The sequence below is a fragment of the Citrifermentans bremense genome, assembly GCF_014218275.1.
GTDB lineage: Bacteria > Desulfobacterota > Desulfuromonadia > Geobacterales > Geobacteraceae > Geomonas > Geomonas pelophila.
In genome coordinates this window covers 4,279,089-4,458,493 of sequence record NZ_AP023213.1, presented here as the reverse complement: position 1 = coordinate 4,458,493, position 179,405 = coordinate 4,279,089, and the positions used below count along the sequence as shown (strand labels likewise).

Genomic DNA, 179,405 nt, shown 5'->3' with positions numbered 1-179,405 from the left:
ATGAAAAGAACCTTCCAACCCAGCAATACCTCCAGGAAAAGAACCCACGGTTTCTTGGTACGCATGGCCACCAAAAACGGCCGTCTCGTTATCAAGAGGAGAAGGGCTAAAGGGCGCAAGCGTCTTTCCGTAAGCATCGCAACCAAGTAGTTTTCCTGTTTGACCAGCTCCAATTTTCCCAAGGCCGAACGCCTCTTGAGGCGTCCCGAGTTCCTGCAGTTCAACGAAGGCGCAACGAAGCTGCACACGCAGCATTTCCTTGTGCTGTTGAAACTGCGCGAAGGGTCGGGCACCAGGGTTGGGTTTACCGTGAGCAAGAAGGTAGGGAACGCCGTAGTCCGAAACAGTATCAAGAGAAGACTGCGGGAGTTTTACAGGCAGAACAAGTCTCTTTTCATCTCGGCCGATATCAACATCGTAGCCAAGAAAGGGGCGGACGTGCTTGACTTTCACCAGATCTCAACAGAGCTCGCAGCCGCCTTCGGGCGGCTGCGAAAAAAGTATGCTTAAGAAGATATTCATAGGCCTTGTAGTCTTCTACCAGAGGTTCATCTCTCCGCTCAAGGCCCCTTCCTGCCGTTTTTACCCTACCTGTTCGCATTACTCCTTACAAGCATTGGAAAAGTACGGTCCCGTCAAGGGGTTGTGGCTGACGGCCGCTCGCATACTGAGGTGCCACCCGTTCCATCCAGGCGGGTACGATCCGGTTAAATAGTCTCTTCAGGAGAATTTCATGGAAAAACGTCTCATCATAGCGGTAGTGCTCTCCATTGGGGTCCTCTACGCTTACTCTTTCATCTTCCCGACGCCCAAGCCCGTACCGGTCCCCGGGGCCAAGCAGGCCGCCATGACTTCCGCCTCGGCGCCTGCGCCCACCGCAGTAGCGGCACCGACCGCAGGCACAGCGCCCGTATCCGTGCCGGCACCCCAGGCAGGTCAGGCCGCAGCCGTTGCCAAGGACGTCACCGTAGATACCGATCTTTACACCGCTGTCTTCTCCACGCAGGGTGGCGGCCTGAAGAAGTTCGTCCTCAAGAAGTACAAGGAGACCGCAGGGCCCCAGGGGAAGGATGTCGTGCTGGTCAACGAGACCGCCCCCAACCGCTATGCTCTTCTCAGCGACTCCAGGGAATTCGGCATCTCCCCCAACGCCCTTTACACTGCAAGCACCGGTGAACTGAAGGTCACCGACGGCGGCAAGGGGACGCTTGAGTTCGCCACCAGCTCGCCCCAGGGGATCACCTTCCGCAAGGTCTACACCTTCTCCGGCGATGCTTACCGCATCGGTCTTACCGAGGAAGTGCACAACGCAGGCAATGTGGCTTTGACCGGAGCGATGCACCTGCTACAGACTTCTCGTGTAGTAGATGCGAAGAAAGAGGGGCGGTACGAAGTTCATGCCCCGTCTACTCTGATCGAAGGGAAGGTCAAAGTAGACAAACTTGACGACGTGCAGAAAAACCCGGTTCAGTACAGCAAGGACGTCGCCTGGTCCGCTTTTGCCGACAAGTACTTCATGGATGGGATCATTGCCGAGAAGGGGAGCATAAGCCAGGTCCGCATCTCTCGCCCGACCAATGACGCCCTTCAGCGCGACGTCGTTTCCCCCACTGTCAGCGTGGCTCCCGGGCAAAGCTCTGCAGTAAACTACGCCATCTACTACGGTCCGAAGGATCTGGACATCCTGAAGGTACAGGGGAACCGTCTCGAAGAGGTCATCGATTACGGCTGGTTCGGACCGATTGCGAAGCCGCTGATTCATTCGTTGAAGTTCCTCTACAAGTACACCGGCAACTACGGTATCGCTATCATCATCATCACCTTCATACTGAAGCTGGTCTTTTTCCCGCTCACCCACAAGAGCTACAAGTCCATGAAGGACATGCAGAAGCTGCAGCCCAAGATGACCGAGCTGAAGGAGAAGTACAAGAACGACCGCGACGCCATGAACCGCGCCGTGATGGAACTGTACAAGACCCACAAGGTCAACCCGCTCGGCGGCTGCCTGCCGATGCTGGTGCAAATTCCGGTTTTCTTCGGGCTCTATCGCGCGCTGATGTATTCCATCGAACTGCGCCACGCTCCGTTCTACCTCTGGATCACGGATCTTTCCGCCAAGGACCCGTACTACGTGACCCCGATCATCATGGGTGCCACCATGTTCATCCAGCAGAAGATGACTCCGACCAACATGGATCCGGTCCAGGCGAAGATGATGCTCATGCTCCCGATCGTCTTCACTTTCATGTTCCTGAACTTCCCGTCCGGCCTCGTTATCTACTGGCTGGTGAACAACGTGCTGACCATCGCGCAGCAGATGTATATCAACAAAGCCGTAGCAGACTAACCGGCAGCAGGTACAGCAAATGTATGTCCGCGACACAATCGCAGCAATCAGCACTCCGGTAGGGGAAGGTGGCATAGGGATCGTCAGGATCAGCGGCCCCGCATCCCTCCAGATCGCTCGAAGCATCTTCAATCCTAAATCGAACGGTGGCCTAAAAAGCCACCGTTTTTCTTATGGCGAAGTGGTGCAGCCAGAAACCGGCGACCTCGTGGACGAGGCCATGGCTGTCTACATGAAGAGCCCGAACTCATACACCCGCGAGGATGTGGTCGAGATACAGTGCCATGGCGGCACCCTGGTGGTCTCCCGTATCCTGTCGCTGGTCATTTCCCAAGGCGCGCGGCCGGCACACCCAGGCGAGTTCACCAAGCGCGCCTTCCTCAACGGGCGTATCGACCTGGTGCAGGCAGAAGCCGTCATGGACGTCATCTCCAGCCGCACCGACGCCTCTTTGGCCCTGGCCCAGCACCAGCGCGAAGGACTCTTGTCACGGCGCATATCGACTGTGAAAGAGGGAATCGTCTATGCTCTGGCTTACGTCGAGGCACTGATTGATTTCCCCGAGGACGACGTGAATGTAGCGGTAGAGACCGACGTTCTGGGTAAAGTGTCTCCCGCGCTTTCCGAACTGGACGCACTGATAGCAGGGTTTGACGAGGGAAGGGTGCTCCGCGACGGGGTATCCGTGGTTATCGCCGGGAAGCCCAACGTCGGAAAGTCGAGTCTGCTCAACACTCTCCTGAAGGAGAAGCGCGCCATAGTCACTTCAGTTCCCGGCACCACCAGGGATCTGATCGAGGAGGTCGTCAACATCAACGGCCTCCCGGTAAAGCTACTGGACACTGCCGGGATCCGCGAGTCGGAAGACCAGGTAGAGCAGGAAGGCGTGCGGCTTTCGCTAGACCGCATTCCCAAAGCCGACCTGGTGCTCTTCGTCATCGATGGATCTTCCTCTTTTGGAGAGGATGACGCCGTCATACTGCAGGCTATCGGATCGAAGAGCTGCATCATGGTGCGCAACAAGTCCGACTTACCGCTGGCTGTGGAACTTCCTGCTGAATGCACCGCTCCTGCGGTTGCTATCTCCACCCTTACCGGGGAGGGCGTTCCTCAACTGCGAGATGCCATCACCAACGCTTTCATGCATGGGCACGCCATAGACGGCCGCGAGTTCGTCGCACTCTCCAAGGCGCGGCATCGCGATGCATTGTTAAAGGCGAGGGAGTCGCTGCAATCTTTCGTAGAGAATTTGGAGGCAGGGGTGAATATGGAGTTGCTCCCTGTGGATCTGCGAGATGCACTGGACGCGGTAGGGGAGGTTACCGGAGAGACCACTGTGGATGACGTGCTGGACCGGATCTTCTCCAGCTTCTGTATAGGCAAGTAGTTTTGTATATTGTATAACATCCCGGTTTGGCTCATGATTCCTCTGTTGTTTCACGTGAAACATGGCTGCAAACGGCTTGTTCTTGTTATAACTTCCGGACGGACCGACAACTTGGGCTACGTAGTCTGAAGATGCGCTGGTTGGTTCTCCAGGTTTGATGTTCCACGTGGAACACTCCGGTTTTAACCCCTCTGTGACCTCAGTGTCCTCTGCGGTAAATAAGTCTCAGGTATCAATGGAGTAAGGTTTGATAGTTTACGATAAGACATATGACGTAATTGTGGTCGGTGCCGGTCATGCCGGGTGTGAGGCTGCTCTCGCCGCCGCCCGCATGGGACGTCCCACCCTTATGCTCACCATCAACCTGGACGCCATCGCGCTCATGTCCTGCAACCCTGCCATCGGCGGTTTGGCGAAGGGACACCTGGTCAAGGAGATTGACGCGCTTGGCGGGGAGATGGGGCGGAACATCGATGCAACAGGAATCCAGTTCCGCGTGCTCAACACCAAAAAGGGCCCGGCGGTGCGCGCCTCCCGCGCGCAGGCAGACAAGCAGTTGTACCGCCTGCGCATGAAGCACGTCATGGAGCAGCAGGATAACCTGGATCTGAAGCAGGTCGAGGTTACCAATCTGTACCTGGAAGAAGGATCCGTTGCAGGGGTGGATACTAAGGGCGGTGTGAGGTTTCTGGGCAAGACTGTCGTCCTCACTACCGGCACTTTCATGCGCGGCCTTATCCATATCGGCCTTGTCAATTACCCCGGCGGCAGGGCAGGGGACCTTCCCTCCATCGGCCTCTCGGACGGACTCAAGGACGTGGGCTTCGAGGTGGGGAGGCTGAAGACCGGCACTCCCGCCCGCTTGGACGGCAGGACCATCGACTTCGACAGACTTGAGGCTCAGCACGGTGACGAGAACCCGATCCCGTTCTCCTTCTCGACAGAACGGATCGAACAGCCGCAGGTTCCCTGCCACGTTGCCTACACCAATCCCAAATCCCACGACATCATCCGCTCTGGGCTGGATCGCTCACCGTTGTACGCCGGTATCATCGAGGGGATAGGCCCGAGGTACTGCCCTTCCATTGAGGACAAGGTGGTCCGCTTCCCGGAGAAGGACCGGCACCAGACCTTCATCGAGCCGGAAGGGCGCGAGACTGTCGAGGTGTACCCCAGCGGCATGTCCACCTCCCTTCCCATCGACATCCAGTGGGCCTTTTACCGCAGCATCGAGGGGCTGGAGCGGGTGGAGATCATGCGCCCGGCCTATGCTATTGAGTACGACTACGTCAACCCGATCCAGCTGCACGCCTCGCTGGAGACGAAGCTGGTCCGCAACCTGTACAATGCCGGGCAGATCAACGGCACCTCTGGGTACGAGGAAGCGGCTGCACAGGGATTGATGGCCGGAATCAACGCGGCGCTCAGGGTGCAGGGGAGGGAACCGTTGGTTCTGGGGAGGAGCGAAGCCTACATAGGCGTCATGATCGACGACCTGGTGACGCTCGGCACAAAGGAGCCGTACCGCATGTTCACTTCCCGCGCCGAATACCGCCTGCTACTGCGCGAGGACAACGCGGACCTCAGGCTGCGGGAGAAGGGGCACGAAATCGGGCTTGTTCCGGAAAGCCTGTACCAATCCTTCCTGGCCAAGAAGGAGTTGATCGACTTCGAACTGGAACGGCTTTCCAGGGAAAGGTTGACCCCGTCGGCGGCAGGCGAGGAGCTTTTGCAGGAATGGGATCTGGTCGGTATCCAGAACGCGATCAGCTACGAGCAGCTGCTGCGTCGCCCTGACTTCACCTGCTGCGACCTTTCCCGGATTTACCCGGAGATCATGGAGCTGCCGGAAACGGTGCGCGAACAGCTGGAGATCCAGATCAAGTACAAGGGATACATCGAGCGTCAGTTGGAGCAGGTCGCGCGCGCTGCAAAACTGGAGAGCACCACGATCCCTCCGGACATGGACTACAGCACCGTTCCCAGCCTCTCCGCCGAGGTGCGCGAGAAGCTGGTCCGCTTCCGGCCGGACACGCTGGGACAGGCATCCCGCATCCCGGGTGTGACGCCGGCCGGTATAACGATCCTCTCCATCGCGCTGAAAGCGAGGTATGGCAGATGATACAGAGTGCGAAAGACCTCCTGAAAAAGGGTGCGGCTGAGCTTGGGGTGAAGCTCGACGCGGCGCAGTTGGAGAGCCTGAACCTCTTCGCCGAGGAGCTGAAAAAGTGGAATCGGAAGATCAACCTGACGGCTATTACAGGGGACGAGGACATCGCGCTCAAGCACCTGGTTGATTCCCTGAGCCTCCTGAAGGCGGTGCGCGGCTCCGGGCGTCTGCTGGACATCGGTTCGGGCGGCGGCTTTCCCTGTATCCCGGTGAAGATCGTGCAGCCGGATCTGGATATGGTTTCTGTGGATGCAGTGGTCAAGAAGATCAGTTTTCAAAAGCAGGCGGTGCGGCTTCTGAACCTCACAGGCTTCAACGCGCTGCATGTACGTGCGGAGACGCTGGCGCAGGAGTATGCCGCCAGCTTCGACTGGGTCGTCTCCAGGGCGTTCTCCGACATTCCTTCCTTCGTCGCCATGGCACTGCTGGTTCTTAAACCGGAGGGACGGATCGTGGCCATGAAGGGTCGCAACGCCACCGAAGAGGTGGAAGCAGCCTCGGCGAAACTCGACGCTCTCGGCGCCCGCGTGCTCGAAGTCATCGATTTTACCCTTCCCGGTACCGGCGACGCCAGATCGCTGGTTGTAATTGGTAAAAAATGAATTAGTATTTGCCAATGTTTTATTTAATGAGCAAAAAAGGGCCGTAAGAGGGCGAAAAGATAAAAGCCAGGGCGACGGTTGCGCTCGTTTGTGTTCGGCGATTTTTGACCCCTTTTTTAAAGCCTAATTTTTGTGCAATTTGCCTCGGTGAGGCGATCGGAAGACTTTCCTGCTCTTTTGACTCGACCTGTCGTCGAGCAAGGTCGGTATCATCTGGCAGGTGAGTCTGAGCGGCAGTGAGTGACGTGTTTGGATCACCTTCGGAGCGAATGGTCCGAGTGAACTGTGGCTTAGTCTGTTTTAATTTTTAACCGGGAGAAGTCGCTCCTGTACGAGTAGTGATTTGTATTAGAGTTATTGCACAAATCACAGATGTTATTTCGGCATAGTAAAAAGGTGTTTCCTTAGTATTCTTATTCCCTCGCCTAACGGAAAGCTCTGCGTGAACCCCGGAATCCTTCAACCCTTCCGGGAGCAATAATTTTGACAACTGCATCTTTTGTATGTTAGAAATAAAAACTTTTTTTGTTTACGCCGTAGATTTTGAAAAGGATCTAAGGGGGACAGAACATGCATCATTTCCAATACAAAGGTGAAGAGCTGTTCGCAGAAGACGTCGCGATAAAGGATATCGTCGCCGCCGTCGGCAGTCCCGTCTATATCTACTCGAAGGCGACGCTGGAAAGACACTACAGGGCCATGGACGATGCCTTCGCCCAGGCCCCGCACACCATCTGCTACTCTGTAAAGGCCAATTCCAACCTCGCGGTGCTGAAGACCTTCATCAAACTTGGTGGCGGGGTCGACATCGTCTCGGGAGGGGAACTGTACCGCGCTCTCGCCGCGGGGGTGGATCCGAAGAAGGTGGTTTACTCGGGCGTCGGCAAAAGAGACGACGAGATCGCCTACGCCCTTGAGAACGGGATCCTGATGTTCAACATCGAGTCCGAGCAGGAACTGGACCGCATCAGCGAAGTCGCGGGACGTATCGGCCGTAAAGCGGGCATCGCCATCCGCGTCAACCCTGACGTCGATCCGCAAACCCATCCCTACATCACCACGGGCCTCAAAAAAGCAAAGTTCGGCATTAACATCGAGCGTGCCCTGGAGCAGTACCAGCGCGCCAAGGGGCTCGCCAACATAGAGATTCTGGGCATCGACTGCCATATCGGCAGCCAGCTCACCAAGGTCTCTCCCTTCGTCGACGCCATCAAGAAGCTGAAGCGGCTCCTGGACGGCGTGAGGGGGATGGGGATCGACATCAAGTATCTCGACCTGGGTGGCGGTCTTGGCATCCAGTATGACGACGAAGCACCACCGCTGCCTGCGGATTACGGCTCATCCATCCAGGAAGAGACCAAGGATCTCGGGCTGCACCTAATTTTCGAGCCAGGGAGGAACCTAGTAGGCAATGCCGGCATTTTGGTCGGCAAATGCCTCTACACTAAAAAAGGCGAGGAAAAAAACTTCGTCATCGTGGATGCAGGGATGAACGACCTGGCCCGTCCGGCTCTCTACGGTTCCTTCCACGGCGTCAGGCCGGTCTTCCGTAACCAGGACGGCATGATCGAAGGCGATATCGTCGGTCCCATCTGCGAATCTGGCGATTTCCTGGTGAAAGAGCGCGAATTCCCGAACTTCCGCCAGGGCGACCTGATTGCGTTCATGTCCGCCGGAGCCTACGGCTTCACCATGAGCAGCAACTACAACAGCCGCCCCCGCGCCGCCGAAGTGATGGTCGACGGGGATAAGTTCGAAGTGGTGCGCGACCGGGAGAAGCTGGAGGACCTGGTCCGGGGCGAGCGTGTACCGTCCTTTCTTTGAGGCTCAGGGCCGCACGGCGCTCCAAGCGGCTGGTGCTGCCGTGGCAAAAGAGCAGTAGCGCCGGGGACTTTTTACAATTTTCGATAACCATTAGCAGTCATACAAGGAGGTAGCACATGTTCCAAGGAAGCATCGTAGCCATCGTCACCCCATTCATAAACGGAGCGGTGGACGAAGAGAAACTGCGCGAGCTTGTGGAATTCCAGATAGAGAACGGTACCGACGCGATCGTTCCCTGCGGCACGACCGGCGAGTCTTCCACCCTGAGCTATGTCGAGCACGACCGCGTCATCCAGGTCGTGGTCGAGCAGGTAAACAAGAGGGTTCCGGTCATCGCCGGCACCGGCTCCAACTCGACCCACGAGGCGATCGAGATCACCCAGCACGCCAAGGAGCTCGGCGCGGACGGCGCGCTCCTGGTGACCCCTTACTACAACAAGCCTTCCCAGGAAGGGCTGTTCCGGCACTACAAGGCGGTTGCCGACGCCGTGGCGCTCCCCCAGATCCTTTACAACGTACCGGGCCGCACCGGTGTGAACCTCTTGCCGGAAACGGTGGCGAGGCTCTCAGTGCACCCGAATATCGTCGCCATCAAGGAGGCAACCGGTTCGCTACAGCAGGCTTCCGAGGTGCTGGCGCTTTGCGGGGACAAGCTGGACGTCCTTTCCGGCGACGACTTCATCACCCTCCCGATCATGGCCGCGGGTGGCAAAGGTGTCATTTCCGTTACCGCCAACATCATGCCGAAGGAAGTCTCCTCCCTGGTCGACGCGTTCAACGCCGGCAACATGGAAGAGGCGCGCAGGCTGCACCTTTACCTGCTGAAGATCTCCAACGCGATGTTCATCGAGAGTAACCCCGTGCCGGTCAAGGCCGCGGTTTCCCTCATGGGCAAATGCAGCTCCGAAGTCCGCCTGCCGCTGGCCCCGCTGATGGAGGCGAACCTGGCCAAGCTGACCGCCATCATGAAGGAATACAAGCTCATCTAGTCATCTTCCCTTTCCCTCACCCCTGCCCCCCTCCCGTTAGGCGAGGGGGGTAGAGCTGGGACATTAATCAGGAATTCTCAAAAACGGAGATGAACCTAATGGTAAAAATAGCTGTTTGCGGGGCTGCCGGACGGATGGGCGGGCGCATCATCGCCGCCATCAAGGAAGCAGAAGGGGTCGAGGTCTGCGGCGCTTTGGAGCGTCCGGGGCACCCGATGGTGGGGCAGGATGCGGGCTACAACGCCGGTCTGGGCGCCATCGGAGTCACCATCAGCGACGACTTGAACGCAGTGGTGCAGGCGTGCGACGTCCTGATCGACTTCACCGCCCCGAAGGTCTCCCTGAAAAACCTCGAAGTCTGCGCGCTCTACGGCAAATCCATCGTCATCGGCTCCACCGGGTTCACCTCCGAGGAGCGGGCCCTGGCAGCGGAACTTGCACGCGATATCCCGGTGATCATCGCGCCCAACATGTCGGTGGGCGTCAACGTCTGCTTCAAGGTGCTGGCCGACGTCGCCAAGATCCTGGGCGAAGACTTCGACGTCGAAATCGTCGAGTCGCACCACCGCCTGAAGAAGGACTCCCCCTCCGGTACCGCGGTGAGGATGGGAGAGGTGGTAGCCAACGCGCTCGGGCGCGACTACAACAAGGTCGCCAACTACCATCGCGAAGGGATCTGCGGCGAGCGCACCCACGACGAGATCGGGATGCAGACCGTGCGCGGCGGCGACATCGTCGGCGAGCACACCGTCTACTTCATCGGCATGGGCGAGCGCATCGAGATCACCCACCGCGCCCACACCCGGGACATGTTCTCCAGGGGTTCGGTGCGCGCCGCCAAATGGGTGGTAACGGCAAAGCCGGGCGTCTACGACATGCAGGACGTGCTGGGACTGAGATAGATAAGAAAACTTTCTGGAGGAAGATGTGGCAAAAATTAACGACAACTACCTGAAACTTAAAGCAGGATACCTTTTCCCCGAGATCGGGCGCCGCGTGCGCGCCTTCGCCGCCGCAAATCCGGAAGCGAAGGTGATCCGCTTGGGGATCGGCGACGTGACCCAGCCGCTTACCCCGACCATCCTCAAAGCGTTCCACGACGCGGTGGACAACCTCGCCAGCGAGAACTCCTTCATGGGTTACGGCCCGGAGCAGGGGTACGACTTCCTGATCGACGCCATCATCGAGAAATCCTACAAGCCTTTGGGCGTAGACCTGAAGACCACCGAGATGTTCATCTCCGACGGCTCCAAGTGCGACTGCGCCAACATCCTCGACATCTTCGCCCTCGACAACACCGTTGCCATCGGCGACCCTGTCTACCCGGTCTATAACGACACCAACGTCATGATCGGCCGCACCGGCGACGCCGACGACAAGGGTTACTACAAGGGGCTGGTCTACATGCCCTGCACCGAGGAAAACGGCTTCTTCCCGGCATATCCGAAGGAGAAGGTGGACATGATCTACCTCTGCTTCCCGAACAATCCGACCGGCGCCGTGGCGACCAAGGAGCAGCTGAAGGGGTGGGTCGATTACGCTCTGGCCAACGACTCCATCATCCTCTTCGACGCGGCCTACGAGGCGTTCATCACCGATCCCTCCATCCCGCACTCCATCTACGAGGTGGAAGGGGCGAAGAGGTGCGCCATCGAGTTCCGTTCCTTCTCCAAGACCGCCGGCTTCACCGGCGTGCGCTGCGGCCTGGTGGTCGTTCCCGAGGAGCTTGAAGGGACGACTTCCACCGGCGAGAAGTACAGCTTCAACAAGCTCTGGCTGCGCCGTCAGACCACCAAGTTCAACGGTGCTTCCTACCCGGTGCAGAAGGCGGCTGCTGCGGTCTACACCGAGCAGGGGTGGAAAGAGACCCAGGCCAACATCGACTACTACATGGAGAACGCGCGCATCATCCGCGAAGGGCTCACCGCGGCAGGCCTCACCGTGTACGGTGGCGTCAACGCCCCTTACATCTGGCTCAAGACCCCGGCCGGGCTCACCTCCTGGGACTTCTTCGACAAGCTTCTGAACGACTGCCATGTCGTCGGCACCCCCGGCAGCGGCTTCGGCCCGAGCGGCGAAGGGTATTTCCGCCTTTCGGCCTTCGGTAACCGCGACAACGTCGTCGAGGCCGTGGAGAGGATCAAGAAGAACTTCAAGAAGTAGAAAGGTAACGAGATAGAAAACCAAAAAGGGCGGCCCCGCAGGATGGGGTCGCCCTTTTTACGTCATAGCATTAAGTCAAAGTCGAAAACACTCACCACAGAGGATCACAGAGGAAAAGCTAAAAACTTTTACAGTTTAAACCTTTTTGATTTTTCCTTGCTTCTGGTTTTCCTCTGTGGACCTCCGTGTCCTCTGTGGTCAGTGCCTTGTTTTGCCTTTATGCAGCCGCCTTGATCATCCGCACCAGCTCCCGACAGAAAGCGGGGAGGTCGTCGGGTTTCCTCGAGGTGACCAGGTTGCCGTCAACTATCACCTCGACATCCTGGTACTGCGCCTGCGCGTCGCGCATCTCCGGGGCCACCGTCTCGTAACAGGTCGCCTTGCGTCCCTTGAGCAGCCCGGCTGAAATAAGGATCTGCGGGCCGTGGCAGATCGCGGCCACCGGTTTCGACGCCGACATGAAAGCGCGGGCGATCTCTTGGACGGCGGGGCTGTTGCGGATCGCTGCAGGCGCCTTGCCGCCAGGCAGGACCAGGACCGCGTAATCGGCTGGCGTCACCTCGCTGAAAAGCTTGTTCACCGGCACTTGGTAGCCGTGCTTGCCGTGTATGGAACCGGCTTTTTCCGATGCCACGTCGACCGTATAGCCGGCCTCGCGCAACCTGTAAAGAGGAACAAGCAGTTCGGTATCTTCGAAGTTGTCGGCGCTTAAGATCAGGGCTTTCATGACTCCTCCTCTACTCCGTGTTAGTTAAGCTACCGCTAGTATCTGCGGTTAGCGATTGAGCGACGGAGATCAAGTTTACCAGCACTTTTATTAAATAAAATAAAGATGGTGAAGTAGAGCGGAGAGTACCCGGTGGGGGAGTGAAATTGTGGCGGTGTTATTTCAGGACGGTGTAACCGTTCTTGGGATCCCAGCGGTACCCCTTGCCGCTCCAGATCGCCTCGATGGTCTTCCAGTCCAGTCCCAGCCCCTTCATCTCATCGCAGATGTAGTAGGCCGGCATGATCTCGTCGTCGTCGATCCGCCCGTCGCCGTTGGCGTCGGCCCAGTGGTAGGGGCCGATGCGGACATCGCTTCCGCCCCCCACCTCCTCGGTACGGTTCGCGTCCTCCCCGTGCAGCACGATCTCTCCCTTTACCTTGACTTCCTTGCCTTGCGCGAAGGGGGCGGGGGTGCGCACCGAGTACGAGATGACCACGGGATTCCCCCCGCTGGGAACGAGCCACTTGAGGCTGGACCGGGCCGGTTCGGCGGCTGAACTTGGGGGAACGGAGCTTACGAGCCGCATCCCGTCGGGGAGCTTCTCCTTGAGGATGAATCCGAAGGGCTTGCTGGGGAGCCGGGTAACCTTGATCTGCACCGGGATGATCTCGCCTGGCGCTGCATAGCGCGGCAGCCAGCGGACGGCAATGGGGGCGGAAGAGGGGGGGCGGCTGAGGATTACCACCGCCAGAAGGAGCAGAAGCGTGAAAAGACCGAAGAGGACAAGGAGCTTCTTTCGGCGCGGGGAAGGCGGAGTCAAATCGGCGTCAGCCTCACCCTCAGGGGCTGGCGGTTCCTGGCGCAGGATATCGTCGAGCGGGACCTCGAGGGCGTCGGCGAGCTTTTGGGCGTTCTCCCGCTTGATCGAGGGATAGCGGTTGTTTTCCCAGCGCGAGATGGTGTCGGTGGTGACTCCGACCACGCTGGCGACGTAGAGCTGGGTCAGCCTTTTCGCCTCGCGGACCGTCCGTATCCGCGTACCGTCTATGGCAACGCTCGCAGCGGACAACTTGTCGGATCTGTCGTTTGCTTCCATCATGCTGCCGGCTCCCTCGGCGTCTTTTCAGCACCGCTTCCACCCCGATGAGGGGTGTCCGGAACCCGACATCGGGTCATATTGCTATAGATGTCGGTACCCGTGGCGCGCGCCCGATGCTATTTTTACCACAGTTCGGCAGCAAATAACTCAAAAAGAAAAGGGGCACCAAAATGAAAAAAACAATCGCCGCAGTAGCTATGGTCATCTTCAGTGCAGGGGCAGTTCTGGCAGCGGACGTGATCACCCTCCCCGCCAAGAACGGGGACATCACCTTCAATCACAAGAAACACCAGGACACCCTTAAAGACTGCAAGGCCTGCCACGAAAAAGGACCGGGCAAGATAGAGGGTTTCGGAAAGGATTTCGCCCACAAGACCTGTAAGGGGTGCCACGCGGACAAGGGTGCAGGCCCGACCAAGTGCGCCGAGTGCCACAAGAAGTAGTGGCGCCTCGCTGAAAGCAGAAAAAATGCCCCTCTCCAACCGGCGAGGGGCATTTTTTTTTGGGGTTTCTATAGGGCCGGCAAAATAGTTGCCATGCCTGTACCTGGGGGGCTCCTTGCACGCGATCAGATCTGCGGCGGCGTGGCGAAGATTTCGTCTATGGCGTCGAAATCGAGCCGTTCCTCGGCCAGGGACCTGATCAAGCGCAGCTTTTCCGTATCCCTTGCAGTGATCTTGGAGACGTCGTCGGTGATGATGCGGTAAAGATCGGCCGTGCTCAGCTTGTCGGTGCGGAAATACGGGATGTTGCTGCGGTCGATGATGCGCTGGGTGATGACGCTGACGTCGGTGAGCCCCGGGATGACCAGGCCCACGATGCGGGAACGGTATTCAGGCATCTGGTAAAGGTTGGCGAGGGTGACCAGGAGCTCGTCGCGGCTGCTGGTGACAAGCAAGAGCGACGAGTCGCGCAGCATCTCGGTGACGCGCTGGGTGGAGGCTGCGCCGATCTGCACGTGGTGGATGATGCGACGCACCTCGCGGCGGTTGCCGTGCAGTGGCAGATCCAGAAGGCGCGCCACCCGGCTCAGCGTCGGGTTGGCGAGCACGGGCTTGTAGTCGAAGCCGCCTAGGACCGAGAAGGGCTTCCCGGCGAAGGCGCGGGAAAGGTAATCCAGCGTCTGCGCCCGCTTTTCGGTAAAGAGCTTGTTCACCAGTACCCCGCGCACCTCGGCTCCCTCCAGCTTGAAGAGAGCTGTGTTCATGGCCAGAGTGTCGATGACGTTGCCGACCCCGCCGCCGCTCACCATCAGGACCGGCGCGTTCAGCATCTTCGCGATGCGGGCGTTGGAGAGGTTCAGCACGGAACCGACCCCAGGGTGGCCGGACCCCTCTATGACGATGAAGTCGCAGTGCTTCTCCAGCTCGGCGTAGCTGGAGAGGATACGGTCGGGGAGCTCGTCCAGGGGGATCTTGCCGTCGATGGCCTGGCGCGAGGTTTCGGGGTGGACCACTACCGGAGACATGTAGCGGAGGTCCTTTTCGAGCCCGAACACCTGTGCGATCAGGGCTGCGTCCTTGTCGACCGACACACCGCGCAAGAGCGCAGGCTTTGGCCCCAAAGGCTTCATGAACCCGACCCTTCCGTACTTCTTCTGGGCCAGGTGCAAAAGCGAGACGCTGATGGTGGTTTTTCCTATGTTCTGCCCCGACGCCGCGATGAAGATCTTCCTGGCCACGATGCCCTCCGCAAAGGCTCATTAACGGCTGAGCCGTATCAATCATCTTACCGATGCGGTCTGCTGTCAAGACGGAAAAACTCATGAAGGAGGCGTGGGAGCAGCGGGGGCTAGGGGGGAGCGGAGTTGGAGGAGCGTAGCAGGTGCCACGGGCACCTGTTCAGCATCTGGGTCAGCGCGTAGAAGTAAACCTCGGCCCGCCCCTTCATGCTCTCGCAGTAATGCGGGTGCGGATGCCGGGGATTTCCCGTCATGTCGTAGTGGGTGGCGTAGCAGCCGCCGGCGCAATCGTAGCGCAGCCAGCAGTAATGGCAGGGGAGTTGGCCGTCGACCTCGAAGCCGGAAAGGGTGTCGTGCAGGGAGAGACCTGCGTCGGCGCCGGCTCTGCCCATGGCGAAGTCTTCGCGGTCCACGAAAGCGATGCAGGGGAAGATCTCCCCGTGGCTGTTGATGGCGAGGGTGTTGGTCCCGGCGCCGCAGGGCTTGGTGAAACGGCTTCCGCGCCTGATTCTGGTGATGTGGTCGAGTATGTTGGAGACGAAGGGTATGTCGCGGGTGTCCTGGTACCGGCTGATGTAATCGATGTAGTAGTCGATAAACTCCCTGAGCTCTAAGAGCTGCCGCTCCACCGGCACGTTAAGCTGCTCGTAGATGGGATTTTGATGGTAGCCGGGCTCGTGGCAATATTCCAGCTGGATCCGGCTCACCCCCAGCGTGGTGAGGGCGAGGAATGTCTCCAGGTAGCTGTCGGAGAAAGCGGTCAGGGTGGCGCGGATGCCCAGAAGCTTCGGGTTGGGGAAGGATTTCATGTTGTTAACGATGAGCTGCCAGGTGCTCTCGCCGTATTTTCCGGGTCTCTGCAGGTCATGGATCCTCTGGCTGCCGTCAAGGCTGACCCCGATCTGGGTGAAGTAGCGGGCAAGAAACTGCGCCACCGGGCCTTCCAGCAAAGTGCCGTTGGTGTCGAGCGTGAGGTAGAAGTTCTTGCCCAGGCGCGCCTCGTGCTGCAGCAGTTCCAGCGTGATCTTGGCCATAATGGGGAAATTGAGCAGCGGTTCGCCGCCATAGAAGTTGATGAAGATCTTGTCGGCGCTGGAGGCCTCCACCAGGTCAAGAATGAGCTTCAGGGCGCGCTGCGCCGACTTCTCCCCCATAAGGTGCCCAGGTTTGCCGAAAGTTCCGCCGCGATTCCAGCAGTAGCAGCAAGCCATGTTGCAGTTTTGGGCCAGGTAGATGGAGAAGGTCTGGAAGCAGTTTTCCCCAGCCCTAGGTTGCCGGTCTCGGGAGACTGGGAGCGGGACCTCTAGTTCCTGGTGCAGCAGGTCGCAAAGCTCGGCGTAAAGCGGCGCTTCCGCTGCGGAAAGGGGGCGCGGGGGGGGACCTGGAGCCGGCCCGGTCCGCCCCACCCCTTGCGGGGCCTGGAGCTCCGAAAACATCCGGGACGCCAGGTCGCTTAGCTGGTAGAGCCTTGCGGAGCGTGAGAAGAAGAGGAAGTTGTCGCCGCCTTGTTCGAAGCTGTGATAATCGCTCATATTGTTTCCGCCCCTGGGCTCATCACAGCGTTTCGCTGTAGAACCGTGTGGCGGCCTGGCGCGTAAAGGACCGATCCACGGCACGCAAGCGAGGTGAGAAGAGTACTCAAGGCTCCGGCTCGCGGTAGACCGCTATCCGCGAGGAGAGCCTTCGTACTGAAAATTTGCGCTCCGCGTCTTGCAGGGACCAAAGCCCTCCGGGTTGTCTGACGCTCACTCTGGCACCGTCCCCGAGGGCGTCGCCAAGCCGCTCCAGACGCTGCCTGAGCACCTCGGGGATCAGCTTTTCGTCAAGCTCTTCGGCGTGTTCCACGCCGATGGAGCAAAGCGATATTTCCAAGGGGGTGGCCGCGTTGCAGGCGGTAGCCGAGCGATAGCCGCTGTGCTGGGATTCGGTGGTGCAGGTCTGGGTGGCGTGGATGGAATCGATGCAGACCAGTTCGGCGCTGCCGGCGTGGGAACTGCCTCCTTCAGATATGAGCCTGATGTGGGAGGTTATGGTTGCTTCCTGGTGATGAAGGTCGTGGAACGGATCCCTCATGATGCCCTCTCCTAACTCCAGATTGATCATTAGAGACAGGTGGTTTCCCGCGGCGCCGCGGCGCCGCACGGCCCATCCTCTGCTTGATCTGCTGCCACGAGCAGGTTCATTATCAACAAAAATTAAAGTATGTCAATGTTAGCGTTCATTTAATTTATAGTTATTAGATTGGTCGGAAGGGGGCTGGAAGGGGTGCGGGAAACGAAAAAGGGCGAAGGCCGCGACAGCCTTCGCCCTTGGAGAAAGGGGAGGGGTTACTTCTTGTGGCACTCTGTGCACTTGGTGGGGCCTTTGCCTTTGTCGGTATGACACCCCTTGCAGGTCTTGTGAGCCCAATCCTTGCCGAGGTCGGCTATCTTACCGCCCTTGTCGGTTTCGTGGCAGTCGGTGCATTTCAGCTCCTTCATGTCCTGGTGCTTCTTGTGGGGGAAGGTGACGTTGCCGTTTTTCGCGGGAAGCACCACGTCGGCGTCGTCGGATGCGGCGGCGAATCCGGCGCAGAAAAGGGAGAGCACGACAGCTGCGAGAATTCTTTTCATTGGTGAGATCTCCTTTGGGCAAGTAATGAGAATGCACAGAGGAGAGGATACCCGGTTCCTCATGGATTGCAATCTCCGGCATTCTTAACTTGACAAGCGCAGGTCATTCATCGGAAAGTGTCGCTACTTCAAAGAAGTAGCCGGTCGGTCCTCCCGATCCTCCCGTCAAGAGTTCTCCCATGAAGCCTGCACCCACTATCATCAACATCCCGGTTGGGGATTTCGCCCTTCCCGTTCCCCGCACAGGGAGCATCGAGGCGCGTTCCGGCCACGACCGCAGCAGCGCGGAGGGGCGCGAGATCCATCTCCGGGTCCAGAAAAAACGGGCGCAGGCGGATCCCAGCTACCAGGCCGAGGTGCCGGTCAGCCGCGTCTTCGAAAGGGGAGGGTTCCAGTTCCAGGTGAACGGCCGTCTGGACGGCATCTTCCGGCGGGACCCCCCATGCATCGAGGAAATCAAGAGCTGCTTCAACCTGTGGGAGCTAAAACGCAGGCTCTCGTCTTCCGGCATGGACGAGCCGTACTCGCTGCAGCTTCTCACCTACGGCTACTTCCACTGGCTGGAGCACGGCGTGGTGCCGGGCCTCTCCTTTCATCTCGTTTCCTCCAGAAACGGCGCCTGTGAGGACCTCCCGGTGCAGCTTGATCTGGAGGCGTACCGGGTTTGGCTGGAGCTGCGCCTGGACCAGCTGGCGCTGGAAGCCGCAGAGGCGGCCAAACGCGCCCACAGGAGGAGGAAGGCGGCCAAAAACTTCCCCTTTCCCTTTGCTGCCCCCCGTCCCGGGCAGCTTGAGCTGATGGGGGAAATAGAGCGCGGCATGGTGGAGGGACGCCCCATGCTGATCCAGGCGCCGACCGGGCTCGGGAAAACCGCGGGGGTGTTGCACCCGGTGCTAAAGCAGGCGCTTGAGCGCGGTCAGACCGTTTGCTACGTGACGCCGAAAAACAGCCAGCACGAGGTGGCGGAGGACGCCATGGAGCGCTTCCGCGACGCGGGGGTGCGGCTGCGTTCGCTCACCGTGACCGCGAAGGGGAGGATCTGTTTCATGAACGAGCCGATCTGCACCCCTGAGTACTGCGAGTACGCGCGCGACTACTACGGGAAGCTGGCACGGCACGGCGTTGTGGAGCTCATGGCCAGGAAAAGGAAGCTGAAGGCGGGGACCTTCCGGGAACTGGGTGAGAAGTACCAGGTTTGCCCCTTCGAGCTGCAGATCGAGGCGGTGCCGATGGCAGATCTGGTGATCTGCGATTACAACTACGTCTTCGCCCCCAGGTCCGCGCTGGGGCGGGCCGCCTCACTTGCCGTGGAGCAGGCCGGGAAGCCGAACCTGGTGATAGACGAGGCCCATAACCTCCCATCGCGCGCCATGGATTACTACTCCCCCAGGCTCTCCAGCCAGCTTCTGGAGGGGATGCGGGGCGAGCTGGCGGAGCTTCCCAAGCCATTCCGGCGCGACGCCCTGGAGCTTTTGGAGCAGTGCCTGGCGGCGGTGGCGGCCTGCTGCGGGGGCGGCAAGGGTGGTCGCCCGGCGCGGATAGAGCCCCCTGTCGCCCCTTTCCTGGAGTTGGACGCTAGGCTGCGGGCGTTATTGTCGCGCTACCTCGAGGCGGAGGTGGAGATCCGGCAAAAGGACCCGGTGTTGAGGCTTTGCCATTACTGGGGGGAGTTTGCCGAGATCCTCGAGTTTGCAGCAGGCTCCAAGCGGCAGGAGTTTTTCACCTCCTGCGAGCCGGGTCCCGGCGGGGGGAGCGTCAAGATCACCTGCTGCGACGCCTCCGCCCTGATTTCGGACCGCTATGCGGAGTACCAGCAGGTGGTCGCTTTCTCGGCGACCCTGAAGCCGTTCGAGTACTACGCGAAGCTTTCCGGGCTCGACCCCGGGGTGGTGCGCTGCGCAGAGTTCCAGAGCCCCTTTCCCAGCTGGCTGCGCAAGCTGATGATCATCCCGCAGGTCTCGACCAGGTACTCGCAGCGCGAGCGCAATTACGACCGGATCGCGGAGGTCCTGGCCCGGGTGGTGGCGCTGAAAAGCGGCAACTACCTCGCCTTTTTCCCGAGCTTCGTCTTCCTGGAGCGGGTGGCGGAGCTCTTCCAGGCGCCGGAAGGGGTCGAGGTGCTGCTCCAGGAGAGGAAGATGAGCAGGGCGAGGGTATCCGAGATCCTGGAGCGGCTGCGCGCCGGGGACGCCCCGACACTGGTCTTCGCGGTCCAGGGGGGCTCTCTTTCCGAGGGGGTGGATTACGCGGGAGAGATGGTGATCGGAGCTTTCGTGGTCGGGCCGCCGCTGCCCAACTTCGACCTGGAGCGGGAGGAGATGAGGGGGTACTACCAGCGCAATTACGGCAACGGCTACCAGTACGCCTACACCATCCCGGCCATGGCCAAGGCGATCCAGGCGGCGGGGCGGGTGATCCGCTCGGAAACGGACCGCGGGCTCATCGTCCTTATGGACGACCGTTTCCTGCAGCAGGAGTACAGCAGCGCCATGCCGAGTGACTGGTTCGAATCGGGGGCCAACGAGCTGGTCTCCGGAGCCATACTGAGCGACATCAGGGAATTTTGGGGACAGTGATGACGAACTCGGCCCCATCGCCGCTGTTCCTGGCGCAGAGCCTGCCGTTCATGCTCTTCTCGATGATGGTCTTGCACATGAAAAGCCCGATGCCGGTCCCCTGGTCGGGCCCCTTGGTGGTGAAGTAGGGCTCGAAGATCTTCTCCTTGATCTCCTCGGGTATGCCGCCGGCGTTGTCGGCGATGCTGACCACCGTTTCCCCCCCCTCCTCGCAGAGCCTGACGGTGATGACAGGCGAAGAGGTGTGGCTGGCGATGAGCGCGTCGCGCGCGTTGATCAGGATGTTGAGCAGTACCTGGACGAACTCCCCTAGGTACCCCTTTATGGCGGGCTCGCCGATTTTTAGAACCTGGACCTCGATGCTGTGCATCCTTAAGCTCCCGTCCAGCAGGGCCAGCGCCTTCTCCAGCGGTTCGCTCACCGTGAAGACCAGCTTTTCCCTGTCCGGGCGGTAAAAATACCGGAAGTCGTCGATGGTCTGGGACATCTGCCGGATGATCTCCATGCTCCTTTTGACGTTCTCCTCTATGAAACGGTCGCTCAATCCCGTCTGCCTGTGTGTCAACTGGACGTCCTGGACCAGCAGGGCCAGCATGTTCAAGGGCTGGCGCCACTGGTGGGCGATGTTGCTCAACATCTCCCCCATCACCGCCTGCCGCCCCTGCATGATCAGCATCTTGTCCTTCTGGCGCAGCTCTCCGACCGCCTGCTTCACGCGCCGCTCGAGCGCCTCGCTCAACTGCCGGTACTTCTGCTCGCTCTCGCGCAGCGCCGCCTCGGCGATCTTGCGCTTGGTGATCTCCTCGGACATCCCCTCGTAGAAGAGCACCTTCCCTTCACTGTCCCGCACCGCACGCAGGCTCAGGGAGACCCAGATCACGCTTCTATCCTTGCGGTAGATCTGCGTCTCGAACCTCTCGGCCCTGCCGTGCGCCGCCAGCACCCTCTGCATCTCGGCGTAGGAAGACGGGTCCACGTAGACCTGGGAGCCGATGTCGGTGACCGAGGCGACCAGCTCCTCAGGCGAGGAGTATCCCATCATGTGAGCCAGGGCGGGGTTCGCGTCGAGGTATCTCCCCTCGGGGGTCCTGCGGAAGATCCCTTCCGCCGCGTTCTCGAAGAGGCTGCGGTACTTCGCCTCGGCGACCCGTTCCTGTTCGCGGGCCTCCATCATCCGTTCGAAGAAGATCTGGGTGTCCAAAAGAGAGGAGACCAGGCCGACCAGGTTCCCCATGCTCAAAAGGGCCGGTTCGCTCTCCTCCACCCGCCGGTGGAAGGTGGCGCTGGCAGCGGTGTTGCCGACCACCAGCAGGGCGTGGGGGACCTCGTCGTGTCCCAGGGGGTATACCAGGAATTCGTCCATCAAGAGGCGCCGCCGGCATCCGTTCCCGGGTTCCTTCCCGGAGGCGGCGCAGGTGACGTGTTCTCTGCCGGCAAGAAGGGGGGAGAGGCAGGGGGCCCCGAACTTCATGGTGATGGCGGCAATCTGCTCTTTTTCCTCTGGATCGTAATAACCGTCCAGAGCAAAGACGCGGTAGGTAAAGGTTTCGGCGCGGCGCAGCAGGATGGCGCGTTCGTACTCGAGCTGCTGGACCACGTACTGCACGGTCTCCCGGAACAGTGCCTCGATGTCGAAGCTCCCGCTGAGCCTCCGGCTCAGGTCGTAGAGCCCCTTGTACTCGTTCAGCTGGGCGTCCAGCACCTGCTGGTACTCGTAGAGCTTCCCCTCCGCCCGGATCAGCCTTTTTACCTGTTGGGCCAGTTCCTCGTTCTCGCGGCGCAGGACAGCCAACTGCTGCTCCAGGCCCTGGTTTTCGATGGGCGTCGCTTTTTCCATAGCAATCCTTGGCAACCTAATAGACGGCCAAAAGCACGGACGTGAAGTTGTGGATGCAGTTGTAGCCTGAGACTGGGCCGATCTCCGCGTAGGAGTAGAATCCGATCCAGGGAAGTCCCGCTCCCAGGTCATCCTGCAGGGACTTGAGCAGCTCGATCTTCTCCTGCTCGCGGTACACCACCCGCCCGCGCCCCATGCATTCGAACTGCATCACCAGCTTGGGGCGGCTCGTCCCCAGCTGCTCCCGGATATGCTCCGATATCGCCTGCAGCCCTTCCCGCATCAGCTCCTTGTCCCGTCTCATGATCCAGAGGGCGCTTCCCTGGGTCACGTCCGACTGGATGCTTACCCACCCCTCTGCGTCGTTTTTGTCCATCATGTAGCGGATGATGTACTCGCCGTACTCCTGCCGCAGGTGTTCAGGTGTCTTGAAACCGAGACAAAGGTTGAGGGTGACCCTGTTCCAGTCGCTGGCGGAGCCGTTCTCGATGTACTCCTTCAACGCCTTCAGGGCCGGGATGCCGTCGATCTCGTAGATGATGTTGCCCTGGCAGCGGGTGATGGTGCGCCGGGTCCCGACCGGGACGCAGCCGTGGTTGACCCCCCAGGCGAGCCGCGCGTTTCCGGACATGACGACGCAGCAGATCCCCTCGGAGATCACCCGGTCGTTGTGGTACTGGTAGGTTTTCCGGGTGGAAAGGTTGTTGGCGGCAAGGCCTCCGAACAGGGGGAGCTTTCTGTCGCGGCCTAGAGTCCTCTCGAAGGCGTCGCGGAAGGGATCGAAATCGAAGAGGAGGCCGTCGGCAAAAAGGAAGCAGGCGACGGTGTCTGCCTCCAGAAGGGGGCGGACCTCTTCGGCCAACTCCTCCCCCGCGCGGGCGTAGCCCGCGTCGAGCCCCTGGACGCAGGCGTTGGCGAAGCGGAGCTCGTCGGAGGCTATCGCCAGCACGCAGACCCCGAAATTGGTCTCGGCGGCGGCTCCCGCCGTGATGATCCCCTCGCCGGAGCAGCCGCTCAAGGGGGCGCCGGCGGAGGCATCCCGGATCGAGCCTATCAGAAGCTTCTGGTCGTAACCCACCGTGGCAAAGACGAAGACGAAATCGGGTTTTGCCATCCCGCCCCGTTCCATGGCCTGGAGAGCAGCTTCCTTACCTGCTTCGGCCGGGTTTTTGTGAAGGCTGAGGCCAACACCTGCAGAAGTTCCCATATCGGCGCCCCTTTCCTGGTATTCCCCGGCTGCCATGGCCGGGCCAGGAAACATTATAGCAATATGGATTCATTTTAATATGGCATGTGCTTTTTATGACCTCCTTCCCGGTGGGGTCGGAGGGGCCGGAGAAGGTGCTGACACTTGATGGCTGGCGGAAATGCTTTGTTGACGCGAAGTTGCCACAGGTGCTATAAGTGGCGCAACTTTCCCCAGACTCCCTTGTGCTGTTTCCCGCTTGGCAATAGATGTTACCTGCTGTGTCTCAGGAGCCGCTTGCCATGTCCATCAAAACACTTTTGCTGCTGGCCGTTCTCGCCCTTATTGTCTCCTCGGCGCACGCCGGGCCGGCGCCCGGCCGCGACCTCAGGGTCATCGTTGTGGGCGGCAACAGCAACTATCCTCCGTACCAGTTTCTGGACAAAACCGGCGAGCCTCGCGGCTTCATCGTGGACCTGACACGGGCCATCGCCAGGGTAATGGGGATGCAGATCGAGATCCGCCTTGACGATTTCGGCAAGATTCTCAAGGAGCTCGACAGCGGTGAGGTTGACATGCTGGAAGGGCTCTCGTATTCCGATGCAAGGGCCCAGGAATACGATTTCTCCACCCCCCATTCCATAATAGTTCAGGCCATCTTTGCCAGAAAAGGGACGCCGGCGGTGAAAAGCCTGGAAGAGCTCAAGGGGAAAAAGGTGCTGGTGCATAGCGGCGGCGGCATGCACAGCTACTTTCAGGATAAGCACCTCGATGCGGACCTGGTGCTGACCGGCAGCCCCCGGGAGACGCTGCAGCAACTGGCCGCTGGGCGCTGCGACTACGCCGTAGTGGCCCTGCTCCCCGCCATGTATATCATCCGCGAAGAGAAGCTTTCTAACCTGGTGCCGGTAGCCACCAACGTGGCGCCGCAGCGGTACTACTGCTACGCGGTGAAAAAGGGTAATGCCGAGCTGGTGGCCCAGATGAACGAAGGGCTCTCTATTCTCAAGAAAACGGGGGAATTCAACGAGATCTACGACAGGTGGATCGGGGTGCTGGAGCCGCAGCGCACCTCCTGGCTCGACGTGGCCAAGTACGCGGCGCTGGTCGTGATTCCCCTTTCCCTGGTCCTGCTGGGTACGGTGCTCTGGTCCTACTCGCTGCGCAGGCAGGTTGCGCAGCGTACCGAGTCGCTTTCCAACGCCCTGGCGGAGCTGCAGAGAAACCAGCAGCAGCTGGTGCAGGCGGACAAGATGGCTGCGCTGGGTATCCTGGTCTCAGGGGTGGCCCACGAAATCAACAACCCCACCGGAATCATCCTGATGAACATGCCTACGCTGAAGAAGATTTTCCGCGACGCGGAGTTGATCCTCGACCGTTACCAGGAGGAAGAGGGAGAGCTGACCCTGGGGGGGATCCGGTATCAGCGGGTGCGGCAGGAAGTGCCGCTGATGCTGGACGAGATGCAGGATGGCGCCGAGCGGATCAAGAAGACCGTCGAGGATCTGAAGAACTTCGCCCGCAAGGATGACGAGGCCCGCAAGGAGCTGCTGGATTTCAACCAGGTGGTGCAGACGGCGGTACGCCTGGTGGACGTCGCGATCCGCAAGTTCACCAACAATTTCAGCGTCGATTATGCCGAAGCTTTGCCTGCCGTGTTCGGAAACGAACAGAGGCTGGAGCAGGTGGTGGTGAACCTGGTCATGAACGCAGGGCAGGCTCTCCCCGACCCCAGCCGCGCCATCGCGCTTCAGACAGGGTACGATGCGGGGAACGGCAGGGTCCTGCTCACGGTCCGTGACCAGGGGAGCGGGATCTCGCCTGAGCACCTGAAGCACCTCACGGACCCTTTCTTCACCACCAAGCGCGAGAGCGGGGGAACCGGGCTGGGGCTCTCCATCTCCGCCAACATAATCAAGGACCACGGCGGCGAAATCGCCTTCGATTCGCGCCTAGGGGAGGGGACCACGGTCACCCTTTCCCTGCCGGGTGCCGTGGCAGGGAGCAACAATGGACAGTGAGCTCTACCCATCCTTCCGCGTGCTGCTGGTGGACGATGAACCGGCCTGGCTCCGCTCGCTCTCCCTGGCGCTGGAGAGCAGCTCCGGAATCACCAACGTGGAGTGCTGCAGCGACAGCCGGAAGGTGCTGGAGATCATCTCGCAGGGGGAGACCGGCCTGGTTCTCCTCGACCTGACCATGCCGTATCTCTCTGGAGAGGAACTGCTGATCCAGATCGCCGAGCGCTTTCCCGCGGTGGCGGTGATTGTGGTCAGCGGCCTGAACCAGGTGGGCAAGGTGGTGAACTGCATGAAGCTGGGCGCCTACGATTACTACGTGAAGACGGACGACGAGGAGCGGATCGTCTGCGGCGTCCAACGCGCTATCAAGCACCTGGAACTGCAGCGCGACAACAAGGAGATGACGCGGCGCTTCGTCTCCTGCGAGCTGCAGCATCCGGAGGCCTTCCGTGCCATCTGCACGGCGGACCGCGCCATGCAGGCCATCTTCGCCTATATCGAGGCTGTGGCCGTAAGTCCGCTCCCGCTCTTGATCACCGGCGAGAGCGGCTGCGGCAAGGAGCTCCTGGCCCAGGCCACCCACCGGTTGAGCGGCTGCCGGGGTGATCTGGTGGCGGTCAACGTGGCGGGCCTGGACGACACCGTTTTCGCGGACACCCTCTTCGGGCACGTCCGCGGCGCCTTCACCGGTGCGGAAGGGGTCCGCCGCGGCATGATAGAGGCGGCCACGAACGGAACCCTGTTCCTCGACGAGATAGGGGATCTGAGCATCGCATCGCAGGTGAAACTCCTGCGGCTGCTCCAGGAGGGGGAGTATTTCCCGCTCGGCAGCGACCAGCCCCGGCGCCTCAAGGCGCGCATCGTGGTGGCGACCCACCAGAACCTTGAGGCCAAGGTCGCGCAAGGGAGCTTCCGGCGCGACCTGTTCTACCGGCTGCGCACCCACCACGTCGAGGTACCGCCGCTGCGCAGCCGCAAAGGGGACATCCCGTACCTGCTCGACCTGTTCCTGGAGCAAGCCGCGAAGATGCTGGAGAAGAAGAAGCCTACGCCGCCTCCTGGGCTGGTGCAGCTCCTTTCCACTTACAGCTTTCCGGGTAACGTAAGGGAATTCAAGGCGATGGTGTTCGACGCGGTCAGCACCCACAAGGAGCGCATGCTCTCCATGGATTCCTTTATAAAGGCGATCGGCGCCGCCGGCGGAGGCGTTGCGGAGCGGGTACCAGACCAGAACCCCTTTGCAGGCTTCGAGCCTCTGCCGACCTTCGCCAACGCCGCCAACTACCTCCTGGAGGAGGCCATGAACCGCTCCGGCGGCAACCAGACGCTGGCCGCACGACTGTTGGGGATCTCCCAACCATCCCTATGGAAACGCCTGAAGCTCGCCCGCGGCTGAACCCCTATTGCCGGAGTCTATAGCTATAGACTCCGGCAATACCCCCCCCCAACTTTCCGGAATCACAGCATTTCGAAGCAGCAGCACCCAACCCCCCATAGCCTGGGTCTATACCCTTTATCCGCAGCCCCTTCCCCCGTTTTGTCCAATTGTCCTGCAATTATAGGTAGTTATTCCTTTCGCTCTCCGTTGGTACCGATCCTGCTCTAATTAAGACCAAAAGCAATCACAGGGCTGCGCCCTGAAATCCGAAGGAGAGGATCATGAGACAGCATACGGCAGTGGCAATGGCAGGTTTTCTGGCGGCGATGGCTGTAGGGCACGATGTCCAGGCGAAGAGCCTTGAGGACATCTTGAAAGAGAAAGGGGTCATTACTGAAGCGGAGTACAAGGAAGCGTCTAAAACTAAGCCTTACGATTACAAGCCGGGGAAAGGTTTGGTTTTCACCTCGCCGGACCAGAAGTTCCAGGTGCAGCTTGGCGGGCAGATTCAGGCGCAATACGAATTCGACAACTACGAAGCCTCCAACAAGCAGGACGTGAGCCAGTTCAACCTGCGGCGCGTCAAGACCCTCCTGAGCGGCTACGCCTTTACCAAGGACCTAACCTACAAGGCGACCTACAACTGGGCCAACGTGGTGAAGGACAATACCAAGGCCATGGAAGAAGTGAACATGAAGTACCGCGTCGCAGACGAACTGCAGATCATGCTGGGGCAGGAGAAGATCCAGTATTCCAGGCAGTGGATCACCTCCAATACGGCCCAGCAGTTCGTCGACGGCTCCTTCGTAAGGAATGCCTTCATGCAGGGGTACGATACCGGCATCAACCTGCACGGCGATCTCTGGAAGGGGGTGGTGAAGTACGATGCGGGCCTGTTCGGAGGCGCCGGCCAGAACACCAAGAACAAGACCAACGACAACGCCTACAACTTCAGGCTTGCCTTCAATCCCTTGGGCGACATGAAGTACGGCGAGGGGGACTTGGAGCACTCCGAGAAACCCCTGGTTTCCCTGGGAAGCAGCTATTACCTGAGCACCTTGAAAAAGACGGTCTCCGGAACCGGAAGCACGGCGACCTCCGCCATCGACAACAACAATTCCAATTTCGTGACCGACAGCAACGGCTGGCTGGGCACGGCGGTGAAAGGGAAATACTTTGGAACTGCGGCTGCCGAGAAGATCTCCGTCGACTCCTGGGAAGCTGACTTCGCCTGCAAGTGGCTTGGCGCCTCCTTGCAGGGTGAGTACTTCTGGGGCAAGGCGCAGGGCGAGGCCTCGGGCAAGGAACTTATCGCGAAAGGAGCGTACGTGCAGGGGGGCTACTTCGTGATACCGAAGCGCCTGGAGCTTGCGGTCCGCTACGCCTGGCTGGATCCCAACCGCGAGCTTGCCAGCGACGAAGTTTCGGAAATCCAGGGAGGGGTCAACTACTTCCTCTACGGCAACAACCTTAAGATCCAGGGCGACGTGGGCAGGCGCCACACCTACAAGACCAAGACCGACGACCTGGTGGCGCGCGCCCAAGTGCAGCTGCTCTTCTAGGGCCTGCCCCGACTGCGGTAAAGCAAAAATTACAGGAGAGAAAAAATGAAACTCAAGAATATGGTAAACGCACTGCTTTTATCGGCAGCCCTGCTGATCGCGGTCCCCACTGCCTGGGGGGGGGAGCCTGCGAAGGGAGCCTTCCTGGCCGGCATGCACAAGAAAAACAAGGTAGCCTGCGCCGACTGCCACGGGAAGTCCCTGACTGTAGACGACAACGAAACGGCTCTGAACAAGAACTGCAAGGGTTGCCATGGCGGCTTCAAGGACCTTGCGGCAAAAACCAAGGGGCACATCAACCCGCACGCCTCGCACCTGGGGGATACCAACTGCACCGCCTGCCACAAGGGGCACGTCGCCTCCAAAGCCTACTGCAACTACTGCCACAGCTTTGCGATGAAGATCCCCGCGATGGGGAGCGAGAAGGAGTCGAGCGACAAGAAGTGGGTGCAGGAAACGGCCCGGGAGAAAAAGGAAGCGAAATCGGCGCGGACCGAATCCGCCGACGTGGTCGTGATCGGCGCGGGCGGCTCGGGGTATGTCGCTTCCATAAGCGCCCATGACGCAGGGGCAAAGGTCATCCTTTTGGAGAAGATGCCGATTACCGGCGGCAACAGCATGCTGGCTGCCGGCGGGATCAACGCGGCCAGGACCCGCTACCAGGAAAGGCTTGGGATGCACGACGACCCGGCCGAGATGGTGAAGGAAACCATGAAGGGGGGGAGGGAGAAAAACGATCCCGAACTGGTTAAGGTTCTCGCCTACAACTCTGCCGACGCGGTCGACTTCCTGGTTTCTTTGGGCGCGGACATGACCGACCTGGTGCGCTCGGGGGGCGTCGCGGTGGATCGAACCCACCGCCCGGTCGGTGGGGCGGCGGTAGGGCCGCACCTGATCAAGGTGTACCGCGACAATGCTGCCAAGAGAAACCTCGATGTCCGGGTCAACTCCGAGGTGGTGCAGATACTCTCCGACGGCCAGGGGCGCGTCACCGGCGTCCAGGTCAGGGGCAAGCACAGCGGGCTCTACACCATCAAGGCCAAGGCGGTGATCGACACGGCAGGAGGCTTTGCCGCGAACAACGAACTGGTCGGCTTCTACAAGCCGCAGTTCAAGGAGACCGCCTCCTCGAACCAGCCGGGTGCTACCGGCGAGGGGGTCGCCCTGGCGGAAAAGATCGGCGCCAAGGTGATCGACATGGAGCAGATCCAGATCCATCCGACCATGGGAGGCGAGACCAAGGTCCTCATCTCCGAGACCGTGCGCGGAAGCGGGGCGATCCTGGTGAATCATGCCGGCAAGCGCTTCGTGAACGAGTTGACCACCCGCGACAAGGCCTCCGCCGCCATCTTGGCGCAGCCTGAGAAATCGGCCTTCCTGGTGCTGGGCGAGGAGATCCGCAAGAGCAACGTTCAGATAGACGGCTACATCGTGCTCGGCCTGGTGCAGGAGGCGGACAGCGTGGCCGCCCTTGCGGCCAAGATGGGGGTCTCCGCCGACGCGCTTGCGGCTACGGTGGACGCCTACAACAAGGCGTTCGCGGCAAAGAAGGACCCCGAGTTCCAGCGCCAGGACCTGCCCAGGGCGATAAACGGACCCAAGTACTACTCCATCTGGGTCAAGCCGGGGCGCCACCACACCATGGGCGGCGTGAAGATCAACACCGAGGCCCAGGTAATAGGCAAGGACGGTAAAGCGATGACCGGCTTCTACGCTGCGGGCGAAGTGACCGGCGGCGTGCATGGCTGGAACCGCCTGGGCGGCAACGCCATCACCGATACCGTGGTGTTTGGCAGGATCGCCGGCAACAACGCGGCACGCTATGTCAAGGAAGCTAAGTAAGGCAGGCCTGTGGAAAGGGCGCCCTGCGCTGCGCGATACGCAGGGCGCCCAACCTGGAGTGCCGGAGCGCTGCCTCCACCTCGGGCGCCCCAGGCGGCCGTCACGAGCCAATGAGGAACCCGGCATGAAGAACGAAAATCTGTTCAAGTCGCTGTTTCTGATAAATTTTGCTACAAGCCTGGGTTTCGGCATAGCGGACGCCTTCTTCTCCACCTACCTATTCAGCCTGGGCGGGCGCGGAATCCTGCTGGGGCTGCCGCTCCTTCTTTTCTCACTCTCCAAGATCTTGTTCAGTCCTTTAATGGGCGCCTGTGTGGACCGCTTCGGCCCGAGGACCGCCGTGACGCTGAGCCTTACCCTCTACCTGCTGGTTTCACTTGGCTACCTTTTCGGTTCGGGCCTGGCGCTCGTCACGCTGCTGCGCCTGGTTCAGGGGGTGGCCTGCGCCATGTTCCGCCCGGTGATGCTCTCCCTGGTCGGGGCCGCGAGCAGTACAAAAGGGGAGGGGCGAGCTGCGGGGACCTTCGACATCTCCTTCTACCTGGCCGTCGGGGTCGGGCCGCTTCTGGGCGGGGTGCTGCACGACCAGTGGGGCTTTTACGGCATCTTCTCCAGCCTGGCGCTGCTGTGCCTGCTGGCGCTTGCGGTTGCGCTGGGGGGTATCCCTTCCCTGCGCGGCACGGCGATCCCCTCCGGGAAACGAACCATCCGCGTGACACTGCCGGCCGCCCTTGAGGCGGCGCGCCACCGTCTCATGAGGGGGCTGTTGGTCTTCATCTTCGGCCGGGGGTGCGGAATCTCGCTTCTGGCGGGGTTCCTTCCCATCCTGCTGAACGCGCGGCTTGGTCTCAACGGCGCCCAGACCGGCATGGTGCTCGCCTCAAGTACCCTGGTGATCACCTCGCTGCTGCGTCCGGTCGGCCGGCTCTCGGACCTTCTTCCCCGCAAATCACTGGTGCTCATTGGTGGTGTCTCTGTGTCGTTGCTCTACTTCCTGATTCCTGTGGCACAGGGTTTCCACCAGGTACTTGTGTTGGGGGGAGGGATAGGGCTATGCAGCGTGCTCTCCCAGCCTGCCAGCACCGCGCTCCTTTTGGAGCAGGGGGAACGTCACGGGACGGGGCTGGCAGTCGGGATCTTCAACACCTCGCTTAACCTCGGGTTCGTGGCTGGACCGCTTTTGGGGGGATGGCTGCAGAACCGTTTCGGGCTCACTGCCGTCTTTTACGCCGCCGGCTGGATTGGCCTGGCGGCAGTTGGACTCTTCGCTGCCAGTACCGTGGCGTGGGAGAAAAAGAGCGCCATCGGGTCGACTTGCTGAAATTCCTGCGGGAGCGGCTTTCCGTGCGACCGCGCAAGTCAGTCGCAGAGCAAGACCGCTCCCGTTTGATCATCCTGGCTATCCCTCACTCCTTGATTTTCTTGTCGATGCCGGCGCGGCCGTCGTCGCATTCGTCCTCGGGCTGGCCGGGGCGGCTGTAGCGGGGGTCGCTGGTGGCGCTTACGCATACCGGCGCTGGCTCCTCGGTGGCCCCGGCCGCGGCGGGAACATGGTCGTGGCTCCGCCCTCCCTCTTTCGGGACGTCGCCTGCGCTCGGCTGCCAGTCGGCCATTTCCCTCAGCACCCGGAAACGCTCCCTCGCCTCCTGCTCCATCTGCTGGCGCAACTCGCGCGCGACCTCTGGGTTTTGCTTCTCGAGGGCCTGGTAGCGCACCTCGCCCGAGAGGAACTCGGCCAGGGAGCCGTCCGGCTCTTTCGATTCCAGTATGAACGGGTTCTTCCCTTCCAGCTTCAGAAGCGGGTTGTAGCGGTACAGCGGCCAGTAGCCGCTCTTCACCGCCAGCTTGCTCTCCTCGATCGATTTCCCCATCCCTTTCCTTAGCCCCTGGTTGATGCAGGTGGAGTAGGCGATGATAAGCGACGGGCCGGGGTAGGCTTCCGCCTCGGCGAGCGCCTTCAGGGTCTGGTTCTTGTCCGCGCCTATGGCGATCGAGGCAACGTAGACGTAGCCGTAGGTCATTGCCATGCGCCCGAGATCCTTCTTGGAGGTCCGCTTTCCGGCCGCGGCGAAGCGCGCTATGGCGCCGAGCTGGGTGGCCTTCGAGCACTGCCCGCCGGTGTTCGAGTAGAGCTCGGTGTCCAGCACCAGGAGGTTCACGTCCTCGCCGGTGGAGATGACGTGGTCCAGGCCGCCGAAGCCGATGTCGTAGGCCCAGCCGTCGCCGCCGTAGATCCAGATCGATTTCTTGGTGAAGAGGTCGGCGGAGGCCAGGATCTGCTGCAAAAGCTCGTTGTTGCCGGCCTGCGGCAGGAGCGCCTTCAGCCGGTCGCCGTGGCGCCGGGAGAGTTCCGGGTCCATCATCCCCTGCAGCCAGCCGGAAAGCTCCTCGCGGAGCTCCCCGTCGGGGAGGCTGTTGACAGCGTGGCGCACCTGGTCGGCCAAAAGCGCGCGCCGCTGGGAGATCGCCATGTGGTAACCGAAGCCGAACTCGGCGGCGTCCTCGAAGAGCGAGTTGTTCCAGGCCGGGCCGTGCCCTTCGGCGTTGGCGCAGTAGGGGGAGACCGGCGCCGAGGCGCCCCAGATGGAGGAGCAGCCGGTGGCGTTGGCTACCATCATCCGCTCGCCGAAGAGCTGGGTGACGATCCGTGCGTAGGGGGTCTCGCCGCAGCCGGAGCAGGCGCCGGAGAACTCCAGAAGCGGCTGCTGGAACTGGCTCCCGATCACGGAGCTGCGCTTCATCAGATGCCCCTTCGGGGAAAGGGTCTCGGCGAACCTGCGGTTTTGCTCCTGTACCTCGGACTGGGTGTCGATCGGCTTCATGACCAGGGCGGGGACCTTGGCCGGGCAGATGTCGGCGCAGTTGCCGCACCCCATGCAGTCGAGTGTGTAAACCTGGATCCGGAAGCCGTGCCCCTTGATCTCCTTGGCGTTCGCGGGGATGGTCTCGAAGCTCCCCGGGGCGCGGGAGAGTTCCTCTTCGGTCGCGAGGAAGGGGCGGATCGTCGCGTGCGGGCAGATGTAGGAGCACTGGTTGCACTGGATGCAGTTCTCCTTGATCCATTCCGGGACGTTGATGGCGACGCCTCGCTTCTCGAAGCGTGCGGTGGAGAAGGGGAAGACACCGTCGGGGGAGAAAGAGGAGACCGGGAGGTCGTCTCCCTTCTGGCGCAGGATGGGGAATACCATCTCGCGCATGTAATCGGGCATCTGCTGCGAGAGGCGGAAGTCCAGCCCGTTTTGGTCGTCGGCGTCGCGCCAGGACTCCGGATAATCGATCTGCACCAGGCTCTGCACCGCGAGGTCGACGGCGCCCAGGTTCATCTCGACCACCTGGTCACCCTTGCGGCCGTACTCCTTGCGGATTGAGTCCTTGAGGAGCTCCACGGCCCGCTCGAAGGGGAGCACCCCAGAGAGCTTGAAGAAGGCGGTCTGCATGATCATGTTGATGCGGCCGCCGAGCCCGGCGGCGGAGGCGATGCGGATGGCGTCCACGTTGTAAAGGCGCACCTTCTTCCTCGCGATGTCTCGCCGCATGCTCGCGGGGAGGTGCCGCTCCATATCCTCCACCGTGTTCCAGGGGGAGTTCAACAGAAAGGTCCCACCCTCCTTGATCCCCTCCAAAAGGTCGTAGATCTGCACGTAGGGCGCTTTCTGGCAGGAGATGAAGTCGGCAGCGTCGACGAGGTAGGTGGACTGGATCGGGCTTTCGCCGAAGCGCAGGTGGGAGACGGTGATCCCGCCCGACTTCTTGGAGTCGTAGGAGAAGTAGGCCTGCACGTAGAGGTCGGTGTTGTCGCCGATGATCTTGATCGCTGCCTTGTTGGCCCCGACGGTGCCGTCCGCACCCATCCCCCAGAAGCGGCACTGGATGGTTCCCTCCGGCGTGGTGGCGAGGGTCCCCTGCGCCGGGAGCGAGCTGTGGCTCACGTCGTCGGTGATCCCCACGGTGAAGTGGCGCTTGCCCGGCGAGCCGTTCATGTTGTCGAAGATGCTCTTCACGTGCACCGGCCGGAACTCCTTGGAGCCCAGCCCGTAGCGCCCGGCGTAGAGTTCGGGAACCGCGCCGCCGCGCTCCATGAAGGCGGTGCAGACGTCCTGGTAGAGCGGCTCGCCCAGAGACCCCGGCTCCTTGGTACGGTCGAGCACCGTGATCTTGCCAGCCGACGCCGGGATCACCGAGAGGAGCGCCCCAGCGTCGAAGGGGCGGTAAAGCCTCACCTTGACGAGCCCCACCTTCTCGCCGGCGCCGTTTAGGTAGCGCACCACCTCCTCGGCGGTCTCGCAGGATGAGCCCATGGTGACGATGACCCGGTCCGCCTCGGCGTGCCCTATGTAGTCGAAGAGACGGTAGTGCCTGCCGGTCAAAAGCCTCACCCTGTCCATGGTCTGGGTCACCACGGCGGAAAGCGCCTGGTACATGGGGTTTGCCCGCTCCCTCCCCTGGAAATAGATGTCGGGGTTCTGGGCCGTGCCGCGCAGCTCCGGGTGTTCCGGGTTCATCGCCTTGGCGCGGAAGGATGCCAGCTTCTCCCGGTTCAAAAGCCTCGCCATCTCCTCGTACTCGATCACCTCGATCTTCTGCACCTCGTGGGAGGTTCGGAAACCGTCGAAGAAATGCAGGAACGGGATGCTCCCCTCCAGGGCCGCCAGGTGCGCCACCAGGGCCAGGTCCATCACCTCCTGCACCGAGGAGGAACAGAGCAGGGCGAAGCCGGTGGGGCGGGCCGCCATCACGTCCTGATGGTCGCCGAAGATGGAGAGCGCGTGGGTGGCGACGGCGCGGGCCGAGACGTGGAACACGCCCGGGAGCTGCTCGCCGGCGATCTTGTACATGTTGGGGAGCATGAGCAAAAGCCCCTGGGAGGCGGTGAAGGTGGTGGTGAGGGCTCCGGCCGCGAGCGACCCGTGCACCGAGCCTGCCGCTCCCGCCTCCGACTGCAGCTCCTTGATGTTCAGCACCTGCCCGAAGACGTTCTTGCGCCCCTGCGCCGCCCATTCGTCGGCTACCTCCCCCATGGTGGAGGAGGGGGTGATCGGGTAGATGGCAGCGGTCTCGCTCAGCGCGTAGGCGACGTGCGCCGCCGCGGTGTTGCCGTCCATGGTTTTCCTGGTTCCGCTCATTGCTCATTCCCCCTTGTCAGAGATGGCCCACCCGCTTTCGCCCCATCATGGGGATGACGGGCACTCGTTAATAATGAAGTTTAATATGCTATCACTAATTTTTTTAAAGTGAAGGGCGCGACAAGGCTTAGGGGTACTGCAAAAGGGGGAATCGGGCGTTTGATTCAGGTGGGGTTCAGACCGTGGTGGAAAACTGGGGCGGGGGCGCCAGGGAGAAATGCCGGAAGATCCCCTCGATGAAATCGAGGAGGGCGGGGTCGAGCGTGCATTCGCGCCTGAGCACCAGTCGCCGGGGGCGGGAGGGGTCGAACCCCTGGACCTGATGCGAGATGAGTTCGCCCCGCTCAAGGGAGGAGGCGACGATGCTGCGGGAGATGAAGGTGATGCCGTCGCCGGCCATGACTGCCCTGATGATGAAGGGGATGTCGTCGAAGAACACCGTGTTGCTGAATTCCGCCGCGTCTCTCCCGAGAGTTTGCATGCTCTTCTCCAGGAAGCGCCGCGCGCAGCAGCCGCTTTTCTTGCAGTAAAGGCGCTGCGAAAGCAGGGCGTCGACCTCCACCAGCGGGGCATCTATGCCGTACCCCGGGGCGCTGACGAAGACCATCTCGTCGTCTGGGAGGGGATAGGAATCGAACTCCTGCAGGTCCAGGTCCTCGCAGTACTCGATGAGCACCAGGTCGAAGATCCGTTCCCTGAGCCCCTTCAGTGCCCCCTCGGGCATATCGAACACGAATTGCAGCTCGGTGTTCTGGGAACTGTCGGCCATGAACCGGGTGAAGATGTCGGGGAGATAGGATATGCCGAAGGGGGGCGTGCAGCAGAAGGAAATCTTTTTCTTCTGTTTCAACGCCTGTATCTGGTGCACGAACTCCTGTTCCAGCTCCAACAGTTGGCGCGCCTTCTCGATAAGGAGTTCCCCGACAGGTGTCGGCTTCAGCACCGGGCCGCTACGGTCAAGAAGCAGGTGGCCGTAACGATCCTCAAGGATCTTTATGCGCCGTGAAACCGCGGACTGGGTCACACACAGGGTCTCGGCGGCTTTTGAAAAGCTGCCGCATTCCACTGACTCGATGAGCGTTTTGAGGTTTACCAGATCCATTCAATGCTTTCCGCTGGAGAGGGTATGCAAGAGTGTCATGATTTTATGAGAATCTTTCGTTTGAGTATATTGCAATTATTCCTATAGCATTGCAACACGAATCGTGCGGGTTTCACGGAGGGAGGGGCGCATTGCTTCAACCTTCAGGTGTACTGGCATAAAATTGCCCACCTATAATTGGTATGCGTTAAACGCATGGCTCTATGCGAAACTTTCGCTTAAGCATTCTGTCATAAACCCGAATCAGAATCCAACGATAACTCAGGAGTTTTTTGAAATGCTGTATGTGCAATTACATCGCAGTTATAGCTACATGCAGTTTCTCTCTCCACTTTGTCCTCGTGACAGTCTATCGCGAAAACAATTTTTAAATTAATACTCAATAATAATGTCTCTCACTGCAAGCTTGACAGCAATTGTATTTATTTTTAACTTGTGGTTCATAATTTGATTGAGCAAATGATTGGAAAGGAGGGCAAGGCTCACAGCTCGGAAAAAACGAAAGTCACCTAATCCAAAGGAGGTTGTATGTCGGAAAAGATGATGAAAAAGAGCAGAGTTTTACTGGCCGCGCTTTTTGGCATGGTTGCCATTGCGGCTCTTAGCATCTGGGGTTGCGGGGGCACCAGTTATGACACACCCGCCGAGAAGACAGTTACCACCAAGACCGCTACCGCGCTGATCACCGCCGCCGACCTGAAGGGGTGGATCGATGCCGGCCTGGTTAACAAGCCGGGCGGTTATGACAGGGTAGTCATCCTCGACGTGTCCAACGACAACGGTGACGGGACCAACAACTACAACTCCGTCGGGCATATTCCCGGGGCACAGCTCATCTCGGCAGGCTCCGCGGCTTTCATGGACAACACCCGGCCCGAGGGGCCTTTTAAGGTCGTGGGCAGCATGGTCTGCACCGGCGCCACTATCGACAGCATCATCCAGAATGCCGGCATCGACGGCAATACCACCATCGTCCTGACCAACAACGCGGCAGGGTTCGTGAACGTCGCCCGTGCCTACACCACCTTCCGTTACTGGGGCTTCCCGAAAGAGCGGCTCAAGGTCCTGCAGGGGGGCAACGCAGCATGGGATGCCGCTTACGACCTCACCAAAGCTGTTCCTACCATCACCAAGTCGACCTTCGGCGTGGCCCAAAACGGCACCACCAGGGTGAACACTGACATCAGGGTTTCGCTTCCCGAGATGATTGCCTACGTAAAAGGGATCGTAGCAGGCAACGCCGGCAAGGTAACCCTGATCGATACGGTGCGCGGCGCGTCCAAAGTCTCGTCTACGACGGACCTGCTTGACGGGACCAAATACACCCCCTTCGACGGCGCCATCAAGGGGTCCTACTCCTACTCCGCGCCTAAAATGACCACCCCCGACGGCAGCCTCACCTTCAAGGATGCCGCCACGATAAAAGCCGACCTTGCCGCGGCGCTCGGCACCGACGGCACCACCGCGATGACGGCGGCAACCCGCGACGCCACGAAGACTTTCGTCATCTTCTGCCGGGCCGGCAACTATGCCTCGGTTGGCTACTTCGCCTTGGACGGCATCGCCTATTACAACGACCCCACTGTGGACGTGAAGTGGTATGACGGCTCTCTTGGCCAGTGGAACCTCCTCGTGGCCAAAGACAGGACCGCGGTCGACACCAACGGCATCCGCGGGGTCGTAGGCGCCACGGTGAACGTACAGGGCAAGCTGGCAATCGGATCGGAATGGGATACCACGGCGCTGATGGATAACCTGATTTTCAACTACATTCGCCCCATCAGCGGCACTGATGCTAACCCGCGACCGGTAATCGACTACTCGTCGCGTCTTTACTCCGCGGAACCGAGCCTCGCTGACGGCAACCAGATCGAGACCGCAGACAAGGCCTATCGCAGCACGGTAAGCCCGGCATCTGCTGGCGGATCCGGCAGCGGCGGTGGCGGCTGCTAGCCGGAAGCACACTTCGCGCCCCTGCGGGGGCTGACCTACAAAGAAAAGGAGTGAATCTATGCTGAATATGCCAAAGATATCGACTGTCGCCGGGGCGACGTTAGGGGTAGCCCTGATGGCGGGGACGGCCTTCGCCGGCCCGAAAATGGTCTTCGGCCCCAACGACGAGGGGGCGCTGCAGCTCGACTACAAGGGCCAGTTCCAGATGACGGTGCGCGACACCGGCTCCGGGGAGAACAACGACGACAGCACCATGAACTTCAACTTCCGCAGAAACCGCCTGGCGCTCATGGGAAAATACGGCGACAACATGTCCCTCTACGTCCAGACCGAGTACATCAGCGACGCCAACGTCACCCCGCTGGCCGTGGCGGACACGAACCAGGGTTCCGAGTTCCAACTCCTCGACGCGGTGATGCGCTTCAAGATCAACGACGCCTTCCGCATCAACGTCGGGAAGTTCAAGTACAACCTCTCCCGTGAAAACCTGGAAGCCTGCGAGATGCCGCTCACCCTGGACCGCTCGCTCTTCATACGCGCCCCCTACACCACCACCCGCGACACCGGGGTGGCTGTCTGGGGCAACCTCTTCGACGACATGTTCCAGTACCGCGTCGATGCTATGGAAGGGCGCAAGGCCGTCTCCGGCGTGACCGCGCCTGCCTCCAACTTCCGCTACTCGGCGCGCGCCCACGTGACGCTTCTGGACCCGGAGAACGACTACGGCTACAAGGGGACCTACCTGGGCAAGAAGAAGGTAGCCACCATCGGCGCCGCCTACCAGTTCGAGCCTGAGGTCGCCTACGGCAACACGCTGGCGAGAAGCGACAAGAAAGACTACAAGGCCTGGACCGTGGACGGCTTTGTCGAGTACCCGCTTGAAGGCGTTGGTACCGTCACCGCATCGGCAGCCTACGAGAAGATCGACCTGGACGACGCTTACTTGAGTAGCACCGCGGTCGACCCGATGGCGACCGGCATCAACGGCGAGAAGAACGGCTACTACGTGAAAGCGGGCTACATGCTCCCCACCATGCCGCTGCAGTTCTTCGTCAGGTACGAGAAATGGCGCTTTGCCGAGCTGAACGGCGTGATCGACCAGAAGATCGACTGGTACGGCGGCGGGTTCAACTACTACCTGCGCGGCCAGAACCTGAAGCTCACCTTCGAGGCGAACTCCACCGGCTTCAACAAGGGTGGCGGTACTGGGAATACCGAAGACTTCATGACCTACATCACCCAGCTGCAGCTCATCTTCTAAAAGGGACACCGGCGGTGCCAGCCCCCTCTCGCTGTAGCAGGCGAGGGGGGGCTGGCACGACCTAAAAAGGAGGAAAACCATGAAGAAACTCACCTCGCTGCTTGCGGCGGCGATCATGACGGCAACGCTCACGGTTTCAGCATTCGCGGCAGGTCCGGTATCCGGCAAGGTTACCAAGGTGGACGGCGACAAGGTCACCGTAACCGTCGAGGGGGCGGTTCCCGCGTGGGCCAAGAAAGGCGCAAACGTAACCGCTGCCGGCGGCTCTCCCAAGGTGGTCGCGGTCGAGGGGAACGAGGTTACCCTGAAGTTCAGCAAGGCCAAGGCGGCAAAGATCGCCGTCGACTCCAAGATGACCCTGACCGAGTGCGAGGGCGACGAACTGCAGGGGTGCTAGGACAGGGCCGGCAGTCGTACGTTTCATCAAAGAACGAACGAGGTAAGAGATGATAAAAGCAACAGTAAGGGGCGCCCTGGCGGCAACGCTGGTCCTGGGCGCTTTGGCCGGCTCCGCATACGCGGAGAAGGCGGGGGTCGGCTGGAAGGAGGGGATTGCCGCCAAGTCGGGCAAGGCCAAGACCCTCGCCGAGCTCGCCAAGATGTACGATTCGAGCTCCTGCGTCGAGTGCCACGAGGAGCAGCACAAGCAGTCCCAGGATTCCATCCATTCCCGGTCCGTCTTCGGCACCGGCCGCACCGCCATGACCATCATGACGACCATCGAGAACGGCCTCATGGAAGAGCCGTACTCGGGGGTGAAAAGCCGCAAGGACGTCAAGGTGGAGCACCTGATGGGGTGTGCCAAGTGCCACCTGCCGCAGCTGGCCGACGCCGAGGATTCGGTCGCCCAGGAACTGGTGAACACCCTCTACGCCTGGAGCGACGCCCGCAAGAAAAAGGACAAGGAAGCGGCGAAGAAGTTCGAGGAGAAACTCAAAAGCGTCAGCATCAACTGCCTGATCTGCCACAACCGTAACGCCATCACCCACAAGTGGCAGGACGGCTACCCCAAAGCCGGGGTCGTCTACGGCACGAAGGCTGGGGATCACCCCTCCGACAAGTTCCCGAAGATGGCCCAGAGCCCGATCATGGACCAGGCCATCCAGTGCGGGCAGTGCCACGGGCTGGGACCCAACCTCGAGCTTGACGAGCCGACCCAGTGCTGCACCTCCTACGGGAGCTACCTCTGGGCCTACAAGGCGGAGGTGGGGCAGGAAAACTGCCAGGACTGCCACATGAAGAACAGCAAGCTCGGGCACAACATCCAGGGGTACCGGGATGCGGCGATGACCGACAAGGCTGTGGAGTTCCACGCAGAGGCTTTCGGCTACTACTGGCGCGACGGAGCCCAGGTGAAGCCCAAGGCCGTGGTCAAGGTAGAGATGGTGAACAAGGCAGGCCACTCCATACCGGATGGCTGACCGACCCCCAACCGACTGGTTCTGTCGGTAATAGCAAAGACGAAAGACGGCAAGGAAGTGTTCAACCAGGAGAAGATCTACATGCCGGTGCCGCAGCAGCTTGCACGCGGCGACCGGATGGGGCGCGGCCCCTACGAGAAGAGCGGCCTGATCGAGGATACCGGGCTTCCCCCCGGAAAGCTCGTCAAGGAGCGCTTCGACATCATGTTCCCCCTGACGGAGGTCGAGGAAAACGGCAAGACCTTGGAGAAGCCGTCGGCCTTCGACCTGGACGTGGAGGTGAAGCTCACCTACCTCCCGTTCGGGAGTCCCAACAGCGACCCGTTCGTCTGGAAGGAGTTCACCAAGACTGTCAGCATCAGCAAAAGCGGCAAATAGCTTCAGCGTACCACCGGGCGTAAAAACTTGATGCAATGGGCCGGCGTCCCCGCGACGCCGGCTATTTTTTTGCCTATTCATGAAACACTTTGGATAATGCCGTTAATTTTACTATAATGCGCGCGGTGCTTACCGGCGCAAGCTACTGCCGTGCGGCACATTCGCTACCGAATTGCAAAACCTAATTGGCGACGATCCTCCGTAAGTTCCCTCCCCCTCTGGGAGAGGGTGCCCTAAGGGCGGGCCTTGGCGCCGTAGTGCTTCGGTCCGCGAAGGCGGTTGGAGGAAGGTTTGAGGGGAAGGGGATCACGTACGGCCGTGGCGGAAGATCATGTCTAGTCAGATTCCGGAAAAAACGCCCATCGGCGGGATGACTCCAGCAGCTACCCACAAGTCAGCGTCGTTGTTCCTCTTGCTGCTCGCTGTCCTCGCCCTGGCGGGATGCAGCCGCGCCGGCAAGGCTAGCCAGTGCGTTTCCTGCCATCCCAGGATCGAGCAGGCGTCGAAGAGCCACCCAGACTGCGTCTCCTGCCACGGCGGGGACCCTAAAATCGAGAACAAGCACGCCTCCCACCTCGCCATGCACGGCCCCAGGAACCCGGCGGCGCCGGAGCACTGGGAAAACACCTGCGGTTCCTGCCACCTTTACCAGCTGGACCGGGTGCGCTCAAACCTCATGTACACGACCACGGGGATGATCAAGAACATCCAGCTCACCTGGGAGGGACCGGGGGGGCTCTACAGCAGCAAGGGGGGGGACGAATACGACCCGCAAGGGAAAGCGCGGCGGCTGAAACCGGTGGCGGAGCTCGACCATGTGTCGGGGGAGCTGTACCGGAAGTTCTGCTCGCAGTGCCACGTGGCGACCGAGAGCGGGGAGGTCTACGGCGCGAGCCACGCCTCCGGCTGCGCCGCCTGCCACTTCCCGTACAACGACCGCGCCACCTATGAGGGAAAGGACGCTGCGGTGAAGGGGAAGGGGCCGTACGCGGCAAGCCACGCCATGGAGAAGCTCCCCGGGACCGAGGTCTGCACGCGCTGCCACAACCGAAGCGGGCGCATCGCTTTGAGCTACCAGGGGCTCTACGACGGCAACAACTCGATGGTGCCGACCAGAAACGGCCAGCCGGGGCCGGTCATGACCTCGGGGGGGCGCAACCTGACCCATATCGCCTCCGACGTCCACTTCGCCGCCGGGATGGAGTGCATCGACTGCCACACCTCCAGGGACACCATGGGGGACGGCTACGGCTACGAGAACATGTACCTGCAGACCGAGGTCTCCTGCGAGGACTGCCACGGCGGGGCGCGACCCCCACGCTACCTGCAGATAGCGGGCGAGGGGGACGAGGCGATCCGCGAGTCGCGCGGCTACGCCATGCAGATGCGTCCGGGGATGAAGATGATCCTCACCGCCAAGGGGCGGAAATACTCGAACGTCTTCTACCGCGACGGCGCCGTCTGGGTGCTGGGAAAAAGAAGCGGCAAGCTCTTCAAAAGCCGCGTCATCACCGGGACCCCCGAGCACAGCGTGGTCGGCCACGGCAGGATGGAATGCTACTCCTGCCACTCCCGCACCGTGGTCCAGTGCTACGGCTGCCACACGACTTACGACAGGAGCAAACCCGGGATGGATTACATCGCCAAGCTGGCGACACCGGGGCGCTTCAGCGAGAAGGAAGACTACCGGATGCTCTACCCCTTCCCGCTGGCCCTGAACCAGCGCGGCAAGATCTCGACGGTCACCCCCGGGTGCCAGACCTTCGTCACCGTGATCGAGCCCGACCTTTCCGTCTCCAAAGACGAGTACGTCGCCAGGTTCAAGGGGAAGCAGCAGCTCCGGTTCGCCCCCTTCTACTCGCACAACACCGGGAAGAAGGCGATCGGCTGCGGCGAATGCCACGGCAATCCCGCTTTCCTGGGTTTCGGGCAGCACGTGGTCGCGGGGGGGGAGATTGAGGGGACCCTTATCTGCGAGCAGTCCGCCGACAAGCCTTTGGACGGCTTCCTCACCCTGAGGGAGGGGAAGGTCCGCGCCTTTTCCGCCATCACCAGGGAAAACTCGCGGCCGCTAAACGGCGCGGAGGTGCGGCGGGCGCTGTCGGTGAACCTCTGCCTGGTCTGCCACGACAAGGCGAAAGACCCTATCTACCGAAAGGAGCTGGATTATCGTGCGCTCAATGATGCTCTGCATCGTCGCCTGCTTTCTGCTCCTTAGCGCGGCAGCAGCCCTGGGTAGGGAGAATTGCACCGACTGCCATAAGATCGCGCTTTCCGGCGTCCACGCAGGCGTCCCTTGCCTCTCCTGCCACCTCTCCGAGAGCGACACGCTGAAGGACCCGGCCGCGGCCTCCGCGCGCGCCGCTGGGTGCGTCGGCTGCCACAAGGGGTACCAGGCCCTCTTCGGCCGCGCCATGGGGACCCGCGAGCGGGAAACCGCCTTCGTGGCGAGGGGCTTCGGCAAAGGGGACCCGGAGTTCTTCGGTAAGAACTGCAGCTCCTGCCACCTTAAGGGGTGCATCGACTGTCACGGCGGCAAGGGGCACGAGATCGCGAAGCCCAGGGACCGGGACTGCTTCGCCTGCCACAAGGGGTACTTCGTCGGGACCGACTACTACGGGATGGCGCCGCGCGAGGACAGCATGCGCTACCAGCGCGGCGACACGGCCTACGGCGAATCTTTCCTGAAGATGACCCCGGATCTGCACGCCGAAGCCGGGCTTTCCTGCGCCGACTGCCACTCCATGGCGAGCCTCGCCACGGGGCGGCCTTCCTCCAAGGGGTGCCTTGACTGCCACGAGCCCAAAAGGAGCGTCCCGGAGCACCGGATCGCGGCGCACCTGGAGAAGATGGAATGCTGGGCCTGCCATTCCGCCTGGGCCGCGCAGGAGTACGGCACCTTTTACCTTCGTTTCAGCGACAGCCCGTCGCAGGAGTTGTACCGGGTGCGGCGCGATCAGGCCTCCGAGGAGTACGTGAAGAGCGCCTACCTGAGAAAGCAGGACGCTCCCCCTTTAGGGTTGAACGGCCGAGGCAAGGTGAGCCCCATCAGGCCGCAGTTCATCGGGTACTTCACCGACATCAGGCAAGACCGGGCCATCTGGGAGGAGAACAGGCTCATGACGGCCGAGTGGAAGGCGTTCTTTCCCCACACCGTGCGCCGCGGCAGCGTGATGTGCGAGGGGTGCCATGACAACCCGCGCCGCTTCCTCTTCGAGCCTGCGGCGGACAGGATCTACCAGCTCCAGGCCGACGGCATGACGCTCCCCTCGTTCTGGGACCAAAGCGGGCAGAAGGTGGTAAACGGATCGTTCCTGCCGGCGGCCCGCTACCGGGAGCTGAACCGAAAGACACCCGCATATCGGAGGGCTTACCTCGAAAGATGGCGCAAACTGATCGATCACGTAGAAGCTTCCTCGCCGCGCTGATCTCCCTTTTGGCGGGGGGATGGCTCGTCGGGAGGTTCCTCACCCCGAAGCTGCGGCCCAAAAATACCCTCCTCACCGTGGCGAAGGCGGAGCTCCCGCCGGACGGTGCGCTGGTGTACCGGGAGGCGCGGGTGGCGCTGATGCGCCGCGGGGATAGCGTCTATGCGCTCGACCTCGTCTGCACCCACCTTGGCTGCACGGTGAACGTCACCCCGACCGGGCTCGTCTGTCCCTGCCACGGCTCCAGGTTCGACCGCGAGGGGAAGGTGCTGGAAGGGCCGGCGGACCGACCGCTCAAGCGTTACGCGGTGGAGGCTGACGGGGATCGGTACAGGGTGCTCGTGTAGGGAGGCGGCGGCAACGTTGCGCAGGGAGCTTCCCGGCAAGGGGGCTCACAGGATAGGAGAGGCCGAGGATTGATCAAGGATTTCGCCAGACATCTTTTTCCCAGGGCGGTGCTGCAGAGGGATCTCACTTTTACCTACACCTTCTGCCTGGGGGGACTCGCCTTCACCTCGTTTCTGGTGCTGGCAGCGACCGGCGCGCTGCTCCTTTTCTACTACCAGCCGACTCCGGCTGCCGCTTACCCCTCCATCCTGCTGCTCGAATCCTCCGTCTACGGCGGGAAGTACCTCCGCAGCCTGCACCGGCTCGCGAGCCACTTCTTCCTTGTCCTCATCGTGCTGCACACGCTCCGGGTCATCCTGACCGGCGCCTGCGCAAAGCCGAGAGAATTGAACTGGCTCACCGGCTGTGCGCTATTGATGCTTGCCGTCTTCGAGGGGTACACCGGCTACCTGCTCCCGATGGACCAGCTGGCGCTTTGGGCCACCCAGACGGGGATGGAGCTGGTCAACACCCTTCCTTTCGGGGCGGCGCTGCGCACGGTCCTGGTGCCGGACGGGGTGGGGGAGCCGATGTCGCTGCTGCGCTTTTACGTGCTGCACATACTGGTAGTTCCCGGGGCGGTTCTGCTCTTGAGTTCCCTGCATTTCTACCGGGTCAGGAAAAACAAGGGGGTGCTCCCTTACCTATGAAACGAGGCTACGTAAAGAGTTCCCCGCACTTCTTCCGGCCGGTCAAGGTCTCCATGCTCCTGCTCGTCGCGGCGTTGATCGGGCTCGCCTGGCTTATTCCCGCCCCCCTGCAGGAGCAGGCGGACATCGCCCGCGTCCCCAATCCGGTGAAAAGCGCCTGGTTCCTGCTCTGGATCCAGGAACTGGTCAGCTATTCCAAATACCTGATCTACCTGGTGCTGGCGCTCACTCCCCTGTTTCTTTTTCTTCCCTGGCTCCCCATCGGCACTCCCGCCGCCAAGGCAACCTGGTTTCCCAAGGAGCAACGGCTGGTGACGGTCACCGCGCTGGCACTGGCCGCGGCCGTCCTGGCGCTCACCCTGGTCGCACTCTTCTTTCGAGGTCCCAATTGGCAACTGGTCGCGCCTTTCTGACATCGCTGGCGGTGTTATTGCTCCTTTGCTGCGGGAGCGCGCACGCGGCCGACTCCTGCCTTGGCTGTCACCGGCCGCACTACCGCTCGCACTACCGCGAGCTGGGGAGCTGTGCCGGCTGCCACCGGGGAGATCCCCGGTCCGACCGCATGAGCGTCGCGCATCACGGGCTGGTGGCGGCGCGTTTCTCCTGGTCGGGGGTGCCTGGCTCGGCGCCGGTTGCGCGCGGCAACGCGCTTCTGGACACCTTTGCCTGCCGCCGCTGCCACAATACCGCCGGCAGGGGGAACCGCCTGGCGAGCAACCTGGACCAGCTCCCGGCCGGGACCACGCCGGAAAACCTCTTCGCCTCGATCGAGGCGCCCGCACAGCAGATGCCCGATTTCAAGCTGGAGCAGGGGGCGAAAACGGACCTGGTGAACGCCTTATTGGCCGGCGCCAGGGGCGCCACTGTAAGGGGGAAGGAGAGGCCCCTGGTGGTGCATTTCGAGACGGAGGGAAAAGGTGAGAACGTCTTCGAGAAGAAGTGCGGGCCCTGCCATAAGATGCTGACCGCGGCTCTGGGCGGGGTAGGGCGGGGTACCGTCGGGCCCAACCTCTCCGGGCTTTTTTCCGAGTTCTACCCCCTGACGGCGGCGGGGCTGAAGCGCTGGGATACCCCGGCGCTGGAGAAATGGCTCAGGAATCCCCGGGAGTTCCGCCCTGCGACCCAGATGCGCCCGGTCCTGTTGAAAAAGGCGGAGTACGATCTCTTGCTGCAGATAATGGATCCGACTTCCCGCCCGGTCGCCGCCAAAGCCGCACGTTAAAAGCCCCGCCGGATCCGGCGGGGCTTTTTTATTGATGCTGCGCCTGCCTTGAACGCCAGGCGTTATCTGACGATCTCCTCCAGGTTGCCGGCGATGGTGGTCGACGTCGCCGCCTGCTCTTCCGAAGCGGTGGCGATCTGGGAGATGACCTGCTCGATCTCCTCGATCGACTGCACGATGTTGGAAAGGGATTGGTCCACCTGGTGCGAAAGCGACTCGCTCACTTCCGCCTCCGTCTTCCCCCTCTCGATCGACTCTACTGCCTGCATGGTCTCCTTCTGGATCTCGTCCACCATGAGGCGTATCTCCTTGGTCGATCCGACGGTACGGTCGGCTAGCCGGCGCACCTCGTCGGCTACGACGGCGAACCCCCTTCCCTGCTCCCCCGCACGGGCCGCTTCGATCGCGGCGTTCAGAGCCAGAAGGTTCGTCTGGTCGGCGATGTCGTTGATCACCGAGACGAACTCGCCGATCTTCTCCGATTTGTGGCCCAGGTTGCCGACGAGGAGGGCCGAGTCGCGCACTATCTCGGCAACCTTGCGCATTTCGCTCACCGCCTGGTTTACCACCTGCTGCCCTTCGCGGGCGTTGCCGGCGACCTTGGAGGCGGAGTCGGCGGCGTTGACCGTGTTGCGCGCCACCTCGTTCACCGTCATGCTCATCTCTTCCATGGCGGTCGCGATCTGGGTAACCCGGCACTCGAGGAAGTCCTTGCGCTCCAGCGCTTCCCTTTGGTGCTGCGCCACGGCCTTCTCCGCGGAGATGTCGCTCCAGCAGGCCATGTAGCAGAGGACCTTGTTGGGATCGGCGCTGTCCCAGATCGGATAGGCGGTGGTGCGCAGGGTGACGGTGCCGATCGGGATCTCGGCGGAATGGGGGAGGTTTGCCCTGGGATTGCCGAAGATGCTGCGGATGCGCGCCGGATCCTTGTGGAACTGGTGGATGCTGTTGCCGTCGGCGTTGCCGACGTCGGCCCCCCTGAGTCCCGCGTTCAGCTCGCCTCTGTGCTGTTGCATCATCTCCCTGGCGCGGCGGTTCATGTAGAAGATCCTGTTGTCGTTGCTGACATCGCAGAGCATGACGATGTTGTCCACGTTGTCCAGCATCTGGGTGAGTTTGCTGATTTCAGCACTTTGCTCGTCGCCGACGGCCTTGTTTGCCGAGCCGAACCATTTCATGAGATCTCCGGTTTGTCCTTATGGAAATAGGCGGTTGATCAGGCCCGGGAATCCGGGCTGTTAGCCTGTTTACCTTATTCGGACGATGCGGCCGATACTTGAGCCAACTTGCGCCCCCGGCAGACTTCTTTTTAACCCCCGCTTGTTGCGTTTCTTCCCTTTCAAGACCGGTCTGTTAGAATCCTTTACTGTTGCTTCCGCTGGAAAGCCTGCTCCGTGTATCGACATGCGACTTAACCCCCAGACAAACATCCGCCGGCAGGAGACTCGGTCAATGCCCAGAGCGATCATCGTATTTTCGCACCTGCGCTGGAGCTTCGTCTACCAGCGCCCACAGCACTTGTTGACCCGAATGGCGGGCAGTCGCCGGGTGATCTTCTTCGAGGAACCGGTCTGCGACCCGGAGCGCGAGTCGTTTCTGGAGTGCAGCACGCACGATGTCGAATTTGCTCATTTAGCTGACTCCGCTGCCGCCGGTCCCGTCCCGGCCGCCTGGGGTGGGATGAAAACATTGGCAGATAACAATTTATTGGCCTGCGGAGTCAACAGGCGCCGCCAAGGCCGCCGTCGGGGTGAGCGTCCCCGCGGCAGCGATTCCCTCTACCGCTAACCCGCCCCCCTTTTCCTGGCTAAGAGTGCCAGGAGCGCCGCCACCGCCAGCGTAACGGCTAGAAGCGCCGCCGACCCGAGCGGGTTGTTCAGTAGCGACGGGTCGATGAGCAGCACGAGCCCCAGCCCCAGCATCATCAATCCCGATACCAGCTTCAGCACCCGCCCCTGCCACTGCGTCAGCTTCCTCTCGCCGAGTTTCACGGTGAAGATACCGACGATGACGGCAAGCGGCAGCACGTAGATTACGCAATAGAAGGCGAGGTAGGCGTAGTAGCCGTAGGCCGGGAGCTCCCTCAGGGTGAGCATGCGGGTGAAGACCATGGGAAAGCCGGCGGTGCAGAGGAGTTCGTAGCTGTTGGCGGCGAGAGCCAGCACGGTGGTCCCGGCCAAAAGGGAGGGGAGCGCTTCCGCCCTGAGGAGCTTCCTCATGCGGGCGAAGAGCTTCGGTTTCTGCTGTTCGGGGATGCTGAGCGAGACCCCCTGCCCGAAATAGAAGAAGTCCTTGACGTTCACCGCGCCGACGAAGAGCGCCACGATCCCTGCGGCAAAGGTGATGGCGGGAAGCCCGCCGGTGATGAGGAAGAGGTTGAGCCAGGCCGCCATGAAGACGAAGTAGACGAGCCCGGAGAAAAAGACGAAGAGTCCGCCGATGAGCAGCATGCGGCGCCGCGAATGAGCGTGGATCAACAGGCTCAACAGGAAGAAGAGCACGAAGAAGGCACAGGGGTTGAAGCTGTCGAGAAGGGCGACCACGACGGTGAAGACTGGAAGCGACAAGCTTTGCGCGTCGACAGGGCCCAGGAGCGGGAGCCTGAGCGCAGGGGAGGGGGCGGATTTGGGGGCGGCAGGTTCGCGCGGCGCGACCGGCTGCACGGCTAAGGCCACTGCCTGTTCCACCTCCTTCGCGGTTTCAGGGGAGAAGCCGCTGAACATCTCGGGGCCGATGATGAAGACCGGCACCCCGGTCGCCTCCTTGTGGCGGGCTCGGGCCATCGCCATCAGCCGGGGGATGTTCTCGCGCTTTTCCAGAACCTCCCACGATTCGACGCGCAGGGTTGGGTACTTCTTTTTGAGATCCTCGATGAAGGGCTTCGCCTGGGCACAGTGGGGGCAGCCTACGCCCCAGAAAAAGTGGAGGGTGGCGGCGGGTGCGGTATCGGCGGCGTGGAGCGCAGTGGGAACGAGCAGGAGCAGTGCCAGGCAGCCGGCAAGCCAGAAGCGGGCAAGGCGCCTTATGCGGTGGGCGAGGGGGGATGAAGGCGTGGCCGCGCCGCGGGAATCCCCGCAGCGCCTGCCGGGGGTAGTGGGGGATGTGAAGATGGTAGCGCGCATCCGTTAATGATACTAAAAATGCAGCGGATGCCTACCTGCCGTCGCTTATACCAGCCGTTTCGCCTTGAGTTCTGTCTTGAGCCACGCGTACACCACCGGCGCCGCGACGAGGCCAGCCATGCCGAAAATCGCTTCCATGAAGAGCATGGCGCAGAGAAGCTCCCAGACGCTTGCCTTCACCTCCCCCCCAACGATGCGCGCATTGGTGAAGTACTCGAGCTTGTGAATGACGACAAGGAATCCCAGCGAGGCGACACCGACCATGGGGGAGACGCCGAGGCTGATGAGCACGATGGTGAAGTTGGAGATCAGGTTACCCACCACCGGCAAGAGGCCTGCCACGAAGGTGAGCAGCACGAGGAGGGTGACCATGGGGAGGTAGATCCCGAAGATGGGGAGCACCACGGCCAGGTAGATCGCGGTGAGGATGGTGTTGAGCGCGGAGATCTTCACCTGGGCGAAGACCACCTTGTCGAAGGAGTCGGCCAGGTTGATCAGCCTCGCGTGCAGGTCGGACGCCAGTGGGGGGAAGCCGTTTTCCTTGTTGAAGCGGTGCAGCACCGCCAGGCTCCCGACAACCATGCCGAGCACCAGGTGCGCGAAGGTCTTGACCCCGGAGATGCCGACCGAGGAGATGTTCTTGCCATGCTCCCGCAGCATGCTTGTGATCTGTTCGCGCAGTTCCTCGACCGTGTCCGGGAGCGCCGCAGTGAGATCCTCCGGGAGGGTCCGCTTCAGGTTCTCCAGGGTCTCCGCCGACATGTTGAGCAGGTTGGCCATGCCGTGGTGGCCGCGCAGAAAGGACCAGAGTCCGAGGCAGATGCTCGAGACCAGGGCGATGACGAAAAGGATGATTCCCGCCAGGGCGACCTTCTGCGTCAGGCTCCCCCAGCGCAGCGGAAGCATGGGGGCAAGCTTCGCGGTCAGGACGTACACCGCAAGCCCCGCGAAAGCGGCGGGAAGGAGGTGAAAATGCAGTACCACGGGGACGGACAGCGCGGCCAGCAGGTAACTGATCTGCAGGGTGTTCATCGTTCCACTCTCCAGGAGCAAGGTTGCACCAGCATCATTTCTACTATCACACAGGCATTTCGGTCCAGAGAAATCTTCATAGTTGCATATCGATAGGACATTTTCCGGTGCTTCAGGCGACTGCGCGGTCATCGCCACGGGTGACCCTGCAAGGTCCACGAGAAACAAAAACTGCCGGAGTGCCGGATACGGCTCCGATACAGTGTAAGGCGTTCCGACGGCATGTCAGGATTGACTACACACGCTCTTTTGCAAGTCCCCGTAATCACGCATCTTCGCAATGGATTAAATATTGCAAATCGGATAACCATAACCAAAAGGAGGTACCAAAATGAAAAATCTGGTCAGGTCCTTGTTCCTTCTTTCGCTAATGGCTTTTTCATATCCTGCACAGGCCACCATGATCAACGTTCTGCAAGCAGGTGGAACAGTCGATTGGCCGAAAGCTACAGCGGGAGATCCGGTATCTTGTGAAATCTTCGCGGGGCAGTACAACCCTGTGAGTCTGATCTCGCCAATGGGTGCGGCTCAGTTCAACATGCTTGTGCCGGCAGCCGGGGGCCTTGCTGCCGAGGACTGGATTGCAATGATGCAGAGATCCTTCACCCCGCACAGATACGGTTCGGAAATAGATTACTATAACGAATTCAACGCCATGTATTTCCAGAATGCCTTATGGGGCCAGATCATGTGGTTCGGAGAGGAGTACGGGTTGGGTGTCGGCTTTCAGGCACCGATCCCGGATTTTTCCGGCTACGATGTCCACGGTCTCTATATCTACAACGGCGTCGATGTCGGTTTTGACACGATGACCTATGATTTCCATATCTTTGCCGATGTTACGCCAGTGCCGGAGCCGTCCACCCTGTTTTTATTGGCAGCGGGTTTAACCGGCATGTTCGGGTTGAGGATGATGAGGAAAAGAACCTGCTGAACTAACTGCAGCAGCAAAAAAAAGGCACCTGCGAATTCTGCAGGTGCCTTTTTTTTGAACTATTTGGGGCGCTAGAGGAGTTCGCGCGCAGCCCTGATCGCCGCCTCGTAATCGGGCTCCTGCGTCACCTCAGGTACATGCTGGATATAGCGGATGACGTTTTGTTTGTCGATGACGAAGATGGAGCGGGAAAGGAGCTTCAACTCGTCGATAAGGACGCCGTAGGAAAGGGCAAAGGAGCGATCGCGGTAGTCGGAAAGGGTCACCACCTTGTCGATGCCGGCCGCACCGCACCATCTCTTTTGCGCAAACGGCAGGTCCGCGCTTATGGTCAGCACCACTACGTCCCCCGGCAGCTTGGCTGCCTCCTGGTTGAAGCGGCGCGTCTCGGTGTCGCAGACCGGCGTGTCGAGCGACGGGACCGCACTGACGATCTTGACCATCCCCTGGTAGTTTTTGAGCGAAACCGCAGCCATGGAGTTGTCCACCACCGAAAAGTCGGGGGCTGCGTCCCCCACCTTGAGTTCGGGTCCAACCAGCGTCACCGGGTTTCCTTTAAATGTCACCTTAGGCATCTCTTCCTCCTGCATCAAAGATAAATTCCGGGAAAGCTTAAGCGATTTCCGCAGGATTGCAAGGAGCGCAGCTGTGCCGCCGGTTCAGTGGCGCGTGCTGGCGTAGGCGCCGAGCTTGGTGTCGACCTTCGAGATGTGGTTCACCAGCCAGTTTCTCATAAAGGAAAGTAGTTCCAGGGAGAAGGGGACGTCGCCGGTGACGAAGTCTTTCTGCATCTCGGTCACCCGCTTGACGAAGCGCTCGTGCTCCTGGAGGTGCTGCGCCGCTTCAGGGTAAGAAGTCGCTTTCATCAGCTTCTCTTCGTGGGCGAAGTGGTAGGTGGCATAGTCGATCAGCTCCTCCAGCAGAGGTCCCATGGCGACCGTGGAGTTTTTGTCACAGAACTCGTCGTAGGCCTTGTTCAGCAAGGCGATCAGGTGGCGGTGATGTTCATCGATGACGTTGTTTCCGACTGACAAGCTCACATCCCAAGCAACAATAGGCATAGCTGATTCCTCCGCGTGTAATATATCCTCACATCTTATCGGGAAATCAGTGGAAAGCTTGAATGATAGAGTCTGGAAGCAAAAAAAGCCGCGCCCATTCGGACGCGGCTTTTTGAGGTGCTCTTTGAAAGCGAGAGATTGTTACTTCGCGCCTTCTGCCGGAGCCGGAGCTGCGGGAGCTTTTTCTTCTTTCTTCACGGCAGCTTTCTTGGCGTGCTTCTTCGCATGCTTCTTCTTGGCGGCTTTCTTGACCGGAGCTTTCTCTTCTTTCTTCACTTCTGCAGCCGGAGCGGCAGCCGGGGCAGCGTCAGCAGCGTAGACAACGCCAGCGAAAGCAACAGCAACAAGAGCAGCGACTACGGAGGACAATACTTTTTTCATTTTGAATTCTCCTTTGGGAGTGGGTTGAATTATGACCTCTCTTCAGCATATGACGTGCCAACCGCTGAGAAATGGCGTAACCGGTTGGAATCAGGCATTTAAAAAAAAGAGGCCACAGACCGCCCCCCACTGCATCGCCGCAAATCATCTCTTTTGCTGCCTCATTTGAGGTGAATATCCTTGCTCCGTCGCCCCGTCGCTCGATGAGGTCGCAGCTCCTAAGGGGAAAACGGCTGTGACGGTGGAACCCTGCTAAAGGAAAAGGGCCTTGGAAACCCCAAAGCCCTTTTCGACGGTGCAACGACTACAAACTGAAAAACTAGCGGCGTCCATACCCGCGGTCGTCGTATCCTCGGTCGTGCCATCTGCCGTGGTCGTGGTGGTAACCAGGCCCGTCATCGTAATACCACGGCGAGATGATGCAACCCGAGAGCAGCAGCGGCAACATGGCGATAATTATCAGCGCTTTCACTCGTTTTCTCATGACCGTTCTCCTTTGGCCTAACAATTTCCCGGTACTACCTCAAGTATCAGGATATAGGAAAAATGAGGAGGAAATGAGGAGAAAAAGTGAAAGCTTTTCATCGAGGGTCAGGCGGCATCCGGAAATCTCGCCCTGGCACGGGTCGAAAAGACCACGGGTCCTAGGACAAGCGGCAGGGGCTGCTGGATATGCGGCGTGGAGAAAGGTGCTTCACCAGTGTTTGGGCAGCACGACCCTGAATTCGACGCCGAGGCCGGGGAGGTTGGTGACCTGGATCTTGCCGCCGTGGTTGGTGATGATGCGGTTGGCGATGGGGAGACCCAGGCCCGTGCCGCTTCCTTTGGTGGTGAAGAAGGGTGTGAAGATGCTGTTCAGCGTCTCCAGCGGTATGCCGCCGCCGGTGTCGGAAATCTTAACCTGGACCGCGTCCTTGCCGTCCAACTCGGCCGGGGAGACCTGGATGTTCAGCGAGCCGCCTGTCCCCATGGCATCGAGGGCGTTCAGGATGATGTTGATGAATACCTGCTTCAACTGCTGCCCGTCCCCCAAAAGCACCAGCTTTTGCCGCGGGAACTTGGCGTTCACGGTGATCTGCTTCTCCTCCAGGGGAGGGGTGACCACGGCGAGCGACTCCCTGACGATGTCGCAGAGGTTGCACCGGGTGTAACAGATGGTGGTCTTCTTGGAAAAGAGCAGGATCTCGGAGAGGATCCCCTCCAGCCTGAGCACCTCGCGCACGATCAGGTCGGCGTGGGCCCACTCGCTGCTCTCCTGGGGGAGCTTCCTGGCGAGCCTGCCGGCAAACCCGCCGATCGAGACCAGCGGACCCTTCAGCTCGTGGGCGATGCCGGCGGCCATCTCGCCGATGGCGGCCAGACGCTCCTTCTGGAGCAGATGCTCCTGCGCCTCGCTCAGCTGCCGGTTCGCGTCCTCGATCTTGTTGTAGAGCATCGAGTTTTCTATGGCCATCCCGGCCTGGTTGGTGAAAAGCTGCAGGAAGCGCAGGTGTTCCTGGTTGATCGGTTTGCGGGTCAAGGCGTTGTCGACCAGTACCGCGCCCACTGCCTGCCCGTGAGCGATCAGCGGGGAGGCAGCCAGGGCGCCGCGGCCGGAATGGAGGGCGGCACCGTCGATCCCACCCTCGTCCGGGATGTAGATCAGCCTCTTCTCCAGGACGGCCTGGGAAGCGATGTTGAGCGTGCCGTCCAGTTCCAGCCGCCTCCCCTGCACCTGCCGGGAGAACTCCGAATTCCGCTGCTCAGCCATATCGTGGTCGGAGATGTCCCACCGGCTGGAGAGGATGTCGTCGCCTCCCCCACTGGGGGTGGAGAGGGGATGGGAGGTTTCGCTGGTGACCCCCAGCATGCCGAGAAGCACCCCCGAGCGCTCGTTGGTGAGAAAGAGCGAGGCGCGGTCGAAGAAGGGGGTGGGACCGGAGGTGAGCGCGGTCAGGGTGAGGTGGATCAGCTTGTTCAGCTGGATGGTGGAGAGCATGGTGTTGCTCATCCGGTAAAGAAGGGAGAGCTCCTTCAGCTTCTTCTCGTTCACGCTGTCGTAGGTCTTGATCTGCTCCTTGCAGATCGCCTCGGCCATGGCGCCGGAGAGAAGGCGCGCCACCGTTTCGGCAAGCTCGACCTGCTTGGGGGAGGCGAGTTCCGGCCCCCCGAAAAGGGTCATGGTGCCAAGCTGGGCGCCATTGCTGCCAAGAGGAGTGCAAAGGGCATAGCGGTAACTGGAGTCGGCCCCGAGTTCCTCGGCGCAGGTGACGCCGGTGGCGCAGGCCCGGTCGGCTATGGTGCGCTCCTGCTCCAGCAGGTAGGGAAGCTTCGGCCCCATACCCCTGCGGCTGCTCCGGATCACCCGCTCCCTGCTGGAACCCCTTTGCTTCAGCCGGACGATGGCGCAACTTGAGAGGCCGGAACTTGTGCAAAGCTGCATCAGCTGGTTCAGCAAGACGCCGCGCGGCTGCGGCGAGCTCAAGAGCTTGGCGAGCGCGGAAAGCAGCGACAGGTTGCGCTGCGCCTCCTCTGATTCTTCGGCCGCAGCAAGGCTCGCTAGCGCCAGCGAGAACACCGGGGTCAGGACGCGGGCCCTTTCGGCGGCTTCCTTGACCGGTTCCCCGGTGGCGCTTTCCAGCGCGAGCACGGCGAAAAGCCGGTCGCCGTCGACAAGGGGGAGCGCTGACGTGGAGCCGTTGCCGGAGCGCGGCTCGTCGCCGTGCAGCTGGTCGGCGGTTAAGTTTTGGGGGGCAAGGGTGGCGGCTGCGCGCCCGGCGCCACCGGCGCCGTAAGGGATGTGACAGCTATGACCGCAGGGAAGGGGGAGCGTGCTGAAGCGGCGCTGCAAAACGCGCCCCTTCACGTCGGGAACATAGATGGTGGCCGAGGCGATTCCGTGTCCACGGGCCGCCAGGCGGAGCAGGGAGTTGAGCCGGACCTGAGGGGAGCGACCGGAGGACTGGGCAATAGTTAACGCTTGCTCCAGGAGGTTTTGTCCCTTCCGGGCAGCCATGGGAACTCCGAAGGAAACGACAGCTCTAGGGGGTTTTATTGGTTACCGAAAGCGTTCTTTCTTTTCTTGTTCCATCTTGCAGTCGATGCAGAGCGTGGTTACCGGGCGGGCTTTGAGGCGCGCCTCGCTGATGTCCTCTTCGCAGACCTCGCAGATGCCGAAGGTTCCGGCCTCTATCCGGGCCAGCGCCTCCTGGATCTTCACGATAAGCTTCCGCTCCCGGTCACGGATCCTCAATTCGAAGGTGCGGTCCGATTCCTGGGTGGCCCTGTCGGTGGGGTCGGGGAAGTTGGTCGTGTCGGAGGTCATCTCGGAGACGGTGCGGCCTGCCTCTTCGAGGAGCGATCTCTTCTCTTCCTGCAGGATACCTCTGAAGTACTCGAGCTTTTCCGTATTCATGACACCTGTCCTTTTCTAATCAATTCGACATTAAAGAGGATTTTTCCCCATTAGTAAAGCGAAATTTGCCTGGAGATGAACAAAAATCACGGGTAAAAGCGCAGGGATCGCTGCGCAGGCATCCTTTTGTCGCTCATTAGATCGGGTTCATATCGCTTCCAGCGCCTCGGGGAGCGAACTCACCGCCACCACCTCGAGCCCGGGGATCCCCTTTCTCGGGGCGTTCCCCTTGGGTACGATGGCGCGGGTGAAGCCGTGCTTCACCCCTTCCTTGAGCCGCATCTCCCCGTTGGAGACCGGGCGGATCTCGCCGGAGAGCCCCACCTCCCCGAAGACCAGCAGGTCCTGGGGGAGCACAGTGTTCCGGAAGCTGGAAACTATGGCGAGTGCCACCGCCAGGTCGGCGCTGGTCTCCAAGACCCTGATCCCCCCCACGACATTCACGAAGACGTCCTGGTCCGAGAGCACGAGGCCGCCGTGCTTGGTGATGACGGCGAGGATCATGGCGATGCGGTTTTGGTCCAGCCCGATGCCGAGCCTGCGCGGCGAGCCGTACTGCGCCCCCACCACCAGGGACTGGATCTCGACCAGAAGCGGCCTGGTCCCTTCCCAAAGAACGCTGATCAGGCTTCCGGGCGCGGCGCTCTCGCTGCGGGAGAGGAAGATGGCCGAGGGGTTTTTCACCTCGCGCAGCCCCCCCTCGGTCATGGCGAAGACCCCCAGTTCGTTCACGGGACCGAAGCGGTTCTTCGTGGTGCGCATCAGCCGGTACCGTGAGTCCTCGGTGGAGGAGAGCATCACCTGGGTGTCGACCATGTGGGAGAGGGTCATGGGGCCGGCCAGAGACTGGTCCTTCGTTACGTGCCCGACCATGATCAGCACCACCCCGGAGGTCTTGGCGTAGCAGGTGAGCGCGGCTGCGCACTCGCGCACCTGGGACACCCCTCCGGGCGCCGCCTCCAGCGCTGCGGACTGCATCACCTGGATCGAATCGATCACCACCACCTCGGGGCGCTCGGACTTCGCGGCCTCCAGGACCGCTTCCACCGAGCTTTCGGCCAGCATCTTCACCCGGTCCAGGGGAAGCTGAAGCCTCCTTGCGCGCCCGGCGATCTGCTGCAGCGACTCTTCGCCCGAGACGTAGAGCACCTCCTTGGAGGCGGCGGCAAAGCACATGGTCTGCAAAAGGATGGTGCTCTTCCCGGCGCCGGGGTCCCCCCCGATCAGGATCACCGAGCCGGGGACGAAGCCACCGCCCAGGACCCGGTCGAACTCCTCGCTGCCGCTGGAAAAGCGGGCCTTTTCGCTGCACTCGACCTGGGAAAGAAGGGTCACCGAAGAGGTGGCACCCGCGAAACCTTCGCGCCGCGCCGAGCGCTCGGATCCGAGCCGGACCTCCTTGATGGTGCTCCAGGCGTCGCAGGCGGTGCAGTGTCCCTGCCACTTCGGGTAATCCGCGCCGCACTCGGAACAGACGAACCCTGTCTTTACTTTTACCTTGGCCATATCCCCCGTCCCCGCACCCCGAACGGGGCAAAAACTACGCAATACTAAGCTTTTTGCCCACAGGTGTCAACTGCGGCGCACTTCTGCGGCCGCGCCCCCTATTAGTTTGACAAGCTTTCGCTCGGTGAGATAAAATCGCGCACGGCTCTAATGTGTAAGGGTTGGGTCAGGGGAGGCATCTTTGCCAGTCGTAAACAAGAAACTGCTCAAGCTCGTCCCGCCGGCGGAGAACCCGGGGTTCCTGGTCCAGGCGCTGGTCGAGTTGCACAAGGCGGTGAAGGGGGCGGGTTTCTACCCCAAGGGGCACCCGTACCGCACCGAGACCCTGCAGCGCGCCTACGACGGCCTGAGAAGGCTCGTAGCGGACCGCGAGCTGGTGCTCGGCGTGAACCGGCAGGGCTTTATCTTGACGGGAGAGCCTGTGCAGGGGAACAGCATGGTGCAGCAGCTGGCGCATGAGTGCTTCATCCGCAGGATCGCCAACATAAGCTTCATGCAGGACCTCATCCCCGGAGACCTGGGGGTCTTCGTGCATCTGCTCAACTGTGACCCGCAGAAGGGGGCCGCCGCCGGCGGCCTTGCCAAAGAGCTGGAAGACAAAGGGGTGCGGACCATCTGGGTCAACGAAAAGGACTTGGCCTCCATCTGGGCCAAGCGCCCCGCATACCAGGAAGGGGAGCAGGAGGGCTGGGATAGCATCCCCTCTCTAGGGGCTCCCCCGTCACCCGCGAACCAGCAGCGCGGCATCGGCGAACTGCTGCTGCTGATGGCGGGGGAACAAAGCGACATGCGCTACCAGGATCTGGGACGGGAGCTGATGGCGGGGTATCACGCCGACCCGCAGCAGGTCCCGGTCCTCACCATCCTGGAGGAGCTGCTGCGCCAGCATCAGGAGCCGGAACGGAGCCTCCCCCAGCGGGAGTACGCCCTGTTCACGCTGGATCAACTGGCGGACGGAGCGGCGGACCAGCTGATGAACGCGCTGGAGAGCCGCGACTGCGAGGTGCGGGATTCGATCCACCGGGTGCTGGCGGTCCTTGGGGGGAAAGGGGCCTACTGGGTGATCCAGAGAATCTGCCTGGCCCAGGGGCTCTTCGAAAGGAAATCGCTCGCCGCAGCGCTCGTTGCCATGGGGCAGTCCGCCGTAGCGCCTCTGGTCGCGATGCTAAAGGACGAGCGCTGGTACGTGGTGCGCAACATGGTGGCGATCATTGGGGAGTTGCGCTGCGCCGACTGCGTCCTTGCCCTCAAGCGCCCCTTGTACCACCACGACGTCCGGGTGCGCAAGGAAGCGGTCCGGGCCCTGATGAAGATAGGGGGGGAGGCGTCGGTGCTCCTGCTGCTGCCGCTGCTGGAAGAGGAGGACGAGGGTGTGGTGCGCCACGCCATACTCTCCCTGGGGCTTATGCGGAGCCGCGAGGCGGTGCCTGCGCTTTTGAAGCTTCTGGAGCGCCGCGACCTCCTGTTGAAGGAGCTCGGAGTGAAGAAGGAAGTGGTGACGGCACTGGGGCGCATCGGCGACCGCAGGGTCACGCCGCAACTGCTCAAGATGCTCGGCACCCGCGGCTGGCCGGTCATGGGGCGCTGGCTCGAACTCAAGGTGGCGGTCGCCTCGACGCTGGGGATGCTGGGCGACGAGACGGCGATTGCCGCCCTCAGCACGCTCGCCCGCGGCTCCGGCGCGCTCGCCGAGTCCTGCCGGGAGGCATTGGACGCCATCGAAAGGATCTCAGGAGGGACCCATGATTGACGGCCTGCAGCATGCACAACGCCTGGCGACTCTGCTGTCGGGGGCGATCAAGGGGGCGGGGCTCTACCCTCCGGGGCACCCCGCCTCGTTGCAGCCCTTCCGGGAGATGGAAAACCTGATGCTGGTGCTGCAGAGAAACGGCGGAGACCTGCGGCTGGCAGTAGTGGACGGCGTTCTCTCCGTGGGCGAGCATCTCTTCTTCGCCCCCCCTGCGCCGCTGCAGGAGCTGATCAACCGCCTGGAGGAGAAGGGGATTGCCGGGTTGGTCCTGAAGCCGGGGGTGCTGGCGCCGGACCTGTCCGTGCTGGCGCGCCTTCTCGCGGAGGGAAGCGGCGAGGCCGGCGAACTCTCCCGTGGGCTCAAGGAGGCCGGCGTAAAACTGATCGAGGTGATGGAGGAGGATTCCCTCTCCCACACCTACAACGAAGCGGTGAGCGCGGTGCGCGACATCTTCGAGGAGATCGGCAAGGGGCGCATACCCAACTCCCGGCGCATGCTCACCGTGGTGAGCAGCCTCGCCTCCGCGGCGATCAAGGAGCCCGCCGCGCTCCTGGGCCTGGCCCTGATCAAGGATTACGACAACTACACCTTCCAGCACAGCGTCAACGTGGGGGTGCTCTCCATGGCGCTCTCGGCGTCCATGGGGCACCGGGAGCCAGAAGTGGAGGAAAGCGGGCTGGCCGGTTTTCTCCACGACATCGGCAAGACGCGGGTGGACAAGGACATCCTCAACAAGCCGGGAAAATTGAACAGCGACGAGTTCGTGGAGATGAGGAAGCACCCGGAATACGGCGCCGCCATCGTGCGGGAGATGGAAGGGGTGTCGGAGAAGGTGGCGGAGGCGGTGCTTGGGCACCACATCCGCTACGACCGGGCCGGCTACCCGGAGTGGGCCAGGGATAAGGAGTTCGGCACCACCAGCAAGATCGTAGCGGTCGCCGACTTCTACGACGCCACCACCACGCTCAGAAGCTACCAGCGCCCCATGCTCCCCGACCAGGCGATGAAGGAGATCAGGAAGGCCGTGGGGGGTAGCCTTGACGGCGCCGTCGTGGAACGGTTCATGGAACTGACCGGGAAGTACCCGACGGGAAGCCTGGTCCGTCTCGACAGCAACGAGATCGCGGTCGTCTTCGCCCCCAGCAGCCAGCCCTGCGGCGCCGCGGTGGTGAAGGTGGTCATGGACCGGCAAGGGAGCATGCTCGACGAGCCCGAACTGAGAAGCCTGATCTCGAGCGGCGACTGCATCGTGGACCTGGTGGATCCTCTGGTAAAGGGGATCGACGTGGCGCGCTACTTCTAGGGAGGGTCAGGGGAGCAGCGACAGGGCTGTCGCCGCGGCGGCGCGGGTTCTTTCGTGGGGGGAGTTCACCAGCTTCATCAGCGGTTCGGCGAGCGAGGCGTCACCGATGCGCCCGAGTGCCAGTGCGGCTTCGGCGTCGACCATGCCGTCGTTTTCATCCAGGAAAGGGAGCAGCCGGGGGACCAGGGCGGGGTCGCGGTAGTGGGAAAGCGCCTCGATGGCCGCGGCCCGCACCTCGGGCGCCGGTTCTTTGAGCTGCCCCATAAGGACCGGCACCGCCTCAGGGAGCTCCACCTCGCCCAGCACGCGTATCGCCGCGCACTTGATGTCTTCCTCGCTTCTTCCCGCGCAGTAAAAAAGGACCGGCAGCACCTTGGCTCCCCCGATCTGTCCCAGCGCGTAGATGGCGGCCACCTTGGTGGCGCGGTCCCCGCGTTTCAGCCGCTCGAAGACCTCTTCCAGGCTCTCGGCCGCCTCCAGCTTTTCCAGCGCGCGAGCGGCAGCCAGGCGCACCTCCACCTCCGGATCCTTGAGGAGCGGCATGATGGCTTCGCGTCTTTTCATGGATGAGGATTTGTCCATAGTGGTGAACAACTAGCAGAAATTCCAGCATTTCACAACATAAAAACGATGATTTCCAACCCGGCGCGGGCACCGCGCCGTTAGCTAGAAGGAGAAAACAAAGATGGGAAACAAGATCAAAGCCGTGGCGCTTTCCGCGCTGGTGCTGCCGGGGCTCGGGCAGCTGTACCGCGGCAGCCGCGTCAAAGGCGGCGTGATGATTCTGCTCGACAACGTCTTCATCCTGGGAGGGCTCTTCATAGCCATGCGCAGCGCGGGAAAGCTGATGCTCGCGGCGCGGGGCGGGGGGATGGATGCCGAGCGCGTGCTCGCGTCGATCCAGACCGACTCCCCCTATGCCAAATGGCTCATGGTGGGGTTCCTTCTTTTGTGGGTCTACGGGGTGGTGGATGCCATTTTCGATAAGGAGAGTCAAATTAATTGACAAACGGTATTTTATTATGAGATAAACAGTACGTTTCCGCGATCCCATTCGCGGGAAGCAAGGGAGGCGCACTGACATGCTGCATGCGGAAATCCTTGGCACCGGCGGGCACGTCCCCGCCCGTGTCGTCCCCAATAGCTTCTTTGAGTACCTAGTTGATGATGCAGACGCCTGGATCCATTCCAGGACCGGCATCCGCGAGCGCCGCTTCGCCGCAGAAGAGGAAGCGACCTCGGACCTCGCCACCGGCGCCGCCCTGCGCGCTTTGGAGAACGCCGACCTCGACCCTCTCGAGATCGACTGCATCATCGTCGCCACTTCCACCCCCGACATGATCCTTCCCGCCACCGCCTGCATGGTGCAAAAGAACATCGGAGCTGAGCGCGCCTTCGCCTTCGACATGAACGCGGTGTGCAGCAGTTTCATCTACGGGATGGAGGTCGCCGACAACCTGATCCTGTCGGGCAAATACCGCAAGGTGCTGCTGATCGGCGCCGATACCTATTCGAAAATACTGGACTTTGACGACAAGGGGTCCGCCCCGCTTTTCGGCGATGGCGCCGGCGCCGTCGTTCTCGGTGCCGGGACGTCCGGCAAGGGGATCCAGCACACCATGATGCAGAGCGACGGCAGGGGGTGGGAGCTGATCCAGGTTCCTTCCTCCGGATCGCGCAAGCCGATCAGCGCCGAGAGCATCGCGCTCAAGGAGAACACCTTCAAGATGGCCGGCAAAAGCGTCTTCACCTTTGCCACCGACGTCATCCCGCGCATCATCTCCGACCTGGCGGGGCGGGCGGGGATAAAGCCGGAGCAAATAGACCACATCATCCCGCACCAGGCGAACGTCAGGATCATCGACTTCATCTCCAAGAAGACCGGGATCCCCAAGGAGAAGTTCCTGCTGAACCTCGACCGTTACGGAAACACCGCGGCTGCGTCGCTGGGGCTCGCGCTCGATGAGAACCGAAGAAACGGCGTTATCAAGCCCGGCGAGACGGTGCTGATGATGGGGTTCGGAGGCGGGCTGTCATGGGGAGGCGTGCTGCTTAAGGCGTAGAGTAAGAGGGAATCAGATTAAGATTGAGATTAAGAATAGAGCGGATTGAGAAGTTAAAGTAAGAGGGACGGGCCATCAGGCTGCGTCCCTTTTTTTGCAAAATCCCCTGTTGATCAGCAAGTCCGGGGTGAAAGTGGCCGTCGTCTCTGTACCAAAGACCCTCACACTGTTTATCCAGATTAATCCGCAGGAATCCGCGTCATCCGCGTCATCCGCGTCATCCGCGTCATCCGCGTGCGACGCCTTTGGGGTACTGCACGAGAACGGCCTCTTTCTTCCCTGCGATCCCTTCCGGCACCTCGATCGGCGTGAGCCCGTGCGCCTGCATCAACTCCTTGAGCCTCTCCGCCGGCACCCGCAGCCGCCACCCGGCGTGGAAGCGGTCGGCGGCCAAGAGGACCCCGCCCGGGAGAAGACGCGCGGCAAGGCCGGCGAAGGCCGCGTCGAGCCCAGCCTCATCGTGCAGCAGCGGCCCGCCCAAAAGGCCGTTGCATAAGACCAGGTGGTACGGCTCCCTTTGTGGGACGGAACCGACCCGGTCCAGATAAAACTCGAGCCTGGGGGGATCGGCCGCGCTTAAAAGCGGCGCCGTCCGCGCCCGGTACTCTCGTTCCCGCTGCGGGTCGTGCGGGAAGTAGAGATGAGCCGCCGCGAAGAGCTCGATCTCTTCCAGAGTCGACCCGTGCACCTCGCAACTCCTCCCCGAATAACCAGCTTCCTGCAGCAGTTCCGCAACCTGGTAAGTTCCCTCGCCGCTGCCGCAGGCGCTGTCCAGGACCCGGATCCCCCGGATAAAACTTCCCGCCCGCTCCTTTAGCCACCCGGAAAGCCACTGCGACTGCAGGGGGTAGCGGTCGAAGCCGCCGCCGTAGTGGTGTGGGAGCATCAGCGAGAAGAGAAAACGCCGCCGCGCCTCAAAGTCTTCGGCCAGCCGGGAGAGGGTGGCGGCGGGGTTAGCCAGCGGCAGAGGAGGGTGCAGGCGCTGCAGGAAATCGATCCAGCTGGCAGAGCTGTGGAGGTAGCAGCCGGAGAGAAGAGGGGAGAAGCGGCACCCCTTCTTAAGCAGGCGCTCGAAAAGAGGGCGGATCTCAGCCATCGGGAGGAGCGCCTCGGTCAGGCTCCGCATCTCGTTGTCGATCACGAGCCCCGGAGCCCAAAGCGGCAGGGGATAACTCGCCGCGTAGCCTGCGAAGGAGCGGGCGAGGCGGTCAATCCTCAAGGAAAGCGGCGCGTCGAGGAGAGGGCCCGGGACCAGGAGCAGTTCCAGCCGTCTCTGTATCTCGTCGCCGTCAACTGTGGGTGCGAAGGAGAGCTGCATCGCCTAGATGATCACGCTGTGCAGGTCGCGGCGCTGGTAGCGCCAGTAGAAGGCGCCCGCCCGGAAGAACCAGTCCACGAGGAACACACCCCAGACGGCGTAGAGCGAGAGATGCAGCGGGACCGCGGCGACGTAGGAGAGAAGCACCCTGATCCCCCACATGGCGACCAGGGTCACCAGGAATACGTAGTGCGTGTCGCCTGTGCCGCGCAGGCTCCCGGCATAGACGAAGGAGATGGCGAGCGGCACCTGGGCGAAGGCGACCAGCTTCAGGAAGACGCTCCCCTTTTCGATGACGTCGGGGTCGCTGGTGAAGAGGGCGATCAGGTGGTGCGGAATGAAGAAAAAGAGGCAAGCCATGCAGGCCATGACGATGATGGCGAGCCGTAGCGCCTCGGTGTGGCTCATGTGGGCGCGCCTGAGCTTTTTGGCCCCAAGCGACTGCCCCATCAAGGTGGCGGCGGCGATCCCCATGCCGGCCCCCGGCATGAAGGAGAGCGATTCGATGGAGAGGCCGATCTGGTGTGCCGCGTAGGCGGCAGTGCCGAAGCCGATGATGAACTTGGAGTAGAAAAGCTGCCCCGACTGTTGGGCGATCCGCTCCAGCGCGACAGGGTAGCCGATCTTCCACACCTTTTTCAATAGCACCAGGTCGGGGGGGCCGATCTTGAGATACCCCTTCCTGAGCGACTGGATCAGCAGATAGCTGAAACCGACGGCCTCCGAGATGTTTATGGCGTAAGCCGCCCCGATCACACCGTAGCGTGGGAAGCCGAACTTGCCGTAGATGAGCGGGTAGGCGATGACCACGTGCAGGATGTTGACCAGGAGGATCGCCTCCATCGGCGTCCTGGTGTTGCCGGTACCCTGGCTGATGGCGGAAAGGATGTTGAGCCCGGCGGTGAAGGCGAAGTAGAGAAAAACCAGCCGGATGTAGGGGGAGGCGTAGGCCAGGACGTCGGGGCTCGCCCCCATGAAAGTAGCCACCTCGCTGCCGAAACCGCTCCCTAGAAGCGTCGCCGCCACGGCAAGGAGGGCGCAAAGCAAAAGCGAGGCGAACCCTGCCCGGCGCGCCTCCAGGTGGCGCCCAGCTCCCCACAGATGCGCGATGACCACGTTGGCGCCGGTGGAGAGCCCCCAGAACACCGTCATGGTCACGAAGATTAGCAGCTGGCCGAGGCCGGTGGCGGCGATGGCTGCAGCTCCCAGCCCGCCTACCATGAAGATGTCGACAATGGAAACCAAGCGCTGGAACAGGGACGACAGGAGCACCGGCATCGAAAGCGCGGCGACGTTGCGGCGTATGGAGACCGGCTTCCTTCTCTTTTTGATGAAAAGACGCTTCAAGATCTATGGGCTCTCGCTTACGAAAAGTGAAGGCCGGTCCCTGGAGGTCCCGGCCCAAGCTGCTATTGCACGCCAGCTGCGGATCAGACTCTGCGGCCTGATTACAACTCGTCCAGTGTCCCCTTCATGCCGAGCACGAAGTTTTTCGCCCTTCCGGACGGTGCGATCATGCCGTAGGCCATGGCCTCGTTCAGTTCCGCTTCAGTGGCGCCTGCTTGCTTCGCGACCGCGAAGTGCTTCTTGAGTCAATCGGGGCACCCGACAGCGACGGCGCAGCCCACCCGTATCAGTTCGCGGTACTTGACTTCCAGAACCTCTTCATACTCGAAATCGAGAATCTTTTTGCGGATCTTCATAGTCAACCTCCTTGGCGGGAACAGACGGTTGGGAAAATGTCCTACATAACTAGCACAAACCGGGAGCGGTTAAAACTATTTATCAACCCAAGGCAGAGGCATCGCACGCGGATGACGCGGATTAAAAACGATTACCGCGGATTAGACGCTGATGCTTTCTCAAGATCAGTCTGATTCTATCCGCGTTATCCGTCAAATCCGTGTGCTATGCCTTTGAGTGGGGGGCGGGGGGATTTGTATTTACTTGTATTTGTTTGAAATCGGCAGTTCGTCAGATAGGTTCTTGCGGCCAAGGAGGGACGTTCGGTGATGACGCTCAACGATAACGCCGGTGGCATGCTTAAGCTGCTGGACGCGCCTATGGGGTTATTTCCACGACAGTGCCGTTTGGCACCAGTTCACTTATCTCCAGTATTTCATTGTCGGTTACGGCGATACATCCCCTGGTCCAGTCGATGGAGGTGTGGTATTCGCCAAACCACGAGAAGCCGTTGCGCATCCCGTGAATCATGATGTCTCCGCCCGGGGAAACCCCCATTTGCCTGGCTCGCCTTTTGTCCCGCTCGTTGGGGTAGGAGATATGAAGGGAGAGGTGATACTGGCTGTCGCTGTTCCTCGAATCGATCTGGTAGGTTCCTTCCGGTGTCTTGTTATCCCCCTGCCTTTCCTTGGGACCGTTGGGATTTCCCCCCAAAGAAATCTTGTAGCTTTTGAGCACCTCGCCCTTCGCCATCAGGGTCAAGCGTCGTTCTTTCTTCTCTATCAGGATCTTGTCGGCCGGTCCCTTAATGACCGCAGGGGGAGGAGAGGCGGCTTTCTCCAGCGCCGTGATTTCCTGCTGCAGCGAGGCAATTTCGCCTTCCTTGTTACCGATCTCCCGCTGCAGGGTTGCTATCTCGTCCCGCTGTTTATTTACCTCGCGCTGGAGAACCTCGATCTCGTTTCGCTGGGTGTCGAGGAGTTTATCCTTCATCGTCACATTGGCGAGGTAAAAAATCATCATCTCGCTGTCCGGCCTGTAACTGCTTCGGGGGTAATCCTTAATCAGGGTCCGGTAGCACTCCAGCGCTTTGCCGTAATCCTTCTGCGGGTTATTCGGGTGGGCGTGGATGATCCCCATTTCGAACAAAGCCCTGTCCCCGGCGGCGGGGTACTTCTTCAAGGCCTCTTCGTATCCGCTCAAAGCGGCCGGGTAATCACCCCGGTCGGAACGGCCGCCGGCTTCTTCAAATGCGGAAGCGGCGCGGAATGAGCCGTCGAGGTGGCTGCATCCGCCCGCCGGGAAAACTAATGCGGCGAGGACAATGAAAAGGCAAAGCTGCTTCCATTTCCTGCTTACAGTTGTAACTTCCATCGTCGCCTTCACCTTCACCCATTGCCCATCAAGCATTGTCCGTGAATAAACTTCCCCCTTTTCTAAAGTTCATCGGGGAATTCGGGAACCAGGGGAATATTGCCCATCAAGCACTGTCCGCGAATTAACGTTCCCCCCTTTGCGAAGGGGGGGCAGGGGGGATTTGTTTTTGAATCCTCCCAAGCTTCATCTTGGAGACGTAATGCAATGACGGTCTCCCCCTCCCTTGACGGGCCTGCGCGCCTTAACGCTTCGGTCCGCGAATAGGGGAGGGGGAGACTCTTAATAAACGCAGTTACTTCCTCATCGACTTGTAAAAAGCGGCGTCAGCCCGCTCTCCCTTTTCTTGCGCGATCTTTTCCCGCTCCTCGGCAGCCTTTTCCTTTTCTGCGGCCAGCCTTTCCTTCTCGGCGGCGAGCTTTTCTCTTTCCTCTGCCGCTTTTGCCGCATTTTCCGCCCGAGCCGCTGCAGCATCGGCCTGTGCCTTGGCCGCATCCGCCGTGGCCTTGGCAGCCTGGGCTTCCTGCAATGCCTGATCGGCTTTAGCGCCGATCGCCCTTTCCTGCGTCTGCACCTTCGCGAGATCCCCTGACGTCGCACATCCCGTCATGGCAACAGCGGGAACAAGCATCATCGTGACCAAAAGAGCACCTTTCTTCATGACTAGTTACCTCCTAATTGTTGGTTTGTTTTACGCCACCGCGGGTAGTTCATGACATCCGGCCTGCACCATGGACAGGCCGGATTTGCTACATCTTTGCAACAGGATCGATCAATATCCCATCGAGTTCCAGGTCGAGTTTCAGGCGTCTCACCGCCTCCTTGGCCACGCCGGCGTTATCGAAGGGGCCGGCGATGACACGGTAGCTGTTGCCGCTCTTCGACAAGACCCGTGCCGGGATGGGCGGACCCTGGTGGTTGATGATGGCGGCAATCCGCCGAGCCTCCAACTCCTCGCGCACGTTGGCAGCCAGGACATACCAGGCGTCCAGCCGCAGCTCTGGTATCTCCGGGGCGCCGAATACCTGGGGCGGGTGTTCGAGAGTTACCGGTTTGACACTCTCTTTCCCGCCGTCTGGACCTAAGGCCAAGATGGGGACAGGAACACCCCTGGCTTCCATACGTATCTGAGAGATCTTTTTCCAGTCGAGCCCTCGACCGTAATTCTTTTCCAGCTTCTTGAGTTTTGCCGACAGCTTTTCCCACTCCAGGGCGCCGGAGCTTTCCCTGGGCGCATGGGCCTCCAGATACAGGACCCCATCGCGTTCCCCAACGAGATATGGCTGGTTCACGATTAACACAGGGGTGTTCACCGGGGTCTCCTCGTAGAGCGCAGTTACGTTCTCCGGATAGAGTCGCAGGCACCCGTTCGTCGCCTTAAGGCCTATGCTGGCCGGCTTGTTGGTGCCGTGGATCAAGTAGCCGGCCTTGCTCAGATAAAGCGCGCGCTCGCCCAATGGGTTGAGGGCTCCCGGGGGAATTTCCGCAGGGAGAGGATCTCCCTTTTTCCTGTGATCTTCCGCAATTGAAGCGGGCACGCGCCAGGTGGGAAGGGCAGCCTTTCTTTCCACGCGCATCTTACCTGTAGGAGTCGGCCGCTCGGAGGTGCCGACACCTACCGGGTAGGTCGACACGACGTTCCCCTTGAAGCGGAAAAGACGCATGGTTGCCAGGTTGACCACGATCCCTTTGCGGGGGGCATCGGGGAGGATGAAGGTCAAGGGGAGTATCACCTCCCTCCCCGGTTCAGGCACCCAGACATCGACACCTGGATTGGCGGCACTTATCGCGTTGATACCCAGGCTGAAATGCCGGGCGATGTCGGGCAGGGTGTCACCCTTCTCCAACTTCACCACTGCCAGGGTGCCGATGACGTCATCACCTGCAGCTACCGGAAAGGCGTTCCGCTCGATCTCCCTCTGCATGGGAGCCGGGCTCAGAGACGATGGCTCGGCAGCCCTGTTCATGGCTGCGCATCCGTTCAGGTACAGGAGGAAGCAGCAGAGAAACAAGGGGCGAACAACGTTCGCTATGAATGGCAGCCGAAAGATCTTGTGCATGACTGAAGCCTTCCTAAGCTATGGCGCAAAAAAAGCCGGGGCCGGAATATCTCGTGATATTTCGGCAACCCGGCTGTCTCGGTGAGACCCTGTAGGCTTTCCGCCCCATCCTCGCGGATGGTTGAGTATTATCGTCTACCACCATCGATGTTGGTGCCGGGAACACCGCCCGGCATCATACCCGCGCCTCTCAAGGCGCCTGTCGCGACTTGCCCCCCGTTTCATCCTTGGAAACAAAAAAGCCGGGACCGGAATATCTCGTGATATTTCGGCAACCCGGCTGTCTCGGTGAGACCCTATAGGCTTTCCGCCCCACCCTCGCGGATGGTTGAGTATTATCGTCTATCCAAGTTTCAACTTGCGGGGATGATACCTTTAGATGAGGAATTGTCAACTTCTTTTTCTGAATTTTCGTCGCCTGCAGGATAACCTGTTAGGAATTTGAATTTTCTTCGGAATCAAGCCTAAACTCCCATGCTCCGCTACATGGGATGGCCGAAACAACATTTTTTCCCCAAATGCGTCATTCTTGGGCAGGAAACACCATATTCTTTTCAAATACGTCATTTTTGGAACATAAAATGACGTATTTTCTTCAGAAGGTGCATTTTCAGATTCCAAAACGTTCATTCCCAATAATTGTCCATGAAAAAGCACCGGAGGTATTTGGCCCCAATTTTTTTTTTGACATCGGCAGATGCCCGGCTATTATTTCGTTGAATTAAAAATAATTAATCGGAGGTGGCATATGCCGACGAGTAAATTGAGCCATCCTGAATTGATCTCCAAATCCGCAGCGATGAATGCGAACTATAACAGGGAGATGTTCAACCGGATGTTATCGCTCATCCCCACGCCCGAGTTTTATAGCGAGCTTCATGAACGCTACGCGACCAATTTTGCAGGTTCTCTGAAGGGAGACCCCGAAAAGATCAAGGCCTGCGAAGAGGATCGCCAGTTGATCGACCAAAACCTCGCCCTTCTTCTGGGCTTGGCCAAGGTGATCACAGCGAAAGATCCCTCACTGCAGGAATCCTTCGGTTTCAATCACTCAACCGAAAGAACACCCTCTTCTCAGGCTGTCTTGGACCGTCCTAGGGATTTCAGGGTCAGTTTCGACAAGAAAGGTCATCCTGAAGTGTCAATCACAAAGATAGTGGGGGCAAAGGGATATGAAGTATGGGCCTGCGAAGCGGACCCCGGCCTGGAAGGAAACTGGAGGCTTCTGGTATGGTCGACCAAGTGCCAGAAGATACCGATAACCGGATTGAATCGCACGCAGCTCAACTGGCTCAGGATCAGGGGTAAGCGCGGAGACATGGCCGGCCCCTGGTCCAACCCGATCAGTCTTCAACCTTGAACCTCACCGATGCCCCCCTGGCGACAGCCGGGGGGGCTTTTTCATTTACACTCTGCCCCTCTCATCTGTGACTCAAGGAGCACAATTTTCAGCGTGACTAAGGCGGGAGATTCAGGTAAATGGTTAGAAGTTGATGCTGGCGGAGGTGCTGGTATGGAAATAGTGAGGAAAGCGCGATGAGAGAGCATGAGCACTCGACCGTGCGCTGCAGTTTCGAGCGACATGCGGATGCGATCCTGGAAATTTTCAACGATGCGATCATGACCTCGACCGCGCTCTACGACTACAAGCCCCGGACGCGGCAGACCATGGTCGACTGGTTTGCCGCGAAGCGTGCCGGCAACTTTCCGGTGGTCGGCATCGAGGACAACGATGGTGTGCTTCTGGGATTCGGCAGCTATGGCACGTTTCGAAGCTGGCCTGCCTACAAGTACACCGTGGAGCACTCTGTTTATGTGCACAAGGATCATCGTGGGCAGGGGCTCGGGCGGGCTGTGATGCGGGAATTGATAGCGGTGGCGCAAGAGAACGACGTGCATGCAATGGTAGGTGCAATCGATGCTGCGAACACCGGGAGTATCGCGCTGCATGAGCAACTTGGCTTCAAGCACGTTGGCACCTTGCCGCAGGTCGGATTCAAATTCGGCAGGTGGCTCGACCTGGCATTCTACCAGTTGTTGCTGGATACGCCTGCCCATCCCGTCGATGGCTGAATAGGTGGAATATTCGCGCTGCGTAACTGCCGATCCGGCTTATATGGACTTAATTTGGTTGAAGGAATCCATTGCTTTCGAATGGACCTCCATAACCGCTTCCAGAGGGAGGTCGAGGGAATCAAGCAGCTTCGGATCTATCTCCTTTCCGGATGGGGACTGAACGGCCTGGTCTGCTACCTGGAGAAGCGCGATCATCCTATTGACGATCTCACCGAAGTTGCGGTTGTGGTGGTAGCGGATCAGATTCTGGATCGACTCCGGGTAATTCCACTTCTTGGCTATCATTGCCCCGATTTCAGCATGCCGGGAATGCATGAGCTCATCGAAGACCGACTCCTCTATCTCGAAATCCTTGGCAACACTCAGTATGACCGTCTTGCCGAGATCAAGTAGCAACCCGCCAAGGAACGCCTCTTCCGGATCCTCCCTCAACTGCCTGGCCAGCCCACTGGCCAGAAATGCCGTCTTCAACGCGCCATCGAGGATAGCCTGAAACTTTTCCTGGGGAATATCGCGGTTCTGCATCGAGAGCACCTGGATTCCAGTCACGATGTTAAGCACCTCGCGCATCCCAAGCCGGACTATGGCGTAGTGGATCGAGTCCACCTGCCCGGACACCGAGTAAAAAGCAGAATTGGCAACCTTGAGGATGCGGGAGATCAGGACCTGGTCGGTCATGATCAGTTTGACCATCTCCTGCACCGTGGTGTTGTCATCTTCCATGAGCGAAATCAGCTGCATGAGCATGCCGGGAAGAACCGGAAGCTGGAAGTCCTCATTGTAAAGCCGCTTGTTGATCCCCTCGATCGCCTCGTCCCGTTGCAGCGAGTCCCTGTTTTGCTCGTCGTAGATCCTGACTGCGTTGAAGAGGACGCGCGCCGTTTCCAGGGTGATCGGCCCATTGGCAAGAATTTCGGGTAGCGGAGTCGTGATGGAGACTGAACCGGCGTTGTTGGCGAGGAGGTCGAGGATCAGTTTCTCGACCAGGTCGGACATGATATCAGTGAGGACACCGGGAGATACCAGTGAGTTTTCAACCAGGTACCTGGTGAGCGAAACCCCCTTGCTCTTACTTTCCGTTAGCGCCTGGAATACCTGCACTTCGGAGAGCGCGCCAGAGGCCACGAGGAACTGGCCGAATTGCAGACCCTTTTTCTGGGACCCGGCCAGGACCAGCTTTCCCTTTTCCAGATAGAAGGTGACGCCGCTGTTGTTCTCGCGTGAAATGGTGACCACGCAAGTGAGACGGTTCATGTCGATCCACTGCAAGATATCCTGAATCGGCATGAAGCTCAATTCAACCTGGAACAAGACTCCCATGATACCCACCTTCATAGAATTGCGGGGACATAACGCTAAACCTAGATTGCGTACACATATACTAAATCCGATATTTTTTCCAACTAAAACCTTCTCAGCTTCTAAATGACAAAAGCCGCGACCTGGAGCCGCATCACTCTCGGTGGCCGCGTAACTTGCGAACCAGCATGGGCACGAGGAACATCGCGGCCAAGACGATGAGCATCGTAGTGTTCGGGTCTTTGAAGTAGGAGTTGAGGCGCAAGGTGGTGAGGGCGATGACCGCGAAATAGAGCATATCTCCTGCGATTGCGAAGGCCCAGCCCGCAAGGAATCCATGACCCACTGCAAGCGCAGTGGCGCGCCCGGTCATCGGATCTACGCCGAAGGCTACCATGACGAGCGCAAGGGGACCGGTGCTGGTGCCGCTGACATGCGCAACGCTTCGTGCCGTGGCAGCCTTTAAGGCAGCGTTGAAACGCACAAGGAAGGGGATATTCCTAGTAACAGCAGCGAAAAATCGCAGAACCGGTTCAAACATGACGGCAAGGACCACATCCGAAACCAGGTAGAGCCCTGCGGTGACGGGCCAAGCCAGGCCTTGGGCGCGGGCCAGCAAAACACCTGCGGGGATTCCGCCTCCCACAGGAAGCAGGAAAAGCTTAAACACCGGAAGCAAGTGGGAGGTGGGCTGGATCGACGAAAAGGGCATGAAACGGCTCGATGCTAGGCACGATGCAGAGCATCTGCCAGGTTAATTCAGGATGGACTGCGGTATGTTAGCATAAGCGAGGAGTAAAGGGGAGTTGTCAGAGGTTGAATCTGCCCTACCAGCTCTGCCCCCAGGCACTATAGCATATCCAGGGGCGCGATTCATAAAGTGCTTGGTGGTTGGAGGGATAGGGGACGCTTGTGGCTACTTTTCCTTTTTGTTTCTTCGCCGTTCAATAAGTTTCACAAGCTACCTACGTCCCCTCGCTCCAGTAGCTCAGCCCCTTGCGGACCTTCAGCAGAAGTATTTCTTCTAAATAATGATGTCTTATTTGTAGACAAAAGTTTCCCAGGTTGATATAGAGGCATAGCTTTACAGTATACATTGCATTATTTAATAACATCAGGGTAAAAGTTTGCATAAACATCAGACCTGTGAGAATTGCTGGCCCTAGGAGACCACCCCTCGACGCGAAAACGTCGTTAACCGAAGCTTTAAAGGAGAAAGTATGGGAAAAATGAAGTCATTCGTTCTTGTTGTTGTAGCACTGTCTTCTCTGATGTTCGGCGGTTGTGCGCTCACCACTGCGACAGTAGACATCAATTACACTCCGCAGAGCGGCGTAACCGCTGTAGAGAACGCCAAATCTGTAATCTGCAACGTGCAGGTGAGTGACAGTCGCAACGAGAAGGTCAAGGTAAGCAGCAAGAAGAACGGGTTCGGCATGGAAATGGCGCAAATCCTGCCCGCGGAGAATGTAGCGGTCACCTTCCAGAAAGCCATCGAGTACGAGCTGAAGGCCCGCGGTTTCGGACTTAGCCGTGAGGACTCCCTCGTCACTATAGATGCCGATCTGACGAAGTACTACAACGACTTCAAGACAGGATTCTTTGCGGGGGACGCCGTTGCGGAGCTGAACATGGGGGTCACCATAAAGAACAAGAAGGGGGACTTCCTGTACTCACATCAGTTCGTTGCGGAGGGAATCGAGCGTAATATCCAACTGATGACCGGCGAGAATGCCGAGCTTGCGCTGGAGAAGGCACTTAACGAAGGGATGCAGAAGCTGTTTGCCGACAAGACCTTCATAGCGGCCCTGCTGAAGGCAAAGAACTAGATCAAGCCTAATAGCTTGAAAAAGAAGGCCGGCAGACAATGTCTCCGGCCTTCTTTTTTTTAGAACGAGAAGGGGCTTATGTACCTTTTGTGGAATGCAGATTCAGCAGAATAACAGCCTGTAGCCACCAGCCTGGGCAGCCTGGGGGGCAGGTCTTTATTCTTGCTCATTCTCCGTCCGAGCTTATTTATGGCCCAGGCTCGTATCATCCTTTTTGTGACAACTAGGGTGGCAGGGGCCCCGTATAAGTTTATAAGATTCAGCAGAAGAAAGTTATATTCTTATCCCTGTCCCTTTGCCTCGGCTCTGTCCCTTTTGCCCTTTGCCCGTTAGCCTGCCACATTGGGATAAGCTGACCAAGTTCTACCGAGCAGCAGTCGACCATTTTCCTTTTTGTTGCGTTTGACCTTGTCCTGTCCCCACGTACCCCACTGCTTAAAAAAGAAGGCAACATTCCGCTTATCGCACTGCTCTTTAATCGATCGAACCCATTCTTCGTCCATGGGTCTAGCTTTGGGGCCGGATTCCCCTCCCACTATTACCCAGTTGATTCCGACTAAATTTAGAGTCCCAAGGTCCTGCAGCAATGGTTCGATAGACAGGAATCTCACAGAGGCGTTTACGGTTCGTAAATTATCAATCCGCTGGATACCGTCTTTTCTATCCTCTACTGTAACGCCCATCCACGCATTGGTGGGAAGTCTCTTAGAGCCGCAATATTCTGATAATCTACGCGAGCGCTTAGTTAATATTTGATAAATGTGCTGAGGAGTCTGCTCTATGACGGAAAAGACATCATCGATGAAAGCATCAGGAACGTTTTCATGGAAGAGATCCCCCATAGAATTAACAAAGTAACGCGTTGATTTTTTCTTTTGAATCGGCTGCTGAAGCCGCTCTGGGAGCAGTGTGACTTGAAACCCGTTTTCATAACCCTTGGCTCCCATAGCTTGAAGGCGATGGGCCATTACTTCAGCATAGCAATTGGTGCAACCGGCACTCACCTTGCTGCATCCTTTTACGGGGTTCCATGTCTCTTCAGTCCACTCTATAGCAGTGACGGTTGCCATCCACTTCTCCTACTGATCATTATCTTAAAGTCATTTGTTGTGTGGTCCCAACTCGAGCGAGGCTTCCCCGTTGGGGTCTCTGGTGGGTACCACCTCACGTCAACCTGGTTTCCCTTCATCTTCTTCAGTGCCTCCTTATATTGGCGCGTTGAAAAAGATATACCGAAAGCTTCAACAAGCCTTACTAGCAACTCCTTTAATTCTACTTCATCATTGATGAACGAAAGAATGTTCTCCTCAATGTTCCATGCAGCCTGCAGATGGTTTGGATCCGGGAGATCGCACTCAAATAACGGCGACTGTCTGTCACGTGCTTCCTCTCTAAAGGAGGCCCAACGATTATTCATATTGTCTACCATCAGCAAAAGCCCATCTTCGTGATTGGTACCAAAAACCATACGATACTTCGGGATGTTGTCTAAATTAGTCTTAATTGGGATATTTATTACATAACGAAAAACCTGTCTCAGCCGATCACAATACTTAGTAATAAATTGTTCCTCTGCTTCCTGCATCTTAAGTCGGTGGCTGTAAAACTCTTTTAGGATTTCACGCCAATACTGTCCTCCAGCAATCTCGTCAAGTCGCTCAACGGTGATAACGTCATGTTCATAAACGTCAGGCAGATCATGTTCTGAAACTGGATATTTCAGTAGCCGGCACCCCTCCCGAAGAAAGCCCAGTGAGTTGAGGTTGAGCAATAATTCAACTGTACGGAATTGTTTTTTGGCGATGGCTTCAAAATAGGAAAAGAGAACGTTCTTAATGCCATAAGGATCAACGTACAAAAACAAATTCCGCTGTCGCGGATTGTAGTTCCTGATGAAGTATTCAATTCGGTCTTGGTAATCTCCTTCAAGAGCATTAATCCAATGGTATGCAGGCAGGTTAGTCTTCAGTTCCCGGAAGTACTTTTTTTCTATGAAAATCGCCTTGATTTCAGGTGAAGAGAGATCAGACAGCTGAGACGAAATGGCCTCAGTGATAATCAATGGAGACCCTGGTTCACCATCATCGAAACGTCCCTTGCCAGCGAAACAATCTGCAACTATGATCGGTTTGTGAGTTTTGGAAACCTTCGCAAGATATGGTGCTAGATATGCCTTCAGAAGTTCATCTTTGATCCGTGACCAAGTTCGCTTCTTCTCGAAAAAAGAATGGATTGGCATATTAGTCTCCGTCGTGGATTGTTCTGAGTAGGTCCTCTCTTCTGTATATGGCAATGCCTAAGAAACTCAATGACCATTGTAACTGGTAGCAGCGACAGGCAATGTCACGAGGGAACTTGAGGTCAGAGCCTGAGGGTAAATCTTGCTTCTTGAAGGAAAAAGAGCCACAAGTGCAAACTTGCGGCTCTTTTTCTGGGTAAAGGTTTCGGACTAGAACGGGATCTCGTCGTCCGGGTTGAATACCGGCTCTTCGTAACCGCCGCCCTGGTTGTAATCCTGCTGCGGCCTGGACTGACGCTGACCACCGCCGCCACCTTCGCCTTTGCTGGACAGCATCTGCATCTTCTCGCCGACGATCTCGGTGGTGTAGCGATCTTTCCCTTCTTTGTCGGTCCACTTGCGGGTCTGCAGACGCCCTTCGACATATACGGTCTTCCCCTTGGAAAGGTATTCGCCGGCGATCTCGGCAAGACGCGCCCAGAGGGTGATGTTGTGCCATTCGGTCTTCTCTTCCCAGTTGCCGTCCTTGCCCTTGAACTTCTCGGTGGTGGCGAGGGAGAAGGATGCTACGGCGGTGCCGCCGGCGGTGTAGCGCACCTCGGGATCTTTGCCCAGGTTCCCGATGAGCATCACCTTGTTCAGACTGGCCATGTGCGGTTTCTCCTTTATCGATGAATATTTAAAAAATGGAAGAAGTGTCTTTTATACCCCAACGAAGGGCCGATGCTACATCAAAATCCACCTCTAGCAAAGCAATATTTTGCGGCGAAAAACCAAAGCGGAACACAGAGGGCCCTGAGGTTCACGAAGGGCACAGAGAAAGGCGGGGTCCCCGGCAGGGTAAAGCCCAAGCTGGAACTGGCGCGGGTTGGGGTATGGCCATACCGATAATTGGTTTGACTCCTAAGATAAAAAAAAGTAACGTAGCCGGTCATGCTGAGAGCTTGTATCTATTTACTTTTCTTCGTTCCGTACACCCTGTTATGCAGCCTCGCCGCGGTGATCGGGGGGCTTTTCGACGGTTCCGGCCGTGTCGGGCACGCCTGCGCCAGAATGTGGAGCCTGGGCTCCCTGTTCGCGTCACGCATCCGGCTTGAAGTGAACGGGTTGAACCACGTTCCACCTGAGGGGCCCGTCATCTATATGGGGAACCACCAGGGGAACTTCGACATCTTCGCACTGACCCTCGCCATCCCGCGCCTGTTCTCCTGGATCGCCAAGGAAGAGCTGTTCAAGGTGCCGGTGTTCGGCGCCGCGATGAGGCGGGCGGGATACATCCCCCTGGACAGAAGCGACGGCAGGAAGGCGCTCAAAAGCATGAAGCAGGCGGCTGAGCGGATCGCCTCGGGGACCAGCGTGGTCATCTTCCCGGAAGGGACCCGGACAAAGGACGGCAAGCTGCTCCCCTTCAAGCGCGGTGCGTTCCTGCTGGCGGCAAAGGCGGGTGTACCCATCGTTCCCTTCACCATCAACGGCAGTTGGGCGATAAACCCGCGCAACCGCCTGGAACTGTGGCCGGGGACCATCTCCGTTAGCTTCGGCGCGCCCATAGCGGTCAAGCCGGGCGCGGAAGGAGAACTGATGGAGCAGGTGCGCGAGGCTATCGCGGCAAGGTTGGAGGTTCACTAAATGGTGATGGCTTACTTGGCGCTCGCCGCGGCGGGCATAGCCCTGGTTTGCTGGGGATTCCCCGCATCCCACCGCTTGCGCGCGCCGTTCGATATCCTGGCGGCCCTGGCGGTCCTAGCGGGAGTGGCGTGCTTCCTCCTTGGCACCCTGCTCACGGTGGCGCCCCGCTTCTTCCAGGGATGATCCCCTGCACCGGATGGACAGGAAGTAACGATAAATGGAAAAGGTAAAAACCGCAGCGGTCAACATCGCCGCCATAGCCCTCATCTCGCTGGTCCTCATCTGGGGAAACACGCTGTACCGCCAGCACGCCCAGTTCGAAAAGGGGGAGCAGGGATCGGCTAGCGGGAACTTCACCGCCGCCGTGGCCGGCTACGAGGCGGCAATCCACATGTACACCCCGTGGAGCTCCGTGGTCGAAAAGAGCGCCCAGAAGCTCTGGGCCATCGGCGAGGCCGCCGAGAGAAGCGGCGACGTCCCCCGCGCCCTCATCGCCTACCGCGCCCTGAGGAGCTCGTTCCTCTCCGCTGCCGGCCTCTATACCCCGGGCGAGGATTGGATCAAGCGCTGCGACGCCCGGATCGCGCAACTGGTGCCGCTGCAGCAGGGACAGCGCTAGAGAGCTTCCTCCCCGGGGCAAGGAATTGCAGGCAACGATTCCCTGCCGGGGATACAAAGATAAAGGATTGATATTGGAACCATCCAGCACAGAGAGCACCGGGCTTAAGTTCGTAGCACTGGGAGGACTGGGAGAGATAGGGCTGAACATGGCCGCCTTCGAGTACGGCGACGATATCGTCATCGTCGACTGCGGACTCATGTTCCCCGAACCCTACATGCTGGGCATTGACGTGGTGATCCCCGACATCGGCTACCTGATCGAGAGGAGAGACAGCATCCGCGCCATCCTGCTCACCCACGGGCACGAGGACCACATCGGTGCGCTCCCCTACGTGCTGAGGGATATCAATCCCCCCATCTACGGGACGGCGCTGACCTTGGGCTTCGTCAAGGAAAAGCTCAAGGAATTCGAGCTGGATCAAAAGGTTGACCTGAGGGTGGTCAAGCCGCGGGACACGGTGCAGCTCGGTTCCTTCGAGGTCGAGTTCATCCGTGTTGCCCACTCCATCGTCGACGGCTGCGCCCTGGCCATAAGCTCCCCGGAAGGGGTGGTGATCCACACCGGCGACTTCAAGCTGGACCAGACCCCCGTCGACGGCGAACTGACCGATCTGGCGACCTTCTCCCGCTACGGCGAGAAGGGGGTGCTGGCGCTCTTCGCCGACTCGACCAACGTCGAGCGCGAGGGGTACACCCTTTCCGAGCGGCTCGTGGGGGACGCCTTCGAGGAGATCTTCCCCGCCTGCTCCGGCAGGGTCATCGTCGCCGCCTTCTCCAGCAACATCCACCGGGTGCAGCAGGTGGTGCGCGCGGCGGAAAAAAGCGGCAGGAAGGTACTCCTTAACGGACGCTCCATGATCGGCAACGTGCAGATCGCGCGGGAGCTCGGCTACCTGAAGATCCCGGACGACCTCCTGATCGACCTGAAGGAGCTCCCCAGGCTCCCCAAGGAGCAGGTCTGCATGATCACCACCGGAAGCCAGGGGGAGCCCAGGAGCTCGCTGATCCGGATCGCCATGGACGACCATAAGCAGATCAAGCTGGAGCGCGGCGATACCGTCATCCTCTCCTCCCGCTTCATCCCGGGGAACGAAAAAACCATCTCCGACTTGATGAACCACCTGTACCGGCGCGGAGCCGAGGTGATCCACGAGAAGGTTTCCGAGGTCCACGTCTCGGGCCATGCGAGCCAGGAAGAGCTGAAGCTCCTGCACAACCTGGTCAAGCCCCGTTTCTTTGTCCCGGTGCACGGCGAGTACCGGCACCTGGTGAAGCACTCCCAGCTGGCCCAGAAGGTCGGGACCCCGGAGGAGCGCTGCATCCTCGCGGTGAACGGCGACGTCATCCTCTTTGCCGGGGACGAGGCGTGCATCGTGGACCAGGTGAACACCGGCCGCGTCTTCGTGGACGGCAAAGGGGTGGGGGACGTCGGCAACGTGGTGCTGAAGGATAGAAAGCACCTTTCGGAAGACGGCATGGTCGTGGTCATCATCGGCATCAACCAGACAAGCGGCGAGATCATCTACGGCCCCGACATCGTTTCCCGCGGCTTCGTCTTCGAGGACGACAGCCAGGAGTACCTGGAGGAGGCCAAGAAGGTCGTGCTCGACACCCTGGCCCTCGTCACCCCAGAGGTGATGACCGACTGGAACGAGGTGAAGCTGGAAGTGCGCCGTGTGCTGCGCCGGCTCTTCAACAAGACGCTGGAAAGGCGCCCGGTGATACTGCCGCTCGTGTTGGAGATGTAAAGAACCCGTTCAACGTTGAACTTGAACCGCACTTAACGGATTTTTATGGCCGACGAGAAGATAGAAAAAAAAGAGAAGGTTACCAAGGAGATGAAGGGGATGGCGTTCGCCGTCGCCGGGATCTTCCTCAGCGTCGCGCTCGCCTCGTTCAACGGGGAGGACCTCTCTTTCAACAGCGTTTCCACCTCGATGCAGACCCACAACCTTGGGGGGCGCTTCGGCGCGCAGCTGGCGGACATCTTCCTGCAGCTTTTCGGGCTCGCCTCCTACATCTTCCCCTGCACCCTCATCTACCTGACCTACCGGGCCTTCGGGCCTGACCCGATCAGGTGGCGCCGCTACAAGGCGGTCGGCTTCGTGCTGCTCGTGGTCTCGGTGTCGGGGCTCTTCGCCTTCAACCTGCAGTTCACTGAGTTCCTGGGGCAGCGGGTGCCAAGCGGCGGCTTCGTCGGCTACCAGAGTGCGGAACTTCTCAAGCGCGGCTTCGGGAAGTTCGGGGCGCTCCTCATCCTGCTCCCCATGCTGGCGGCCTCGGCCATGCTCCTTTCCCGTTTCTCCTTCGTTCTCTTCGCCAACTGGTGGGTGACGGCGCTCAAGGAGCGGTGGGCGAAGCACAAGCAACGCCAGGCGCTGAACCGCGAGCTTGCGGCGGAGAAGAAGGAAAAAGGTGAGAAAGGTGAGAAGGCGAAGCCTCACGCGGCTCCGGTGATAAAGCCGGCCGTGGTGGCGCCGCCGACTCCCGCGCCCGCCGTGAAGAAGGAGAAGAAGCAGGACGAGAAGAAGAGCGCGCCGGTCCAGGAGGCGTTCGAGTTCATCAAGGTGGAGGGGAACTTCCGCACCCCGCCGCTCTCCCTGCTCGACCCGATCCCAGAGGCCGGCAAGCGCCAGGACCGCGAAACCCTCACCATGAACGCTCGCCTCATGGAGAAGAAGCTGAAGGACTTCGGCGTCGAGGGCGAAGTGGTGGAGATCTGCCCCGGCCCGGTCATCACCATGTACGAGTTCTCCCCGGGCCCCGGCATCAAGGTGAGCCGCATCGCGGGGCTCCAGGACGACCTCACCATGGCGCTCCAGGCCCATTCCATCCGCATCGTTGCGCCGATTCCGGGCAAGGGGGTGGTGGGTATCGAGCTCCCCAACCGCGAGCGCGAGATGGTTTCCCTGAAGGAGATCTTCAACTCCGAGCAGTTCCACAAGGGGAAGATGAAGCTCCCGCTGGCGCTCGGAAAGGACATCGCGGGGAACCCGCTGGTAACCGATCTGGCCAAGATGCCGCACCTTCTGGTTGCGGGTGCGACAGGTTCGGGCAAGTCGGTCGCCATCAACACCATGATCCTCTCGCTCCTTTACACCTCGACGCCTACCGACGTCAGGATCATCATGGTCGACCCCAAGATGCTGGAACTCTCCGTCTACGAGGGGATCCCGCACCTCCTGTTGCCGGTCGTCACCAACCCCAAGAAGGCGGCGCTCGCGCTCAAGTGGGCGGTCGAGGAGATGGGGCGCCGCTACCGGCTCATGTCCGACAAGGGGGTCAGGAACATCGACTCCTACAACCGCGAACTGGAGCGGGAAGAGAAGGAAATTGCCGAGAACAAGGCGCGCGAGACCGTGGTGGTCGAGGAGATCGAGGAGCCGGATCATCTCGAGGACCCGGAGGACATGGAGGCGCGCGAGGCGGCGATCCAGGCCTTCCTGGCCAAGGAAGACCAGCTGGAGCACGGCCATCTCCCCTACATCGTGGTCATCGTCGACGAGCTCGCCGACCTGATGATGGTCGCCGGCCGCGAGATCGAGGAATCCATCGCCCGCCTCGCCCAGATGGCGCGCGCCGCGGGGATCCACCTGATCCTCGCCACCCAGCGCCCGTCGGTCGACGTCATCACCGGCCTGATCAAGGCGAACTTCCCGGCCAGGATCTCATTCCAGGTCTCCTCCAAGATCGACTCCCGCACCATCCTGGACGGCAACGGCGCCGAGTCGCTCCTGGGGGCAGGGGACATGCTCTTCCTCCCGCCGGGGACCTCGAAGATGCTCCGCTCCCACGGCGCCTTCGTCTCCGACGCCGAGGTGCAGCGCGTGGTCGAGTTCCTGAAGAAGCAGGGAAAGCCGGTGTACGAGAAGTCGATTCTCGAGATGAAGGCCTCCGACGAGAAGGGAGGGGGCGACGACGAGGAAGAGATCGACGAGCGCTACGACGACGCGCTGGCGCTGGTGGCCGAGGCGAAGCAGGCGTCCATCTCCATGATCCAGCGCCGCCTGCGCATCGGCTACAACCGCGCCGCCCGCATCATCGAGAAGATGGAGCAGGAAGGGGTCATTGGCCCCTCCGACGGCACCAGCAAGCCGCGTGAAGTTTTTATCAACAAGATCTGATGGATATTTAGAAGGAGAAACAATGAACCTTTGCCGCAAGCCCAACCTGGCCCATTTCGCCGTGACCATCATCGGCAAGGACCGCACCGGCATCGTCGCGGACGCCTCCGAGGTCCTCTACAAGCTCGGCTGCAACGTGGAAGACTCCAGCTGCACCATGCTGGGAGGCGAGTTCGCCATGATCCTGATCGTCTCCCACGAGAAGCCCTTCTCCAAGAAGCAGCTCGAAGCCGACTTCGCGCTGAAGAACGCCAACACCGGTCTCTCCGCCTTCATCCGTCCCCTGAAGGACGACGAGGTCTGCTACCAGGGACCGGTGGGGGAGCTTTGCCTGATCTCCGTGTACGGCAGCGACAAATCGGGCATCGTCTACCGTGTCACCCGCGAGCTCGCCGACCGCGGCGTCAGCATCGCCGACCTGAACACCAAGCTGATCGGGACGCCGGACGACCCGGTCTACGTGCTGGTACTCGAAGCGGCCCTTCCCAACGGTATGACGGTGGAAGACGTCACCAACCTGCTGGAAAAACTGAAAAAGGAGTTGAGTGTGGAGATTTCGGTGCGGCTCATCACACCGGTCTCGCTCTGACGATATGGCTGTACGAAATATAGTTACCTACCCGAACCAGATACTGAAGACCCCCTGCCAGGTTGTGGAACAGATCGACGACTGGGTGCGCCAGCTGGTGGATGACCTGGTCGACACCATGCATGCCGGGCCCGGCTCCGTCGGGGTCGCCTCCCCCCAGATCGGCGTGTCGCTGCGCGTCTGTGTCATCGACGTTTCCAAGAACCGTCACGGCAAGGACAACAACCACGGGCTGATGCTGATAATCAACCCTGAGATCCTGGCCAGAAGCGGCGCCGCCGTGATGCGCGAGGGGTGCATGAGCGTGCCGGATTACACCGGCGACGTCGAGCGCGCCACCGAGCTCACGCTGCGCTTCACCGAGCCCGACGGGACCGTGCGGGAGATAGAGGCCTCCGGCTTCGAGGCGGTCGCCATCCAGCACGAGCTGGACCACCTGGACGGCCTGCTCTTCCTGGACCGGATCGCCTCGCTGAAGACCGGCCTCTTCCGCAGGAAGAGCTACAAGTAAAACCTCCAACGGTTTGAGGGTTCTTTGATGAAATGGCTGCTGATTAGCTCCGCCGTGCTCTACCTTGCTTCCTTCAGGCGTCCCGTGTTCCTGGCAGCAGTTGCCGCCGGTCTCGTTTACCTCGGGTCGCGGGGCCTCGCGCTCGGCAGGCTGCCGCTGATCGGGCCGCAGGACACCCTTGCCTTCTTCTCCAGCTCCATCGGGCTCATGGCGCTTCCCTTCCTCTACGCCCGCGCGGCGGGGAACGGGCGCTTCGTCACCTGGGGCTCCGGCCTTTTGGCCGGTCTCTTCGCGCTCCTGGCGACCCCTTTCCCCACGCTCAACATGCCGCTTCCCCCCGTGCTGGACACCTACTGGTTCGAGCTGCACGTGGCGCTCGCCTTCTTCGCCTACGCCCTCTTCGGCATCGCCGCGCTCTTCGGCGGCCTGTTCCTCGTGCAGGGAAAGAGGCAGGTGCTGGACCTGCAGTACCGTGCGGCGCTGGTGGGGTACACCTTTTTCTCGCTTTCCATGATCTCAGGGGGGATCTGGGGGTACTACGCCTGGGGGACCTACTGGCTTTGGACAGCAAAGGAGCTGTGGACTTCCATCCTCTGGGTCTTCTATTCGCTGTATCTGCACCTGCGGTTGAAGGGGCAGTCCTGGGATCGCGGCTTTGCCTGGATGGGGATCGTGGGCTTCTTCGTGACCCTGTTCACCTACCTCGGTGTTAGCTTGCTGATGCGCAGCTCGCATAGCTTTTAAATGCAAAATCAACTACGTCGCACACGGATTTAACGGATGACGCGGATAACGGCGGATTAACCCATCAGGCTTTAGGTATTATCCGCGCTTATCCGTTCTATCCGCGTAATCCGCGTGCGATGCATTTGAATTTGTACGGTAGAATCTTTTCTACTTTCTCTTGCATGGGAGGTTGAAATGATTCACGAAAGCATCACTGACAAGATTCTGAATGCGTTTTACAAGGTTTACAACACTCTCGGCTTCGGATTCCTTGAAAAGGTATACGAAAACGCTCTCGCGATCGAACTGATGAAGTCAGGGCTCGAGGTGAAGCAGCAAACACAGATTCCTGTTTACTACGACGGCAAGCTGGTCGGTGACTATTTTGCCGATGTCATGGTTCAAGATTTAATTGTTCTGGAACTGAAAGCTGCAGAGGCCATACATAATGAGCACTGCGCCCAGTTGACAAACTATCTCAAAGCTTCAAATAAAGAAGTAGGATTGCTTCTGAACTTCGGAAAAAAGCCGGAATTCAAAAGAATAATTTTTACCAACAACGGCGTCGCACACGGATTTAACGGATGACGCGGATAACGGCGGATTAACCCATCAGGCTTTAGGTATTATCCGCGTTTATCCGTTTCATCCGCGTAATCCGCGTGCGATGCATTTGACTTTTGGAGCGTAACAAGTGCTGAAAGCTCTCTACTCTGGTTTTACCTCGCTCAACCTCGGCCTGTGGCTTATGACCGGCGTCATGGCCACGCTGGCGCTCGGCTCCTTCACCCGCGCCAGCGAGTCGGGGCTGAACGACATGCCGCTTCTCTTCTGGCTGCAACGGGCGCCGCTCTCCCTTTCCTGGTGGCTCTGGCTCTGCATCATCTTCCTGGCCATCCTCTTCCTGAACGCAGTTATCTGCAGCATCGACGCCCTCAGGAAGAAGGGACGCAGCATAGCGCCCCACCTGATGCACGCGGGGTTCCTCCTCGTGGTGATCGCCCACCTCTTTTCCTCTTACGGCGGCTTCAAACAGCAGATGCAGCTGACGGAGGGGGGGACCATCGGCTTCCCGGACGGCGACCAGGTGCTGGTGGAGAGGATCTCAGGGGAGGTGGGGCAGATGGGGATGCTCAGTTCCTACCGGGCGCAGTTGCGGGTAAAAGGAAAGGTCGCTGAGGTGCAGCCGAACCACCCGATTTTCCACCAGGGGTACGGGATCTACCTCAAAGAGGTGGCGCTCGCCCCGATGCCGATGGCTCTCGTCGAGATCCACCGGGAGCCGGGAGCATGGGCGGCGCTTTTGGGGGCGCTCTTCTTCATGGCGGGAAACGTGATGCTGCTAGCGCAGCGAAAGGGGAGATGAGAAATGAGAAGGGGCGCCGCGAGGCGCCCCTTTTTGCTACTTCAGTATCTTTACGCTCTTGATCACAACCGGCGTCACCGGCACGTTCGGCATGCCGTTGACTACCCCGGTCGGGGTGCCGGCGATCTTGTCGACCACGTCCATCCCTTCCAAGACCTTGCCGAATACGGCGTAGCCGAAGGAACCTGCGCCGCCGGCCGGGTTGTGGTTCAGGTAGTTGTTGTTAACCACGTTGATGAAGAACTGCGCGGTGGCCGAATCGACCATGCCTGTGCGCGCCATCGCGAGCGTGCCGCGGTCGTTCTTCAGGCCGTTGTTGGCCTCGTTCTTGATGGGAGCACGGGTCGCCTTGGGGATCATCTCCTTGTTGAACCCGCCCCCCTGGATCATGAAGCTGGGTATGACCCTGTGGAAGATGGTCCCGTCGTAAAAGCCGCTTTTGGCGTACTCCAGGAAGTTCTTTACGGTGATGGGAGCCTGCTTCTCGAACAGCTCGACCTTCACGTTCCCCTGGCTCGTCTCCAGGACCAGTACCGGGTTCTTCGCCTCGGCAGCGAATGCGCTGCAGGCAAAGCAAAGTGCCAGGACCGCTACCAGCAAGATTCTTTTCAGCATGTAGTTCCTCCCTTTAAATAGAATCCGATCGGTCTTTTATAAGCCAATAACAACAGGCGGTCAACCACTTCGGGCCGCATTAGCGCAAGTAAAGGTTGACAGAGCGCCCGCCGCTGTGGAAAATGCCGAACATTAAATTTTTTGGAGGATTTCCCCTTTGCAGATCCGATTCGGTACCGACGGTTGGCGCGGCGTGATCGCGGACACCTTCACCTTTGAAAACCTCTCCGTGGTGGCGCAGGCCACCATGGATTACCTGCACGACAAGAAGGTTGCGCAAAAAGGGTTGGTGATCGGATATGACAGGCGCTTTCTTTCCCGCGAGTTCGCCGAGAGGGTAGCGGGGATCGCAGCGGCAAACGGCATCGAGACCAGGCTCTCGGAGAGCTACACGCCTACTCCGGCCGTTTCCTGGGCGGTCCACGAGATGGGGGCCGGCGCCGGGATCATGATCACCGCCAGCCACAACCCCCCGAGCTACAACGGTTTCAAGGTGAAGGAGTCTTTCGGCGGCTCGGCAAGGCCCAGCACCACCAGGGTCCTGGAGCAGATGGTGGCGCGCAACCTGGCGGAGGGCCGCCAGGTGCAGGCGGTGACGCTTGCAGAAGGACTCGAGTCGGGAAAGGTGCGCTACTTCGATGCCGGCGCCCCCTATCTGGCCCAGCTTGGGAGCTACGTCGACCTGGATTTGATCCGCTCCAGCGGCATCAAGACGGTTGCAGACCCGATGTTCGGCGCGGGGTGCGGATTCTTGCCGCGCCTGCTGCCGGGGGTGGTCGAAATTCACGGCAGCGAGAACCCTGCCTTCGGCGGGCACCCTCCGGAGCCCATAGGCGAGCACCTGGGTGAGCTGTCGCAGGTGGTCGCCGACGGTTTCTTCGACGTGGGGCTTGCACTGGACGGCGACGCCGACCGCATCGGCGCGGTGGACGAGAAAGGGGAATACTTCTCTTCGCACAAGATCTTCACCGTGCTGCTCCGTCACCTCTACGAGAGGAAAGGGCTGCGGGGAGGGGTGGTGAAGACGGTCTCCACGACCCAGATGATCGACCGGCTGGCGGAAAGGTACGGCTTGCAGCTCTTCGAGACCCCGATCGGGTTCAAGCACATATGCGAGATGATGCTGGAACACGACATCCTGATGGGTGGCGAAGAGTCGGGGGGGCTGGGGGTAAAGGGGCACATCCCTGAGCGCGACGGCGTACTTATGGCGCTCCTGCTTCTGGAGGCGATGGCCATGAGCGGGAAGGGGCTCAGGGCTCTGCTCGAGGAGACCATGGACGAGATCGGGCACTTCCACTACCGCCGTATCGACGTTCCTATCGCTGTCCCGGCCAAGCAGCAGCTCTTGGAAAAGCTGCGCGGCGGCACCGTCGGCGCCATAGCCGGGTACCGGGTGGCGGCGACGAATTTCAGCGACGGATTCAAGTACATACTGGAGGACGGCGCCTGGCTCCTGATCCGTCCTTCGGGCACGGAACCGGTGCTGAGGCTGTACAGCGAGGCGAGGGAACCGGATAAGGTGGCCTCTCTCCTGGAGGCGGCGAAGCGGATCGCAGGCGTGTAAGAAGCGGTTATTGCTAAGGTCAATTACCTTGAAATGGCTGGTGGCTTCTGCTATAGAATAGCTTTCGCGGAAAAATTCAGCACCCCCCAAGGAGTCACCCATGGCGAATCCTCAGTTGATTATGTACGACGAGGAATTCAAACAGATAAACGCTGTGATCGAAAAGCTTCTCAGGGAAGCCAACGCCAAGGTGATCTTCCTGGTGGACAAAAACGGCCAGCTCATCACCGGTTGCGGCGAGACCGAGCGCTTCGACACCACCTCGCTTGCCTCGCTCACCGCCGGGAACATAGCCGCCACCGGCGGCCTGGCAAAGCTGATCGGCGAAAAGGAATTCTCGATCCTCTTCCACGAGGGGGAGAAGGACAACCTGCACATCTCCATCGTTGCCGGCAGGGTCATTCTCGTGGTGCTGTTCGACACCCGCTCCTCCCTGGGACTGGTGCGGCTCAGGGTGAAGAAGGCCTCCGAGGAACTCTCGGCGATCTTCGGCAGGCTGATGCAAAAAAGCGAGGAAAAAGAGAAAAGCGGCGAAAGCGAGTTCCCCTTCGCCGAGATCACCGACGACGACATCGACAACCTGTTCAGCTAAAGACGGGGTTCGAGCAATAGAAATCAATGCGATGCATCAATTACAAGAGGTAACGTCGGATGTCATTCATCAACTACGCTTCCCGTGAAATCAACTGCAAGATCGTCTACTACGGCCCGGGGCTGTGCGGGAAGACGACCAACCTGCAGTTCGTTTATCAGAAGACCGCCCCGGAAGCGAAGGGGAAGATGATCAGCCTCGCCACCGAGACCGAGCGCACCCTTTTCTTCGACTTCCTCCCCCTGGCGCTGGGCGAGATCCGCGGCTTCAAGACGCGCTTCCACCTCTACACGGTTCCCGGCCAGGTGTTCTACGACGCCTCCAGGAAGCTTATCCTCAAGGGGGTGGACGGCGTGGTGTTCGTGGCCGATTCCCAGGAAGAGCGGATGGACGCCAACATCGAGAGCGTGGAGAACCTGCGCATCAACCTGATCGAGCAGGGTTACGACCTGGACAAGATCCCCTACGTGGTGCAGTACAACAAGCGCGACCTCCCCAACATCCTCTCCGTCGAGGAACTGCGCCGTGAGCTGAACCCCACCAACGTCCCCGATTTCGAGGCCTGCGCCACCACCGGCGAGGGGGTCTTCGAGACTCTTAAGGCGGTCGCCAAGCTGATCCTCTTCGATCTGAAGAAAGGGAAGTAGGAGAGGGTTGAGAGAATGAACGAAGAAGGGGGCGCCGGTAAATCCGGCGCCCCCTTCTTATTTGTCGGCCTTTACTCCCTCCCCAGGGGGAGGGGGCTGCCATGCAGACGCTCCACCAACGCCCTCGCCGCAGTTTCCGTCATCCCCGGCGCGCTCTTCAGCTCCTCGAGCGTCGCTTCCTTCACCCGCTTGAGACTCCCGAAGTGCTTCAAGAGCGCCTTCTTCCGCTTCTCGCCGATGCCGGGAACCCCGTCCAGTTCCGATCCCGTCAAGACCTTGCTGCGCACCTCCTTGTGGTAGGTGACGGCGAAGCGGTGCGCCTCGTCCCTGATGCGCACCAGCAGCAGTAGCGGCGCGGAACTCTGCCTGAGCGCGATCGCGTTCTTGCGCCCGGGGCGGAACACGCGCTCGTCGCTGCGCTCGATCTCCTCGCTCTCCATGTCACGGGCCACGCGGCTCTTGGCGAGGCCGGCCGCCTCGACCCCGGTTACCTCGAGCTCGTCGAGTACCGCGTTCAAGACGCCCAGCTGCCCCAGGCCGCCGTCGACCACGATCAGGTCCGGCTTATCTTCGGTGCTTTCGGCCTTGAACCTGCGCGAAAGGACCTCGCGCATCATGGCGAAGTCGTCCGACTGCAGCACACCCTTGATCCGGTAGCGCCGGTACAGGGACTTGTCGGCCCTGCCGTCGATGAAGACCACCCGGCTCCCCACCGCCATCTCCCCCTGGATGTTCGATATGTCGTAGCACTCGATCCTCCTCGGGGGGCAGGGGAGGTTCAGCTTCTCGGCCAGCTCGGTCAAGAGCGTCGCGGAGGAGCTTTCCCGAGCCAGGCGCTCCTTTGCCGCCGTCTCTGCGTTCTTCCCGGCGAGCTTCACCATCTCCAGCTTCGGGCCGCGCTGCGGCACCGCGATGGTGACCTTTTTCCCGGCCTTCTCGGAGAGGAGCTCCTCAAGCGCTGAGGGCTCGGCGATGGGAACCGGTATCAGCACCTGCGGCGGGATAGGCGCGTCCAGGTCGTAGTACTCGTTCAGGAAGGAGGCAAGCCCCTCCTCGGTCTCCAGCTCCCAATCGAAGAGGAAGCTCCGCCCGCCGGTGAGCGTACCGCCGCGGATGTGCAAAAGGGCGATCTGCATCCGGTCCGCCTCGCGGTGCACCCCGAAGACGTCGCTGTCGCCGCTTTGTGCCACCATCTTCTGCCGCTCGACCGTCACCTCGATGGCGCGCAAGAGGTCCCGGTAGCGGGCCGCGTCCTCATAGCGCATCTGCTCGGAGGCCTGGTTCATCTTGGCCCGGTACAGCCGCGCCACTTCGGTGTTCTTTCCCTCAAGGAAGAGGGCAGCACCCTGGGCCAGCGCAGCGTACTCCTCGGCGGAGATGAGGCCGCAGCAAGGGGCGGAGCACTGCTTGATCTGGTGGTACAGGCAGGGGCGCTTTCTCGCCATACAGGTGGCGATGGGGTAGTGACGCAGCGGGAACATCTTGTAGAGCTGCTTCAGCACCTCCTTGGCGGAGGTAGCCGAGGCGTAGGGGCCGAAGTAGCGCGCGCCGTCGGAAGGGATCTTGCGCACGATGGAGAGGCGCGGGAACTCTTCCTTCATGTCCATGCGCAGCGAGAAGTAGGTCTTGTCGTCGCGCAGGTTGATGTTGTACTTGGGGCGGTGCTGCTTGATGAGGGTGTTTTCGAGGATGAGCGCTTCCTTCTCCGTGTCGGTGACCAGGTAGTCGACGGAGCGGACCAGTTGCACCATGAAGCGGATGTGGACGCGGGAGTCGCGGGTGTCGCCGGCGTAGGATCTAACCCTTTTCTTGAGGTTGCGCGCCTTGCCGACGTAGATGATGGTGCCTTCGGCGTTTTTCATGAGGTAGACGCCGGGGGAGGAGGGGAAATTCTCGATCATCGCCTGAGTAATCATGAGGCGTAGTATAGACCGAAGCTGGTTAGAAGGGAAGGTGGGTTGTGTTAAGGAAGGGGCAATGCTCCTCCCCCTGGAGGGGGGAGGTTGGAAGGGGGGAATCGCTTGAGCGGAATGAACGTTGCCCCCTCCCCGGCTCTCCCCCTCCGGGGGAGGGAGAGTTTTGACGGTGAGAGGCAGATTAAGGCCCGACTAGCGTTTTCCGGTCCTGTTGCCGGGCTTGGGGGCGCCGGTCCGGGAAGAAGGTTTCGTTCCCGCGGGTTTGGCTGCTCCCGTTTTGGCAGCGGCAGGTCTGGCTCCAGCCGGTTTGGCGGCAGCGGGTTTACTCCCCGCAGGCTTGGCAACGGCAGGTTTCGCCGCTGCGGCCTTGGGAGCCGCCGCCTTGCCCGCGGCAGGCTTTTCCGCAGCACCCTTGCCCCAGCGTTTCGGGGGCGCCTTGGCGCCGCCTCCACCCGGCTTCATCTTCTGGGGGTTGGCGTAGGATACGGTGATCGACTTATCGAGGAGCCAGGCTCCGTCCAGCGAATCGATTGCGTCCCTGGCCTCGGCCTCCGTCGACATCCTGACGTAGCCGCACCCTTTGAACTCCCCGGTGACCGGGTCCGTGATCAGATGAATGGAGGTCACCGTCCCGGAGACGGAGAACATCTTCTGAATATCGTATTCTGTAGCGTCGTAGGAGAGGCGTCCCACGTACAACTCTTTCCCTGCTTTGGCCATTTAATGAACTCTCCTTGCCGATGATCGGCACACTTTAGCATAACCGGCAGCCGCGCTGCAAACTTTCCGGTGCGGCCGCGCCCTTATCCCTTGCGCTCCCTGAGGATGGCGGTGAACATCGGCTCCCGGTCGGTCCTGGAAACGGAGAGCACCATCTCCACCTCGGTCCGTTTGCCGCCGAGCCCTGCGACTACCTGGTGGGAGCGGTCATCCCGGAACTCCGTCTGCGTCGAGAGCCGTTCCTTGAGCGCCGCGCCCCCCTCGAGGAAGCCGAAGATCGATTCCCCCAGGAGTTCCTGCCGCGAGCGTCCGAAGAGGGCCTCGGCCTTCTGGTTGGCGATGACGATCTTGCCGTCCTTGAGGAAGGTGATCACCGCCGATGCGGCCACTTCGATGAAGCGGCGGTAGCGCTCGTCCGCCTCCTTAGACTGCACGGTCCGGCTGGAAAGCTCGTCCATCATGTCGTTGAAGGCCCCAATGAGCATGCCGATCTCGTCCCTGGTCTTTTGCGGCATCTTGTCTTTGAAATTGCCGGTGCGGGTCACGGAGATGATCCGCTCAGAGAGGAGCTTGATGGGATTTAAAATCTGCCGGCTCATGATGAACCCCATCACCAGGAGGACAATCACGTAGACCATCCCGCGGAAGAAGAGGTCGAGTTTCAGGTTGGCGCCGAGCTGCGCGTAGAGGTCCTTGACCGGGATGCTGACCGAAACCGCACCGATCACCTCACCCACCTTGTAGTTGTAGGAATAGTGGCCGGGGGGGAAGCGTTTCTTGACGAAGCCGGGGGCGGTTTCGTAGCTGCCGTGGCATTCGAGGCAGGATGCGGTGGCGCGCATCGGCTGCAGGTAACGGAACAGGCTTACGTCGCCGCTTTGCACGATACCGTAGACCTCGGCGTTGGGATGGTTGATGAAGTACTGCAGTTGCTTCGTCTCGTAGGGGTCCGGCCGGTTTGCCGGGTTGCGGTAGCGCAGCGAGACCTGGCGCACGTAGAACTTGCTGTTCTGGGTAACCCGCTTGGCGACCTGGGTCGCCACCACCTGGGGCACGAGGTTGTAGTTTTGCTCGGGCTCCCCCTTTACGACAGAGGACATGTATTCGCGGGTTTCGATAAGGGTGGTGGCGAAGCTGCGGGCGTTGTCGACGGCGAACCTGAGGATGAACTCTTTCTGCCGGTTGAAGATGAAGAGGCCGCTTGCCAGCAAAAGTGCGATAAGCAGCAGCGACATCAGTCCGAAGAACTTGACGCGGATGGGGAGATCTGCCGGGCGGGTCATGCATCCTCCTAACCTCATTGAACCAAAGGGGAAATTATAGCGGAGGAGAGGGGATGCGCAACCCACCTTCCCACCTTCGCCAAAGGCTACGGTGGGTAAGCCCGGCCAAAAGCTACGGTGGGCAGGCCCACACCAGGCAGGCATAAGGGCGCCGAAAAAAAAGACCCCTCACCGGAGCCAGGAGGGCAACGTCGGGTGAGGGGTAACGACCGGTCGGAGGGGACTGGTCCAAATTGGGGAAGCAAATCTTTAGCTAGCTGGCAGGCTTGCCTGCCGAAGCCTTTGGTGGGAGGTGACACTCGAAACAGATCTGCTCGCTCTCGCGACGCTTGATCTGGGCCGCCTTGTCTTTGGGGATACCTTTCCCCATCAGCTTCTCGCCCATCCTGTGACAGTCGAAGCAGTTCCTCCCTTGCAGAGCCTTGTGCATGCGCACCATAGCCGGGTTCTTGCTGTGGCAGACCTTGCACTCGAAGCCGTAGGCGCCAGACGCCATCAGCAGCAGTGCCAATGCCGGAATCAGTTTCTTCATCTGCTCTCCTTTGCCGGGCTCTCATAACGACCCGGAGTGATGTCTCAGGCTGAAATCAACTTTCGCCGGGACAGGGTATACCCGCTTCCAGAGGGCTGCCTTGACCAAAGTCAAAGAAGGGGTTGCCGCCTGTATGAAGAAAAACCCTTTCCATAGAGTCGGCAGTATGGTAGTTTTCCCTGCTTTGAATGTTCTCTAACACCCGAATCAACTCTATATCGAGAAGAAAACATGGCTAAGATCATCTGTGTGGCGAATCAAAAGGGAGGCGTGGGAAAGACCACGACGGCGGTCAACCTTTCGGCCTCGCTGGCCGTCGCCGAACGCCGGGTGCTCCTGGTGGACATGGACCCGCAGGGAAACGCCGGAAGCGGCGTCGGCGCCGATAAGGAGCTGCTCGAAGAAAGCATCTACGACGCGCTCATCGACGACGCACCGGCGGCAAGGATCATCCAGCGCACCGAGCTTCCCTACCTGCACCTGTTCCCGGCTACCTCGGACCTGGCGGGCGCGGAGCTGGAACTGGTCAGCGTCACCGACCGCGAGAGAAAGCTCAAGCGGATCCTCGAATCGGTTTCCGGCTCCTACGACTACATCTTCATCGACTGCCCCCCCTCACTGAACCTCCTCACCATCAACGCGATGACCGCCGCCAACTCGGTGCTGATACCGCTGCAGTGCGAGTTCTACGCGATGGAAGGGCTCTCGCAGATATTGAAGACCATCAACCTGATACAGCAGGGGCTGAACAGCTCCCTGATCATAGAAGGGATCCTGCTCACCATGTTCGACGCGCGAAACAACCTGTCGCGCCAGGTGGGGGAGGAGATCCGCGCCCATTTCCCTAAGGAGTGCCTGCAGACCGTGATCCCCAGGAACGTCCGCCTCTCCGAGGCACCCTCGCACGGCAAGCCGATCTGCCTGTACGACATCACTTCCAGGGGGGCCACGAGCTACATGGACCTGGCCAAGGAAATCATCGGGCGGGAGGTGTCGCATGGTTAAGAAGATGGGGCTCGGCAAGGGGATGGGGGCGCTGCTCCCGGTCGTGGAGGACCACGGCAAGAAGTACTTCTCCTGTCCGATCGAGGAGATCAGGCCCAACAAGGAACAGCCGAGAAAGACCTTCGTCAACGAGAAGCTGGAGGAACTCGCCGCTTCCATCCGCGAGAAGGGGATCATCCAGCCCCTGGTGGTGCTCAAGAAGGCAGGGCACTACGAGCTGATCGCAGGCGAGCGCCGCTGGCGCGCCGCGCAAAAGGCGGGGCTGCGCGAGGTCCCGGTGGTGATCCAGGACGTTTCCGAGGAGACCGCATTGGAAATGGCGCTCATCGAGAATATCCAGCGCGAGGACCTGAACGCGGTAGAGGAGGCCGAGGCATACCACGCGCTTTTGGAGCGCTTCTCCCTCTCCCAGGAGGAGCTTGCCAAGAGGGTAGGCAAGGAGCGCTCCACCATAGCGAACTCGCTCAGGCTCCTGAGGCTCCCGGTCGAGATCAAGCGGGACGTCGCCGAGGACCGCATCTCCATGGGGCACGCGCGCGCCCTTCTCACCCTGGAGGACCCCGAGGAGCAGAAGGCGGCCCGCGACGAGATCGTCAAGAACCACCTCTCGGTGCGCGAGACCGAGGCGCTGGTGAAGCGCAGGAAGGCGGGACCGGCGAAAAAGCCGCAGAAACCGGTCCAGACTCCGGACCAGAAGGACCTCATGGACCGGATGCAGCGTTTCTTCGGGGCAAAGGTCGCACTCAAGAGTTCCGGGCGCGGCGGCAAGCTCGAGATCAGCTACGCGGACCAGAAGGAACTCGCCAGGATCGTGGAGCTGCTGAACCTGTAGCGTCGGCCGGTGCGAACAAAGCACGGCTGCAGCAATTGTCATACATTTGCGAAAAAGTGTTTTGAACTTGCTCAGAGCAACTGGTCGGTCCGGCTTAAAAGAGCACCCCGCGTCTCCTGCTACAGCGCTCATTGTCACAGCAAAGTCACCACGCTCGGCCTCGTCCGGGGCTGACAAAACTGTATACAATTCTTCATCCAAAAGGATAAATCGCTTGACACAAAAAGGATTTATGTGGTAGTCATCACCTGTTTTGCGCGGACCCCGCTACATCCTAAGACGTATACGTCTTTAAAAATGTTCGAATAGAGGTGGTTTGGTGATCAATTTAGACATCGCATTTGTATTCCAGCTGGTGAACTTCCTGGTTCTCGTGCTGCTCCTGAACGCCTTCCTCTACAAGCCGATCAGGAAACAGCTTGCCGAGCGCGCAGCCCAGATCAACGGCGCAAAGCAAAAGAGCGCCGAGGTCGACCGCGAAGTGCAGGAGAAGCTGGCCAGCTACGAGGCCCGCATGCGCGAGATCCGCGCCGGCGCAGCCGACGAGCGCGGCGCGCTGAAGAAGGAGGCCCAGCAGCAGGAGGCCGCCATCCTGGACAAGGCCCGCGCCGAAGCCAGCGCTAGCCTCGCCTCCATCAAGGCACAGGTCGCCAAGGAGACCGAGGAAGCGCGCCGCGTCCTCACTGCCAGCGCCGAGACCCTGTCCGCCGAAATCTGCGAAAAAGTTCTGGGGAGGAGTCTCTAGCATGCATAAGAAAAGTTTCGTTACCACCCTCTCCGTATGCGTCATGATCCTCGGCCTCGCGGCACTGGGCTTCGCCCAGGAAGCTGCCGAAGGCGGGGCGCACCACGCAAACTCCGGCGCGCAGATGAAAGACTTCATGTGGCGCACGATCGACTTCGCCATTCTGGTCGTCATTGCAGTCTGGGCTCTCAAAAAGGCCGACGTCAAAGGCTCGCTTTCCGCGCGCCGCGCCGGCATCGAGAAGACCCTGCAGGAAGCGGTCGCAGCCAAAGAGGCGGCGGAGAAGAAGTTCGCCGAGTACTCCCAGCGTCTGGACCAGGCCAACAAGGAGATCGAGGTGATCTCGGCCAACATGAAGCGCGAAGGCGAGCTCGAGAAGGAGCGCATCATCGCCGAGGCCAAAGAAGCGGCAACCAGGATCAAGGCCCAGGCCGAAGCTGCTGCGGCACAGGAAGTCCTGAAGGCGAAAGACGAGCTCCGCGCCGAAGCTGCCAAGCTCGCCGTCGAGCTTGCCGAGCAGAAGATCAAGCAGAACATTGCAAAAGGCGACCAGGATAAGCTGGTGGGCGAATATATCTCCAAGGTGGTGACTCTACATTGAGTACGAACGCTATTGCCAAACGTTACGCCAAGGCACTCGTGCAGATTGGCTCGGAAGCGGGAAGCGTGGAAGGGTTCAACGGTGAACTGAACCGTTTCAGCACGCTTCTGACGGAAAGCCGCGAGCTCGGTGCCATCTTCGGCAACCCTGCCTACGGCATCGATGAGAAGAAGGGGATCCTGAAGGATCTGGTGGCGAAGGCCTCCATCTCCCCGATGATCTCGAACCTGTTGATGCTCCTCCTCGAGCGCGGCCGCCTCATGGTGCTGCCGCAGATCGCCGAGAGCTATGGCGTCTACGCCGACGAGCTTTCCGGCGTGATCAGGCCGACCCTCTCCTCCGGTCTCCCGCTGGACGCGGCCCAGATCGAGGAGATCAAGGGCGCCCTCGCGAAGTCGACGGGGAAGAAAGTTGAATTGAAGGTTGTGGTTGATCCGTCGCTTATCGGCGGCGTGGTGACCCAGATCGGCGACAAGGTCTTCGACGGCTCGGTAAGGACACAGTTAGCTAATATTCAGGATATATTACAGAAGGGGTGAGACGGTTCTATGGAAATCAAAGCGGAAGAAATCAGCGAGATTATCAAGAAGCAGATCAAGGATTACGGCAAAGAGGTGGCGGTAGCCGAAACCGGTACCATCATCTCCATCGGTGACGGTATTGCCCGTATCCACGGTCTTGACAAGGCGATGGCAGGCGAGCTCCTCGAGTTCCCGCACGGCATCACCGGCATGTGCCTCAACCTTGAGGAAGACAACGTCGGTGCCGCGATCCTCGGTGAGTTCTCCGAGATCAAGGAAGGCGACACCGTCAAGCGCACCGGCAGGATCGTCGAGGTCCCGGTAGGCCAGGCTCTGGTCGGCCGCGTGGTCAACGCTATCGGCCAGCCGATCGACGGCCTCGGCCCGATCAACACCGACACCTTCGGTAAGGTGGAAGTGAAGGCCCCCGGTATCGTCAAGCGTAAGTCGGTTCACCAGCCGATGCAGACCGGCCTCAAGGCGATCGACTCCATGGTTCCGATCGGGCGCGGCCAGCGCGAGCTGATCATCGGCGACCGTCAGACCGGCAAGACCGCCGTCGCCATCGACACCATCATCAACCAGAAGGGCGGCGACGTGGTCTGCATCTACGTCGCAATCGGCCAGAAGCGCTCCACGGTCGCCCAGGTTGTTTCCAAGCTGAAAGAGCACGGCGCCATGGATTACACCATCGTCGTCGCCGCTACCGCTTCCGAGCCGGCACCGCTGCAGTTCATCGCACCGTACACCGGCGTCACCATGGGCGAGTTCTTCCGCGATGCAGGCAAGCACGCCCTGATCATCTACGACGACCTCTCCAAGCAGGCCGTCGCTTACCGCCAGCTCTCCCTGCTGCTCCGCCGTCCGCCGGGGCGCGAAGCTTACCCGGGCGACGTCTTCTACCTCCACAGCCGTCTCCTCGAGCGTGCTTGCAAGGTATCCGACGAGTGCGGCGCAGGTTCGCTGACCGCTCTGCCGGTCATCGAGACCCAGGCAGGCGACGTTTCGGCCTACATCCCGACCAACGTCATCTCCATCACCGACGGCCAGATCTACCTTGAGAGCGACCTGTTCTACTCCGGCGTACGCCCGGCCATCAACGTCGGCCTCTCGGTTTCCCGCGTCGGCGGTTCCGCCCAGATGAAGTCGATGAAGCAGGTTGCCGGTACCCTCCGTCTGGCTCTCGCTCAGTACCGCGAGATGGCAGCGTTCGCCCAGTTCGGTTCCGACCTGGACAAGGCTACCCAGATGCAGCTCGCCCGCGGCGCGCGCCTGGTCGAGATCCTGAAGCAGCCGCAGTACAAGCCGCTCTCCAACGAGAAGCAGGTTCTGGTCATCTTCGCCGCCAACAACGGCTACGTCGACGACTACCCGGTCAACTCGCTGGGCAAGTACGAGCAGGAACTCTACGCGTTCTTCGACGCCAGGAAAGCGGACGTCCTCGCCACCCTGCGCGACAAGAAGGCAATCGACGACGACCTGAAAGCGCAGATCATCGCCGGCCTCGAGGAGTTCAAGAAGGAATTTACTGCCTAAACCAAGGACGGACTTAGCGAATGGCAAACCTTAAAAGCATCAAGAAACGGATAGTATCCGTAAAAAATACCCGGCAGATCACCAAGGCCATGAAGATGGTCTCGGCCGCCAAGCTGCGTCGCGCCCAGGAAAACGTGGTCGCGGCGCGCCCCTACGCGGGGAAACTCGCGGAGGTGCTTGAGCGTCTCGCCAAGACCCAGGAGTCGGATGCCAATACGCTCATGGTGAAGCGCGACGGCGGTCGCGCCCTCTTGGTGGTGGTCACCTCGGACCGCGGTCTGTGCGGCGGCTTCAACGCCAACCTGTCCAAGGCGGCCGACCGCTTCATGAAGGAGCGTTCGGGCGAGTTCAAGGAAATGACCCTGATGACCATCGGTCGCAAGGGGTACGAGTTCCTGAGAAACCGCCACACGGTCAGAAAGCACCACGGCAACATCTTCTCCACCCTCTCCTACCAGACCGCGGCGCTTCTGGCCGCCGAGCTGATCGAGGGGTACCTGGCGGAAGAGTACGACGAAGTCTTCATCATCTACAACGCGTTCAAGAGCGTCATGAGCCAGGACATCACCCTGGAGCAGCTGCTGCCGATCGCGCCGAAGGCCGGTGAAGAGGACGAAATCGGGACCGAGTACATCTACGAGCCGTCCAAGGGCGCGCTTTTGGACGAACTGCTTCCCAAGCACATCGAGGTCCAGGTCTTCAAGGCCCTCCTCGAGTCGGTCGCCTCCGAGCATGGCGCAAGGATGACGGCTATGGACGCCGCCTCCAAGAACGCCACCGAGATGATCGCCAAGCTGACCCTGATCTACAACAGGGCCCGTCAGGCGGCCATCACCACCGAGCTGATGGAGATCATCTCCGGCGCTGAATCGATCAAGGGTTAACACTTATAAAAATATGTGGCCCTCTCGGCCGCAAAAGGAAGAGGTTTAAACATGAGTCAGAACTTCGGAAAAATATCGCAGGTCATCGGCGCAGTTATCGACGTCGAATTCGAGCCGGGCAAGCTCCCGCCGATCTACCAGGCTCTCAGGGTAACCAACCCCGCGATCGACGACCAGGAGTTCAACCTGGTTCTGGAAGTCGCACAGCACCTGGGCGAGAACGCCGTCAGGACCATCGCAATGGACGGTACCGACGGTCTGGTTCGTGGCCAGCAGGTCATGGACACCGGCAAGCAGATCTCCGTGCCGGTCGGCCGCAAGACCCTGGGCCGCATCCTCAACGTCATCGGCGAGCCGGTTGACGAGATGGGTCCGGTAGGCAACGAGAAAGAGTACGGCATCCACCGCGAAGCGCCGCTCTTCGTGAACCAGTCGACCAAGGTCGAGGCGTTCACCACAGGCATCAAGGTCGTTGACCTCCTCGCTCCGTACGCAAGGGGCGGCAAGATCGGCCTCTTCGGCGGCGCAGGCGTCGGCAAGACCGTTCTCATCATGGAGCTGATCAACAACATCGCCAAGCAGCACGGCGGCTTCTCCGTTTTCGCCGGCGTCGGCGAGCGTACCCGCGAAGGGAACGACCTCTGGATGGAAATGAAGGAGTCCGGCGTTCTCGACAAGGCCGCCCTCGTGTACGGCCAGATGAACGAGCCCCCGGGGGCGCGTGCCCGCGTCGCTCTCTCCGCGCTCTCCATCGCAGAGTACTTCCGCGACGAGGAAGGCCAGGACGTGCTCCTCTTCGTTGACAACATCTTCCGCTTCACCCAGGCGGGTTCCGAGGTCTCCGCACTCCTCGGCCGTATCCCCTCCGCCGTTGGTTACCAGCCGACCCTCGCTACCGAGATGGGCGAGCTGCAGGAGCGCATCACCTCGACCACCAAGGGTTCCATCACCTCGGTTCAGGCGATCTACGTTCCGGCCGACGACTTGACCGACCCGGCTCCGGCAACCGCCTTCGCCCACCTGGACGCGACCACCGTTCTCTCCCGTCAGATCGCCGAGCTCGGCATCTACCCGGCAGTGGACCCGCTCGACTCCACCTCCAGGATCCTCGATCCGCAGGTCATCGGCGAAGAGCACTACGGCGTTGCCCGGCAGGTCCAGTACGTGCTCCAGAAGTACAAGGATCTCCAGGACATCATCGCCATTCTCGGTATGGACGAGCTCTCCGAGGAGGACAAACTGGTCGTTGCCCGCGCCAGGAAGATCCAGAAGTTCCTCTCCCAGCCCTTCCACGTCGCTGAAGCCTTCACCGGCTCCCCCGGCAAGTACGTCGAGCTCAAGGACACCATCAGAGGTTTCCAGGAGATCATCGCCGGCAAGCACGACGACCTCCCGGAGCAGGCCTTCTACATGGTCGGCACCATCGAGGAAGCTATCGAGAAGGCCCAGAAGCTCGCGGTGTAATTAATCTGGTCACGGTGCAAGGGTAGCGGCTGGAGGTGACCCCTCCGGCCGCTCCTTCGCCTCAAGAGGTTTATATGGCTGAAAAACTGAAGGTTGAACTGGTAACACCGTACAAGAAGGTCCTCTCCGAAGAGGTCGACGAGATCACCGCGACCGGTGCCCTCGGCGAATTCGGCGTTCTGCCGGGCCACGCTCCCTTCCTCACCTCGCTGAAGATCGGCGAGCTGGCCTACAGGAAGGACGGCGTGCTGCACCACATGGCGCTGAACTGGGGCTACTTCGAGGTCGAGAACGACACCGTGACGGTGCTGGTCGAGACCGCCGAGAAGGCGGACGAGATCGACCTGGAGCGCGCGAAGGCCGCTCTCGGGCGCGCCGAGACCGAGCTCAAGGCCCTGACCCCGGAAGACAAGAACTTCCGGATCTACCAGGCCGCGCTCGAGCGCGCGCTGATCAGGGTCCAGGTCGCCGGCAAGGCGACCAGACGCTAAAACGTTTCCGATTACCATGCATTAAAAAGAGCGGCCTGCCGCTCTTTTTTTTTGCCCGGCGAGCGTGTAATCTTTACTCTTTCCCCCGCAGGCCGGGCTGACCCCGGCTACCCTCACCGGGGCGGGCGTCTGCACCATTCTTCGTCGAGGGCGCCATGAACCACGGCCACGAACTGCTGCACCAACCGATCCCTGGGTTGATCAGGAAACTCGCCGTCCCCACGAGCGTCGGCTATTTCTTCAACACCATGTTCAACGTGGTCGACACCTTCTACGGCGGAAGGGTTTCCACCGAGGCGCTCGCCGCGCTTTCCCTCTCCTTCCCCGTCTTCTTCCTCATCATCGCCATAGGTGCCGGGATCTCCACCGGTGCAACGGCGCTCATAGGCCACGAGCTGGGCGCGGGGAACCCCGACCGGGCGAGGCACCTGGCCGCCCAGACCATCTCCTTCGGCATCGTGCACGGCGTCCTGGTAGCGGTAATCGGCTTTCTTGCAGCGCCCCGGCTCTTCCAGCTCCTCGGAGCCGGCGGCACCGTTTTGCCTCTGGCACTGCAGTACATGGACACCATCTTCACCGGAAGCATCTTCTTCCTGGTCAACTACGTCTTGAACTCGATCCTGAACGCCACAGGCGACAGCCGCAGCTTCCGCAATTTCCTGGTGGTCGGCTTCTTTCTGAACATGCTCTTCGACCCCTGGTTTCTCTACGGCGGGCTGGGGGTACCTGCGCTTGGGCTTTCAGGCATCGCCTGGGCCACCATACTGGTCCAGGCGATGGGGAACTTGTACCTCGCGGCGAGGGTGAAGCAGTCTGGGATGCTGGAGGGTTTTCGCTGGCGCGAGCTCGTCCCGCACCGGCACGCATACTCGCAACTGGCCCGGCAGGGGTTCCCGTCGAGTCTCAACATGATGACTGTCGCCAGCGGCATCTTCCTGATCACCTGGTTCGTCGGGCGCTTCGGTAGCGAGGCGGTGGCGGCCTACGGCATCGGGTCGCGCATCGAGCAGATCGCGCTCCTGCCGGTGATGGGGATGAACGTGGCGACGCTCGCCCTCGTGGCGCAAAACAGCGGGGCGCGGCAACTGGAGCGGGTGGTGCAAACGATCAAGACCGCGCTCAGGGCAGGGGTGGCGCTCATGGGGGCAGGGACGGTCGTGGTTTTCCTGGCCGCGCGGCCGCTGATGGGGTTTTTCAGCGAGGACCCTAAGGTGGTGGAGATCGGCGTCGGCTACCTCCGCATCGAGGCCTTCGTCTTCGTGGCCTACGTCATCCTCTACACCTGCGTCGCCGTGCTGCAGGGGTTGAAGAGGCCGGGCTTCGCCTTGATGATCGGGCTGATGAGGCAGATAGTTCTCCCCCTTCCGGTCTTCTATCTGCTGGCGGTGCTCCTGGGGTTCGGGCTTGCGGGGATCTGGTGGGGTATTCTGCTGGTTACCTGGGGGGCCGCCTGCGTGACGGTCCTGTACGTGCTGCGGCTGGCGACGAACCTGAGCCTCGTCGACACTTCCCAGGAAAAGGACGCACGACGCTCGCCCTGCGCTTGAGGTGACCTGTGACTGTGGAAGATCTCTGTGCCAAGGCCAAGGAAAAGGTGGCGCTGGAGCTGCAGCAGGCGGATCCTGCAGCCAGGGAGTCGCTGCTTATCGCGGCCCTCTACGAGGTGAGCCGCACCATCCTTCCCGAACTCGGCCCCCCGAAGAAGTCGCAGGAGTACCAGAAGGCGCGCGACTGCGTCCTGGAGCTGGTAAGTTCCATCGCCATTCCGCTGGTCCGGGGGGGAGGGAAGCGGGGCATTGCCGTCTTTTCCGAGTTGTCTGAAGGGTGCGCCGATCCGCTGCTGAAGAAGAAACTGTCGGTCTACGCGCAGCAACTCTTGGCGCAGTCAAGATCGGGGGTCCGGGAGAAGCAGCAGGAGGTAACCCGCATTGCCGCCTGGGGCGCAGCAGTCTTGACGATCGGCGCCCTCGCCTGCTATCTCTTCAACGCGGGCCCCGCCGGCCGAGAAGGGGAGGGGAAGCCGGGAGTTGCGGCATCGATGAGGAGTACGGCGCAGGCACAAGCGCCGCTGCAGGCCCCGCAGCTTCGGCCGCGAGGGGCGGAGGCGCCTCCCCATCAAGGACAGGGGGAACCGCTCCCCCTGAAGGAGCGGGAAGCGCCGGCGCCGGCTCCCCCGATCCGCAGCGAACAGATCCGCGGCGAACTGGTGACCCCGGTGCGCCTGGTGAACGGCCAGCTGCTGGTGCCGGTGACGCTCAGGCACGGTGGAGTCACGGTAAAGGTCGAGCTGGTTGTGGACACCGGCGCCACCAGGAGCGTGGTGCACGAAGCCGCTTTCACCCGGCTTCCCATCGACCTACGTTCCGCCCGCACCTCGGTTTCCGAGGTGGCGGACGGAAGCCTTGTCCGCTCGCGGGTAGTGAGGGTCGAGCTTTTGAAGGCGGGTCCCTTCGCCCACCCCTCGATGGAGCTGGAGGTGATACCTTTTGCCGGCGGGGGAGGGCACGACGGCCTCCTCGGCATGGACTTCCTGGGGAAACATCCGCACCAGATCGACATGGAGCACCAGCTGATCCGCTGGTTCTGAAAAGGCAAAGGAGGTAGAGGTGAAACTAGAAGAGATATGCGCCAGACTGGACGCGCTCCTTGCGTCGCGGCCGGGGGCTGCGGAAAGGGTGGAGAGCGCCGTCGACGCGCTCTGCAGGATATTCGCCGTGGATAAGCACGAGGTGGCGATCTTCGCGCTGGGCGGCGATCAGGACGCGTTCAGCTTCATCTGGCCCGACGACCTCAGGAAGTCCGGCTCCATACCCTTCACCGCCGACCGCTCGCTTTTGGCCCTCACTGCGCGCCAAAAGCGCGGCAGCCTCAACAACAACTTCGCCTCGACGCCGCATCTCTTCGTGTTCGAGTCCTTCGGAAAGGAGAAGACGGCGCCGATCCAGAGGATCATGAGCGCCCCGATGCTGAAAGGGGAGGAACTGGTGGGGGTGGTGCAGGTCTGCCGCAAGGGGGCTGACGGCGGCCTCTCGCTGCGCAAGTTCACCGAGCCGGAGCTCGCAGCGCTCTGCGCTATCGCCAACGTGCTGGCCCGGCATCTGTGAGCGGGAAAGGCTTTTCGGAAAAGCGCCGGGTGGCGGACTCCCTGAGACTGCTGCCGCGGCGCGCCTGGCGCACGCTTCAGCTCTCCTTTCTGGCGCTGCTCCCTTCCCGGGGCGGGGCGCCGGACCCGGGAGTCGCGGGGGAGGTGCGGGAGTGCGAGCCGCTGCAGATCAGGGGGGGGATGGGGCGTTTCCTGGACGTGGGTGGGGAGCTGCTTCTGTTCTTTCCTGACTGCCTTGCGCCGGCCGCGCCGTTCATCCTGTTCCGCCTGAAGCGGGAGGGGTTTTCGCGCTGCAGTGTCGAGGTAACAAAGCGCGGGCTCCTGGTGCGCGGGCGGCGCTAGCTGGCGATCTTCCCTATCTCGAATCCGATCTGGTCCAGCGGCAGCACCACGTCTGCGACGTGCCCCTCGATGCAGGCCCTGGGCATCCCGTAGATGGTGGAGGTCGCCTCGTTTTGCACCAGGGTCAGCCCTCCCTTTTCCTTCAGGTGCTTCATCCCCTTGAACCCGTCGTTGCCCATCCCGGTCAGTATCACCCCGAGCATCGAGCCGTTGCTGGCGTCGCATAGAGAGGTCATCATCTGGTCCACGCTCGGGATGTAGATGTACTGCGGGAAATCGGTCGTCGGAGCGGTCCTGACCACGATACTGCTCCCCTGGCGCACCAGCGTGGTGTGCTGACCCCCCGGCGCGATCAGCACCTGGCCACCCTTCACCACATCGCCGTTGACGGCCTCCTTGATGGAGAGAGAGCATTTGGCGTTCAGGCGCTCGGCGTAGGGGCCGGTGAAGGCCTTGGGCATGTGGATGGCCACCACTATGCCGTGAGGGAAGTTGACCGGGATGCGGGAGAGCACCTCCTGGAGCGCGACCGGGCCGCCGGTGGAGGCGCCGATGCCGACATAGCCGATCCTGCGGTGCGCGAACTGCGAAGGGCGGACCTGGGGCGGCTGCGCCACCCTGGGTAAGGCTGCGCCGGTCAGGACGCGCTTCGGGAGAGCGGAAAGGGCGGCTTCCTGCACCTTGGCGAGGAGGGCCGCCTGGAACACCGCCTGGGCGTCCTTGCAGTCGCTCACGTTCTTGGGGACGTAGTCGATGGCGCCTGCCTCCAGCGCCTCGAAGGTGGCGCGCGCCCCCTCGCAGGTGAGCGTGGAGACCATCAGCACCCGGGTCGGCTGCTTGGCCATGATCTGCTTCAGGGCGGCGATGCCGTCCATGCGGGGCATCTCCACGTCCATGGTGATCAAGTCGGGCTTGAGCGCCAGCGCCTTGTCCACCCCTTCCAACCCGTCCGCTGCGATTCCGACCACTTCAATCCCGGGCGACTTGGCCAGGATGCCGCGGATCGCCATGCGCATGAAGGAAGAGTCGTCGACGATGAGAACCCTCAATTTGTTAGGCCTGGCGGGAAACATGGCTATTCTTAAGCTCCTATGCCCTGGAAGATCGATTTGACCATGTCCTGGATCTCGGGGACGCGGTCGTCCAGTTCGTAGCAGAAACGCTCGACGTCGAGGTCTGCCAGGTGCGGGGCGTACCCCTTGAGTATGGCCCAGGCCTTTTCATCGGCCAGGTTGAAGGAAACCCACGAAGTCCCGCCGTAGTCGAGCTGGCGCACCGAGCAGAAAAGGTCCGCGAGGTTGACGATGGCGCAGAGGGTAGGATCGATGACCGCGTCCTCGGGGGCGTGGTGCAGCGCGATCACCTCGCGGTAGTCCGCCGGGAAGTTCCACTTCTTGGCGATGCAGAGGCCGACCTCGTTGTGGGAGGTCCCGAGGAACTCGGCTTCCTTGTCCACCAGGCGGAAGGGCTGTCCTTTCACCGAGTCGAGCAGGGCGCGGAAGGCGTCCTGGCGGTAGTAGGAGAGAAACACCTCGCCGATGTCGTGCACGATCCCCACCAGGTAGGCCTTCTCCGTGTCGGGATAGCGCACCCGCTGCGCGATGATCTTCGCCACCACGCCGACCCCGAAGGAGTGCTCCCAGAAGCTCTTGATGTCGAAGACGCCGTCTCTCCCCTCGAAGACGTCCACGAAGGAGCAGGTGAAGGCAAGTTCGCGTATGTGGCGGAACCCAAGGTAAATCAGGGCCCTTTTCACGGACTTTATCGGGAGCGCCGGCTTGTAGAGCGGCGAGTTGACCATCTTGATGACCCGGGCCGCGAGGACCTGGTCGGCCAGGATCATGTCGGCCACCTCGTCAAGTTCGACGCCCGGGCGATCCAGCAGTTCGATGACCCGGGTGGCCACCTGCGGGATGGTGGGGAGGTCGACGAAGCTCTCCACCATCTCCTCAGCCGTCTGCATCAGGGCTGCTTTTTCCATACCATCATCCTCACTTGTTATAGGTGAACCCGCCGGGGAAGTGTACGGTCTTGAATTTGTCGTTCACCCCGTGCAGCGACTCGGACTGCCCCACGAAGAAATAGCCGTAAGGCTGCAGGTTGTTGTAGAAATGTTGAACCACCTTGCTCTTGGACGAGGTGTCGAAGTAGATCAGCACGTTGGCGCAGAATATGAAGTCGAAGCTCTTCATGAAGAGCATCTTGTTGTCGTCGTAGAGGTTCAACTGGCTGAAGGTGGCGAGCTTTTTCACCTCCGGGGAGAGCACGAACTTTCCGGGCGCATCCTCCTTGAAGTACTTCTTCAGGTAGTAGTCGGGGGTGTTGCGCACCGAGTAGCTGTTGTAGATCCCTTCCTTGGCCTGGGCCAGCACCGTCTCGTTGATGTCGGTGCCGACGATCTCGATGATCCAGTCCTTGAGGATGGTTGCCCTTTTCTCGAGCAGGATCATGGCCATGGTGTAGGCCTCCTCCCCGGACGAGGAGCCGGCGCTCCAGATGCGGAGCTTCTTGAAGCCGATCTTCCCCTTGGCCGCGACTATCTCCGGGAGGAACTTGTTCTCCAGCGCGGTCAGCTGCGGCATGTTCCTGAAGAAGCAGGTCTCGTTGGTGGTGATCTCGTCCAAAAGCTTGGTGAGCTCGGTCCTTCCGGTAGCGGCGCCGCGGACGTACTGGTAGTAGTCGCTGTGGCTCTTGCAGCCGGTCGCCTCCATCCTGCGGGCCAGCCGGCTTTCAAGAAAGTACTTCTTGCTGCTGTGGAAGTAGATGCCGCAGACGTTGTATATGTAGTCCCGAAGCTGCTCGAAGTCCTTTTCGTTGATCTTCGGGGCCGCTTTCGCGTCGAATGGTTTCATGTCTAATGCCATTATCTTCCCCTCAGGCTGCCCCGCCACCGATCAGGCCGATCGGGTCCACGATCAACGCCACCCTGCCGTCTCCCATGATGGTCGAACCGCCGATCCCCGGGAGGTTGGCCAGGAACTTGCCCAGCGACTTGATGGCGACCTCCTGCTGACCCAGCAGCCTGGTCACGATGAGGCCGATGCGCTTTTCCGCCACGCCGACGATGACCACGTAGCAGGTGTCGCGGTCGGTGTAAACCTCCTGGCAGCTGAAGGTCTGCTGCAGCCGCAAAAGAGGAAGCACCGAGTCCCTGAGCTTCAGCACTTCCTGGCCGCCGATCATGTGGAACTCGCTCTTGCTCACCCTCATGGTCTCGATGACCGAGGCGAGCGGTATGGAGTAGACCTCCTTCTCGACCTCGACCAGGAGGGACTGGATGATGGCCAGGGTGAGCGGGAGCTTCAGTATGAACTCGGTGCCATGCCCGACGTCGTTCTTGATCTCGATGATGCCGTTGAGCTTCCGGATGTTGGTGCGGACCACGTCCATGCCGACGCCGCGGCCGGAGAGGTCGGTGGTCTGCTCCTTGGTCGAGAAGCCGGGGAGGAAGAGGAGGTCCAGAATCTCGCGGTTCCCCATGGAGGCTAGCGCCTCTTCGGTGACGAGCCCCTTCTCCAGGGCCTTCTTCGAGATCTTTTCCGGGTCTATTCCGCGGCCGTTGTCCTTGATGCTGATGACGATCTGGTTCCCTTCGTGGGCGGCGGAGAGGACCACGGTGCCGGTACGGTCCTTCCCGGAGGCAAGGCGCTCGTCAGGCGTTTCCAGGCCATGGTCCAGGGCGTTGCGGATCAGGTGGATCAGGGGATCCCCGATCTCGTCGACGACGGAGCGGTCGAGCTCGGTCTCCTCGCCGATGATGACCAGGTCGACTTCCTTGCCCAGATCGCGCGCCAGGTTCCTGACGATGCGCGGGAATTTCTTGAACACCTTCTCCACCGGCAGCATGCGCATCTTGAGCACCTGCATCTGCAGCTCGGAGGTGACGAAGTTGAGCCTCTTGGAGAGCTTGCCGAAATCGTCGCCGAAGCCTGTCGGGTCGAGTCCGGTCTGGTAGTCGCTGTGCAGCTGGATCATCCGGTTGCGCTCGAGCACCAGTTCGCCGACCTGGTTCATCAGGTCGTCCAGGCGTTTCACGTCGACGCGCACGGTGGAGTTGTCCGCCAGATCCTCACCCTTGGGGGCGGGCTTTTGCGGCTCCTTGACCTGCTGGGGTTTGGGCTGCACCACAGGTGCCGTGGCTGCGGCCGCGGGTGCGCCGGCTTCCTGGGGGGCCGCTTCCGGCGCCGGCTGCGCGGCCGACTCGGGTGCGGGAGGAGCAGTTGCGCTCTTCTCCTTTTGAGCCGCGCTCGGGGCAAGCACCGTGGCCTCGGTCGCGTTTTCGGAGAGGAACGGGATCAGCTTCGAGATGGTCCCCTCGAGGTCCCTCTCGACAATGTCGCCCCCCTTGATGTCGGCCACCAGCGTCTTCACCAGGTCGACCGCCTCGAGGATCACATCCATGATCTCCGGGTTGAGGAAGAGTTCCCCTTTCCTCAGGCGGTTCAGTACGTCCTCGGTCTTGTGGGTCACCTTGACCAGCATGTCGAACCCGAGGAAGCTGGAGGCCCCCTTGACCGTGTGGATGGAGCGGAAGATCCGGTTCATTAGCTCGGCATCTTCCGGGCTCTTCTCCAGGGCGATGAGGTCGTCGTCAAGTTTTTCCAGAAGCTCGGTGGTTTCGGCAAGGAAACCTTCAAGCAGCTCCTGATCTTCGCAGTCTATAGCCATGATGCGCTCCGGGAAGGGGGAGAGTTCCCCCGTGGGTACCTTAACCTACGTTGCTGAACAGCCTGCGCTCGTCCGCAGAAAACATCCGCTCCAGGTCGAGCAGGACCAGAAGGCGGTCGGCCTGGTTGATCACCCCGGCCATGCACTCCTGCTCGATGCCGCTGGAAACCGCAGGGGGCGGGGGCTGTATCTCCTTCTCGGAAATCCGGATCACCTCGGAGACCTCGTCGACGATGAACCCCATCAGCTCGCCGACCACTTCCATGACCATGATCCTGGTCCGCTTATCGTATTCCGAGTCCATCAGGTCGAACTTCTTGCGCAGGTTGATGATAGGGATCACCTTGCCGCGCAGGTTGATCACCCCTTCCACGTAGTGCGGGGTGTTCGGGACGCGGGTGATGTTCAGCATGCGTATGATCTCCCGCACCATAAGGACGTTGATGCCGTACTCCTCTTTTTCGAGGTTGAAGCTCACCAGCTGGATCAGCTCCCCCCCGTATTCCTCGCTCTTTACCTTCGTGAGTGCGGTCTCCATGGACCCTCCCTGTGCGGTGAAATCATAGGCGGCGGAAGCCGGGCTCCCGCCGCATTAGTTTCTCTATTCGGTATCCTGAACCAAAGGTTGAATATTTTTTTTGCTCATGCGCTGCGCCCGGCACCCCTGCTCGAACCGGCGTTTAAGGGGGATGAGCGGATTGGGAAGGCGCCCCTGCGGGGGCAAGTGCAAATAATTGACACCGGAGGCGGCAACAGGCAAGTCATTTTATTGACATTGCCGAAATATCCCGCTATAGTTCCGGGCAACACCGTTTTTGTATCGGCTTGATTCAGAGCAACTTTAACCGAAATCGGGGAAACGATGGAAACGCCGAAAATTCTGATCGCTGACGACGACAAGAAAACCCGTGACTTCGTAGCAGCCTTCCTGAGCTACAAAGGGTACCAGGTCTACCAAGCTTTCGACGGGCAGGACGCCTTGCAAAAGATCGAACTCCACGAAGTCCAGATGGTGATAACGGACATCATGATGCCCAGGGTCAACGGGCTTGAGTTCATCAAGCAATTGAAGTCGATTCGCCCGGACATAGTGACCATAGCCTACTCCGCCTTTGCCAACTTCGAGATGACTGCCAATCTCCTCAAGGCAGGGGCTTTTTTCTACCTGGAAAAACCGTTCAACCTGGAGGAGCTGGAGACCCACGTGAAGAGGGGGCTCGAGCACCAGGCTTTGCAGAGCAAGAGTTTTCGGTCCAAACCGTGCATAAAGAACAGAGCCCTCTTGAACAACATCATCGGGGAGAGCGAAAAGATGCTCTCGCTCTTCGAGATGATCGAGAAGGTCGCTACCTCCGATTCCACCGTCCTGATCCAGGGCGAGTCCGGTACCGGCAAGGAGCTGGTGGCACGGGCCATTCACGACCTCTCCAACCGCTCCGACAAGAACTTCGTGGCGCTCAACTGCGCCGCCATCCCGGACGAACTCTTGGAGAGCGAGCTTTTCGGACACGTGAAGGGCTCCTTCACCGGCGCCGTAGCGTCGCGCATCGGCCGCTTCGAGATGGCGGACAAGGGGACGCTGTTCCTGGACGAGATCGGGGACATGAAAGCCAACCTGCAGGTGAAGCTTTTGCGCGTGCTGCAAAGCCGCGAGTTGGAGCCGGTAGGTTCGACCCGTTCCAAGAAGGTCGACGTCAGGATCATCGCCGCCACGAACCAGAACCTGGACCACATGGTGGCCTCCAAGGAGTTCAGGGAGGACCTCTACTACCGCCTCTCCGTGATTCCGATCATGCTTCCACCATTGCGGGAGCGGGGTTCCGACGTGCCACTGCTTCTGAACAGCTTCCTGGAGAAGTTCAACCGGAGCAAGCAGCGCAAGGTTCAAGGTTTTGACAAGCAGGTGATGGAAATACTCAGCAACTACGACTGGCCCGGCAACGTACGCGAGCTGGAGAACCTGGTCGAGCGGCTGGTGATCATCAAAGCGACCGGGGTCATCAACATCCACGACCTCCCGGAGAAGTACCGCGGCGGCCGGACCACGCCCGTGCTCCACGGCGAGCCGATGACCCTTCCCGACACCGGCTTCTGCCTGAACAGCGCCGTCGAGGAGTTCGAGAACCGACTGATCCTTCAGGCGTTGGAAAAAAGCGGCGGCAACAAGAAGGAAGCCGCCGAGCTTCTCAACCTGAAGCGGACCACGCTGATAGAGAAATTGAAGAAAAAGAAACTCGTTTACGGGGAGGGATCGGTCACCCCGTAAAAAGGGAGCAGTTTCATGTCGATAAATCCGGTAGTCACAGCGCCCGGCGTGGCGGCGGCAAGGAAGGTCGGGACGGTATCCGAAACGGATGCGGGGCGTTTCGAGGAGTACCTGGCACAGAAAGGAAGCGAGGGCGAGGTCTCGCCTGAGGCGACAGCGGAGCTGCTGCGCCTGAAGATGCTCAACTCAGCGCTCGCCATAGGCGCGGACCCGGACCACGTCGCCCCCCCGAAACAAATCGACGTGCAGGGAGTGTTGGGCCGCTTCCTGGAACAGCTTCCCCAGGGTCAGTCGGGGCCACAGAGCCCAGCGCGCGGGGATGGGCCCGAGGCAGCCTTCAAGGTGCAGCAGAGCGATTTCGAGGCGGGCAAACTGCCGGAAGTCCCGAGCAGTGCCGGCGACGGCAGCGTCGACGCGATAATCGAAAAGGCGAGCAGCCGCTACGGAATCGACAGTGGGCTGATCAGGGCCGTCATCAAGGCCGAGAGCAATTTCAACCCGAACGCCGTCTCCTCTGCCGGAGCGCAGGGGCTGATGCAGTTGATGCCGGCAACCGCCAGGGGGCTGGGTGTCAGCGACTCCTTCGATGCCGAGCAGAACGTCATGGCGGGGACCAGGTTTCTGAAGGACATGCTGCGGCGCTACAACGGGAACCTCGACCAGGCCCTGGCAGCGTACAACTGGGGGCCGGGGAACGTCGACCGCCACGGCACCGATGCACTCCCCAGGGAGACCCGGCAGTACCTGGCCAAGGTGAAAGGGTACTACACCCAGTACGTCGCCTAAGACAGAAAGTTGACTAGAGCGTAAAAAAAGCCTCCGCACCGTTTGGTGCGAAGGCTTTTTGTTTGAGGAACTTTTTCCGTGTCCACCAGATCTATGTAGTGCGTTTCGTCCATCAGGTCCACAGCGAAGCGACCCTCGGCCGAAGCACGCCCCCCTACTCCCTGACGTAGATGTTCTGGTCCGAGCTGTGCACCATGGTCATGACCCGCATGTACTCGTCCTCGATCATGTCGTGGTGTCCCTGCGTCTCACGGATCACCGTCTCGAAGACCCGGCGCACCAATGGGTCGACGATGTCCTTAACCAGGATGGTGTAGAAGTCGACGCAGGACTTCTCCTCCTTGAGCGCGATTTCGAGCGCTTTCTGCTCGCCGGTTCCCTCGGCGATGGATTGCTCCAGCGCCTGGTGTGTTGCGGATTGCCGGTCGGGGGGCGAAGCCATGAAGCTCTCCAGGTCGCCCAGGTCTCTCCCCTTGTAATGGTCGAAGAACGCTTTCAGGTGCCCTGCCTCTTCGCCGGCCAGCAGGGTGAAAACCTTCTTGGAACCTTCGTCCTTTGCAATTGAAGCCGCTTTCCGGTAGAAGTCCATGCTCTCCTTTTCCGTCTTGATAGCGAGCTTCAGCGCCTCCTGCAGTGTGTACTCCTTGAACATGGCTGCACCTCCGTAGGCTTCAGTGGGATTGCTTGGCAATGAGTATAACGGAGAGCCTGACAAGGTCAATGAGGCGAATCAGGAGGTTAATTATTGTTAATTCGAAGGCTTAGCTGGGAAGATTGACTTTGAGTCTGAAGAGGCGGGCTGCGTTCCCGGTGGTGGTCTCACCCAGCTCCCCGAGCGCCATGCCTCTGATCTGCGCCACCCGTGATGCAGTCTCCAAAAGATAGGACGGAAGGTTGACACTTCCCCTGTGGGGCTCCGGCGCCAGGTCGGGAGCATCCGTCTCAAGCAGCAGGCGGTCCAAGGGGATTTCAGCTGCTACCTCTACCGGCCGCCGTGCATTGGCGTAGGTGACGCTTCCGGAAAGGGAGATGTGCAGGCCGCGGCGCAGGCAATTGCGTGCCGTTTCAAGGCTGCCTGAGAAGGCATGCATGACGCCGCCGCAGCAAAAGCCTTCTTCCTCCATGATGTATAGAAGGTCCGCGAATGCCTTGCGGCAATGGAGCAGCACCGGCAGCTGCGCCTTTGCGGCGATGCGCAACTGCGTCCTGAACGCTTGCTGCTGGAGCTGGCGCGAGGGGGAGGGGATAAGGTAGTCGAGGCCTATTTCGCCGATGGCGCTGGCGGTTCCTGCCAGCCGGCATAAATCTGACACGGCTTTGGGGGTGAGCAGGTCTGCGTGCATGGGATGCACGCCGAAGGCTGGGTAGATCTGGGGGAATGTTGCAGAGAGGGTGCTGATGGTACCCCATCCTTCGGGTGCAACGCCGGGGACCAGGAAACCGGTGATCCCTACAGCCCCTGCCTCCGAAATGAGCCTCCCCAGGTGGGGAAAAAGCCGCGGATCGTCCAGGTGGCAGTGGCTGTCGAAAAGCACCGCTAGCCGCCTATGGCCGGATGGTCCTTCAGTTCCTTGATGATCTCGACCTGGCGCTGAAAGATGTGCTGGGAGATGCTCCCTTCAGCTGCACGGGAGGGGGAGATCTCGAAGACCAGGCGGCAGCCGTCGTCGTTGTAGATGACTTTCAGCAGCGAAGCGGGCACCTTGATGGTTCCGCCGGGGAGAGCGATGGTGAGTTCCCCCTTCTCGCTTACCGGGAACATGGGGTCGTACGGGACCTTGATTGACGCCCCTGTCAAAGACACGTCATGCAGGGTCCCGTCGACTTTTTCGTCCTGGCCTTCGAAGGTGACCTTGACGGAGCTCCCCATCTCGACGCGTACCGACATCCTGCGGTCGGCACGGACTACGCCGTAGCTCAACTTGGAAAGCACCACCCGGGACTTCTCGACGTTGACGTAGGTGACGGCGGCCACCACATCCTTGGGAAAATGGCTGCTTTTCAGTACGGTCAGTCTGTCCCGGGAGATCACGACTGCCTGCACCTGGTGCACCAGCAGCTCGACCGAGTCCCTCTCCACCGTCAGCACCTCGGCCGGATAGCTGACCGGGACCTCGCGGTAAAAGTTGAGCAGCCTAAGATCGTCTTTCAGCGTCCCATTCTCTATGGCTGCAAGGGTGGCGATGATGTCGGCGCTGTCCTGCGCTGCTCCGGCTATTTTCAGCCTTTGGTATGTGTCGTTCATCGTTCCGCCTAGAAAATAATTATTGCCCTTTGGGTTCACGCTGTGCAATTATAATACCCTGTCAGTCGGCGAAGATACCCTCTTCGCCTTTCTTTTGTCCAGTACATTTTGAACGGGAGTCCCAGTAGATGCGGTACAACGAGCAAGATATAAAAAAGCGTCGCACCTTCGCCATAATCAGCCATCCCGACGCAGGTAAAACCACCATAACCGAGAAGCTGCTCCTCTTTGGCGGCGCCATCCAGCAGGCGGGCGAGGTCCGTGCCAGGAAATCGGCGCGCCATGCCACCAGCGACTGGATGGAGATGGAGAAGCAGCGCGGAATCTCCGTCACTTCGTCAGTGATGAAGTTTACCTACCGCGATTTCGAGATCAACCTGCTGGATACCCCGGGCCACAACGACTTCTCAGAAGATACCTACCGTACGCTTACCGCCGTGGACTCCGTGCTCATGGTTATCGACTCGGTGAAGGGTGTTGAAAGCCAGACCAAGAAACTTCTCGAGGTCTGCCGGCTGCGCAATACCCCCATCATGACCTTCATCAACAAGCTGGACCGAGAGGGGCGCGAACCGCTGGACCTCCTGGATGATATCGAAAGTACGCTGAATATCCAGTGCGCGCCGATGACCTGGCCCATCGGGATGGGAAAGCGCTTTCGCGGCACCTACCATTTATATACCAAGGAGATCGCCTTCTACGACCCCGAGGCCGATCGCGGCGTGGGGCAGGTGGTTACGGTCAAGGGACTGGACGACCCGCTGCTCGACGAGCTTTTGGGAAGCCAAGTCGAGGAACTGCGCAACGACGTGGAGCTGCTCGAAGGCGCGGCGCATCCCTTCGATGCAGAGGCGTACCTGGCCGGGAAGCAGACGCCGGTCTTCTTCGGATCGGCCATCAACACCTTCGGGGTGCAGCAGCTGCTCGACTCCTTCGTGGAGAACGCCCCCTCGCCGCTGCCGCGCGAAGCCACCTCCCGCATCGTCTCCCCTTACGAGGAGCCCTTCACCGGCTTCACCTTCAAGATCCAGGCAAACATGGACCCGGCGCACCGGGACCGCATCGCCTTTTTCAGGATCTGCTCCGGCAAGTTCGTGCGCGGCATGAAGGTGAAGCACTTGCGGCTGGGGCGCGAGGTGCAGATCGCCAACGCCACCATCTTCATGGCGCAGGACCGCACCAACGTCGACGAGGCCTATGCCGGCGACATCATTGGTATCCATAACCACGGCACCATAAAGATCGGCGACACCTTCACCCAGGGGGAAGATCTGAAGTACACGGGGATACCGAATTTCGCCCCGGAACACTTCAGGAAGGTGCGGATCCTCAACCCGCTCAAGTCGAAGTCACTGGAAAAAGGGCTGGTACAGCTGGCGGAGGAGGGGACCACCCAGGTGTTCCGCCCCCTTATGGGCGCAGACTGGATCGTCGGAGCGGTGGGGATGCTGCAGTTCGACGTCGTAATGCACCGCCTCGAGCACGAATACGGCGTAAAGGCGGTGTACGAGCCGGTCTCCTACGTTACGGCGCGCTGGGTGACCGGCGACAGGAAGAAGCTCGACGAGTTCCAGAAGAAGGAGGCGATGAGCCTCTACCAGGACGGAGAGGGGAACCTCGCCTACCTGGCAGGGAGCCAGTGGCGTCTCGACAACACGATGGAAAACTGGAAGGAGCTCACCTTCCACGCCACCCGCGAGCACAGCTAAACCGAGACTACTTGCCACGGAGAATCTGAGTACCTCTGAGAACCCTCTTGGGTAGGGGCTCCATCCGCGGCAGGCGTTATCAAGGGAATTATGGAATCAGAGTCGGAAACAGTGGCGCAGTCCGCGGCCGAGCCGACAGCCACGGGGGTGCGTGCCGGTGCCCTGCTGGTTTTGGCCGCCGGCGTCCTTTGGGGAACCTCAGGGACTTCCCAGGCTTTGGCGCCCGCAGGGGTCAGCCCTTGGAGCCTGGGAGCGCTGCGCCTTCTTGTCGGAGGGGCGGCCTTGATGCTGCTCGCCTTCCTGAGGGGGGGGCTCGGCACCGGCCGCTGGCCGCTTCGCGCCACCTTCCTTGCCGGCGCCTTCGTCGCCGCGTACCAGTTGAGTTTCTTCACAGCGGTGAGCCGGACGGGCGTCGCAGTCGGTACGCTGGTGGCAATCGGGAGTTCCCCGGTCCTAGCCGGGGTGCTGGGACTGATCTTCAGGGGCGAGCGGCCGGGCAGGGCCTGGGGGGCGGCGACCGTTCTGGCGCTTGCGGGTTGCGGACTGCTGGTGGGGGGAGGCGGAGCCATCGCCGTCGACATCGTCGGCATACTGCTCGCCTTGGGGGCGGGTCTCTCCTACGCCTGCTACACCATGTCCATCAAGGTGCTTCTCCCCGGGCGGAGTTCTGAAGCCGTGATGGCGGTGGTTTTCTCGCTTGGGGCGCTGCTGCTGTCGCCGATTCTCTTCGTATCGAACCTGCAATGGCTGGCACAGCCCAGCGGCATCGCGGTGGTGCTTTACCTTGGCGTCGTGGTCACCGCGCTTTCCTACTGGCTCTTCGCCAGGGGGCTGCGCAGCGTCCCGGTGGCGTCGGCTGTGACCCTTTCACTAGCGGAGCCGCTGGTGGCAGCCCTCCTGGGGATCCTGTTCCTCGGCGAGCGGCTCACCCCGCTTGCCCTTTGCGGCATCCCCCTTCTCTTCGCCGGCTTGGCCGTCCTCGCGACCTCCATGTCGGGCAAGGGGCGCTGACGAAGATTCCAAAGGTCCATAGGGATGAAAAGTACAGGAGATGACAGCAAAAAAGGCTTTCCGGGGAGCAACCGGAAAGCCTTCTTAATTTTCGTGACCTCGTTCCCTTGAGAGGGCGCGCTACCTCTGTCCACTATTCCTCTATCTCCAAAAAGTCCAGAAGTCTCTGCCACGACGCGTTTATAATCTGCCCCTCGGACACCCCTGCCTCAGCGATCAGTTTCAGCGCATCGTCGAAGACCCCGACGCCTTGAGCGATGTGAGCGTCGCTCCCCACCATGATGGGAGCCCCCAGTTGAGCGCAGAGCCTGACGATCTCGCTGCAGTTCCCCACGCTTCCTTTGCGGCTCACCGACATCAGCGATGAGTTGTTGAGTTCCAGCGCGGTGCTGGTGGCAAGAGCACCCATCACGATCTCCTCGTAGCGCAGGGGGAAGACGGGGTTTCCTGGATGGGAGATGCATTTGACACGCGGGTTTTCCATCACGGCGAGGAGCGTCCGGGTGTTGCGGTCGATGTCCTGCCCGCAGATGCCGCAGTCCTCGTGGAACCCGGCCATGACGAAATCCAGTTCTTCCAGAAGGGTCTGATCCAGGTCGAGGGTCCCCTGCGGGTCCATGATGTTGGCCTCGACACCCCGGAAGATGCGGACCCCTCCGATTCTCTGCGGCACGAAGCGCAGGGCGTTGAAGTGGAAACGGTGCGGGCCGCCAGGTAGCCCGGGACCGTGGTCGGTGATCGCCAGCCCCTGCAACCCTGCCTGAGCAGCGGCATGGGCAAGTTCGTTTATGGTGGAGTAGGCGTGCCCTGATGCAAGGGTGTGGGTGTGCATGTCGGCAAGTATTTTCATGGGTGGGAATATTCCACACGGGTCGGAAAAAGTCAAGGCGCAGGGGCCGCGCGAAGGTGAAGCAGGTCGGACAGGTCGGACAGGTCGGACAGGTCAGGCTGGGGTAACAAAAAAAGGGCGCGCCTTTCGGCACGCCCTTTTTGCTTCTTCAGAGAAGAAATTACTTCGCTACGGATTTCGCCAGTTCGAGGGCGATGTCCTTGTAGGGGTTAGCGAAGAGGATGATGAGGCAGACAACCAGGGCGTAGATGGCGAGGGACTCGATCATCGCCAGACCGATCATCATGGTGGTGAGGATCTTGCCGGAAGCGCCGGGGTTACGGGAGGTGCCTTCAACTGCGCTCTTAACTGCGAGACCCTGACCGATGCCGGTGCCGAGGGTGCCGAGAGCCATGCCGATGCCTGCTGCGAGTACACACATAGTAAAGAATTCCATTTGTTTCTCCTTTGCTGCGTATTTTTCCTAAATAGTATAGGAATTAAAAAGCGAAATTAAGATAAAGATTAAGACTAAGGAGAGGCTTTTCTTAACCTCAATCTTAGTCTTAATCTGTTTTTCTAGTGTGCGTGCTCCAGCGAGCCCTGGATGTAGATCATCGCCAGCAGCATGAACACGAAGGCCTGGATGAAGGAGACCAAGACGCCCATGAGCATCATCGGCAGCGGTACCAGGAACGGAGCCAGGCCGAAGAAGATGATCAGGACCAGCTCGTGGCCGTTCATGTTACCGAAGAGACGCAGCGTCAGGGAGATCACGCGGCTCAGGTGGCCGATCACCTCGATGAAGAACATCATCGGGGCGAGCCACGCGATGGGGCCCAGGAAGTGCTTGATGTAGCCGGCGCCGTGGTGTTTGACACCGACGATGTGGGTGGTGACGAACACGACGACCGCGCAGGCTGCGGTGGTGTTGATGTTGGCGGTTGGCGGGAAGAAGCCCGGGACCAGACCGATCAGGTTCGACACCAGGATGAAGAGCGCCAGGGTCGCGACCAGCGGGAAGAACGGCTTGCCGTGCTCGCCCATGGTCTCCACCAGCATGTTCTCGATGCCGCCCACGATGACCTCCATGAAGTTCTGGAGACCGGAAGGAACGGCCTGCAGCCTTTTGGTGGCAGCGATGGAAAGGACAACCAGGCCGATCATGATCAGCCAGGTATAAACGACTGCGTCAGCCCCAGCCTCGGAGAAACCGAGGGGGTGAAGCAGTTCGCGGAAGAAATTAAGGAATAGATACGGATGAACCATTGCTGCTAGCCTCCTTTACGGGTGGACAAATATATTGAAAATACCGTTATGTTCAGGACCAGGACCGACAGCCCTAGCAAAAGGCCGAAGATGTCGAGCCCGAGCCGGACGATCAGCAGATAGAGTACGACCGCCATAACGGCTAGTCTCAGCAGGTAGCGCAGCACGGCAAAGCGCGAGGCGTTCCTCGGTTGCAGCTGCAACGCCGCTTCCACCCCCCTTCTCATCCAGAGAAAGTTGGCGGTGGCAAGACACCCCCCGATGAAAAGGGAGCCGCCGAACTTGCCGGAGACAAGGAGCGCGCAGATGGCGCCTGCAACGGCGCTCACCAGGAGGCTTCCCCCGACCAGCCAGGCGAAGAGATTACTTTCGTTTAGTCTCGTCCCGGTCATCGCGCAGTTCTTTTCCCGCTAGTATGAAGATGTTGCGGAAACCTGCCGCAATGCCGAAGAAAAGGAAAATGTAGAAAAACCAGGGCTTGGTCCCGAACCATTCGTCCAGCTTCAGCCCGGCGAATACGCCGATGACGATGGCAACCGCGAAGGAAATTCCCATCGTGGAGACCATCCCGAGCGTTCTCAGCAGGTCCTTCTTGTCCTCATCCATGTGGGTCGCTCTCTTTCCCGTATACATACTACGGGTAGGAAAACCAAGGCTAAATAGCACGGTAGCGGTGGCGATGTCAATAAATTCCTGTTTATCCAATCAATTAAAATAATGATTTATCGCGGTGTCACGCCTTTTTTCATCGGTGCCCGGCGCGCTGCCGCTCATTTTACCAGCTTTGCAGGTGGACGCTTCGAAACCTTTGCCTCATCCGATTACTGCCGCAGTATCGTTGTCTGCCGGCAGCCGAAGCGGCGGCAAAGGCACAGTCGGGTGGAGTTGCAGCGGTTGCGCCTGCCGCTCGGCTGGGTAGAATGTGAAAATTATTTAATATGGCGCACCCGCTGCCCTGTCATCATTTCAGTTAAACCGTCTGCTCCTGCCAGGAGGTGCCACATGTCCGCTCGGCTTGGCGAGATACTGCTAAAGGTTGGGACCTTGACTGAAGAGCAGTTGGAACAGGTTCTCCACGCGCAATCCATATACGGAGGGAGGCTCGGTACCAACCTCGTGGAAATGGGGCTTGTCGAAGAGGAAGAGTTGGCCCGCGTCTTGAGCGAGCAGTTGGGGGTCCCCTGCGTCCACCCTGCCGAGCTCGGTTCCATTCCGGAATCGCTCTTGAAGATGTTCCCGCTGGAACTGGTGCAACGGTACCGCGTGCTCCCCCTCGCTCTGGACGGCAAGCGCCTAACCGTGGCGATGACGAACCCATACGATTTCAAGGCCCTGGAAGATATCGCCTTCATGACCGGGATGGTCGTCCTGCCCAAGGTCTGTTCCGAACTCAGGCTCAGCATAGCACTGGAGCGGATCTTCGGGGTGAAGCGCCCCATGCGTTACATCCCGGTCGAAGGGGGTGCCAGGAGCCGCTTCGCCGCCACCCTTGCGGAGCGGGGGAGCGGCGGTCCCGCCTGGGATGGAGGGAAGGTCGACCATGCTTGGGAGCGTGTCAGCTTGAAGGACCTGTCTGAGCGGCTGGCGCAAGCGGCCGGCGAGTCCGACGTGGTGCAGGGGCTGCTGGCCTACCTGGCGGGGGAATTTGACCGGGGAGCCTTTCTGCGCCTGAAAGGGGGGGCGGCCCACGGGGTCCAGGCGGTGGACCGTGGTGCGCACCTCAAGGGCTTCCCGTTTTTTGCCGCTGCCGTCACCGAGACAAGGGAGCTGAAACGGGTAGTGGAGGAAAAGCGGCTCTTTCTAGGGGAGCTGGGGACGAACCAAGGTGATGGATTGCTGCTGAGGGCGATGGGCGGGGAGGTCCCGGGTGCTGCACTGCTGGTCCCCGTGGTGCTGGGGGGGCAGGTGCTGGGGGTTGTCTGCGTAAATGACCAAGGGGGAAGGCTCGGCGGCGGGGCGTTCGAGCTGCAGCGGGTCGCGGTGATGGCCGGGTTGAGCTTCGAGATGCTGTCGCTCAGGAAACGCATCATGACGGTATAAGCTCCCGGAAGAGCCAAAAGGAAGGAAACAAGAAAGGGCGCCACAGCATAGCTGGGCGCCCTTCTTAATTAATAAATATAAATGACCTCCGACTGCAAGGGGCGCATTAGCGCAAGCAGGGGAGATCGCGATCCATCTTCCCCTGAACAAGGGTTAATGCCGCCGCCCGCTACAGCGCCTTGAAGCACTTGGCCGCGGCAGCGATGGTCAGCTCCAGGTCTTCTGTGCTGTGGGAGGCGCCGACGAAAGCGGTCTCGAACTGCGACGGCGCCAGGTAGATACCTTCGTTGAGCATCGCCTTGAAGTAGTTGGCGAAGGCCTTGGTGTCGCACTTGGCGGCGCTGTCCCAGTCGTAGACGGGGTCCTTCGAGAAGAAAGCGCAAAACATGGAACCCACGCGGGTGGAGTAGATCGGGAAGCCGGCGTCCTTGGCGGCCTTGGCGATCCCCTCCGCAACGAAAGCGCTCTTTTCTTCCAGCTTCTGGTAGAAGCCGGGCTGCTTGAGGAGCTTCAGGGTCTCGATGCCGGCGGTCATGGCCAGGGGGTTGCCGGAAAGGGTCCCGGCCTGATACACTCCGCCTGCCGGTGAAAGAAGCGACATGATCTCTTTTTTCCCGCCGAAAGCCCCGACCGGAAGCCCGCCGCCGATGATCTTGCCCAGGGTGGTCATGTCGGGGGTCACCCCGTAGAGTTCCTGAACCCCGCCGTAGGCGACCCTGAAGCCGGACATCACCTCGTCGAAGATCAGCACGATCCCTTCCTCGCTGCAGATGCTCCTGAGCCCTTCCAGGAACCCTTCCTTGGGGGGGACCGTCCCCATGTTGCCCGCCACCGGCTCGACGATGATGCAGGCGATGCTCCCCTTGTTCGCAGCCACCAGCGCCCGGACCGAATCGAGGTCGTTGTAGGTCGCGGTCAGGGTGTGCTTGGCGAGGTCGGCGGGGACGCCGGGGGAGTCGGGCACGCCGAAAGTGGCGGCGCCGGATCCCGCTTTGACTAGAAGCGAGTCGGAGTGGCCGTGGTAGCAGCCGGAGAACTTGAGGATGTTGTCGCGGCCGGTGTAGCCGCGGGCGAGCCTGATGGCGCTCATGGTCGCCTCGGTGCCGGAGCTCACCATGCGCACCATCTCGATGGAGGGAACCGCGTCGATCACCATTTCGGCCAGGGTGATCTCCAGTTCGGTCGGTGCGCCGAAGCTGGCGCCGTTGTCGACCGCGGCCTTGATCGCGGCGACCACCTGCGGGTGGCAGTGCCCGAGGATCATCGGACCCCAGGAGCCGACGTAGTCGATGAAGGCGTTGCCGTCTTCATCGTAGATGCGGGGGCCTTGGGCCTTCTTGATGAAGAGCGGATCGGAGCCAACGGACCTGAAGGCGCGTACCGGGCTGTTGACGCCGCCGGGGATGGACTGAAGCGCCTGCTGGAAGAGTTTGGTCGAGCGGCTGTTTTGCATGGGCTGATTCTCCTAACTCGCTGTTAATTGACAAATAATGGGCTGTTTGGTAGCACGCGTGCGGCTTATCTGTCAAGAAATTAAAAAGTTTTGGGAGGGAGGCTTCCGATTAGCGCGGAAGGGGGTCTCTGCTAATGAGTCATGTGCGCGGGAAAGTATACGGTTTCTGCGGAATGAGGCAAAGATTTCAAGATAATTTGTGCTTGACAAAGTGGGTGAAATGAAATAATTTTCTGACCCGATGTTGTATACAGTATACCTTTTTGACGCCGCATCCTTTCGCAAGTTACGAAAAGTTTGGGGTTTGACGCTCAAGGAGTGTGCAGTATACGGCTTTTCCGCGTGCATGCAACAAAAAACAAACCTTAGGAGTACGGGAGGATAGGGATGCTTGGTGCTTATCTGCCAATCTTGGTGCTGGTTGTCATAGCGGTGTTGTTCGGCCTGGGCTCGGTGGTCTTCTCCAGCCTCATCGGCCAGAAGAAGCCGTCCACTGTGAAGCTTGCGCCTTACGAGTGCGGTTGCGAGCCTGTCGGCAGCGCAAGGGAGCGTTTCTCGATCAAGTTCTACCTGATTGCGATGCTCTTCATCCTGTTCGACATCGAGGCGGTCTTCCTGTACCCCTGGGCAGTCCTCTTCAAGAGGCTCGGCATGTTCGGCCTCATCGAGATGGGAGTCTTCATAGTCATCCTCTTCGTAGGATACGTATACGTTTGGAAAAAAGGAGCACTGGAATGGGAGTAGATCAGCCGCTTGGCGAAAACATCATCACGACTTCCCTCGACAGCCTGGTCAACTGGGCCAGGAAGTCCTCCATCTGGCCGATGACCTTTGGTCTTGCCTGCTGCGCGATCGAGATGATGGCGACCGGTGCGGCCAAGCATGACCTGGACCGTTTCGGTATCATCTTCCGCGCCTCACCCCGCCAGGCTGACTGCATCATCATCGCCGGCACGGTGACCAAGAAGATGCTTCCGGTCATCAAGACTGTCTATGAGCAGATGCCCGAACCGAAGTGGGTGGTCGCCATGGGCGCCTGCGCCTGCTCCGGCGGCGTCTTCGACACCTACTCCGTCGTGCAGGGTATCGACGAGGCGCTTCCGGTCGACGTCTACATCCCGGGCTGCCCGCCGCGTCCGGAGGCACTCCTCTACGGCCTTATGAAGCTCCAGGATAAGATTGCCAACGAGCGCAACTCTTTCGGCTCTTCCATCGGCTTGGGCGAAAGACTCGAACCGGCTGCTTAATCTACAACGACCAAAGGGAAAGGTAAGGCTGACATGGCAGAAAATAATCGCGCTGTAGTGAAACTGAAAGAGCGTTTCGCAAATGCCCTCCTCGACTGCAAGGAATATCGGGGCGAGGTGACGGTCACCGTGAAGAAAGAGAACATCCTCGAGGTGCTCAAGTGCCTCAGGGACGACCTTCGCTACAACTTCCTGACCGACGTCACCGCCGTCGACTACCTGGGCCAGGATCCGCGTTTCATGGTGGTCTACCACCTCATGTCGATCCCGAACAAGGACCGCATCAGGGTGAAGGCGCCGGTGACCGAGGCGGACTGCTCCATCGACTCCGCCACCTCGCTCTGGAATTCAGCCAACTGGCTGGAGCGCGAGGCCTACGACCTGTTCGGCATCGACTTCAAGAACCACCCGAACCTGGTGCGCATCCTGATGACCGACGACTGGGTTGGGCACCCGCTCAGGAAGGACTACCCGCTGCAGGGACCGGACCGCGAACCGTACAAGGGTCGGCTGTCTTAGTCAAAAACCAGGACGATTTCCATCTCCAAAAAATAGAGGCGATCAATGGCTAGCGAAATAATGACACTGAACATGGGGCCCCAGCACCCCAGTACCCACGGCGTTTTGAGGCTCGTAGTAGAGCTGGACGGCGAGGTGATACAGAAGATTACTCCTCACATCGGTTACCTGCACCGGGGCATCGAGAAGCTCTCCGAGCACCGCACCTACCACCAGGCGCTGCCGCTTACGGACCGCATGGACTACCTGGCGCCCATGCACAACAACCTGGGCTACGTGCTGGCCGTTGAGAAGCTCCTCGGCATCGAGGTTCCCGAGCGGGCCGAGACCATCCGAGTCATCATGGCGGAGCTGACCCGTCTGAAGAGCCACCTGGTCTGGATCGCCTGCCACGCCCTCGACATCGGCGCCATGACCGTCTTCATCTACGCCTTCCGCGAACGCGAGAAGATCATGGAGCTGTACGAGATGGTCTCCGGTGCCAGGATGACCTCGAACTACTTCCGCGTGGGCGGGCTCTCCCGTGACCTCCCGGCCGGTTTCGAGGCCGCGGTCCAGGAGATCCTGGACACCTTCCCGGGCCACTTCGACACCTACGAAGGTCTCCTCACCAAGAACACCATCTGGCTGCAGAGGACCATCGGCAACGGGGTCATCTCCGCAGACGACGCCATCGACTTCGGCATCTCCGGCCCGGCCCTCAGGGGCTCCGGCGTCGATTTCGACCTCAGGCGCGACCTCCCCTACTCCGGCTACGAGAAGTACGACTTCAAGGTGCCGGTCGGCGAGAACTGCGACACCTTCGACCGCTACAAGGTCCGCCTCGTGGAGATGCGCGAGTCGGTGAAGATCATCGACCAGGCCATGAAGCGCCTGAAGCCGGGACCGATCCTGGCCGATGCGCCGCAGGTCTGCTACCCGCCGAAGGAGAGCGTCTACAACTCCATCGAGGGGCTGATCCACCACTTCAAGATCGCTTCCGAAGGCTTCCCCGTTCCCGAAGGGGAGGTTTACCAGGGTGTCGAGAACCCGAAAGGGGAGCTCGGCTACTACATGGTTTCCGACGGCAGCTCGAAACCGTACCGCATGAGGGTGCGTCCCCCCTCATTTGTCAACCTGGGTGCCATCGAGAAGATGGCCAAAGGCTCGATGATCGCGGACCTCGTGGCAGTAATCGGAACGCTCGACATCGTTCTTGGCGAAATAGACCGGTAATTCAAACGATAACTAAAGGAGATGGGGTAAATGTCTAACGCTCCAGCCGAAGAAATTCCGGCCGAAGAAATCGATCTGGCCGAGGCCAATCATATCATTGACAAATACCTGACTCTGCCGGGCAACCTTATGCCGGTGCTCCAGGGGATTCAGGATTCCTACGGGTACGTCCCCAAGCCGACCATCGACCTGGTGGCTGAGAGGCTGAACGTCTACCCGAGCCAGATTTACGGCGTGCTGACCTTCTACGCGCAGTTCCACCTGAAGCCCCGCGGCCGCTACATCATCAGGGTCTGCGTCGGTACCGCCTGCCACGTGCAGGGGGCGGAGCGTATCGTGGAGACTTTCTTCGGCCGCCTGGGAATCGGGCACGCCGAGACCACGCCGGACCTCCGCTACACCTTTGAAAAGGTTGCTTGCCTTGGGGCCTGCGGCATGGCTCCCCTGGCGATGGTTAATGATGACACCTACGGCAAGATGACGGTGCAGAAGGTGGACGAGATCGTGGAAACCTACAACCAAAGGCCGATGAAGTAGCCGACGTCAATTTTTGAGCAGGGGACCTTTTGTCATGAGTGATAACGCAGCAGTAAAAATATTAATCTGTCAGGGTACCGGCGGTATTTCTGCCGGCGCCAAGCAGGTCGAGGCCGAGTTCACCAGGCTGATCGCTGAAAAGGGTATCGTGGCCCAGGTAGGGAAGCGTTGCGACATCGTTAAGACTGGGTGCCGCGGCCTCTGCGCCAACGACGTCCTCGTCGACGTCATCACTCCGGAACTGGGCAGGGTCACTTACGACTTCGTCGTGCCCGCGGACGTCGAGGCCATTCTCGATCAGCACATAGTCAACAACGAAATCATCGAGAAGAAAAAGGCGAAGGAGTACTACAACACCTTCGTCGACCAGCAGATGCGCGTGGTCATGACCGGCTGCGGCCAGATCGACCCCGAGCTTCTTTCCGCCTACATCGAGGAAGACGGCTTCAAGGCAATCGAAAAGTGCGTCAAGGAAATGAAGCCCGCCGAAGTCATCGACGAGGTCAAGAAGTCCGGTCTTCGTGGCCGCGGGGGCGGTGGTTTCCCCACCGGCATGAAGTGGTCCTTCTGCGCCGCTTCTCCGGGGAACCACAAGTACCTGATCTGCAACGCAGACGAGGGTGACCCGGGTGCGTTCATGGACCGCTCCATCCTCGAAGGTGACCCGTACTGCATCATCGAGGGGATGATGATCGCCGCCTACGCCATCGGCTGCGACGCCGGCTACGTCTACGTCCGTGCCGAGTATCCGCTGGCCATCGACCGTCTCCAGAAGGCGCTCGACACCTGCTACGAGAAGGGGTACCTGGGCAAGAACATCCAGGGGTGGGGCTTCGACTTTGACATGAGGATCAAGAAGGGCGCCGGCGCATTCGTCTGCGGCGAGGAAACGGCTCTCATGGCCTCCATCGAGGGCGAGCGCGGCATGCCGCGCCCCCGTCCGCCGTTCCCGGCGGTCAAGGGCCTCTGGGGCTTCCCGACCAACATCAACAACGTCGAGACCTTCGCCAACGTGCGCCACATCATCAACAAGGGCTCCGACTGGTACGCTTCGCTCGGCACCGACACCACCAAGGGGACCAAGATCTTCGCGGTCACCGGCAAGGTGAAGCACACAGGCCTCGTCGAGGTTCCGGCCGGCATGTCGGTCAGGGACGTTATCTACAAGGTCTGCGGCGGCATCGCCAACAACCGCAAGTTCAAGGCGGTCCAGGCGGGCGGCCCCTCCGGCGGCTGCATCCCGGCCGAGGTGCTCGACACCCCGGTCGACTACGACTCGCTGATCAAGGCGGGCGCCATGATGGGCTCCGGCGGTCTGGTCGTCATGGATGAGACCACCTGCATGGTCGACGTGGCCCGCTTCTTCCTGTCCTTCACCAAGATGGAGTCCTGCGGCAAGTGCGTACCCTGCCGTATCGGCCTGAAGGCGATGCTCGACATCCTGGAGCGGATCACCGAGGGCCGCGGCGAGATGGCCGACATCGATACCCTGCTGGAGATGGGGGCGACCATCAAGAAGGCGTCGCTCTGCGGTCTGGGGCAGACGGCTCCGAACCCTATCCTCTCCACCGTCAAGTACTTCAGGAACGAGTACGAGGCACACATCATCGACAAGCGCTGCCCCTCCAACTCCTGCAAGGAGCTTCTGCTCTGGCAGGTGGTTCCCGAGAAATGCGTTAAGTGCGGCGCCTGCCTCAGGGCCTGCCCGTCCAACGCCATCAAGTGGGAGAAGGGACAGGTGGCTGAACTGGTCAAGGAGAACTGCACCAAGTGCAAGTCCTGCTACGACGCCTGCCGCTTCATGGCCATTGAATAAAACGGTTCAACGTTCCGGGTTCGACTTCGAGGTCGAACCCGGAACGAGCCGAATCTAGCGTTGAACATTGAACGTTGAACCGATTTCACGGAGACAGAGGTCGAGATGGTAAATCTTACGATAAACGGAACACAGGTTGCGGTAGAAAAGGACGCCACCATTTACGACGCCGCCAAGGCGTGTGGCATCAAGATACCGATCCTTTGCCATGACAAGAAGCTGCACCCGTTCGGCGGCTGCCGCATGTGCCTGGTCGAGGTCGAGCAGATGAAGGGACGTCTCATCCCCGCCTGCACCACCCCGGTCACCGAGGGTATGATCGTCCAGACCACGACCGACGAGATCGTGAAGGCCAGGAAGCTCGTGCTCGAGCTCTTGCTCCTCAAGCACCCGATCGACTGCCCGGTCTGTGACGCCGCAGGCGACTGCGACCTGCAGAACCTCACCTTCGAGTACAAGGTGAACACCAACCGCTTCGTGGACGAGAAGTTCAACCACGAGATCGACTACGACAACCCGCTCATCGAGCGCGACATGAACCGCTGCATCCACTGCGGCAAGTGCGCGAGGATCTGCGACGAGATCGTTTCCTACGGTGCCTACACCTTCATCAACCGCGGCATCGAGGCGAAGATGGGTACCGAGTTCGACGGACCGCTCAACTGCGAGTTCTGCGGCTCCTGCGTCTCGGTCTGCCCGGTGGGCGCGCTCAACTCCCGCCCCTTCAAGTTCAAGGCGCGCTGGTGGGCGCTGCAGAAGACCAAGTCCGTCTGCTCCTACTGCGGCACCGGTTGCCAGCTGACGCTCGGGACCAAGGATGGCAAGGTCCTCACCACCGTCTACGACGAGAACCAGGGCTTCCACAACGGCCAGCTCTGCACCCGCGGCCGCTTCGGCTACCAGTTCGTCAACTCCGCCAAGCGCCTGACTACCCCGCTGGTGAAGAAAAACGGCAAGCTCCAGGAAGCAAGCTGGGAAGAGGCGCTCGAAGTGGTCACCTCCCGCCTTTCCGCCGGCAAGAGCGACCCCGCTTCGGTAGCGGCACTGGCGACCCCGAGACTCACCAACGAGGAGCTCTTCCTCTTTGAGAAGCTCTTCCGCGGCACCATCGGCACCGACAACATCGATCACTCCGCAGGCTACGCCCATGCGGCCCTCACCAAGGGCGCCAAGGCCAGCTTCGGCGTCGCCGCATCTCCCTCCGAGATCGCCGACATCCAGAAGTCGAACCTGCTCCTCGTGGTCAAGAGCGACGCCTACGAGACCCACCCGGTAATCGGTTTCGAGATGAACCTGGGTGTCAAGCGCAAGGGTATCGACCTGCGCATCGTTTCCGACAAGAAAGGGAAGCTCACCCGCCTCCCGGGCGCCAAGACCACGGTCCACACCCCCGGCAGCGAAGTGGCTCTCTTCAACGCCCTCTGCAAGTCGATCATCGACCAGGGCCTCGCAGCTGAAGGCGTTGCGGGCCTGGCCGAGCTGAAGGCCGCCGTCGCCGACGCGACCGCGGAGAAGGCAGGCGTCACCGCAGAGGAGATTGCGGCCCTCGCCAAGGATTACGCAGCCGCCGAGAAGGCGCTGATCATCCTCCCGATCGGCCTCGGCTACCCGGGCCACGACGCGGCTCTCGCCAACGCGGCGGCGAACCTCGCCATCCTCACCGGCAAGATCGGCAAGGAAGGGTGCGGCCTCCTGATCATGGGCGAGAAGAACAACAGCCAGGGTGCTGCCGACCTCGGCATCTACCCGAAATCGACCGGCCTTTCCGCTTCCGCCATCATCGAGGGTTGCGGCAACGGCAACATCAAGACCCTCTTCGTTGCCGGCGAGAACCCGGTGGTTTCCTACCCGAACCGCCAGAAGGTCGAGAAGGCCCTCGAGAACGTCGAGTTCATGGTAGTCGCCGACCTCTTCCTGACCGAGACCGCGCAGCTGGCTGACGTGGTGCTTCCGGCCTGCTCCTTCGCCGAGAAGAGCGGTACCTTCACCTCGCTGGGCCGCAGGGTCCAGATGGTGAGGAAAGCGGTACCGGCGGTAGGGCTTGCCAAGAGCGACTTCGAGATCCTCAACACCCTCTCCGCTGCCATCGGCGGTGCGCGCTACAACAACCAGGCAGAAATCTTCACCGAGATCGCCTCCACCGTCCCCGCTTACCAGGGTCTGACCCAGGGCAAGCTCGGCGACGAGGGCGTGGTGCTTCCGGTGACGGTCTCCGCCAAGCTGGTCCCGGCCGTTGCCAAAGCTGTTGCTCCGGTAGCCGGCAAGCTTGCCCTTTTGACCGGCAGCGCGCTGTACCACTCCGGCACCATGTCCCGCTTCGGCGAGGGCCCGATGTACGTCTGCCCTACCGCTTACGCCGAACTCTCGATGGCCGACGCGGCGAGCCTGAAGATCGCCGAAGGCGACATGGTCACCGTGACCTCGGCAACCGGCAGCGTCCAGGTGGCGGCGAAAGTAGGAAAGCGCGTACCGCAGGGTACCGTTTTCGCCCCCTACCACTTCGGCGAGGGGAGCGTCAACAGCATCACCGACGGTGCCGCGGTCACCTACGTCACGGTAGCCAAGAAGTAACCACACAGCCAACAACTTAGTTCCCCCTCTCTTCGAGGGGGATTCCACCCCCCATGAGCAAAGGGGAGCGGAAACTGAGACCCTTTAGATACATCGGCTAACAGCTCAAAATTCATAACAGAGGGGAAGACTATCAGATGGATACGCTAATCTTAGGACTGCCGGTCGCGTACTACATAGCCATGGTTGCCAAAGTGCTCGTAGCCTTTGTCTTCGTGCTCCTGACCGTGGCCTACGCCACCTACGCGGAGCGCAAGATAATCGGGCATATGCAGGTGCGCCTGGGTCCCATGAGGACCGGCTGGCACGGCCTGCTGCAGCCGATCGCGGACGGCGTCAAGCTGTTCTTCAAGGAGGAGATCGTCCCGACTCAGGCAAGCAAGTTCGCCTTCCTGATCGCTCCCTTGGTCGCCTTGATCCCGGCGTTCATATCCTTCGCCGTCATCCCCTTTGGCGCCCCGGTGACCATCGCCGGCTACACGGTCCCGCTGCAGATCGCGGCCTTCTACGACCAGGCCGGCCAGCAGGTCTTCGACATCAACGTCGGCGTCCTCTACATCCTGGCCATGGCGAGCCTCGGGGTCTACGGCGTGGTGCTCGCGGGTTGGGCCTCCAACTCCAAGTACTCGCTCCTGGGCGGCCTTCGTTCCGCGGCGCAGATGATCTCCTACGAGCTCGCTGCAGGTCTCGCGATCATCGCCGTCTTCATGCTTTCCGAGTCGCTGTCGCTGCACAAGATCGTTGCCGACCAGGCCAACGGCGCCTGGTACGTCTTCAAGCAGCCGCTCGCCTTCGTGATCTTCTTCATCTGCTCGCTGGCTGAGATCAACAGGACCCCGTTCGACCTTCCCGAGGCGGAGACGGAGCTCGTGTCCGGCTTCATCACCGAGTACTCCTCCATGAAATACGCCATGTTCTTCATGGCTGAGTACGCCAACATGATCACCGTCTGCGCGGTCACCACCACCCTGTTCCTGGGCGGCTGGCACGGCCCCGCGTTCCTCCCCGGCTGGTTCTGGTTCGTGGCCAAGGTGTACTTCCTGATCTTCTGCTGCATGTGGATCAGGGCGACCTACCCGCGTTACCGTTACGACCAGCTCATGCGTCTGGGCTGGAAGGTGTTCCTGCCGCTGACCCTGCTCAACGTGGTCGCAACCGGCGTCTGGGTCATGGTCTTCAACAAGTAGTCTCTTCTAGAAACACACTACAAGGCGAGGTGCTGCAAATGATAATGCCGCTCATTAAAGGTCTTCAGATTACTTTATCACATATGTTCAAAAAGCCGGTCACCCTGCAGTACCCGACCGAGCGGCCGCAGATCGCCAACACTTTCCGCGGGCTGCATGCGCTGAACGTATCCCACGACAAGGCGAAGTGCGTTGCCTGCTACCTCTGCCCCACTGTCTGCCCGGCCAAGTGCATCACGGTCGAAGCGGGCGAGGACCAGAATCACGACAAGTATGCGGCCAAATACGAGATCGATATGCTGCGCTGCATCTTCTGCGGCTACTGTGTGGAGGCGTGCCCGGTGGACGCCATCCGTATGACGGAACAGTTCGAGCTCGCCAACTACACGCGCGCCGACTTCACCTTTACCAAAGAGAGACTCTTAGAAAAGAAATAAAGGAGCAGCAATGGAATCGATCTTCTTTCTCGTCGTGGCTGCGGTGGCCGTTATTTCCAGCATCCTGGTGGTCACCTGCAAAAACCCGATCAACAGCGCACTTTCGCTGGTGATGACCTTCTTCTGCCTGGCGACCTTCTACGTCATGCTGGATGCCCCCTTCATGGCGGCCACCCAGGTGATCGTGTACGCCGGGGCCATCATGGTTCTGATCATCTTCGTCATCATGCTCCTTAACGTAAGGGCGGAGAGCGGCAAGCGCGGCAGCCACGCGGTGTTCGCGGGTAGCGTGCTGGGTCTCTTCGCGCTGTTCCAGACCGTCTGGTTCCTCTCGAAGGGTTCCATGACCGGCGCGACCGGCACCATGGACAAGGCGCAGATCATCAGCGTCGGCCACGTCGAGCTGATAGGCAAGGCGCTCTTCACCGACTTCCTGCTCCCGTTCGAGATCACCTCGGTGCTGCTCCTGGCCGCGATCGTCGGCGCAGTGATCCTGGCCAAAAAGAAAATTTAACGCTACAGAAGGGGTACTGACATGCTAGCGATCGAAAACTACCTGATACTCTCGGCCATTCTCTTCTCCATCGGGACCATCGGCGTCCTGACGAGGAGAAACGCCATCGTCATCTTCATGTGCATCGAGATGATGCTGAACGCGGTGAACCTCACCTTCATCGCCTTCTCCAGGCACCTGGGGAACATCGACGGCCAGGTCTTCGTCTTCTTCGTCATGACCGTCGCCGCCGCCGAGGCAGCCGTAGGCCTCGCCCTGATGATCGCCTTCTTCAAGAACCGCGAGTCCATCGACGTCGAAGACATCAACCTGATGAAGCTCTAGGGCGAAAGCTCCGAAGCGTTGCAGGAGCGGCGTTTTGCGCCGCGATTGGTTGCTGATTGATTTGATCGCGGCTCTCCAGCCGCTCCGCTGAAGAAATTCAAGAACTACAGATATAAAGGAGTCAGGGATGTTTGATTTAGTATGGTTGATCCCACTGTGCCCTCTCATCGGCTCGGTCATCAACGGCCTACTCGGCAAGAAGATTAAAAACGAAACGGTCATCGGTGGGATCGCAGCCGGGGCAGTCTTCTGCTCCTTCCTGGTCGCCTGCGGAATCCTCTTCCAGCTCCTTAGTCTGCCGGGTGAGGAGAGGGTGTTCCAGAAGACCATCTTCACCTGGATCCAGTCAGGCAACTTCAAGGCCGACATCGGCTTCCTGATCGATCCGCTCTCCGCAACCATGCTGATGATCGTAACGGGGATCGGCTTCCTGATCCACCTCTACTCCATCGGCTACATGCACGGCGAGGAAGGGTTCTACCGCTACTTCTGCTACCTGAACCTCTTCACCTTCTCCATGCTCTGCCTGGTAGCGGGCAACAACCTGCTCCTCATGTTCATCGGCTGGGAGGGCGTGGGCCTCTGCTCCTACCTGCTGATCGGCTACTACTTCCACAAGAAGTCTGCCGGCGACGCGGGCAAGAAGGCGTTCGTGATGAACAGGATCGGCGACTTCGGCTTCCTGCTCGGCCTCTTCACCCTCTTCTGGTACCTGGGTGTCAACCACAACGTATGGACCATCAACTTCGTGGAGCTCGCCAAGAACGCCGACCTTCTGGTGCCGGGTGCCGTCGTGACCACCGTCTGCCTCTGCTTCTTCCTGGGCGCAACCGGCAAGTCCGCGCAGATCCCGCTCTACACCTGGCTCCCTGACGCGATGGAAGGCCCGACACCGGTTTCCGCCCTCATCCACGCGGCCACCATGGTCACCGCCGGCGTCTACATGATCGCCCGCATGAACTTCATCTACATCAAGAGCCCGACCGCGCTGCTCGTCATCGCCTGCGTCGGCGCCGCCACCGCCCTCTTCGCGGCGACCATCGGCACCGCGCAGAACGACATCAAGCGCGTCCTTGCATACTCCACCGTTTCCCAGCTCGGCTACATGTTCCTGGCCATGGGTGTCGGCGCCTTCACCGCCGGCGTGTTCCACCTGATGACCCACGCCTTCTTCAAGGCCTGCCTGTTCCTCGGTTCCGGCTCCGTCATCCACGCCATGCACCACGCGCTGCACCACGAGCACTCCGAGGCCGACCCGCAGGACATGAGGAACATGGGCGGGCTCAAGTCCAAGATGCCCATCACCTTCCTGACCTTCCTGATAGCGACCATCGCCATCGCAGGTATCCCGGGCTTCGCCGGCTTCTTCTCCAAGGACGAGATCCTCTGGCAGGCGTTCGCCAACCCGCACCACGGCAGCGCGAACCTCGTGCTGTGGGGCTGCGGCGCGGTAGCCGCAGGTCTCACCGCCTTCTACATGTTCCGCCTGGTGTTCATGACCTTCTTCGGCCAGACCCGTCTCTCCGAGAAGGCCTTCCACCACCTGCACGAGTCCCCCTGGGTCATCACCGTGCCGCTGGTCTGCCTTGCCTTCCTCTCCCTGGTCGGCGGCTGGATCGGCGTGCCCAAGATCCTCGGCGACGTGCTGGGCGGTCTCCCGAACTACTTCGAGCACTACCTGGAGCCGGTCTTCGCCTACTCCAACGCATACGTGCTGCACAACGTACACGGCGCGCACCCGAGCCACGCTGTCGAGTGGGGCCTCATGGGCACCTCCGTGGTCATCGCCTGCGCCGGCATCGGCCTGGCAGCAGGCCTGTACCTGATCGCTCCGAGCGTCCCCGAGAAGTTCGTGGCGACCTTCCCGGTCCTGCACCGCGCCGTGTACAACAAGTGGTACATCGACGAAATCTACGACTTCATGTTCGTCAACCCCTGCAAGGCCCTGGGCAACTTCCTCTGGAAAGGGTTCGACGTGGTGCTGGTCGACGGCATCGTGAACGGGGTGGCGGCGGTCGTCCGCGGCTTCAGCGGCATCCTGCGCTACGTGCAGACCGGCTTCGTTCACAACTACGCCTTCTCCATGGTGATCGGCGTGGTGGTCATCGTAGGCGTGTATCTCTTCCGCTAAGATTCAGATTTAAGATAATTTTGACCTGTAAGTAAAAGGAGCAGAGTAAATGAACCAGCTACCGTTACTGAGCATAATAACCTTCACACCGCTGATCGGGGCGATTCTCCTCCTCTTTGTGAACAAAAACAGCCACGGCGTGCTCCGTTCCGTTGCCATGGCGGTGACGGTGGTGACGTTCGTCCTCTCGCTGCCTCTGATCACGGGGTACAACGCACCGGGGACCGACATCGGCGGCTTCCAGTTCATCGAGAACGTGCCCTGGATCGCGGCCGGCCCCTTCCAGATGAGCTATCACCTGGGCATCGACGGCATCAGCCTCTGGCTCGTCATCCTCACCACCTTCATCATGCCGATCGCCATCCTCTCCACCTACACGGCGGTTGAAGAGAAGGTGAAGGAATACATGATCTGCCTCTTGCTGCTCGAAGTCGGCATGGTCGGTACCTTTATCTCGATCGACCTCTTCCTCTTCTACATCTACTGGGAAGTGATGCTGATCCCGATGTACTTCATGATCGGTATCTGGGGCGGCAAGAACAGGATCTACGCTGCAGTCAAGTTCTTCATCTACACCGCGGTCGGCTCGCTCCTCATGCTGGTCGCATTGATCTCCCTCTACTTCAAGGCTGGCGGCGGCGACTTCAGCATCCTGCGCTTCTGGGAACTGAACCTCGACCCGACCACCCAGATGTGGATGTTCCTGGCCTTCGCACTGGCCTTTGCCATCAAGGTCCCGATGTTCCCGCTGCACACCTGGTTGCCTGACGCACATACCGAGGCTCCGACCGCTGGCTCCGTTATCCTGGCAGCCGTCATGCTGAAGTGCGGTACCTACGGTTACGTTCGCTTCGCCATGCCGCTCTTCCCGGAAGCAAGCGCGCAGTTCACCCCGCTCATCGCAACCCTGTCCGTGATCGGCATCATCTACGCCTCGCTGGTCGCCATGGTGCAGCAGGACGTCAAGAAACTGGTCGCCTACTCTTCCGTAGCGCACCTTGGCTTCGTTATGCTCGGCCTCTACGCCCTCAACACCCAGGGGGTCACCGGCGGCATGCTGCAGATGCTCAACCACGGCGTTTCCACCGGCGCATTGTTCCTTATCGTCGGATTCATCTACGAGCGCCGTCACACTCGTCAGATCTCCGACTTCGGCGGCCTCGCCAAGCAGATGCCGGTTTTCGCCACCATGTTCATGATCGTCACCTTCTCCTCCATCGGCCTGCCGGGGACCAACGGCTTCGTCGGCGAGTTCCTGGTGCTCCTGGGCTCCTTCGAGAGCGAACTCCGCTGGTACGCGGTCATCGCCACCTCCGGCGTCATCCTCTCCGCCGTCTACATGCTCTGGATGTTCCAGAGGGTCATGTTCGGCGAGCTGAAGAACCCGAAAAACCAGACCCTGAAGGACCTGAACGCAAGGGAAGTAGCGATCATGCTGCCGCTTCTTTTCCTCATCTTCTTCCTGGGCGTCTACCCGCGCCCGATCATCGACTCCATGGCTCCGTCGATCGACAGGTTGATCGCTCAGACCAAGGTGCAGAAGCAGGTGGCACAAGTAGCAGCACCGGCCGCGCCGCAGCTTCCGGCAGGGCACGTAGCAGTTCCGGGCCTTCCCGAAGGGCATCCGGCTCTCCCCGCAACCCAAGAAGTAAAATAGACCGCTTAGAACTAGCTGACGGAGGATTATAGATGGAAACAATTGCTATGCCGGCCATAAACCTGGCAGTGGTCATGCCTGAGATCCTACTCTCATGCATCGCCATGGTACTGCTGCTCGTCAACGTCTTCGTGCCGGGCAACAACAAGGCCTACCTTGGTTACTTGAGCATCATCGGCCTCGCAGTTACCGCGGCAAGCGTGGTCAACGGGTGGGGGCCGTCGGTATCAGCGTTCAACGGCTCTGTGGTGCAGGACAACTTCGCCACCTTCTTCAAGATCATCTTCCTGATCTCCGCCGGTCTTGCCGTCCTGATCTCGGACAGGTACATGGCCCAGGAAGAGTGCAACCAGGGCGAGCTCTATCCCCTGATCCTTTTCGCGACCGTCGGTATGATGCTGATGGCGGCCGGGACCGACATGATGGTGATCTTCCTCGGTCTCGAGCTCCTCTCCATCTGCCTGTATGTGCTGGCCGGCTTCAACCGCTCCAGCGTGAAGTCTAACGAGGCCGGTCTCAAGTACTTCCTTTTGGGTGCCTTCTCCACCGGCTTCCTGCTCTACGGCATGGCGCTCACCTACGGCGCTACCGGGAGCACCAAGATCCAGGCCATCTCCGCCTATGTCATGGGGAACCCGAGTGTGGCAACCAACCCGCTCTTCGTGGTCGGCATGCTGCTGATCGCCACTGGCTTCAGCTTCAAGGTCGCCGCCGCACCGTTCCACATGTGGACCCCGGACGTCTACCAGGGCGCTCCGACCCCGGTCACCGCGTTCATGTCCGCGGGCCCGAAAGCTGCCGGCTTTGCCGCCTTCATCAGGGTGATGATCTTCGCCTTCCCGATGCTGAAAGCAGAGTGGGGCCAGCTTCTCTGGATCCTCGCCGTCCTCACCATGACCGTGGGTAACATCATCGCGCTGTCCCAGGACAACGTGAAAAGGATGCTGGCTTACTCCTCCATCGCACACGCAGGGTACGCTCTGGTCGGTTTCACCGCCACCAACGCTGAGGGCGCTGCAGGCATACTCTTCTACATGCTCTCCTATGCGTTCATGAACATCGGCGCCTTCGCCGTCATCGTTCTGATCGGCAAGAAAGGCGAGAGCAACGGCAACGTGCAGGATATGGCTGGTTTCGGCCACAAGAAACCGCTTCTGGCCGCCATCCTCTCCATCTTCCTGCTCTCCCTGGCCGGCATGCCGCCGACCGCGGGCTTCATCGGGAAGTTCTACCTCTTCTCCGCCGCCATCAAGTCCGGCTACATCTGGCTGGCCATCATCGGCGTGCTGAACTCCGCAGCCTCCCTATACTACTACCTGCGCGTGCTGGTGTTCATGTACATGAAGGATCCGACCGAAGAGTTCGACTGGGCTGGCGCCACCCCGGCTGTCGCCCTCTGCCTCCTCGTGGCAGTCGGCGCGACCCTGGCTCTCGGCGTTGTTCCGGGCACCGTCCTCGAACTGGCACAGAAGGCAGTGCTGTTCTAAGACAGTCGACAAGAAGCAAATTCAAAGAGGGCACCCGGCAGCGGGTGCCCTCTTTGCGTTTCCCCTCTCAACGGCACCCCTCCCTATTCTGAATACCGCACCAGGCTATGCAGGATGAAGGTTTTTTGCAGCAAGCAGAAGATGGTGGCCGGCAAACATAAAACCGCACGCTGAAGGTATGGTTTTCCTTTGACTGGAAATTTTTCACTCAGAGCACCTATTTTCCCAATAACCCTAAATGAATCTTTCTCATCTGGTAACATTGTTACTTGCAGGGGATAGGGGTGATCCTCTATCAGATGTAAAATTCATCAGTCTGAAAAGGTAGAGGGAAAAGTGACTGCTGCTGAAATCGGAAGTAAAGCCATTAAGGTAGTTGCGGGACTGATACTCGCAGTCCTTCTTCTTTTCGTGGCGTATGTTTATGCGGCGCTACACTTCAGCTTCTCTAAGGGGGACAGGGTCGGGTACGTCCAGAAATTTTCCGAAAAAGGGTGGGTCTGCAAGACGTGGGAAGGTGAACTGCAGATGTTGCCGGTCCCTGGCTCGATTCCGGAAAGGTTCCCGTTCTCCGTGCGGGACGATGCGGTGGTTGCAAAAATCAATGCGACGCTCGGCAAAAAGGTATCTCTTACCTACGAGCAACATAAGGGTATTCCCACTAACTGTTTCGGAGAATCAGAGTACTACGTCGTGGATGTGAAGACGCTTGAGTAAAGCTATGTCCCTCTTACCTTGCGATACTTCTACGTTGAGGGGAGTTGAGGACAAGTTGAGCGCGAGTCGAGGAATGTGATGACCTACGCCGACCTGCAGGAAGCGTTGAGGGTATTAGGGCTCGGTGAACGGGCGAGCCTCACGGAAATCAAGGCCCGGCATAGGGAACTGGTAAAACGGCATCACCCCGATGCCGGTGGCTCAGGTGGTGATCCCGACATGATCCGGAGGGTAAATGCAGCAAACAAGGTGCTGCAGGAATACCTAGCGGAATACCGTTTCTCCTTCAGCGAGGAGGAGTTCTACGAACAGAACCCTGAAGAGCGCCTGCGGCGACAGTTCATGGACGCGGCTTTATGGGGGAAGGGATAGCCGGTATGGCCAACGCGGAGGTCACAAGGCGTACCAGGCTATGGCGCAGAAGTGGCAGGCGGTCCCCGCCATGACGAACAGGTGCCAGATGAAGTGGCCGAAACGCAGGCGGGAATCGTAGGCGAAGAAAACGACGCCCAGCGTGTACGCAGCGCCGCCGGCGGCTATCCACAGAAGGCCGGCCAGCGGCACGCGGCTTAGCAACGGTTTCGCCGCCACGATGATGAGCCACCCCATAGCCAGGTAGAGGATGGTGGACGCTACCGGCCGCGGCATCTTTTGGCAGAACTTCCACACCACTCCAACCAGGGCGAAGGTCCAGACCAGCGACAGGAGGGTCCATCCCCAGGGGCCGCGCAGCGCACCGAGGGAAAACGGCGTGTAGGTACCGGCTATCAGGAGATATATGGCGGAGTGCTCTATGGTCTTGAACAACTCCTTCAGTTTCCCCTGCGGCATGGCGTGGTAGATAGAGGAGGCAAGATAGAGCAGCACCATGGTTGCGGCATATATCGCCGTACCGACGGCATATCCCTTCTGTCCAAGGCTGAACGCCCTGGATAGCAGCGGCGGAGTCGCGGCAATGGCTGCGATCAACCCCACAGCATGGCTGAGGCTGTTGGCGATTTCTTCTCCTACCGATTGCTGACGCTTGACTGTATCCATCTAATGACCTGCCCCGTCCTGCATCGCGGATGAAAAGGAGAGCCCGAATAGGAAGTGATTACAACAGGGGCCAGCCTCGGCGCTAGGGGGAGAAACTTCCAGCGCCACAGGCGGCCCCTCTTTAGTTGCCAGGCTACTTTACGCTTTAGGCGTTGGCGGGTGGGGGGCGGCAGTCGTGTTGGTGTCCCGTCCTCCGGCGGCGGCCCAGGTCTCCAGCATCTCAGTGGTGACCGATTTGGGTCTCTCGATGGCATAGCCAAGGCCGCGGTCCCAGGTTACGTTCGCCATGCACCCCAAAGCACGCCCGACCCCGAAGAGCACGGTGTAGAAATCCCATTCCTTCAGGCCGTAGTACCACTGGATGACGCCGGATTGCGCGTCAACGTTGGGCCACGGGTTCTTCGTCTTGCCATGTTCGGTTAAAACGCCAGGGGCGGTCTCGAAGATCATTGAGACTAGCTTGAAGAGCTTGTCATCCTTGAGACCTTCTGTTTTCAAACAGAACTCGCGCTGGGCCATGTAGCGCGGGTCAGTCTTTCTGAGGACTGCGTGTCCGTAGCCCGGCACCACCTGCCCGGCATTGAGCGTTTCCCACAAGGCTGCAGTCACGTTCTCCTTGGTAGGTTCCGCACCGTTTAGCTTCTTCTGGAATTCCAGGATCCATCCCAGCACCTCCTGGTTGGCCAGGCCATGAAGTGGTCCCGCAAGCCCGTTGAGGCCAGCGGCATAGGCGTAATAGGGGTCGGAAAGGGCAGAGTGGACCAGGTGGGTGGTGTGTGCCGAGACGTTGCCAGATTCGTGGTCGGAGTGGAGGATGAAGTACATGCGCGCCACGTCCTTGTACTGCTCGCTTTGGCCGATCATGTGGGCGAAATTTGCACCCAGGTCAAGTTTCGGATCGATGGGGATCTGCTTGTCGCCCCGGTACTTGAGATTGTAAATGAAGGCAGCCAGGACAGGGATGCGGGCCACTATGTCGCTTGCGTCCTCGTAGACATGCTCCCAGGCTGTCATCTTGTTGAACTTGCCGCTGCTGTAGACGGCCGCGAACTTGGAGTCTCTTTGCATGGCAAGGATGCCGGAGGAGAGCATCACCATGGGGTGGCTGTCCAGCGGGAGCGCGCGCAGAGCCTGGAACACATACTCCGGAACCTGCTGGCGCGTCTTGAACTCGGTCTCAACGTCCTGCACCTGCTCGGGGGTCGGGACCTCCCCTGTGAGGAGGAAATACCAGAACGATTCCACCGTGGGGTATTCGGAGCCGGCTGCCTTGGGGAGGGCCTCGAAAGTCTCAGGGATGGTCTTGCCTCTGAAACGGATCCCTTCCTGCGGATCAAGATACGAGATGTCTGTAACAAGGCATCTGATATCACGGGCACCGCCAATGCATTGCGCTATGTCTACCTTGTCGATTATGACTGAGCCAAACTCTTTAGTCAGCCGGGCGATGCGGGGGCGGTGTGCCTCGATCTTTTCCTTTAGCCTGTCTTTCAGCTGTGTCATGTCCTGTTCTCCTTTCTTGCGTTAAGGTTAAGGCGAAGACTCCGCCCGTGACAGATCCAGCACGCTCTTCTCACCCTCATGTCAGGCCGCGCCAGGCGGCCGAGCCACGACATATACGATATAGTAATTTTCCCCAATGTAAATATCTTAACTGTTATTTGTGTGCAGATTTAAGAGTACGCAGCAGAGCAAGGGTCCCGGCTCTGACAACGCCGGCAGGCCCAGATACAGGGAAAAACGTTGGTGAGGCGGGGGTGTATTTATGCCGGAGGTGAAGTTTGCGGCGGGAGGTCGGGTTTTTGACTTGCGGTGGAGTGGGCGAGAATGTAACAATACCGCGTGTTGTCGGCTCGGTATGCTTCCCAATGGGATGGCATGGCTGACAACGGTATTTACAGATGGAGAGGTATTGAGTGAACAATGTCTATATCATTTCGCCCAGCTACCTGATCAAGAAAAAGCGTGAATTCACCGCCGGGGTCAGGCAGTTGTCGAAGCTTGGCTTCAACGTCCTGAACCCGCACTTCCCGACCATGCTCCCCTCGCCCCAAGAAAAGGCTGACCAGATACACCACGCCTGCGCCGACACGGGCACCGACATGATCCTCGCCCTGCGCGGCGGTTACAGCGCCATGAAATCCCTGCCGTTCATCGATTTTGATCACCTCAGGAAGCACCCGAAGATCATCGCCGGCTTCAGCGACCTGACGGCCCTTCTGAACCCCATTCATGAACGGACGGGAATGGTGACGCTTCATGCGCCCATGCTGGTCAGCCTGAACGCCCCGACCGCGTTCACCGTCGGATCCTTCATGAACGCGGTGAGGGGCTATCCGGAGAAGAACCTGTTCCACGGGGCGCCGGTGAAGGTGTACCGTCACGGCAGCGCCGCCGGCATCCTCAAAGGGGGGAACCTGGTGACGCTTACAGCGCTGATTGACACTGACTGGGAGATGGAGACGGAGAACTCTATCCTCTTTCTGGAGGAGGTCGACGAAAAGCTGCACAAGGTGGACCGCGCCCTGACCCAGTGGATACTGGCCGGGAAGCTCAAAGGGGTGAAGGGGATCATCCTCGGGGATTTCGGCGGCCTGAAGAGCAGGGAGGTTTTCCAGATCCTGGCCTCGCAGATGGAACTTGGCATTCCCGTGGTCCATTGCCCCCACATCGGCCATGTCCCCGACAAGATAACCATGCCGGTGGGAGCGGAGGTGGAGCTCGACACGCGGAAGAAGCAACTGGTGATAAGGAAGCTGGAGCTTCCGGGGGTGCGTCCATGAACGCGGTCTGGTTGATCCTCTTTTCAGTCAGCATCGTCTTTGCCATATGCACCGGGAACCTGGAGGCGTTCACTAAATCGATCTTCGAAGGCGCCAAGTCAGCCGTCGAGGTTTCGCTGTTTCTCCTGGGGATCGTGTCGGTGTGGATGGGGATCACCAGGATCCTTGAGGATTCGGGACTCATCTACCGCATCGCACACCTGTTCAAGCCGGTCATCTCGCGTCTTTTCCGGAATATTCCTGGCGACCACCCCTCCATCAGCGCCATCACCTTGAACGTGCTGGCGAACCTCTTCGGCCTCGGCAACGCCGCGACGCCGCTGGGGATCAAGGCGATGCAGGAGCTCGACACCCTGAACGAGCACAAGGGGGAGATAACCTTCGAGATGATGATCTTCATCGTCCTCAACACAGCCAGCATCCAGTTGATCCCCTTCTCGGTCATCGGGATTCTCGCCAGTTACAACGCAGCCAACCCCGCGGGGGTGGTGCTCCCTGTGCTTATCGCCACGGTGATATCCGCGGTGACGGCGCTACTGATACTGTTCGGATTCAGGAAGGTGCTCAAATGATCGAAGGCATCAATTACCTCTCGCTGCTCATCATCCCGTTGTTCATCCTGTTCACCATCTGGTACGGCACCTTCAAGAAGGTTCGCGTCTACGATTCGTTCGTCGCCGGGGCGAAGGAAGGGCCGGGGATCATCCTGAGCATCTTCCCGTACCTTCTGACCATCTTCATCGTGATCAAGGGATTCCAGGCCTCGGGCGCCTTCGACGCCTTGAGAAACGGCTTCTACCAGCTCTTCTCCTTCGCCGGGATCCCCATCGAAGTCGTTTCCATGGCCATCATCAAGCCCCTGTCGGGAAGCGCCTCGACGGCGCTTTTCACCGACATAGTAAAGACGACCGGTCCCGAGTCCGTGGCAACAAAGATGACGGCGGTCATCATGGGGAGCGCAGAAACGACCTTTTACGTTCTGGCGGTCTACCTAGGCACGGTCGGCATCAAGAAGACCAGGTACCTGGTTCCGGTCTGCCTGACCGCAGACTTTATCGGCATCGTCGTGGCTGTCGCCGTGGTGAGGTGGCTTTTGTAGCTGCAGGCTTTCGGGAGCCCCTGTGTTATAGCCAAAAAAGGCCGCCTCTGATCAGAGGCGGCCTTTTTTCACGATGGAACCTAGCTTCAATTACGCTACATAGCTGCGGGGGGCTGCTGTCGCAGCAGCTCGATCATGGTGCTGTTTTACCCTGCTTGGCTGCCGCAGGGGCTGCAACTCCTCGGTTGCGGTTCAGGAACATGCGTACGGCGAGGTAGACGACCGGCAGGATGCCGATGATGAAGAGCGCGTCGCCGGGCAGCCGCAGCCATTCGAAGATCCGCACCATCGGGAGCATGAAGAAGGCCGGCTCGCGCCCCTCCCAGTACGAGGTGGCGAGGATCTGGTTGATCTGCAGCATCCCGACCGGGAAGAGGTTTATGAAGAGCATCAGGGCAAGCCCCAGGTTGGTGCACCAGAAGGCGATCCCCATGGCCGTGTTGCTGGCCTTGTCCAGAGGGAGGAAGTAGCGGGCCACGAACATGAAGAAGCCGAGCGAAAGCATCCCGTAGACGCCCATCATGGCGGCGTGACCGTGGTTGGCGGTCCACTGCGTGCCGATCTCGTAGTAGCTGACGATGGGGAGGTTGATCAGGAAACCGAAGACGCCCGCCCCGAGGAAATTCCAGAATCCCACGGCGATGAGGAACATCACCGCCCACTTGTGCGGGAACATCTCCGCCGTGGTGCTCAGCATGGAGCCCCCCGCGGGAGCTCCCAGCCGCATGAACTTCCAGGCCTCGTAGGTGAGGAGCAGCAGGGGGATCACTTCCATGGCCGAGAAGAAGGCGCCGAGCGCCATGTGGACTTCGGGCGTGCCGCTGAAATAGAGGTGGTGCATGGTGCCGATCACGCCCCCTATAGAGTAGAGGATGATGTCGAGGTAGACGATGGTCGTTGCCACCCGCGCCCTGACCACACCGAGGAGCATGAAGACATAGGCCACCATGATGGTGGTGAAGAGCTCCAGGAAATCCTCCACCCAGAGATGAACCACCCAGAATCTCCAGAACTCGATCTGGTTGAAGGGGGTTCCCTTGCCGTAGAACATCCCGGCGGCGTAGAAAAGGGGTATGGAGATGGCGCTGTAGATGAAAAGCCACGGCATGTTGCCGGGGTGCTCCCCCTTCAGCCTGTCCAGCATGCCGCGGACGAGTATCAGCAACCAGATGAGCATCCCCGCGGTCAGCAGGATCTGCCAAAGGCGACCGAGGTCGAGGTATTCCCATCCCTGGGACCCAATCCAGAACCAGGGGCTGCTGGTGCCCAGAAGACCTTGCAGGCTCACTGCTTCACCCGACAAGGAACCGAAAACTACCACCACCAGCGCGCCCAGCAGGACCAGGGAGAGCTTGTCCTGGTGCCGCGGCTCTTTCCCGGCGATCATGGGGGTGAGGAAGATCCCCATGGCGAGGAAGCTGGAGGCGACGAAAAATAGCGCCAGCTGCACATGCCACATCCTGGAGAGGTTGTAGGGGAGCCATTCGGCAAGCGAGAGCCCGTAAAAGCCGGCCCGCTCGACGTGGTAGTGGGCGTTGACGCCGCCAAGGAGTCCCTGGAGCAAAAACAGCAGGGCCACCACGAGGAAGTACCAGCTGACCGTACGCTGCGAAGGGGTCAGGGGCACTTCTTCCGGGACGGGGTGCGTGGCGGCCAGTTCCGTGTCTGAGGCATGCCACCCGAGCCACTCGAAGCGGCCGAACACGAAGAGGATCAGGCCGGTCCCGCAAAGAAGGGCTACCAGGCTGATCACGCTCCACATCAGGACGCCAGGGGTGGGCTGATTTCCGGCGAGGCTGTCGGGGGGCCAGTTGTTGGTATAGGAGTGGTTGGTGCCCGGACGCGTCGCGGCGCAGACCCAGGCGGCCCAGGAAAAATAGGAGGTGAGCTTGCGGACCTCTTCGGGGTCCTTCAGGTAGGGGCGCCGCAACCCTTGCTGCGTCGAGGATGGCCCGAACCAGTCGCGGTAGTAGGAGATCATCTCCCGGTAAGCCGCCGCCTGGGTTGGCGTGTAGGTGATCACGCTCTGTTCCGGGTCGTAGCTGTTTTGTTTCGCCTCGGAGCGCACCCTTTCACTTGCCTCTGCCGGGGAGAGTTTCTGCTCGGTGTAGGAGAGCCTCGCTTTTTCCCCGCTGATGCGCAGGTATTGCGCGGTGAAGTCGGGCCCGAGGTAGGCGCCGTGCCCGAAGAGGGTGCCGTACTGCATCAGCCCGTACCTCTGGAACAGGTGCTGTCCTTCTTTGATGTCGTCTCCGGTGAAGAGAACCTGGCCCTCTGAAGAGCGCACTTCACGGGGAATAGGCGGGCCTTCGGTGTTGTTGCGGAAGGCGAGGTAGCCCAAGACGGCAAACCCGAAGACAAAGGTGACGACTGCTGCGAGCAGCCATCCTCTTCCAAGGACCATGTTCTGTTCGCGTTCATGCATAGCTGCCTCCTCATCTGAGATCCTTCTGTGTGCGCATTCCCTAATGCCCTATCGGGATATTCTAGGTCGCCCCGTCGGTGATGCAAGGAATTCCCCGAGCTTAATCGGTGCTACCGTTGGGAAAAAAGACCATGGCTGGAGGTGCTGCCAGAAGCATAGAAAATGAGCGGGAATGAATAAAAATGCATGGCCGAAGAAAAAACTCTTTAGTTTCTGGCAACTACGCCGATATATGCCTAGTGTGATAAACCGATGGGAAAAAAGACGCGTTAGTAAGGCAGGCAGGCCCGGCGGCAGGACGTCCGCATCGATGAACCAGTGTACGCAGTAAGGGAGTCAGATACGTTGAAAAACCGATAGCTTCAAGATGCTCAGGAGAAACGCTATGCATGTACTGGCAAGCAGGATCGGCTCTTGGATCATGGAAACACTTGGCACGTTAGACACTACTTTCAGCATGCCCACTTGGTACGGCTCCTTCCTAGAAGCCTACAGCAATGACAGCGCCCTCCTGGGATACCACGCCATTGCCGTAGCTCTTTTGATGCTGGCTTCCTGCGTTCACCTCCTGCAAAAGCCAAAGGCGCCCACCTACTTCGAACTCTTCCCCAGGTCAGGAGGGGATGTCTGCAAGCTCTGCAGCCTGCTCAATGCTACAATGTCGCATTACGACAAGCACGGCAGACGCAACTAGGAAGATAGATCTATAGATTGAAAGAGAAGGGGAGCCTCGACTGAATAGTCAGGGCTCCCCTTTTTGTGTTCACTCCAGCTGCAAAAGGCAAGTGGGGACGGCGCTACTTCTCGCGCGCCAGGGTCAGGGTGATTTCGCCGACCTTCAACTGGGTCTTGATGCGCACGGGGATGTGCTGGCTGTCGTCGGTGAACCAGAAGGTAGGGTTGCCGACCTTGGCATGGACACCGTCCCGGGTCAGTTGCGACGTTACCACGATGGTCTTGATCTTCCCTCGCGGGGTGGTTATCTCCTCGCGGTGTACGACCTTTGCCTCGGCTTTCCATAGCTGCTTCGTGTCATAGATGTCAAAGGAGATGGTTTGTCCCGGCGCCAGTTGGTGGGAGCGCAGGAAATAGATGCTGGAGAGGTTGTCGTAGGTCCTTGCAGTGATGTCGGCGCGCTTGACCGTGTTGCTGAGCAAATCCTTGCTCTCTGCCTTGAGGCTGGTGAAGTTGAAGGTCGCCTCCCTGTGGGCGCGGAACCTTCCCTCGCTTATCTTCTCCCGGAACGATTTCGGTTTTACGGTACGGGTGACAACGGATTCGGACCTGTCGTCGATGCGAAAGAAGACCGAGACGAAGGAGTTCGAGGTGATGGTGTTGAGGATGTGGAAGTCGTCCCCCTGCGCTGCCACCTCGAGGACGGCCGACCCGGCATTAAGACCGGACCAGCTGACGTCGTAGACGAGCCTCTCAGGTCCAATGGCGGCTGCCGATGAACACCAAATGAGGACGAAAAGGATGGATTGTATTAAAAGGGCATGAAGTTTCATCTTGGGAAGTCTACCACTGAAATCGAAAGATGATAGCAAAAATTTTAGCTAGTACGTATTCGTTGATTACAGCTTAAGCTTTCTCTGTACTGTTCAACTTAAGAGATGCGGAAATAAGATACTTCGGTCGGGGGCTGCAACTGCTGCTCGCGTGTCGAAAAAGGCAACCGGTGCCAGGAACAAAGCTCGCGGCACACTGTACAAAAAGATGGCAACGCTTATAGCCTGAAAGGCCGCTGCTGATCCAGCTCTCCAGACGGGGCTATGACATTGCTTGAGGCGCCGTTCGCACAAGTTCCAGGGAAGGGGAACCGGTGGTGCTCCAGTGGCATCGAGAGAGCTAAGGCTCGATCATGAGCGTCGTCGTGCCGTGGGCTACCAGCTTTCCATGCTGGTTCTTTACCGTCACTGCGACGCTCGCCATCCTGCGTCCCAGGTGCAATAGTTCAGCGCGGGCGGTCAGTTGATCGCCCACAGCGGCGGGCCGAAGATAGTTGACGCTTAAGTTGGTGGTCGTGCATGGCTTGCCGGAGGGAAGCAGCGGCTTCGGGAAAAAGGAAACCGTGTCGATGAGCGTAGCGATCAGCCCGCCGTGCGCGCCGCCAAGGTAGTTCTTATGGATATCGGAGACCGTCACCTCCATCAAGGCGTGGCTCACCCCGATCTCCTTCAGCTGGATGTTCAGCGTCTTCAGCATCGAGATGGCGCTGCCGGATTCCAGGGTCGCCGGATCGATCTTGCTTGCCATTACGGATCCTCCTTCTAAATCGTGTGATTTAACCCTTTTGCACCACGCTCGTCAAACATTTTGCCGATCCTCGGTGCAAAAAAAAACGACAGGGAGGTCTAAGACCCCCCTGCCGTCATTTGTCGACTGATGACTTGAACCTAGATGTCCCAGCTGTCGATCTTCATGGTCCCTTTCTGGGCCAGGTTCACCTGCATCTTGAAGACGCGGTCGAGAAGCTGCGGCTCGTGGCCGGCCTTTCTCCCCAGGCAGTCCTTGGCCGCGCGCTCGAAGTAATCCTGCAAAAGCGGCTTGTAGTCGGGGTGTGCGCACTTCTCGATGATGAGCTTGGCGCGGCTTTTCGGGTCGAGGCCGCGCAGGTCGGCGAGACCCTGCTCGGTGACCAGCACGTCCAGGTCGTGCTCGGTGTGGTCGACGTGCGGCACGTGCGGCACGACGCAGGTGATGCCGGTCGGGTCGGTCTTGGTCGGACGCGCCGACGGGGTGTGCATGATGGAGAGGTACGCGTTCCTGAGGAAGTCGCCGGAACCGCCGATGCCGTTGATCATGCGGGTCCCGCCGACCAGCGTGGAGTTAGCGTGAGCGTAGATGTCGAACTCCACCGGGGTGTTCATCGCGATGCAGCCCAGGCGGCGGATCGGCTCGGGGTGGTTGGCGATGGAGAGCGGACGCATCATCACCTTGTCGCTGTACTTGTCCCAGTTGTCGTAGAAGCGCTTGAAGCCGTCGACCGAGAAGGAGAGCGAGACGGTGGAGGCGAAGTCGAGCTTGCCGGAGTCGAAGAAGTCGAGCATGGTGTCCTGCAGCACCTCGGTCCAGACCTTGAGGCCGGAGAACGGGCCGTTGGCCAGACCCCCGATGACGGCGTTGGCGATGGAGCCTACGCCGGACTGCAGCGGCAGCAGGTTTTTCGGCAGCCTTCCCAGCTTCACCTCGTTGGAGAAGAACTCGATGATGTTGTTGGCGATGGCTTCGGAGGTGTCGTCCTGCTCGCTGAAGGCGCGGCCGTTGTCGGGGCGGTTGGACTCGACGATGGCGACGATCTTGTCGTTGTCAACACGGACGTAGGGGGAGCCGGCACGGTCGTCGACGCGGCAGATCAGGTAGGGGAGGCGGTTAGGGGGAGCGATCGGCTCGACGATGTCGTGCAGACCCTCAAAGCTCGGGATCGAGGTGTTGATCTCGATGATGATCTTGTCGGCGATCTGCACGATCTCAGGAACGGCGCCGCAGGAGGCGGTGAGCACCAGGTCGCCGTTTTCGGTTATCGCAGAGCACTCTATGATCGCGATGTCGAGCCGGCCGCCGTTGTCCTTGGTGTAGAAGCCATAGCCCAGGTCCTGGGCGAACATGGAGAGGTGCTTGTCACCCATGCGGATGCGCCCCTCGTTGATGCCGGCCTGGATGTTCTTCCCGGTCTGGTAGGGCCAGCGGCGGTCGATCATGTCCAGGGAGGCCCAGCGGTCCTCGGTCTCGACACCGACGGAGGCGCCGATGAAAAGGTTGAACCTCAATTTTCCCTGCAGCTGGTTCTTTTCCACGTGGTCCGCGAGCGCAATGGGGACCATCTTCGGGTACCCTGCTGGGGTGAACCCGGACCAACCTACGTTCATCCCGTTCTTGAACATGGGGATAACATCATCCACCGGCTTGATCCTGGCGTGAAGGCTGGACTTCCTGATTCTGCTGTGCAATTCGGACATCTTCCCTCCTGATTAGCTATTTCGCGTGTTTCCAGCGCGTTTAGTGTCGAACGTTCGTTCGAATACAACATAACAGCACGCCGTTTTGTTTGCAATAAAATTGGTATTTCCCTCGCGATTTTGCTACTCTCTACGCCCCAATACCCTATCTGCCGGAGTCGTCATGGAAAAAACTGAGTGCCACAAGAAGCTTATGGAGGTGGGAACACGGCTGTTCTCGGAGAAGGGGCTGCACGGCGTGAGTATCCGGGAACTGTCGCTGGCGGCGGGGACCAGCATCTCGATGATTTCCTACCATTTCGGCAGCAAGGAAGGGCTCTACCAGGAGGTGTTGCGGCAGCAGTTCGACTGCTTCAAGGAGATCCACGAGATCAGGGAGCGCGTGACGGACCCGGTGGCGATGGTGGAGAGCTATCTGCTTTGGACCTTTCGGCGTCACAGGAACAACCCGTACCTGCTGCGCTTTTATACGAGCGAGTTGACCAACCCCACGCCTTTTTTCGAGCCTTTGGTAATGCCGGTTATAGATGAGGTGATCGTGACCATGGCCGGGGTGATCGAGGAGGGGATCCGGCAGAAGAAGTTCAGGGAGGATGTCGACCCGACCAACGCGGCCCTGGCGCTGGCGGGGATGGTCAATTATTTCTTCCTGAGCAGCCTGGCGACCAAGAACCTGATCAACCATACTCCGGAAAAGGACGAACTGCTGGTGCGTCAGTACCTCGAGATCTTCACTTGCGGGGTCGGCGTCCCAGGCAGATGACCCCGCCCCTTGGAAGTGTCGCAACAACTGTCTCCTGCCTCGCGCCCCCCTCCCGTTTCTCTCCCCGTCACATCCGTCAGCTTGCTAGCTCACTTTGGGGCACTCGATGGCGCATCTGTCGCAGCCCCCTGGGCAGGGCTCTATGTGGACCAGGACGTGACTGTACGCGAGGTTCTTCTCGATATCCGCGGAGATCTCGTGACTTAGCGCATGGCCGCTTTCGACCGTCATCTGTCTGGGGACCACCAGATGCATGTCGATATGCCGGAGGTGACCCGACTTGCGCGTGCGCAGCTTGTGGTACTCGATGAACTGCTGGCGGTGGTTCTCCAGCGCATCGTGGATCACGGCTTCCTCGTCCTCGGGCAGTTTCACGTCCAGGATATGGAAAAAGGCGCTCTTCGTGAGGTCCCAGGCTGCCTTGATGATCATGAGGGCGACCACGATGGCGACTATCGGGTCGAGGAGGGCTATCCCGGTCAGCTTGATGAGGACAAGACCTCCAAGGACGCCGGCCGAGGTGTAGACGTCGGTACGCAGGTGCATGGCGTCGGCTTCGAGCGCTACCGAGTCGGTGGCCGCGGCGACGTTAAGCAGGTGCCGGGACACCAGGTAGTTGGCGACGGCCGAGACGGCCATTACCGAGGCGCCGAGCCCCAGGTTCTCGACGACGACCACCCCCGTCTTCAGCTTGTGGACCGCCTCGTAGATGATGTAGAAGGCGGCGCCGAAGATCAGGAGAGCCTCGATGGTGCCGGCGACGTTCTCGATTTTGCCGTGGCCGAAATGATGATCGTCGTCGGCGGGCTTCGCCGACTCCCGCACCGAGTACCAAGCGATGACGGCGGCGACGAGGTCGATGCCGGAGTGAATCGCCTCGGAAAGCACAGAAACGGAACCGGAGACGAGGCCGACCACGAGTTTCGCGGCCACCAGCAAGGTGTTGGAGAGCACCGAGAACCGCGCCGCTCTCCGCTTCATGTGGTCGTGTTCTTTTGAAACCATCTTCTTACCTTTCCAACTGGCCGCTTCATAACCCTGCGGCTGCCCCATGAAAAAAGGCCCCGGGTCTACCGCGGCCTTCGACTTCCAATACTACTTCCCCAAAGCGGACGTCAACCTTTGTTGAGGATCTGCTTGGCCCTGTCCATCTGGTTCGGGAAGAGGTCTTCCGGCACGTTTTCCTTGCCGGCCTCCTTGCGGACGGTATAGCGCGCGCACCCTTCGAAATTGTCGTTGCAGTACATCATTTTGAAGACGTTGCTGGTAGAAGGCATGTTCGCCATCCGGTCGTTGAAGAAGATGCAACCGGAAAGAAGTTCGCAATCAGGCATCTTTTCCCCTCCTGTGATGAATTGGCCGCCGCCTGGCAATCCTGCGACGCACCCTGTGCCAAAATTCCCGTAGGCGGTGCGGGAATATAAACCGAAGTCGCCTTCTGCGCAATAGGTTATTTTAATTGCCAGGCGTCCAAGCGCGAAGACCGGGCTGAACCGGCGATTTATCAATAAGCTGCGCAGCCTGGTAGGAGTATGCGAAAATGCTGGCATTAATTTCTTTATTGAGGCAGAGTTAGAGGAAATAAATGCTTCTGTACGTGTTACCCTGATACCCGATACAGAGTCGAGGGGTACGACGGAGGATGCCATGAGTACTAAATCTCTCCTGAGTCTTTACACTCCAGCTGAAATGCGCAGGCTGTACCAGGAAAATCCTGCTCTGTTCGATCAGCTCGCAGCAGAGGCCATCAAAACAGCCTGCACAGCGAGGACCCCCGAACAGAGCCTGAGGCTCCAGCAGTTGCAATGGACCATCGATATGCAGCTCAGAAAGGCAAAGACGCCTATAGCCAGGATGCATGTCATGGAGAACATCTTCTACGACAAGATCTACGGCGAGGATGGCAAGTTGTCGAAGCTCGTCTCCACCTGCAAAAAGCTGGTTCAGGCAGTGACAGGGGCGGCGGTGGATGCGAAAAACGGCGGCGAGCCCCGGAAAAAGCAGGATGTGGGGTAAAGCTGGAAAGGAATTGAAAACGCGCAAAGAAAAGGGCACCGGCTTAGGTGCCCTTTCCTTTTGCGGTTCCAGGGATCTTGAGGGTGCGACCCTAGTGGATGTTGCCGTTCTGGCTTTTGGCCACAAGGAAGTAGACTATACCCAGGATGAGCAGGGTCCCGGCCAGGAACGCCTGCGTTTCCAGGGCGTCGTGGCGCAGCGTCGAGATCAGGATCTCGCGGATCAGTGCCACGATGATCACCCCGATGAAGATGAGGATGTTGAACTTGCCTCCTTTGAGCGTCTTGATCTCGTTATCCATCAACTCGATCATCATCCAGAGGATGAGCAAAGAACCCAGCGCCGACAGGATCCCCTTCTCCATGCTCCCGCTGAATACGTGCACCAGGTCCCAGAAAAACAAGCCCACTACCGACAATGACACGATGATCAGCGCCACGACCAGAATGAGGTTGAGGCCGTAGGTGAAGCGTTCGGCGGCGTGGATCAACTTCGATTCCAGCCGGTGCGAGACGAACACCTTGCGCAGTTCCTCCTCCTGATACGAGGTGCTCATGATGTCGAGGTTTATGTCGAGGATCTTCTCCACCGCGATGCGGTACTTGCGTCGGGCCTCGATCTCCGGGAAGTTCGCCTGGAGCAGCTCGATGAGAAACCTGCGCACCACGTTCATCGCCGCATTAACGTAATGCGCGCTCACCTTGATCCGCACATGCGCCTGTCCGATCCCCTGCAGCGTGATCATGTAGCCGTTGTCGTACCTGCCGCAGAAAAGCGACAGGAACCACTGCGCGTGGGTCTGGCGCAGTTTCTGGAGATCCTTGGGATCCCGCAGGAATGCGGCGGTCTCCGGAATCTTCAAAAGGTAACCGTAGAATTCCTCAACCATGGCCTCGCAGTTCTGCCGGGCCAGGGGAAGCAACTCTTCCAGAAGCTTCGCATCGGTATCGGTGAAGTAGTAGTGGCTCTTTATTTCCTGCATTGTCAGCATTCAAAGCTCCTGCTTTTAAAGTCTCATTCAGTCAAAGACCTTTGAATGCTAGCATAGCCGCAGCCTTTTGCCATGTTTGTATACCGATGTGCCTGTCGACGGCCGTGCAGGAGGAGTGTTGCCTTTGTTTAATGTGACCAAAAAAAGGTGAATCAAACCGAAAAATGTGCTAGTTTCAGCCGCCTTTTGCAGCAGAGCAAGCATGGAATCCAAAGGAGAGAGCACCTGATGAAAAGATCCATCCGCAGTTCCCTGTCCAGAAGCCTGAAAACCGTTACCTTGGCAGTAGCCCTGCTGCTGCCGTTTGCCGCGCCCGAAAAGGCGAGCGCCGGAGCGGCGCTGTGGCAGGAAACGAACCTCCAGTACCTTTGGGGCGACAACTTCAGGATCGCGCCGACTGGAGAGAAGGACAACAACCAGGCCACCATCACCATCGAACATGCCGACGCCTGGAAGTACGGCGACAACTTCCTCTTCGTAGACATCACCAATCCCACCGAAGACGACATCTCCCTGTACGGCGAGATCTCCCCGAGGCTCAGCCTCGGAAAGATCACCGGGCTGGACCTCTCCGCTCCGCTGATCAAGGACGTGCTCCTGGCCGGCACCCTGGAGGTGGGCACCTACCCGTCGGGCGGGGGATTCCACAACTACCTCTACGGCATGGGCTTGAGCCTCAACCTCCCCAAGTTCAACTTCGCGGACTTGAACCTGTACGTGCGCAACAGCATGGACAAGGAAGGTGTCACCTACCAGGTGACCCCGGCATGGCAGGTCCCGTTCAACATCGGCAAGGCGAACTTCGTCTGCGAAGGGTTCATCGATATCGCCGGGAGCGAAGGGAACTCCGCCTTCAACATCGACGCCCAACCGCGCCTTTTGCTCGACGCCGGCAAATTCTGGGGCTCGCCGGGCAACCTCTTCGTGGGGACCGAGTTCATCTACTGGCGCAACAAGTACGGTTTCAGCGGCATCAACGAGTACGCGCCGCAGGTCATGGTGAAATGGGTGCTGTAACAAATTAACCGCTGTTTCGCAGACCGGCCGCAGTGACAAAATGAAGGCCCAGAGGCGCAAAGCCTTTGGGCCTTTCTTTAATTTTGCTTTTGCCAAGTCAGGCTTACGTGAAGCAAATGTACGACTGCTGAACCCGTACGGGAGAAACCGAAGGTTCTGCTTCGAATTATCCCGTATACGGAATGGCGGGATTGGGCATTTTAAGCCTCAAATTATCTGTTCCTGTTAAAAAATAAAATTTAAGTAAGGCAAATCGCTCCCGATAAGTCCCCCATATCTCATTTGCCGAACGCCGTTTCAGTTTGCCTCCCGGCAGTCATTCTCCCCGCCATCTCTTCAACTGACTTTGAGATACCCGAAGCCAAAGACAGAGCATCCAATTTTTCCCGCAGCACAGACAGGGGGATAGTTTGAAAACTACCTCGTCAGCCGCCGATATCCAGATGGTCACCTTCCTCCTCGGGAGCGAGGAGTACGGCGTCGACGTCATGGACGTCCGCGAGATCGTGGACTTGACCGACGTCACCAAGTTGGCCAACGCCCCGAGCCACGTGGAAGGGGTGATCGACCTCAGAGGGAGCATCGTGCCCATAGTGTCCTTGAAGAAGAGGTTCGGCCTCCCCGACAGTGCGGTGGAAGAGTCGAACTGCATCGCGGTGATGGATTTCGCCGGGGTGCTTACCGGTTTTGTCATCGACGAGGTGACCGACGTGATCCGGGTGGCAAGGGGGGACATCCTCCCCCCGCTGGAGGTTGGGTCGGAGCCCTGGATGGAAGGGATCCTGTCGCTGGGACCAAGGCTCGTCGTGGTCATGAATCTGAAGCATTTAGCTTGAGGAGCACTCCATGGAGACAAAAAGCAACGACAGGCTGGCCCTGCAGGACGCGATGGTCTTTCTCGGGGCCATAGCGTCGGGAACGGAACAGGCCATAGGCGAATCGGCCGGCAACATCTCGTACCTTGCCGGGGTGAACCTGGGGAAGAAGCTTTCGCAGGGGGTCCCGAGGACCGGGGAGATAGACGAGGCGCTGGCGGCGACCAGGCGGGTCCTGGAGCAAAACGACTACCTCTGGCTCTTCGAGCCGTTCAAGACCCACGATCAAAAGGAAATGGTGCGGCAGGGGGAGGAGGGGCTGGAGGTGATGCTGGTCTTCCGGGACTGCATGATCCGCCAGTCGCTGTTTCGCTTCGGGCACGTCCAGAAGGGATCGCTTTGCAACATGATGTACGGCTTCTTCGCCGGTGCGCTCCAGAACATCATGGGGCGCGAGTCGTCCCTGGAGATCGTGCACGCCGGCGAGAACGCCTGTTACAAGAAGCTCGTGGTACGAAATCCATAGTCTTTGCGCCGGGAGGGTTTCATGGGTGAAGTTACCGTCAACACGGAGTGGCTGAGCGACTGTTCCGGGTGCCACGTCGCCATTGTCGACCTGCACGAGAAGATCCTGAACGTGCTGGAGGCGGTGCGCATCCAGCGCTGCCCGGTGCTGACCGACATCAAGGGGTACCCCCCCGCGACTGTCGGGCTGGTGTCGGGCGCCATACGCAACGAGCACGACCGGCACGCAGCCCTCAAGATGCGCGAATCCTGCGACATCGTCATCGCCTGGGGCTCCTGCGCCGTCTTTGGCGGCCCGGCGGGGGCGGGGAATATCCATACCCCGGAGGAGATAGCGGCGGCGGTCTACCTGGAGAACAAGACCACGATTCCCGCTCCCCCCCCAAACCGCGAGGTCTCGCCGCTCGAATCTGTGGTTTCGCCTCTGGACACCGTGATCCCGGTCGACTTCTACCTTCCCGGCTGCCCGCCGCACCCGGCCTTCATCTTCGAGGCGCTGACCGCCCTCGTTGCGGGAAGGGAGCCGGAAGTAAGCCGCCGCTCGGTCTGCGCCAAGTGCAAGCGGAGCATGGAGAAGACCGAGGTCTCCGAAATCAGGTCGAGCTTCGACGGGATCCCCGACCCGGAGCGCTGCTTCCTGAGCCAGGGGTACACCTGCATGGGGTCGGTTACCATCGACCGCTGCCTCGCCCCCTGTCCCACCAACGGCGTCCCCTGCACCGGCTGCGCCGGGGCCACCATGCAGATCCTCACCGAACCCAACCGCGACATCAGGACCGAGATCGCCGACCGCATGTCGCGGCTCACCAAGATAGACCGGGACGAGATCGTCAGCTCGATCGAGCGCTCCTCCAAGTCCCATTACTCCTACACCATGGCCGCCTCGATGATCGGCTGCAAGCCCACCTTTCAGATCAAGCGCTGGATCGAGGACGAGCAGGCGGATTACGAGGCCGGGGGATGCCGATGAAGCGAACTTTGAAGATAGACCCGGTGACCCGGATCGAGGGGCACGCGAAGGTGTTCATCAACCTGGACGAGGCCGGGGCGCTGGAAAGCGCGGGGCTTGTGGTGAACGAGCTGCGCGGCTTCGAGAAGATCCTGATCGGGATGGAGGCGGACCGGATGCCGCACGTGACTGCCCGCATCTGCGGGGTCTGCCCCACGGCGCACCACATTGCCGCCTGTAACGCTCTGGACCACGCGGCAGGGGTCACGCCCCCCCCGGCAGCGCTCCTTTTGCGGGAGCTGATGTACCTTGGGCACATCATCCACTCGCACTCGCTGTCCATCTTCGTGCTCCAGGGGCCGGACCTGGTACTCGGGCTCGACGCGGACCCGGGGGTCCGGAACATCGTGGGTATCGTGCAGGCGAACCCGGAGCTCGCGAAACTCGCGCTGCGCCTGCGGAGCATCGGCCAGAAGATCAACGAGATGGTGGGGGGGAGGGGGACGCACCCGGTGACCTCGGTTGCCGGCGGCATCGCCTTTACCCTCGACCAGGAGAAGCTAAAGGCGCTCAAGGAGTGGGTGGACGAGGCGCGAGGGGTGCTGCCGCAGGTGGTTCCGGCGGTGAAGGGGCTCCTGATGCGGGCGCTGGAGGCGCACCCGGAGATGGGGGAGAAGTGGATCGTACCCAGCTTCGGCATGGGAACAGTGCAGGATGAAGGGGTCTCCCTGATCGCGGGGAAGCTCCGCGTCATCGACGATACCGGCGCCACCCGTGTCGAGTTCGGCATCGAGGATTACGACCGGTACCTGCGCGAGTCCGTGGTGGAGTGGTCCTACATGAAGAAGGTGCAGGTGGAACTCGACGGCGAGCTGCACGACTACCGGGTGGGGCCCATGGCCCGGATGAACGCGGCGCGCCGCTTCGGGACCGAGCTCGCCGACGCCGAGTTCGCCGAGTTCGCCCGCCTCGGCGGGGCTCCCTGCCACACCACCGTGTTCCAGACCTACGCCAAGCTGATCGAGATCGTATGGGCCGTCGAGCGGGCGGGAGAGATCCTGCGCGACAAGGCGATCGGCGGCGAGACCCGGGTCCCGGTCCGCTTCCAGGGGGGGAGGGGAGTGGGGCACGTCGAGGCGCCGCGGGGAACGCTGATCCACGACTACCAGATCGACGAGCGGGGGATCGTGCGTGCGGCAAACCTGATCGTCGCGACCCAGCAGAACTACTCCCTCATCAACCGCTCCATCGAGCAGTCCGCCCAGTCCCACGTGATCGACCGCCCCGACGACCGGGCGCTCCTGAACGCCGTCGAGTTCAGCATCCGCTGCTACGACCCCTGCCTCTCCTGCGCCACCCACGCCCTCGGGCGGATGCCGCTGGAGATAGCGGTCAGGCGGGGCGCCGAGACGGTCAAGACCCTTCGGAGGTAAGAGATGCCAGTTGAGATCATGGTACACGAGCAGTCCTGCCGGGGGTGCGAGCTGTGCATCGACATCTGCCCCACCAAGGTGTTCAAACTGGATGAGGAGAAAAGGCTTTGCAGCGTCGACCACGCCGAAGACTGCATCGCCTGCCTTTCCTGCGCCTACATCTGCCCTTCCGGCGCGATCACCCACCGCGACTTCCACCTGGTCAAGAACTTCTACCGGGACGAGGAGTTCTGCAGGAAGATGGGGAAATTCCTATGAACACGAGCGACCAGAACTACAGCGTCGACCTGACCGCCGAGGATTACGACAAGGCGCGCAACGAGGTGGCGTTCCTCTTGGATGCCTTCGCCAGCACCATCGACAACATCATGGGCGGGAACACTGCACCGGTGGGGAGGATCGCCGGGAGGGACACGGCGAAGAAGCTGCCGCTGGAAATACCGGAGCCGACCCTGGAAAAGGTGATCGAGGCGCTTTCCCGGCAGATGCAGGCGGGGTTCGAGTTTTCCCTGGAGGAAAATCGGCTGCTCTTCGACAGGTGCATCCTGAGGGAGATGTGCCGGCTGAGGAAACAGGAGCCCGGCGAGTCCCTCTGCCGCCTGTTCCATTACTATCTCGACGGGATCGCGAACGGGCTCCTCTGCCGCCCGGTCAAGTCGGTTCCTGAATCGGTGGGTGAACGATGCGTCTTCAAAACGACAGCGCAATAGTGGTCTGCATAGGGAACGAGCTGGTGGCGGACGATGCCGCGGGCTACGAGGTATACCGAAGGCTTGAGCCGCTGGCGGCCCGGCTGGAGTACCTGGGTGTGGGCGGTTTCGACCTTCTTGCCATGCTGCAGGGGGAGGCGCACCTGATCGTGGTCGACGCGGTGCAACTGGGGGAGGTCCCGGGGGCGGTGCACGTGATACCGTGGCAGGAGCTCCCCGAGGCGGGGCCGGAGATCTCGGTGCACGGGGTCGGTTTGAGGGAGATCATCGAGATCGGCAGGTTGCTGTTTCCCGAGAAGATGCCGGAGCAGGTGACGCTCGTGGGGATCGAGGGGCGCTGCTTCAACCGGACCCGTGAGTTCATGACCGGCGCCGTGGCAGGGGCCATCGACCACGCGGTGGCGGAGGTGCGCAGGCTGGTACAGGGAGGCGTTCATGAGTAAGGCGGTGAACCAGGTGGTGAAGGAGCTCTCCGAGGCGATGATGGCGGGAAAGCTCGACGTGCGCGCGGATCTCAAGGGGCTCAAGGGCGACGACGTGGAAACGGTCAGCCTCATCAACGGCATGATCGACGCACTGGTCGCCCCCTTGCGGCTCGCCGGCGGCGCGCTGCAGGAGATCGTCCACGGCAAGCTCCCCCCGTTCGTGATCGACGAGTACCAGGGCGAGTTCCACCAGATCAAGCAGGACATCAACACCCTTTTGGCCATCCTCTACGGCATCCACGCCGAGGCGGTGCACCTGACCGATAGCATCGGGGAGGGGAAGCTCAGGACCCGCGGCAACGACTGGGATTACCAGGGAGTCTGGAAGGAGCTGATCGCAGGGTTCAACGGGACCCTGGACGCGGTCATCGCACCTATTCACGAGGCGGGGGAGGTGCTGGAGCGACTGGCGCGCTACGACCTTAAAAGCAGGATGAGCGGGAAATACCGGGGAGAGCATGCCGCGATCCGAAAGGCGATGAACTCAACGGCGGGTGCGCTGAACGACGCCATAGCCCAGGTCTCCGAGGCGGTAGGACTGGTCTCGGACGTGGAGCGACGCATCTCCAGCGTCAGCTCCTCCTTCGCCCAGGGGGCGAGCGAGCAGAGCAAGGAGCTGGGGGAGACCTCGGTGAGTCTCGCGCAGCTCTCCCAGAGCGCCACGAAGAGCGCGCAGCGTTCCAAGGAAGCCAATGCCGACGCCAAGAAGGCATCGGACGCGATCCGCCTGGCCAAGGAGGCCATGGGGCGGATGCTTGCCTCCATGGACGAGATCAGCGGCGCGGCCGAAAGCACCGCCTCCATAGCCGGGGAAATTGACGGGATTGCCCAGGAGACCGGGGTCCTCGCCGGGAGCACCGTCGAGAAGGCGGCCCGGATGAGGATCTCGGCGGGCGGCTTCGGTGTCGTGGCCCAGGAGATCCGCAAGCTCTCCCGGCAGTGCTCCCAGACGGCCAATGCGATGAAGGAGTTCGAGAAGAAGCTGGGCCAGGAGCACCAGGAGGAATTCGGCGCGCTGGTAGCGAGCCTGCTGCAGATCGCCAGGTTCTCGAACCTTTTGGGAGTGAATGCTGCGGTCGAAGCGGCCCACGTCGAGGGGGCGGGCAACGAATTCAAGGCGATGACAGACGAGATCCACGCCCTTGCCGTCAGGTCGGCCGACGCGGCGAAGAGCACCGGGGCTCTCACCAGGTCCTCGCAGGATCTGGCGCGGCAAGGGGTGGTAATCTCCCGCGAGATCGATCGCGAGCTGGAAGGCGCGGTTGAGGCGGCGCAGGCGATAGCCCGCTTTGCCGACGATATCCTGCAAAGCATCGAAGGGCAGACGGCGGGGATCGAGGAGATCAACGCGCGGGCAGCCCACATAACCGGCGTCACCGAAAAGAACGCCTCCGGCGCGGCCGACTCGCTTCTGGCAGCGAAGGAGCTGGAGGCCCAGGTCGCCAAGCTTTCCACCATGGTGAACCGGTTCACCTTCTAAGCGGGGGCCACACAGGCCGCACAGGTCAGACAGGTCAGACAGGTCAGACAGGTCAGACAGGTCAGACAGGTCAGACAGGTCAGACAGGTCAGACAGGTCGGTTCCGCCTTGCCCTGAGCGAAGGATCTTGCTAGAGTGCCCGCCATGCCCGACAGCGTGCGCCGCCATTACGAGCTGTACCCCTACCCGGATTACCCCCTCCTGGCCTCCGTGCGCCGCTGCGACACATACGCCAACAACCTGGAAGCCCTTTGGGCCCGGTTCAACGGCGAACTACCTCCGGACCACCTGCGCCGCATCCTCATTGCCGGCTGCGGCAGCTTCGCCCCCTATCCCTTTGCCCTCGCCAACCCTGGCAGCGCCATCACCGCCCTCGACCTCTCGGATAAAAGCCTGCGCCGTGCACGGCTGCACTGCCTGCTGCACGGCATGACGCGCCCTGAGTTTCTCGCGGGGGACCTTCTCGACCCGCTCATTGCCCCCGGACCTTTCGGGTTCATCGACTGCTACGGGGTGCTGCACCACCTGGAAGACCCGCTGGCGGGACTTGTCGCCTTGGGAAAGAGGCTGGGAGAGGGGGGGATACTGCGGGTGATGGTCTACAGCACCTATACCCGCTGGGAGGAAGACTCGATCCGGCGGGCGCTGCGTCTTTTGCGGGTGCGCTCCCCCGAACATGTGTTGCAGATGGTCGCCCGCAGCAGGAAAGGATCGCGCCTGCGGGAATTCTTCGAGCAGTCGGAGGAGGTGTCGTCGCGATCGGGGCTCGCGGATGCGCTGCTGCACCCCCTGGTTACCAGCTTCAAGATCGACCGTTTCCTGGATCTCGTGGGGGGGAGTGGGCTCAAGCCGCTTCTGTTCGCTCACCGCGGCGCCCTCTCCGACCCGGAACAGGAGGCGGCCAGGATCAGGGAGATGGAGGAACGGCGCGAGAGCCCGGGGAACTTCGTGCTCTACCTGGGGAAGGATGTCAGGGGGGGATGCTCGGAGGGGGGAAGCTTCCGGCTCAACCGTTGTCTTGAGGGGGTGCTGTCGCGGCCGCACCTGACGCCCTTGCTGATAGCCGGGCGCCTGGGGGAGGCAAACCAGCCGCTGACTCGCCGTGATTGCGCTTTTCTACGCCGCTTCAAGAAACCCGTCCCCGCCGCAGCACTCTCACCGGAGGAATTGGCTATGGCGGAGAGTTACGCGGAGAAGCTCTTCCTTTTACGCTGCCGGAGCTGATCCTTCCGCTTTCCTGAAATACCGCATGGTTTCCGAACTAACCTGCCCCCGCCGCCGGGCACCCTTTTAACGCCGCGACCTGTCAAAAAGCAAACCCGTTGTCAATCGTCAATTGTCCATTGTCAATTGACTTACCTGTCCAGCATCTCCCGAACCTTCTTCAGCAGTTCCACGGGGCGCACCGGTTTCATCAGGAGTTCCGTCCCCTCATCCAACAGATCCCGGCTCTTGATGATGTCCATGGTGTAGCCGCTGGTGTAGAGCACCTTCGCGGCCGGGTCTACCGCGCGGATGACGTGGCAGGCTTCCTTGCCGCTCATCCCCGGCATGATCATGTCCATCAGCACCAGGGCTATCTCTCCCGCGCGGGCCGCGTAGAGGTCGGCGGCGACCTGCCCGTTTTCCGCCAGGAGCACGCGGTACCCCGCCCCCGAGAGGATGTTCTGCAAAAGCAGGCGCAGGTCCGGCTCGTCCTCAACAACGAGTATGGTCTCAGTTCCACCCGGAGGGGCGACTGCGACCTCGGGCTCCAAGGCCGCCTCGGCGCTTTGTTCGCTGAAGGGTAGGTAGATGCGGAAGGTGGTCCCCAGCCCTGGCTCGCTGTAGACGTTGACGAAGCCGCTATGCTGCTGGATGATGCCATAGACGATGGACATCCCGAGGCCCGTTCCCTTCCCCACCTCCTTGGTGGTGAAGAACGGTTCGAAGATCCTCCTGCGGGTCTGCTCGTCCATCCCTACCCCGGTGTCGGAGATGGAGATGACGGCATAAGGGCCGGGGACGCCGATGCCGTTGGCCTGGGCGAAGGCTTCGTCGATTCTCTGCGCCGAGGTCTCGATGGTGAGCAGCCCCCCCTTGGGCATGGCGTCCCGTGCGTTGGTGGCGAGGTTGATCAGCACCTGCTCTATCTGCCCCCGGTCGACGTCGACCTGCAGCTCGCGCGGGGTGAGCCGCGCCCTGAGCTGGACGTCCTCGCCGATGATGCGGGAGAGGAACTTCTCCACGTGCAGGATGATGTCGTTCAAGTCCATGGTGGAGGGCTTGATCACCTGCTTCCGGCTGAAGGCGAGGAGGTCCGAGGTGAGCTTCGCCGCCTTGTCCGCAGCGTTCATGATCTGCTCCACCTGCTCCTTTTGCCGCGCCGGCAGCGTCTCCTCGTTGACGAGGATGCTCCCGTACCCCAGAATCACCATCAGGATGTTGTTGAAGTCGTGCGCCACCCCCCCCGCCAGCTGCCCGATGGCCTCCATCTTCTGCGATTGCAGCAGCTTTTCCTCCAGCTGCTTCCTTTCCGTGATGTCCTCGGCGATTCCCAGCAGGAAACGGACCTTCCCCTGGTTGTCGAAGAGCGGGATCTTCTTTACCCGCAGTATCCGGTCGCCGTTCGGGGTGCTGATGATCTCCTCCGGGACCTCCACCAGCTCCCCCTTGGCCAAGGTCTCCCGGTCCACCTTGGTGAAGAACTCCGCCTGCTCCTTCGGGAAGAGGTCGTAGTTGGTCCGTCCCAGCACCTCGGCGCGGCTCAAGCCGAACACCTCCTGGCACGCCTTGTTGATGGTGACGAAACGAAGTTCCTGCACCTCCTTGGCGAAAACCACCGCGGGGATGTGGTCCACGATGTTCTTGAGGAATTCCTCGCTCTCCCTGAGCGCCTCCTCCATTGCCTTGCGCTGGGTTATGTCCCGGGCGACCGCCAGCACGTAGGAGCGGTCCCGGAACTGCATCCGGTTCAGGGTGATCTCGGCGGGGAAAATCCCGCCGTCTTTGCGGTGAACTTCGGTGACGGCGAGGATCCGGACGCTTGCCATCTCCTCGGAGGAAAGGATCAGAGCTTCTGCTGCGGCGTTTTGCTGCAGGTTGGAGAGATCGAAGAGGGACTGCTGCAGCAGCTCGTCCCGGCTCCAGCCGGTCTGGCGGCTGGCCGAGTCGTTCAGGTCCACGATGCGTCCGGTGGAGGCCTCTACCAGGCAGATGGCGTCGTTGCTGTGATCCAGGAACGCCTTGAAACGCTCCAGCTCCTCCAGGCGCTCCTGCAGTTCGGGGTAGTAGCTCTTGCGCATCGAGGATTCCCCGAGCCCCGCGAGCTTTTGCTGCAGCGCCGCCAGGGCGTCCTGGGGATCGGGCCCGGGGTCAGAGGGATTCTTCATAGAGGACCTCGATGTCCCTCTTGGAGGGGCGGCGCGGGTTGGTCGCCATGCATGGGTCTTTGAGCGCGTGCTCGCTGAAGAGGGCGACGTCGCTGCGTCCCACCCCCACCTGGGCCAGGGTCCGGGCCACCCCCGCTTGCGCCTTCAACTCCCTGACATGCCGCAAAAGGGCCTTCTTCTTCTCCTGGGCGGGGAGGCCCCGCAGGTCGAGCCCCATGACCTGAGCTATGCGCTCGAACCGCTCCTCGGCCGTGGCGAAGTTGAACTCGATGACGTGGTCCAAAAGGATGGCGTTGCACTCCCCGTGCGCCAGGTCGAGCGCTCCACCGAGGCTGTGCGCCATGGCGTGGGTCGCCCCCAGGATAGCGTTGGAGAAGGCAAGCCCGGCCTGCAGGCTCCCCATCATCACGTCGCCGCGAAGGCTCAGGTCCTCGGGGTTGCGGATGCTGGGGATGAGGCTCGCCGAGAGCAGGCGCAGCGCCTCCAGGGCGTGCAGGTCGGTCATGTTGGAGCGGGCCGTGGAAACGAAGGCCTCGATGGCGTGGGTCATGGCGTCGAGGCCGGTGCAGGCGGTCAGGTAGGGGTCCATCGTGGTGAGGGTGAGGGGGTCGATGAGGGCTATGTCCGGGACCACCGACTTGCTGATGATGGCGATCTTGACCCGCTCCATCGGGTTGCTGATGATGGCGAACTGGGAGACGTCGGCGGAGGTTCCACCGGTGGTGGGGATGCAGATCAAGGGCGGCATGGGGGATTTCACCATGTCGACACCTTCGAACTCGAGGATGTGCCTCTTGTTGGTGCTGACTATGCCGATCCCCTTGGCGCAGTCGATGGGGCTTCCCCCTCCCACCGCCACCAGCAGGTCGCAGTGCTCCGCCTGGTACAGCGCCACCCCGGCCATGACCTCCTCGACCTTGGGGTTGGGGGTGAGGTCGGTGAAGAGGACATAGGCAAGCCCTGCGGCCTCAAGGCTGTCGGTCACGTCCTTGGTCCACCCCGCCTCGACTACCCCGGGGTCCGAGACCACAAGGACCTTGCGCCCGCCCAGGTTCTTGGCGTATCTCCCTGCCAGCTCCCGGGCTCCCGCGCCGAATATGAACTCGGGGGCCAGAAATTTCCTCAGTTCGAGACCTTCCGCCATGTTCCCGTCTCCCTTGCTGCTTCTTCACTTTTTGTAGGTGAAAACTCCACTGCCTGCTACCAACGTATTACTTTAGCAGTATTTCAGAGGTGATGCCAAGTAAAGGGGAAGGTTGGTGTGGGTTAATCAAAATTTTCCAGTCTCTATGGACTATTTTTGACTTTAGATTGCACGGGTGTGACGGCCTCCTGATTTTATAGGCAGTCAGGATTTTGTGCAAGCTCCACTTCGCTATTTCCTATGCAGCGGTGCTGTTCTGCACCGATACCGTTTGTTGTCATTGACTTATTGAAGAAGTGACAAAGGAGAGAACGTATGTCCACCATCAGGTCCAAGATCGTACTCAATCTCGTTGTTCTGCTTATTACCATTATCGGCATCGTCGCCTTCGAGTACAGCAACATAGCAACGCTCGGCCGCCTTCAGGATGAGGGGGCGAAACGCTCCAGGGACGCGGTGCTGGCCAAGGAGTCCTCCATGGGGGGGCTCGCTTTGTACCGGATCATCGCCGATGCCGAGATAAACAGGAATCTTGACGAGACGGCGAAGCTTTGGAGTGAGAAAAAAGCGGAGGTCTTCAAAGGCATCAGCGCCCTGGAGGCATCGATCGACACGGCGGAGGAGAAGAAGATCACGGCTGAGACCAAGGCCGCTCTCAAAGATGTGGTGGACCTTTTCGAGGGGAAGATGCTTCCTCTTCTAAAGACGACCGGCGGCATCACGCCGGAGCTGCAAGCGCTGGATACTCAAATCGATGAAAAGGTCGTGCGGGTCGAGGCGGGGATCGACAAGGTGGTCGCCTCGATGCAAAAGGAGATGGAGGCGGCTGACGCGGAGTTCGATGCCGACCGCAGGATGGCGATCATCGAGGCGGTGGTGGTCGGAGTCGCGGGTCTGCTGCTGCTGATGGTAGTGGGGATCCTGCTGCTTAAGAGCATCATGCGTTCCATCGATGCCATGAAAGTCGTCATGACCGCGGTGCACGAGGGGGATCTGACCCGGCAGGTGGAACTCGACAGCAAGGACGAACTCGGGATCATGAGCCGGGAGTTCAACGGGATCATCGAGAGACTGCACGACATGATCGGCCAGATTTCCGACACCTCAAGCCAGGTGGTGACCGCTTCCGAACAGCTGAGCTCGACTGCGGAACGGATCGCCAACGGCGCGGAAGAGGTCGCGGCGCAATCGTCCACCGTGGCTACCGCGGGGGAGGAGATGTCGGCGACCTCCGGGGACATAGCTCTCACCTGCCAGAGGGCGTCCGAGGGGGCGAAGCTTGCCGCCGAATCGGCCGGCGGCGGCGCAAGTCTCGTGGAGAGAACCGTCGCGGTCATGGGCGAGATCGCCGCCAAGGTCCAGGAATCGGCCCGGACCGTTGAAAGCCTGGGAGCGCGCAGCGACCAGATCGGCGCCATCATCGTCACCATAGAGGACATCGCCGACCAGACCAACCTCCTGGCGCTGAACGCTGCCATCGAGGCGGCCCGTGCCGGTGAACAGGGGCGTGGCTTCGCGGTGGTGGCGGACGAGGTCCGCGCCCTCGCGGAGCGCACCACCCGGGCCACCAGGGAGATCGACGAGATGATCAAGGCCATCCAGAGGGAAACCAAGGGGGCCGTGGCAGCCATGGAGCAGGGTGTCGGGCAGGTGGAGGCGGGAACCGAGGAGGCGGCCAAGTCCGGCGCCGCCCTGCGCGAAATACTGGAGCAGGTGCACGACGTCGCCATGCAGGTGAACCAGATCGCCACCGCCGCGGAGGAGCAGACCGCCACCACCAGCGAGATTTCCAGCAGCATGCAGCAGATCTCCCAGGTGGTCAGGGAGACGGCTTCGGGAGCCCACGAATCGGCGACCGCGGCGCACCAGCTGAACGGGTCCGCGGAGCAACTGCAAAGGCTCGTGCGGCAGTTCAAGCTGTGAGATCGAACTGCCGCGGCTTCTCGCCCACACAGTTCACCGTGAGGTACAGACGGCGCTTTTCTCCCCGGAGAAGGCGCCGTTTTTTTTATGCTTTCACCGGCCTCCAGTCCAAAAGCGCTGGCGCCATCCGTTCGCTTCTGTGGACGGTGATGACTCCCGACGAATCAGCCGTTGCTCCCGGCATAGGGATCGGGGGAGGCGCCGCCGGGGGGGCGTGAGGGTGGTGCCGACGGAGCGTCGGCGGAGAGGGGGATAGGGGTGCGGTCCTTCACCGCGAAGACCTCGATGGCGGACTTTCCCTCCAAGGGGCAGACGTTTTCGCAGATGCCGCAGCCGTTGCAAAGCTCCGTGACCAGGTACGGCTGCTTCACCTGCAGCTTCTCCCCCTGGAAGCCGGTCACCTCAACAAGCTCCGACCGGATCGCCTTTTGCGGGATGGGGCAGTGCTCCTCGCAGACGATGCAGTCCACCCTTTTGGCGAAGGGGAGGCAGTGGTTCTTGTCGAAGACCGCCTTGCCGATCACCTCGCGCTTTTTCGCTTCGACGGCGAGATCGGGAATGGCGCCGGTAGGGCAGACCTGGCCGCAGAGGGTGCAGTTGTACTCGCAGTATCCCAGTCGCGGCACCAGGACCGGGGTGTAGAGCGCCTCCGGTCCGGCCTGCAGCAAAGCGGGGTAGAGCGCGCTTCTCAGGCAGACCTTCATGCACTCCCCGCAGCGCACGCATTTCTCCAGGAATTCCCCCTCCTCCCGCACCCCGGGGGGACGCAGCATCCTCGCCTGGGCTTCCGGCTCGCGGAAGCGGAAGGTCCTGGCGAGGACAAAGCCGCCGAAAAGCCCCCCCAGAAGTACCCGTCGCTCCATCACCGGCCCCGTCTCAGGCCGCATCCCCCTCCAATCGAAGCGGACCCGCTGCGAGGGGCAGTTGAGCGCGCACTGAAGGCAGAGGATGCACTCGTCCATCTGCAGCAGCTCGCGGTCGAAGGAGGTCGGGCAATGTTCGCGACAGGCCCGGCAGTCGGGGCAGAGCTTCGCGGGGATCCGCCGCAAGGGTCCGAAGCGGGAGACGAGCCCGAGGAGGGTCCCCAGGGGGCAGAGCCGGCGGCACCAGCAGCGCTTTTCGTAGCGCTCCAGGAATAGGACCAGGAAGAAGAGGAGCGCGGACAGAAAAGCCAGTGGGTAGAGCGTCTCCCGGAAGGGGAGGAGGTAGTCGCGCAGCAGGTGATAGCCCGGGTCGAGCAGGTCCCGGCGGTCCCCGAGGAGGCCGTAGAGCGATTTCCAGCCGCCGCGTGCGGTCTCGCCCAAAAGCGGGTGAAAGAAGAAGGTGAGGGCGCGCAACAGGATGGCGATGGGGTCGAGGATCCCGGCTACGTTCAACCCGAACAGGGAGGCGAAGAGTAAAGGAAGCAGGAGCCAGTACTTGGCCCTCCCCTGAAGCACCCTGATCGGGCCGAGCTTCCCGATCCTGTCAGTCGCGAGATCGAGGACGGTCCCCAAGGGACAGATCCAGCCGCAGAAGAAGCGCCCGAGGAAAAGGGAGAGGGCCAGCATCAGGAGCCCGGGGAAGAGGAGCGGGAGGTAACCCTTTACCGCCAGCATGCTGCTGACGGCGGTGAGAGGGTCCGCCCGGAAGAACCCGTTCACCGCGGCGACGATCCGGTCGCTGCCGCGGTATTCGGTCAAAAGGAACAGTACCAGGAAGAGCAGGAGAAAGAAAAGCTGCGAGATGCGGGGGGGGCGCGGAAGCCTCATGCCTTGACTACCCTGATCCGGTCAAGGTTCATCTCCCCCAGCCCCCGCTGGTAGGCGGTCCTGGTGACGGCGATGTCGGAGGGCTTCAGCCCGAAGAGCGTCGTGGCGTAGGCGTCGGCCGCGACCATGTCGGTGGAGGCCAGCACCTGGTTCAGGACCTCCACGTCGGCCAGGTTCCCCCCCTGCGGGCCGTGGGCGGTGAGTATCCTCGTGGCGTCTATCACGGTGAGCTGGGGCCTGAAGTAGCCGTTCACGTCGGCCAGCGCCTGGTCCAGGTTCTTGTGTATCGAGCCGCGGTTCCCCCCCATGATCCCCATCACGTTCTTCATCCCCAGGGTGAGGCGGCTCAGGCCGTGGTGCTTCGCCACCGGCACGTTGATGTAGACGTCGGCGGAGAGCGCCTCGCCGTAGAGCTCGCACTCCTTGAGCACCCTGCCGTTCAACGCCACCTTCTTGAAGCGCTCTTCCTCCAGGTGCTTCACCTCGACGTTCTTCATTCCCTTGAGGGCCGACTCGATGCCGCTGCTGGCATAGCAGCGCCGGGCGTCGTTGCAGGTGCGGTCGAACACCTTCACCTTTTTCGCCCCAGCCTTCAGGCATTCCTCGACCACGGCCTTCACCACGGCCGGGTTCGTGGTGGCCGCGTATTGCGGCGCCCGGTCCCAGCCGATGTTGGGCTTCACCACGACGGTCTGCCCGGCCTTGACGAAGCGCTGCATGCCCCCAAGCGCGGCGATCGCCCTGCGGGCCGCTGCGGCGTGGTCGCTCCCCTGGGAGACGGCCACCACCGGGCCCTGGGCCGCCAAGAGCTGCCGCAGCGAGCCGGGCAAAAAGATCGAGCAAAGGCCAAGCAGCTTGATGAATCGTCTTCTTTCCATGGCGCCTCCGGAACAGTTGCGGTCTTTTTTCCAGCTCTCATTATATGAAGAAATCGCACCCTGACAATGAGCTCGGGGAAAAAGCGTGCGCCCCATTCTTGGGGGGAGAAGCCGACGGCTCGCGCGGGGCGCGGCTGCCAGGGACGATATTTTCCGTCAGGAAAAGGTAACTTCTCCCCGTTTGTGCGTTGAATTCTGCTCTTGCATGGTTAGAATTGCCTAATTGTCTCAGCGCCAGACCAACCTTAAACAGGAGAACCTCAATGAAAACAATGGATATGCTAAACGCCCATCCCAGAAGGTCCACCCTGGACCTCACGGTCGTAACCGAATGCGTCAACGCACTGGTCGAGTGCGCCGACGTCTGCACCTCTTGTGCGGATGCCTGCCTGGGCGAGGAGCAGGTGCAGATGCTGACCAGATGCATCAGGTTGAACCTCGACTGCGCCGACATCTGCCAGGCGACGGCTCGGGTCCTTGCACGCCAGACCGAGCCGGCGCCGCTGCTTTTGCGGGCCCAGCTCGACAGCTGCGCCATAGCCTGCCGGACCTGCGCCCAGGAATGCGAGGAGCACTCCGAGATGCACCAGCACTGCAGGATCTGCCGGGCTTCCTGTCTCAACTGCGAGAAGATCTGCCAGGAGATGCTCTCCCGCCTCTCCGAAGGGAGCAGGACCAGCCTGTTGTAGAGAAGTGGGGGGCGGCGCAGGCCGCCCCCCTTGTCGTTCCCGCTTTCGCCGGTGAACAGGAGGTGATCCCATGACCAAGCTGGCGTGCAACGTGGCAGCCTACCGCCCCGACCCGGTGATGCTCGCGGCCAACTTCAGCCCGTGGCAGGCCGAACCCCTGCTTTGCGAGGCTGCGGCCCTCCTGGACCGTTGCCTGGTCGACCTCAAGGAATACGTTTCCCTGGACCGCGCCTGGCAGGGGTACAGCAACGACATCGACATCCTGGAGAAAGAGATCGAGCTGGACCGGAAGCGGGAGCGGACGGAGGAGCCGGAGCCGGAAGCTGCGCCGGAGCCGGAGGCGGCCGAGGGGGGCGTGGACCCTCCCTCCGGGGAGGTGGCTCCCCACGGGGAAGAAGAGCACGGGGAGCAGCACGAGGCGAGGGAAGAGCAGGAGAAGGGGGAGGCCGAGGCGCTGAGCGAGCCGGCCGCCGCCGAGATCACCACCTTCCTGGAGCTTCGGGCCGAGTCGGTGCGCAGGAAAAGGGAGCTGGCGGGGCCGGGGCGCCCCTTTGCCCTGGACGAACAGCGGGACCTGGTGCTGAAGCGGGTCTGCCGCGACTACGAGGAGGCGGTGAACCGGATAGCCGTTGCGGAGGACGGCATCCGCCTGATCTACGGCTACGACGGCGATCCTTCGCCGCTGACCGCGTGGGCCGATACCCTGAGCGCCTCGATCACCAGCTTTTCCATCTGGACCCGCAACACGCTCGAATGGCTGGGAAAATACCAGCGCAGGGAGCAGGCCTTCACCAGGGCGTTCTCTGTCCGCGCCCTGATGAACCGCAACGCCTGGGGGCAGCTCAGACACGCGAGGGACAGCTTCGCGGTGAAGCTGCAGGTTCCGCCGGAGCTGTTCCAGGGGCTCGACAACTGCCGCCTGAAGGGGGTGAGCGCATCGCTGATCGGAGAGGCGGGAACGGTTCCCTGGTCGCTGGTGCTGAGACTTCCGGAGGCGGCGCTTTTTGTCCGGGGGGGGCAGAAGGTGGAGGTGGATCAGTCCCGGCTCCCGCCGTGTCTTCTGGGACGGGTTGAAAACCGGCGCTCGGTGCGCTGTTCGGAATTCTGCGGCATGGTGTCCCATGCCAGTGCAAGTCCATTGGGGAGAAACAGCGTCGAGGGGCAATGGTCCCTGGAGCTCATGAGGCCGACGGGCTCGGCTACCGAGCTTTTCGCCCAGGTCGACGACCTCATCGTAGAGATCAAGATAACAGCGCTGCCCCAACCTCAGAGGGCGGATCGTTAACCGGCTAGCGCCGCGGCTGTCGCGGCGCGGGGAGTGCAAAACCAAAAAGGGGGGAGAACCATGGAAAAGATGAGATTGAGCAGCCCGGCGTTCCAGGACAACAAGAAGATCCCCGCGAAGTTCACCTGCGACGGCGACAACATCAACCCGGAACTGGTCATCGAAAACGTCCCGCGCGGGACCAAATCGCTGGCGCTGATCATGGAGGACCCTGACGCCCCCAACGGGTTGTGGGTGCACTGGGTGGTCTGGAACATCTGGCCCAACATCGGGAAACTGGTGGAGCATTCCGAGCCGCGCGAGTCGGTGATAGGCAAAAACAGCTGGGGGCACAACCAGTACGGCGGTCCCTGCCCCCCTTCCGGCACCCATCGCTACATCTTCAGGCTCTACGCCCTCGACGCCGTCCTAGACCTTGCCGGGACCGCCAGCAAGGGGCAGCTGGACGTGGCGATGAACCAGCACATCCTGGCCGAGACCTCGCTCACCGGCATCTATTCGGAAAGCGACGGTCCCTCCTGAGTTGATGCCAACCGGAGTGAAAACGAAAGGGACAGGCTACTTGATTTGAAAAGTAGCCTGTCCCTTTTTGTTTGCGCCTTCACCCCAGGCCGGGTCAGCCGGCCTTGATGCAGTCGGCCAACGCCCGGTCAGTGCTCAGGATGTGGGCTACCAGCCATTCCTTGAGGAAGGTCAGCACCTCGATGGCGACGAAGGATTCCCCGGCACTGGCCCTCCGGTCGAATTCGGCGATGGAGGCGACGAACTGCCGGTGCGCCTCCATGTGCGCCTCCGCTGCCTGGTAGCCGGTGTCGCTCATGATCTTTTCCTCGGCCCCGAAGTGGTACTGCGTGTAATCCTTCAGCTCCGTTACGATCTCTTCAAGCTGGCGGGTGTGGTTGTTCAGCATCAGCGCCTGGTAGCACTGGTTCAAAATGTCGATCAGCTTGCGGTGATGCTCGTCGATCTCCCCGATACCGAGTTCAAGTGCCCCGTCCCACTCCAGTAACATGTCGTCGCTCCTTCCTTGGCCTGGTTTGCTTACCGACCGTATCGGCCGGTGACGGCGACACTGTAGCGAAATTTCGCCGGGTTACTTGAAGGCGATGACCTCAAGGTTGCCGTAGTCGCCACGCTGGGCCTTAAGCACGCTGCGCTCGAACTCGATCTCTTTTCTTTCCCGGTCTTTGAGCAGGCGCCATTTAGGCGCCTGGGGGCGCTTGGCCATCGTATGCCGGAGCAGGAAACCGGCGGCGCAAAGCGAGGCCAGCGCGAACCTGCGTTTGAGGAGCAAGGCGACGGTGCCACCCAAAAGCAGCGTCGCGGGAGGATCGTAAACGACCTCCAGCGCCGTTTCAAGGCCAAGCTTCAGGTTCAACTGCCGCAACTGAGGGTTTAGGCTCGACCGCTGGTCGACTGCGTAGTTGAGCGGGTGGTCGCTGTTTCGGGAAAGCTCCATCGTATCCCTCCTTTGTGTCGGGACTCGTTCTTTGCATAAAGCCGAAGCTTATCTTAGCAGTGTCGGCCTCTTCCTCAACGATCACGCCGCTATTTTTCATGCCGCGAAAGAAATCCCAGGATCCGGCCTCTCACCTGCCTGGGCGACTTCTGCTGCCGGCACTGCGGATGAGCAATAGATTCTTTCGCTAAATCAGCAGCTTTGGCTTGCTGCTGCGCTGGACATTTCACGATCAGCTAGTACCTTAATAGCACCATCCCGTAGAGCTCATGAGGGGGGCTGTGGCAGGCCCCCCCTGGCGGGCCTTTGCCCTTGCTTTGCGGCGTCGCGTGGCGCAGTTCACGTTCTCTGGGGGGATGTCATGATCGCAACATTACTGGAGGGGAACAAACGATTCGTGGAGGAGACCTTCGAGAAGGAGAAGGAGTTCTTCACCGTGCTCGCCAAGGATCAGAAGCCGACCGTCTTGTGGATCGGATGTTCCGATTCCCGCGTGCCGGTGAACACCATCACCCAGACCAGGGCGGGAGAGGTGTTCGTGCACCGCAACGTCGGCAACATCGTGGCCAACAACGACTGGAACCTGAGCGCGGTACTGGAATTCTCCATCAACCACCTGAAGATCCCTGACATCGTCATCTGCGGCCATTACGGCTGCGGCGGGATCAACGCGCTCCTGGAGGAGGACGGCGACGACAAATACATCCCCATCTGGCTGAACAACGCCTACAAGGCAAAGGAACGAGTGGACGAAAAGATCAACGCGCTGCACATCGACATGCCGCATGAGCAGCGGATGAACCTGATCGTCGAGGAGAACGTCAGGCTGCAACTGGAGCATCTGCAGGAATACCCATTCGTGCGGAAGGCGATGACTGACAAGCATCTGAAAATCCACGGCTGGGTGTACGACATGAGTACGGGCGAGATCAAGGTGGTGAAGAGGTCGGTCGCGGGACCGTGAACGGTAGGGCGGCAGCCGGAGCGTTGAGTTTGAGGAGGGCCAGGGCCGAGGCTGGGGGTGTCAAACAACGAGGGAGGGCGTCATGGGGAAAGCGAAACTGGTGACGAAGGATGGACGGAAGTTGTACGTCAGGCCGGACACGCTGGATTTCAGGGACAGGATGTTCGTTCCGACGCTGTTGGAGGTCCCGATGCGGATGGGGCTCGAAGAGTACCTCAGATACGAGGTCCCCATCCTGGACCAGGGGACCGAAGGGGCCTGCACCGGTTTCGGCCTGGCCACGAACGTGAACTACCTCTTGCGCAAACGCAGGGTGATCCCCGACACGGTCAGCGTGAGCCCCTGGATGCTGTACCAGCTGGCCAGGCGCTACGACGAGTGGCCCGGGGAGAACTACGAGGGGTCGAGCGCGCGCGGCGCCATTAAGGGGTGGCACAAGCACGGGGTCTGCGCCACCGGGCTTTGCGAGAAGGGGGGACGGCTGACCGAGGAGGCGCTCAAGGATGCTCCCAAGCGCTCGCTGGGGGCCTACTTCCGGGTCAACCACAAGGACCTGGTGGCGATGCACAGCGCCCTGGCTGAGGTGGGGGTCCTCTTCGCCACGGCGAGCGTCCACAGCGGCTGGGAAAACGTCGGCTCCGACGGGGTGATCAAGAAGTCCGACACGATCATCGGGGGGCACGCCTTCGCCATCGTAGGGTACGACGAGGACGGCTTCTGGATACAGAACTCCTGGGGGCGCGACTGGGGCAAGGGGGGCTTCGCCCGCATCGGCTACGACGACTGGCTCGCCAACGCCGACGACGTCTGGGTGGCCAGGCTCGGGGTGCCGATGAACCTCCATACCCCCGAGTCGACCGCGATCGGTAGCTCCGCCGCGGTCAGCCATTCCGGCGCCTACTCCAGCACGGAGCTGCGCCGCCACATCGTGAGCATCGGCAACAACGGGGTGCTGCGGCCGGGGGGAAGCTTCGGCACCAGCTGGCACGACGTGGAGGAGATCTTCACCAGGGACTTCCCTGCTCTAACGGCCGGATGGAACAGGAAACGGCTCTTGCTCTACGCCCACGGCGGGCTGGTGGACGAGGCCTCTGCTGTGCAGCGGGTGGCCGAGTACCGCGCCCAGCTGCTGAAGGCCGAGATCTATCCCCTCGCTTTCATCTGGCACAGCGACATGTCCACCACCATCTGCAACATCCTGCAGGACGCCATGGGAAAGCGCAGGTCGGAAGGGTTCATCGACGACAGCAAGGATTTCATGCTGGACCGCCTGGACGACGCGCTGGAGCCGGTGGCGCGGCTGGCGGGAAAGCCGCTTTGGAGCGAGATGAAGCAAAACGCGCTTTCGGCGGGGACCGGCGAGGAGGGAGGCGCCCGCATCGTCCTCGAGCAGATCAGGAAGCTCCCAGCAGACGTGGAGATCCATCTCGTTGGGCACAGCGCCGGATCGATCTTCCACGCGCCGGTGGTCGAGGGGCTCGCGAAAATGGGGAGACCCATCAAGAGCTGCACCCTCTGGGCGCCGGCCTGTACCACGGAGCTCTTCAAAAAAAGCTACCTCCCCTCCATCGACAGCGGCCAGATAGCGCGCTTCGCCCTCTTCACCCTGAACGACAAGGCGGAGCAGTGCGACAACTGCGGGCGCATCTACAACAAGTCGCTCCTCTACCTGGTGTCGAACGCCTTCGAGGCCGAGCCGCACATCCCGCTTTTCAGGGACGGCGTGCCGCTTTTGGGACTGGAGCGCTCCATCGAAAGCGACTCGAGGCTTCGGGATCTCTTCTCCGGCAAGAACGCGGACTGGGTGCGGGCGCCGAACGACCTGAAGGATTCACCCTTCGACTATTCCACGGCCCGCCACCACGGCGACTTCGACGACGACCAGGCCACGGTGAAGGCGAGCCTGGCGCGCATGCTGGGAAAAACGGAGCTCAAGGGGGAATTCAGTTTCGAGGTCACCAAGTCGTCCTCGCGCCAGAGGCGGGCGAACATCTCGCGCTGATCGCTCCCCTATACGGAGTGGCTTTCTCTGCTACTCTTTTACGGTCTGGTTTCATCGTGCTAAAAGGAGGACCACATGGCAGAGGCAAAACGGATCTCGATTGAGGAAGCACGCCGGAAGGTGCAGGGAGGAGAGGCCCTCTTCGTCTGCGCTTACGACAGCGAGGAGATGTGCGGAGGGATCAGGTTGGAGAAGTCGATGACCATGGGAGAGTTCAACTCACGGCTCTCCGAGATACCGAAGGAGAAGGAGTTGATCTTCTATTGCCAGTGACCGCAGGAACATACGTCTGCCGGTCGGGCAGCTGAGTTCGAGGAGAAGGGATACCGCAACGTGTCGGCTCTCAAGGGCGGGGTAAACGCCTGGAAGGAAGCAGGGTACCGGTGATCGCTCTCGCCATTTAGTGGAAAAGGCCCTCCAGCTGATGTTGGAGGGCCTTTTTTTTTATTCCCCCTGGGCCGTGGAAACGGCGGCTTTGGCGCCTTCGAGGTTCTGCAGGATCCCCCGGCTGTTCCAAAGG

At 60.5% G+C, this 179,405-nt stretch carries 174 protein-coding genes and 2 riboswitches (1 of these 176 only partly in view); of the genes, 107 read left to right on the top strand and 67 right to left on the bottom strand.

Annotated features, from left to right (window positions below; all coding sequences use genetic code 11):
- The 11 genes from rpmH (at position 1) to GEOBRER4_RS19900 (ending at position 11,482) form a co-directional block, all read left to right on the top strand.
- The gene (rpmH, locus tag GEOBRER4_RS19950; protein ID WP_012532489.1) at positions 1 to 150 is read left to right on the top strand and encodes a 50S ribosomal protein L34; all 150 of its coding nucleotides are present in this window, start codon (positions 1 to 3) and stop codon (positions 148 to 150) included.
- Between the two features lie 9 nt (positions 151 to 159).
- Complete coding sequence (gene rnpA / locus GEOBRER4_RS19945) at positions 160 to 510, top strand: ribonuclease P protein component (protein ID WP_085814479.1); 351 nt, start codon at positions 160 to 162, stop codon at positions 508 to 510.
- Positions 503 to 715, top strand: coding sequence for a membrane protein insertion efficiency factor YidD (gene yidD, locus GEOBRER4_RS19940; protein ID WP_214608077.1), 213 nt, complete (start codon positions 503 to 505; stop codon positions 713 to 715). The genes rnpA and yidD overlap by 8 nt, the downstream gene beginning before the upstream one ends.
- 18 nt (positions 716 to 733) lie before the next feature.
- On the top strand, positions 734 to 2,347 hold the full coding sequence (gene yidC, locus GEOBRER4_RS19935) for a membrane protein insertase YidC (protein ID WP_185243698.1): 1,614 nt from the start codon (positions 734 to 736) through the stop codon (positions 2,345 to 2,347).
- A gap of 19 nt (positions 2,348 to 2,366) precedes the next feature.
- Positions 2,367 to 3,734, top strand: a complete 1,368-nt coding sequence (gene mnmE / locus GEOBRER4_RS19930; protein WP_185243697.1) for a tRNA uridine-5-carboxymethylaminomethyl(34) synthesis GTPase MnmE — start codon at positions 2,367 to 2,369, stop codon at positions 3,732 to 3,734.
- Between the two features lie 247 nt (positions 3,735 to 3,981).
- Positions 3,982 to 5,856, top strand: coding sequence for a tRNA uridine-5-carboxymethylaminomethyl(34) synthesis enzyme MnmG (mnmG, locus tag GEOBRER4_RS19925; protein ID WP_318842564.1), 1,875 nt, complete (start codon positions 3,982 to 3,984; stop codon positions 5,854 to 5,856).
- Positions 5,853 to 6,506, top strand: coding sequence for a 16S rRNA (guanine(527)-N(7))-methyltransferase RsmG (gene rsmG / locus GEOBRER4_RS19920; RefSeq protein ID WP_185243696.1), 654 nt, complete (start codon positions 5,853 to 5,855; stop codon positions 6,504 to 6,506). Before mnmG ends, rsmG begins: the two co-directional genes overlap by 4 nt.
- 570 nt (positions 6,507 to 7,076) lie before the next feature.
- Positions 7,077 to 8,330, top strand: a complete 1,254-nt coding sequence (gene lysA, locus GEOBRER4_RS19915; RefSeq protein WP_185243695.1) for a diaminopimelate decarboxylase — start codon at positions 7,077 to 7,079, stop codon at positions 8,328 to 8,330.
- A 116-nt stretch (positions 8,331 to 8,446) separates the two neighbouring features.
- Positions 8,447 to 9,319 carry a 4-hydroxy-tetrahydrodipicolinate synthase gene (gene dapA, locus GEOBRER4_RS19910; RefSeq protein WP_185243694.1) on the top strand — a complete coding sequence of 291 codons (873 nt, stop codon included), beginning with the start codon at positions 8,447 to 8,449 and terminating at the stop codon, positions 9,317 to 9,319.
- Between the two features lie 98 nt (positions 9,320 to 9,417).
- Positions 9,418 to 10,221 carry a 4-hydroxy-tetrahydrodipicolinate reductase gene (dapB, locus tag GEOBRER4_RS19905; RefSeq protein WP_185243693.1) on the top strand — a complete coding sequence of 268 codons (804 nt, stop codon included), beginning with the start codon at positions 9,418 to 9,420 and terminating at the stop codon, positions 10,219 to 10,221.
- Between the two features lie 25 nt (positions 10,222 to 10,246).
- Positions 10,247 to 11,482, top strand: coding sequence for an LL-diaminopimelate aminotransferase (locus GEOBRER4_RS19900; protein ID WP_185243692.1), 1,236 nt, complete (start codon positions 10,247 to 10,249; stop codon positions 11,480 to 11,482).
- A 217-nt stretch (positions 11,483 to 11,699) separates the two neighbouring features.
- Here GEOBRER4_RS19900 and GEOBRER4_RS19895 read toward each other — a convergent pair whose 3' ends face one another.
- Positions 11,700 to 12,209 carry a type 1 glutamine amidotransferase domain-containing protein gene (locus GEOBRER4_RS19895; protein ID WP_185243691.1) on the bottom strand — a complete coding sequence of 170 codons (510 nt, stop codon included), beginning with the start codon at positions 12,207 to 12,209 and terminating at the stop codon, positions 11,700 to 11,702.
- Between the two features lie 157 nt (positions 12,210 to 12,366).
- Entirely contained in the window at positions 12,367 to 13,290 is a 924-nt protein-coding gene (locus GEOBRER4_RS19890) for a helix-turn-helix transcriptional regulator (RefSeq protein ID WP_185243690.1), read from the bottom strand.
- A 170-nt stretch (positions 13,291 to 13,460) separates the two neighbouring features.
- Here GEOBRER4_RS19890 and GEOBRER4_RS19885 point away from each other — a divergent pair, with 170 nt between their 5' ends.
- A complete protein-coding gene (locus GEOBRER4_RS19885) occupies positions 13,461 to 13,733 on the top strand; it encodes a cytochrome c7 (RefSeq protein WP_185243689.1) in 273 nt (90 codons plus the stop codon).
- Between the two features lie 125 nt (positions 13,734 to 13,858).
- Here GEOBRER4_RS19885 and GEOBRER4_RS19880 read toward each other — a convergent pair whose 3' ends face one another.
- The 4 genes from GEOBRER4_RS19880 to GEOBRER4_RS19865 all read right to left on the bottom strand — a co-directional run bounded on the left by GEOBRER4_RS19880 (position 13,859) and on the right by GEOBRER4_RS19865 (position 17,583).
- Positions 13,859 to 14,971 carry a phosphotransacetylase family protein gene (locus GEOBRER4_RS19880; RefSeq protein ID WP_085814492.1) on the bottom strand — a complete coding sequence of 371 codons (1,113 nt, stop codon included), beginning with the start codon at positions 14,969 to 14,971 and terminating at the stop codon, positions 13,859 to 13,861.
- Between the two features lie 110 nt (positions 14,972 to 15,081).
- Positions 15,082 to 16,503, bottom strand: coding sequence for a radical SAM/SPASM domain-containing protein (locus GEOBRER4_RS19875; RefSeq protein WP_185243688.1), 1,422 nt, complete (start codon positions 16,501 to 16,503; stop codon positions 15,082 to 15,084).
- Positions 16,504 to 16,609: 106 nt separating this feature from the next.
- Entirely contained in the window at positions 16,610 to 17,044 is a 435-nt protein-coding gene (locus GEOBRER4_RS19870) for a hypothetical protein (RefSeq protein WP_185243687.1), read from the bottom strand.
- Between the two features lie 254 nt (positions 17,045 to 17,298).
- The gene (locus GEOBRER4_RS19865; protein WP_185243686.1) at positions 17,299 to 17,583 is read right to left on the bottom strand and encodes a cytochrome c7; all 285 of its coding nucleotides are present in this window, start codon (positions 17,581 to 17,583) and stop codon (positions 17,299 to 17,301) included.
- Positions 17,584 to 17,762: 179 nt separating this feature from the next.
- Between GEOBRER4_RS19865 and GEOBRER4_RS19860 the strand changes: the two genes are divergently transcribed.
- Positions 17,763 to 20,159, top strand: coding sequence for an ATP-dependent DNA helicase (locus GEOBRER4_RS19860; protein ID WP_185243685.1), 2,397 nt, complete (start codon positions 17,763 to 17,765; stop codon positions 20,157 to 20,159).
- Here the strand turns inward: GEOBRER4_RS19860 and GEOBRER4_RS19855 are convergent.
- Positions 20,137 to 21,996: a PAS domain-containing sensor histidine kinase gene (locus GEOBRER4_RS19855; RefSeq protein ID WP_185243684.1), complete on the bottom strand. Its 1,860-nt coding sequence runs from the start codon at positions 21,994 to 21,996 to the stop codon at positions 20,137 to 20,139. The two genes, GEOBRER4_RS19860 and GEOBRER4_RS19855, sit on opposite strands and share 23 nt — an antisense overlap.
- Before the next feature lie 16 nt (positions 21,997 to 22,012).
- Positions 22,013 to 23,203 (bottom strand): FIST signal transduction protein, encoded by a 1,191-nt coding sequence (locus GEOBRER4_RS19850; RefSeq protein WP_185243683.1) that lies wholly within the window; start codon positions 23,201 to 23,203, stop codon positions 22,013 to 22,015.
- A gap of 281 nt (positions 23,204 to 23,484) precedes the next feature.
- Here GEOBRER4_RS19850 and GEOBRER4_RS19845 point away from each other — a divergent pair, with 281 nt between their 5' ends.
- The 5 genes from GEOBRER4_RS19845 (at position 23,485) to GEOBRER4_RS19825 (ending at position 31,306) form a co-directional block, all read left to right on the top strand.
- Positions 23,485 to 25,203: a transporter substrate-binding domain-containing protein gene (locus GEOBRER4_RS19845; protein ID WP_185243682.1), complete on the top strand. Its 1,719-nt coding sequence runs from the start codon at positions 23,485 to 23,487 to the stop codon at positions 25,201 to 25,203.
- Positions 25,193 to 26,599, top strand: a complete 1,407-nt coding sequence (locus tag GEOBRER4_RS19840) for a sigma-54-dependent transcriptional regulator (RefSeq protein WP_185243681.1) — start codon at positions 25,193 to 25,195, stop codon at positions 26,597 to 26,599. Before GEOBRER4_RS19845 ends, GEOBRER4_RS19840 begins: the two co-directional genes overlap by 11 nt.
- Before the next feature lie 263 nt (positions 26,600 to 26,862).
- The gene (locus tag GEOBRER4_RS19835) at positions 26,863 to 28,143 is read left to right on the top strand and encodes a porin (RefSeq protein WP_185243680.1); all 1,281 of its coding nucleotides are present in this window, start codon (positions 26,863 to 26,865) and stop codon (positions 28,141 to 28,143) included.
- A 45-nt stretch (positions 28,144 to 28,188) separates the two neighbouring features.
- Entirely contained in the window at positions 28,189 to 29,985 is a 1,797-nt protein-coding gene (locus GEOBRER4_RS19830) for a flavocytochrome c (RefSeq protein ID WP_185243679.1), read from the top strand.
- Positions 29,986 to 30,109: 124 nt separating this feature from the next.
- Positions 30,110 to 31,306 carry an MFS transporter gene (locus tag GEOBRER4_RS19825; protein ID WP_185243678.1) on the top strand — a complete coding sequence of 399 codons (1,197 nt, stop codon included), beginning with the start codon at positions 30,110 to 30,112 and terminating at the stop codon, positions 31,304 to 31,306.
- An 85-nt stretch (positions 31,307 to 31,391) separates the two neighbouring features.
- Here GEOBRER4_RS19825 and nifJ read toward each other — a convergent pair whose 3' ends face one another.
- A complete protein-coding gene (gene nifJ, locus GEOBRER4_RS19820) occupies positions 31,392 to 35,108 on the bottom strand; it encodes a pyruvate:ferredoxin (flavodoxin) oxidoreductase (RefSeq protein WP_185243677.1) in 3,717 nt (1,238 codons plus the stop codon).
- A 175-nt stretch (positions 35,109 to 35,283) separates the two neighbouring features.
- Positions 35,284 to 36,210, bottom strand: coding sequence for a LysR family transcriptional regulator (locus tag GEOBRER4_RS19815; RefSeq protein WP_185243676.1), 927 nt, complete (start codon positions 36,208 to 36,210; stop codon positions 35,284 to 35,286).
- A gap of 528 nt (positions 36,211 to 36,738) precedes the next feature.
- On the opposite strand from GEOBRER4_RS19815, the gene extH reads away from it, so the two are divergent.
- From extH to extS, 10 genes are all read left to right on the top strand, one after another.
- Positions 36,739 to 38,163: a selenite/tellurite reduction operon rhodanese-like protein ExtH gene (extH, locus tag GEOBRER4_RS19810; protein WP_085814506.1), complete on the top strand. Its 1,425-nt coding sequence runs from the start codon at positions 36,739 to 36,741 to the stop codon at positions 38,161 to 38,163.
- Positions 38,164 to 38,221: 58 nt separating this feature from the next.
- The gene (gene extI, locus GEOBRER4_RS19805; RefSeq protein WP_185243675.1) at positions 38,222 to 39,424 is read left to right on the top strand and encodes a selenite/tellurite reduction operon porin ExtI; all 1,203 of its coding nucleotides are present in this window, start codon (positions 38,222 to 38,224) and stop codon (positions 39,422 to 39,424) included.
- A 79-nt stretch (positions 39,425 to 39,503) separates the two neighbouring features.
- Positions 39,504 to 39,821, top strand: a complete 318-nt coding sequence (gene extJ, locus GEOBRER4_RS19800) for a selenite/tellurite reduction operon protein ExtJ (protein WP_185243674.1) — start codon at positions 39,504 to 39,506, stop codon at positions 39,819 to 39,821.
- Positions 39,822 to 39,870: 49 nt separating this feature from the next.
- Positions 39,871 to 41,223, top strand: a complete 1,353-nt coding sequence (extKL, locus tag GEOBRER4_RS19795) for a multiheme c-type cytochrome (seleno)protein ExtKL (RefSeq protein WP_264177096.1) — start codon at positions 39,871 to 39,873, stop codon at positions 41,221 to 41,223.
- Between the two features lie 370 nt (positions 41,224 to 41,593).
- Positions 41,594 to 43,441, top strand: coding sequence for a selenite/tellurite reduction operon c-type cytochrome ExtM (gene extM, locus GEOBRER4_RS19785; protein ID WP_185245372.1), 1,848 nt, complete (start codon positions 41,594 to 41,596; stop codon positions 43,439 to 43,441).
- On the top strand, positions 43,395 to 44,651 hold the full coding sequence (gene extO, locus GEOBRER4_RS19780) for a selenite/tellurite reduction operon b-type cytochrome iron-sulfur cluster-binding subunit ExtO (protein ID WP_185243672.1): 1,257 nt from the start codon (positions 43,395 to 43,397) through the stop codon (positions 44,649 to 44,651). The genes extM and extO overlap by 47 nt, the downstream gene beginning before the upstream one ends.
- Positions 44,606 to 44,998: a QcrA and Rieske domain-containing protein gene (locus GEOBRER4_RS19775; protein ID WP_185243671.1), complete on the top strand. Its 393-nt coding sequence runs from the start codon at positions 44,606 to 44,608 to the stop codon at positions 44,996 to 44,998. The genes extO and GEOBRER4_RS19775 overlap by 46 nt, the downstream gene beginning before the upstream one ends.
- A gap of 69 nt (positions 44,999 to 45,067) precedes the next feature.
- The gene (locus GEOBRER4_RS19770) at positions 45,068 to 45,688 is read left to right on the top strand and encodes a cytochrome b N-terminal domain-containing protein (protein WP_185243670.1); all 621 of its coding nucleotides are present in this window, start codon (positions 45,068 to 45,070) and stop codon (positions 45,686 to 45,688) included.
- On the top strand, positions 45,685 to 46,101 hold the full coding sequence (extQ, locus tag GEOBRER4_RS19765) for a selenite/tellurite reduction operon b-type cytochrome membrane protein ExtQ (RefSeq protein ID WP_085814514.1): 417 nt from the start codon (positions 45,685 to 45,687) through the stop codon (positions 46,099 to 46,101). Before GEOBRER4_RS19770 ends, extQ begins: the two co-directional genes overlap by 4 nt.
- The gene (gene extS, locus GEOBRER4_RS19760) at positions 46,077 to 46,910 is read left to right on the top strand and encodes a selenite/tellurite reduction operon c-type cytochrome lipoprotein ExtS (protein WP_185243669.1); all 834 of its coding nucleotides are present in this window, start codon (positions 46,077 to 46,079) and stop codon (positions 46,908 to 46,910) included. Before extQ ends, extS begins: the two co-directional genes overlap by 25 nt.
- A 62-nt stretch (positions 46,911 to 46,972) precedes the next feature.
- On the opposite strand, the gene GEOBRER4_RS19755 is transcribed toward extS, so the two are convergent.
- Positions 46,973 to 48,088, bottom strand: a complete 1,116-nt coding sequence (locus GEOBRER4_RS19755; protein ID WP_185243668.1) for a methyl-accepting chemotaxis protein — start codon at positions 48,086 to 48,088, stop codon at positions 46,973 to 46,975.
- Between the two features lie 274 nt (positions 48,089 to 48,362).
- Here GEOBRER4_RS19755 and GEOBRER4_RS20185 point away from each other — a divergent pair, with 274 nt between their 5' ends.
- Complete coding sequence (locus GEOBRER4_RS20185; protein WP_226377842.1) at positions 48,363 to 48,698, top strand: hypothetical protein; 336 nt, start codon at positions 48,363 to 48,365, stop codon at positions 48,696 to 48,698.
- Here the strand turns inward: GEOBRER4_RS20185 and GEOBRER4_RS19745 are convergent.
- A complete protein-coding gene (locus GEOBRER4_RS19745) occupies positions 48,695 to 50,032 on the bottom strand; it encodes a glutaredoxin family protein (RefSeq protein ID WP_185243667.1) in 1,338 nt (445 codons plus the stop codon). The genes GEOBRER4_RS20185 and GEOBRER4_RS19745 overlap by 4 nt on opposite strands.
- Before the next feature lie 45 nt (positions 50,033 to 50,077).
- Positions 50,078 to 51,064 carry an AI-2E family transporter gene (locus GEOBRER4_RS19740; RefSeq protein ID WP_185243666.1) on the bottom strand — a complete coding sequence of 329 codons (987 nt, stop codon included), beginning with the start codon at positions 51,062 to 51,064 and terminating at the stop codon, positions 50,078 to 50,080.
- Positions 51,065 to 51,395: 331 nt separating this feature from the next.
- Here GEOBRER4_RS19740 and GEOBRER4_RS19735 point away from each other — a divergent pair, with 331 nt between their 5' ends.
- The gene (locus GEOBRER4_RS19735; RefSeq protein WP_185243665.1) at positions 51,396 to 51,998 is read left to right on the top strand and encodes a PEP-CTERM sorting domain-containing protein; all 603 of its coding nucleotides are present in this window, start codon (positions 51,396 to 51,398) and stop codon (positions 51,996 to 51,998) included.
- Between the two features lie 71 nt (positions 51,999 to 52,069).
- Here the strand turns inward: GEOBRER4_RS19735 and tpx are convergent, their stop codons facing one another.
- The 7 genes from tpx to radA all read right to left on the bottom strand — a co-directional run bounded on the left by tpx (position 52,070) and on the right by radA (position 58,340).
- Positions 52,070 to 52,573 (bottom strand): thiol peroxidase, encoded by a 504-nt coding sequence (gene tpx / locus GEOBRER4_RS19730; RefSeq protein WP_085814525.1) that lies wholly within the window; start codon positions 52,571 to 52,573, stop codon positions 52,070 to 52,072.
- 84 nt (positions 52,574 to 52,657) lie between these two features.
- Positions 52,658 to 53,059, bottom strand: a complete 402-nt coding sequence (locus GEOBRER4_RS19725; protein WP_185243664.1) for a bacteriohemerythrin — start codon at positions 53,057 to 53,059, stop codon at positions 52,658 to 52,660.
- Between the two features lie 141 nt (positions 53,060 to 53,200).
- Entirely contained in the window at positions 53,201 to 53,440 is a 240-nt protein-coding gene (locus GEOBRER4_RS19720; protein ID WP_085814527.1) for a hypothetical protein, read from the bottom strand.
- Positions 53,441 to 53,759: 319 nt separating this feature from the next.
- Positions 53,760 to 53,924, bottom strand: coding sequence for a hypothetical protein (locus tag GEOBRER4_RS19715; RefSeq protein WP_185243663.1), 165 nt, complete (start codon positions 53,922 to 53,924; stop codon positions 53,760 to 53,762).
- Between the two features lie 210 nt (positions 53,925 to 54,134).
- The gene (locus GEOBRER4_RS19710) at positions 54,135 to 56,435 is read right to left on the bottom strand and encodes a GAF domain-containing sensor histidine kinase (protein WP_185243662.1); all 2,301 of its coding nucleotides are present in this window, start codon (positions 56,433 to 56,435) and stop codon (positions 54,135 to 54,137) included.
- A 42-nt stretch (positions 56,436 to 56,477) separates the two neighbouring features.
- Positions 56,478 to 56,834 (bottom strand): RNA polymerase-binding protein DksA, encoded by a 357-nt coding sequence (gene dksA, locus GEOBRER4_RS19705; protein ID WP_012532430.1) that lies wholly within the window; start codon positions 56,832 to 56,834, stop codon positions 56,478 to 56,480.
- A 147-nt stretch (positions 56,835 to 56,981) separates the two neighbouring features.
- Positions 56,982 to 58,340, bottom strand: a complete 1,359-nt coding sequence (radA, locus tag GEOBRER4_RS19700) for a DNA repair protein RadA (RefSeq protein WP_185243661.1) — start codon at positions 58,338 to 58,340, stop codon at positions 56,982 to 56,984.
- Between the two features lie 181 nt (positions 58,341 to 58,521).
- Between radA and GEOBRER4_RS19695 the strand changes: the two genes are divergently transcribed.
- Both GEOBRER4_RS19695 and GEOBRER4_RS19690 read left to right on the top strand, forming a co-directional pair.
- On the top strand, positions 58,522 to 60,090 hold the full coding sequence (locus GEOBRER4_RS19695) for a HEAT repeat domain-containing protein (protein ID WP_185243660.1): 1,569 nt from the start codon (positions 58,522 to 58,524) through the stop codon (positions 60,088 to 60,090).
- The gene (locus tag GEOBRER4_RS19690) at positions 60,083 to 61,393 is read left to right on the top strand and encodes an HD-GYP domain-containing protein (protein ID WP_185243659.1); all 1,311 of its coding nucleotides are present in this window, start codon (positions 60,083 to 60,085) and stop codon (positions 61,391 to 61,393) included. The genes GEOBRER4_RS19695 and GEOBRER4_RS19690 overlap by 8 nt, the downstream gene beginning before the upstream one ends.
- 6 nt (positions 61,394 to 61,399) lie before the next feature.
- Here GEOBRER4_RS19690 and GEOBRER4_RS19685 read toward each other — a convergent pair whose 3' ends face one another.
- Positions 61,400 to 61,957: a HEAT repeat domain-containing protein gene (locus tag GEOBRER4_RS19685; protein WP_226377841.1), complete on the bottom strand. Its 558-nt coding sequence runs from the start codon at positions 61,955 to 61,957 to the stop codon at positions 61,400 to 61,402.
- A gap of 121 nt (positions 61,958 to 62,078) precedes the next feature.
- Here GEOBRER4_RS19685 and GEOBRER4_RS19680 point away from each other — a divergent pair, with 121 nt between their 5' ends.
- Both GEOBRER4_RS19680 and GEOBRER4_RS19675 read left to right on the top strand, forming a co-directional pair.
- On the top strand, positions 62,079 to 62,399 hold the full coding sequence (locus GEOBRER4_RS19680; protein ID WP_185243658.1) for a hypothetical protein: 321 nt from the start codon (positions 62,079 to 62,081) through the stop codon (positions 62,397 to 62,399).
- Positions 62,400 to 62,475: 76 nt separating this feature from the next.
- Entirely contained in the window at positions 62,476 to 63,456 is a 981-nt protein-coding gene (locus tag GEOBRER4_RS19675) for a beta-ketoacyl-ACP synthase III (RefSeq protein ID WP_185243657.1), read from the top strand.
- Between the two features lie 226 nt (positions 63,457 to 63,682).
- Here the strand turns inward: GEOBRER4_RS19675 and GEOBRER4_RS19670 are convergent, their stop codons facing one another.
- The 6 genes from GEOBRER4_RS19670 to GEOBRER4_RS19650 all read right to left on the bottom strand — a co-directional run bounded on the left by GEOBRER4_RS19670 (position 63,683) and on the right by GEOBRER4_RS19650 (position 69,891).
- Positions 63,683 to 64,774: a methyltransferase domain-containing protein gene (locus GEOBRER4_RS19670; protein ID WP_185243656.1), complete on the bottom strand. Its 1,092-nt coding sequence runs from the start codon at positions 64,772 to 64,774 to the stop codon at positions 63,683 to 63,685.
- Positions 64,775 to 64,777: 3 nt separating this feature from the next.
- Positions 64,778 to 66,121, bottom strand: coding sequence for an MATE family efflux transporter (locus GEOBRER4_RS19665; RefSeq protein ID WP_185243655.1), 1,344 nt, complete (start codon positions 66,119 to 66,121; stop codon positions 64,778 to 64,780).
- 101 nt (positions 66,122 to 66,222) lie between these two features.
- Positions 66,223 to 66,477, bottom strand: a complete 255-nt coding sequence (locus tag GEOBRER4_RS20255) for a GSU3128 family (seleno)protein (RefSeq protein ID WP_255296100.1) — start codon at positions 66,475 to 66,477, stop codon at positions 66,223 to 66,225.
- Between the two features lie 358 nt (positions 66,478 to 66,835).
- Positions 66,836 to 67,831 carry a L,D-transpeptidase family protein gene (locus GEOBRER4_RS19660; RefSeq protein WP_185243654.1) on the bottom strand — a complete coding sequence of 332 codons (996 nt, stop codon included), beginning with the start codon at positions 67,829 to 67,831 and terminating at the stop codon, positions 66,836 to 66,838.
- Between the two features lie 295 nt (positions 67,832 to 68,126).
- Complete coding sequence (locus tag GEOBRER4_RS19655) at positions 68,127 to 68,492, bottom strand: Lpp/OprI family alanine-zipper lipoprotein (RefSeq protein WP_085814539.1); 366 nt, start codon at positions 68,490 to 68,492, stop codon at positions 68,127 to 68,129.
- Positions 68,493 to 68,580: 88 nt separating this feature from the next.
- Positions 68,581 to 69,891 (bottom strand): L,D-transpeptidase family protein, encoded by a 1,311-nt coding sequence (locus GEOBRER4_RS19650; protein ID WP_185243653.1) that lies wholly within the window; start codon positions 69,889 to 69,891, stop codon positions 68,581 to 68,583.
- Between the two features lie 60 nt (positions 69,892 to 69,951).
- Positions 69,952 to 70,028: riboswitch (cyclic di-GMP riboswitch) on the bottom strand.
- 130 nt (positions 70,029 to 70,158) lie between these two features.
- A riboswitch (cyclic di-GMP riboswitch) is annotated at positions 70,159 to 70,235 on the bottom strand.
- Positions 70,236 to 70,639: 404 nt separating this feature from the next.
- Here GEOBRER4_RS19650 and GEOBRER4_RS19645 point away from each other — a divergent pair.
- Together GEOBRER4_RS19645 and GEOBRER4_RS19640 are read left to right on the top strand one after the other, a co-directional pair.
- Complete coding sequence (locus tag GEOBRER4_RS19645) at positions 70,640 to 71,251, top strand: hypothetical protein (protein WP_185243652.1); 612 nt, start codon at positions 70,640 to 70,642, stop codon at positions 71,249 to 71,251.
- Positions 71,252 to 71,427: 176 nt separating this feature from the next.
- On the top strand, positions 71,428 to 71,964 hold the full coding sequence (locus tag GEOBRER4_RS19640) for a GNAT family N-acetyltransferase (RefSeq protein WP_185243651.1): 537 nt from the start codon (positions 71,428 to 71,430) through the stop codon (positions 71,962 to 71,964).
- A 39-nt stretch (positions 71,965 to 72,003) separates the two neighbouring features.
- Here GEOBRER4_RS19640 and GEOBRER4_RS19635 read toward each other — a convergent pair whose 3' ends face one another.
- Positions 72,004 to 73,287, bottom strand: coding sequence for an HDOD domain-containing protein (locus GEOBRER4_RS19635; protein WP_185243650.1), 1,284 nt, complete (start codon positions 73,285 to 73,287; stop codon positions 72,004 to 72,006).
- Between the two features lie 133 nt (positions 73,288 to 73,420).
- Positions 73,421 to 73,978 (bottom strand): hypothetical protein, encoded by a 558-nt coding sequence (locus GEOBRER4_RS19630; protein WP_185243649.1) that lies wholly within the window; start codon positions 73,976 to 73,978, stop codon positions 73,421 to 73,423.
- Positions 73,979 to 74,486: 508 nt separating this feature from the next.
- Here GEOBRER4_RS19630 and GEOBRER4_RS19625 point away from each other — a divergent pair.
- Positions 74,487 to 75,095: a YajG family lipoprotein gene (locus GEOBRER4_RS19625; protein WP_185243648.1), complete on the top strand. Its 609-nt coding sequence runs from the start codon at positions 74,487 to 74,489 to the stop codon at positions 75,093 to 75,095.
- 329 nt (positions 75,096 to 75,424) lie between these two features.
- On the opposite strand, the gene GEOBRER4_RS19620 is transcribed toward GEOBRER4_RS19625, so the two are convergent.
- The 3 genes from GEOBRER4_RS19620 to GEOBRER4_RS19610 all read right to left on the bottom strand — a co-directional run bounded on the left by GEOBRER4_RS19620 (position 75,425) and on the right by GEOBRER4_RS19610 (position 77,985).
- On the bottom strand, positions 75,425 to 76,165 hold the full coding sequence (locus GEOBRER4_RS19620; RefSeq protein WP_185243647.1) for a DUF5131 family protein: 741 nt from the start codon (positions 76,163 to 76,165) through the stop codon (positions 75,425 to 75,427).
- Positions 76,144 to 77,334 (bottom strand): three-Cys-motif partner protein TcmP, encoded by a 1,191-nt coding sequence (gene tcmP, locus GEOBRER4_RS19615; RefSeq protein WP_185243646.1) that lies wholly within the window; start codon positions 77,332 to 77,334, stop codon positions 76,144 to 76,146. Before tcmP ends, GEOBRER4_RS19620 begins: the two co-directional genes overlap by 22 nt.
- Before the next feature lie 210 nt (positions 77,335 to 77,544).
- Entirely contained in the window at positions 77,545 to 77,985 is a 441-nt protein-coding gene (locus GEOBRER4_RS19610; protein ID WP_185243645.1) for a single-stranded DNA-binding protein, read from the bottom strand.
- A 282-nt stretch (positions 77,986 to 78,267) separates the two neighbouring features.
- On the opposite strand from GEOBRER4_RS19610, the gene GEOBRER4_RS19605 reads away from it, so the two are divergent.
- From GEOBRER4_RS19605 to GEOBRER4_RS19560, 10 genes are all read left to right on the top strand, one after another.
- On the top strand, positions 78,268 to 78,963 hold the full coding sequence (locus GEOBRER4_RS19605; protein WP_085814558.1) for a lysophospholipid acyltransferase family protein: 696 nt from the start codon (positions 78,268 to 78,270) through the stop codon (positions 78,961 to 78,963).
- Positions 78,964 to 79,146, top strand: a complete 183-nt coding sequence (locus GEOBRER4_RS19600; protein ID WP_085814560.1) for a hypothetical protein — start codon at positions 78,964 to 78,966, stop codon at positions 79,144 to 79,146.
- A gap of 34 nt (positions 79,147 to 79,180) precedes the next feature.
- Positions 79,181 to 79,582 (top strand): hypothetical protein, encoded by a 402-nt coding sequence (locus tag GEOBRER4_RS19595; RefSeq protein WP_185243644.1) that lies wholly within the window; start codon positions 79,181 to 79,183, stop codon positions 79,580 to 79,582.
- A gap of 73 nt (positions 79,583 to 79,655) precedes the next feature.
- Positions 79,656 to 81,332: a ribonuclease J gene (locus tag GEOBRER4_RS19590; protein ID WP_185243643.1), complete on the top strand. Its 1,677-nt coding sequence runs from the start codon at positions 79,656 to 79,658 to the stop codon at positions 81,330 to 81,332.
- 45 nt (positions 81,333 to 81,377) lie between these two features.
- The gene (locus GEOBRER4_RS19585) at positions 81,378 to 83,708 is read left to right on the top strand and encodes a DNA translocase FtsK (protein ID WP_185243642.1); all 2,331 of its coding nucleotides are present in this window, start codon (positions 81,378 to 81,380) and stop codon (positions 83,706 to 83,708) included.
- Positions 83,709 to 83,730: 22 nt separating this feature from the next.
- The gene (locus GEOBRER4_RS19580; RefSeq protein WP_185243641.1) at positions 83,731 to 84,297 is read left to right on the top strand and encodes a glycine cleavage system protein R; all 567 of its coding nucleotides are present in this window, start codon (positions 83,731 to 83,733) and stop codon (positions 84,295 to 84,297) included.
- 4 nt (positions 84,298 to 84,301) lie between these two features.
- Complete coding sequence (def, locus tag GEOBRER4_RS19575) at positions 84,302 to 84,808, top strand: peptide deformylase (RefSeq protein WP_185243640.1); 507 nt, start codon at positions 84,302 to 84,304, stop codon at positions 84,806 to 84,808.
- Positions 84,809 to 84,835: 27 nt separating this feature from the next.
- Positions 84,836 to 85,552, top strand: coding sequence for a cytochrome c biogenesis protein (locus GEOBRER4_RS19570; protein ID WP_085814570.1), 717 nt, complete (start codon positions 84,836 to 84,838; stop codon positions 85,550 to 85,552).
- 177 nt (positions 85,553 to 85,729) lie between these two features.
- Positions 85,730 to 86,122: a GxxExxY protein gene (locus GEOBRER4_RS19565; protein WP_185243639.1), complete on the top strand. Its 393-nt coding sequence runs from the start codon at positions 85,730 to 85,732 to the stop codon at positions 86,120 to 86,122.
- Between the two features lie 106 nt (positions 86,123 to 86,228).
- Positions 86,229 to 86,900 carry a cytochrome c biogenesis protein ResB gene (locus GEOBRER4_RS19560; protein WP_185243638.1) on the top strand — a complete coding sequence of 224 codons (672 nt, stop codon included), beginning with the start codon at positions 86,229 to 86,231 and terminating at the stop codon, positions 86,898 to 86,900.
- Positions 86,901 to 86,936: 36 nt separating this feature from the next.
- Here GEOBRER4_RS19560 and GEOBRER4_RS19555 read toward each other — a convergent pair whose 3' ends face one another.
- Positions 86,937 to 87,515 (bottom strand): peptidylprolyl isomerase, encoded by a 579-nt coding sequence (locus GEOBRER4_RS19555; RefSeq protein ID WP_185243637.1) that lies wholly within the window; start codon positions 87,513 to 87,515, stop codon positions 86,937 to 86,939.
- A gap of 157 nt (positions 87,516 to 87,672) precedes the next feature.
- Here GEOBRER4_RS19555 and GEOBRER4_RS19550 point away from each other — a divergent pair, with 157 nt between their 5' ends.
- The 3 genes from GEOBRER4_RS19550 (at position 87,673) to GEOBRER4_RS19540 (ending at position 90,321) form a co-directional block, all read left to right on the top strand.
- The gene (locus GEOBRER4_RS19550; protein WP_185243636.1) at positions 87,673 to 89,082 is read left to right on the top strand and encodes a phosphoglucomutase/phosphomannomutase family protein; all 1,410 of its coding nucleotides are present in this window, start codon (positions 87,673 to 87,675) and stop codon (positions 89,080 to 89,082) included.
- A gap of 100 nt (positions 89,083 to 89,182) precedes the next feature.
- Positions 89,183 to 89,674, top strand: coding sequence for a roadblock/LC7 domain-containing protein (locus tag GEOBRER4_RS19545; protein WP_185243635.1), 492 nt, complete (start codon positions 89,183 to 89,185; stop codon positions 89,672 to 89,674).
- 59 nt (positions 89,675 to 89,733) lie between these two features.
- Positions 89,734 to 90,321 carry a GTP-binding protein gene (locus GEOBRER4_RS19540; RefSeq protein ID WP_085814580.1) on the top strand — a complete coding sequence of 196 codons (588 nt, stop codon included), beginning with the start codon at positions 89,734 to 89,736 and terminating at the stop codon, positions 90,319 to 90,321.
- A gap of 71 nt (positions 90,322 to 90,392) precedes the next feature.
- On the opposite strand, the gene uvrC is transcribed toward GEOBRER4_RS19540, so the two are convergent.
- From uvrC to GEOBRER4_RS19520, 4 genes are all read right to left on the bottom strand, one after another.
- Positions 90,393 to 92,237 carry an excinuclease ABC subunit UvrC gene (gene uvrC / locus GEOBRER4_RS19535; RefSeq protein WP_185243634.1) on the bottom strand — a complete coding sequence of 615 codons (1,845 nt, stop codon included), beginning with the start codon at positions 92,235 to 92,237 and terminating at the stop codon, positions 90,393 to 90,395.
- Positions 92,238 to 92,429: 192 nt separating this feature from the next.
- Entirely contained in the window at positions 92,430 to 92,957 is a 528-nt protein-coding gene (locus GEOBRER4_RS19530) for an RNA recognition motif domain-containing protein (RefSeq protein WP_185243633.1), read from the bottom strand.
- Positions 92,958 to 93,040: 83 nt separating this feature from the next.
- Positions 93,041 to 94,240 carry a c-type heme family protein gene (locus GEOBRER4_RS19525; RefSeq protein WP_185243632.1) on the bottom strand — a complete coding sequence of 400 codons (1,200 nt, stop codon included), beginning with the start codon at positions 94,238 to 94,240 and terminating at the stop codon, positions 93,041 to 93,043.
- Between the two features lie 253 nt (positions 94,241 to 94,493).
- Positions 94,494 to 94,772, bottom strand: coding sequence for a cytochrome c3 family protein (locus GEOBRER4_RS19520; RefSeq protein ID WP_185243631.1), 279 nt, complete (start codon positions 94,770 to 94,772; stop codon positions 94,494 to 94,496).
- A 231-nt stretch (positions 94,773 to 95,003) separates the two neighbouring features.
- Here GEOBRER4_RS19520 and GEOBRER4_RS19515 point away from each other — a divergent pair, with 231 nt between their 5' ends.
- From GEOBRER4_RS19515 to GEOBRER4_RS19455, 13 genes are all read left to right on the top strand, one after another.
- On the top strand, positions 95,004 to 95,777 hold the full coding sequence (locus GEOBRER4_RS19515; RefSeq protein WP_085814589.1) for a ParA family protein: 774 nt from the start codon (positions 95,004 to 95,006) through the stop codon (positions 95,775 to 95,777).
- Entirely contained in the window at positions 95,770 to 96,609 is an 840-nt protein-coding gene (locus GEOBRER4_RS19510; RefSeq protein ID WP_185243630.1) for a ParB/RepB/Spo0J family partition protein, read from the top strand. Before GEOBRER4_RS19515 ends, GEOBRER4_RS19510 begins: the two co-directional genes overlap by 8 nt.
- 319 nt (positions 96,610 to 96,928) lie before the next feature.
- Positions 96,929 to 97,354 carry a F0F1 ATP synthase subunit B family protein gene (locus GEOBRER4_RS19505; protein ID WP_085815195.1) on the top strand — a complete coding sequence of 142 codons (426 nt, stop codon included), beginning with the start codon at positions 96,929 to 96,931 and terminating at the stop codon, positions 97,352 to 97,354.
- Position 97,355: 1 nt separating this feature from the next.
- Entirely contained in the window at positions 97,356 to 97,955 is a 600-nt protein-coding gene (locus GEOBRER4_RS19500) for a F0F1 ATP synthase subunit B family protein (protein ID WP_185243629.1), read from the top strand.
- Positions 97,952 to 98,494 carry an ATP synthase F1 subunit delta gene (gene atpH, locus GEOBRER4_RS19495; protein ID WP_185243628.1) on the top strand — a complete coding sequence of 181 codons (543 nt, stop codon included), beginning with the start codon at positions 97,952 to 97,954 and terminating at the stop codon, positions 98,492 to 98,494. The genes GEOBRER4_RS19500 and atpH overlap by 4 nt, the downstream gene beginning before the upstream one ends.
- 9 nt (positions 98,495 to 98,503) lie before the next feature.
- Positions 98,504 to 100,012, top strand: coding sequence for a F0F1 ATP synthase subunit alpha (atpA, locus tag GEOBRER4_RS19490; protein ID WP_085814597.1), 1,509 nt, complete (start codon positions 98,504 to 98,506; stop codon positions 100,010 to 100,012).
- Between the two features lie 20 nt (positions 100,013 to 100,032).
- The gene (gene atpG, locus GEOBRER4_RS19485; protein ID WP_085814598.1) at positions 100,033 to 100,896 is read left to right on the top strand and encodes an ATP synthase F1 subunit gamma; all 864 of its coding nucleotides are present in this window, start codon (positions 100,033 to 100,035) and stop codon (positions 100,894 to 100,896) included.
- A gap of 51 nt (positions 100,897 to 100,947) precedes the next feature.
- Complete coding sequence (gene atpD / locus GEOBRER4_RS19480) at positions 100,948 to 102,360, top strand: F0F1 ATP synthase subunit beta (protein WP_085814600.1); 1,413 nt, start codon at positions 100,948 to 100,950, stop codon at positions 102,358 to 102,360.
- Positions 102,361 to 102,434: 74 nt separating this feature from the next.
- Positions 102,435 to 102,851 (top strand): F0F1 ATP synthase subunit epsilon, encoded by a 417-nt coding sequence (locus tag GEOBRER4_RS19475; protein WP_085814602.1) that lies wholly within the window; start codon positions 102,435 to 102,437, stop codon positions 102,849 to 102,851.
- Between the two features lie 155 nt (positions 102,852 to 103,006).
- Positions 103,007 to 104,398 (top strand): MATE family efflux transporter, encoded by a 1,392-nt coding sequence (locus tag GEOBRER4_RS19470; protein WP_185243627.1) that lies wholly within the window; start codon positions 103,007 to 103,009, stop codon positions 104,396 to 104,398.
- Between the two features lie 14 nt (positions 104,399 to 104,412).
- Entirely contained in the window at positions 104,413 to 105,438 is a 1,026-nt protein-coding gene (locus tag GEOBRER4_RS19465; protein WP_185243626.1) for an aspartyl protease family protein, read from the top strand.
- 19 nt (positions 105,439 to 105,457) lie between these two features.
- The gene (locus GEOBRER4_RS19460) at positions 105,458 to 105,955 is read left to right on the top strand and encodes a GAF domain-containing protein (RefSeq protein ID WP_185243625.1); all 498 of its coding nucleotides are present in this window, start codon (positions 105,458 to 105,460) and stop codon (positions 105,953 to 105,955) included.
- 29 nt (positions 105,956 to 105,984) lie between these two features.
- Positions 105,985 to 106,296, top strand: coding sequence for a hypothetical protein (locus GEOBRER4_RS19455; RefSeq protein ID WP_226377840.1), 312 nt, complete (start codon positions 105,985 to 105,987; stop codon positions 106,294 to 106,296).
- On the opposite strand, the gene GEOBRER4_RS19450 is transcribed toward GEOBRER4_RS19455, so the two are convergent.
- Genes GEOBRER4_RS19450 through GEOBRER4_RS19430 form a run of 5 tightly spaced genes read right to left on the bottom strand, consistent with a single transcriptional unit; the run spans position 106,293 to position 111,502 of the window.
- Entirely contained in the window at positions 106,293 to 107,369 is a 1,077-nt protein-coding gene (locus GEOBRER4_RS19450) for a protein-glutamate methylesterase/protein-glutamine glutaminase (RefSeq protein WP_185243623.1), read from the bottom strand. The two genes, GEOBRER4_RS19455 and GEOBRER4_RS19450, sit on opposite strands and share 4 nt — an antisense overlap.
- An 8-nt stretch (positions 107,370 to 107,377) precedes the next feature.
- Positions 107,378 to 108,277 carry an HDOD domain-containing protein gene (locus GEOBRER4_RS19445; RefSeq protein WP_185243622.1) on the bottom strand — a complete coding sequence of 300 codons (900 nt, stop codon included), beginning with the start codon at positions 108,275 to 108,277 and terminating at the stop codon, positions 107,378 to 107,380.
- A gap of 10 nt (positions 108,278 to 108,287) precedes the next feature.
- Positions 108,288 to 109,160, bottom strand: a complete 873-nt coding sequence (locus GEOBRER4_RS19440; protein WP_085814609.1) for a CheR family methyltransferase — start codon at positions 109,158 to 109,160, stop codon at positions 108,288 to 108,290.
- A gap of 10 nt (positions 109,161 to 109,170) precedes the next feature.
- Positions 109,171 to 110,964 carry a chemotaxis protein CheA gene (locus GEOBRER4_RS19435; RefSeq protein WP_185243621.1) on the bottom strand — a complete coding sequence of 598 codons (1,794 nt, stop codon included), beginning with the start codon at positions 110,962 to 110,964 and terminating at the stop codon, positions 109,171 to 109,173.
- Between the two features lie 40 nt (positions 110,965 to 111,004).
- The gene (locus GEOBRER4_RS19430; protein ID WP_085814611.1) at positions 111,005 to 111,502 is read right to left on the bottom strand and encodes a chemotaxis protein CheW; all 498 of its coding nucleotides are present in this window, start codon (positions 111,500 to 111,502) and stop codon (positions 111,005 to 111,007) included.
- Positions 111,503 to 111,826: 324 nt separating this feature from the next.
- Between GEOBRER4_RS19430 and GEOBRER4_RS19425 the strand changes: the two genes are divergently transcribed.
- Both GEOBRER4_RS19425 and GEOBRER4_RS19420 read left to right on the top strand, forming a co-directional pair.
- Positions 111,827 to 113,230 (top strand): sigma-54-dependent transcriptional regulator, encoded by a 1,404-nt coding sequence (locus GEOBRER4_RS19425; RefSeq protein WP_185243620.1) that lies wholly within the window; start codon positions 111,827 to 111,829, stop codon positions 113,228 to 113,230.
- Between the two features lie 15 nt (positions 113,231 to 113,245).
- Positions 113,246 to 114,016, top strand: coding sequence for a lytic transglycosylase domain-containing protein (locus GEOBRER4_RS19420; protein ID WP_185243619.1), 771 nt, complete (start codon positions 113,246 to 113,248; stop codon positions 114,014 to 114,016).
- 154 nt (positions 114,017 to 114,170) lie between these two features.
- Here GEOBRER4_RS19420 and GEOBRER4_RS19415 read toward each other — a convergent pair whose 3' ends face one another.
- The 3 genes from GEOBRER4_RS19415 to GEOBRER4_RS19405 all read right to left on the bottom strand — a co-directional run bounded on the left by GEOBRER4_RS19415 (position 114,171) and on the right by GEOBRER4_RS19405 (position 116,261).
- Positions 114,171 to 114,668 carry a ferritin-like domain-containing protein gene (locus GEOBRER4_RS19415; RefSeq protein WP_185243618.1) on the bottom strand — a complete coding sequence of 166 codons (498 nt, stop codon included), beginning with the start codon at positions 114,666 to 114,668 and terminating at the stop codon, positions 114,171 to 114,173.
- Between the two features lie 109 nt (positions 114,669 to 114,777).
- Complete coding sequence (locus GEOBRER4_RS19410; protein ID WP_185243617.1) at positions 114,778 to 115,551, bottom strand: TatD family hydrolase; 774 nt, start codon at positions 115,549 to 115,551, stop codon at positions 114,778 to 114,780.
- A gap of 2 nt (positions 115,552 to 115,553) precedes the next feature.
- Positions 115,554 to 116,261 carry a PilZ domain-containing protein gene (locus tag GEOBRER4_RS19405; RefSeq protein WP_085814616.1) on the bottom strand — a complete coding sequence of 236 codons (708 nt, stop codon included), beginning with the start codon at positions 116,259 to 116,261 and terminating at the stop codon, positions 115,554 to 115,556.
- 128 nt (positions 116,262 to 116,389) lie between these two features.
- Between GEOBRER4_RS19405 and GEOBRER4_RS19400 the strand changes: the two genes are divergently transcribed.
- Both GEOBRER4_RS19400 and GEOBRER4_RS19395 read left to right on the top strand, forming a co-directional pair.
- On the top strand, positions 116,390 to 117,970 hold the full coding sequence (locus tag GEOBRER4_RS19400; RefSeq protein WP_185243616.1) for a peptide chain release factor 3: 1,581 nt from the start codon (positions 116,390 to 116,392) through the stop codon (positions 117,968 to 117,970).
- A 90-nt stretch (positions 117,971 to 118,060) separates the two neighbouring features.
- A complete protein-coding gene (locus tag GEOBRER4_RS19395) occupies positions 118,061 to 118,981 on the top strand; it encodes a DMT family transporter (protein WP_185243615.1) in 921 nt (306 codons plus the stop codon).
- A gap of 133 nt (positions 118,982 to 119,114) precedes the next feature.
- Here the strand turns inward: GEOBRER4_RS19395 and GEOBRER4_RS19390 are convergent, their stop codons facing one another.
- The 5 genes from GEOBRER4_RS19390 to GEOBRER4_RS19370 all read right to left on the bottom strand — a co-directional run bounded on the left by GEOBRER4_RS19390 (position 119,115) and on the right by GEOBRER4_RS19370 (position 121,685).
- Positions 119,115 to 119,831, bottom strand: a complete 717-nt coding sequence (locus GEOBRER4_RS19390) for a phosphatase (RefSeq protein ID WP_185243614.1) — start codon at positions 119,829 to 119,831, stop codon at positions 119,115 to 119,117.
- Positions 119,832 to 119,991: 160 nt separating this feature from the next.
- A complete protein-coding gene (gene atpE / locus GEOBRER4_RS19385; protein WP_012532358.1) occupies positions 119,992 to 120,267 on the bottom strand; it encodes an ATP synthase F0 subunit C in 276 nt (91 codons plus the stop codon).
- 122 nt (positions 120,268 to 120,389) lie between these two features.
- Complete coding sequence (atpB, locus tag GEOBRER4_RS19380) at positions 120,390 to 121,079, bottom strand: F0F1 ATP synthase subunit A (RefSeq protein WP_085814620.1); 690 nt, start codon at positions 121,077 to 121,079, stop codon at positions 120,390 to 120,392.
- 5 nt (positions 121,080 to 121,084) lie between these two features.
- Entirely contained in the window at positions 121,085 to 121,471 is a 387-nt protein-coding gene (locus GEOBRER4_RS19375) for an ATP synthase subunit I (RefSeq protein ID WP_185243613.1), read from the bottom strand.
- Positions 121,443 to 121,685 carry an AtpZ/AtpI family protein gene (locus GEOBRER4_RS19370; RefSeq protein WP_085814622.1) on the bottom strand — a complete coding sequence of 81 codons (243 nt, stop codon included), beginning with the start codon at positions 121,683 to 121,685 and terminating at the stop codon, positions 121,443 to 121,445. Before GEOBRER4_RS19370 ends, GEOBRER4_RS19375 begins: the two co-directional genes overlap by 29 nt.
- Positions 121,686 to 122,081: 396 nt before the next feature.
- Between GEOBRER4_RS19370 and GEOBRER4_RS19365 the strand changes: the two genes are divergently transcribed.
- Positions 122,082 to 123,119 (top strand): GspE/PulE/PilB domain-containing protein, encoded by a 1,038-nt coding sequence (locus GEOBRER4_RS19365; RefSeq protein WP_185243612.1) that lies wholly within the window; start codon positions 122,082 to 122,084, stop codon positions 123,117 to 123,119.
- A gap of 169 nt (positions 123,120 to 123,288) precedes the next feature.
- Here GEOBRER4_RS19365 and hemL read toward each other — a convergent pair whose 3' ends face one another.
- Positions 123,289 to 124,572 carry a glutamate-1-semialdehyde 2,1-aminomutase gene (hemL, locus tag GEOBRER4_RS19360; protein WP_185243611.1) on the bottom strand — a complete coding sequence of 428 codons (1,284 nt, stop codon included), beginning with the start codon at positions 124,570 to 124,572 and terminating at the stop codon, positions 123,289 to 123,291.
- Positions 124,573 to 124,959: 387 nt separating this feature from the next.
- Here hemL and GEOBRER4_RS19355 point away from each other — a divergent pair, with 387 nt between their 5' ends.
- The 16 genes from GEOBRER4_RS19355 (at position 124,960) to GEOBRER4_RS19280 (ending at position 141,303) form a co-directional block, all read left to right on the top strand.
- Positions 124,960 to 125,316 carry an NADH-quinone oxidoreductase subunit A gene (locus GEOBRER4_RS19355; RefSeq protein ID WP_085814625.1) on the top strand — a complete coding sequence of 119 codons (357 nt, stop codon included), beginning with the start codon at positions 124,960 to 124,962 and terminating at the stop codon, positions 125,314 to 125,316.
- Positions 125,307 to 125,819, top strand: a complete 513-nt coding sequence (locus GEOBRER4_RS19350; RefSeq protein ID WP_015839201.1) for an NADH-quinone oxidoreductase subunit B — start codon at positions 125,307 to 125,309, stop codon at positions 125,817 to 125,819. The genes GEOBRER4_RS19355 and GEOBRER4_RS19350 overlap by 10 nt, the downstream gene beginning before the upstream one ends.
- A 33-nt stretch (positions 125,820 to 125,852) precedes the next feature.
- Positions 125,853 to 126,338, top strand: coding sequence for an NADH-quinone oxidoreductase subunit C (locus GEOBRER4_RS19345; RefSeq protein WP_085814626.1), 486 nt, complete (start codon positions 125,853 to 125,855; stop codon positions 126,336 to 126,338).
- 45 nt (positions 126,339 to 126,383) lie between these two features.
- On the top strand, positions 126,384 to 127,553 hold the full coding sequence (gene nuoD, locus GEOBRER4_RS19340) for an NADH dehydrogenase (quinone) subunit D (protein WP_085814627.1): 1,170 nt from the start codon (positions 126,384 to 126,386) through the stop codon (positions 127,551 to 127,553).
- Between the two features lie 30 nt (positions 127,554 to 127,583).
- Positions 127,584 to 128,090, top strand: coding sequence for an NADH-quinone oxidoreductase subunit NuoE (gene nuoE, locus GEOBRER4_RS19335; protein ID WP_085814628.1), 507 nt, complete (start codon positions 127,584 to 127,586; stop codon positions 128,088 to 128,090).
- 34 nt (positions 128,091 to 128,124) lie between these two features.
- Entirely contained in the window at positions 128,125 to 129,906 is a 1,782-nt protein-coding gene (gene nuoF / locus GEOBRER4_RS19330) for an NADH-quinone oxidoreductase subunit NuoF (protein WP_185243610.1), read from the top strand.
- A 105-nt stretch (positions 129,907 to 130,011) separates the two neighbouring features.
- Positions 130,012 to 132,477 carry a molybdopterin-dependent oxidoreductase gene (locus GEOBRER4_RS19325; protein WP_185243609.1) on the top strand — a complete coding sequence of 822 codons (2,466 nt, stop codon included), beginning with the start codon at positions 130,012 to 130,014 and terminating at the stop codon, positions 132,475 to 132,477.
- A 137-nt stretch (positions 132,478 to 132,614) separates the two neighbouring features.
- The gene (gene nuoH / locus GEOBRER4_RS19320) at positions 132,615 to 133,664 is read left to right on the top strand and encodes an NADH-quinone oxidoreductase subunit NuoH (RefSeq protein ID WP_012532345.1); all 1,050 of its coding nucleotides are present in this window, start codon (positions 132,615 to 132,617) and stop codon (positions 133,662 to 133,664) included.
- 38 nt (positions 133,665 to 133,702) lie between these two features.
- Positions 133,703 to 134,101: an NADH-quinone oxidoreductase subunit NuoI gene (gene nuoI, locus GEOBRER4_RS19315; RefSeq protein ID WP_185243608.1), complete on the top strand. Its 399-nt coding sequence runs from the start codon at positions 133,703 to 133,705 to the stop codon at positions 134,099 to 134,101.
- A gap of 10 nt (positions 134,102 to 134,111) precedes the next feature.
- Entirely contained in the window at positions 134,112 to 134,615 is a 504-nt protein-coding gene (locus GEOBRER4_RS19310; protein WP_185243607.1) for an NADH-quinone oxidoreductase subunit J, read from the top strand.
- A 21-nt stretch (positions 134,616 to 134,636) separates the two neighbouring features.
- Positions 134,637 to 134,939, top strand: coding sequence for an NADH-quinone oxidoreductase subunit NuoK (nuoK, locus tag GEOBRER4_RS19305; protein ID WP_085814632.1), 303 nt, complete (start codon positions 134,637 to 134,639; stop codon positions 134,937 to 134,939).
- A gap of 127 nt (positions 134,940 to 135,066) precedes the next feature.
- Positions 135,067 to 137,070 (top strand): NADH-quinone oxidoreductase subunit L, encoded by a 2,004-nt coding sequence (nuoL, locus tag GEOBRER4_RS19300; protein WP_185243606.1) that lies wholly within the window; start codon positions 135,067 to 135,069, stop codon positions 137,068 to 137,070.
- A gap of 49 nt (positions 137,071 to 137,119) precedes the next feature.
- The gene (locus GEOBRER4_RS19295; RefSeq protein WP_085814634.1) at positions 137,120 to 138,727 is read left to right on the top strand and encodes an NADH-quinone oxidoreductase subunit M; all 1,608 of its coding nucleotides are present in this window, start codon (positions 137,120 to 137,122) and stop codon (positions 138,725 to 138,727) included.
- Positions 138,728 to 138,759: 32 nt separating this feature from the next.
- Positions 138,760 to 140,214, top strand: a complete 1,455-nt coding sequence (locus GEOBRER4_RS19290; RefSeq protein WP_085814635.1) for an NADH-quinone oxidoreductase subunit N — start codon at positions 138,760 to 138,762, stop codon at positions 140,212 to 140,214.
- A 336-nt stretch (positions 140,215 to 140,550) separates the two neighbouring features.
- The gene (locus GEOBRER4_RS19285; RefSeq protein ID WP_185243605.1) at positions 140,551 to 140,931 is read left to right on the top strand and encodes a hypothetical protein; all 381 of its coding nucleotides are present in this window, start codon (positions 140,551 to 140,553) and stop codon (positions 140,929 to 140,931) included.
- Positions 140,932 to 141,009: 78 nt separating this feature from the next.
- On the top strand, positions 141,010 to 141,303 hold the full coding sequence (locus GEOBRER4_RS19280) for a J domain-containing protein (protein WP_185243604.1): 294 nt from the start codon (positions 141,010 to 141,012) through the stop codon (positions 141,301 to 141,303).
- 21 nt (positions 141,304 to 141,324) lie between these two features.
- Here the strand turns inward: GEOBRER4_RS19280 and trhA are convergent, their stop codons facing one another.
- Positions 141,325 to 141,969: a PAQR family membrane homeostasis protein TrhA gene (gene trhA / locus GEOBRER4_RS19275; protein ID WP_185243603.1), complete on the bottom strand. Its 645-nt coding sequence runs from the start codon at positions 141,967 to 141,969 to the stop codon at positions 141,325 to 141,327.
- A 138-nt stretch (positions 141,970 to 142,107) separates the two neighbouring features.
- The gene (locus GEOBRER4_RS19270; RefSeq protein ID WP_185243602.1) at positions 142,108 to 143,472 is read right to left on the bottom strand and encodes a citrate (Si)-synthase; all 1,365 of its coding nucleotides are present in this window, start codon (positions 143,470 to 143,472) and stop codon (positions 142,108 to 142,110) included.
- Between the two features lie 413 nt (positions 143,473 to 143,885).
- Between GEOBRER4_RS19270 and GEOBRER4_RS19265 the strand changes: the two genes are divergently transcribed.
- The 3 genes from GEOBRER4_RS19265 to GEOBRER4_RS19255 are packed head-to-tail and all read left to right on the top strand — an operon-like array spanning position 143,886 to position 145,851.
- Complete coding sequence (locus GEOBRER4_RS19265) at positions 143,886 to 144,752, top strand: S66 peptidase family protein (RefSeq protein ID WP_185243601.1); 867 nt, start codon at positions 143,886 to 143,888, stop codon at positions 144,750 to 144,752.
- Positions 144,749 to 145,324, top strand: a complete 576-nt coding sequence (locus GEOBRER4_RS19260) for a nucleoside recognition domain-containing protein (protein WP_185243600.1) — start codon at positions 144,749 to 144,751, stop codon at positions 145,322 to 145,324. The genes GEOBRER4_RS19265 and GEOBRER4_RS19260 overlap by 4 nt, the downstream gene beginning before the upstream one ends.
- Positions 145,321 to 145,851 (top strand): spore maturation protein, encoded by a 531-nt coding sequence (locus GEOBRER4_RS19255; protein WP_085814642.1) that lies wholly within the window; start codon positions 145,321 to 145,323, stop codon positions 145,849 to 145,851. Before GEOBRER4_RS19260 ends, GEOBRER4_RS19255 begins: the two co-directional genes overlap by 4 nt.
- Positions 145,852 to 145,984: 133 nt before the next feature.
- Here the strand turns inward: GEOBRER4_RS19255 and GEOBRER4_RS19250 are convergent, their stop codons facing one another.
- Entirely contained in the window at positions 145,985 to 148,276 is a 2,292-nt protein-coding gene (locus tag GEOBRER4_RS19250; protein WP_185243599.1) for a nitric-oxide reductase large subunit, read from the bottom strand.
- 385 nt (positions 148,277 to 148,661) lie between these two features.
- On the opposite strand from GEOBRER4_RS19250, the gene GEOBRER4_RS19245 reads away from it, so the two are divergent.
- A complete protein-coding gene (locus tag GEOBRER4_RS19245) occupies positions 148,662 to 148,970 on the top strand; it encodes a hypothetical protein (protein ID WP_085814644.1) in 309 nt (102 codons plus the stop codon).
- 103 nt (positions 148,971 to 149,073) lie between these two features.
- Here the strand turns inward: GEOBRER4_RS19245 and GEOBRER4_RS19240 are convergent, their stop codons facing one another.
- From GEOBRER4_RS19240 to GEOBRER4_RS19230, 3 genes are all read right to left on the bottom strand, one after another.
- Positions 149,074 to 149,784, bottom strand: coding sequence for a DUF3108 domain-containing protein (locus tag GEOBRER4_RS19240; RefSeq protein ID WP_185243598.1), 711 nt, complete (start codon positions 149,782 to 149,784; stop codon positions 149,074 to 149,076).
- A 340-nt stretch (positions 149,785 to 150,124) separates the two neighbouring features.
- Positions 150,125 to 150,532 carry a PaaI family thioesterase gene (locus GEOBRER4_RS19235; RefSeq protein WP_185243597.1) on the bottom strand — a complete coding sequence of 136 codons (408 nt, stop codon included), beginning with the start codon at positions 150,530 to 150,532 and terminating at the stop codon, positions 150,125 to 150,127.
- A 140-nt stretch (positions 150,533 to 150,672) separates the two neighbouring features.
- Entirely contained in the window at positions 150,673 to 152,235 is a 1,563-nt protein-coding gene (locus tag GEOBRER4_RS19230; protein ID WP_185243596.1) for an acetyl-CoA hydrolase/transferase C-terminal domain-containing protein, read from the bottom strand.
- Positions 152,236 to 152,398: 163 nt separating this feature from the next.
- Here GEOBRER4_RS19230 and GEOBRER4_RS19225 point away from each other — a divergent pair, with 163 nt between their 5' ends.
- Positions 152,399 to 152,998, top strand: a complete 600-nt coding sequence (locus tag GEOBRER4_RS19225) for a TetR/AcrR family transcriptional regulator (RefSeq protein ID WP_185243595.1) — start codon at positions 152,399 to 152,401, stop codon at positions 152,996 to 152,998.
- A gap of 84 nt (positions 152,999 to 153,082) precedes the next feature.
- Here the strand turns inward: GEOBRER4_RS19225 and GEOBRER4_RS19220 are convergent, their stop codons facing one another.
- On the bottom strand, positions 153,083 to 154,003 hold the full coding sequence (locus GEOBRER4_RS19220) for a cation diffusion facilitator family transporter (RefSeq protein ID WP_085814649.1): 921 nt from the start codon (positions 154,001 to 154,003) through the stop codon (positions 153,083 to 153,085).
- Between the two features lie 110 nt (positions 154,004 to 154,113).
- Positions 154,114 to 154,332: a hypothetical protein gene (locus tag GEOBRER4_RS19215; protein WP_085814650.1), complete on the bottom strand. Its 219-nt coding sequence runs from the start codon at positions 154,330 to 154,332 to the stop codon at positions 154,114 to 154,116.
- Positions 154,333 to 154,645: 313 nt separating this feature from the next.
- Here GEOBRER4_RS19215 and GEOBRER4_RS19210 point away from each other — a divergent pair, with 313 nt between their 5' ends.
- Positions 154,646 to 155,014: a DUF3135 domain-containing protein gene (locus GEOBRER4_RS19210; RefSeq protein WP_185243594.1), complete on the top strand. Its 369-nt coding sequence runs from the start codon at positions 154,646 to 154,648 to the stop codon at positions 155,012 to 155,014.
- A gap of 91 nt (positions 155,015 to 155,105) precedes the next feature.
- Here GEOBRER4_RS19210 and GEOBRER4_RS19205 read toward each other — a convergent pair whose 3' ends face one another.
- Positions 155,106 to 156,005, bottom strand: coding sequence for a protoglobin domain-containing protein (locus tag GEOBRER4_RS19205; RefSeq protein WP_185243593.1), 900 nt, complete (start codon positions 156,003 to 156,005; stop codon positions 155,106 to 155,108).
- A gap of 228 nt (positions 156,006 to 156,233) precedes the next feature.
- On the opposite strand from GEOBRER4_RS19205, the gene GEOBRER4_RS19200 reads away from it, so the two are divergent.
- From GEOBRER4_RS19200 to GEOBRER4_RS19155, 10 genes are all read left to right on the top strand, one after another.
- The gene (locus GEOBRER4_RS19200; protein ID WP_185243592.1) at positions 156,234 to 157,022 is read left to right on the top strand and encodes a DUF5020 family protein; all 789 of its coding nucleotides are present in this window, start codon (positions 156,234 to 156,236) and stop codon (positions 157,020 to 157,022) included.
- Positions 157,023 to 157,432: 410 nt separating this feature from the next.
- Positions 157,433 to 157,858, top strand: coding sequence for a chemotaxis protein CheW (locus tag GEOBRER4_RS19195; protein ID WP_085814654.1), 426 nt, complete (start codon positions 157,433 to 157,435; stop codon positions 157,856 to 157,858).
- A 10-nt stretch (positions 157,859 to 157,868) separates the two neighbouring features.
- Positions 157,869 to 158,363 carry a hypothetical protein gene (locus GEOBRER4_RS19190; RefSeq protein ID WP_185243591.1) on the top strand — a complete coding sequence of 165 codons (495 nt, stop codon included), beginning with the start codon at positions 157,869 to 157,871 and terminating at the stop codon, positions 158,361 to 158,363.
- Between the two features lie 21 nt (positions 158,364 to 158,384).
- Positions 158,385 to 159,332 (top strand): NADH-quinone oxidoreductase subunit B family protein, encoded by a 948-nt coding sequence (locus GEOBRER4_RS19185; protein WP_185243590.1) that lies wholly within the window; start codon positions 158,385 to 158,387, stop codon positions 159,330 to 159,332.
- Positions 159,329 to 160,744: a Ni/Fe hydrogenase subunit alpha gene (locus tag GEOBRER4_RS19180; protein WP_226377839.1), complete on the top strand. Its 1,416-nt coding sequence runs from the start codon at positions 159,329 to 159,331 to the stop codon at positions 160,742 to 160,744. The genes GEOBRER4_RS19185 and GEOBRER4_RS19180 overlap by 4 nt, the downstream gene beginning before the upstream one ends.
- A gap of 3 nt (positions 160,745 to 160,747) precedes the next feature.
- Positions 160,748 to 161,002, top strand: coding sequence for a 4Fe-4S dicluster domain-containing protein (locus GEOBRER4_RS19175; RefSeq protein ID WP_185243588.1), 255 nt, complete (start codon positions 160,748 to 160,750; stop codon positions 161,000 to 161,002).
- The gene (locus GEOBRER4_RS19170) at positions 160,999 to 161,454 is read left to right on the top strand and encodes a hypothetical protein (protein ID WP_185243587.1); all 456 of its coding nucleotides are present in this window, start codon (positions 160,999 to 161,001) and stop codon (positions 161,452 to 161,454) included. Before GEOBRER4_RS19175 ends, GEOBRER4_RS19170 begins: the two co-directional genes overlap by 4 nt.
- Positions 161,427 to 161,897 (top strand): hydrogenase maturation protease, encoded by a 471-nt coding sequence (locus GEOBRER4_RS19165; RefSeq protein WP_085814659.1) that lies wholly within the window; start codon positions 161,427 to 161,429, stop codon positions 161,895 to 161,897. Before GEOBRER4_RS19170 ends, GEOBRER4_RS19165 begins: the two co-directional genes overlap by 28 nt.
- Positions 161,890 to 163,419 carry a methyl-accepting chemotaxis protein gene (locus GEOBRER4_RS19160; protein WP_185243586.1) on the top strand — a complete coding sequence of 510 codons (1,530 nt, stop codon included), beginning with the start codon at positions 161,890 to 161,892 and terminating at the stop codon, positions 163,417 to 163,419. Before GEOBRER4_RS19165 ends, GEOBRER4_RS19160 begins: the two co-directional genes overlap by 8 nt.
- 144 nt (positions 163,420 to 163,563) lie before the next feature.
- Positions 163,564 to 164,643, top strand: coding sequence for a class I SAM-dependent methyltransferase (locus GEOBRER4_RS19155; protein ID WP_185243585.1), 1,080 nt, complete (start codon positions 163,564 to 163,566; stop codon positions 164,641 to 164,643).
- A 131-nt stretch (positions 164,644 to 164,774) separates the two neighbouring features.
- Here the strand turns inward: GEOBRER4_RS19155 and GEOBRER4_RS19150 are convergent, their stop codons facing one another.
- Both GEOBRER4_RS19150 and ercA read right to left on the bottom strand, forming a co-directional pair.
- Positions 164,775 to 166,790: a hybrid sensor histidine kinase/response regulator gene (locus tag GEOBRER4_RS19150; RefSeq protein WP_185243584.1), complete on the bottom strand. Its 2,016-nt coding sequence runs from the start codon at positions 166,788 to 166,790 to the stop codon at positions 164,775 to 164,777.
- On the bottom strand, positions 166,774 to 167,934 hold the full coding sequence (gene ercA, locus GEOBRER4_RS19145) for an alcohol dehydrogenase-like regulatory protein ErcA (protein ID WP_185243583.1): 1,161 nt from the start codon (positions 167,932 to 167,934) through the stop codon (positions 166,774 to 166,776). Before ercA ends, GEOBRER4_RS19150 begins: the two co-directional genes overlap by 17 nt.
- Positions 167,935 to 168,249: 315 nt before the next feature.
- Between ercA and GEOBRER4_RS19140 the strand changes: the two genes are divergently transcribed.
- Positions 168,250 to 169,857, top strand: coding sequence for a methyl-accepting chemotaxis protein (locus GEOBRER4_RS19140; RefSeq protein WP_185243582.1), 1,608 nt, complete (start codon positions 168,250 to 168,252; stop codon positions 169,855 to 169,857).
- Positions 169,858 to 170,021: 164 nt separating this feature from the next.
- Here GEOBRER4_RS19140 and GEOBRER4_RS19135 read toward each other — a convergent pair whose 3' ends face one another.
- Positions 170,022 to 171,608, bottom strand: coding sequence for a 4Fe-4S binding protein (locus GEOBRER4_RS19135; RefSeq protein WP_185243581.1), 1,587 nt, complete (start codon positions 171,606 to 171,608; stop codon positions 170,022 to 170,024).
- Positions 171,605 to 172,486: a DUF362 domain-containing protein gene (locus GEOBRER4_RS19130; RefSeq protein ID WP_185243580.1), complete on the bottom strand. Its 882-nt coding sequence runs from the start codon at positions 172,484 to 172,486 to the stop codon at positions 171,605 to 171,607. The genes GEOBRER4_RS19135 and GEOBRER4_RS19130 overlap by 4 nt, the downstream gene beginning before the upstream one ends.
- 263 nt (positions 172,487 to 172,749) lie before the next feature.
- On the opposite strand from GEOBRER4_RS19130, the gene GEOBRER4_RS19125 reads away from it, so the two are divergent.
- From GEOBRER4_RS19125 to GEOBRER4_RS19115, 3 genes are all read left to right on the top strand, one after another.
- On the top strand, positions 172,750 to 173,175 hold the full coding sequence (locus tag GEOBRER4_RS19125) for a four-helix bundle copper-binding protein (RefSeq protein WP_185243579.1): 426 nt from the start codon (positions 172,750 to 172,752) through the stop codon (positions 173,173 to 173,175).
- 70 nt (positions 173,176 to 173,245) lie between these two features.
- A complete protein-coding gene (locus tag GEOBRER4_RS19120) occupies positions 173,246 to 174,460 on the top strand; it encodes a hypothetical protein (protein WP_185243578.1) in 1,215 nt (404 codons plus the stop codon).
- A gap of 60 nt (positions 174,461 to 174,520) precedes the next feature.
- The gene (locus GEOBRER4_RS19115) at positions 174,521 to 174,982 is read left to right on the top strand and encodes a YbhB/YbcL family Raf kinase inhibitor-like protein (RefSeq protein WP_185243577.1); all 462 of its coding nucleotides are present in this window, start codon (positions 174,521 to 174,523) and stop codon (positions 174,980 to 174,982) included.
- A gap of 94 nt (positions 174,983 to 175,076) precedes the next feature.
- On the opposite strand, the gene GEOBRER4_RS19110 is transcribed toward GEOBRER4_RS19115, so the two are convergent.
- Both GEOBRER4_RS19110 and GEOBRER4_RS19105 read right to left on the bottom strand, forming a co-directional pair.
- Positions 175,077 to 175,472, bottom strand: coding sequence for a bacteriohemerythrin (locus GEOBRER4_RS19110; RefSeq protein WP_185243576.1), 396 nt, complete (start codon positions 175,470 to 175,472; stop codon positions 175,077 to 175,079).
- Between the two features lie 81 nt (positions 175,473 to 175,553).
- Entirely contained in the window at positions 175,554 to 175,919 is a 366-nt protein-coding gene (locus GEOBRER4_RS19105; protein WP_185243575.1) for a hypothetical protein, read from the bottom strand.
- 361 nt (positions 175,920 to 176,280) lie between these two features.
- Between GEOBRER4_RS19105 and GEOBRER4_RS19100 the strand changes: the two genes are divergently transcribed.
- The 3 genes from GEOBRER4_RS19100 to GEOBRER4_RS19090 all read left to right on the top strand — a co-directional run bounded on the left by GEOBRER4_RS19100 (position 176,281) and on the right by GEOBRER4_RS19090 (position 179,158).
- Positions 176,281 to 176,883 (top strand): carbonic anhydrase, encoded by a 603-nt coding sequence (locus tag GEOBRER4_RS19100; RefSeq protein ID WP_085814670.1) that lies wholly within the window; start codon positions 176,281 to 176,283, stop codon positions 176,881 to 176,883.
- An 82-nt stretch (positions 176,884 to 176,965) separates the two neighbouring features.
- Positions 176,966 to 178,885 carry a C1 family peptidase gene (locus GEOBRER4_RS19095; protein WP_185243574.1) on the top strand — a complete coding sequence of 640 codons (1,920 nt, stop codon included), beginning with the start codon at positions 176,966 to 176,968 and terminating at the stop codon, positions 178,883 to 178,885.
- A gap of 75 nt (positions 178,886 to 178,960) precedes the next feature.
- A complete protein-coding gene (locus GEOBRER4_RS19090; RefSeq protein ID WP_085814672.1) occupies positions 178,961 to 179,158 on the top strand; it encodes a rhodanese-like domain-containing protein in 198 nt (65 codons plus the stop codon).
- Between the two features lie 171 nt (positions 179,159 to 179,329).
- Here the strand turns inward: GEOBRER4_RS19090 and GEOBRER4_RS19085 are convergent, their stop codons facing one another.
- Positions 179,330 to 179,405, bottom strand: the end of a protein-coding gene (locus GEOBRER4_RS19085; protein WP_185243573.1) for an ArnT family glycosyltransferase. The gene runs 1,544 nt beyond the window's last position; the window shows 76 of its 1,620 coding nt (coding positions 1,545-1,620); its start codon lies beyond the right edge, outside the window; the stop codon is at positions 179,330 to 179,332.

Coding starts and splice junctions, on each gene's coding strand:
- GEOBRER4_RS19850 (WP_185243683.1), bottom strand. CDS start 23,203: ATGGGAACTTCTGCAGGTGTTGGCCTCAGCCTTCACAAAAACCCGGCC.
- GEOBRER4_RS19415 (WP_185243618.1), bottom strand. CDS start 114,668: ATGTTCAAGGAGTACACACTGCAGGAGGCGCTGAAGCTCGCTATCAAG.
- GEOBRER4_RS19660 (WP_185243654.1), bottom strand. CDS start 67,831: ATGGAAGTTACAACTGTAAGCAGGAAATGGAAGCAGCTTTGCCTTTTC.
- GEOBRER4_RS19310 (WP_185243607.1), top strand. CDS start 134,112: ATGGAATCGATCTTCTTTCTCGTCGTGGCTGCGGTGGCCGTTATTTCC.
- GEOBRER4_RS19095 (WP_185243574.1), top strand. CDS start 176,966: ATGGGGAAAGCGAAACTGGTGACGAAGGATGGACGGAAGTTGTACGTC.
- GEOBRER4_RS19675 (WP_185243657.1), top strand. CDS start 62,476: ATGCTGCATGCGGAAATCCTTGGCACCGGCGGGCACGTCCCCGCCCGT.
- trhA (WP_185243603.1), bottom strand. CDS start 141,969: ATGGATACAGTCAAGCGTCAGCAATCGGTAGGAGAAGAAATCGCCAAC.
- atpA (WP_085814597.1), top strand. CDS start 98,504: ATGGAAATCAAAGCGGAAGAAATCAGCGAGATTATCAAGAAGCAGATC.
- GEOBRER4_RS19710 (WP_185243662.1), bottom strand. CDS start 56,435: ATGGCTGCCCGGAAGGGACAAAACCTCCTGGAGCAAGCGTTAACTATT.
- GEOBRER4_RS19400 (WP_185243616.1), top strand. CDS start 116,390: ATGCGGTACAACGAGCAAGATATAAAAAAGCGTCGCACCTTCGCCATA.
- GEOBRER4_RS19840 (WP_185243681.1), top strand. CDS start 25,193: ATGGACAGTGAGCTCTACCCATCCTTCCGCGTGCTGCTGGTGGACGAT.
- nuoH (WP_012532345.1), top strand. CDS start 132,615: ATGGATACGCTAATCTTAGGACTGCCGGTCGCGTACTACATAGCCATG.
- nuoI (WP_185243608.1), top strand. CDS start 133,703: ATGATAATGCCGCTCATTAAAGGTCTTCAGATTACTTTATCACATATG.
- yidD (WP_214608077.1), top strand. CDS start 503: ATGCTTAAGAAGATATTCATAGGCCTTGTAGTCTTCTACCAGAGGTTC.
- GEOBRER4_RS19885 (WP_185243689.1), top strand. CDS start 13,461: ATGAAAAAAACAATCGCCGCAGTAGCTATGGTCATCTTCAGTGCAGGG.
- GEOBRER4_RS19150 (WP_185243584.1), bottom strand. CDS start 166,790: ATGAAGAATCCCTCTGACCCCGGGCCCGATCCCCAGGACGCCCTGGCG.
- GEOBRER4_RS19280 (WP_185243604.1), top strand. CDS start 141,010: ATGACCTACGCCGACCTGCAGGAAGCGTTGAGGGTATTAGGGCTCGGT.
- GEOBRER4_RS19350 (WP_015839201.1), top strand. CDS start 125,307: ATGGGAGTAGATCAGCCGCTTGGCGAAAACATCATCACGACTTCCCTC.
- GEOBRER4_RS19215 (WP_085814650.1), bottom strand. CDS start 154,332: ATGCCTGATTGCGAACTTCTTTCCGGTTGCATCTTCTTCAACGACCGG.
- GEOBRER4_RS19260 (WP_185243600.1), top strand. CDS start 144,749: ATGAACGCGGTCTGGTTGATCCTCTTTTCAGTCAGCATCGTCTTTGCC.
- GEOBRER4_RS19540 (WP_085814580.1), top strand. CDS start 89,734: ATGTCATTCATCAACTACGCTTCCCGTGAAATCAACTGCAAGATCGTC.
- GEOBRER4_RS19210 (WP_185243594.1), top strand. CDS start 154,646: ATGAGTACTAAATCTCTCCTGAGTCTTTACACTCCAGCTGAAATGCGC.
- hemL (WP_185243611.1), bottom strand. CDS start 124,572: ATGCAAAACAGCCGCTCGACCAAACTCTTCCAGCAGGCGCTTCAGTCC.
- GEOBRER4_RS19470 (WP_185243627.1), top strand. CDS start 103,007: ATGAACCACGGCCACGAACTGCTGCACCAACCGATCCCTGGGTTGATC.
- GEOBRER4_RS19180 (WP_226377839.1), top strand. CDS start 159,329: ATGAAGCGAACTTTGAAGATAGACCCGGTGACCCGGATCGAGGGGCAC.
- GEOBRER4_RS19755 (WP_185243668.1), bottom strand. CDS start 48,088: ATGAAATGGTTCGGCTCGGCAAACAAGGCCGTCGGCGACGAGCAAAGT.
- GEOBRER4_RS19295 (WP_085814634.1), top strand. CDS start 137,120: ATGAACCAGCTACCGTTACTGAGCATAATAACCTTCACACCGCTGATC.
- GEOBRER4_RS19830 (WP_185243679.1), top strand. CDS start 28,189: ATGAAACTCAAGAATATGGTAAACGCACTGCTTTTATCGGCAGCCCTG.
- GEOBRER4_RS19605 (WP_085814558.1), top strand. CDS start 78,268: ATGCTGAGAGCTTGTATCTATTTACTTTTCTTCGTTCCGTACACCCTG.
- extH (WP_085814506.1), top strand. CDS start 36,739: ATGTCGGAAAAGATGATGAAAAAGAGCAGAGTTTTACTGGCCGCGCTT.
- GEOBRER4_RS19725 (WP_185243664.1), bottom strand. CDS start 53,059: ATGCCTATTGTTGCTTGGGATGTGAGCTTGTCAGTCGGAAACAACGTC.
- GEOBRER4_RS19200 (WP_185243592.1), top strand. CDS start 156,234: ATGAAAAGATCCATCCGCAGTTCCCTGTCCAGAAGCCTGAAAACCGTT.
- extJ (WP_185243674.1), top strand. CDS start 39,504: ATGAAGAAACTCACCTCGCTGCTTGCGGCGGCGATCATGACGGCAACG.
- nuoE (WP_085814628.1), top strand. CDS start 127,584: ATGTCTAACGCTCCAGCCGAAGAAATTCCGGCCGAAGAAATCGATCTG.
- GEOBRER4_RS19685 (WP_226377841.1), bottom strand. CDS start 61,957: ATGAAAAGACGCGAAGCCATCATGCCGCTCCTCAAGGATCCGGAGGTG.
- GEOBRER4_RS19715 (WP_185243663.1), bottom strand. CDS start 53,924: ATGAGAAAACGAGTGAAAGCGCTGATAATTATCGCCATGTTGCCGCTG.
- GEOBRER4_RS19425 (WP_185243620.1), top strand. CDS start 111,827: ATGGAAACGCCGAAAATTCTGATCGCTGACGACGACAAGAAAACCCGT.
- GEOBRER4_RS19835 (WP_185243680.1), top strand. CDS start 26,863: ATGAGACAGCATACGGCAGTGGCAATGGCAGGTTTTCTGGCGGCGATG.
- GEOBRER4_RS19155 (WP_185243585.1), top strand. CDS start 163,564: ATGCCCGACAGCGTGCGCCGCCATTACGAGCTGTACCCCTACCCGGAT.
- GEOBRER4_RS19680 (WP_185243658.1), top strand. CDS start 62,079: ATGGGAAACAAGATCAAAGCCGTGGCGCTTTCCGCGCTGGTGCTGCCG.
- GEOBRER4_RS19225 (WP_185243595.1), top strand. CDS start 152,399: ATGGAAAAAACTGAGTGCCACAAGAAGCTTATGGAGGTGGGAACACGG.
- GEOBRER4_RS19270 (WP_185243602.1), bottom strand. CDS start 143,472: ATGACACAGCTGAAAGACAGGCTAAAGGAAAAGATCGAGGCACACCGC.
- GEOBRER4_RS19120 (WP_185243578.1), top strand. CDS start 173,246: ATGACCAAGCTGGCGTGCAACGTGGCAGCCTACCGCCCCGACCCGGTG.
- rsmG (WP_185243696.1), top strand. CDS start 5,853: ATGATACAGAGTGCGAAAGACCTCCTGAAAAAGGGTGCGGCTGAGCTT.
- GEOBRER4_RS19520 (WP_185243631.1), bottom strand. CDS start 94,772: ATGAAGAAACTGATTCCGGCATTGGCACTGCTGCTGATGGCGTCTGGC.
- GEOBRER4_RS19110 (WP_185243576.1), bottom strand. CDS start 175,472: ATGTTACTGGAGTGGGACGGGGCACTTGAACTCGGTATCGGGGAGATC.
- GEOBRER4_RS19435 (WP_185243621.1), bottom strand. CDS start 110,964: ATGGCTATAGACTGCGAAGATCAGGAGCTGCTTGAAGGTTTCCTTGCC.
- GEOBRER4_RS19130 (WP_185243580.1), bottom strand. CDS start 172,486: ATGGAAAGAAGACGATTCATCAAGCTGCTTGGCCTTTGCTCGATCTTT.
- tpx (WP_085814525.1), bottom strand. CDS start 52,573: ATGCCTAAGGTGACATTTAAAGGAAACCCGGTGACGCTGGTTGGACCC.
- extQ (WP_085814514.1), top strand. CDS start 45,685: ATGAAACGAGGCTACGTAAAGAGTTCCCCGCACTTCTTCCGGCCGGTC.
- GEOBRER4_RS19720 (WP_085814527.1), bottom strand. CDS start 53,440: ATGAAAAAAGTATTGTCCTCCGTAGTCGCTGCTCTTGTTGCTGTTGCT.
- GEOBRER4_RS19105 (WP_185243575.1), bottom strand. CDS start 175,919: ATGGAGCTTTCCCGAAACAGCGACCACCCGCTCAACTACGCAGTCGAC.
- GEOBRER4_RS19870 (WP_185243687.1), bottom strand. CDS start 17,044: ATGAGGGATCCGTTCCACGACCTTCATCACCAGGAAGCAACCATAACC.
- extM (WP_185245372.1), top strand. CDS start 41,594: ATGACTCCAGCAGCTACCCACAAGTCAGCGTCGTTGTTCCTCTTGCTG.
- GEOBRER4_RS19140 (WP_185243582.1), top strand. CDS start 168,250: ATGTCCACCATCAGGTCCAAGATCGTACTCAATCTCGTTGTTCTGCTT.
- rpmH (WP_012532489.1), top strand. CDS start 1: ATGAAAAGAACCTTCCAACCCAGCAATACCTCCAGGAAAAGAACCCAC.
- nuoK (WP_085814632.1), top strand. CDS start 134,637: ATGCTAGCGATCGAAAACTACCTGATACTCTCGGCCATTCTCTTCTCC.
- mnmE (WP_185243697.1), top strand. CDS start 2,367: ATGTATGTCCGCGACACAATCGCAGCAATCAGCACTCCGGTAGGGGAA.
- GEOBRER4_RS19565 (WP_185243639.1), top strand. CDS start 85,730: ATGATTCACGAAAGCATCACTGACAAGATTCTGAATGCGTTTTACAAG.
- GEOBRER4_RS19585 (WP_185243642.1), top strand. CDS start 81,378: ATGGCCGACGAGAAGATAGAAAAAAAAGAGAAGGTTACCAAGGAGATG.
- GEOBRER4_RS19475 (WP_085814602.1), top strand. CDS start 102,435: ATGGCTGAAAAACTGAAGGTTGAACTGGTAACACCGTACAAGAAGGTC.
- nuoD (WP_085814627.1), top strand. CDS start 126,384: ATGGCTAGCGAAATAATGACACTGAACATGGGGCCCCAGCACCCCAGT.
- atpB (WP_085814620.1), bottom strand. CDS start 121,079: ATGGTTCATCCGTATCTATTCCTTAATTTCTTCCGCGAACTGCTTCAC.
- GEOBRER4_RS19125 (WP_185243579.1), top strand. CDS start 172,750: ATGAAAACAATGGATATGCTAAACGCCCATCCCAGAAGGTCCACCCTG.
- GEOBRER4_RS19440 (WP_085814609.1), bottom strand. CDS start 109,160: ATGGCATTAGACATGAAACCATTCGACGCGAAAGCGGCCCCGAAGATC.
- GEOBRER4_RS19450 (WP_185243623.1), bottom strand. CDS start 107,369: ATGTTTCCCGCCAGGCCTAACAAATTGAGGGTTCTCATCGTCGACGAC.
- dapA (WP_185243694.1), top strand. CDS start 8,447: ATGTTCCAAGGAAGCATCGTAGCCATCGTCACCCCATTCATAAACGGA.
- GEOBRER4_RS19170 (WP_185243587.1), top strand. CDS start 160,999: ATGAACACGAGCGACCAGAACTACAGCGTCGACCTGACCGCCGAGGAT.
- GEOBRER4_RS19570 (WP_085814570.1), top strand. CDS start 84,836: ATGAAATGGCTGCTGATTAGCTCCGCCGTGCTCTACCTTGCTTCCTTC.
- GEOBRER4_RS19370 (WP_085814622.1), bottom strand. CDS start 121,685: ATGGATGAGGACAAGAAGGACCTGCTGAGAACGCTCGGGATGGTCTCC.
- GEOBRER4_RS19635 (WP_185243650.1), bottom strand. CDS start 73,287: ATGGGAGTCTTGTTCCAGGTTGAATTGAGCTTCATGCCGATTCAGGAT.
- GEOBRER4_RS19255 (WP_085814642.1), top strand. CDS start 145,321: ATGATCGAAGGCATCAATTACCTCTCGCTGCTCATCATCCCGTTGTTC.
- GEOBRER4_RS19845 (WP_185243682.1), top strand. CDS start 23,485: ATGTCCATCAAAACACTTTTGCTGCTGGCCGTTCTCGCCCTTATTGTC.
- GEOBRER4_RS19545 (WP_185243635.1), top strand. CDS start 89,183: ATGGCGAATCCTCAGTTGATTATGTACGACGAGGAATTCAAACAGATA.
- GEOBRER4_RS19890 (WP_185243690.1), bottom strand. CDS start 13,290: ATGATGGAAGCAAACGACAGATCCGACAAGTTGTCCGCTGCGAGCGTT.
- GEOBRER4_RS19775 (WP_185243671.1), top strand. CDS start 44,606: ATGGCGCAAACTGATCGATCACGTAGAAGCTTCCTCGCCGCGCTGATC.
- ercA (WP_185243583.1), bottom strand. CDS start 167,934: ATGGCGGAAGGTCTCGAACTGAGGAAATTTCTGGCCCCCGAGTTCATA.
- GEOBRER4_RS19875 (WP_185243688.1), bottom strand. CDS start 16,503: ATGAGCGATTATCACAGCTTCGAACAAGGCGGCGACAACTTCCTCTTC.
- GEOBRER4_RS19390 (WP_185243614.1), bottom strand. CDS start 119,831: ATGAAAATACTTGCCGACATGCACACCCACACCCTTGCATCAGGGCAC.
- GEOBRER4_RS20185 (WP_226377842.1), top strand. CDS start 48,363: ATGCCCAGAGCGATCATCGTATTTTCGCACCTGCGCTGGAGCTTCGTC.
- GEOBRER4_RS19525 (WP_185243632.1), bottom strand. CDS start 94,240: ATGACCCGCCCGGCAGATCTCCCCATCCGCGTCAAGTTCTTCGGACTG.
- GEOBRER4_RS19645 (WP_185243652.1), top strand. CDS start 70,640: ATGCCGACGAGTAAATTGAGCCATCCTGAATTGATCTCCAAATCCGCA.
- dksA (WP_012532430.1), bottom strand. CDS start 56,834: ATGAATACGGAAAAGCTCGAGTACTTCAGAGGTATCCTGCAGGAAGAG.
- GEOBRER4_RS19865 (WP_185243686.1), bottom strand. CDS start 17,583: ATGAAAAGAATTCTCGCAGCTGTCGTGCTCTCCCTTTTCTGCGCCGGA.
- GEOBRER4_RS19610 (WP_185243645.1), bottom strand. CDS start 77,985: ATGGCCAGTCTGAACAAGGTGATGCTCATCGGGAACCTGGGCAAAGAT.
- GEOBRER4_RS19650 (WP_185243653.1), bottom strand. CDS start 69,891: ATGCACAAGATCTTTCGGCTGCCATTCATAGCGAACGTTGTTCGCCCC.
- GEOBRER4_RS19740 (WP_185243666.1), bottom strand. CDS start 51,064: ATGAACACCCTGCAGATCAGTTACCTGCTGGCCGCGCTGTCCGTCCCC.
- nuoF (WP_185243610.1), top strand. CDS start 128,125: ATGAGTGATAACGCAGCAGTAAAAATATTAATCTGTCAGGGTACCGGC.
- atpE (WP_012532358.1), bottom strand. CDS start 120,267: ATGGAATTCTTTACTATGTGTGTACTCGCAGCAGGCATCGGCATGGCT.
- def (WP_185243640.1), top strand. CDS start 84,302: ATGGCTGTACGAAATATAGTTACCTACCCGAACCAGATACTGAAGACC.
- GEOBRER4_RS19375 (WP_185243613.1), bottom strand. CDS start 121,471: ATGACCGGGACGAGACTAAACGAAAGTAATCTCTTCGCCTGGCTGGTC.
- GEOBRER4_RS19405 (WP_085814616.1), bottom strand. CDS start 116,261: ATGAACGACACATACCAAAGGCTGAAAATAGCCGGAGCAGCGCAGGAC.
- nuoL (WP_185243606.1), top strand. CDS start 135,067: ATGTTTGATTTAGTATGGTTGATCCCACTGTGCCCTCTCATCGGCTCG.
- GEOBRER4_RS19250 (WP_185243599.1), bottom strand. CDS start 148,276: ATGCATGAACGCGAACAGAACATGGTCCTTGGAAGAGGATGGCTGCTC.
- dapB (WP_185243693.1), top strand. CDS start 9,418: ATGGTAAAAATAGCTGTTTGCGGGGCTGCCGGACGGATGGGCGGGCGC.
- GEOBRER4_RS19165 (WP_085814659.1), top strand. CDS start 161,427: ATGCGTCTTCAAAACGACAGCGCAATAGTGGTCTGCATAGGGAACGAG.
- GEOBRER4_RS19420 (WP_185243619.1), top strand. CDS start 113,246: ATGTCGATAAATCCGGTAGTCACAGCGCCCGGCGTGGCGGCGGCAAGG.
- GEOBRER4_RS19745 (WP_185243667.1), bottom strand. CDS start 50,032: ATGCGCGCTACCATCTTCACATCCCCCACTACCCCCGGCAGGCGCTGC.
- GEOBRER4_RS19895 (WP_185243691.1), bottom strand. CDS start 12,209: ATGAAAGCCCTGATCTTAAGCGCCGACAACTTCGAAGATACCGAACTG.
- GEOBRER4_RS19530 (WP_185243633.1), bottom strand. CDS start 92,957: ATGGCCAAAGCAGGGAAAGAGTTGTACGTGGGACGCCTCTCCTACGAC.
- GEOBRER4_RS19735 (WP_185243665.1), top strand. CDS start 51,396: ATGAAAAATCTGGTCAGGTCCTTGTTCCTTCTTTCGCTAATGGCTTTT.
- GEOBRER4_RS19160 (WP_185243586.1), top strand. CDS start 161,890: ATGAGTAAGGCGGTGAACCAGGTGGTGAAGGAGCTCTCCGAGGCGATG.
- GEOBRER4_RS19090 (WP_085814672.1), top strand. CDS start 178,961: ATGGCAGAGGCAAAACGGATCTCGATTGAGGAAGCACGCCGGAAGGTG.
- GEOBRER4_RS19345 (WP_085814626.1), top strand. CDS start 125,853: ATGGCAGAAAATAATCGCGCTGTAGTGAAACTGAAAGAGCGTTTCGCA.
- GEOBRER4_RS19355 (WP_085814625.1), top strand. CDS start 124,960: ATGCTTGGTGCTTATCTGCCAATCTTGGTGCTGGTTGTCATAGCGGTG.
- extI (WP_185243675.1), top strand. CDS start 38,222: ATGCTGAATATGCCAAAGATATCGACTGTCGCCGGGGCGACGTTAGGG.
- atpG (WP_085814598.1), top strand. CDS start 100,033: ATGGCAAACCTTAAAAGCATCAAGAAACGGATAGTATCCGTAAAAAAT.
- GEOBRER4_RS19135 (WP_185243581.1), bottom strand. CDS start 171,608: ATGAGGCTTCCGCGCCCCCCCCGCATCTCGCAGCTTTTCTTTCTCCTG.
- GEOBRER4_RS19245 (WP_085814644.1), top strand. CDS start 148,662: ATGCATGTACTGGCAAGCAGGATCGGCTCTTGGATCATGGAAACACTT.
- GEOBRER4_RS19670 (WP_185243656.1), bottom strand. CDS start 64,774: ATGCAGCTCTCCTTCGCACCCACAGTTGACGGCGACGAGATACAGAGA.
- GEOBRER4_RS19510 (WP_185243630.1), top strand. CDS start 95,770: ATGGTTAAGAAGATGGGGCTCGGCAAGGGGATGGGGGCGCTGCTCCCG.
- GEOBRER4_RS19445 (WP_185243622.1), bottom strand. CDS start 108,277: ATGGAAAAAGCAGCCCTGATGCAGACGGCTGAGGAGATGGTGGAGAGC.
- GEOBRER4_RS19240 (WP_185243598.1), bottom strand. CDS start 149,784: ATGAAACTTCATGCCCTTTTAATACAATCCATCCTTTTCGTCCTCATT.
- GEOBRER4_RS19620 (WP_185243647.1), bottom strand. CDS start 76,165: ATGGCAACCGTCACTGCTATAGAGTGGACTGAAGAGACATGGAACCCC.
- GEOBRER4_RS19630 (WP_185243649.1), bottom strand. CDS start 73,978: ATGCCCTTTTCGTCGATCCAGCCCACCTCCCACTTGCTTCCGGTGTTT.
- GEOBRER4_RS19515 (WP_085814589.1), top strand. CDS start 95,004: ATGGCTAAGATCATCTGTGTGGCGAATCAAAAGGGAGGCGTGGGAAAG.
- GEOBRER4_RS19175 (WP_185243588.1), top strand. CDS start 160,748: ATGCCAGTTGAGATCATGGTACACGAGCAGTCCTGCCGGGGGTGCGAG.
- radA (WP_185243661.1), bottom strand. CDS start 58,340: ATGGCCAAGGTAAAAGTAAAGACAGGGTTCGTCTGTTCCGAGTGCGGC.
- GEOBRER4_RS19430 (WP_085814611.1), bottom strand. CDS start 111,502: ATGGAGACCGCACTCACGAAGGTAAAGAGCGAGGAATACGGGGGGGAG.
- GEOBRER4_RS19190 (WP_185243591.1), top strand. CDS start 157,869: ATGGAGACAAAAAGCAACGACAGGCTGGCCCTGCAGGACGCGATGGTC.
- nifJ (WP_185243677.1), bottom strand. CDS start 35,108: ATGAGCGGAACCAGGAAAACCATGGACGGCAACACCGCGGCGGCGCAC.
- GEOBRER4_RS19595 (WP_185243644.1), top strand. CDS start 79,181: ATGGAAAAGGTAAAAACCGCAGCGGTCAACATCGCCGCCATAGCCCTC.
- GEOBRER4_RS19655 (WP_085814539.1), bottom strand. CDS start 68,492: ATGAAGAAAGGTGCTCTTTTGGTCACGATGATGCTTGTTCCCGCTGTT.
- GEOBRER4_RS19825 (WP_185243678.1), top strand. CDS start 30,110: ATGAAGAACGAAAATCTGTTCAAGTCGCTGTTTCTGATAAATTTTGCT.
- GEOBRER4_RS19815 (WP_185243676.1), bottom strand. CDS start 36,210: ATGGATCTGGTAAACCTCAAAACGCTCATCGAGTCAGTGGAATGCGGC.
- GEOBRER4_RS19365 (WP_185243612.1), top strand. CDS start 122,082: ATGTCCGCTCGGCTTGGCGAGATACTGCTAAAGGTTGGGACCTTGACT.
- GEOBRER4_RS19290 (WP_085814635.1), top strand. CDS start 138,760: ATGGAAACAATTGCTATGCCGGCCATAAACCTGGCAGTGGTCATGCCT.
- GEOBRER4_RS19625 (WP_185243648.1), top strand. CDS start 74,487: ATGGGAAAAATGAAGTCATTCGTTCTTGTTGTTGTAGCACTGTCTTCT.
- GEOBRER4_RS19185 (WP_185243590.1), top strand. CDS start 158,385: ATGGGTGAAGTTACCGTCAACACGGAGTGGCTGAGCGACTGTTCCGGG.
- GEOBRER4_RS19100 (WP_085814670.1), top strand. CDS start 176,281: ATGATCGCAACATTACTGGAGGGGAACAAACGATTCGTGGAGGAGACC.
- GEOBRER4_RS19325 (WP_185243609.1), top strand. CDS start 130,012: ATGGTAAATCTTACGATAAACGGAACACAGGTTGCGGTAGAAAAGGAC.
- atpD (WP_085814600.1), top strand. CDS start 100,948: ATGAGTCAGAACTTCGGAAAAATATCGCAGGTCATCGGCGCAGTTATC.
- GEOBRER4_RS19600 (WP_085814560.1), top strand. CDS start 78,964: ATGGTGATGGCTTACTTGGCGCTCGCCGCGGCGGGCATAGCCCTGGTT.
- GEOBRER4_RS19640 (WP_185243651.1), top strand. CDS start 71,428: ATGAGAGAGCATGAGCACTCGACCGTGCGCTGCAGTTTCGAGCGACAT.
- GEOBRER4_RS19860 (WP_185243685.1), top strand. CDS start 17,763: ATGAAGCCTGCACCCACTATCATCAACATCCCGGTTGGGGATTTCGCC.
- GEOBRER4_RS19855 (WP_185243684.1), bottom strand. CDS start 21,996: ATGGAAAAAGCGACGCCCATCGAAAACCAGGGCCTGGAGCAGCAGTTG.
- GEOBRER4_RS19115 (WP_185243577.1), top strand. CDS start 174,521: ATGGAAAAGATGAGATTGAGCAGCCCGGCGTTCCAGGACAACAAGAAG.
- yidC (WP_185243698.1), top strand. CDS start 734: ATGGAAAAACGTCTCATCATAGCGGTAGTGCTCTCCATTGGGGTCCTC.
- GEOBRER4_RS19205 (WP_185243593.1), bottom strand. CDS start 156,005: ATGCTGACAATGCAGGAAATAAAGAGCCACTACTACTTCACCGATACC.
- GEOBRER4_RS19555 (WP_185243637.1), bottom strand. CDS start 87,515: ATGCTGAAAAGAATCTTGCTGGTAGCGGTCCTGGCACTTTGCTTTGCC.
- GEOBRER4_RS19395 (WP_185243615.1), top strand. CDS start 118,061: ATGGAATCAGAGTCGGAAACAGTGGCGCAGTCCGCGGCCGAGCCGACA.
- GEOBRER4_RS19690 (WP_185243659.1), top strand. CDS start 60,083: ATGATTGACGGCCTGCAGCATGCACAACGCCTGGCGACTCTGCTGTCG.
- uvrC (WP_185243634.1), bottom strand. CDS start 92,237: ATGATTACTCAGGCGATGATCGAGAATTTCCCCTCCTCCCCCGGCGTC.
- GEOBRER4_RS19500 (WP_185243629.1), top strand. CDS start 97,356: ATGCATAAGAAAAGTTTCGTTACCACCCTCTCCGTATGCGTCATGATC.
- GEOBRER4_RS19235 (WP_185243597.1), bottom strand. CDS start 150,532: ATGGCAAGCAAGATCGATCCGGCGACCCTGGAATCCGGCAGCGCCATC.
- tcmP (WP_185243646.1), bottom strand. CDS start 77,334: ATGCCAATCCATTCTTTTTTCGAGAAGAAGCGAACTTGGTCACGGATC.
- GEOBRER4_RS19580 (WP_185243641.1), top strand. CDS start 83,731: ATGAACCTTTGCCGCAAGCCCAACCTGGCCCATTTCGCCGTGACCATC.
- GEOBRER4_RS19230 (WP_185243596.1), bottom strand. CDS start 152,235: ATGTCCGAATTGCACAGCAGAATCAGGAAGTCCAGCCTTCACGCCAGG.
- lysA (WP_185243695.1), top strand. CDS start 7,077: ATGCATCATTTCCAATACAAAGGTGAAGAGCTGTTCGCAGAAGACGTC.
- GEOBRER4_RS19220 (WP_085814649.1), bottom strand. CDS start 154,003: ATGGTTTCAAAAGAACACGACCACATGAAGCGGAGAGCGGCGCGGTTC.